Source organism: Paraburkholderia sp. CNPSo 3076 (assembly GCF_026343935.1).
Classification (GTDB): domain Bacteria; phylum Pseudomonadota; class Gammaproteobacteria; order Burkholderiales; family Burkholderiaceae; genus Paraburkholderia; species Paraburkholderia nodosa.
On sequence record NZ_JAPMAL010000019.1, the window covers coordinates 1 to 227,192 of the forward strand.

Sequence of the window (227,192 nt, forward strand, 5' to 3'; positions counted from 1 at the left end):
ACTTATTGTCGTGTTCGGCAATAACCAGATTCGTCATTTTCGTCTGCTCCCCTTACAGCACCTTGGCTTCCGTCTTCAGCTTCTCGACCAGCGTCTTCACGTCCGGCACCTTCACGCCTGCCGAACGCTTTGGCGGCTCGGCAACCTTCAGCGTCTTCAGACGCGGCGTGACGTCGACGCCCAGGTCTTCGGGCTTCACGGTTTCCAGCGGCTTCTTCTTCGCCTTCATGATGTTCGGCAGCGTGACGTAGCGCGGCTCGTTCAGGCGCAGATCCGTCGTGACGACCGCGGGCAGCGTGAGCGACAGCGTTTCCGCGCCGCCATCCACTTCGCGCGACACCGTAGCCTTGCCGTCTGCAACCACGACCTTCGAAGCGAACGTAGCCTGCGGGAGGTTCGCCAGTGCGGCGAGCATCTGGCCAGTCTGGTTCGAATCGTCGTCGATGGCCTGCTTGCCGAGAATCACCAGTTGCGGCTGTTCCTTGTCGACGAGCGCCTTCAGGAGCTTGGCCACAGCCAGCGGCTGCAGGTCTTCGTTCGACTCGATCAGGATCGCGCGATCCGCGCCGATGGCCAGCGCCGTGCGCAGCGTTTCCTGCGCTTGCGTCACGCCCGCGGACACCGCGATGACTTCCGTCGCCACGCCCGCTTCCCTCAGACGCACCGCTTCTTCCACGGCGATTTCGTCGAACGGGTTCATCGACATCTTCACGTTGGCGATGTCGACGCCCGTGCCATCCGACTTCACACGAACCTTCACGTTGTAATCGACTACGCGTTTGACTGGCACAAGGACTTTCATTCACATGCTCCGAAGTTACGAATACGTCAACCTGGCGGACATTATAGCGATAGCCCTGTCGGGCCGATCTGCCACCAGCAATTTTCACGAACCACCGCTGCCGCACCCCGGTCGTCAGTAGCGAACGATCGTGCGATTTTACGGTGGAAAAAACCCGGGCATCAAGCCCGGGCGCCGAAAAATATCTCTAATTTCACGGCATCGAGCTGTCTACCAGGAGGTAATGACCGCCCCGCCGAACGTCGTTTCGATGTACCGCTTCACTTCCGGCGAGTGGTACGCGGCGACCAGCTTCGCCACCCAGGGCTTGTTGCGGTCGGCCTCGCGGATCGCGAGGATATTCACGTACGGCCCCTTTGGGTCTTCGATTGCGATCGCGTCCTGTTTCGGCTTCAGGCCCGCCTGCATGGCGAAGTTCGTATTGATTGCGGCGGCGTCCACGTCGTCGAGCGAACGCGGAATCTGCGCGGCGTCGAGTTCGACGATCTTCAGCTTCCTGGGGTTTTCCACGATGTCGAGCGGCGTCGCCTTCAAACCGGCGTCGGCGCGCAACTTGATGAGACCTTGGCTCTGCAGCAGCAGCAAGGCACGGCCGCCATTCGTCGGATCATTCGGCACCGCGATGCGGGCGCCAGGCTTCAGTTCGGCGAGCGATTTGATCTTCTTCGAGTAGATGCCCATCGGGAACGTCACCGTGTCCGCGATCTTGATGAGCTTGTAGCCGCGATCCTTCACCTGCGCGTCGAGATACGGCGCGTGCTGGTAGCTGTTGGCGTCGAGGTCGCCTCCCGCGAGCGCCGCATTCGGCTGCACGTAGTCGGAGAACTCGATGATCTTGATGTTCAGGCCGTTCTTCGCGGCCACGCTCTTCACGACTTCCATCACCTGCTCGTGCGGGCCGCCCGTCACGCCCACCTTGATGGTTTCGTCCGCGTGCGCAGCAAGCGGTGCGATGAGCGAAGCCGCGCCAAGCGCCGCCACGAGCCGGATCATGAAACGACGTTGCATACCCAACCTTTGTCTTGTGTAGTGGTGTTGATCGAAAAACTGCCTGTTTTAAGGCTTATTTATGGCTCAGGCGCCGCACGAGCCAGTCGCCGAACGACTGCACGAGCTGCACGAACACGATCAGGATCACGACCACGATCAGCATGACTTCGGGTTCGAAGCGCTGATAGCCGTAGCGGATACCAAGGTCGCCCAGACCGCCGCCGCCGATCGCGCCAGCCATCGCCGAATAGCCGACGAGCGAGATGAACGTGATGGTGAGCCCGGCCACCACGCCCGGCAGCGACTCGGGCAGCAGCACCTTGAAGACGATCTGGCTCGTGCTCGCACCCATGGCCTGGGCGGCTTCGATCAGGCCGCGATCGACTTCGCGCAGCGCCGTCTCCACGAGCCGCGCGATAAACGGCGCAGCGGCAATGGTGAGCGGCACGACGGCGGCCGCCGTGCCGATCGACGAGCCGACCACGAGACGTGTGAACGGAATCACCGCAACGAGCAGGATGATGAACGGCGTGGAACGCACGGCGTTGACGACCACTCCCATCACGCGATTCGCGGCGATGTTCTGCAGCACGCCGTTGCGGTCGGTGAGATAGAGCAGCACGCCGAGCGGCAGGCCGAAGGCCGCGCCCACGAGCCCCGAGATGCCGACCATGACGAGCGTCTCCCAGAACGACTGGACGAACATGTCGAACATTTCACTCCACATGGGACAGCTCCTCCACCACGACACCTTGTTCGCGCAGCCACGCCATGGCCTGCGCCACCTTCACCGGATCGCCGCCCGCGAGCACCGCGAGCGAGCCGAACGCCTGTCCCTGGATCTCGTCGATCTGGCCGTGCAGGATGTTGAAATCGAGTTCGAAGCGGCGAATCGTCTCCGAGAGAACCGGCTGGTCGACGCCCGTGCCCTTGAACGCGAGGCGCAGCAAGTGGCCGCTGCCCTTCGCGAGATGCTCGGCCACGCGCACCTTGAGCGCGGGCGGCAACTCCTGGGCGATCACGTCGCCGAGCAGCGCGCGCGTGACTTCGTGGCGCGGCTGCAGGAACACGTCGATCACGGGACCGCTTTCCACCACGCGGCCCGCATCGAGCACGGCCACGCGGTCGCAAACCTGTTTGATCACTTCCATCTGGTGCGTGATCATCACGATGGTCAGGTTCAGTTCGCGATTGATCTTGCGCAGCAGGTCGAGAATCGCGCGCGTGGTTTCAGGGTCGAGCGCCGAGGTCGCTTCATCCGAAAGCAGCACCTTCGGCTTGCTCGCGAGCGCGCGCGCAATCCCCACGCGCTGCTTCTGGCCGCCGCTGATCTGCGAGGGATAGCGGTCTTTCTGCGCGGTGAGGCCGACGAGTTCGAGCAGCGGCAGCACCGTCGCTTCGATCTCGGCGCGCTTCACGCCGGCCAGTTCGAGCGGCAGCGCGACGTTGTCGAACACGGTGCGCGACGACAGCAGGTTGAAGTGCTGAAAAATCATGCCGATCTCGCGGCGCGCTTCGCGCAGGTCGGCCGACGAGAGCGATGTGAGCGTGCGCCCGTTGACGACGATGTCGCCTTCGGTGGGCCGCGTGAGCAGGTTGAGGGTGCGCACGAGCGTGCTCTTGCCTGCGCCGCTGCGCCCGATGATGCCGAACACTTCGCCCGGCGGAATCGTCAGATTGACGTTGTGCAGCGCCTCGATCCAGCCTTGTGGGCCGGCGAAGCGCTGGGACACGTTTCGAATTTCGATCATGGAAAAAAGCAAAACGGCGGATGTGCCGCGCGCCGCTCGCGCAGCCGCCCTTGTGAGTAGCGGAAAACGCGTCGCGCCGGCAGACAGCCGCCGTTTGATGGACTGGATTTAGCGCGCCATTTTACCCTGGCACACAAAATTCCTTTTAATAATCAATTTCGATAATTTCATAACTGATTTGCATTAGAGGGTTCTGGCGGCGCGCGGCTGCCCGCGCGGCCGCTACACTGCTGCCGACAGACCGATACCGAAAACGAACCGCCACGACCTGCCACGAATCGCCCAAACAGGGAGCGAGATGGAGACCAGTCAGAACATCGCCATGGCGCAAGCCGCCGAACCCGCCGGGCAAGCGACGCTGCCTACACGTGACGGCGTCGAACTGCCGCTCTACGTCTGGCGCGCGAGCGCGCCGCCGCGTGCGGCCATCGCGCTGGTTCATGGCCTGGCGGAACACGCGGGCCGCTATGCAGCGCTTGCCGCGCGGCTGAACGGCGCGGGCATCGATGTCTACGCAATCGATCTGCGCGGTCACGGGCATGCCCCCGGCCGCCGCACCTGGGTTGCGCACTTCGACGAATATCTCGACGACGCCGAGGCGCTCCTCGCCCACGCGAGCGCACAATGCGCCGCACAGGGCACACCGCTCTTCCTGATGGGACACAGCATGGGCGGCGCAATCGCTGCGCTCCATGCCGTCGAGCGCCTGCGGCAATCGCGCGTACCGCTCGCGGGCCTGCTGCTCTCGAGCGCGGCGCTCGCGCCGGGCCGCGACGTGCCCGCGTGGAAAATCGCCGCGAGCCGCGTGATCAGCGCGATCTGGCCGACCTTTCCGGCCATGAAGATCGACGCGGCGCTGCTCGCGCGCGTGCGCGACGTGGTCGAAGCCAATCGCGCCGATCCGCTCGTGCATCACGGCGCGATTCCCGCCCGCACGGGAGCGCAATTGCTGGAAGCGATGAAGCGCATCGAGGCGGGACGCGCGCAACTGCGGCTACCCGTGCTGATCTGGCATGGCACCGAGGACAAGCTCACCGAGCCCGAAGGCAGCCTCGCTTTCGGCGCGAACGTGGGATCGCCCGATCGAACGCTCACGCTTTATGAAGGCAGCTACCACGAAACGCTCAACGACCTCGATCGGGAGCGCGTAATTGGCGCGCTGATCGACTGGATCGACCGGCGCGTCTGACCGGCCACGCGCGTCACTTCGCGCTGCGTTTCTCGATGAACGCCTGCACGCCGTCGAGCGCGGGGTCGGTCATCATGTTGCAGGCCATGGTCTGCCCGGCCAGTTGATACGCGGCATCAATGCCCATTTCGAGCTGCCGGTAGAAGAGCCCCTTGCCTGCCGCGACCGCCTCGCGCGGCTTCGCGCAGATGCTCGCGGCCAGTGCGGTCACGGCGGCGTCGAGTTCGTCGGCGGGTACCACGCGGTTCACGAGGCCTTCGCGCAACGCCTTCTCCGCGTCGATGAATTCGCCCGTCATCAGCATCTCGAAGGCCGCCTTGCGCGAGACGTTGCGCGAGAGCGGCACAGCGGGCGTCGAGCAAAAGAGCCCGAGATTGATGCCCGATACCGCAAAGCGCGCCGAGTCCGCCGCCACCGCCAGATCGCACATCGCGACGAGCTGGCAGCCCGCCGCCGTCGCCACGCCTTGCACGCGCGCAATGACGGGCTGCGGCATCTTTTGAATCGCGAGCATCATCTTCGAGCAGCGCTCGAACAGCTTCGCGTAGTACTCGTGCGACGGCGCCGCGCGCATTTCCCGAAGATCGTGGCCGGCGCAGAACGCGCGCCCCGCCGCTGCGATCACGACTACGCGCGCGTCAGATTGCGCCAGCGCGGCGAGTTCGCCCTGCAAGGCATCGATGAGCGCTTCGGAAAGCGCGTTGAACGCATCCGGGCGGTTCAGCGTAAGGCACACGACGCCCGGCACGCCATACGCGTCGCGTGCGACTTCGACGAGCGACGGTGATGAAGAGGGAATGGCACTCACGTTGCGCGTCTCCTTCGTTCGAATGTGTGCGATGCGGGTCCGCGCTCAAGGCCGCGCAGGCCGCCTAGATATCCGCCAGCACGCGCAGATGCGCCACCACGCTGCGGCCAAGCGCCGAGAGGTTATAGCCGCCTTCGAGGCTGCTCACGATGCGCCCCTTCGCATAGCGGCCCGCGATCTCGCGAATCTGCTCCGTGATCCATGCGAAGTCGTCCTCCACGAGGCCCATGTTGCCGAGGTCGTCTTCGCGATGGGCGTCGAAGCCCGCCGAGACGAACACCATCTCCGGCTTGAACTCGTGCAGCCGCGGCAGCCACATGATGTCGATGGCCTCACGCACTTCCATACCTTTCGTGCGCGCCGCGATCGGCAGATTGACCATGTTCGGTGCCGGATTCTCGGCCCCCGAATACGGATAGAACGGATGCTGAAAGAAACTGCACATCAGCACGCGCGAGTCGCCCGCGAACGCCGCCTCGGTACCATTGCCGTGATGCACGTCGAAATCGACGATCGCGACGCGCTCCAGGCCATGGACTTCGAGTGCATGGCGCGCCGCGATCGCGATGTTGTTGAAGAAGCAAAAACCCATCGCGCGCGCGGGTTCCGCGTGATGGCCGGGCGGGCGCACGCTGCAGAACGCGTTCTCGTAGCGCCCGGCGAGCACCGCGTCGGTGGCCGCAATCGCCGCGCCCGCCGCGCGCAGCGCCGCCTGCCACGTGTGCGGATTCATCAGCGTGTCGGGGTCGATGCTCGCGTAGCCTTCCTTGGGCGCCGTGTTGCGGATGAAGTCGATGTGCGCCTGGGTATGCACGCGCAAGAGGTCCGCCTCGGTCGCGAGCGGCGCCGATTCGTCGCGCTCGATCAGCGCGTCGATGCGGCTCGCGATCAGCTGGTCTTCGATGGCCTGCAGACGCGCGGGGCATTCAGGATGCCATTCGCCCATCTCGTGCAGCAGAAAATCGGGGTGAGAGAAGAAACCGGTCGTCATGAGTCGCACTCGCCGCGGGCTTCGCGCACGCGCGCGGCCGCGGGTCTCCTTCTGTCTATTGTCTGGCGGCGCGCCGGCTGGCGCGCGAACAGACACCACGTTACCACAGCGACCTGGTGCTCACGCGCCACGCCGGCGCGCAGCGGCCCAATTCCCAGAAGGCGCTCGGTTATACTGCCCGGGTTCTTCCTGGACCGCTCTCCCCCTCTCGCTCTCATGACGCTCAAGACCGCTCTGTCCGCCTCCAGCCGCCCACGTCGCACGACCCTCGCCCTCGCGCTTTGCGTCGCGGCGTCGTTGTGCACCGGCGCGGCGCGCGCGCAAACTGCCGCGCCGAAATCGCGACAGACGCCGCTCACGCTCGCGCAGGCACAGCCGCAAACGCCGACGCAGGGCCAGACGTTCGAAGAGGAAATCGTCCCGCAGCGCTACGTGAACAATCCGGACGTCGACGGCTTCATCAATGACATGGTGGCGCGCTACGACTTCGATCCCACCGCACTGCATGCGCTTTTCGCGAGCGCGAGTTATTCGGCGACGGCGGTGAAGCTCGTCACGCCCTCGCCCGTTCCGGGCGTGAAGAACTGGCGCGCGTATCAGGCGCGCTTCCTCGACCCCGTGCGCATCAATGCGGGCGTGAGCTTCTGGCGCGCGAACCAGGCCACGCTGCAGCGCGCGTCGGAAGAGTTTGGCGTGCCGCCCGAGGTGATCGTGGGCATCATCGGCGTGGAGACGATCTACGGCCGCTACATGGGCAACTTCCGCGCACTCGATGCGCTCACTACGCTCGCCTTCGATTATCCGAACACGCCGAACCGCGCCGAGCGCATGGCGACGTTCCGCAAGAATCTCGAGGACTACCTCGTGTGGACGCGCGACGCGCAGATTGATCCGTCGTCGGTGCTCGGCTCGTACACGGGCGCGATCGGCATTCCGCAGTTCCTGCCGAGCAGCATCGTGCAGTACGCGGTGGACTACGAAGGCAACAATCACATCGACCTGCGCGCGAGCACGGCCGACGCGATCGGCAGCGTGGCGAACTATCTGCGGCAGAACGGGTGGGAATCGGGGCGGCCCGTGGTATGGAATATCGCCACCGATGCGGGCAGCCTCGGTATTGCACAGGCCGCCGCCGACGGCAAGCCCGAACCACGCTGGCCGCTGAGCCAGTTGCTGCGCTCGGGCCTCGTGCTCGACCAGCCGGACGTGGACCTCGCCGCCGAGGCAGGCACGCCTGTTACGGTGATCGACCTGCCTTCGCCTGGCCGCGGCACTGAGTACAAGCTCGGGCTCAAGAACTTTTATGTGCTGACGCGCTATAACCGCAGCTTCTTCTACGCGCTCGCGGTGTATCAGCTGGGCATGCGCGTGAAGGCGCAGATGCTGGCGACGCAGCCGGGCGTGGGTGTGGGCCCGGCGAACGGAAATGGTGGAAATGGCGACAACGGCGGCATCAATGGCGGCAACGGAAATGGCAACGGCAACGGGATGAACAGTGCCCCGAATGGTACGGGCACGACGCCACCCGCACAGCAAGACTGATTTCAGCGGTACAAAGCAAAACGGCCTTTGGAAACACCGAAGGCCGTTTTTTTTGCGTCCGCACTTCAATCAGGCGGGAAACACACCCGTAGAGAGATACCGGTCGCCACGATCGCAGACGATGAACACGATCGTCGCGTTTTCGAGCTGGCGTGCAAGACGCATCACCACCTCACATGCGCCGCCCGACGAGATACCCGCGAAAATGCCCTCGACCGAGGCGAGACGGCGCGCCATGTTCTCAGCGGCGGCCTGACTCACGTTCTCCACGCGATCCACGCGGCTGCGGTCGAAAATCTTCGGCATATACGCTTCGGGCCACTTGCGAATGCCCGGAATGCGCGAGCCTTCTTCCGGCTGCGCGCCGACGATCTCGATCGCCTGATTCTTTTCTTTCAGGAACTGGGACGTGCCCATGATCGTGCCGGTCGTGCCCATCGACGAAACAAAGTGCGTGATGCGCCCTTCGGTGTCGCGCCAGATTTCCGGGCCGGTGGTCTCGTAGTGGGCAAGCGGATTGTCGGGATTGGCGAACTGGTCGAGGATGATGCCCTTGCCGTCGCGCTGCATTTGCTCGGCGAGGTCGCGCGCATATTCCATGCCGCCCTTGACCGGCGTGAGCATGATTTCGGCGCCGTAAGCCGCCATGCTCTGGCGGCGCTCCACCGAGAGGTCCTCCGGCATGATGAGCACCATCTTGTAGCCACGGATAGCCGCCGTCATGGCGAGCGCGATACCCGTATTGCCGCTCGTCGCTTCGATGAGCGTGTCGCCCGGCTTGATGCGGCCGCGCTCTTCGGCCTTACGGATCATCGAGAGCGCCGGGCGGTCCTTCACCGACCCAGCCGGGTTGTTGCCTTCCAGCTTGGCTAGCACGACATTGTTGCGGGCGCGGATTTCGTCGTCCGGCAGGCGAACGAGCTGCACGAGCGGTGTATTGCCGATCGTGTCTTCAATGGTCTTGTAGGGCATGGAAATGGCAGTGAGGCGCGATGACGTGAACTGTCGATTCTAAACCACGCGGGCAGCGACCGCTGGGGATCCATAACGCTGGTATGGACGCAGTCTGGCGACCCAACCTCCATGCGCGGCAAAAAGCCCGCGGCCCGGGCCGCGGGTCAACGTCGCGGGTCGACATCACCTGGGCGACACCTGAAGGAAACTGCGCCCCGCGACGGTGAAACACGACGCGCGGGGTAACACGCAAGCGCACGGCTACTTCTTGACCGCCACGGCGGTCTGCGGCGCGCCCGCCTTCGCGGGCGTTGCCTGTGCAACCTTCGCCTGCGCCGCCTGGGGCTGCGCGGGACCGACCGCCAATCCTTCGGCCTGCAAACGTTCGACGGTATGGCCGCCCATGCCCTTCACTCGCTTGCCGAGGTCACTGGCATCCTTGTACGGGCCGTGCGCGCTGCGCTCGTCGAGAATGGCCTTGGCGCGCGCCGGCCCCACGCCCTTGATGCCGCGAAGCGCGTCTTCGTTGGCGGTGTTGACGTCCACGGCCGCGAAGGCGTGGCTGAATACGGCCAGAAGCGCGGCCGCCGCAAGGACTTTTCGGAACATGCTGGATCTCCCTGAAAACGCCGGCGACCATCGCCGGCGAGGAGAGTCCAGTTTATGAAGTCAGGGCTTCGCGTTACACCTGGCCAGAAAGCCAACGTACGTAACGATCCACCCCTTCCTGCACCGTCAGGAACGGCGCGTCGTAACCTGCTGCGCGCAGCTTCGACTGGTCCGCTTGCGTGAAGCACTGATACTTGCCGCGCAGTGCGTCGGGGAACGGGATGTACTCGATCAGCCCTTCCTTGACCTGCTCCGCGAGCGAGAGCGCGGGCTTGCCTTCCATCGCGCGCAGCGTGTTCACCACGGTCGTGGCGATGTCGTTGAACGGCTGGGCGCGCCCGCTGCCCAGATTGAAGATGCCCGTCTTCTCCGGATGATCGAAGAAGAACAGGTTGACCTTCACCACGTCCTCGACGGAGACGAAGTCGCGCGTCTGCTCGCCCGGCGCATAACCGTTGTATTCGCCGAATAGCTTCACGCGGCCTTCGGCGCGGAACTGGTTGAAGTTGTGGAACGCGACCGAAGCCATGCGCGCCTTGTGCGTCTCGCGCGGGCCATATACGTTGAAGTAGCGAAAGCCCGCAATCTGGCTTTGCGCAGTGGGCAGCACGCGGCGGATCACCTGGTCGAACAGGAACTTCGAATAGCCGTACACATTGAGCGGCGCTTCCACGTCGCGCTCTTCGACGAAGCGCGTCGAGCCGCCATAGATCGCCGCCGACGACGCATACAGAAACTGCACGCGCTGTGCGAGACACGCGTCGAGCACGGCGCGGCTATAGCGGAAGTTGTTGTCCATCATGTAGCGGCCGTCGGTTTCCATCGTGTCCGAACAGGCGCCTTCGTGGAACACCGCGCGCACGTCGCCGAAATCGCCGCGCGCGAAGCGCTCCACGAACTCGGTCTTGTCGATGTAGTCGTCGATCTCGCAATCGACGAGATTCCTGAACTTGTCCGCGCGGGTGAGATTGTCGACGGCGATGATGCGGTCTTCGCCGCGTTCGTTCAGCGCCTTGACGATGTTGCTGCCGATGAAGCCGGCCGCGCCGGTGACGATGAGGGTCATGATAGGTCTGCGGTGACGAGGTTCACGCGAGGTTGATGCCCCGCCGGAAAAAAACTCCGGGAATTCCGGCCGGGGTGCGAGCACCGCGCGCTCGCGTGCGCAACGTTATTGAAAGAGTTCGTCGTAGTCGACGGTGGCCGTACCGAGCTTGCCCACCACGATGCCGGCCGCGCGATTCGCGAGCGCGACACCCTCGACGAGCGGCAAGCCCGCGCCCAGCATGACCGCGACGGTCGCGATCACCGTGTCGCCGGCGCCCGAGACATCATACACTTCGCGCGCGTCGGCCGCCGCGTGCAGCGCGCCGTCATCGGAAAAGAGCGTCATACCCTCTTCCGAGCGCGTGAGCAGCAGTGCGTCGAACTGCAGTTCGCGGCGCAGCTTCGTCACGCGCGCGTGCAGGTCCTCCTCGGACTTCCACGTGCCCACCACTTCGCGCAGCTCCGCGCGGTTCGGCGTGATGAGGCTCGCGCCGCGATAGCGCTCCCAGTCGTCGCCCTTGGGATCGACGAGCACCGCCTTGCCCGCGGCGCGCGCCTTCGCGATCATCTGCGTAACGTGCGTGAGGCCGCCCTTGGCGTAGTCGGAGAGCAGAATCACGTCGTGCGTCGGCAGCAGCGCGTCGAAACGCGCGAGGCTGGCAAGCAGGATCTCGTGCGCGGGCGTATTTTCGAAGTCCACGCGCAAGAGCTGTTGCTGGCGCGACAGCACGCGAAGCTTGATGGTGGTCGGCAATGCGGGATCGCGCTCGAGATACGCGTTCACGTTGCTTTCGTCGAGCAACTCGACGATGCGCTCGCCGGGTTCGTCGTGGCCCACCACGCACAGGAGGCCCGCATGGGCACCGAGCGCAGCCGCGTTGCGCGCGACGTTCGCGGCACCGCCCAGGCGGTCTTCCTTGCGCTGCACATGCACGACCGGCACCGGCGCTTCCGGCGAGATGCGGTTGACGTCGCCAAACCAGTAGCGGTCGAGCATGACGTCGCCCACCACCAGCACGCGCGAGGTAGCGAGCTTTTCGCGCGGCACGACGCGCACTTCGGGCGCGATAGCGGTGGCAAGCGCGGCGACGGGCGTGGTTTCAGGCTGCGGAGTTTGCGAGATTGACATGAGGCCGCCCAATCGAGTGATAGTCAATGCCGAGCTCCGCCATGGTGTCGGGCTCGTAGAGGTTGCGTCCGTCAAAGATACGCGGCGCCTTGAGCACCTTCTTCAAATGCGCGAAATCGGGCGCCTTGAAGGCGGTCCATTCGGTGACGATCACGAGCGCGTCCGCGCCCGTGAGCGCGTCGTCCTGGCTCGACGCGAACGTCAGGCGCGCGTGCTGCTCCGGCGCGTGCGCCAGATCGAGCGCGAACACGCGCTGCGCCTCCTCGGCCGCGACCGGGTCCCACGCCGCCACCGTGGCGCCGCGCGAGAGCAGGTCGGCGATCAGGCGGCGGCTCGGCGCTTCGCGCATGTCGTCGGTGTTCGGCTTGAACGCGAGGCCCCACACGGCAAAGTGCTTGCCGGTAAGGTCATCGCCGCAGACTCTCGCGATCTTCTTCACGAGCACTTCCTTCTGGCCGTGATTGACCTCCTCGACCGCTTCGAGCACGCGCAGGTTCTGGCCCGACTCCGCGGCCGTGCGGATCAGCGCCTGCACGTCCTTCGGGAAGCATGAGCCGCCATAGCCGCAGCCCGCATAGAGAAAGTGATAGCCGATGCGCGGATCGGAGCCGATGCCGCGGCGCACCGACTCGATGTCGGCGCCCACGCGGTCGGCGAGATTCGCCATTTCGTTCATGAACGAGATGCGCGTGGCGAGCATGGCGTTGGCCGCGTACTTCGTGAATTCGGCGGAGCGCACGTCCATGTAGATCGTGCGTTCGTGATTGCGGTTGAACGGCGCGTAGAGACGCTTCATCTTCTCGCGCGCGGCGGTGCCGTTCTCGTCCTCGTCGAGGCCGATGATGATGCGGTCCGGGCGCATGAAGTCGTCCACGGCCGCGCCCTCTTTGAGGAACTCGGGGTTCGACACGACCGAGAAGCGGTGATCCACGCTATGCGCGAGGCCGCGTTTCGCCAGCTCCTCGGCCAGCACGCCGTGCACGCGCTGCGCCGTGCCGACCGGCACCGTCGACTTGTCGACAACCACCTTGAAGCCGTTCATGTGGCGGCCGATGCTGCGCGCCGCCTCGAGCACATATTGAAGATCGGCCGAGCCGTCTTCGTCAGGCGGCGTGCCCACGGCGATGAACTGCACTTCGCCGTGCTCGACGCTCGCCGCGATGTCGGTGGAAAAGGTAATGCGCCCGGCCGCGCGGTTGCGCGCGATGAGTTCGAGCAGGCCCGGCTCGTGGATCGGGACGCCGCCGCCATTCAGGATATCGATCTTGCGCGGATCGACATCGAGGCAAAACACGTCGTGGCCGATTTCGGCAAGACACGCACCGGTGACGAGGCCGACGTAGCCGGTACCGACAATGGTGATCTTCATAGGCGCTCCGGTGACAGATGCGGATGTTGGAATGACTGTGGGCGCGGCCGGCTAGGCGCGGCCGGCTAGGCGCGGCCGGCCAGGTGCCGGCTGGGCGCGCGCGCCCTTAAGGCTCAGCTCGACGCGGGAACCGGCTCGACGCGGCGCGGCGCATAGGTTTCCCAGCCGCTGCAGCCCGGACACTGCCAGTAGAAGAGGCGCGCCCGGAAGCCGCAGTTCTGGCAGGTGTAGCGAGGCAGATTCTTGGTGCGCTGCTGGAGCAGCTTGCGCATCAGCTCGAGTTCGCCGCGGCGCGGCTCTTCGGCCGTGGCCTGCTGGGCTTCGAGCAGGCGCGCCATACCGGCGAGGTTCGGCGACTTCTGCATCTGCGTACGCGCGAGCGCATGCGCCGCGTCGGGGCCGCGTAGCGCGGCGACATACTTGTAGGCGACGTCGAGCAGATCGTTTGACGGATACGCGTCGACCCACGTCGTGAGCAATTGCGCGCCCTCTTCGGCGCGGCCGAGCGTCTCGTAGGCCTTCATGACCTTTTCGGCGACGAGCGGCAGATACGCGGGATTTTGCGCCTCGACTTCGCGCCAGTGGCCGAGCGCCGTCTCGCAATCGTCGCTGGCCGCATCGACGTCGCCCGCGAGGATCGTCGCGCGCACGTTCTGCGAGTTGGCCTTGAGCGCGAGCGCCAGTTGACGGCGCGCTTCGTCGGGCTTCTTCTGCTGGAGCGCTTCCTGCGCGAGTTCGCAATGGAACTGCGCGATCTCGAGGTCGAGCGACGCCGCGCCCATCGTTTCGAGATGACGTGCGGTGTCGATGCAGCGGTTCCAGTCCTTCTCGATCTCGTAGATCGCGAGCAGTGCGCGCTGTGCGCCGAGCGCGAAGTCGCCCGACTTGAGCTTGCTGAAGGTCTCTTCGGCGCGGTCGAGCATGCCGGCCTTCAGAAAATCCTGGCCGAGTTCATACAGCGCGTGGTCGCGCTCGTTCACGGGCAGGTCGGAACGCGACAGCAGATTCTGGTGCACGCGGATCGCGCGGTCGGTTTCGCCGCGGCGGCGAAACAGATTGCCGAGCGCGAAGTGCAGTTCGACGGTTTCGGGGTCGAGCTTGGCGACCTCGATGAACGCGTCGATGGCCTTGTCCGGCTGCTCGTTGAGCAGGAAATTCAGGCCGCGAAAATACGAGCGCGGCAGGTTGGCGCTTTCGGAAAGCAGTGCCTTCAGGTCGTAGCGCGAGGCCATCCAGCCGAGCGCGAAAGCCACGGGAATGACGAGGAGCCACCAAAAATCGAGATCCATGCGAGCGATGGTATGAGCGAAAAATCAGCCGCACGCATTCAGGCGCGCGGCACGGCAATACAAATCAGATGAGCGGCGGCAGCGGCGGCTCGACGCTCGGCGTGGGCGTTTCACGCGCCACCCGCAAGTCGCGCTTGAGGCGGCCGTTTTCCATGCGCAGCCGGAACACGCCGGGCAGCGCGGAGAGCAGGCCCGCCAGCAGCCCCACCACAAAAAACGCGAGGCCGATCAGGATCAGCGGAGCCTGCCACGAGTATCCGGCCAGAAAGTTCAGCGTCGCGGTTTGCGTGTTGGCGAGCGCGAGTACGAGCAGCAGTACGAACACCAGCACACGGATCACCCAGGCGATCAATCTCATTGAAGGATTCTCTTGGCAGTTGAGAAAGGCGCCGGCGTGGCGGACATGCTGCGCCGCAGCACAAGCCGCGCCGAAGTGTCCCGTATTGTAATTGAACGGCTCGCGGGCCGACACGTGTGCGCGAGTGCAGCGCCGGATCAAATCGGGGCGCCCGCGCAAACAGCGTCGAAAAGGCGCAGACGAAAAAAAAGCGCCGGGGTTGTTCACCCCAGCGCTCTTTACCGGTCCATGCGTTCTGGCCATCTGGCATTGACCGCCGACGACCGCAATCGCCTGATCGAAAACGATCCAACGCTTACAGGTCGTCGTCCGGCTCGTCCGCCTTCAGCGGCTCGCCCGAATTACGGTCCACGCGCTCGCGCAGCTCCTTGCCCGGCTTGAAGTGCGGCACGAACTTCTCAGGCACCAGCACCTTTTCACCCGACTTGGGATTGCGACCGACGCGCGACGGCCGACGATTCAGGCCGAAGCTGCCAAAGCCACGAATTTCGATGCGATGGCCCTTGGCAAGCGCCTCGGACATCGCATCGAGCATCGTCTTGACCGCGAAATCCGCGTCCTTGAGAACAAGTTGCGGAAATCGCGTAGCCAGCTGCGCGACCAATTCAGATTTGGTCATACTTCAGCTTGCCCCCGTTTGAGGCTTACTGGTTCTGGCCGTCGAGCTTGGCCTTCAGCAGCGCGCCGAGGTTGGTCGTGCCGGTGGCAGCCGAACCCGTATCCGACGACATGCTGCGCATTGCTTCCTGCGTTTCAGCCGAGTCTTTCGCCTTGATCGACAGGTTGATGCCACGCGACTTGCGATCGATGTTGATAATCATCGCGTTGACCTTGTCGCCTTCCTTCAGCACGTTGCGAGCATCTTCCACGCGATCTTGTGCGATTTCCGAAGCACGCAGGTAGCCTTCGACGTCGGCGTTCAGCGTCACGACTGCGCCCTTGGCGTCAACCGACTTGACCACGCCGTCGACGATCGAACCCTTGTCGTTCATCGCAACGAAGTTGCTGAACGGGTCGCCTTCGAGCTGCTTGATGCCGAGCGAAATGCGTTCCTTCTCGACGTCGATGCCCAGAACCACGGCTTCGACTTCGTCGCCCTTCTTGTACTTGCGAACAGCTTCTTCGCCGGTTTCCGACCACGACAGGTCCGAAAGGTGAACCAGACCGTCGATGCCGCCAGGCAGGCCGATGAAGACGCCGAAGTCGGTGATCGACTTGATCGCGCCTTGCAGCTTGTCGCCCTTCTTGAAGTTGCGGCTGAAGTCATCCCACGGATTCGGCTTGCACTGCTTCATGCCGAGCGAGATGCGGCGGCGGTCTTCGTCGATCTCGAGGACCATGACTTCGACTTCGTCGCCCAGCTGGACAACCTTCGACGGAGCAACGTTCTTGTTGGTCCAGTCCATTTCCGACACGTGAACCAGGCCTTCGATGCCCGATTCGACTTCGACGAACGCGCCGTAGTCGGTGATGTTCGTGACCTTGCCGAACAGGCGCGTGCCCGACGGGTAACGGCGCGAGATGCCTTCCCACGGATCGTCGCCCAGTTGCTTGATACCGAGCGAAACGCGGTTCTTTTCCTGGTCGAACTTGAGGATCTTCGCGGTGACTTCCTGGCCAACCGAGAGAACTTCGCTCGGGTGACGCACGCGACGCCATGCGATGTCGGTGATGTGCAGCAGGCCGTCGATGCCGCCGAGGTCCACGAACGCGCCGTAGTCGGTGATGTTCTTGACCACGCCGTTGACGATCGCGCCTTCCTTGAGCGTTTCGAGCAGCTTTGCGCGCTCTTCGCCTTGCGTGGCTTCGATCACTGCGCGGCGCGACAGCACGACGTTGTTACGCTTGCGGTCGAGCTTGATGACGCGGAATTCGAGGGTCTTGCCTTCGTACGGCGTCGTGTCCTTGACCGGACGCGTGTCGACGAGCGAACCCGGCAGGAACGCGCGGATGCCGTTGACCATGACGGTCATGCCGCCCTTGACCTTGCCCGTGATCGTGCCGGTCACGAGTTCGTTGTTGTCGAGAGCCTTTTCCAGCGACAGCCACGAAGCGAGACGCTTCGCCTTGTCGCGCGACAGGATGGTGTCGCCGTAGCCGTTTTCCAGCGCGTCGATCGCGACGGAAACGAAATCACCCGCCTGCACTTCCACTTCACCCGCGTCGTTCAGGAATTCTTCGAGCGGAATATAGGCTTCGGACTTGAGACCAGCATTGACGACCACGAAGTTGTGGTCGACGCGCACGACTTCGGCGGAAATCACTTCGCCGGCGCGCATGTCCTGGCGGGTCAGCGACTCTTCGAACAGAGCCGCGAAAGATTCGGTATTCGGGGTGGAGGTTTGCAGGTCGGACATAAAAATCTGGATTTGCATGGTTTTCGCTACCTCGCCAGTCGGTCTTGACTGCCGGGCGTTGAGGCCGGAACACGATGCTCGCGGCGCAGATGCAAAAGCCATACGGGGTTAAAGGGTTTAACACACGCCCTGTTGCTTTCCAGGGCACCTACTCGTACTGCTACTGCGTTCTTTACTGCGCTTTGCCCCGTTCGCGGATTACCGTACGGGCCGCAGTTGGCTAGACTCCTGATACCACTGCACCACCTGTTCGACCGCCTGGTCGACGGAGAGCGCCGAAGTATCGAGAAGCTGCGCATCTGCTGCAGGCTTGAGCGGTGCGGCCGCGCGGTTACTGTCGCGCGCGTCGCGTCCACGCAAATCCCGAAGCAAGTCATCCATATTAGCAGAAAAACCTTTTTGGATCAATTGCTTATGCCGGCGGGCCGCACGGGCCTCCACGCTGGCCGTTAAAAACACCTTCAGAACGGCGTCCGGGAAGATCACGGTGCCCATGTCGCGGCCATCCGCGACGAGCCCGGGAAGCTTGCGAAACGCCCGCTGGCGCGCCACGAGCGCGGTGCGCACGGCCGGATGCGCAGCGATCATCGAGGCGCGGTTGCCCACTTCCTCGGCACGGATTTCGTTCGAAACGTCAACGCCATCGAGTTGCGCAAGCCCCTCGCGGAACGTGATATGGAGATCGTCGATCAGCTTCGCAAGGTTCTCGGCGTCGTCGGCCGCAATCGCGTAGCGCATGCTCGCGAGCGCCGCCAGCCGGTACAGCGCGCCGCTGTCGAGCAGGTGAAAGCCGAGCTGCGCGGCGACTAGCGCGGCCACCGTGCCCTTGCCGGAAGCAGTCGGGCCGTCGATCGTGATGACGGGCGTCGGATAAAAGGGACGGGTCGATTTCATGCGGCAAAGGTACTCGGCTTCATTGAATCAAGGTTGCGCGAGCGCCAGGAAGCGCTCGAAGTAATCGGGGAACGTCTTGCCGACGCACTTCGGGTCGTTGATGCGCACCGGCACACCGCCGAGGCTCACGAGCGAGAAGCACATCGCCATGCGGTGATCGTCGTAGGTGTCGATCGCGGCGTTCGGCGTGAGTTTCTCGGGCGGACGCACGATCAGGTAATCGGGGCCCTCTTCCACGTTCGCGCCCACCTTGCGCAGCTCCGTGGCCATCGCGGCGATGCGGTCGGTTTCCTTCACGCGCCAGCTCGCGATGTTGCGCAGCGTGGTGGCGCCATCGGCGAACAACGCCGCCACGGCGATCGTCATGGCCGCGTCGGGGATCAGGTTGAAGTCCATGTCGATGGGGTCGAGCCTGCCGTGATCGTTGCCGATCCCGCGCACCTCGATCCAGTCGTCGGCGACCGTGACGTTCGCGCCCATGCGCATGAGCGCCGCGGCGAACGCAACGTCGCCCTGGATGCTCGAGCGTCCCACGCCTTCCACGCGCAGCGGGCCGCCGCCAATCGCGCCCGCGGCGAGGAAGTACGACGCCGAAGACGCATCGCCCTCCACCATGATCTTGCCCGGCGACTGGTAGCGCACGCCTGCCGGGACCTCGAAGCGATGCCAGCCGTGGCGCTCGACCGTCACGCCGAAGCGCTCCATCAGCTTGATCGTGATTTCGATGTAGGGCTTGGAGATCAGCTCGCCGTCCACCTCGACGATCGTCACGCCGTCCTTGGCGCGCACGAGCGGCAGCGTCATGAGAAGCGCTGTGAGGAACTGGCTCGACACGTCGCCGCGCACGCGGATGGGCGCCTCGACCGAAATCGGCGCCGGGCGGATGCGCAGCGGCGGATAGCCTTCGTTTTCTTCGTAGTCGATCTTCGCGCCGATCTGGCGCAGGCCGTCGACGAGGTCGCCGATAGGCCGCTCGTGCATGCGCGGCACGCCGTGAATGCGGTAGTCGCCGCCGTTCACCGCGAGCGCGGCCGTGAGCGGACGCACCGCCGTGCCTGCGTTGCCGAGAAAGAGATCCGCGCGCACCGCCTGGAACGCGCCGCGCGTGCCCTGCACGACGCAGGTGTCGTCCTCGCGCTTCACCTTCACGCCGAGCTTTTCAAGCGCGTCGAGCATCACGCGCGTGTCGTCGGAGTCGAGCAGGTTCGTGATGGTCGTTTCGCCCTCGGCCAGCGCCGCGAGCAGCAGCACGCGGTTCGAGATGCTTTTCGAGCCGGGCAGACGGATCGTGCCGGACGCACGGGTGAACGGTCCGAGATCGAGGTGTTCCATGAGTGTGTCCTGAGAATGCCTGGTGTTGCCTGAGGTTGCGGCGCTCGCGCCGTCGGGCTGAGTCCTGCTTGCTTATTTGCCTGGTGTCATATCGTTGGCCGCCGCCGCGCCCTTGCCGCCGCGCTCCTGCCACGCCTCGCGCGCCGCGCGCGAACGCGCGAACACGGTTTCGAGCGCTGCGCCGTCGCTGGCGTCGATGGCCGCGCGCAGCCTCGCCAGCACGTCAGTGTAGCCGTCGAGTTCGGCGAGCAACGCGGCGCGGTTCGCGAGGCACACGTCGCGCCACATTTCGGGGCTCGACGCGGCAATACGCGTGAAGTCGCGGAAGCCGCCCGCTGCGAACGAGAATTTCAGCTGGGCGTCGGGCGACGCGAGAATCTGGTCGACGAGCGCAAACGACAACACATGCGGCAGATGACTCACCGAAGCGAACACGCGATCGTGCTGCGCGGCCGGCATCTCGCCGATCACGGCGCCCGTGGCGCGCCACATCGCGGCAATGCGCTCGACCGATGCCGGCGCGTTTTCCGCGAGCGGGCACAGCACGACATTGCGGCCGACGTAGAGATCGGGCAACGCGGCGTCGACGCCGCTCGACTCGCGCCCGGCGATCGGATGCCCCGGCACGAACTGGGCGATGCGCGCGCCGAGCGCGGCCCGGGCCGCGGCGATCACGTCGCTCTTGGTGCTGCCGGCGTCGGTGACGATGGTTTCTCGCCCCAGGTGCGGCGCGATGCGCTCGAGCAGTGCCTGGGTTTGCGCAACGGGTGCGGCGATCAGCACGATATCGGCGCCGTCCAGCGCGGCGGCGAGCGCCGCTTCATCGTCGAGCGTCGCGGCGGCGTCGATCACGCCCAGTTCGAGCGCGCGCGATACCGACTTTGCGCTGCGGCCCACGCCGATTACCTGCGCGCCGTCGCCGCCGTGCGAGCCGCGCTCGCGCAACGCGCGCGCGAGCGACCCGCCGATCAGGCCCACGCCGAAAATCACCAGTTTGTTAAACGAAAACGCACTCACGACGTCACCGAAAAAAGTAAAGGTTGCGCGCTCACGGCGCGCCAAGCGCTCGCTCGAGGGCCGCGACGAATGCCGCGTTCTCCTCGGGCAAGCCGATCGTCACACGCAGCCACTGCGGCAGGCCATAGTTGCCCACCGGACGCACGATCACGGCCTGCTTGAGCAGCGCGAGATTGACGCGCTCGCCGGCGCCGTCGTCCGCTGCGTCCTTCGCCACGCGCACCAGCACGAAATTGCCGTCGGACGGCACGTATTCGAGGCCGAGGCGCTCGAACGCCGCGGTGAGCGTGCGATAGCCTTCGGCGTTGAGCGCCGCGCTGCGCTCGAGGAACGGCGCGTCGCCGAGCGCGGCGATGGCGGCTGCCTGTGCGAGCGTGTTGACGTTGAACGGCTGGCGCAGACGGTTGAGCAGATCGGTCAGTTCCGGCTGCGCAATCGCAAAGCCAATGCGCAGGCCGGCGAGTCCGTAGGCCTTCGAGAACGTGCGGGAAACGAGCAGGTTCGGATACCGGCGCACCCACGCGATCGAGTCATAGCACTTCTCAGCCGCCAGGTATTCCGTGTACGCCTCGTCGAGCACGACCGCGACATGCGCGGGCACCTTCGCGACGAACGCCTCGAGCTTCGCGCCATCGACGAACGTGCCGGTCGGGTTGTTCGGGTTCGCCACGAACACGAGACGCGTGTCTTCATCGATCGCCGCCAGCATCGCGTCGAGATCGTGGCCGTAGCGCACGGCCGGCGTCACGATATGGCGGCCGCCGAGGCCCTGAGTCGCGAGCGCGTAGACCGCGAACGAGTACTGCGAATAGACGATCGACTGACCGCGCTCGACGAACGCATGCGCGGCCATTTCGAGAATGTCATTGCTGCCGTTGCCGAGCGTGATCCACTCGGGCGGCACGTCGTAGCGCGCGGCCAGCGCGGCCTTCAACTCGAACGCGTTCGAATCGGGATAGCGGCCCAATTCGCTCGCGGCCTGCACGATCGCACGTTGCGCCGATTCGGGCATACCGAGCGGATTCTCATTCGACGCGAGCTTCACGATGCGCGCTTCGTCGAGCCCGAACTCGCGGGCAACTTCGGAAATCGGTTTGCCGGCGATGTAAGGCGCGATTGCGCGCACATACGAGGGGCCGAATTGCGTGGTCATGCGTCTCTCCAGGGCTCAGGGCGCCGGGCGTACAACGGTCTGTTCCGGACGGATCGGGAAAGGCACGCCGCCCGGCATCCTCATGCGGCGGGCGGCGGTTGGCGGCGGGCCGCCCGCACCTTCCGCGCTCTAGCGCGCGCGCGGATACGAGCCGAGAATCTTCAGATACGCGGCTTTCTTGCTGAGTTCGTCGAGCGCGGCGGCCACGGCGGGTTCGTCGCGGTGACCTTCGAAGTCGATGTAGAAGTAGTACTCCCACGTGCTGCCAAGGCGCGCCGGCCGCGACTCGAAACGCGTCATCGACACGCTGTGGCGCGCGAGCGGCTCGAGCAGCTTGTACACTGCGCCCGGCTCGTTCTTCACCGACACGATCATCGAGGTCTGGTCGCGACCCGTCGCGCCCGCTGGCTGCTTGCCGATCATGACGAAGCGCGTGCGGTTGTGCGGGTCGTCCTGGATCAGCGCGTTCGCGATCAGGAGCCCATAGTGCGTGGCGGCGCGATCGCCCGCAATCGCAGCGACCGTCGGGTCGGCGGCGGCGAGGCGAGCGGCCTCCGCATTGCTCGACACGGGCAGACGCTCGAGCTGCGGCGCGTTCGCCGTCAACCAGTGCTGGCACTGTGCAAGCGCCTGCGGATGGGCGCACACGCGCGTAACGCCACTCAGGTTGCCGCTTTGCGTCATCAGATTGTGCCGAATCGGCAACGCGATTTCGCCACCAATGACGAGCTGCGTTTCGAGGAACAGGTCGAGGGTGCGCGAAACGGCGCCCTCGGTCGAGTTCTCGACCGGCACGACGCCGAACTCGGCGGCGCCCGCCTCGACCGATCGGAACACCTCGTCGATCGACGGGCACGGCAGGCCTTCGATCGACTGACCGAAGTACTGGTACATCGCCTGTTCGCTATAGGTGCCGACCGGGCCGAGGAACGCAGCCGAAATCGTCTTTTCGAGCGAGCGGCTCGCGGCCATGATCTCGCGCCAGATCGCGCTGATGTGATCGTTGCCGAGCGGGCCGTCGCTCATGTTCTGCAGGCGCTCGATCACCTGTTGCTCGCGCTCCGGGCGAAACACCGGCGCGTTGAAATGCTTCTTGACCTCGCCTACTTCGAGCGCGACCGAGGCGCGCTGGTTCAGGAGCGCGATGAGCTGCGCGTCGATCGCATCGATGCGTTCGCGCAGCGGCTTGAGTTGGGAGTTGAGTTCGTCGTCCATGCGTGAAACCGGCAATCTGAAAGGATGCGCGCGGCGCCGCTTCGCCCGGTGAGCGAGGAGCGCTTACGCGTGCTTCGCCTCGAATTCCTTCATGTACTCGACCAGCGCCTTCACTGCGTCGAGCGGCACCGCGTTGTAAATCGATGCCCGCATGCCGCCGACGGACTTGTGGCCCTTCAGCTGCAACAGCCCGCGCTCTTTGGCGCCGGCGAGGAAATCTGCGTTACGTGTTTCGTCGGCGAGGAAGAACGGCACGTTCATCCGCGAGCGCGCGCGGCGCTCCACCTTGTTGATATAGAAGCTGCTCGCGTCGATCGTGTCGTAGAGCAACTGCGCTTTTTCCACATTGCGCGTCTCGATGACTTCGAGACCGCCCTGGCGCTTCAACCACTTGAACACGAGCCCGGCGATATAGATCGCGTAGGTGGGCGGCGTGTTGAACATCGAGTTGTTCGCGGCCACGGTCTTCCATTCGAACGCCGATGGGCAGATCGGCATCGAGCGGTCGAGCAGGTCCTCGCGCACGATCACGACCGTCACGCCCGCCATGCCGATGTTCTTCTGCGCGCCGCCGTAGAGCACGCCGTACTTGGCGATGTCCATCGGGCGCGACAGGATGTGCGACGAGGCGTCGGCCACGAGCGGAATGTCGCCGAGATCGGGAATCTCGAAGGTCTCGACGCCGTCGATCGTCTCGTTCGTGCACAGGTGCACGTAAGCGGGATCGACGGAGAGCTGCCACTCGCTCTTCGGCGGCGAATGCGTGAAGCCGGCCTCGGTGCGGCCCGTAGCGGCGATATGCGCTGCGCCGTACTTGAGCGCTTCCTTTTGCGACTTCTGCGACCACGAGCCGGTGACGACAAAGTCGGCGCGCGGCTTCGAGCCAAACAGGTTCAGCGGTACGATCGCGTTTTCGCCGATGCCGCCGCCCTGCAGAAACAGAATCTGGTGACTGGCGGGCACCTGCATCAGTTCGCGCAGATCGAGCAGCGCCTCGGCGTGGATCTGCATGAACTCCGGGCCGCGATGGCTCATTTCCATCACGCCCATGCCGCTGCCGTGCCAGTCGAGCATTTCGTCAGCGGCCTGACGCAGGACCTCTTCTGGCAATGCTGCCGGTCCGGCCGAGAAGTTGTAGACGCGCATCGTAAAAAGGATCCCCGAGGCAGGCGCTGTGGCAAAAACCGCCGGAAACACGCCAGAAAAAGAAAATGGCCGCTTGCGCTTATCGCGCAAACGACCATTATCGCATTGTCGCCGGGAACCCGCCACGCACGGCGCGGCGGTGGGCTCCCGGTCTATGCGGCCGATCCCGCCCCACCAGGGTACATCATGGTTGCGGTGCCGAGGGCTGACGCCGGAGTTACTTGCCGACCTTGACCGAAGCGACTTCCTTGTCGGCCTGGTCGCGCGTTGCCTTGATCGACTGCGGCATGTACTTCTGCATCAGGCTGTTCACGACGTCGCGACCAACCTGGTCTTGCACCTGAATGAACTTGCGGCCGGTCGGGCTGCGGTAGAACGTGGTCAGGTCCTTGATTTCCTGCGTGCTGTAGTACTTGGCATACGCGTCGTACTGAGCTTGCATGGCGTCCGTCTTGAACGAGTCGGTCGCGAAGACCTGGCCTGCCGAGTCAACCAGCTTCGGCACGGCATTCTTCTGCAGCGACGGAACGGCAGCTTGCTTCTGCTTGTCCGTCATCGTCTTGTTTTCCGAGAGCGCGTCCGACAGGATGGCCGGGACGAGCTGCTTGGCTTGCATCTGGGCGCTGTTACCGATTGCGCCGACGAGCTTCTGTGCGTCGATCGCGTCGAGCAGGTCCTTGATCGCGGCTTGCTTGGCCGGATCGACGGGTGCTGCAGCCGCTGCCGGTGCCTGGGCGGGCGCCTGGTTCTGGAGCGCCTGCGCCATGGCAAACGTCGGCACGAGAGCGGCCAGCAACATCACCTGCTTGAATCGTTTTTGCATCATTACTCCCTTTGAGAAATTAATCGATTTGCGCTGCCGTGCGGACTGCGGGGCGCCGCGTCGCGTTATGCGCCCGCTCACCGGTTCGCCCGGCAAACCATTCATTTCGCTGACACTAACAAGGTTCGCTGAAACCCACCTTAAAGCCCGCGTAAGCGCATCGATTGAACACGCTTCTACGGGCCCGGATGACGCATCATTCTTCGACTTCGCCCGGTTCGCCCTCACCTTCGGCGTCCACTTCTGCGTCCGCTTCGGCGACCTGCTGCAGCCCGGAGAGCTTCGTACCTTCGTCAAGGCTGATGAGTGTAACACCTTGCGTTGCACGGCCCATTTCGCGAATTTCCGACACGCGGGTGCGAATCAAAACGCCCGTGGTGGTGATCAACATGATCTGCGCTTCGGAGTCGACGAGTGTGGCCGCAACCACCTTGCCGTTGCGCTCCGAAGTCTGGATTGCGATCATGCCCTTCGTGCCGCGGCCGTGGCGCGTGTACTCCGTGATCGGGGTGCGCTTGCCATAGCCGTTTTCGGTCGCCGTGAGCACCGACTGCTGCTCGTCGCCCGCCACGAGCAACGCGATGACCTGCTGATTGTCATCGAGCTGCATGCCGCGCACGCCGCGCGCTTCGCGGCCCATCGGGCGCACGTCGTTCTCATCGAAGCGCACCGCCTTGCCGGAGTCGGAGAACAGCATCACGTCGTGTTCGCCGTCGGTGATCGCAGCGCCGATCAGGTAGTCGCCGTCGTCGAGACCGACCGCAATAATACCCTTGCGCAGCGGGCGGCTAAAGGCTTCGAGCGGCGTCTTCTTCACCGTGCCCAGCGCCGTGGCCATGAAAACAAACTTGTCGGCCGAGAATTCCTTGATCGGCAGCACGACGGTGATCTTCTCGCCATCCTGCAGCGGGAACATGTTGACGATCGGACGGCCGCGCGAGTTGCGCGAACCCTGCGGCACTTCATAGACCTTCACCCAGTACACGCGGCCGCGATTCGAGAAGCACAGGATGTGATCGTGCGTGTTGGCGATGAAGAGCGTATCGATCCAGTCGTCGTCCTTCATCGAAGTCGCCTGCTTGCCGCGACCTCCGCGCTTCTGGGCGCGATATTCCGACAACGGCTGCGATTTCACGTAACCGGCATGCGACATGGTCACGACCATGTCCTGCGGCGTGATCAGGTCTTCGGTGTTCAGCTCCGTGGCGTTCATCTCGATCTTCGAGCGGCGGGCGTCGCCGAATTCGCTCTTGATCGAGGTGAGTTCGTCGGAGATCATCGTTGTTACGCGCTCGGGGCGCGCAAGGATGTCGAGCAGGTCGGCGATCTGCGCCATCACTTCGCGGTACTCGCCGATGATCTTGTCCTGCTCCAGGCCGGTCAGGCGCTGGAGGCGCATTTGCAGGATTTCCTGCGCCTGCGTGTCGGACAGACGGTAAAGGCCGTCGGACTGCATACCATATTGCGGGTTCAGCCCTTCCGGACGGTAGGCTTCGCGCCCGCCCGCCGCCGCATTGTCCTGCTCTGCGCGCGCAAGCATCTCGCGCACGAGCGACGAATCCCACGAGCGGTTCATCAACTCCTGCTTCGCGATGGGCGGCGTGGGCGCGGCCTTGATGAGCCCGATGAAATCGTCGATGTTCGCGAGCGCAACGGCGAGACCTTCGAGCACGTGGCCGCGTTCGCGCGCCTTGCGCAGTTCGTACACCGTGCGACGCGTGAGCACCTCGCGGCGATGCGAGAGGAAATGCTCGAGCATTTCCTTCAGATTCAGCAGCTTCGGCTGGTTGTCCACCAGCGCGACCATGTTCATGCCGAACGTGTCCTGCAGCTGCGTTGCCTTGTACAGATTGTTGAGGATGACCTCGGGCACTTCGCCGCGCTTGAGCTCGATCACGACACGCATGCCGCTCTTGTCGGATTCGTCGCGAATATCGGAGATGCCTTCGAGCTTCTTCTCGTTGACGAGTTCGGCAATGCGTTCGAGCAACGAACGCTTGTTCACCTGATACGGCAGCTCGTCGACGATGATCGCCATGCGCTGACCGCGATCGATTTCCTCGAAGTGCGTGGCCGCGCGCATCACGACGCGGCCGCGGCCGGTGCGATAGCCGTCGCGCACGCCGGCGACGCCATAAATAATGCCGGCGGTCGGGAAATCGGGCGCGGGAATGATCTCGATCAGCTCGTCGATCGTCGCCTGCGGGCTCTTCAGCAGATGCTGGCAAGCGTCGACGACTTCGTTGAGATTGTGCGGCGGAATGTTCGTGGCCATGCCGACCGCGATACCCGACGAACCGTTGATGAGCAGGTTGGGAATGCGCGCGGGCAGGATCTGCGGCTCGCTCTCGCTGCCATCGTAGTTCGGCCCGAAGTCGACCGTTTCCTTGTCGATGTCGGCCAGCAGTTCGTGGCCGATCTTCGCCATGCGGATTTCGGTGTATCGCATGGCGGCGGCGTTGTCGCCGTCGATGGAGCCGAAGTTACCCTGGCCGTCGACCAGCATGTAGCGCAGTGAGAAGTTCTGCGCCATCCGCACGATCGTGTCGTAGACAGCCGTGTCGCCGTGGGGGTGGTACTTACCGATGACGTCGCCGACGATACGCGCCGACTTCTTGTAAGCGCGGTTCCAGTCGTTATTCAGCTCGTGCATTGCGTAGAGCACGCGCCGGTGGACAGGCTTGAGGCCGTCACGAACATCCGGAAGTGCTCGCCCGACGATCACGCTCATCGCGTAATCGAGATACGAGCGGCGCATTTCCTCCTCGAGGGAGATTGGCAGAGTCTCTTTGGCGAATTGATCCATTATCGATGTCTTATTTGGGCACGCGGTGTGCTAACGCCTCGCCCCAATTAGAAGAGCGGAGGTCGCCGCAGTCACCGCGGGACGCCCAGCTGTCGCATGGACGCCGCGGACGCAGCGCATCACGCGATTCTACCATGCACGACACCCTCGCCCGCCGCCTGCGTATACCTAGTAGAGGAGTGAAGTCGAAGCGCTCAAAAGCGCCTTGAGCGTGGCGCAAACGCCGCAGTGCGAACCGGAATCAAATGCATCGCCACCGATTTGGATGACAATGTGTGACACTCCCGCTACCCAGGCGCAATACCAGGTTAAATTAAGGGAACTTTTTTGTTGCGGGCGTACCACGTTCGACTAGCCGCAGTGAAAGGGACGGATTTTTTTTATCGTCGGAGGGGAACGATATGGCAAAATGCCAACGCACAAAGTTAGACACTGCTCGAAGTCTACACAACGCAAAGCGTTCCCCACAACTTGCCAATGTTATACTTCGAGCAATGTATGACTTGTCTTCGTCATATGGCTCGCAGTAAACCTGCGGTAATCTCAAATTCGAGAGGAGAAATATGAATAAACTTTCAAAGCTCGCGTTCATTGCAGCTACCGCAGTTGTGGCTGCATCCGCTCAGGCACAATCGGTGCCGGCGTCGCGACAAGCCGTCAATGACAACTGGGTGAATGGTACCGGCGAATACGTGTGGATGAACGGCACGAACGAGCTTTGCTGGCGCGATGCATTCTGGACGCCGGCCACCGCCAACGCCAAGTGCGATGGCGCCCTGGTCGCCCAGGCACCGCAGCCGCCGGTCGCTCCGCCGCCGCCGGCCATCACCAGCCAGAAGATCACGTACCAGGCTGATGCCCTGTTCGACTTCGACAAGGCCATCCTGAAGCCGGCTGGCAAGGAAAAGCTGGACGACCTGGCAAGCAAGATCCAGGCTCTGAACCTCGAAGTCGTCGTCGCGACGGGCTACACCGACCGTATCGGCTCGGCTGCCTACAACGACCGTCTGTCGCTGCGCCGTGCGCAAGCCGTCAAGTCGTACCTGGTCAGCAAGGGCGTTCCGGCAGAGCGTATCTACACGGAAGGCAAGGGCAAGCGCAACCCGGTTACGACGGGCTGCAACCAGAAGAACCGCAAGGCTCTCATCGCCTGCCTCGCACCGGACCGTCGCGTGGAAGTCGAAGTCGTCGGCACGCAAAAGCAGTAATCGCGAGCTCTCGACCGCAAGTCTCAAAAGCCCCGCTTTGGCGGGGCTTTTTTTATCCCGCGCTTTATCCTTCTTTCATTTCGCCTGTCTCCGCGCGGCTTCATCGTTCTGGAAAGCTTGACGGCACGGCGCAGCATTTTGCTGCTCTGTGCACCCGCCTATATACTTGGGGTCTATTCTTTCCGACCCGCACCGCGCTTCAGGCTGCCACGACATGACGAACGCCGATCCCCACGAGCTGCAGAAATTCAGCGATCTCGCTCATCGCTGGTGGGACCCGAACGCCGAATTCAAGCCGCTGCACGAACTCAACCCCATTCGCCTGAGCTGGATAGACAGCCATGCGCATCTGCCGTCCAAGCGTGTGCTCGACATCGGCTGCGGCGGCGGCATTCTCTCCGAATCGATGGCGGGGCTTGGCGCGACCGTGAAAGGCATCGACCTGTCGCGCGAGGCGCTCGGCGTGGCCGACCTGCATAGCCTCGAGAGCGGCGTGACGGTGGACTACGAGCTGATCGCGGCCGAAGCGATCGCCGAGCGCGAACCGGCGTCGTTCGACGTCGTGACCTGCATGGAAATGCTCGAACACGTGCCGCAGCCCGCCGAAGTCGTGAAGGCCTGCGCAACGCTCGTGAAGCCAGGCGGCTGGGTGTTCTTTTCGACGCTCAATCGCAACGTGAAGTCGTATCTTCTCGCCGTGATCGGCGCGGAATACATCGCGCAGATGCTGCCCAAGGGCACGCATGACTACGCGCGCTTCATCCGCCCCTCGGAGCTTGCAGCGTTCGTACGCGACGCCGGAATGCACGTCGCCGAGATCAAGGGCATCACGTATAACCCGCTCACGCGGCACTTCGCGCTTTCGAACGATTCCAGCGTCAATTACATGATCGCTTGCCGGCGCGGCGCCTGACGGCGTTTGCGCGAGCGGCGCCGCCGGATCACCCTGCTCCGGCGGCATTTCCTGCACATCGGCGCGCCGCGCCATCGCTTCCAGACATGAACTCACCCACGAACGCCCAATCTGCCGCGGACAGCGCCGCAGCGCTTGCCGCCTGTGACGCCGTGCTGTTCGACTTCGACGGCACGCTCGCCGACACGGCCCCCGACCTCGCCGCCGCCGTCAATCAGATGCGCCACGCGCGCGGCCTCGCGCCCGCGTCGCTCGAGAAGCTGCGTCCGCTCGCTTCGGCGGGCGCGCGCGGCCTGATTGGCGGCGCGTTCGGGATTGGCCCCGACGATCGCGAATTCGCCGCCATGCGTGAGGAGTTTCTCGCCAACTACGAGGCGAATCTGCGCATCGAGACGGTGCTCTTCGCGGGCATCGACGCAGTGCTCGACGACCTCGACGCCCGCGGCGTGCGCTGGGGCATCGTGACCAACAAGGTCGCCCGTCTCACCGAGCCGCTCGTGAAACTGATGCACCTGGACACGCGCGCGAGCTGCGTGGTCAGCGGCGACACGACGCCTTACTCCAAGCCGCATCCGGCGCCATTGCTGCACGCGGCCGAGGCGCTCGGCATTGCGCCGCAGCGCGTGGTCTACGTTGGCGACGATCTGCGCGACGTGCAGGCCGGCGCCGCGGCGGGCATGGCGACGATTGCCGCCGCATACGGCTACTGTGGCAATGACGTACCGCCCTCGCACTGGAACGCGCAATATGTCGCCGACACCACGGCGACGCTGTTCGCCCTGCTTCAGCACATCGGCAAGCCGTCTGAGGCGATGTAAAAGCGGCTTTTGATCGCGAACAGCCGCGCGCGCCCTTGAACCGGGCGCGGTTCGCCTCATATGGCGAAATATGGGATAATTGTTCCTTCCTCTGGGGCCGACCTGGTTTCGACAGGGGTTATGAAGTAATCAGGGCATGCCGAGGACCCGTCACCTCGTTAATCAATGGGAAAAACGTAACTGCAAACGACGATACGTTCGCACTGGCAGCCTAACGGCCGCCGTCCTCTGCCTGGCTCACTGACGGGCTAGCGTCGCAAGACCGGTAGCAATACCGCCAGAGGTCATTTACGTCAGTTAAGCCTTGGTGGCGTCACGACGCCAAGGTCGAAAATTTAGTGAATCGCCGTAGCGCAGCGTGTTCGTCCGCGTCGCTGCGGTTAAATCAAATGACAGAACTACGCATGTAGAACTGCTTATGGACTGCTTCTGGACGCGGGTTCGATTCCCGCCGGCTCCACCAGAATTTGACGATAAAACCCCGTAAGATCAAGACTTACGGGGTTTTTGTTTTTTCTGGCCCATCATGCAGCCCATCATCTGGCGGGGGCTAGCAGGTTGCTGAAATACCGTTTTGCAGGGTGCTTAGAAGCAGTTTTCAGGGGTGACCTACCCCTTACCGGAGTCGCGCGAGCGGCATGCAGGACTTCCTATGAGGTCGGGAATTTTTTGTGAAGCCCTCCCGGAAGGTATTTCAGCAACCTGTTAAGCATCGCACCGACCGGCACCGCCAGCGGGACGCGATGCGGTTCCCCCCTTTCATCCGCTCGCCGGGGATCGTCCAGATTCCGGCGTCGAGGTCGAACTCGTCCTAGGTCGCGCCGCGCACTTCGCCGCTACGTAACGCAGTGAAAATCAGGAACAGCAGCGCCGACCGCGTGCTATCGCCAGGCTCGATATCACGCAACTGCGCCTTCGCGAAGGCCGGAATATCGCGCCACGGCATCGCCGGTTGATGCCGGCTCCACCAGATATTTCCGGTCGTCCACGACGAGCGGACTCGAGCCCCGGCGCCGCAAGGCTGTCGGGGCTTTTTACTTGCCACAGTCCTGACGCCGGCCGCGCCGCCAAAGCGCACACAAAAAAACTCGCGACAGCCCATTCGGGCCTCGCGAGTTTTTTTCATGCCACCGGCGGCGCAACTTTCGCGCGCCTCTAGATCATCAATTGTCCTGCGGGCACTGCAGATTACAGCCGTTCTGATCACCCAGATCGCCACGCTTGCGTGCGGCAGTCGGCTTGCCATGCTGATACTTGGCCGACGGCGCCGAAGCGGCGAACTGCATTTGCGGATGCTCGTTGAACTTGAATTGATCGCTCAGAATGCCACCAGGCACGCCCGGCGAGTTCTGCGCAAAGGCAACGTTGAATGTAGCCAACAACGCTGCCGCCGTAGCGGCAGCAGCACCAACTTTGAGGACAAATTTCATGGTCGATCGGCGCGGCGAGTGCGCATCTGAAACGTGAGAGCGAATACAAACTGAAAGTATCACAAAAAGCGCCTCAGTCTGCAGCATAGTCTGGCGAATCTGTTGCCTTCTATTACAACGCCCGCGCCTCGCCCTCACGCGGCCCGCCCCATGCGGCTTCGAGTTCCACCACGTCGCCGCACGACGCCGGATCGTATCCCTCCAGTTGCGCAACGGACGCACGGAACCCCGCGCCGCGCAGCAAACCCAGTACGGTCGCCAGTGGCTCGTGCGCAAGATGGCCGCGATCACACGCGAAATAGTAGTCTTCGTCGGCGATTTCGATGAAATCGAGCCCGAAATGGTGCGCGGCCGGCTCCACGCCGAAGCCCACGTCGGCCATTCCGCTCGCCACGAATGCGGCGATCGCCGAATGCGTGAGCTCCGACGACGCGTAACCGTTCACGCGCTCGGGATCGACGCCAATGCGTGTGAGCAGCAGATCGATCAGCAGGCGCGTGCCCGAGCCCGGCTGCCGGTTCACGAAGCGGATATCGCCGCGCGCGAGGTCGGCGAGACCTGTGACCTGCTTCGGGTTGCCGCGACCGACAAAGAGTCCCTGCTTGCGCTGCGTGAGATGGATGAGCACGTGCCGCTGTGGATCGAGCCAGCTGCGGTAGGCGTTGGCACAGGCGGCCCGAAAATCGCCACGCGGCAGGTGAAAGCCTGCCAGATCGCATTCACCGCGCGCGAGCGCCGTGATCGCGTCCACGCTGTCGCGGTACTTGATCTCCACGGGCACCTGGTCGGCGACGAGCGCCGTCACGAGCGCCGCCACCGCGTAGCCGTGCGAAGCATGGATGCGCAGATCCTGCGCATCGGGCGCGAGCCAGCGGTTCAGGTCGCTCGCCACTTCACTGGCCAGCGCCTCGAGGTTGCCCTGCAGCCGCTCCCCGCATAGACGCTGCGAGCGCAGAACCGCCTCGCCCAATTCGGAGAGCACCGACCCGCGGCCACGCGCTTTCGCGATCAGCGCGCCCCCCAGGCGCTCCTCCACTTCGCGCAAAACCCCCCACGCATGGCGATAGGACAAACCCTTACGCTGCGCGGCCTGCGCAATGCTTCCTTCCTCGGCGACGAGCGCAAGCAACGGCACAACGTCCGTCAGGCTTGCCTCGCGGCCTTCCGCGTCGCGCACGACTAGCTGCGAATGGCACTCGACCTTGATCATTATGAAATATTCCTTCCTATTGCGTCCGCCTTTCCACGGGCCTATTGTTCGGTCAGACAACAAGACAACCGCAGCATAGATGCACAGTTTATGAATAACAAGTGCATATATGCCCAGGAGATGCCCCATGATGGAAGAGACAACTGTTAGCGCGCCGGGCGATCTCGTCCTGCGTCACGCGCAGCCAGGCCGCACGCTGCTTGCGATCCTGCATGCGATCCAGGACGAAGTCGGTTTCGTGCCGCCAGCCACAGTCGCGCCGCTCTCGAAGGCGCTGAATCTTTCGCGCGCCGAGGTCCACGGCGTGATCACCTACTATCACCATTTCCGCACTGCCCCGCCCGCGCCGGTCACGGTCCAGCTGTGCCGCGCCGAGGCCTGCCGCAGCATGGGCAGCGAGGCGCTCGCGCAGCACGTCGAGGCCCATACCGGCTGCCGGTTCGGACAGCACGGCCACGACGCCGAACACGCGCACGCGCATGAAGGTCCAGTCGCGCTGGAGTCCGTCTATTGCCTCGGCCAATGTGCGCTCTCGCCCGCCATGATGATTAACGGCACGTTGCACGCAAAAGTGACCCCGCAGAAGTTCGACAAGCTCTACGCTGCCGCGCTCGCGACCGTCCGCACCGAGGAGGCCGCATGACATGCATCTACGTTCCCCGTGACTCCTCGGCCCTCGCGCTCGGCGGGGATGCCATCGCCGAGGCCATCGAACGCGAAGCCGCCGCGCGCGGCGCGAGCATCGAGATCGTGCGCAACGGCTCGCGCGGCCTGCTCTATCTCGAACCGCTCGTCGAAGTTCAAACGCCCGATGGCCGTGTCGGCTATGCGAACGTCGAACCCGATGAAGTGGGCGCACTCTTCGACGCCGGCTTCCTGCAAGGCGGCCAGCACGCACGCAGCGTCGGCCTCGTCGAGCAGATTCCGTATCTGAGCAAGCAGCAGCGCCTCACGTTCGCACGCATCGGCATTACCGACCCGCTTTCCACCGACGACTACGCCGCCCACGGCGGCCTCGAAGGATTGCGCAATGCGCTGAAGATGACGGGCGCCGATATCTGCGAAGCACTGGTCGAGTCGGGCCTGCGTGGCCGCGGCGGCGCGGCGTTCCCGGCCGGCATCAAGTGGCGCACGGTCGCGAATGCGCAAGCCGACCAGAAGTACATCGTCTGCAATGCCGACGAAGGCGACTCGGGCACGTTCTCCGACCGCCTCGTCATGGAAAGCGATCCGTACGTGCTGATCGAGGGCATGACGATCGCGGGCATCGCGGTGGGCGCGACCGTTGGCCATATCTACGTGCGCAGCGAGTATCCGCATTCGATCGCGGCGCTCGAGGAAGCCATCCAGCGCGCGCGCGCGGCGGGCTGGCTCGGCGACGACGTGCTCGGCAGCGGCAAGCGCTTCGAGCTGTTCGTGGCCAAGGGCGCGGGCGCTTACGTGTGCGGCGAGGAAACGGCGCTGCTCGAATCGCTCGAAGGCAAGCGCGGCATCGTGCGCGCCAAGCCGCCGCTGCCGGCGCTCGCCGGTCTCTACGGCAAGCCCACGGTCATCAACAACGTCATCACGCTCGCCACGGTGCCCATCATCTTTGCAAAGGGCGCGGCGTTCTACAAGGACTTCGGCATGGGCCGCTCGCGCGGCACGCTGCCGTTCCAGCTCGCGGGCAATATCGCGCGCGGCGGGCTCGTGGAGCTTGCGTTCGGCGTGACGTTGCGCGAACTGATGGTCGACTACGGCGGCGGGACCGCGAGCGGCCGTCCGGCCCGCGCCGTGCAGGTGGGCGGCCCGCTCGGCACCTATTTGCCGGAAAGCCAGTGGGACATTCCCATGGACTACGAAGCGTATGCGGCCGTTGGCGCGGTCGTGGGTCACGGCGGCCTCGTCGTGCACGACGACACGTCGAATCTCGCCGAACTCGCCCAGTACGCCATGGAGTTCTGCACGCTCGAATCGTGCGGCAAGTGCACGCCATGCCGCATCGGCTCGACGCGCGGCGTCGAGGTGATCGCGAAGATCCGCAAGGGCGACACGTCCGAAAAGCAGGTCACGCTGCTGCGCGACCTGTGCGACACGATGGTGTCCGGCTCGCTGTGCGCGATGGGCGGCATGACGCCCTACCCCGTGATGTCCGCACTCAACCATTTCCCGGAAGATTTCGGTCTCGAACCCGTCGCCCAACACGCAGGCCAACAACCGGCGGCCGCCTGAACGAGGAACCACCATGTCCGACACGCTCATGTCCCAAGCCGGTGGTTGCGGTTCCGGCAATTGCGCCTGCAAGTCCCAGGCAAAGAAGCAACGCTCGCCCTTCGACGAAACCGATTTCGGCACGCCGCTGGTCCACGCCGACGTGGACGTCACGCTCGAAATCGACGGCCAGTCCGTGACGGTGCCGGCCGGTACTTCGGTGATGCGCGCCTCCATCGAGGCCGGCATCAACGTGCCCAAACTCTGCGCCACCGACTCGCTCGAACCGTTCGGTTCGTGCCGTCTGTGTCTCGTGGAAATCGAAGGCCGCCGCGGCTATCCCGCTTCGTGCACGACGCCCGTCGAAGCGGGCATGAAGGTGCGCACGCAAAGCAATCCATTGCAGAAGCTGCGCCGCAACGTGATGGAGCTGTACATCTCCGATCACCCGCTCGACTGCCTCACCTGCCCCGCCAATGGCGACTGCGAGCTGCAGGACATGGCCGGTGTGACGGGCCTGCGCGAAGTGCGCTACGGCTTTGACGGCGCGAATCACCTCAAGGACAAAAAGGACGAATCGAATCCGTACTTCACGTACGACCCGTCGAAGTGCATCGTCTGCAATCGTTGCGTGCGCGCGTGTGAAGAAACGCAAGGCACGTTCGCGCTGACCATCGCCGGTCGCGGTTTCGAATCGCGCGTGGCTGCGGGTGCGAACGAATCGTTCATGGAGTCGGAATGCGTGTCGTGCGGCGCTTGCGTGGCCGCGTGCCCGACCGCCACGCTGCAGGAAAAGACCGTCGTGATGCTGGGCCAGGCCGAGCACTCGGTCGTGACGACCTGCGCCTATTGCGGCGTGGGCTGCTCGTTCAAGGCCGAGATGAAGGGCAACGAAGTCGTGCGCATGGTGCCGCACAAGAACGGCCAGGCGAACGAAGGCCATGCCTGCGTGAAGGGCCGCTTCGCGTGGGGCTACGCGACGCACAAGGACCGCATCAAGAAGCCGATGATCCGCGCGAAGATCACCGATCCGTGGCGCGAAGTGAGCTGGGACGAAGCGATCAACTACGCCGCGAGCGAGTTCCGCCGCATTCAGGCGAAGCACGGACGCGATTCGATCGGCGGCATCACGTCATCGCGCTGCACGAACGAGGAAACCTACCTCGTGCAGAAGCTCGTGCGCGCCGCGTTCGGCAACAACAACGTCGATACCTGCGCACGCGTGTGCCACTCGCCCACCGGCTACGGTCTCAAGACGACGCTCGGCGAATCGGCGGGCACGCAGACCTTCGCTTCCGTCGATCACTCGGACGTGATCATGGTGGTCGGCGCGAACCCCACCGACGGCCACCCCGTCTTCGGCTCGCGTCTGAAGCGCCGCGTGCGTCAGGGCGCGAAGCTGATCGTCGTCGATCCGCGCCGCATCGACATCGTCGACACCGCGCACGTGAAGGCCGAGCATCACCTGCAGCTGCGCCCGGGCACCAACGTCGCGATGATCAACTCGATCGCGCACGTGATCGTCACCGAAGGGTTCGTGAATGAAGCGTTCGTGGCCGAGCGCTGCGAAACGCGCGCGTTCGAGCAATGGCGCGATTTCGTCTCGCTGCCGGAAAACTCGCCCGAAACGATGGCCGAAGTGACCGGCGTGCCCGCCGAGCAGGTGCGCGCCGCCGCGCGCCTCTACGCGCAGCAAGGCAATTCGGCGATCTACTACGGCCTCGGCGTCACGGAACACGCGCAAGGCTCGACGATGGTGATGGGCATCGCCAACCTCGCGATGGCCACGGGCAACATCGGCCGCGAAGGCGTGGGCGTGAATCCGCTGCGCGGCCAGAACAACGTGCAGGGCTCGTGCGACATGGGTTCGTTCCCGCACGAGCTGCCGGGCTATCGCCACGTGGGCGATTCGATCGTGCGCGGCGAGTTCGAGGCGGCCTGGAACGTCGCGCTGCAAAGCGAGCCGGGCCTGCGCATTCCGAACATGTTCGAAGCGGCGCTCGACGGCACCTTCATGGGCCTCTACTGCCAGGGCGAGGACATCGTTCAGTCCGACCCGAACACGCAGCACGTGGCGGCGGCGCTTTCGTCGATGGAGTGCATCGTCGTGCAGGACATCTTCCTGAACGAAACGGCGAAGTACGCGCACGTGCTGCTGCCGGGCTCGTCGTTCCTCGAAAAGGACGGCACGTTCACCAACGCCGAGCGCCGCATCTCGCGCGTGCGCAAGGTCATGCCGCCGATCGCCGGCTACTCGGACTGGGAAGTGACGATCCTGCTCTCGCGTGCGCTCGGCTACGAGATGGACTACACGCATCCGTCGCAGATCATGGACGAGATCGCGCGCCTCACGCCCACGTTCCACGGCGTCTCGTACAAGAAGATCGACGAGATGGGCAGCATCCAGTGGCCGTGCAACGAAGAAGCGCCCGAAGGCACCCCGATCATGCACATCGACGAATTCGTGCGCGGCAAGGGCAAGTTCGTCATCACGAAGTTCATCGCCTCGCCGGAGAAGGTCACGCGCCGCTTCCCGCTCCTGCTCACGACGGGCCGTATCCTTTCGCAGTACAACGTGGGCGCGCAGACCCGCCGCACCGAGAACTCGCGCTGGCACGAGGAGGACCGCCTCGAGATCCATCCGGTGGACGCCGAAGACCGCGGCATCCGCGACGGCGACTGGGTGGGCATCGAATCGCGCGCGGGCCATACGGTGCTGCGCGCGAAAGTCAGCACGCGCATGCAGCCGGGCGTGGTCTATACGACGTTCCACTTCCCCGAGTCGGGCGCGAACGTCATCACCACGGATGCCTCGGACTGGGCCACGAACTGCCCCGAGTACAAGGTGACGGCCGTGCAGGTCAGCCACGTGCAGCAGCCCTCGGAGTGGCAGCGCGAATACTCGCGCTTCAATACGACCCAGCTCGAGCTGCTGAGCCAGCGCGAAGCGCTTGCCACCTCAGGGAAATAAGGCGATGAAAGCTGATCACTTGATCGAAATGGCGAACCAGATAGGCATGTTCTTCGACTCGCTGCCCGATCGCGAGGAAGCGCTCACGGGCATCGCGGAGCACATCCGCAAGTTCTGGGAGCCGCGCATGCGCCGCACACTGCTCGCGGCGCTCGATGGCGAAGGCGAGCAGGCGGGCTTCACGGAGATCGTGCGCGCCTCGCTCACGAAGTATCGCGAGGCGCTGGTGCCCGCGGCGGCTTGAGCCTGGCCAGCCGGCCCGTCACATGAGGCGCACGGCGCCGCGCGGTTCAGACCGGCGGCGCCTGTCCAAAGCCCGCAGCTGCGTACCACGTCTCGCAGTGGCGCAGCAGCGCATTGAGGTCCGACGTGGGACGCCCCCGCGCGCCGATATAGCCGTCGGGCCGCACCAGATAATACGCGGGCCGCGTGCGCCCGTACGATTCGCTTAGCGAGGCCGCGCCCTCGCCCGCCAGCGGCGTCTCGCCGTTGGCGAGTTCGGCGATCCACCAGATCCGCAGCGCCTGCGGAAACAGCCGCTCGACGGCTTCGGCAAATCGCTTGAGCGCGGCGCTCACTTCCGCGCCGTTTTTCACCGCTGCAGCGTCGGCGTCGCCCTCCACCAGCAGGAACAACGAAAAGCACGCCGGGTCGTGCAGATCGAAGATGCGCCCCTTGCCCGGCGCCTTGCCTAGCGGACCGTCCACCACGCGCACGAAGGCGTCCGGGGCGCGCTCGCCCGCGCGGGGGCCGCCGTCCAGCACGCGCTCGAGCGTGAGCGGGCTGCGGCGATACTGGATCGACAGCTCGCTCACCGCCTGGCGCGCCGCGTCGCGCAGCGGCCCGAGCGCGACGAGCGCCGGCATCACGCGCTCGCGCAGCAGCTTGAGCGGGCCGTGATCGGCTTCCACCAGTTGCGTCATGAAGCTCGTCTGCTGCAGCACGAGCCGCTCGATCGGATAACGCTCCGCGTGATAGGTGTCGAGCAGGCGCTCGGGCGCGCCGCGCGCGTGCACGCGGGCGAGCTTCCAGCCCAGATTGAAGGCTTCCTGGATGCCCGTGTTCAAGCCCTGCGCGCCCGCGGGGCTGTGCACGTGCGCGGCGTCGCCGGCAAAGAAGGTGCGCTCGACGCGCAACTGCCGCACCATGCGGCTGTTCACGCTGAAGTACGACGCCCAGCTCATGTCCGAGACGGACACCGGATGGTGCACGCGCTGCAGGATGATGTCGCGGCATTCCTCCAGCGTGGGCACGGGGATCGTGCCTTCGGGCGCGGCGGGCAGCATGGCCTTGTGATCGGCGATCAGGCGGTAACGGCCGTGGCCGAACGGAAAGAGTGCGGCGAGACCGTCGCCCGAGGCGAAGATGTGGAACTCGTCGTCGGACCAGGGCGTGCTCGCGCTCAGGTCGGCGAGCAGGAACGATTGCGTCATCGTCTCGCCGTCGAACTTCATGTCGAGGCGATGGCGCACGGTGCTATGCGCGCCGTCGGCGGCGATCACGTAAGCGCAGCGCAGCGACTCGACGCGCCCGTCGGGGCGGCGCACTTCCGCGCTCGCGCCGGCCGAGCCCTGGGTGTACTCCAGCAGCTCGCAGCCGCGCTCGATCTCCACGCCGAGCGTCGCGAGATGCCCGCCGAGGATGCGTTCGGTAACCGTCTGTTCAATGAAGAGCAGATAGGGATAGCGCGTGAAGAGCGGATCGAAGTCGAGCCGCGCGCGGCGCTGGCCGTTCGAATAGAGGTTCGCGATATGCGCGCGGTGGCCGAGTTCGAGAAACGGCTCGACGATCCGATGCTGCTCGAACAGTTCGAGCGTGCGCGCCTGAATGCCGATCGCCCGCGAGTGGCGTCCGGGCTGCGGCGCGCGATCGATCAGCCGCACGGGGATATGCGCACGCGCAAGACTCATCGCGGCGGCAAGCCCGGTGGGGCCCGCGCCCACGATGAGCACGGGCGCGAGAGAAGAAGCCACGGCCATGCAGACCTCCATGCGCTCGACACGCTACGTAGTGTATCGCCCGCGCCGGGACCGGTCGCGCGGCAGCGCATCAAATGCGCTCTGAATGGCGCGAGAAGGCGCTGCGCGAATGGCCGCGCTTCAGTGCGCGTGCGGATGCCCGTGCGCTTGCGTGTGCCTGTGCGCGCCGTCCGGCATCTCCAGCGCGCAGCGATGCTCGCTCGTGCCGAGATCCACCTGCAACGTCACGTGCCGCATGCCGAAACGGACCTGGAGCGATTCGACCATATGATCGAGCGCGGCGTCGCCGGGGTGCCCCGCCGGCATCACGAGGTGCGCGCTCAGCGCGCAGCCCGTGGTCGAAAGCGCCCAGACGTGAAGGTCATGCACATCGACTACGCCCTCCTGCTGCGCGAGGAAGCCGCGCACGCGCACGATGTCGACGTTCTCGGGCACGGCCGCAAGGGCAAGCCGCACCGACTCGCGCAACAGCCCCCAGGTGCCGTACACGATCACGAGCACGACCGCGATCGACATGAGCGGATCGATCCAGCTCCAGCCGGTCGCAAGAATCAGCAGACCGCTCACGGCCACGGCGGCGGAAACGCCGGCGTCGGCGGCCATGTGCAGGAAGGCGCCGCGAATGTTCAGGTCGTCCTTTTGCCCGCGCATGAAAAGCCACGCCGAAAAACCGTTGACCACCATACCGATGGTCGCCACGACGAACACGTCGAAGCCCGCGACCGGCGCCGGATGGAACAGGCGGCCAAGCGCTTGCGCGAGGATCGCGCCGCACGCGAGCAGGAGCAGCGCGGCGTTGGCGAGCGAGGCGAGAATCGACGAGTTGCCGAACCCGAACGTGAAGCGCGCCGACGGACGGCGCGTTGCGAGCCACGCGGCGCCCCAGGCGAGCAGCAGGCCGAGCACGTCGGAGAGATTGTGGCCGGCGTCGGCGAGCAGCGCGGTGGAATGCGCGAGCACGCCATACACCGTCTGCACGACGACGATGAAGACGTTCAGCGCGACGGCGATGGCGAACGCGCGGCCGTGCCCCGCGACCGGCGCGTGATGATGGTGATGGCGGCCGTGCGCGTGACCATGCCCGTGCGGCGCGTGGGCGTCGTGGGCATGGCCGTGGGCGTGATCGTGATCATGGTCGTGCTCGCCCTCGTGCTTGCTGGCGCCTGCGGCGTCTTGTGCGTGTTCGTGATCCGCTGCGCTCATGCGCCCTCCTGCCATTGCGCCGAGGGCTCGGCCACGTGTTCCAGCATGCCGGCGATCATCGCGCTGATATGCGCGTCCGCAGCCGCGTAGAACACCTGCTTGCCCTCGCGTTCGGCGCGCACGACGCGCGCGGCGCGCAAAAGCCGTAGATGGTGACTCACCAGCGACGGCGACAAACCGAGCGTGTCGGCAATCGCCCCCACGGCGATCCGGTCCCGAACACAGGCGAGCACGATACGCAGGCGCGTGGCGTCGCCGAGCAGACGGAAGAGGTCGGCGAGCGGAACGACGCGCTCGTCATCGGAAACTGGGGTCATGAATACACACGATACATATGAACAGGTGTTCAAATGTTAGTTCAGCAACGGATGCCAGTCAACTTTCAATCAACATTCGGCCAACTTCGGGAACGAGTCCGCGAGTATGGGAAAATGCCGCCTTTGTGTCCCGAACGTTTTGCTTCTTCAGTCATGGAACAGCTTTTTGTCCGCGCGTACGCCGCACATCGCGACGGCCGGCTGGACGACGCCGAGCGCGACTACCGCGCGACGCTCGCCGCCGATCCCGTGCACGTCGATGCGCTGCATCTGCTCGGCGTGCTACGGCATCAGCGAGGCCAGCACGCCGAAGCCGCGGACCTCGTGCGTCGCGCGGTCGCTTTGCGCCCTGACGACGCCGCGCTCCAGCTGAACCTCGGCAACGCACTCAAGGCGCTCGGCGAACTGGAAGGCGCGATCGAGCGCTTTCGCAACGCGCTCACGCTCGCGCCCGCCTTTGCCCTCGCGCATTACAACCTCGGCAACGCCTATGCGGTGATCGGCCGGCACGAGGACGCGATGTACGCGTTCGGACAGGCCGTGCGCCTGCAGCCCGGCGACGCCTCGTCGCACAACAATCTCGGCAACGCGCTGCACGCGCTCGGCCGCCATGCCGAAGCCGCCGACTCGTTTCGCCGCGCGCTCAAGATCCGCCCGGGCCACGCCGGGGCGCACAACAACCTCGGCATGTCGCTCAACGCGCTTGGCGACAGCGCGAGCGCGGTCGAACAATTCCAGAAGGCGCTGCGCGTGCAGCCGCGCTTCGTCGCCGCGCATTTCAATCTTGCGAATACGCTCGACGCGACCGGCCATCACGGCGAAGCCGTGGCTGCCTTCGAAACGGCGCTTTCGCTGCAGCCGCATTTCGCGCCGGCCCTGTTCGGGCTCGGCAATGCGCTTGTCGCGCTCGGCCGCCACGACGCAGCCATCGGGCCCTACGAGCGTGCGATCGGCTTCGATCCGAAATTTGCCCTCGCCTGGCTCGCGCTCGGCGTGGCGCATCACGCGCTCGGCCGGCATGCGGCCGCGCTGCGCGCCTTCGACGAAGCGCTGCGCGTGCGGCCCGATCTGGCCGCCGCGCACTTGAATCGCGCGCTCACGTGGCTCACGCTCGGCGACTTCCGGCGTGGACTGCCCGAGTACGAATGGCGGCTCGATCCGGCCGCACGCGACGAGGCACACGCCAACGCACCGCGCGGCGCAGGCTACATCCTGCCCCCGCAGGTGAACGCACCGATTGCGCCGATTGCGCCGCGCACGACGCAAAGCACGCTGCCACGCTGGCACGGCGAGCCCCTGAACGGACGCACGCTGCTGATCGAGGCCGAACAGGGTTTCGGCGACACACTTCAATTCGTGCGCTTCGTGCCCCAAGTCGTCGCAACGGCACAGAAAACCGGAGCACGCGTCGTGCTCGAAGTGCAGCGCGCACTCGTGCCGCTCATCGCGCCCGCAGCGGAAGCCTGGCGCGTCACGCTCGTCGCGCAGGGCACGCCCCGGCCCGCCGCCGACCTGCACTGCCCGCTCCTCTCGCTGCCGCTCGCGCTCGGCACGAGCATCGACACACTGTCCGCGCGCACGCCCTACCTCAACACCAGCGCGGCCTACGGGCGCAAGTGGCGCGGCTCGCTGGGCGGCCAGGCGCGGCGCAAGATCGGCCTTGCGTGGTCCGGACGCATCCAGAAGCACGAGAATCGCGCGATTGCGCTCGCCGCGCTCGAACCGCTCTTCGCGCTCGAAGGTATCGACTGGATCGTCCTGCAACCCGAACTCAGCGCCGCGGAACACGCGGCGCTCGACGCGCATCCACGGGCACGCTCGATCCACCGGCTCGGCGGCAAGCTGCAGGATTTCGCGGATACCGCGGCCGTGATCGAACGTCTGGACGGCGTCGTGTCGATTGATACCTCGATCGCCCACCTCGCGGGCGCGCTGGGCGCGAAACTCTGGGTCATGCTGCCGTTCGCCGCGGACTGGCGCTGGTTTGCGGGCACCGACGAAAGCCCGTGGTACCCGCACGCGCGGCTCGTCCGTCAGCCACGCCCACATGCATGGGCGGAAGTCGTGGAAGCGGTCGCGAGCGAGTTGCGCGACGCGTAAGCGGCACAATGAAAAACGGAGCGCCTGAGCGCCCCGTCCTTTTATTGCTTTCGCCGCGAGAGTGCCGGCTCAATCGGTCAATCCGCCGATCAGGCAGCCTTGTACTGATTGCGCGCTTCCGGCGTGCGATAGAGCACGAGCGTCGCGATGAGGCCGCACACGCCGGCGACGCCCATCCAAGCCCCCGGCGCCGCCTTGTTGCCGCTCACGTGGATGAGGTAGGTCGAGATCGCCGGCGTGAAACCGCCGATCGTCGTCGCGAGACTGTAGGCAAGCGAGAAGCCGGCCGTGCGCACATCGGCGGGCATGACTTCGGTGAGCGCCACGACCATCGCGCCGTTGTAGCAGGCGTAGAGGAACGACAGCCACAACTCGACCGTGAGCAGGCGGCCGAACGACGGCTCCGCCACGAGCCACTGCACCGTGGGATAGGCGGTGAGGATCGTGAGCACGGTGAAGGTGATCAGCATCGGGCGGCGGCCCACACGGTCCGAAACCGCGCCGGAAACCGGCAGCCAGAAGAGGTTCGACAAGCCGATGCAGACCGTCACGATCAGCGTGTCGATCTCGTTCAACCTGAGCACTTCCTTGCCGAAGGTCGGCGTGTAGGCGGTGATGAGGTAGAAGGACACGGTGGTCATGATGACCATGCCCATACCGGCGATCACGACGCCCCAGTTCTGCACCATCGACGCCATGATTTCGCCCATCGACGGACGATGCTTCTTCTTCGCGAACTCCTCCGTTTCCTGGAGCGAGCGGCGAATGATGAAGAGGAACGGCACGATCAGGCAGCCGATGAGGAACGGCACGCGCCAGCCCCAATTCGTCATCTGCTCGACGGGCAGCAGGCGATGCAGCAGCACGCCCAGCAGCGCGGCAAACACCACGGCGACCTGCTGGCTGCCCGACTGCCACGAGACGTAGAAGCCTTTGTTGCCCTTGGTCGCGATTTCGGAGAGATAGACCGAGACGCCGCCCAGTTCCACGCCCGCCGAGAAACCCTGCAGCAGCCGCCCCAGCAGCACGAGCGCCGGCGCGAGTATGCCGATGGTCGCGTAGCCCGGCACGACGGCGACCGCGAGCGTGCCGAACGCCATCAGGCCGAGCGTTAGCATGAGGCCCTTGCGGCGGCCGTGATGGTCGATGTACGCGCCGAGGATGATGGCGCCGAGCGGACGCACGAGGAAGCCCGCGCCGAACACGGACAGCGTGAGCATCAGCGAAGCGAACGCATTGTCACTCGGGAAGTAGGTCCGGGCGATCGCCGAAGCGTAGTAGCCGTAGACCATGAAATCGTACATTTCCAGGAAGTTGCCGCTGACGACGCGGAAAACGGTCCGGAATTTTGATTCGCCTGGGGATGCGTGGGACGCGGTAGACATGACACTCTCTGAAGGGACTGTCCGGGAAGCCTGAGCGGCTCGCGGGACAGTGAAAAACAATCACTCGCGGTAAAACGAGGGTCGCGCGGGCGCGCGCGCAGGTATTTTATTGTGCGATACGCGCCGGGACTCAGATATTCGGGCATTTCCTTGAAAGAGGCTAGCAAAAAGCATCAACAAAGGCCAATTATTCCATTTTTATTACGATATAAATTCATTATTCTTTCATTGCGGGCGACCCCGCCGCGAGCGTCCTCGAATGGGGCAAAATATCTTGCAGCAGGGCTTGGCGCGCGGCCCCCGACGCGCGCCCTGATCCAGACGCCCACACGTCCGCCATCCGCATGACCGACATCCCAGCCCTCACGCTGCGCCCGGCCACCGTCGCCGATGCTCCCTTGCTCGCCGCCATGCATGCCGCAAGCTGGCAGGCCACGTATCGCGCACTGCTGCCCGCTGCGTTTCTCGAACGCGAAGTCGACGCCGAGCGCGCGGCTTACTGGCGCGCGCGCATGGAAGCGCCAGGCAGCGAACGGCGGCTCGTCCTGATCGCCGAGCTTGCATCGGGTGCGGCCGTGGGCTTCGTGTGCGTCGAACGCCAGCCCGGCTCTCCCTGGGGCGTCCTGCTCGACAATCTTCATGCGCTGCCGGCGCACCAAGGCACCGGCGTCGGCAAGCGGCTCATGCGCGCGGCGCAGGACTGGGCGCGCGCCCAGGGCGAGACGCAGCTCTATCTCTACGTGCTCGACGGCAACACGCCAGCGATTGCGTTCTACGAGCGCCAGGGCTGGACCTATTCGGGCTCGGAGCCCGACCGCATGGGCGGCATCGACATCACCGCACTGCGTTACGTGTACCGGCTCGGCGGCCAGTGAAGTCCGCCAGACTCAGCGCAAACAACCGAGGCTTTTAAGCCATTTCCGATGCGTTCGATGAAGGTCTTTTGCGCCTCCAGCTCCGTCCGGCGTATCTCTAACTGCGAAAGCTGCTCGGTTTGCCGCGCGAAGTCTGCGTAGATCGCCTCGGAACATGCTTCGTCCTGCGAACGGATCACGCGCCAGAAGTGCTCGTCCTGAAACAGCACGACGTAGTACGTCACGCGGCCAGGAGGGGGTTGCTGCGATTCGCAGTGATCGCCCGTGGTTTGCAATCAGAAGCGGGTTTCGCGCGCAGATCGCAAGAAGGTGTCGAGCAGCGGCGTGCAGTCGAGCAGTTCGGGGCCGCCCGCACGATGGAACTCGGGGTGCCACTGCACGCCCACGACGAACGGCGAACGCCGGTAACGCACCGCCTCGATGAGCCCGTCGCCCGCCGAAACGGCCTCGACAGTCAGGTCGCGTCCGAGGCTCTTCACCGCCTGATGGTGAATCGAGTTGACGATCGCCTCGCGCCGCCCAGGGAACATGGTCGCGAACGTCGAGCCCGCCGGGAACGTGACCGCGTGGCGATGCTGGTCGTAATGCTCGCTCACGTGCACGCCGGCCGTCGGCACTTCGGTCGCGATGTCCTGAAAAAGCGTGCCGCCAAACGCCACGTTGATGAGTTGGCAGCCGCGGCACACGCCCAGCACCGGCTTGCCCGATTCGACGAACTCATGCAGCAGTTCGAGTTCGTACATGTCGCGCACGCGGTCGCCCGGCCATTCGGGGCGCGGCGAGACTTCCGCATACGTCTGCGGCGAGACGTCGGCGCCTCCCTGGAGCAGCAAGCCGTCGAGATGCTTCGCGTAATCGCGCAAGCGGATATTGCTCGGGTGCAGCATCCCCTGATGCCCGACCGTCGGGATCATGAACACGATGACGTCTCGAGACATCACCCAGTGTGCGATCGATTCCTCCAGGTATTGCAGCGTCTTGCCGCGCAGCCCTAGTGCGCCCGGCTCCGGGTGGAAGATCCGCGCCGAGACGCCGATGCGCAACGTGCGCTGCGTGATGCGCTGACCGGCGCGGTCGAACATTTGCCGCGCCCGCGCCACGACGATGCGGCCGAACACCGCCCAGGCCGAATCGCTCGCGCGCAGATAACGCGGCGGTTCCGGCGGAATGGCGCCGGGCGGCGGCGGGTGATGTGCAGTGAAGTCGGGCGCCTGGCCGAAGCCGGCCGGCGCAGCACCAGGACGTTGCGGCGCAGCAGAGGCTGCCGCCTCGCCAGTGCTCGCCGGTTCGGTATGCGGGGCCGGCGCGGGCGCGGACTTGCCGGCCTCGGCGGTTTCGCTGATCGGAATACTCGGCGTCGTGCCCGCCGGCGCCTGCTTCGGCAACTCGCCAGGCGCGGAAGCCGCTGCCGCCCCTTCAGCGCCAGGCGTGACGGTCGAAGCGCTTTCGGGCGCATCCGTCGAAGCGCGTTGCGCGGCTTCCCCGGAGGGCGAAGCGGAAGGCGATGCAGAGGGAGAACCAGCAGGAGGAGAGGACGAGGACGAGGACGAGGGCGAGGGCGAGGGCGCGGGGGCGCCGGCAGGACCGGCATCGGCAGGACGGCTTGCGCCGTCAGGGACCTCGGGGTGGTCTGATTTGTTATCGCTCATGACGTGGGGTCAGGCGCGCGGCGCGCGAACGAATGAACAGGCTTTGATTATCCGTCGCACGGCACGCCGCCGCCACCCCCGCACACAATTGCTCACATCCCGTCACACCAGCGGCACCTCGAACTCGCCTGGATCAGGCATCCGGCCGCTCGTCGAAGGTCTCGCGCAACGCAATCTGCATCGACGCGTGGATCTTCACGCACCAGCGCCACAACAGCATGGTGAGCGCCGCCGCGCACACCAGCACGCCGACGAGAAAGCCCGTGGGCGGCAGGATCGTGCCCGAGAGCGCCGCCACGAGCAGGAACACGCCGAACATCGAGACCACGGGCACCAGTTCCGCAATCACATGCCGGATCGCGCGCGTAAAGCGCCCGGCCTTCTCCGGCTGCACGCTCACTTCGGCGAGCAACAGCGCGAGCGACTGCGTCTTGCGCCACACCGCCACGAGAAACGGCATCGCGAGCACGAGCGCCGCGCTCCACAGCACGACACGCTGAATGCGCTCGTCGCCGATCCAGTGCGCAAGCAACGGCGACGCGTAGCGCGCGCCATACGAAACGCCGATGAAGATCGCCGAGACGAGCGCGAGATTCACGGCAATCTGCACGACGATGCGCTTCGTGAGCGAAAAGATCGTGGGCCCGTCCGAGCGCGGCACGAGGCAGCGCAGCCACTGGCTGTACATGCCGAACACGTTCGAGACGGCAGGCGGCATGGCGCGCGCGAGGCGCTGCGAGAGCGGATCGGCGATGCGGATCAGGTAAGGCGTGGTGAGCGTCGTGATGGCCGAAACGGTCACGGCGATCGGATAGAGAAACCCGCTCGTCACCTTCAGCGTGAGACCGAGCGAGGCGATGATGAACGAGAACTCGCCGATCTGCGAGACGGTCATACCCACGCGCATGGCGGTGCGTCCGTCGTGGCCCGCGAGAAAGGTGCCGAGGCCACACGACACGAGCTTGCCGAGCACCACGGCAAGCGAGATCACGGCGATCGGCCAGGCGTAATCGACCAGCACGAGCGGGTTGAGCATGAGCCCGATCGTCACGAAGAAGATGGCGGAGAACGCGTCGCGCAGCGGCGCGACGAGATGCTCGATGCGATGCAGATGGCGCGACTCGGCCATGACCGCACCGATCAGGAACGCACCGAGCGCGATCGAATAATCGAGCTTCACGACCAGCAGGCAAAAGCCGAAGCAAAAGCCCAGCACCGAGACGAGCAGCATTTCGTCGTTGCCCACGCGCGCGATATAGCCGAGCACGCGCGGCACGATCAGGATGCCCGCGAGCAGCGAGACCAGCATGAAGAGCAGCAGCTTGCCGAGCGTGATGAGCGCGATGCCCGGCGAGAGCTCGCCCGTCTGCGCGATGCCGCCGAGCAGCACGAGCATCGCAATGCCGAGAATGTCCTCGACGATCAGGATGCCGAACACGAGCTGCGCGAACGGCTCGCGCTTCACGCCGAGATCGGAGAGCGCCTTGACGATGATCGTGGTCGAAGAGATGGCGAGAATCGCGCCGAGGAACAGCGCATCCATCGTGGCCCAGCCGAACGCGCGGCCGATCTCGTAGCCGAGCCACAGCATCAGCACGATTTCCGAGAGCGCCGCGACGATGGCGGTCGCGCCCACCTGGAAGAGCTTGCGCAGGCTGAATTCGAGGCCGAGCGAGAACATCAGGAATACCACGCCGAGCTCGCCGAGCGTCTGGATGGTCTGCTCGTCGTGAATGAGCTGGAACGGCGGCGTGTACGGCCCGATGATCACGCCCGCCGCGATATAGCCGAGCACGACCGGCTGCTTCAGGCGATGAAACAGCACGGTGACGACGCCTGCCAGCGCCATCACGACTGCCAGATCCTGAATGAAGCCGATTCCGTGGTGCATGAAGGTCTTTCCTTACAAATAGCTATCGATTCTGCGCATATTACCCGATGCGCGGCGTGAGCCAAATCGCACGCAAGGAAAAAAGCCGACCTACAATGATGCGACCCTTGCAGGCGCGGCCCGCCCTCGGCGCCCTTCGCCGGCGGCCCGCCCGCCTGCTCCGCTGACCTTCGCGCAGCGCGCCGCCGCGCATTGACCGAGTCTTCCGCCGCCATGACCACCGCTTTCACGCCCGCTTTTACCCCGTTCCCACCCCTCGCCCAGCTCGCGGCCGACCTCGCCGCGGGCCGCACGACGAGCCGCGCGCTCGCCGAAGCCGCGCTCGAGCGCATCGCCGACCCGGCCGGCCAGGGCGCGACCGTCTTCACGCACGTCGATGCCGAGCGCGTGCGCGCCGCCGCCGACGCACACGACCGCCTGCGCGCGTCCGGCACCGTGCTTTCGCCGCTCGCGGGCATCCCCGTCTCGGTGAAGGATCTGTTCGACGTAGCGGGCGAAGTCACGCGCGCGGGCTCCACGGCGCTCGCGAATGCGGCGCCCGCCAAAGAGGACGCCACCGCTGTCGCGCGGCTGCGCCGTGCGGGCGCGGTGCTGGTCGGCCGCACCAACATGAGCGAATTCGCGTTCTCGGGGCTCGGCCTGAATCCGCACTACGGCACGCCGCTCTCGCCCTGGCGCCGCGGCGTGGCAGGCGACGCGCGCGTGGCGGGCGGCTCGTCCTCGGGCGCGGCGGCCTCGGTCGCGGACGGCATGGCCGCCGTCGCGCTCGGCACCGATACCGGAGGCTCGATCCGCATTCCCGCCGCGTTCTGTGGCCTTACGGGCTTCAAGCCCACCGCCGGGCGCATTCCGAAAACGGGCGGCGTGCCGCTCTCCCCCACGCTCGACTCGTTTGGCCCGATCGGCAACACGGTGGCGTGCTGCGCGCTCACGGACCGCGTGCTCGCCGGACTCGCGCCGCACGTGCCGGCCGCGCGCCACCTCGAAGGCGTGCGCCTCGGCGTGCTCACCAACTACGTGACCGACGACGTGGACGCCGAAGTCGCGGAGACGATCGATACGGCGCTCAAGCATCTGGATGCGGCCGGCGCGATCGTGAGCGAAGTCCGCTTTGCCGCCTTCGAGCGCCTCGCCGGGATCAACCGCATCGGCTTCTCGCCGATGGAAGCGTATGCGTGGCATCGCGAGCTGATTGCGAAGCATCGGGACCAGTATGACCCGCGCGTCCTGGTGCGCATCCTGAAGGGCGAGCACGCTACGGCCGCCGACTATCTGGACCTGATCGCCGCGCGCGCAGCGGTCATGGCCGAGGCCGAGGCTTCGCTCTGGTCGCGCTTCGACGCCGTGATCGCGCCGACCGTCCCCATCGCGCCGCCGCCCGCCGCCCCGCTTGTCGCCGACGACGATGTCTTCGCGCGCACCAACGCGCTCGTGCTGCGTAACCCGAGCGCGTTCAACTTCCTCGATGCCTGCGCGCTCTCGCTGCCGTGCCACCACTACGGCGCAGCGCCGGTCGGGCTGATGCTCGCCGCCGCGCCTGACAACGATGACGCGCTGCTCGCCATTGGACGCGGCGTCGAGGCCGTGCTCGCGCCGCTGCGCTGATTTGAGCGGGAATCGCTCGAGCCCCTGCTGCGTTCGGGCAAGGACACGTCCGCGCCGCGCGCAACCTTCGCGCTAGAATCCCGTCACGCCGTCGCAGCCACCTGTGCGCTGCGCCAGATAACCCGAACGAATGAGCCTCATGAACGACGATAACGCGCTGTTGCGCCGCGAGCGCGGCCTGCTGGTCCTCCTTGGCCTGATCTGCCTCGCGCTCCTGGGCGGCGCCCTGTACTTCCAGTATGTCGAGCATCAGGACCCGTGCCCGCTGTGTATCCTGGGGCGCTATTTCCTGATTCTGATCGCGGTCTTCGCCTTTCTCGGCGCGCGCATGACGAGCTGGCGCGGCGTGCGCGTGCTCGAAGCGCTCGTGGTGCTTTCGGCGGCAGGCGGCGCGATTGCGTCCGCGAAGCTCGTCTGGGTGCAGGCGTTCCCCAACTACAGCTGCGGTTTCGACACGCTGCAGCCCATCGTCGATGGCCTGCCTTTCGCGCACTGGCTGCCCGGCGTGTTCAAGGTGCAAGGCCTTTGCGAAACCACCTATCCGCCGACGCTCGGCCTGACCATGCCGGTGTGGTCGCTGCTCGCCTTCGTCATCGCGTTCCTGGTCGTGATCCTGAGCCTGTGGCGCAACCGGCGCCGCCAGGTGTCGTGGCCCGGCATCCGCCGCTGACCGGAGAAAGGGCGCGGCGCGCCTTTTCAAGCTCCACCGGCTCTTCTATCGCTTCCGCCGCCCAGCCATCGGGCGGCGCGCACGCCAGCGCGATTCGAGCGTTAGCCTCGCACGGCAGCGTCGAATCGCGCACGACTTCCGCACCATCCCCTCCTTGCGGGCGCGATCATCGCACGCAATGGCTTTGCAACGCCGCGCGCGCTGTGACGTCGTCATGACCCAACTCACATAACCCCCATCTTGCGGGGGAAATACTTTCCTGCGGCAAGCGGTGCTATCTTCGGAACTGGATGGCGATCTACGTGCGCGAGGCCGGTGTTGGCGCGCCCCTCTCGTAACGCGCGCCTGATCCGCAATGTCCCCGGGTTCACCATGACAACGCAAACCATCCGCTTCCTCCACCGAGGCGCCGTGCACGAAGTGCGCGACCTGCCTCCCACACGCACGGTGCTCCAGCACCTGCGCGAGGATCTGCACGCCTGCGGCACCAAGGAAGGCTGCGCGGAGGGCGACTGCGGCGCGTGCACAGTTGTCGTGGGCGAACTCGACAGCGAAGGCCATCTCGCGCTCAAGGCTGTCAACGCCTGCATCCAGTTCCTGCCGACCCTCGACGGCCGGGCGCTCTACACCGTCGAAGACCTGCGCCAGCCGGATAGCGCACTGCACCCGGTCCAGCAGGCGATGGTCGATTGCCATGGCTCGCAATGCGGCTTCTGCACGCCGGGCTTCGTCATGTCCTTGTGGGCGCTTTACGAGAACCAGCCTGCCGGCGCGGGTCTGCCGAGCCGCGAGGAAATCAACGAGGCGCTCTCGGGCAACCTGTGCCGCTGCACCGGCTACCGGCCCATCATCGAAGCGTCGCTGCGCATGTTCGACGAAACCTGCCATGCGCGCGTGGCGCTCGATCGCGCTCGCGTCGAGGCGCAGCTGCGCGCGCTGCAGCGCACCGGCACCTTCGAATATCGCGGCCCCGATGTGCGAGGCGTCGCGCACGGCGAAAGCACGTTCTACGCGCCGCGCACGCTCGCCGCCTTCGCGGCGCTGCGCGCCGCGCATCCTGACGCGCGCGTGCTCGCGGGCAGCACCGATATCGGCCTGTGGGTCACGAAACAGTTCCGCGACCTTGGCGACCTCATCTACACCGGCAACGTCGCGGAACTGGCGAGCGTTGCGCGCGACGCCCAGACGCTCACGATCGGCGCGGCCGTCCCGCTCGAAGATGCCTACGCCGCGCTCGCCATCGATTACCCCGAACTCGCGGAACTGTGGGCGCGCTTCGCCTCGCTCCCTATCCGCAATGCGGGGACGCTTGGCGGCAACGTCGCGAACGGCTCGCCCATAGGCGACTCGATGCCCGCGCTGCTCGCGCTCGACGCCACGCTCGTGCTGCGTCGTGCGGCGCGCGTGCGCACGCTGCCGCTTGCAGCCTTCTACACGGGCTACCAGAAGAACGCGCTCGAAGCGGGCGAATTCGTCGAAGCGGTCCGCGTGCCCCGCCCCGCGCCGACATTGCGCTTTCGCACCTACAAGGTCTCGAAGCGCTACGACCAGGATATCTCGGCGGTGTGCGCTGCGTTTGCGCTCGACGTTCGCGAGGACGGCACCCTCGCGAACGCGCGTATCGCCTACGGCGGCATGGCCGCGATCCCGCAGCGCGCCGCGCTTGCCGAAGCCGCGCTCACCGGTGCACGCTGGGACGAAGCCAGCGCGCAGCGCGCGATGGATGCGCTCGCCACCGACTATCAGCCGCTCACGGACATGCGCGCGAGCGGCGCCTATCGCCTGAAGGTCGCGCGCAATCTGCTGTGGCGCTGCTGGCTCGAAACGCGCGACGACGCCCCGCTCGCGCTGTGCGACGTCAACGCGTTCGCTTTCGCCGAAGGCGACGACGATGGCCGGGACAACGCAGCCGCCGGAGTCACGTCATGAACGATCAAGCCGAAGCGCTCGTCATGCGCCCACAGCCAGGCGATGAGCACGCCCACGAGCGCGCGCTCGGCGCGCCGCTGCCGCACGAATCCGCCGATGCGCACGTGAGCGGCGAGGCGCGCTACACCGACGACATCCCCGAACTGCACGGCACCGTGCACGCGGCGCTCGGCCTGGCGCGCCATGCGCACGCGCGCATCGTCGCGCTGGATCTCGAACGCGTGCGCTCGTCGCCGGGCGTGCTTGCGGTGTTGACCGCCGCCGATATCCCCGGCGAGAACGACTGCGGCCCGGTCGTGCACGACGATCCGGTGCTCGCGAGCGACGTCGTGCAATATCTCGGACAGCCCGTGTTCGCGGTGATCGCCACGAGCCACGAACTCGCACGCCGCGCCGCGGCGCTCGCCGCGAGCGACGACGTCGTTCGCTATGAGCCGCTCGAGCCCGTTCTCAGCATCGAAGAGGCGCGCACGCGCCAGCACTACGTACTGCCGCCGCTGCGTCTTGTGCGCGGCGCGCCCGATGCTGCGCTCGCCGCTGCACCGCATCGCCTCGCAGGCACGTTTGCCGTGGGCGGCCAGGAACAGTTCTATCTCGAAGGCCAGGTGGCCTACGCGCTCCCGCAAGAGCAGACCGGCATGCTCGTCTACAGCTCGACGCAGCACCCGAGCGAAATGCAGCAGGTCGTCGCGCATCTGCTCGGCTGGCCCGCACATCGCGTCGCCTGCGAATGCCGGCGCATGGGTGGCGGCTTTGGCGGCAAGGAATCGCAGTCGGCGCTGTTCGCGTGCGTCGCCGCGCTCGCGGCGCACAGGCTGCAGCGGCCCGTGAAACTGCGTGCGGATCGCGACGACGACTTCATGATCACCGGCAAGCGCCACGATGCGCTCTACACCTACGAAGCGGGCTACGACGACGAAGGACGGCTCCTCGGCGCGCGCGTGGAGATCGCGCTGCGCGCGGGCTATTCCGCCGATCTTTCGGGCGCGGTCGCCACGCGCGCGGTCTGTCACTTCGACAACGCCTACTTTCTTTCGGATGTCGAAATTGTCGCGCTCTGCTGCAAGACGAACACGCAGTCGAACACCGCGTTTCGCGGCTTCGGCGGCCCACAAGGCGCGCTCGTGATGGAGGTGATGCTCGACGAAATTGCCAGGGCGCTGGGCCGCGATCCGCTCGATGTACGGCGCGCGAACTATTACGGCATTGGCGAGCGTGAGCACACGCCGTACGGCCAGCGCGTGGAGGACAACGTGCTCGCGCCGCTCACCGACGAACTGGTCGCGTCGAGCCGCTATCACGAGCGTCGCGCGACCATCGCCGCGTACAACCGCACGAGCCCTGTGCTCAAGCGCGGCATGGCGCTCACGCCAGTCAAGTTCGGCATCTCGTTCAACGTGCCGCATCTGAACCAGGCGGGCGCGCTTGTCCATGTGTACCGCGATGGCTCGGTGCTCGTGAACCACGGCGGCACCGAAATGGGCCAGGGGCTCAACACCAAGGTCGCGCAGGTCGTGGCGGGCACGCTCGGATTGCCGCTTGCACGCGTGCGCGTGAGCGCCGCCGATACCTCGAAGGTCGCCAATACTTCGGCCACGGCGGCCTCCACGGGCAGCGACCTCAACGGCAAGGCCGCCGAGGATGCAGCGCTCACGATCCGCGCGCGCCTCGCGGCGTTCGCGGCTGCACAATACGGCGGCGCGGCCGAAGACGTTGCGTTCGACGATGGCCTGGTGCGAGCGAACGGCAAGGCGATTGCCTTTGGCGAATTCGTCGAACTCGCGTACATGAAGCGTGTGCAACTGTGGTCCGATGGCTTCTACGCCACGCCCAAAGTGCATTGGGACGCGCGCACGCTCACCGGCCATCCGTTCTACTACTTCGCCTATGGCGCGGCAGTGTCCGAAGTGGTCGTCGATACGCTCACGGGCGAATGGAAACTCGTGCGCGCCGACGTGCTGCACGACGCGGGCCAGTCGATCAATCCGGCCATCGATCTCGGCCAGGTGGAAGGCGGCTTCATCCAGGGCATGGGCTGGCTCACCACCGAGGAGCTTTGGTGGAACCGTGACGGGCGGCTCATGACGCATGCGCCGTCCACCTACAAGATTCCGGCGGTGAGCGATACGCCAGAGGCATTCAACGTGAAGCTCTATCGCAGCGGCGGCAACGACAACGTCGAGGCGACCGTGTTCCGTTCGAAGGCCGTGGGCGAACCGCCCCTGCTGTTGCCGTTCTCGGTATTTCTCGCGATTCGCGACGCCGTGGGCGCAGCGGTGCCCACGGCGCGCGAGGCCGCGCCGCTGCGCGCGCCCGCGACGCCTGAAGCGATTCTCGATGCGCTGGACGCGCTGCAGGCAAACAGCCGCAAAATGAACTGACCGCGCGAACCGGCCCGCGCCTCGCACACTCCAACCGCAAAGCGCAGCCCGCGCGAGGCCACGAAGATTAACCGGCGGCACAGGCAACACCGTGCCGCCCCGTAGGGAGAAGCGCCAGATGCAAGCCTGGCTTTCCGATCTGCAGCACCTGCTCGCGCACGGCGACGCCGCCGTGCTGGTCACCGTTGCGCGCGTCGAGGGATCGGCGCCGCGCGAGGCCGGCACGAAGATGATCGTCACGCGCGAAGCGGCCCGCCACACCATCGGCGGCGGCCACCTCGAATGGAAGGCCATCGAAATCGCGCGCCAGGTGCTGCGCGACGGCATGCGCACGCCGCACGCGCGGCGCCTCGAGCGCCTCGCGCTCGGGCCGAGCCTCGGCCAGTGCTGCGGCGGCGCCGTGGTGCTCGCGTTCGAGCGCCTCGACGTGGCCGACCTCGGCTGGCTCGCCACGCTCGCGCGCCGCCTCGCGGCAGGCGCGTCGACCGTGCGTAGCGTATCATTTCGCTCCTCGCGGAACGGGAGCCCCGAGGGCGAAGGCACCGTAGCCGATCCGGCCATGCTTTCCGAGCCGGAACCGGGCGTGGAAGCGCCCGACTGCCTGCTTTGGGAAACGGGCGGCGCGCTGCTTCTCACCGAAACCATCGCGCCGAACGATTTTCCCGTCGTGCTGTTCGGCGCGGGCCACGTGGGCGCGGCGCTCGTGCGCGTGCTCGGCACGCTGCCCTGCCGCGTGCTGTGGGTCGACGAGCGCGACGCGGCGTTTCCGACGCCCGAGGCGTTCGCACTGCTGAACGCGCCCAACGTCGCGATCGACGCCAACGACGCGCCCGACGAAGCCGTCGACACGGCCCCGCCCGGCACGAGCTTCATCGTGATGACGCACGATCATTCGCGCGACCTCGACCTCGCCGAGCGCATCCTGCGCCGCGGTGACTTCGTGTTCTTCGGCATGATCGGCTCGCACTCGAAGCGCAAGCAGTTCGAGCACCGCCTCGCCGCGCGCGGCATCGATCCCCTGCAGATCGCGCGCATGAACTGCCCGCTCGGCGTGGACGGTATCGTCGACAAGTCGCCCGAAGTCATCGCCGTCTCGGCCGCCGCGCAACTGCTGCAGGTGATCGAAGCAGCGAAGCTGGCGAGCGCAGCGCATGCCCCCGCCACCCATTCCGCGTGATGTCAAACACTGAAGAACCCATAAGCGAATCGAACCGAACATGACGATCACGACCACCGCCAACACCGCCGCCAACGCAAAGGCGCTCGTCGACAAGGCCGCCAAAGCGCCGAAGGCCGAACTGCACATCCATATCGAAGGCTCGCTCGAACCCGAGTTGATCTTCGCGCTCGCCCAGCGCAACAGCGTGAAGCTCGCCTACGACTCGATCGACGCGCTGCGCGCCGCCTACGCGTTCACCGACCTGCAGTCGTTCCTCGACATCTACTACGCGGGCGCGAGCGTGCTGCTCTCGGAGCAGGACTTCTACGACATGACGATGGCGTACTGCGAGCGCGCGCTCGCCGATAACGTCGTGCACACCGAAATTTTCTTCGATCCGCAAACGCACACCGAACGCGGCGTGGCGATCGAAACCGTGGTCGCGGGCATCGACCGGGCGCTCGCCGACGCCGAAAAGCGCGGCCTCACGAGCAAGCTGATCCTGTGCTTCCTGCGCCACCTGAGCGAAGCCGATGCGCTCGCCACCTTTGAAGCCGCGCGCCCGCTTTTCGAGCGCTACGCGCGCCTGATCGGCGTGGGCCTCGACTCGTCCGAGCGCGGCCATCCGCCGTCGAAATTCGAGCGCGTGTTCGAGCAAGCGCGTGCGATGGGGCTGAAGCTCGTTGCGCACGCGGGCGAGGAAGGCCCGCCCTCCTACATCTACGAAGCGCTCGATCTGCTCAAGGTCGACCGCGTCGATCACGGCGTGCGCAGCATCGAAGACGCGGCGCTCGTCACGCGTCTGGCCGACACGCGCGTGGCGCTCACCGTGTGCCCGCTCTCGAACACCAAGCTGTGCGTGTTCGACGACATGACGCAGCACACGCTCAAGGCCCTGCTCGACAAGGGCGTCGCCGTAACCGTCAATTCCGACGATCCCGCCTACTTTGGCGGCTACGTCAACGAGAACTACCGCGCCATCATCGAAGCGCTCGAGCTCGACGACGACGAGGTGTACACGATCCTGCGCAACGGCTTTGAGGCTTCGTTCGTGACGCCCGAAGAGCGTGCCGCGCTGATCGCGAAGCTCGACGCGAACTGGAGTCGCGCCACGGCTTAAAGCGTGGACTCAGGCGCAAACTAAAACGCGGACTCGTCCGCACAGCAAGCCCCAGCCCGGGCTGTCACACGAATCCGGTCCAACGCGCGAGCGCCGGACCGTGGGCCCTGTTTGCCCGTCGGGCATGGGACCAGAGTAAGCGCTGAAGCGCCAACTCTGGTCGACACATGCTGCGTTTTCGGGAGCGGCATGCGTCATGCGGGGCATGCATTGGACGAATACCTGAATTTATCGGAGACGAAGTTCCCATGACTCAATCGGCTTACCGCGCAAAACTGTTGACGTTCACCGGCGACCCTGCGCAATCGTCCGACGCCGCTGTCTTTGACGAAGACGGCGTGGTGATCGTCGAAGACGGCCACGTGGTCGCCTCGGGCGCGTGGTCCGCGCTCAAGTCGCGCGTCAATGAAAGCGCGACGGTCCACAATCTGCGCGACAAGCTGATCGTGCCAGGCTTCATCGACACGCACATCCACTATCCGCAGACGGACATGATCGCCTCGCCGGCGCCGGGTCTGCTGCCGTGGCTGAACACGTACACCTTCCCGACCGAGCGCGGCTTCGAAAACGAAGCGGTGGCGCAGGACACGGCGCGCTTTTTCGTCGACGAGCTGCTCGCCTGCGGCACGACCACGGCGCTCGTGTACTGCACCGTGCACAAACAGTCCGCCGACGCGCTCTTTACCGCGAGCGAAGCGAAGAACCTGCGCATGGTCGCGGGCAAGGTGCTGATGGACCGCCACTGCCCCGAGTTTCTGCGCGACACGCCGCAAACGGGCTACGACGACAGCGCCGAGCTGATCGGGCGCTGGCACAACCGCGGGCGCCAGATGTATGCGCTCACGCCGCGCTTCGCGCCCACTTCGACCGAGGCGCAGCTCGAAGCGTGCGGCGCGCTCGCGAAGGCGCATGGCGACATCTTCATCCAGAGCCACGTGGCCGAGAACCCGGACGAGGTGAAGTGGGTCAAGGAACTGTTCCCGGGTCATCGCAGTTACCTCGACGTGTACGATCACTACGGACTCCTGCGCAAGCGGGCGGTGTACGGCCACTGCATCTGGCTCGACGACGAAGACCGCCGCCGCATGGCGCATACGGGCACCGTCGCCGCGCACTGCCCGACCTCGAACCTGTTCCTCGGCAGTGGCTTGTTCGACTTCGACAAGGCGGGCGAATCGTCGATGCCCGTGACGCTCGCCACCGACGTGGGCGGGGGCACCTCGTTCTCCATGCTGCAAACCATGAACGAGGCGCACAAGGTCGCGCGCATGGGCGGCCACCACCTCACGGCGACGCGCATGTTCTGGCTCGCCACAGCGGGCGCGGCGCAGGCGCTCGATCTCGCCGACAAGATCGGTACGCTCGCGCCCGGCAGCGAAGCCGACTTCGTCGTGCTCGACGCGCAGGCCACGCCGCTGCTCGCGCGGCGCACGGCGCGCGCCGAATCGCTGGAGGAATTGCTGTTCGCGCTCGCCCTGCTCGGCGACGACCGTGCCGTGTTCGAGACCTACGCGACAGGCAAACGCGTGCACAGCCGCGACGGCGCGCGCCGCTGAAAGCCCCGCCCCGCGCGGGTTGCGGGAAAAAGCGCCATACTATGCGCCTCATTGGGGAGTCGTACCGCCTCATCGCAACGTGAACCAAGCCTTTCTGGTCTCGACCGGCGCGGTCGCGCTCGCCGAAATCGGCGACAAGACGCAGTTGCTCTCGCTCGTGCTCGCGGCGCGCTACCGCAGACCGCTGCCGATCATCTTCGGCGTGCTCGTCGCCACGCTCGTCAATCACTCGGGCGCGGGCGCGCTCGGCACGTGGCTCGGCGCGCTCGTCACGCCGGGCGTCATGCGCTGGGCGCTCGCCGCCTCGTTCGTGGCCATGGGGCTCTGGATCCTCGTACCGGACAAGCTCGAGGAAGGCGCGGCGAATGTGAACCGCTCGCAGCTCGGCGTGTTCGGCGCCACTGTGGTGACCTTCTTTCTCGCGGAAATGGGCGACAAAACGCAAATCGCGACCGTGGCGCTTGCCGCGCGCTTTCACGACTTCTTCGGCGTCGTGGCTGGCACGACGCTCGGCATGATGATCGCCAACGTGCCCGCGATCCTGCTCGGCGACCGTTTCGCCCACAAGTTGCCGACGAAACTCGTGCATGCCGTTGCGGCGATGCTGTTCGTTGTACTCGGCGTGCTCGCGATTCTGGGCGTGGGGTTCTGACGTGCTGCGGCAAATGGCGTAAAAAAACGCGCCGGACACAAGGCCGGCGCGTCGCCAGGTGGGCGGGCACGACGATGCTTGCCTATTTCGCCGGCGCGCTGCCCGTCGCGGCCGCACCGCCCTGCCCCGCGCCCGCCGGGGCCGCAGGTGCCTCATTCGGCGCGCCGCCGTTCTTGCCGACCGGGATCTTGACTTCCGTGACCGTGCCGTTGGCCAGCGGGAAATTCCCCAGCGCGCTTTGCACGAGAAAAGGCATCACGCGCACGAGCGAGGGATCGTCGCCCGAGGTGCGCGCCTGCACGTTATAGATCTCCTTGCCGCTCGCCTTTTCCGTGATGCGGATGCCGAGCGCATGCGAATACACCGGATAGCTCTGATTCACGTAGGCGGGCTGATACGGTCCCCACGCGCCCCACGGGTTCCACGGCCCCCAGTACGGGCCCGGCCAGGGGTTGTAGAACACGGGCTGCGCGACCGTCACCGTGTCGGTGCGGCTGCCGTAGGCGAGCCCCACCAGATAGCGCGCCTGCGGCTCGGCCACGAGGCGGAACGCATGCATGGCGAGCCCGTTGGCCACGAACTGCTCGTAGGTGCTCTGCTCGATGCTCTGGCTTTGCTCGGGGCTGCGTTTGAACGCAAAGGTGCGCGTGGCGTCGCTGCCGCCGTCCCATGCGGAGAAGGCGGTCACCTGGCTCGTCACGTAAGTCGTGCAGCCGGAGAGCGTGAGGGCGAGCGCCGCCAGCATCAGGAGGGCGCGGCGGGTCCATCTGTCGTGCATCATGGTCTTCTCGTAGCAGTGTTGCTTCAGTTGGAAAAGTGCAGTCGTGGGGGCCGCTCTCTCCGATACGGTCTTTGCGCCGCGCTTATTCCGTGTCCGTTACGTGTGGATTCCACGCCGGTCGTGTCTTGTTTTGCGCTCAGCCAGCCGCGCGGCAGGGCCTGATCATACTCACTCGTGGCGCAGCGCGAAAGTTCGGAGGCCGGGCCCCGACGGACAAAGCGGCCCGAGCCTTTGTACAATGGGGCGATCCGCCGCGCTCCCGCGACGGCAGGCAGCGCCCGTCGGGCGCACCCGCCGCCGCGGCCGGCCCATTCGATCCACACCGAGCGATCCACACCGATCCGACACGCCCCCATCCAGACCATGTCCGATACCGCCACGCCCACCGTGATCCGCCGCGAAGAGTACGCGCCGCCCGCGTTTCTGATCGATACCGTCGACCTCGAATTCGACCTCGTGCCCGAGCGCACGATCGTCAAGAGCACCTTGCGCGTGCGTCGCAATCCCGACGCGCAACCCAGCGCGCATCTCGAACTCATGGGCGAGCAGCTCGAATTCATCGGCGCGGCGATCGACGGCAAGCCTTACGCGTATGTGCGCGCGCACGAACACGGGCTCACGATCGAGAACGTGCCAGATGCCTTCGAGCTCACGCTCACCGGCGCGTGCGCGCCCGCCGCCAACACCACGCTCTCGGGCCTGTACGTGTCGAGCGGCAACTTCTTCACGCAGTGCGAGGCCGAAGGTTTCCGCCGCATCACCTGGTTCCTCGACCGACCCGACGTGATGGCGACCTTCACGGTCACGCTGCGCGCAGACAAGATCGCCTACCCGGTGCTGCTCTCGAACGGCAATCTGATCGCCGAAGGCGAGTTGCCCGATGGCCGTCACTATGCGAAATGGGAAGACCCGTTCCGCAAGCCGAGCTACCTGTTCGCGCTCGTCGCGGGCAAGCTCGTGGCGCTGGAGGAGCGCATCCAGAGCGGTTCGGGCAAGGAAAAGCTGCTGCAGGTCTGGGTCGAGCCGCACGATCTCGACAAGACGCGCCACGCCATGGACTCCCTCATCCACTCGATCCACTGGGACGAACAGCGCTTTGGCCTCGAACTCGATCTGGACCGCTTCATGATTGTCGCCGTGAGCGACTTCAACATGGGCGCGATGGAGAATAAGGGGCTCAACATCTTCAATACGAAGTACGTGCTCGCGAATCCGGAAACGGCCACCGATGTCGACTTCGCCAACATCGAGGCCGTGGTCGGTCACGAGTACTTCCACAACTGGACCGGCAACCGCGTGACCTGCCGCGACTGGTTCCAGCTGAGCCTGAAGGAAGGCCTCACGGTGTTCCGCGACCAGGAGTTCTCGGCGGCGATGTCTGGCGGCGACGAGAACGAAGCGGCGCGCGCGACCAAACGCATCGAAGACGTGCGCGTGCTGCGCCAGATGCAGTTCGCCGAAGACGCAGGCCCGATGGCGCATCCGGTGCGCCCCGAGAGCTACGTCGAGATCAACAACTTCTACACGATGACCGTCTACGAAAAAGGCGCGGAAGTCGTGCGGATGTATCAAACGCTGCTCGGACGCGACGGCTTCCGTAAAGGCATGGACCTGTACTTCCAGCGCCACGACGGCCAGGCCGTGACCTGCGACGACTTCCGCCACGCCATGGCCGACGCGAATGGCCGCGACCTCGCGCAGTTCGAACGCTGGTACAGCCAGGCGGGCACGCCGCGCGTGAGCGTGAGCACGAGCTATGACGAAGGCACGCGCTGCTACAGCGTGACGCTCACCCAGGGCTACGCCAACGGCTCGCCCGCCGCGCGCGAAACGCAAAAGGGTCCGCTGCACATTCCGTTTGCGATCGGCCTGATCGGCCCGGACGGCGCGGACCTGCCGCTGCGCCTCGAAGGCGAAGCCGCCGCGCACGGCACGACGCGCGTGCTGGAGCTGACCGACACGCAGCAGACCTTCACGTTCGCCGATGTGATGGCCAAGCCCCTGCCCTCGCTGCTGCGCAACTTCTCGGCACCGGTCATCGTCGACTACGACTACGGCAACGACGAACTCGCGTTCCTGCTCGCGCACGACAGCGATGCGTTCAACCGCTGGGAAGCGGGCCAACGCCTCGCCACGCGCGAACTGCTTGCGCTTGCCGGGCGCGCCGCCGTGGGCCACCCGCTCGAAATCAACGACGCGCTCGTCGATGCATTCCGCCGCGTGCTGACCGACGAATCGCTCTCGCCGTCGTTCCGCGAGCTTGCGCTCATGCTGCCTTCGGAAACGTATCTCGCCGAGCAGATGGCCGAATCCGATCCGGCCGCCGTGCATGCCGCGCGCCAGTTCGTGCGCAAACAACTGGCAACGGCGCTGCAAGGCGAATGGCTCGCGGCCTATGAGCGCAATGTCACGCCGGGCGCGTACGAGCCGACGCCCGAGGCCGCTGGACACCGCGGGTTGAAGAACCTCGCGCTCTCGTATCTCTCGGAACTCGACGCCTCCGCACAGGCGGTGCGACTCGCCACGGTGCAATACGACGCGGCGAACAACATGACCGACCGTTCGGCGGCGCTGTCCGCGCTGTTGAACGCGCAGGCGGCCACCGGAGGCGACGTCGCGCGCCGCGCGCTCGAAGACTTCTACGTGCGCTTCGAGAAGGAGCCGCTCGTGATCGACAAGTGGTTCGCGCTGCAAGCCACGCAGCGGGGCACGGCACAACACCCGACCATCGAGACGGTGCGCGCGCTCATGGTCCACCCGGCGTTCAACATCAAGAACCCGAACCGCGCACGCTCGCTGATCTTCAGCTTCTGCGCCGCGAACCCCGCGCAGTTCCACGCCGCCGATGGATCGGGTTACGCATTCTGGGCCGACCAGGTGATCGCGCTCGATGCCCTCAATCCGCAGGTCGCGGCGCGCCTCGCCCGCAATCTCGAACTGTGGCGCCGCTTCACGCCCGCGCTGCGTGACGCGATGCGCACGGCGCTGGAGCGCGTCGCGGCTGAAGCCAAATCGCGCGACGTACGCGAGATCGTCGAAAAAGCGCTGGCTTGATCAGACGAAACGGCACGAATCGGCACACGCGCGCGGCGCCTGAGCAGCGCCGCGCGGCGATCCACGAACCGGCCTTCGCGCCGGTTTTTTTGCGCATTTTTTTCACGATTATTTTTGGCGGCGCGAAGCGACCCGTCACCGCGTGAAAAGCCGCTCCAGCAAGCCCGGCCGCGCCCCGGCGCTTTATTTTGCGCGGCTGTGCGGCGGGCGGTCACAGTCGAGCGGGTAGAATTGCGCTATTCCCAAGCGTATCCGGAGTACTGCAATGGCTTTGCAACGTCGCACCACCCTCACCAAGTACCTGATCGAGCAGCAGCGCCAGCACCGCAACCTGCCTGCCGACCTGCGTCTTCTGATTGAAGTCGTCGCGCGCGCGTGCAAGGCGATCAGCTTCAACGTCAGCAAGGGCGCGCTCGGTGACGCGCTCGGCACGGCCGGCAGCGAGAACGTCCAGGGCGAAGTGCAGAAGAACCTCGACATCCTCTCGAACGAAATCCTGCTCGACGCCAACGAGTGGGGCGGCAACCTCGCCGCGATGGCCTCGGAGGAAATGGAAACGTTCTTCCCGATCCCGGCCAACTATCCGAAGGGCGAATACCTGCTCGTGTTCGATCCGCTCGACGGCTCTTCGAACATCGACGTGAACGTGTCGATCGGCACGATCTTCTCGGTGCTGCGCTGCCCGGACGGCCAGCAGGCAACCGAGGAATCGTTCCTGCAGCCCGGCACGAAGCAGGTCGCGGCAGGCTACGCCGTGTACGGCCCGCAAACGGTGCTCGTGCTCACGACCGGCCACGGCGTGAACTGCTTCACGCTCGATCGCGAACTGGGCTCGTGGGTGCTCACGCAAAGCAACATGCGCATTCCGGAAGACACGCGCGAATACGCGATCAATGCGTCGAACGCACGCCACTGGTATGAGCCGGTGCAGCAGTACATCGGCGAGCTGAACGCCGGCAAGGACGGCGCGCGTGGCGAGAACTTCAACATGCGCTGGATCGCCTCGATGGTCGCGGACGTGCACCGCATTCTGAACCGCGGCGGCATCTTCATGTACCCGGCCGACAAGCGCGACCCGTCGAAGCCGGGCAAGCTGCGCCTGATGTACGAAGCGAACCCGATGTCGTTCATCGTCGAACAGGCGGGCGGCATGGCGACCAACGGCGAAGAGCGCATTCTCGACATCCAGCCGAAGAGCCTGCACGAGCGCGTCGCCGTTTTCCTCGGCTCGAAGAACGAGGTCGAGCGCGTCACGCGCTACCACCTCGACGCGAAAAAATGAAAAAAGATGGGGGAAAAGCTTGCATAGTTTGCGGCAACTTCCTATAATCTTTCTTCTCTGATGCACGCCGGAATAGCTCAGACGGTAGAGCAGCGCATTCGTAATGCGAAGGTCGGGGGTTCGATTCCTCTTTCCGGCACCAGGATTCAAGCAAAAAGCCCAGTCTTCGGACTGGGCTTTTTGCTTTGTGGCGTCGGCGCACGGCACTCCGTGCGCTGCGGCACACCTCTGCGCTCACCTCATCCCATCGCCCCAGCTCGTGCCATGCGAGCTTAGGCACCCTCACGCTTCTCGCGCAGAAAGTCGATGAATACACGCAGCTTTGGCGGCAACTGCGCGCGCCCGGCCGTGTACAAATAGAAACCCGGAAACGATGCACCCCACGGCTCGAGCACCGGCACGAGCCGGCCTTCGTCCAGGGGGGCCCGCACGTAATCTTCGATGACGTGCAGCAGACCCACGCCCTGCTCCGCGGCGCGCACCATCGTGCGCAGATCGTTCGTCACGAAGCGGCCCTCGGTGACCACATCGAACACGCGCCCAGCATCCTCCGGCTGCGCGAACTCCCAGCGGTAGACGCCGCCCGTCGCGAAGCGATAGTGCAGGCAATCATGCGCGGCCAGGTCATCGGGGGTGACAGGCCGCGCGCGGCGCTCGAAGTATTCCGGCGAGCCCACCACGACGATGCGAATCGGCCCGCCGATCGGCACCGCCACCATGCCAGGCGCAACCGATTCGCCCAGGCGGATGCCGGCATCGAAGCCGTCACCTACCAGATCGGCGAAACCGTCGTCGAGCGCGAGTTCGAGCTTGATCTGCGGATAGCGCGACATGAATTCCGCAAGGTGCGGCATGACGAGCAACTCGCTCGCCACGCGCGGCAGGTTGATGCGTAGCGTGCCGGCCGGGGCGTCGCGCGAGGCGTCGAGCGCATCGAACGCCGCCTCGATCTGTGAGAGCGCGGGCTGGACGCGCGCGAGAAACTGCGCGCCCGCCTCGGTCAGCGCGACCCGACGCGTCGTGCGATTGAAAAGCCTCACGCCGAGTTGCGCTTCGAGCACACGTACGGTTTGCGATAGCGCCGAAGTCGAGAAGCCCGCGGCGGACGCCGCACGCGTGAAGCTGCCATGGCGGGCGACAGCCGCCACCGCAAGCAGTGCGGGCAGGCGCCCTGCCAGACCCGAGGTGGCGGGCGGCGCGAACGCCTGAGTGGAAACCGGGCCCATGTTACCTCCATTGTGAAGCCTCGCTTCACAGTGCTTTCAGGTGAACCCGATTTTTCCACAAAAAGGAAAAGCGCAAGATGAGTTCGCGTTCGCCACTCACTCTTGGAGGAAACCGCCATGAAACTCGATAGCTATACCCTGCTCGGCCGCTCGGGCCTGCGCGTCAGCCCCATCGCCCTCGGCACCATGACGTTCGGCACTGAATGGGGCTGGGGCGCCGACGAAGCCGCTGCCCAGCGACTCTTCGACCTCTATGTCGACGCAGGCGGCAATTTCATCGACACCGCAGATCTCTATACAGAAGGCACGAGCGAAACCTGGGTGGGGCGCTTCGCGGCCGCGCGCGGTCTGCGCGAGCGGCTCGTCATCGCCACCAAGTATTCCTACAACGCGCAAGCGGGCAATCCGAACGCCGGCGGCAACCATCGCAAGAATCTGCTGCGTGCGCTCGACGGCTCGCTCAAGCGCCTCGGGACCGACTACATCGATCTCTATTACCTGCACACGTGGGACCGCATGACGCCCGTCGACGAAGTGATGCGCGCCATGGACGACGCGGTGCGTGCGGGCAAGATCCGCTACGTGGGTCTCTCCGACGTGCCCGCCTGGTACGCGGGCCGCGCGCAGACGCTGGCCGACTGGCGCGGCTTCGAACCGGTAGCGGCCATGCAGCTCGAATACTCCCTGATCGAACGCAACGCGGAACACGAATTCGCCGATCTCGCGACGCAACTCGGCATGGGGCTCGTGCCGTGGAGTCCGCTCGGCATGGGCGTGCTGTCCGGGAAATATCGGCCGTCGCAGGCAAGCGAGGGCGTGAGCGGTGCGGGCCGCTTGCAGACGGTGGGCGCAAAGCCGCCGCCCGGCTTCGACAAGCTCTCGGCGCACAACTTCGCGATCGTCGCCGAGCTCGAGCGGGTCGCGCACGAGGCCAACCGGCCCATGGCCCAGGTAGCGTTGAACTGGCTGTATCAGAAGCGTGGCGTGGCGAGCATCATCGTGGGCGCGACCAAGGCCGCGCAACTCGAAGAGTCGCTTGGCGCGCTCGACTTCACGCTCGACCCCGAACTGGTCGCGCGTCTCGACGCGGCCTCCGAGCCCGCCCACCCGTTTCCCTACTACATGTTCGCGGACGGCCACCAGTCACGCATTCACGGCCAGGTGGACGTGCGCGCGACGCCCGCGAACCACGCTCAGGTGCAGCGCGTACCGGCACCGCCGGAGGCCCAAACGTAACGAATTATCGGAGTGCATCAATACGCCGCGCCCGAATGCGCGGCTATTTACGCACGTTCGATCATTAAATCGCGGCGAAATGACGCGCAACAAAGTATTAATCGCCCAAATCGGATAGAAACGGCCGCTTACATAGTTTTAATTCTTATTAACGTTTCGACGTCAACGGCTAAGCATAATCGACCGTTGTAGACGAACGGTGGGTGCACGCTGAGGCGGGACCGGCCCGCGCTTGCGGCACCGCGCAACACCAACGCGGCAAGACTGCAGGACGTGCGCGGTTCTCAGAGCCAGGGGAAGCGCGGTCGAGGCGTTGTGCGACTGCAGCAGGCGCTGCGCGGGGGATGGGGAGAAACGTGGAACGTGCGCGATTCGCACGGCATGCGACAGTGTGAAGGACATCTCAACAATTATATTCTCGCGCCGTTAATCATTGTATTGCTGTGCGAAGAAAGCAACACGCGTGCGAGAAAAGCACTGTTACCGTAAGCGGGACTAGCGCAGTAGAAGTACCGAGCCGGATAATCGGCTTACATAGGAGAAAGATCATGGACGCCAAACCGCCAAGGATTCCGACCCCGGACCAAGTCTTCAGCCCGGATCCGGAACCGGTGGCCGTCGAGTTTCTCGGCGACGAATTGCCCGCTCACGTGCGGGCATTTCTCGACGAGCAACGCAAGGCACACGAACAGAAGTGACGGGGAAACGCACACGTACGCGCTCGCGGGCTCACGCGCGCGGCAGATGTTCGTGTGCCTGAAGACACGCGTAGTTCGGGGACACGCGTGTCATGCTGCGCGCGCAGTTTTGCGCCGTAGCGGCTAGCACTGGCGCGCTCGATCGCGGGCCCGCCTCGGTGCGACCATCTCGATTCGACCTCAGCGACATTAGACGCAAGCGCACCATAACCGGCTATGCTTCGGTTTTTATTGCCGGCGTCTTCCTTCCCTCGATGACATTGCTGACCCGCGCGAGCGCGCGTTGCGCTGCTGCGCTGCTCTTCGCCCTGCCGATCGCATCCGTCCACGCCGACGGTGACGACACTGCCCTGACCAACCTCGTCGCGCTCGTTTCGCAGCGGCTGGCGCTCGCCGAACCAGTCGCGCACTGGAAATGGCAGCATCACAAGCCGATCACCGACGCGCCCCGTGAAGACGCCCTGCTCGCCGACGTGCAGAAGCGCGCCACGGCAGCTGGCGTCGATCCCGCGTTTGCGCGTGCGTTCTTCCGCGATCAGATCGATGCCAGCACGCAAATGCAGAAGTCGCTATTCGACACGTGGCGTGCCTCCCAGGCGCCCAGCGACCCCGCACCGGATCTCGCCACGGCGACGCGCCCCCAACTCGACAGACTCACCGGACAACTGATCGGCGCGCTCGCACGCGTCCAACCGCTGCGCGGCGCACCGGATTGCCCGGCGCGCGTCGCAAGAACGGTTGCGAACTGGAAGGAACTCACGCGATATGACTCCGCGCGCACGAGTGCGATGAATCAGGCGCTGGAGCACGTGTGCGAATCGGGCGGCGTCGGCGGGGTCGCCTAAGCGCGGTTGTTATGCCGCGCTCGTAAGGCCGTCGGCCTCGGAAGGCTGCAGCACCTGCACGCGCAGGCCGCGCTCGAAGTGTGTCTGCAGAATGCGCCAGGTCGAGAGTTCGAACACCCGCTCGGCGCTGCTGTCCACCAGCACCACAGCCTCGGCCGTGGTGGGAAAGGCGCCCATATAGCACCAGCGATCGATCAGGTGATAAACCTCGGCGCCATTCGTCGAGTCCTGCTCGAGCACGACCACTGCGGCGCCGAACGGCCAGGGCGCCGCTCCAAGGTCGGCGGGGTCGCGCTTCGACACACGCGGCACGCGGTTGAACGAGGGCTTGAGCGTGGCGATCCACTGCGCCTCGACGAGGAGCGCGCCAAGCTCGCCGCCTGTCGCACGCCACTCCACGCGGCGGACCTGCTGCGCCATCCGTTGTTCGCGTGAAGAGCGCCTCTCACCCGAAAGATGCGCGCGCACGCGCTGGCGCACCCGCACGCTGCGCCCCACATAGAGCGGCACGTCGTTCTCGCCATAGAACGCATAAACGCCGTGGCCTGCCGGCGCCGTGTCGATGAGTTCGTCGGTAATGTCGCCGGCCAGTACGTGACGGCGCGTCGTACGATCGATCTGCGACGCCAGCGCTTCCGCGGGCACCAGTGCCGGCAGGCGCTGCCAGAACTGCCAGAGGAGATCGGCGTCGGCGAGCGCGCGATGGCGATCCGACGGTACGAGCGCATGGCGCTCGACCAGCGCGTCGAGCCCGTGGCGCTTCTCACCCGGAAAAAGCGCCCGTGACAGGCGCACGGTGCACAGGACGTCGGGATTGAAGGAATAACCGGCTCGCTCGAACTCCGCGCGCAGAAAGCCGCGGTCGAAAGCCGCGTTGTGCGCGACGAAGAGCTTTCCGGCGAGTCGCCCATGGAGTTCCGCGGCAATCTCGGCGAAGCGCGGCGCGCCGCGCACCATCTGGTCCGTAATACCGGTGAGCTGCTGGATAAAGGGCGGGATAGGTTGGCCGGGATCGACGAGGGTGCTCCATCGTGTCACCTGCCCTTGCGCCACCTCCACAACGCCAACTTCGGTAATGCGGTGCTCGCCTACCGAACCGCCGGTCGTCTCGAGGTCAACGAAGACGATGGGAAGGTCGCCGGCAGGCTGCGCGGCGCTCAAGGAGGATTCAAACATGGTGAAACGATGGGGAAATGGAAAACGGCCCAAGTATGCACTGTTTGGACGCCACGCGCGGACGGTTCCGGCTGTTAAGTGTGACTTTTGGCTTTTAGTGAAAACCCGAATCGGGAAAGTCGCAGATTCCCAGGGTTTCCCCGATTAAATCCGTGAGGTAAAACCGTGGGTATTAATATTGACTAAAAATCAATATGTCAAAAATAAAAAAGCCCCGGGTTCACCCGGGGCCTGGTGTCGCATGAGCGCTCGCGCAGCGAGCGCCCGCACGCTGTACTTACAGCGGCTGGATGTTCGCGGCCTGCTTGCCCTTCGGACCGACCTTGACGTCGAACGACACACGCTGGTTCTCCTTCAACGACTTGAAGCCGTCGGCGCGGATTTCCGAGAAGTGCGCGAACAGATCGTCGCCGCCGGCGTCAGACGTGATGAAGCCAAAGCCCTTCGCATCATTGAACCATTTGACGATACCGGTTTCCATGTTTCAGTTTCCCTCGAGATTTTAATGACGCGGGTAATAACCCTCACGCCGTATCCAGCCAATTCCCGCCGTCCCGCTTCATTGAATTCCACGTTTTGAAATTGCAGCAGAACGAAAATCAGCTTTGCCGTTATACGGGGAACGTCAATCGCCAGTCAAGCGAATTTTTTATAACAGCTTTCCCGATTCAACGATAAAAGCGGTACGCATCAAAAAGCGGCAAGAAATCGTATGCGAGCCGAATCGATATATAGCATTACGTCATTTTTACCCGATTATCTCACTCACGTCATTTCTACCGGGAAGTTTTCCCGAAATGTAACAATTTGTGTCAAACGTAAGTGTTTCTCCCGGTTGTTCGAGTAATACATTCAATTCATGATCCGTATTGTTAGCGGCATCGGAGGTCATCATGCTGACAGCTCTGCGGCGATGGATTCATTGGCTCGTACAAACGGACGGGATTACGCCAACGGCTGAAGAAGCCGAAACCTATGGCGCATGGCACGGGGACCACTGGCACAACCTGCTGTGTTCCCCTATGGACGCAAGGCACTACGTAATGGAAGACTGGAGCCTGCAGCCTGAGCCGCCGCAAGCGGGCACCCAATAGGGTACGCGTCGCGCGCGTGGCCTGAAGACGGGCAAAAAAAAGCGCGGCTGAAAAGGCCGCGCCGACAAAGGTTTGGAGATCTTTTTCGTCAACGAAAAAGTCTGCTTCGGAAAGCAGCGATTGAAGTATAGCCGGACCCAGGTCTGACGATTAAGTAGACTGCGCACAATCATCTGTTACGCCGGGCGCAATAATCAGTTGAGACCGTTTTAAGCCGTTTTTCGCAATCGATCGTTGTAGCGATCGCACAACGCTCGATCGGTTGACAGTTTCACCCCCTTCCTCGGAAATCCGCTCAAAGCCTTTACCAGCAGGGCTTAAGACGAGCGAAATAATCATTTCCGATATCGCAATACTTTATTGCGGAATTCGGAATACCCCCTCTTCGAGCACCCTCTCTACACTCTGCCTGTCTGGAAACCGACACGGACGAATTGTCTCGCACGGATTAATTCGTACCACGCGAACTTGCCTCTCGCTGCGCTTCGCATGGACGGTTTCCCAAACGGGGTTCAACGAAACCCACCTCTGTTCTCGGAGTTTACAAAGATGAAAAAGACTCTCATGGTCGCCGCCCTGACGGGCGTTTTTGCAACGGCTGCACACGCGCAAAGCAGCGTTACGCTGTACGGCCTGATCGACGCAGGCATCACCTACGCAAACAACTCCGGCGGCCACAGCCTCTGGAAGGCATCGAGCGGCACGGTCAACGGCAGCCGTTGGGGCCTGCGCGGCGCTGAAGACCTCGGCGGCGGTCTGAAGGCCATCTTCACGTTGGAAAACGGCTTCAACATCATGAACGGTACGCTTGGCCAGTCGAGCCGCATGTTCGGCCGTCAAGCGTTCGTCGGTCTGGCAAGCGACCAGTACGGCGCGGTCACCCTCGGTCGCCAGTACGACTCCGTGGTCGACTACCTCGCACCGCTGTCGAACACCGGCACGCAATACGGCGGCACGATCGCAGCCCACCCGTATGACAACGACAATCTGAACAACTCGATCCGTTTCAACAACACGGTCAAGTACTCGAGCGTCAACTACGCTGGCTTCAAGTTCGGCGGCACGTACTCGTTCTCGAACAGCACCCAGTTTGCGAACAACCGTGCGTACAGCTTCGGCGCGACGTATAACTACGCCGGCCTGAACGTTGCAGCTGCTTACCTGCACGCAAACAACGACATCAACAACCAGCAGTTCAACTCGTCTTCGTTCTCGGGCGCACAAGCAGGCGACTACACGTTCGGCGCAGGCCGCCAAAGCACGTTCGGCGGCGGCGTGAACTACACGTTCGGCCCGGCAACGGCTGGCTTCGTCTACACGCAGACCCAACTGGGCAACGCGGTTAACATCTCGCCGACGCAGTCGGGTACGAAGAACGGCATCTCGCTGGGCGGGAACAGCGCGCGCTTCCAGAACTTCGAAGGCAACATCCGTTACGCTCTGACCCCGGCCCTGAGCCTGGCTGGCGCGTACACGTACACCCGTGCGAACTTCGGCGGCGGCGTGAACCCGAACTACAACACGGTCGCACTGCAGTCGGACTACGCACTGTCGAAGCGCACCGACGTCTACCTGCAAGGCGACTGGCAGCACGTGTCGTCGAACCAGGAAGGTATCGGCGCGTACCTGAACGGTCTGGGTTCGGCATCGACCCGTCAAGACCAGATTGCTGTGACGGTTGGTATGCGTCACCGCTTCTAAGCAGCACGCTGCTGGCCGCCTCGGCCAGCACTGCAGCTAAAAAAGGCACCCTCGGGTGCCTTTTTCTATTTCTGCGACGAGGGATGCATTCAGGCGTGCGGCGGCGGATAGCGCACGTCCAGCACGTCGATCGGCTCCGGCCCTGCCGGCGTGTGCAGCGTGACCTGATCGCCGATCTTCGCCTTCAGGAGCGCCCGTGCGACCGGTGAAACCCAGCTCACGTGGCCGCGGTCGAGATCGACCTCGTCGATGCCGACGATCGTGATCGTATGCGCCTCGCCGTCCTCGGTGCCGTACTCGACGGTCGCGCCGAAGAACACCTGGTCCACGCTCTCCTGCCGGCTGCTGTCCACGACTTCGGCCAGATCCAGCCGCTTCGTGAGGAAGCGGATACGCCGGTCGATTTCGCGCAGCCTGCGCTTGCCGTAGATGTAGTCGCCGTTTTCGGAACGGTCGCCGTTCGAGGCGGCCCACGAGACGAGCTTGACCACTTCGGGCCGCGCTTCGTCTATCAGTTGCAGCAACTCGCTGCGCATGCGCTCATAGCCGGCGGGCGTGATGTAGTTCTTCGTGCCGGCGGGAATCTCCGGAAGACCGGCTTCGAGATCGTCGTCGTCGTCGGTCGATTCTTTGACAAAGGCCTTGTTCATGATGGGATCACTGCGTTATGTGTACTGATGCACTCACTACTGCCAGCGTACACGAACCTCGCCCCAAGACAAATCACGATAAGGGCCTTCCCTTTTTTCGAAGCCCTGCTATAATCTCTTTTCTGCGTGCGGCTGTAGCTCAGTTGGATAGAGTACTTGGCTACGAACCAAGGGGTCGTGGGTTCGAATCCTGCCAGCCGCACCATTTATTCGAAGCGCTTCCCGTCGGTTTGATCCGGGAAGGGTTTCAAGCAGTATAGTGTTGTAACTAGTATCGTCTTAGCGTGCGGCTGTAGCTCAGTTGGATAGAGTACTTGGCTACGAACCAAGGGGTCGTGGGTTCGAATCCTGCCAGCCGCGCCACCAAATAAAGGGCCTTTCCGTACGGAAAGGCCCTTTGTCTTTTCAGCTGCAGAATTGGGTGTGCCTGGCGTATCGCGAGAAGCGAAACCCTAGCGCGGCGGCGTGCCGATGTCGCCGATCTGGGCATCGGGACGCGGCAGGTCCTCCACGTCGCCAATCGCGCTGGGCTCCCCAACAGGCTCCATGCCCATGCCCAGCAACGCCTGCGGCTGCCTCAGCATCTGCCCTACCGTCTTACCGAAGCGGCTCGCGACGAACGCCCGCAGCAGCGCCTCACGCGTAGTTTCTCCGTAGGCCTCCAGGACTGCCCCCGACTCCCCTTCGAACTCGGCCACACAGGAAGCCGGCTCGCCTCCGCGCAGCTCGACGCGCCTCGCGCGGTCGAGCACCACGCCGGCCGCCTCCCACGAATCGGTGGGCATGAAGCGGCCATCCCACGGACGCCCGCGATCGTTGCCGCGCACGGCAACCGTCTCGCCACTGTCGGTGAAATAGATTTCACGCACGAAGTCCGGCAGGCTGCGCGCCACCCAGTAGTCGAGTGCGAGTCCGGTCAGTTCAGCTACGTTCATTGCGAGTCCCTCGTTTCGGTTCGAAGGAAGATGGGTACATGACCGGCAAGCGCGGTCAGGCTGCCGCGAAGGCGCGGCCGATAAGACAACGATAGATTACCGCGCGAGACGCGCTGCGGGAGCGGCCCGCGCCACGCAAGCGCGTTGCCGAGCTCGCCGCCCGCAGCTACGCGCCCCGATCAATAATCCGCGCGCTCGCGCTCGATGCGCATGCCGCCGTCGTGGCGATGGTGCCCGTCGTCGCTCGAACGCTCGCGCGCAATGCGCATCACGTCCGGATTCGTGCGCACGCGGCGCATGACGTTCGCGAGGTGCACGCGATCGCTCACCTGGATCACGAAGCGCAACATGTTCGATTCCTGTGCCAGATCGTCGTCCATCGCGATGTGGACGATGTTGGCGTCAGCCGACGTGATGTCGGCCGCCACGCGCGCGAACACGCCCTTGGTGTTCTTCACCAGCACCTTGACGGCGACGTCGAACAGCCGCCCCGGCTGCGGTGCCCACGCCACGTCGATCCAGCGGCCAGGGTCGCGCCGGTGGATGCGCTGCGCCACGCGGCAGTCGGTCGTATGGATCGCCATGCCAAGGCCGATGCCGATATAGCCCATAATGCTGTCGCCGGGAATCGGGCGGCAGCAAGCCGAAAGCTGCACCGACATGCCCTCGGTGCCCGTGATGACGACAGGCGGCGCCGGCGGCGCATTCGGGTCGCGCGGCGGATGGTGATGCTCAGCGTCGTCGGCGTCCTGGCCGCTCATCAGCACTTCGATGCGTTTGGCCATGACCGCCGCCACGCGCCGGCCAAGACCAATGTCGGCGAAAATTTCCTGGCGGTTCTTGTTGCCGGTCCACAGGACCAGCTTCTCCCACACTTCCGGCGTGACTTCCGAAAGCTGGTAGCCGTAGCCCTTGAGCGCCTGATCGACGAGCCGCTCGCCCAGTTGCACCGACTCCGTGAGACGCATCGTCTTCAGATAGTGCCGGATCGCCGAGCGCGCCTTGCCGGTACGCACGAAACCGAGCCACGCCGGATTCGGCTTGGAGTACGGCGCGGTGATCACCTCGACAATATCGCCGCTCTTCAATTCCGTACGCAGCGGCAGCAGCTCGTTGTTGATCTTCACGGCCACGCACTGGTTGCCGAGGTCGCTGTGGATCGAATAGGCAAAGTCGAGCGCCGTGGCGCTGCGCGGCAGCGCCATGATCTTCGACTTCGGCGTGAAGACGTAGACGGCGTCCGGGAACAGGTCGATCTTGACGTGTTCGAGGAATTCGCTCGAGTCGCCGACTTCGCTCTGGATGTCGAGCAGCGACTTGAGCCACTGGTGCGCGCGCTTTTGCACGTCGTTGAGATCCGCGCCGCCGTTCTTGTAGAGCCAGTGCGCCGCCACGCCGGCTTCGGCGATCTCATGCATCTTGCGCGTGCGCACCTGGAACTCGATCGGTGCGCCGAACGGGCCCACGAGCGTGGTGTGCAGGGACTGATAGCCGTTCACCTTGGGAATGGCGATGTAGTCCTTGAACTTGCCCGGAACTGGCTTGTAGAGCGCATGGAGCGCGCCGATGCAGGTGTAGCACTCGAGCGCCGACTCGACCACGACGCGAAAACCGTACACGTCGAGCACCTGCGAGAACGACAACTGCTTGTCGCGCATCTTCTTGTAAATGCTGAAGATGGTTTTCTCGCGGCCGGTGACTTCGGCGTCGAGCTTCGCGTCGGCAATGCCGCGCTGCACCGCTTCCAGAATCTTGCTCACCACTTCGCGGCGATTGCCGCGCGCGGCCTTCACCGCCTTTTCGAGGGTGGCGTAGCGATTCGGATTGAAGTTCGCGAAGCTCAGGTCCTGCAGCTCGCGATAGGTGTTGTTCAGGCCGAGACGGTGCGCGATGGGCGCGTAGATGTCGATGGTCTCGCGCGCCACGCGGCGGCGTTTTTCGGGTGGCACCGCACCGAGCGTGCGCATGTTGTGCAGCCGGTCGGCGAGCTTCACCAGAATCACGCGCACGTCGCGCGCCATCGCGAGAAGCATCTTACGGAAGTTCTCCGCCTGCGCTTCCTCGCGATTGCGAAACTCCATCTTGTCGAGTTTCGACAGGCCATCGACCAGTTCCGCGACCTTCGCGCCGAAGCGCTCGGCGAGTTCCGCCTTGGTCACGCCCTGATCTTCCATCACGTCGTGCAGGAGCGCAGCCATGATGGACTGCGCGTCGAGCTTCCAGCCGGCGCAGATTTCCGCGACGGCGACGGGATGGGTGATATACGGTTCGCCGCTCTGGCGATATTGCCCGAGGTGGGCTTCATCGCTGAAGTGGAACGCCGCCTTGACCTCCTTGATTTCCTCGGGAGTGAGGTAACCGGAGAGCGCGGCGGTCAGATTGGCGATAGAGACGACCCCGTGCTTGCGGGGCTGCTCCGGCGTCGCGGTCGGACCGAACAGATGGCGAAACGACTGTTCGAGGACCGCGTCGATGTAATTGCGCGCAGGGCTCGCAGTCTCGGCTTCCTGGTCCACGTCGGTGGCCGGCGAGGGCGTGATGCTCATGTTCCCCTCCGTATCAGGTTTGGCGTTGACGGTTAAAGCGCCTGCGGCGGTACAAAACTACATGGCGATCGACAATGCCTCGGAACGCGCCCTTAGACGGGCACCTTCTTCAGCATTTCGAGGCCGACCTGGCCAGCCGCGATCTCGCGCAGCGCGACAACGGTTGGCTTGTCGCGGCTTTCGATCTTGGGCGTGTGACCTTGGGCGAGCTGGCGGGCGCGATACGTCGCGGCGAGCGCCAGTTCGAAGCGGTTCGGAATCTGTTTCAGACAATCTTCGACGGTGATGCGGGCCATGTCGGGTTCCTTCTCATTCTCAGCAGGTTCTTATTCTACCTTATGTGCCCGACGCGCCGGGCTGCGGGTGGTGGATACCGAGCTGCACGAAGAGCTCGGTATGCCGCGCGTATTGCGAAGCGAAGCGCAGGCGCGTGGCGCTCACGATGTTGCGCAGCTCCTGCAACGCGCGATCGAAGTTCTCGTTGATCACGACATACTCCGATTCGCTCGCATGCGCGATCTCGCTGCCCGCTGCAAGCAGGCGTCGCGTGATGACGTTCGGCTCGTCTTCGCCGCGCTTTTTCAGGCGGTCGGCGAGCGCTTCGAGCGACGGCGGCAGGATGAAGATTTCCACCGCATTGCGGAACTGCTTCTTCACTTGCTGCGCGCCTTGCCAGTCGATTTCGAGCAGGACGTCATGGCCGATTTTCATCTGGTCTTCGATCCACACGCGCGACGTGGCGTAGTAGTTGCCATGCACTTCCGCGCTCTCGAGAAACTCGCCAGCGGCGTGGCGCGTGAGGAAGTCGTCGACGGTCGTGAAGTGATAGTGCTCGCCGTCGCGCTCCTTCGAACGCGGCACGCGCGTCGTGTACGAAACCGACAGGCGGATCGCGCTGTCTTCGGCAAGCAGCGCGTTCACGAGCGTCGACTTGCCCGCCCCCGACGGCGCCACCACCATGAAGAGGTTGCCGGGGTACATGCCCGCGTACGGATTGCGCTTTTTGTCCTGCTTCGCGTCCGCTTTGGGGGTGCTGCTTTGGTCGGTCATGTTCGTTGCTTCCTTCATTCGAGATTCTGGACCTGCTCGCGCATCTGCTCGATGAGCAGCTTGAGCGTCATCGAGGCGTCCGCGAGTTCCTTCGCCGCCGCCTTCGAGCCGAGCGTGTTCGCTTCGCGGTTGAGCTCCTGCATCATGAAGTCGAGACGCTTGCCGACGCGGCCGCCCTTCTCGATCACGTGACGCGTTTCGTTCAGGTGCGCCGTGAGACGCGAGAGCTCTTCGGCGATGTCGATGCGAATGCCATACATCGTCACTTCCTGGCGGATGCGCTCGGCAATTTCTTCACGCGAGATGTTGCCGATGCTGCCGCCGTTGCCATTGCTGTCCGGCGCGGCGATGCCGAGCGCTTCCTGCAGACGCTCGACGATCTTCTGCTGGTGCTTCGCGATCAGCTCCGGCACGAGCGGCGTGATGCGCGCGACGATCGCCTCCATTTCGGTCACGTTCGCAAGCAGCATGTTGGCGAGCTGCGCGCCTTCGCGAGCGCGCACTTCGATCAGATCGGCGATGGCCTGCTTGCCGCAGCCGAGCACGGCGTCGCGCAGCACCTCGGCCGCCACTCCGCTTTCCGCCAGCACGCCGGGCCAGCGCAGGATCTCGCCCGTGCGCAGACGGCCCGACTCGGGAAACGCTTCGAGCACGGCGCGCTCGAGCCCGGCCAGCTGATCGAGCGCGTCGCGGTTGAGCGCGCCCGCGCTGGCGCCCTGCTCGCTCTTCTGGATGTTGATGCGGATGTCGACCTTGCCGCGCGAGAGCTTCGTCATCAGCATTTCGCGCAGCGTGGGCTCGCACACGCGCACGTCTTCGGGCATGCGGAAGTTCAGGTCGAGAAAGCGCGAATTCACCGTGCGCAATTCGACGGAGACACTCGCGCCGCCCGTGCCCGAAGCCGCAGCAAGCTCGCGCGTGGCGCTGGCATAGCCGGTCATGCTGTAAATCATGGTTCGTCTCGCGAAGAGAGCCGTGGCGTCGTGCGCTGCGCGCGCGGGTCACGGCGAGGAAATCGAGGCGCCCGGCGTGTTGTCGCGAATGGACGAAAAGCGCGGGGCGGAGAAACCGCATTATCCCATTTTTGAGGGCGCGCCTTCGCAAGCGCGGGCTGCATGCCGCTTCCGGACGGGGCGGCCCGCTTTCCACCCTCCTGTCGCCGTCCCGCCGCCTTCCGGCCGCGCCCGTCGCGAGGCGCGCGGAGGCGGTAAAATCACGGTTTCCCCTTCCCTCTCGCGCCCTCGCGCACCTTCACGATGACCCAATCCATCCAGCGCCCCTCCGGCCGCGCCGCCGACCAGCTTCGCGAAGTCCGCATCACCCGCAACTACACGAAGTACGCCGAAGGATCGGTCCTCGTCGAGTTCGGCGACACCAAGGTGCTGTGCACCGCGAGCGTGTCCGAAAGCGTGCCGCCGTTCCTGCGCGACAAGGGCCAGGGCTGGCTCACCGCCGAATACGGCATGCTGCCGCGCGCCACGCACACGCGCAGCGACCGCGAAGCCGCGCGCGGCAAGCAAACGGGCCGCACGCAGGAAATCCAGCGCCTGATCGGCCGCGCGATGCGCGCCGTGTTCGACCTCGAGGCGCTCGGTGCGCGCACCATCAACCTCGATTGCGACGTGCTGCAAGCCGATGGCGGCACGCGCACGGCGAGCATCACGGGCGCGTTCGTGGCGGCTCACGACGCCGTCTCGAAGCTGCTGGCCACGGGCCGCATCGAACGCTCGCCGATCTACGACTACGTGGCGGCGATTTCGGTTGGCGTGTACGAAGGCGTGCCGGTACTCGACCTCGACTACGACGAAGACTCGCAGTGCGACACCGACATGAATGTCGTCATGACGGGCTCGGGCGGCATGGTCGAAGTCCAGGGCACGGCAGAAGGCGCGCCGTTCTCGCGTAAGGAACTGAATGCGCTGCTCGATCTGGCGCAAAGCGGCATCCGCTCGCTGATCGAAAAGCAGAAGGCGGCGCTGGAGATCTCGCATGGCTGATCTGCAGCCGGGTTCAACGGCTAAAACCGCGGCTCGCGCGCTCTCGCGCGTCGTGCTCGCCTCGAACAACGCGGGCAAGCTGCGCGAATTCGCGGCGCTGCTCGGCGCGGCCGGCATCGAGCTCGTGCCGCAAGGCGCGCTCAACGTGCCGGAGGCCGAGGAGCCGCATCCCACCTTCGTGGAGAACGCGCTCGCCAAGGCACGCCATGCGGCGAAGCTCACGGGCCTGCCCGCGCTCGCCGACGACTCGGGCCTGTGCGTGCGCGCGCTGCGCGGCGCGCCGGGCGTGTATTCGGCGCGTTACGCGCAGCTCGCGGGCGCCGAGAAGAGCGACGCGGCGAACAACGCGCTGCTCGTCGCGAACCTGAAAGATCACGCGGATCGCCGCGGCTACTACTACTGCGTGCTCGCGCTCGTGCGCCATGCCGACGACCCCGAGCCGCTCATCGCCGAAGGCCGCTGGCACGGCGTGGTGCTCGACGCACCGCGCGGCGACAACGGCTTCGGCTACGACCCTTACTTCTACGTTCCCGAGCTCGAAGCCACGGCCGCCGAGCTCGATCCGGCGCTCAAGAACGCGTCGAGCCATCGCGCAATTGCCCTGCGCCAACTGCTCGCGCGACTCCAGGAGGAAGCGTGAGCCAGCAGCATCGAATTGGCATCGAGGTGGTCCAGTCGTTCACGATGCCTGGCAGCATTCGCCTCACTTCGCTGCCACCGCTCGCGCTCTACGTGCATTTTCCGTGGTGCGTGCGCAAGTGCCCGTATTGCGATTTCAATTCGCATGAATGGAAGGGCGAGCGCTTCCCCGAAGACGATTACCTCGACGCCCTGCGCGCCGATCTCGAGCAGGCGCTGCCGCTCGTCTGGGGTCGCCAGGTGCATACGGTGTTCATCGGCGGGGGCACGCCCAGCCTGCTTTCCGCGGCGGGTCTCGATCGACTGCTTTCGGACGTGCGCGCCCTGCTGCCGCTCGACGCCGACGCCGAGATCACGCTCGAAGCGAATCCAGGCACCTTCGAAGCCGCGAAGTTCGCGCAGTTTCGCGCGAGCGGCGTGAACCGGCTTTCGGTGGGCATCCAGAGCTTCAACGAAGCGCATCTGAAAGCGCTCGGACGCATTCACGACGCGGCGCAGGCACGCCATGCGGTCGAAGTCGCGGCGAAGACTTTCGACAACTTCAACCTCGACCTGATGTTTGCGCTGCCGCAGCAGACGCTCGCCGAATGCGAGGCCGACATCGAGACGGCGCTCTCGTTCAAGCCGCCGCATCTGTCGCTGTATCACCTGACGCTTGAACCGAACACGCTGTTCGCCAAGTTTCCGCCTGCCCTGCCCGACGACGACCAGTCCGCCGACATGCAGGACTGGATTCACGAGCGCACGTCGGGCGCGGGATACGGGCGCTACGAGGTTTCGGCTTACGCACAGCCGGATCGCCAATGCCGGCACAACCTCAACTACTGGCGCTTCGGCGACTATCTCGGGATCGGCGCCGGCGCGCATACGAAGCTCTCGTTTCCGAACCGCATCGTGCGCCAGGCGCGCTACAAGCATCCGGCGACCTTTATCGAGCAGGCGCGGGCGGGGACGCCGGTCCAGGAAGAGCACGAAGTGGGCGCACGCGATTTGCCGTTCGAGTTCATGCTCAACGCGCTGCGGCTCGTGGAAGGATTTCCGGTGCATCGCTTCATCGAACGCACGGGACTGCCGATCACGACGATCGAACCGGCGCTGCAGGAAGCCGAGCGGCGCGGGCTCATCACGCGCGACTATGAAAAGATCGCGCCGACCGAATTGGGGCAGCGGTTCCTGAACGATTTGCAGGCGCTGTTCCTCAAGGACCCGCACTGAGGTCGACCTGGATCGACCGGGCGACTGCCGTCGCGTGTGCGTTTCGGGTTACAATGCGCGGCTCCGGAGGTGTGGCAGAGTGGTTGAATGCACCGGTCTTGAAAACCGGCGAAGGGGTAACCCTTCCGTGAGTTCGAATCTCACCGCCTCCGCCAATTCGTGAAACCTGGCGCGTCCCAGCGCCAGCGTGTCGTCAAAGTGCCGGCCGTCAGGCCGAAACGCCGCTGATCTACGAGACACCGTCCCTGTGCCACGCGAGAATGTGTGGTCAATATCGCGCCACAAATAATCAGGACTGCGAGTTATTTTGCGCTGGCAGATCACGCTCGCGCAGCGCGCTGCGACACGCCGATCGCATTTAAAGGGTCAAACCCAAAAATCACTTCAGCAAATCCCGCTCAATTCACTAGGTGAAAACCCTAATCACGAGGTAAAATCGTACCCATTGATGGGAAAGATCGCCATGCCGCACCAATACCAACTGCTCGAAAAATTCGCGTTTTCGCTTGTCGTCCTGTTCGCCGTGATGTGCTCCAGCTACATCGCGTGGGAAAGCTCGCCCAATCTGCGTGACAACTTCCAGGTCGGCAAGGAGCTGTTCCTGAAGAGCGGCGAGTATTCGTACGCCTGCGCGACGACCGCTGCCGATCCCTGCGCGCAGTTCCCAGTCGAATAAGCAGCCTCTAGCACCCTCGCCGTTTCGCACGTCCCGTGAACTACGCGGGACAGTTCTGATTGCTTCCCGCTGCGTATCGTCTAAGCTCGATTCAGGTTCCGCTTCCGAGCTTGTCCGACATGCTCATCCGCGTCCAGTTGTCTTGCGGTTCATCCGCACCTCGCGCCTCCCTCGCACGGCGCCTAGGTCTGGTTTTGCTGCTCGCGATGCTCGGCTGCCTCGGCGCCTGCACGATCACGCCGCCGCCCAGGCCGCTCCTCGTCATTCCCCCCGCGGCGATCAACAGCGCCACCCTCGACGACTACCGCACCACGGTCGCGAAACACATCGTCGAGCACAACCCGTCCTACGTTCTGCACGGCGCGCCGCAGGCCATGCTGCGCTCGCTCGTGGTCGTGTCGTTCACGGTCAATCGCAATGGCCAGATCGTGAAATCATCGGTTTACCGGACCAACGGCGACGACGAAGCCGAAGCCACCGCCCTCGCAACATTGCGCCGCGCCGCGCCGCTGCCGCCGCCGCCCGGCGGCCTGCTCAATTCCGCTGGCCAGCTCGACATGTTCGAGGACTGGCTCTTCAACGACAACGGCAAGTTCCAGCTGCGCACGCTCGCGTCGCCGCAGGCGCAGAACTACCAGTGACCAACGCGCTTCGCGCCGATGCCTGACTCGCGCGGGCCTGCTTACGCCCGCCTTGCTGCGCGGCGCGCACGGTCGTTATAATTTTTCGCTATCCCCAGCCGGCGCCCGCCGGCCATGCCTCTTGCCACGCGCCATCCGCGCGGCCGCGCGAGGCTTCGACCGCGCTCCCGCTCCTTCGTGCCTATCGGCGCGTGCTATGGCCGGTCAGGAATCAACGTGCACGGCTCGCGCCGTGCGATGCATACTGGCGAAGCGTCGCCGCCTGACGCTGCCGGAGCGTCGAGCGCCGACCACGCGCCCCGCCACGCTTCGAGCCTGAACAAAGACGCCCGCGCAAGCCTCGCAAGACTCAGGCGCGAGCGCGTCACAACGACTGGAGACCCTGGATGTCCACCTCACCCATTTCGCCCGCGCGCGCCGATCAGGCAAACGCAGCGAAGCAGCAAAGCACCGCGCGCGTGATCTTTGCGAGCTTTATCGGTACCGCAATCGAGTTCTACGACTTCTATGTGTACGCAACGGCCGCCGCGCTCGTGATTGGCCCCGTGTTCTTCCCGCACGGTTCGGCCACGGCGCAGGCGCTCTCGGCGTTCGTCACCTTCGGCATCGCGTTCGTCGCGCGGCCGATCGGCTCGTTCATCTTCGGCCACTTCGGTGACCGCATCGGCCGTAAATCGACGCTGGTGGCGTCGCTGCTCGTCATGGGCCTCTCCACCACGCTGATCGGCTTCCTGCCCGGCTATGACGCGATTGGCAGCCTCGCGCCGATCCTGCTGTGCATCCTGCGCTTCGGCCAGGGCATCGGTCTGGGCGGCGAATGGGGCGGCGCCGCGCTCCTCGCGACGGAATACGCGCCGCAAGGCAAGCGCGGCTGGTTCGGCATGTTCCCGCAGCTCGGGCCGTCGGTGGGCTTCCTCGCCTCGAATGGCCTCTTCTTCGGCCTCGCCTCGACGCTCTCCGACCAGCAGTTCCGCGACTGGGGCTGGCGCGTGCCGTTCATCGTCTCGGCGGTGCTCGTCGCGCTCGGTCTGTACGTGCGCATGAAGATCGCCGAAACGCCCGCCTTCAAGGCCGCCATCGAGCGCGAGGAGCGCGTCAAGGTGCCGGTCGCGACGCTGCTCTCCCAGTACTGGTGGCCGACGCTGCTCGGCGCGCTCGCCATGGTCGTGTGCTACACGCTCTTCTATAACGCCACGGTGTTCTCGCTCTCGCACGGCGTGACGGCGCTGCACATTCCGCGCCCGACCTTCCTCGGCATGCTGTGCATCGCGGTGGTGTTCATGGGCATCGCCACGCCGATCTCGGCCTGGCTGTCCGACCGCTTCGGCCGCAAGCCCGTGCTGATCGTCGGCTGCATTCTGGCGATTCTCTCGGGCTTCACGATGGAGCCGCTGCTCGGTAGCGGTGCGACGCCGCTCGTGCTGCTCTTCCTCGTGATCCAGCTGTTCCTGATGGGCGCCACGTTCGCGCCGATGGGCGCGCTGTTGCCCGAGCTGTTCCCGACCAGCGTGCGCTACACGGGCGCGGGCGTCGCTTACAACCTGGGCGGCATTCTTGGCGCATCGGTTGCACCGTATATCGCGCAGGTGCTGGCCGCGCGCGGCGGTCTCTCGTGGGTCGGCGCGTATGTGTCGATCGCCGCCTGCGTGAGCCTGTTCGGTGTCCTGTGCATGCGCGAGACGCGCCATACGTCGCTCTCGTAACGCATCGCCGCATCAATAAAAAAGCGGAGGCCGCCAGGCGGTCTCCGCTTTTTTTATGCCTTTTTTAATCGCTTTGGGTACGCACGATGCGTGTCTATACTCGCATCAACAAGCGGGGAGCGATCTCCCGGGGGAGCCGACGATGAACCTGCATCTGAGCAACGCCGACATTGTTCTGATCATCGCCCTCGCCCTGGGCATCTCGCTCCTGCTGGCGTTTCGCCTGCGCACCGCGAGCTGGCGTGCGGTCCTGCTCGAAGCGCTGGCGGCGAACGCCGCGGCAATTGCCGCGGTCGTCGCGATTGAAATGCTGCTTGCCTGAAGGCCGCCGTGCCGCAGGTACCGCCTGGGCGGCACCGTTCGGCAGCGATCAGCGATAGTAATACCCGTGATGGTAGCCGCCGCCGTAGTAGCCGCCGGCCGGCACCACGACGCAGCCGCCCAGCGAAGCCGCGAGCAAGGCGCCGGCGATGAGGGTAAGCGTCAATCGTTTCACAGTGTTCTCCCTTCAAGTCAGTGTCTGTGTCCGGCCATGCGATGTCGGGCTGGACGGTTACGATTGAACACGACGGCGAAGGCGTGAGGCGTTGCAATTTGTAAGCAGCGGTGTGGCCCGTGTAACAGCATGGGCGCCCAAAGCCTTTTGCATGCGCTGTCAGGCGCGCCCCTCCAATACAAGCGCGACACTTTTAACAAGCTCGTAATGGGAAACGGCGGGGAAAGCACGCTGCAACGCGCGTGCCGACCCGCGAAAACTCAAGCGGCGTGAACGCGCGATGACGGCATAGACGCGCCGCCGTCGCGCGCCGGGTAGATGCGATCGACAGCATCGATCGCCACCTGCACGGGCGGCACGTGATGGCCGTCGCCGATCGAGATCGAGCGATTGGGCGCACGCACGCCGCTGTGCTCGGCGTCGGTCGAAACGAAGACCATCACGGTCGGCTTGATGAGCGCGTGCGAGAGATGCACGAAGCCCGTGTCGGTGCCGACCACGAGCGCGCAATCCTCGATGCGCTGTGCGAGCTGGGAAACCGTGAGGCGCGGCAGCACCGTCGCGCCCGGGATCAGCGCCGCGATCTCGCGCGCCGCGGCGTGCTCGCTATCGGAACCCCAAGGCAGTTCGATGCGCAGGCCACGCGCGATCAACGCATTGCCAAGCTCCCCCCAATGCGCGACCGGCCACTTCTTCTCGTCTTTCGAAGTCGCGTGAAAGAGCAGCGCCGTGGGTGCGTCAGGCGCGGGCAGCGCGGTGCCGTCGCGCGGAACGCGCATCTGAAATTCGGGCGGCGTATCGACCGTGTAGCCGAGCGCCTCTCCCGCGCTGATGCGCATGCCGTGCCACGCATCGCACTTCGGACGCGGCCCGAAGCGGCCGTTGTATGCGAAGGCCGCGCCGCGCTCGCCGAGGTCCTGCGAGAGATAGCCGAAGCGGCGCCGCCCGCGCGCGAGAAACGCGATGATCGCGCTCTTGTACACGCCGTGAATGTCGACGATGGCGTCATAGCGGTAGGCGCGCAGTTCCGAAATCGACGCCCAGATCGCCTTGAAGTCGCTCCAGCGGCGTGCCTTCTTGAAGCGGCGAAGCGGCGCGCAGAGCACGCGGTCGACGCCCGCGTTCCAGCGCACGATATCGGCAAAGGCCTCGTCCGCGGCCCAATCGACCTTAACGCCGGGGAAGGCGCGCTGCACGTCGGCCACGACCGGAAGCGCCTCGACGATGTCGCCGAGCGAAGTCACTTTGACAATCAAAACTCGTTTCATTGTGCTGCGGACCGCAGGGCCCGATATTCCAGTCTTCAAGGGATTTCCGGAGATTTTAACGGACGAAGCTTGCGGCAACCTGCGAACAGGCGATCGAATAGGAGCGAAATCTGTCCCTTTCTCATTGGATCCCTCGTGTGGCATCGACAATGGACGCTGTAAAACGCGCCGGGCCCGACACGCCAATGCGCGCCAGGCCCGGAATGGACGATCCGTCGAGGGATCGAAATAAACGGTCAACGGCTAGTAGACGACGACCGGTGCGGGTCTCACGTACATGGGCCGCGCCGGCACGACGATGCAGCCCGCCAGCGTAATCGCGAGCACGGCCGCCGCGAGCAGTTTTTTACTCATGAGAGGGCTCCCCTCAGGCTTGAAAGATCAGGCGGCCCAATGGCCTTCGACCCAGCGCCAGTTCGGCCCATGCGCGATCCAGTGTCCCGGCACCCAGTGATAGCCCACGCGCTCAGCCTGCCAGTGGCCCCTCACCCACACGTACTGGCCGTGGTCCCAGCGCCAGTGGCCCTTGTCCCACGCGTAGCCCACGCGCGGCGCCGGCACGACTTCCACGCGTTCGGCAGGCGGCGGTGCGCTCGGCTCGACCACGACGATTTCGGCAAATGCGGGAGCCGCGACAGCGCAGGTGCCAGCGGCGACGATCGCGGCCTTGGCGATGAAAACGCGAATGGAGTTGTTCATGTTGACCACCCTTGATTGTTTGACGCCTTGATTGGCGTTACCCGATCAATGCGCGCGCACGGCGTTGCGCTGACAGCGGCGGTGTAACGGCGCAGGGTGAAGTGAAACGGAATATTTCGGTAAGGCGGGCGGCCGCGCCAAAGCGCAGCGCGAGAAGAAAGGCGCGGAGGGAAAAGCGCGGCGATACGACGAACGACGCGCGCAGCGCAGCGGCTGCGCGCGTTGAAACTCAAGCCTGCGGAATCTCGATCTTGACCTCGAGCACTTCGAGATCGTCCTGACGCTCGAGACTCACGCGAATGTCTTCATCGGAGATCTTCACGTACTTCGAGATCACCGCGACCAGTTCGCGTTGCAGGGCCGGCAGATAGTCGGCGGGCGGATGGCCGCCTGCGCGCTCGTGAGCAATGATGAGCTGCAGGCGTTCCTTCGCTACCGAGGCGGACTTCTTCTTCTCGCCGAGAAAAAACGAAAGAAACGACATGACGTTCGCCTCCCTTACTTGCTACCGAAGAGGCGCTGCAAGAGGCCTGGCTTCTGGTAATCGGTGAAGCGAAGCGACTTGTCCTCGCCGAGAAAGCGCGACACGACGTCCTTGTATGACTCGGCGACGTCGGTGCCGTCCAGATGCACTGCCGGCAGACCCTGGTTCGACGCGTGCAGCACCGCTTCCGATTCGGGAATCACGCCGATCAGTTCAATGCGCAGGATCTCCTGAATGTCGTTCAGCGAGAGCATCTCGCCTTCGCTCACGCGCTTCGGGTTGTAGCGGGTGATGAGCAGGTGCTCCTTGATCGGGTCCTTGCCTTCGATCGCACGCCTGGTCTTCGACGACAGCATGCCGAGGATACGGTCCGAGTCGCGCACGGAAGACACTTCCGGGTTCGTCACGATGAGCGCTTCGTCGGCGAAGTGCATCGCGAGCAGCGCGCCCGACTCGATGCCCGCGGGCGAATCGCACACGATGTACTCGAAGTCCATCTTGCGCAGGTCCTCGATCACCTTCTCCACGCCCTCTTTCGTGAGCGCGTCTTTATCGCGCGTTTGCGAGGCCGGCAGGATGAAGAGGTTTTCGCACTTCTTGTCCTTGATGAGCGCCTGATTGAGGTTCGCCTCGCCCTGGATCACGTTGATCAGGTCGTACACGACGCGGCGCTCGCAACCCATGATGAGGTCGAGATTGCGCAGGCCCACGTCGAAGTCGATGACCGCGGTCTTGTGGCCGCGCAACGCGAGGCCCGATGCGAAACTCGCGCTCGTGGTCGTTTTACCGACACCACCTTTGCCCGAAGTCACCACAATGATTTTTGCCATTCCCTTACCTTGCGTTCGTCAGTTTCTCAGTTTGGTCTCATCGCGTGCCGCTCATGCTCCTGCTCGCCTGCGCACGACGCTCGAGCTGCGACTCAGGTGAGCCTCAACGGTTCGATCAACAGCTTTTCTTCCTCGAGCCGGATTTGAGCCGGCTTGCCCCGCACGTCGTCGGCGAGTGGAACTTCAGTGGTACGGTAGATGCCCGCAATCGAAATCAGTTCCGCCTCGAGGCTCGTGCAGAAAATGCGTGCGTCATGGTTGCCGTGCACGCCCGCGAGCGCGCGGCCGCGCAACGGCGCGTAAATGTGGATGTTGCCCTCGGCGATCACTTCCGCTCCGTTGGACACGAGGCCGAGCACGACCACGTCGCCCTTCGCGTAGATGCGCTGGCCCGAGCGCAACGGCCGGTCGATCACGAGCGTAGGTTCCGCACCACGTGCGCCGGATGCGCCAGCGTCGAGCGCCGCCGCTGCGTTCACCGTTGCCGCCGCGCTCGCTTCGGCGGCGGCCGGGTCCGTGTCGGCGGTAAAGAGTTCGGGCTGCGCAGCGGTGGCTTGCGGCGCGGCCGGAGCGGCGGCAGATGCGGTGGCCGAAGCATTCGCTGCCTCGCCGTCGCTTGCGCCTTCTTCGGCGGCCGGCTTCCCGCCCGCGCCGCGGCGGTCGCGTGCCTCGAGGAACGGCAGGCCTGCCGCAGCGGCCCAGCCGTGCTGTTCAGGTTGCGCAACCACGCCCACCGGGCGCATGCGCACGCTTTCGAGCAGACGCACAATGTCGCCGAGCGCAACCTGCTCGCCGTCGGCGAGACGCCGCACGTCGATCGCGACGGTGTCGTTTGCGAAGAATTCGGGCGTCGCCTCGAAGCGCCGCGTGAGCTCGGCGCGCATGGCATCGAGCTCGGTCGTCTTGACCACGAACAGAAGCGTATCGACTGAACCGCTCTTCAGTTCAAAATATGGCGATTTCCTGGGCGACATGGCGTTCGGCTAAAAATTTTGCATATTTTACAGGCGCGGGCGCACACGGCCATTATTTTTAATGGGATATTCGGCCAAATTCGCTGCCAGATACGCATCAACAAAAATGGCGCAAAAAAAGCGCGCGAAGCGCAAACGTGCCGAGCCGTCCGTGCAGAAACGATTCTGGTTCGGTGTGTCGTACGCAGGGAAGCGAAACGCGGGCGCCACCGCGCGCAGCGGCGCGAACGCCAGCGTTACGGCGAGGAAGCGGACTTCGTGTGCTCGCCGAGCGCACGCATGAGCAGCGTTTCCCACTGCTCGGGCTGCTGCTGGCTGCGCGCATGGTCGCCGGTGGCGACGAAGCCGAGGCGCTCGTAGAAGCGCATGGCCGTGGTGTTCGTGTCGGTGATCCACGCGTAGACCTGCGTGGCGCCTTCGCTCACGAGCCAGTCGATGGCGCTGTTCAGCAGCAATTCGCCGCCGCTTAGATGACGCACCGCAGGCGCGACCCACAGCGCCGAGACGAACGCGCGGCGCGCCGGCGCGCTTTCGAAGCTCGCGCCGATCAGACCGGCCGGATGGCCCTCGGTATAGAGAATGAACGACGTGCCCGTGTGCGAAACCGCATGCCGGGCCGCCGCGGCGTCGAAAACGGCGGCATCGGCGGATAGCGCGTCTTCGAGCGTGTCGCCGAATGCATAAGGCGCGTCGCGCAGCGAAGCTGTTCGAAGCTCGCGGAGCACGGCACCCTGATCGGCGGCGATACGGCGAACGGTCAGTGACGGACTCATGCAGTCGTAAACCCCAATAAAGCGCTAACGCGTAGCTTTAACCGAACTGGCTTGAGAGTCAAATCCTTATTTGACAATTGCCGGCACGCGACGCCCTGCGCGCGAGCCTTGACAGTCGGCCCCAGAGGCCGCACAGCCACGCTCACGGGGCCTCGTAGGCGCCTGTGCCGTCCGGCCAGGGCGTGAGGAGTTCATAGCCGTCGTCGGTGACAGCGACCATGTGTTCCCACTGCGCCGAAAGCGAGCGGTCCTTCGTGACGACCGTCCAGCCGTCGCGCTGCACCGACGTGCCGGCGCGGCCCGCGTTGACCATCGGCTCGATCGTGAAGACCATGCCCGGCTTCAGGCGCACGCCCTGCCCCGGCTGGCCGTAGTGCAGCACCTGCGGTTCCTCGTGGTAGACCTTGCCGATGCCGTGGCCGCAATACTCGCGCACGATCGAGAAGCCGTCCGCCTGGGCGCGCTTCTGAATGGCGTTGCCGACGTCGCCGAGCGTCGCCCCCGGCTTCACCTGGCGGATGCCCGCGAGCATCGCCTCGTAGGTCGTGTCGATCAGCTGGCGGCCCACCGTGCTCGGCGTGCCGACGCAGTACATGCGGCTCGTGTCCCCGAAATAGCCGTCCTTGATCACGGCCACGTCGATGTTGATGATGTCGCCGTCCTTGAGCACCTCGCCGCGATTCGGAATGCCGTGGCAGACCACGGAATTGACGGACGTGCAGATCGTCTTCGGAAAGCCGAGGTAGCCGACATTGGCCGGCACGGCCTTGAGCGTGTTGACGATGTAGTCGTTGCAGATCGCGTCGAGGTCGTCGGTGGAGACGCCCGGCTTCACGTGCTCGCCGATCATCGCGAGCACGTCAGCGGCGAGCCGGCCCGAAATGCGCAGGCGGGCGAGATCGTCGGCAGACTTGTAGGTGATAGGCATCGATGGACCGAGGTGGGCGCGGCGGTGGTAGAGAACCCTGCGCCGCAAATTCAAAGGAGCGATTGTACCGGCGCTGCGGCGTCGCTAGCGCAGCAACCCGCAGCAACGCGTGTCATCCCGATGACGCCGACGCGGAATTTACAGAGATCTCCGAGTGTTCGAGCACAAGCCGCCGTCAAGAATGAGAAATATCTTACATCGCGACCAGGCAGTCCGATCATGACCCCAAGTAATCCCGCCCCCACCTCCTCCACGCCGAACGCGGCGCCCCACATCCTGATCGCGCTGCCCACATACGACAACTCCGTGCATTTCGACTTCGCCATGGCCCTCGCGCGCCTCATGGAGGCGCTCAAGGAACGCGGCATCCGCTACGAGTACATCCACACGGCCTCGTCGCACATCATCCGCGCGCGCAATTTCTTTGCGAATTATTTTTTGAGCCATCGCGAGTTCAGCCATCTCCTCTTTCTCGATACGGACATGGACTTCTCGCGCGATGCGGTTCTGCGCCTGATTGCCGGCGACAAGCCCGTGGCCGGCATTGCCTGCCCGTACCGCTTTTTCGCCCGGGAAAAGCAGATCACGAGCGCCGACGTGGGGCCCACGCTGCGCGAATGGCAGGAAAAGACCGTGGACTACAACACGGCGATCCTCGCGGATGAAGCGGGCAGCAGTGTCGTGTCCGACGGCTGGGCCGAAGTAAGTCATGTCGGCACGGGCATCTTCCTCGTGCGGCGCGACGCGCTGGAGGCGATCGCGGCGCACACGGCGCGTGCGCGCGGCGGGCAAGTCGGTGTGGGCGCTCGTCGACGAAAAGATCGTGCATCACGGCGCATCGTCGATCTCGGGCACCTATCTGCAAGCGCAAGTGAAAGTACACGCCGAAACTCGAACAGAAAAGCAAAAACCCCTGCAGCGGTTAAGCAATGCAGGGGTTTTCTGAATTTGGCGGAGAGGGTGGGATTCGAACCCACGGTACGGGGAAACCGTACGCCTGATTTCGAGTCAGGTACATTCGACCACTCTGCCACCTCTCCGGGGCACTGCTGTTTTACTGCCTCCCCGGCATTGGTCGGCAACCGGAGAAGCGAAGATTATAGAACATGTTTTGAATTTTGCAAGCCCTCATTGGAAAAAGTTTCGAGGGCAAGGAATTCACACGTTCTGCACGCGAGGCAGTGCCTCAGGCGCCTGCTTCGAGACGCGCCACGCCGCCCATATACGGCCGCAGCACTTCCGGCACCTTGACCGAGCCGTCGGCTTCCTGATAGTTCTCCAGCACGGCAACCAGCGTGCGGCCCACGGCGAGGCCCGAGCCATTGAGTGTGTGCACGAGTTCCGGCTTGCCCTGCGCGTTGCGGTAGCGCGCCTGCATGCGGCGCGCCTGGAACGCTTCCGTATTCGAGCAGCTCGAAATCTCGCGATACGTGTTCTGCGCGGGCAGCCACACTTCGAGGTCATAGGTCTTGGTGGCCGAGAAGCCCATGTCGCCCGTGCACAGCGTGATAACGCGATACGGCAGGCCGAGCTTCTGCAGGATGGTTTCCGCGTGGACGACCATCTGCTCGAGCGCGTCGTACGACGTTTCGGGCGCAACGATCTGCACCATTTCGACCTTGTCGAACTGGTGCTGACGGATCATGCCGCGCGTGTCGCGGCCGTACGAACCGGCTTCCGAGCGGAAGCACGGCGAGTGCGCCGTGAGCTTGATCGGCAGCGCGCTGCCTTCCACGATGCTCTCGCGCACCGTGTTCGTGAGCGAGATTTCCGAGGTCGAAATGAGGTACTGCGTGACCGTGTTCTCGCCGCCGCCCTTCTCCACGCGGAACATGTCATCGGCGAACTTGGGCAGTTGGCCCGTGCCGTACAGGATTTCCGGGTTGACGATGTAGGGCGTGTACGTTTCCGTGTAGCCGTGGTGGAGCGTGTGCGTGTCGATCATGAACTGCGCGAGCGCGCGGTGCAGGCGCGCGATCTGGCCGCGCAGCATCGTGAAGCGTGCGCCCGAGAGCTTCGCGCCCGTCTCGAAGTCCAGACCCAGGGGCGTACCGACGTCCACGTGATCCTTCACCTCGAAGTTGAACGCGCGCGGCGTGCCCCAGCGGCGCACTTCCACGTTGTCGGCCTCGTCCTTGCCCGCGGGCACGCTCTCGTGCGGCAGGTTCGGCACGCCGAGCAGCAGGTCCGAGAGCTTCGACTGGATCTCGTCGAGCTTGGCGGCCGACGTCTTCATCTCGTCGCCGATGCCGCCCACTTCGGCCATGACCGCCGAGGTGTCCTCGCCGCGGCCTTTCATCGCGCCGATCTGCTTCGACAGGCTGTTGCGGCGTGCCTGGAGCTCCTCGGTGCGGGTCTGGATGGCGCGGCGTTCCGCTTCGAGCGCGGAGAAGGCCGCGACGTCGAGGGTGTAGCCGCGGTCGGCGAGGCGCTTCGCGACGCCGTCGAGGTCTTTGCGCAGCAGCTGGATGTCGAGCATGGGATTGTGAGACGCAGTTTCGTTGTGTGAAGGGACGATTTTAGCGCACCGGCCAGGGCATCCCGGCGCGGCGGGCATCGCCGTTGTTCAGGGCGATTCAGCCCTTGCGCTTCCTCTCGCGGAGTTCATCGCGGTGCTCATCGCGCCATTGCGCGTCGAGGTCGGCCAGGCGCGCGAGCTTTTCGCCGATCTTGCCTTCGAGCCCGCGCGGCGTGGGCTGATACCAGCGAGGCTCGCGCATGCCGTCGGGCAGATAGGTCTCGCCGGCCGCGTAGGCGTCGGGTTCGTCGTGCGCGTAGCGGTATTCGTGGCCGTAGCCCAGCTCCTTCATCAGCTTGGTCGGCGCGTTGCGCAGATGGATCGGCACCGCGCGCGACTGGTCCTTGCTCACGAAGCGCCGCGCCTCGTTATAGGCGTTATAGCCTGCGTTCGACTTCGGCGCGACGGCCAGATAGATCACGGCCTGCGCGAGCGCGAGTTCGCCTTCTGGCGAACCGAGGCGCTCGTAGGTCTCGGCGGCGTCGAGCGTGATGCGCCCGGCGCGCGGATCGGCGAGGCCGATGTCCTCCCATGCCATGCGCACGATGCGCCGCGCGAGATAACGCGGGTCCGCGCCGCCGTCGAGCATGCGGCAGAACCAGTAGAGCGCGCCGTCCGGGTTGCTGCCGCGCACCGACTTGTGCAGCGCGCTGGCAGTTCGCCCTGCTCTTCCTCGTCGAGGCTCTTGAGCACATACACGGCGGCGCGAGAAAGCAATGCGCTGTTGACCTCGAACGACGGGTTTTCCGTCGTCGCGCCGACGAACACAAAGAGGCCCGACTCCACATGCGGCAAGAAGGCGTCTTGCTGGCTCTTGTTGAAGCGATGGACCTCGTCGACGAACACGAGCGTCTGGTGGCCATGCGCGCGATGCAGCTGCGCCTGCTCCACGGCCTCGCGGATGTCCTTCACACCTGAGAGCACCGCCGAGAGCGCGATGAATTCGGCGTGAAAGGCATCGGCCATGAGACGCGCGAGCGTGGTCTTGCCCACGCCCGGCGGCCCCCACAGGATCATCGAATGCGCTTCGCCGGATTCGAACGCGACGCGCAGCGGCTTGTTGGGCCCCAGCAGATGCTTCTGGCCGATGACCTCGTCGATGGAGCGCGGGCGCAGCCGTTCGGCGAGCGGGACGTTGGCACGGGTTTCTTCAAACATGACGTTTTCGCGATAATGACGGCTTTCCGGCTGGCCGCGCGTTCGTGGCAGATTCGGGGACATAGCGCCCGACACCACAAAACGGCCCGCCGCACCGGATGCAGTCGTGCATTATGACAGCGTGCGCCGCGGCGCGAAGCGCGGGCAGAGCCGCTCGAGCTGACGCGCCCGGACAAAACAGACAAAACAGACGATACAGAGGAAAGCGTTCCACATGACTCAAGATTCGCACGCCGGCGAGGCCGGCTCCACCTACGCACCGAACATGCCCGTGCCCGACGCGCGCCGTCAGTTCCGCACCGGCGACGCCTTCGCGCTGTGGTTTTCGCTCGGCATCGGCCTGCTCGTTGCGCAGGCGGGCGCGCTGCTCGTGCCGGGCCTCTCGCTGCCCCACGCGCTCATGGCCATCGCCATCGGCAGCGTGATCGGCGTCGTGCTGCTCGCGCTCGCGGGCGTGATCGGCACGGACACGGGCCTCGCCGCCATGTCGTCGCTGCGCCCGACGCTCGGCATTCGCGGCGTGTCGGTGCCGGCCGTCATCAACATGGTGCAGCTCGTGGGCTGGGGCTCGTTCGAGATCATCGTGATGCGCGATTCCGCCGATGCGCTCGCCAGGCAAGCCTTCGGCCTGTCGATGCCGCTCGTCTGGACCGTGATCTTCGGCGTGCTCGCCACGCTGCTGGCCGTGAGCGGCCCGCTCTCGTTCGTGCGGCGCTTCCTGCGCACCTGGGGCATCTGGCTGCTGCTCGCCGGCGCGGCCTGGCTCACGTGGAGCCTGCTCGTGAAGCAGGACCTGGGCGCGCTGATGCGCCGCCCCGGCACGGGCGAAATGCCGTTTGGCAGCGCCATCGACCTCGTGGTGGCGATGCCGCTCTCGTGGCTGCCGCTCATCGCCGACTACACGCGGTTCGGCCGCAAGGCGGGGGAAACCTTCCGCGGCACGCTGTTCGGCTACGGCATCGCGAACCTGTGGTTCTATGCGCTCGGCGCCATCTACGGCCTCGCTGCGGGCGGCGGCGACGCGCTCCTCACCACGGCACTCGCGCAGGCCGGCGGCGGCTTCGCGCTGCTGCTCGTGCTGATCGACGAAATCGACAACGCCTTCGCCGATATCCACTCGGCCGCGGTCTCGACCGGCACGTTCTGGACGCGCGCCAGCGTGCCCTGGCTCTCGGCGGCGTTCGGCGCCCTGTGCACGCTGATCGGCCTCGTCGTGCCGATGGCGAAGTACGAGAACTTCCTGCTCTTCATCGGCTCGGTGTTCGCGCCGCTCTTTGGCGTGGTGCTCGCCGATCACTTCATCGTGCGCCGCCGCCATATCGACACGCAGGCGCTCGCCGATCTGAACGGCGTCTACGGCTATTCGGGCGGCTGGCACGTGAGCGCGTTCGTCGCGTGGTTGGTCGGTTTCGGCGCATATCAGGCGCTCAACCAGTGGCTGCCGAACCTCGGCGCGACGCTGCCTTCGCTCGTGATCGGCGCGCTGTGCTATCTCGTGCTGGCCGGGCGCCGGCGCGCGGCTTACGCGTAACGCGCCGTATTTCCACTGCGCAATAAAAAACGCCAGGCTTCGCCGCCTGGCGTTTTTGCTTCTGGCGACGTGCGAAACGTCACTCGCAGTGGCCGCAGCCGCCGTGCGAAGGACCGTGATGTGCGTGATGCGCGTGGTCGTCGGCGGGCAGATGCTGCGCGGCCTGCGCCGTGATGCCCAGACGCTGCAGCAGCCTGCGGTCGGCCTCCGCCTGCGGGTTGCTCGTGGTGAGCAGCTGGTCGCCGTAGAAAATCGAGTTCGCGCCCGCCATGAAGCACAGTGCCTGGAGCGCGTCGTCCATCTGCTCGCGGCCCGCCGAGAGACGCACCATCGCCTTGGGCATCGTGATGCGCGCCACCGCGATCGTACGCACGAATTCGAACGGGTCGATCGGTTCGGTGCCTTCGAGCGGCGTGCCCGTGACCTGCACGAGATTGTTGATGGGCACCGACTCCGGATACGGCTCCATGTTCGCGAGCTGGGCGATCAGGCCCGCGCGCTCGCGGCGCGACTCGCCCATGCCGACGATGCCGCCGCAGCACACGTTGATGCCCGCGTCGCGCACGCGTTCGAGCGTCTCGAGGCGATCCTCGTAGGTGCGCGTCGAAATGATCTTGCCGTAGAACTCCGGCGACGTATCGAGGTTATGGTTGTAGTAGTCGAGGCCCGCGTCGGCCAGCGCCTTCGCCTGATGATCTTCGAGCATGCCGAGCGTCACGCAGGTTTCCAGACCCATCGCCTTGACGCCGCGGATCATGTCCTTGATCGGCTCGAGGTGGCGATCCTTCGGACTGCGCCACGCCGCGCCCATGCAAAAGCGCGTCGCGCCGTTGGCCTTGGCCGCGCGCGCCGCGTCCAGCACGGCGTCGACTTCCATCAGCTTGCCGGCTTCCAGTTCCGTGTCGTGATGCGCCGATTGCGGGCAGTACGCGCAGTCTTCCTCGCAGCCGCCGGTCTTGATCGAGAGGAGCGTGGAAAGCTGCACGGCGTTCGCGTCGAAATGCTCGCGATGCACCTGCTGCGCGCGGAACATCAGGTCGTTGAACGGCAGCTCGTAGAGCGCGGCGACGTCGGCGACTTTCCAGCGCGCGGCGGCTTCGGCTGCAGCCTGGGCGCTCGGCGCGGTGGCCTTAAGCGTTGTGATGTCGATGTGGGTTTGCGTCATGGTGTCGTGGTCCTTCTTTACGTGACTGTGCTAGCTGTGCTTGAGTGTGCATTAAGCGTCGGCGCGCAGGCGCGCGAGCAACGCGTCGATGTTCAGATGTCCGGCTGCGTCGTCGGCGCTCGCACCGCGCATGTGCGGCACGACGCCGACGAGCAGCGCACCGTACCGGGCGGCGAGGCGCTCGCGCAGCGCGGCGATGTTTTCTTCGGGGAACGTCATGGCTGGGTCGATACGGTTGGCAACCCAGCCCGCGAGCTTCAATCCGCGCGCGGCAATCGCTTCGGCCGTGAGCAGCGCGTGGCTGATGCAGCCGAGGCGCATGCCCACCACGAGCACGACAGGCAGACCGAGCGCGACGGCGAGATCGGCGGTGTCTTCGGTCGCCGTGAGGGGCACGCGAAAACCGCCCACGCCTTCCACGACGATGGCATCCGCGCGCTCGCACGCAGCCTCGTAGCAATCGACGATGCGCGCCATGTCGAGCGTCACGCCTTCGAGCGCGGCAGCAATGTGCGGCGCGGCGGGCTCCTTGAGCAGAAACGGCGTGCGGATCTCGGGCGGCAACAGCACACTCGCGGCCGCGTCGAGCTGATCGGCGTCCTCGTTGTGCCAGACGCCGTCGCGCTCGTAAGCGCCCGCGGCGATCGGCTTGAGCGCCGTGGCGCGCAGCCCCGCGTGGGCGAAGCCGCGCAGGAGCGCCGCGCTCACGAAAGTCTTGCCGATCTCGGTGTCGGTGCCGGTGACGAAAAGCGAAACCGTCATTGCGCCAACTCCTGCGCTTCGAGGCTCGCGCGCTGCAGCGAGGCGTTCAGCCGGTCGAGGTCGGCATCCGAATGCGCAGCGGAGAGCGAAATGCGCAGGCGCGACGTGCCCTCGGGCACGGTGGGCGGACGAATGGCGGGCACCCACAGGCCGTCGCGCTCCAGCGCGGCCTGCAGCGCGAGCGTCGCCTCGTTCGCGCCGATGACGAGCGGCTGCACGGCGGTATGCGAATCGACGGACTGCCAGCAGGTCTCATTGAGCAGCGCACGCGTGCGCGCGATCAGATGCTTGAGATGTGCGCGGCGCGCATCGCCCTCCTCGCCTTCGATCAAACGCAGGCTCGCGGACACGGCATGCGCTACCGCCGGCGACGAAGCCGTGGTGAAGATGTACGGACGCGCACGCTGCACGAGCCATTCGATCACGGTGCCATGCGCGCAAATGAACGCGCCCGACACACCCGCCGCCTTCCCGAGTGTGCCGACCATCACGAGATGCTCCGAGCGCAGCGCGGCTTGCGCAAGCGCGCCGCGGCCCTGCGGGCCAAGGACGCCGAAGCCGTGCGCGTCGTCGACCACGAGCCACGCGCCATGCTGTTGCGCGAGTTCGACGAGACGCGCGAGCGGCGCGACATCGCCGTCCATGCTGAACACCGTGTCGCTCACGATCAGTTTTGCGCTTGCGTCGGAGGCTTCGAGCATCGCGGCGAGCGCCGCCATGTCGGCATGCGGATAGATCTGGATGTCGGCGCGCGAAAGCCGCGCGCCATCGATCAGCGAGGCGTGGTTGAGCGAATCGGAAAAGATCGTCGTGCCGCGCCCCGCGAGCGCCGTCAGCACGGCCAGGTTCGCCATGTAGCCGGTGCTGAAGTACAGCGCGCGCGGCGCATCGACGAAAGTGCCCGCGAATGCCGCGAGATCGTCTTCGAGTTCGGCGTGCGCGCGCGAGTGGCCACCGAGCAGATGCGAGCCGCCGCTGCCCGCGCCGTAACGCTGCGCGCCCTCGGCGATGGCCGCGACTAGTTGCGGGTGCGCGGCAAGACCGAGATAGTCGTTGCTGGCGAAACCGATGGTCGCGCGGCCGTCCACCTGCATATGGGCGCTGCAAGGCGTGTCGGCGGTGCGGCGGCGGCGGCGCAAGCCGCGCGCGTCGATGTCGCGCAAGCCCTGTTCGAGGGTATCGAGCAATGCCATGTCAGAGGTCCTCCGCGACGGTGGCGTCGAAAGTCTCGCGCGTGCGTGTAGCGAGGAACGCCTGAAATTCGTTGTCCAGAATATACGGCGGCATGACGTAGACCGTCGTGCCGATCGGGCGCAGCAGCAGTTCGCGCTGCAGTGCGTTTTCGAAGAAGCGGCGCGAAAACGTCGCCGCGCGCTGCGAGTCTGCGAGCGCTACGTCGAACGCGAAAATCGTGCCGCACTGGCGCAGGTTGCGCACGAGCGGATGCGCGGCGAACGGATCGAACCATTCCCGCAATTGCGCCGATTTGCGCGCGTTCGCAACCAGCACGTCATCGCGCTCGAACAAGTCGAGCGTGGCGAGCGCCGCACGGCACGCGAGCGGATTGCCCGTGTACGAATGCGAATGGAGGAAGCCGCGCGTCGTGTCGTCGTCGTAGAACGACTCGTAGATCGCGTCGCGCGACAGCACGATCGAAAGCGGCAGATAACCGCCGCTAATGCCCTTCGAAAGCGTGAGCAGATCGGGCCAGATGCCCGCCTGCTCGCACGCGAAGAACGTGCCGGTGCGCCCACATCCCACGGCGATTTCATCGGCGATCAGGTGAACGCGATGGCGGTCGCACAGCGCGCGCAGGCCCTTGAGATACGCGGGATCGTGCATGGCCATGCCGGCGGCACACTGCACGAGCGGCTCGACGATCAGCGCGGCGATGCGCCCTTCGCGCTCGATGAAAAGACGCTCGACATCGGCCAGCGCGCGGGCCGCGACATCCGCCGCCGTTTCGCCGGGTTGCGCCGCGCGCGCGTCGGGCGAAGCGACCACATGCGCGTGATGCAGCAGCGGATCGTAAGCATCCCTGAAGAGCTTCACATCGGTCACGCCGAGCGCGCCGATGGTCTCGCCGTGATAGCTGTTGGCCACGCAGACGAATTCGCGCTTGCCGCTCTCGCCGCGGTTGCGCCACGCATGAAAGCTCATCTTGAGCGCGATTTCGACGGCCGACGCGCCATCGGAAGCGAAGAACGCGTGGCCGAGCACGCCGCCCGTGAGCGCCGAAAGCCGCTCGGCAAGCTCCACGGCGGGCTCGTGCGTGCAGCCCGCGAGCATGACGTGCTCGAGCGTGTCGAGTTGCGCCTTGAGCGCGGCATTGATCGAGGCATTGGCGTGGCCGAAGAGGTTCACCCACCACGAACTGATCGCGTCGAGATAGCGGCGCCCCTCGCGGTCATGCAGCCACGGACCTTCTCCGCGTGCGACGGCCACGAGCGGCAGGCGCTCATGATGTTTCATCTGGGTGCAGGGGTGCCACACGGCGCGCAGGCTGCGAGCGACCCAGTCGGTCGCGGCGCGATCTTCGCGGGCAAGGCGCGCAGGGTGCCCAGGGTGCGATAGCGATAGCGAATTCAAATACGACTCCCGATACGACAGCGGAACCGAGATTAACGTGTTAGCTGCCGCAATGCACTACTCCGAAAATCGCCCTCTAACGCACGGCGGCGCGGCGTTTCGAGCCGTTCAGTACAACTCCGGACCGATGGAAAAGAAAGACCAGAAATGCGCGGAGATGACGACGGCAAAGTGAACCTGCCTTATGCAAAAAAATCTGTGCGCCGGTGCGAAATTGCAGAACGCGAGGCGGCGCGGCGGATTATTTTGGCGACGCGTGGTGAGCGCGCCGGCGCGCGAAAGTCAGACGATAGGGGGCGGCACAACGGGTTGCGTGCGAGGTAACGGCCGGCGGGACCAGAAAACAAAGCGGCCCGCGCAGAAGCAAAGCGGCCCGTGCAAAATGCAAAGCGGCCCGCTTAGGGGCCGCAAGCTTCAGATCAACTGGAGAGTTTGAGCCAGGCAGTCGCCAGGCAACGCGCCTTACCGGCTCGCCAGCGGGTGGTCGCGCTCGTCGGTAGCGTTGTCCGCCGTGGCGTGCGTCGTGTCGCTGTCGCCGGTCTGTGCGGTCTGCGTGCCGCCGTTGTTCCAGACCACCGTGTTGTTGACGGCATAGAGACGGCATGGATCGGCGCTGTGCTTTTCACAGTTCGAGATCGCCACGGCCATCGGATTGTCGCCGCCTTCGGCCCACGACCATGCGCCGGAGTCGGACACCGCGAAGGCGCGGCTCGGATACTGCTTGAGGAAGTTGCGATAACCGTCACGGCCCGCCTGATCGACGAAAGGCACCGCGCCGACCGAGTCGATCTGCGCGAAGCCGGTGCCGCGAGGCGCGACCGACGTGGCCACGCGATACTGGACCGCCGTCGGCAGGCCGCGGTTGGCAAGGAACGCCTCGACCGTGGGCCACCAGATCTTCACGCCGTCGCGATCGCCCACGAGGCGATGTGCGTCGTTCTTGTACGCGCCGAAGTCCACGAGCTTCGCCATTGCGGCCGGGCGATCCTCACCCGTTTGCGCTTCGCGGTAAGCGGCGAACATTTTCGCGACGAGATCGGGCGACCAGACCGAGTCGTTGTCGCCGTAGAGCCAGAGCGATGCCACGCGGGCCTTGCCGCCATAGCCGCCGAACGCCTGGGTCAGGTTGTTCTGCCAGCCCGTGCAGGCGTCCTGGCGCAGGCCGCCCGAGAAGTTGATGAGCGCCCGCACGCCGTTGGCCGCCTCGGTGCCATAAGCCATCGTGGCCAGGCCGCCGTGCGAGGTGCCTGCAACGATAATCTGGGTCGCGTCGACATAGGGTTGCTTCGACATGTACGCGATGGTCGAAGCAACATCGGCCGCCTGGCCGAGGCCGTTGCTCGCGACATCGCAACCGTCCTGCTGATACGAGCCGCCCGAATCCGCGAAGCCCTGGCGGTTCGGCGCGACGACGACATAGCCACGGCGGACGAATTCGCGCGCGAACGAGAGCGGGTCGCTGCGAGCCTGGAGGTGCGGGTCGCCGGGAATCTTGCCGTGGTTGAAGATCACCATCGGGAACGGGCCGGGGCCGTTCGGGCGGTAAACCGTGGTTTCGAGCGTGACGTCGCCGGATGCATCCACCGGAACGCGGATCACCTGCTCGTTCATGCTCGCGGGCACGACGGGCAGATACGCGTCGTCGAGCGCAATACGCGGGACGTTGGCGCTACCGAGGGGACCGCCTGCGAGGCTGGATTGGGGAGCGTTGGCGGAATGCGTTGCCGTGGCATTGGCGGCGAGTTGCGGGTTCGCGCTCGCACTTGCCGGATCGGAAAGCGACGCTGCGTGAGCAACCGAAAGCACACACGCGGTGCCGGCTACGACCCATCCGGTAAGGAGCTTCCTGAACGCCATGCGCTACACCCACCTGCAAAGACATGCTGCTGTGAACCTGACAACCGTCCGATCATTACCCATGCTTCAGCCCTTTCAGGGCACAACGAGACACCGCTGCGCCTGGCCGCGAAGGCAGGAGCGAAGGTGTGACCCGTAACGGGGAATGACATCGATCGGAACACCTGCGCGGCGCAGTTCTATCGTCAATCAGACCCGCCGCCAGCACCCGTTTGCAGTCGATACATGCACATGCGAAAAAGCTTTTTCACTATGCACTTACGTATTGTGCCGGGCACCGTGATTAAATACTCGCACGACAAATATTTGTTGTGCAATTCAGGGGTAACCCGGCATAAGGCATGCCAACGGCCCGCAGCCCCCATTTGGCGTGGCGCCCGCACGGCGTTCGCTTCGCAGCGAACGTGCGAATTTTTAAAGAGGTCCGGGTGGCAAGCGTCGCGCGCGGGCAACAGCCACGCCATTGTTCAGTAAGCGCTTGTTTGCAAAGGCGTTATTTCCGGCGCCATGAGCGGACCGGGGCGGGAATCCGCTGTGGCAATTTTCGGCGGTGGTCAGTGATTCATTAACCAGACGAAACGTCGCCATCAACATAACGCCAGCGGCCGTCATCGCCGCGCGTGAAGCGGCTCGTTTCGTGTAGCCGGAACGCGCGGCCGCCCGTTTTGTAGCGCGCGACGAATTCGACGATCGCGTGCGCGTCATCGCGTTGTTCGTGGCGCTTCACGGCAAGACCTAGCCAGCGCGGCGCGCCTTCGGCAGCGGGATCGACGTCGAGATCGGCGGGACAGGTTTCGGGCGCCCACGTCGCGCGCAGATACGCCTCCTCGCCCAGCACGTAGGCCGTGTAGCGCGAGCGCATCAGCTCGAGCGCCGTGGCGGGCACCGCCGCGCCGTCGATGAAGCGGCCGCAGCACTGCGCGTAACGCGGCGCCCTGGCGAGCGCTTTCTGGTTCGGCGCTACACCGCCGCAGGGGCAATCGGCGGGCCGTGCAGTGTGCGCGGTTTCAGCGTTCATGGGTCAGGGCTCCGTTGCGAGAGGCCGCAAGCGTAGCGCAGACGGGCGGCGCTTTACCAGTCGAGCTCGGTGCCGTCATACTGGAAGAAGCGGCCGTTGAAGACGTCGCGCGCGGCGGCCGCCTCGGCCACCACCTCGCGCATGCCGGCGACGCTCGCCGCCGGGTCGATTGCCGCGTGTGCGCCGCCCATGTCGGTGCGCACCCAGCCCGGGTGCAGCGCGACGCAGGTGGCGCGGCGCGTTTGCAGTGAGGTGATCTTCAGCACATCGTTGAGCGCGGCCTTGCTCGCGCGATAGAGCCAGCCCGTCGTGCCCGTGGTCTCCGCAATGCTGCCCATGCGGCTCGACAGCACACCGAGCACGCCGTGGGCGGCGTCGACGAGCGGCAACAGGATGGGGATCAGTTGCATCGGGCCGCGCACGTTGGTGTTCATCACGTATTCGAAGTCTTCGGCCGTGATGGTCTCCACGCCCTCGGTGCGCGGGCCGTACACGCCGGAGACAACGAGCGCCACGTCGAGCCGCTCGCCGTCGAGCTTCCAGCCGAGCGCAGCAATCTCGTCCGGCCGCGCGATGTCGAGCTGGAAGGTCTGCGCGCCGATTGCGCGCAAGGCTTCGAGCGCTTCGGGCCCGCGCGCCGTGGCCAGCACGCGCCAGCCGGCCTTCGCATACTGCCGCGCGAACTCGAGACCCAGGCCCCGCGACGCGCCCACGATCAACGCTGTTTTCATCTCGTCACCTTGCTTGGCTGTGCATTGAAACCGCTGCAGCGCGCCGCCTCCCCGCCTTGCAAAGCGACGCGCTTCTTCTGGCGCTAGCCTACAGCAGTTCGACGCCCATCGCCGTGGCTTCTCCGCCGCCGATGCACAGCGTCGCCACGCCGCGTTTGCCGCCGCGTGCACGCAACGCGCCAATCAGCGTCACGAGAATGCGCGCGCCCGAAGCGCCGATCGGGTGACCGAGCGCACACGCGCCGCCGTTCACGTTGACCCTCTCGTGCGGCAGATCGTGCTCCTTCATCGCGGCCATCGTGACCACGGCAAAGGCCTCGTTGATTTCGTAGAGATCGACGTCGCTCGCCGTCCAGCCGGTCTTCTCGAACAGCTTGCGGATCGCGCCCACCGGGGCCGTCGTGAACTTCGCGGGTTGCTGCGCAAAGGTGGAATGGCCCGTCACGCGTGCGAGCGGCTTGAGGCCGAGCTGCTTCGCCGTCGATTCGCGCATCATCACGAGCGCCGCCGCGCCGTCCGAAATCGACGACGAATTCGCTGCCGTCACCGTGCCGGTTTTGCTGAACGCGGGCTTGAGCGTCGGAATTTTGTCGAGATTGGCCTTGAACGGCTGCTCGTCGCGCGCGATGGTCGTTTCGCCCGCGCGCGAGGCCACCTTCACCGGCGCGATCTCCCATTCGAACGAGCCATCCTCGTTGGCGCGCTTCGCACGCTTGAGCGACTCGATCGCGAACGCGTCCTGACGCTCGCGCGAGAAGTCGTACTCGCCCGCGCATTCTTCCGCGAACGTGCCCATCAGGCGGCCCTTGTCATAGGCGTCTTCGAGGCCGTCGAGGAACATGTGGTCGAGCACCTGACCGTGGCCCATGCGCATGCCCGCGCGCGCCTTCGGCAGCAGATAAGGCGCGTTCGACATGCTCTCCATGCCGCCCGCGACGATCACATCGGCCGAGCCCGCCAGCAGCATGTCGTGCGCGAACATCGCCGCGCGCATGCCCGAGCCGCACATCTTGTTGACGGTCGTGGCACCTGCTGCGAGCGGCAGCCCCGCGCCGAGCGCCGCCTGGCGCGCGGGCGCCTGGCCCTGCCCCGCGGGCAGCACGCAGCCCATCACGACCTCGTCGATCTGTTCGGGCTTCAACCCCGCTCGCTCGACGGCCGCCGCGATCGCGGCCGCGCCAAGCTGCGGCGCGGTGAGCGCCGCGAAATCACCCTGAAAACCCGCCACCGGCGTGCGCGCCACCGCAACGATCACGATGGCGTCCTGCTTTTGCGTCTCACTCATGTTTGTGCTCCTTGATGAACCCGTTTGAATCCGCTTGATTCCGTTCCAACCTGATGGCCGCGCGCTCAGGCAACGCGCACGGCCGGCGCGTCTTCACGCGCGAAACGTTCTGGGTAACACACGCTAAAACGAATCGATGCGTCGTAGGGAAAGCAGTCCGGCACTTCGCCCGCGATGAGCCTCGCGCGGCTCTCCTGCCACAGCCTGGGCTCGAAGAAGTCCGCGTGATGGGCGAGAAATGCGCGCTTCACGCGCGGATCGCCGAGCAGAAACGTGCCGTACGTCTCCGGAAAGATGTCGCGCGGGCCGACTGCGTACCATGGCTCGCCCGATAGTTCGTCTTCCTCATTACGCGGCGGCGGCACGGCACGCACGTTGCAATCGGTGAGATATTCGATCTCGTCGTAGTCGTAGAACACCACGCGGCCGTTGCGCGTCACGCCGAAATTCTTGTAGAGCATGTCGCCCGGAAAGATGTTCGCGCGCAGCAGATCCTTGATCGCGTTGCCGTATTCGCGGATGCCATGCTCGACTTCGGCGTCGCTGCCGTTCTGCAGATAGAGATTGAGCGGCACCATGCGCCGCTCGATGTAGACGTGACGGATCACGAGGTTATCGCCCTCGTACTCGAGCATCGAGGGCGCAAGCGTTTCCAGCTCGCGCACGAGCGCCTCGTCGAGCCTGGCGACGGGCAGCGCCACGCTCGAATATTCGAGCGTGTCGGCAAGGCGCCCAAGCCGGTCGTGGCGCTTCACGAGCTGATACTTCGCTTCGACCTGCTCGCGCGTGGTCTCTTTCGGCGCGGGAAAGCTGTCCTTGATGACCTTGAACACGTACGGATACGAAGGCAGCGTGAACACGATCATCACCATGCCGCGGATGCCGGGCGCGACGATAAACGGGTCGCTCGAATGCGAGAGGTGGTGCAGCAAGTCGCGATAGAACAGGTTCTTGCCCTGCTTCTGCAACCCGAGCGACGTGTAGATTTCGCCCTTGGCCTTGCGCGGCATGATCGTGCGCAGAAACTCCACATAGGCGGACGGCACTTCCATGTCCACCAGAAAATACGAGTGCGAGAAGCTGAAGAGGACGAGCAGCTGCTCCGTACGCAGCAGCACCGTGTCCAGTGCCAGCTTGCCCGCCTCCACATGACGGATCGGCACTATGAACGGCGCGAGCAGATCGCCGTTGATGATGCGCCCGACGATATACGCGCCTTTATGCCGGAAAAACAGCGACGACAGCACGTGAATCTGGAAATTCGGCTTGGGCTCGACCACACCGAAGGTGTCGAGCATCGACTGCATGATGCAGTCGACGTCGCGCCCGAGATCCTCGAACGGCGTCTCCAGCTGGAAGTTCGTGACGATGCGCTCGAGCGTCGCGGCGAGACCGTCCTTGCCCGGATAGTACGCGCGGTAGGTGGGCTTCGCGGCCGGCTCGTCGTTCTCGATGTATTCGGTCGAGATGGCGGGCCGCACGAAGATGAAATCGTTGTTGAAGTACGAGCGATGCAGGATCTTGCAGCACACGGAGTTGAAGAACGTCTCCGCGCATTCGGGCTGCCGGTGCGTCGTGAGCAGGCCGATGTAGTGCAGCTTGATCTGCTGCCAGACTTCGTCGTCGATGCTCTCGGCGCCGTATTCGTCTTCGAGCGCGACCACGCACTCCTTCACGCGATCGTCATAGGAGGCGATGCGCTCGCGCGCGAGCTGCTGCAGGGCGCGCCAGTCGGCTGCCTCGAAGAACGTCCGCGCCCTCGCCGCCGCGTCGCAGAAGTTGTGGTAGTGACGGTTGAAGCCGTCGAGCATGGTCTGCGCGACATCGAAGCCGATCTGCGAAGAGAGCAGTTTCGGGAAGTGTTTCATGGCGGCCATGCCCGTTGCACGAGCGTCAGGGTTTCGCGCGAGCGGCGGCGGGAGCGTCGCTTCCGTGCGTCGCGCTTTCGTGCGCCGCATTCCTGTCGAGCAGCGCGCGCGCCTGGGCCTCGTACTGCGCGAGGTCTTCGAGCGTCGCGTCGAGGTCCGCGCGCTGGCGCTCGAGTATGTCGCGGTGATGCACCACGGTGTCGAGGAACGCCTGAAGCTGCGGGAGCGTGTCGGTCGGCGACTCGTAAAGGTCGAGCAACGTGCGGATCTCCGAGAGCGTGAAGCCGAGGCGCTTGCCGCGCAGCGTCAGCTTCAGCCGCGTGCGATCGCGCCCCGAAAAGACGCGCTTCAAGCCACCCGCGCCTTCCCGGCTCGGCGCCAGCAGGCCCTGGTCCTCGTAGAAGCGGATCGCGCGCGGCGTTACGTCGAATTCCCGGGCGAGTTCGGTAATCGTGTACTGGGTCGTCATGGTGTGCGAAGAGCGGCTGGCCCGGCGTTGTCTGCACGACAGCGCGAGGAAAGATAGAATCGACGTTTACGTTATCGTCAAGTACGCAGTTGCGCAACCGGCGACGACAATGCATGAGATACAGGAGAAGACACCCCCAATGAACGCCCTCGAACACCAGCTCGACTATCCCTACGCCGACACCCTGCCGGAACCCGGCCTCGCCTTCGATGTCGCGCCCGGCGTGAAATGGCTGCGCATGCCGCTGCCGTTCGCGCTCGACCACATCAACCTCTGGCTGCTGCGCGACGAGATCGACGGCCAGCAAGGCTGGACCGTGGTGGACTGCGGCATCACCAACGACACCATCAAGGCCCGCTGGGAAGCCGTGTTCGAGAACCAGCTGGAAGGCCTGCCGGTGCTGCGCGTGCTCGTCACGCATTGCCACCCCGACCATATCGGCCTTGCGCACTGGATTTGCGCGGGCGGGAACAAGGCGCGCTGGGACGTGCGCCTGTGGACCACGCTCGGCGAATACATGCAGGCCCGCGTGATGGCGGCCGGCGACGGCTCGAACGCGGGCGGCGAAGGCGCCGCGCGCCATTTCGCGCGCCACGGGCTCACGGACGAAGCTTCGCTCGACAAGCTGCGCAACCGCCGCGGCTATTACGGCAGCCTCGTGCCCGCGCTGCCCACGCAGTACCGCCGCCTGCGCGAAGCCGATACGGTGGCGATCGGCGGGCGCGACTGGCGCGTCATCACGGGCTACGGGCACTCGCCCGAGCATTGCGCGCTGTTCTGCGAAGCAACCGGCGTGCTGATCTCCGGCGACATGGTGCTGCCGCGCATCTCGACCAACGTCTCCGTCTTCGACATGGAGCCGGAAGGCAATCCGCTCGGCCTCTACCTGGAATCGCTCGGCCGCTACGAAACGTTGCCCGAGAACACCCTTGTGCTGCCCTCGCACGGCAAGCCGTTTCGCGGCGTGCGCACGCGCATCGCGCAGCTGCGCGCGCACCATGACGCGCGTCTTGCCGAAGTCATCGAAGCATGCGGGCGAGCGCCGCAAAGCGCCGCCGACATCGTGCCGATGATGTTCAAGCGCGAGCTCGACATCCACCAGATGACCTTCGCGATTGGCGAGGCGCTCGCGCACCTGAACCTGCTGTGGCTCGAAGGCAAGGTCACGCGCGCGACCGGCGCGGACGGCGTGATCCGCTTTACGGCCTGAGACGCCGCTGCGCACCAAAGAAAAACGGGCGGCCCGCAAGGAGCCGCCCGTTCTTGCGCGGAGCGCGAGGTGAACGGCTTTAGTTCGAGCCGCCGGTGATCAGATCGGCGCCCTGCGGCCGTACGAACTTGAAGGTCGAAGCCGGCAGCGACGGGTTCTTCTCGATGTTGGAGAACGTGAGCAGCGTCACGTTGCCGAACACGTCGTGCAGTTCCATGGCTTCGAGGTTGCCGTCACGAAAGCCGATGCCCACGCTCTTGAACTGCGTGTCCTTCGACTTCGGAATCAGCTCCAGCCAGTCGATGCCGTTCTTCACGCCCGCGTCGGAGAGCGTGAAGTTCTTGTCGAGATCGTTGCTGCCGAACAGGATCGCCGCCGGGCTCGCGCCGAGCGCGCCGCCGAGCTTGCGCTCGGTCACCTGGTTCAGGTCCTTGTCGTAGACGTAGAGGTTGTCGCCGTCCGACTGCAGCAGTTGCTGATACGGCTTCTCATACGACCAGATGAACTTGCCGGGCCGCGCGAACACAAACGTGCCGCTCGAGGTCTTGGCGTTCATCGTGGCCGTGGCAATGGCGTCGCTGGCGTTCTTCGCGCCCGAGGGCGCCTTGAGTTCGCGCTGAACGAAGCTGCCACGCGCGGAGTGCACCTGCGAGACGAACTGCTTCAGTTGCTCGGTGCCGCTCGCATACGCCTGCGAGACCATCAGGACCGACGCGAGCGCGACGAAGAGCGCGCGGCGCGCGGTGCGCGCAAAGCGGGTCGGAAGTCCAGCCGGATACTGCATCTATCGTTCTCCATGAGGTGTGTCTTTGGCCGTCGGGTTGCCGGAGCCGTTGCCAGGCCGTTGCCAAAGCGCGCGGCGGCCTGGCGTGGCTTATTCGGCGTCGCCGCGATTGGGCACGAGGATCTCGCGGTTGCCGCTCGACGACATCGCCGAAACAAGCCCGGACTGCTCCATCTGTTCGAGCAGCCGCGCCGCGCGGTTGTAGCCGATGCGCAAGTGCCGCTGCACGAGCGAAATCGACGCGCGGCGATTCTTGATGACCACTTCGACGGCCTGGTCGTACAGCGGATCGGACTCGTCGCCGGTGCCGCTGGTTCCCGCAGCCGTGCCCTCGTCGCCCTCGCCGCCCACCGCGCCTTCGAGAATGCCCTCGATATAGTTCGGCTCGCCCTGCTCCTTGAGCTTCTCGACGACGCGGTGCACCTCGTCGTCGGCGACGAACGCGCCGTGCACGCGCACGGGCAGACCCGAGCCCGGCGGAAGGTAGAGCATGTCGCCCATGCCGAGCAGCGACTCGGCACCCATCTGGTCGAGAATCGTGCGCGAGTCGATTTTCGAGGAGACCTGGAACGCCATACGCGTCGGCACGTTGGCCTTGATGAGGCCGGTAATGACGTCCACCGAAGGCCGCTGCGTCGCGAGAATCAGGTGGATGCCGGCGGCGCGCGCCTTCTGGGCGATACGCGCGATCAGCTCTTCGACCTTCTTGCCGACCACCATCATGAGGTCGGCGAGTTCGTCGATCACGACCACGATATGCGGCAGCTTCTGGCACGGTTCCGGATCGTCCGGCGTGAGGCTGAACGGGTTCGGAATCTTCTCCTCGCGCTTGTTCGCCTCTTCGATCTTGTTGTTGTACCCCGCGAGATTGCGCACGCCCAGCTTGCTCATGAGCTTGTAGCGGCGCTCCATCTCGGCCACGGTCCAGTTCAGCGCGTTGCCGGCCTGGCGCATGTCGGTCACGACCGGGCAGAGCAGATGCGGAATGCCCTCGTAGACGCTCATTTCGAGCATCTTCGGGTCGATCAGGATCATGCGGACCTGTTCGGCGCTCGCCTTGTAGAGCAGCGACAGGATCATCGCGTTGATCCCCACCGACTTGCCCGAGCCGGTCGTGCCGGCCACGAGCAGGTGGGGCATCTTCGCGAGATCGGCGCACACCGGCTTGCCGCCGATGTCCTTGCCAAGGCCCATGGTGAGCGCCGAAGGCGCGTCGGCATAAACCGCCGAGCCGAGGATTTCCGAAAGACGCACGGTCTGGCGGCGCTGGTTCGGCAGCTCCAGCGCCATGAAATTCTTGCCCGGAATCGTTTCCACCACGCGGATCGAGACGAGCGAGAGCGAACGCGCGAGGTCCTTCGCGAGGTTCACGATCTGGCTGCCCTTCACGCCCGTGGCCGGCTCGATCTCGTAGCGCGTGACGACCGGGCCCGGATACGCGGCCACCACGGCCACGTCCACGCCGAAGTCCTTGAGCTTCTTCTCGATCAGGCGCGAGGTGAATTCGAGCGTGTCGTCGGAGATGGTTTCCTGGGTGGCCGACGCCGGATCGAGCAGCGAGATCGCCGGCAGCGTGGAGTCGCCCGGCAGGTCCTTGAAGAGCGGCACCTGGCGCTCTTTTTCCACGCGCTCGGAGCGCTGCGGCGTGACCACCGGCGGCACGATCGTGACCGGCTCGTGTTCCTCGATCTTCACGCGGCCGCGCTCGACCTTGCCTTCGCGCTTCACGGCCGCCGCTTCGCCGAGCTTGCGGTCACGGCCCGCCTCGCGGCGCAGCCTCGCCATGGTGACGGCGTTGATGATGTATTCGCCGACCCGTTCGGCGACCGAGAGCCACGAGAAGCGGAAATAGAGCGAAAGACCGATCGCGAGCGCGAGCAGGAGCGCGAGCGTGCCGCCCGTGAAGCCGAGCGCGTGCGAAACGCCGCGCGCCACCGCGCCGCCCACCACGCCGCCGGGCGTCTGGGGCAGTTGTACCTTGAGCGACCACATGCGCAGCGCTTCGATGCCGCAGCTCGACAGCATGACGAGCACGAACGACAAGGCTTCGGCGACCCAGCTGATGTCGCGCGGCTTGTCGTCGTCATCGTCGGCGATCGCTTCGTGGCGCGTAATGCGCTGGTAGTTCGCCGAGATGAGGCGCCCGAGCAGCACGATCCACCAATAGGCGGACAGGCCGAACAGCAGCAGCAGGATGTCCGAGACGCGCGCGCCGACGCGCCCCGCCCAGTTCGAGATGTGGTCGACCTGGGCTGCGTGCGTCCAGCTCGGGTCGTGGCGGCTGTAGCTGATGAGCGCCATCAGCAGGAACACGCCTAGCGCGACCTGCAGGATCCAGCGAATTTCGGTGAAAAGGCGCGACATGCGGTGAGGCAATGCCTGCGCCTGCGCGGAAAAGGGAGCTTTGGCCATTGAATCCTGGGCTGATTCTTGATGCGTTTGCGGTCCGCCAGTCCTCCCGAATGCCCGAAACCCCGGGCAGACGGGCGCGGCCGCCGTCGTCCGATCCGGCCTATTGTAAACGCGTTGTTTCGGCCCCGGCGCCCCCTCGCTGTAAATGACGGTAACTGACAACGCTGCGCAAGCGCCACAGGGCGACATCCGGCCGCGCCGCGCCCGTCGAGCCCGCGCTGCAAGGGCCGCCCGCCAGGCCCAGGCTATCGCGCCGATGAGGAAGCTTCATCGAGCGGCGAGCGCCCCCCGCCTTTATAATTGCGGGCTGATGCCCAACTACGTGCGTGAGCCCCGCCGCAACGCCGGGCGGCCCGACCGGTCACCCCCAAGGCGGGCGCCCGAATTTACGCGCCACGCAGCGTCTTTCTACGGAATTCGATCATGTCTGCAACCAAACACGCCAAAGTCCTGATTCTCGGTTCCGGCCCCGCCGGCTACACGGCCGCCGTCTACGCGGCGCGCGCGAACCTTTCGCCGCTGCTCGTCACGGGTCTCGCCCAGGGCGGCCAGCTCATGACGACGACCGACGTCGAAAACTGGCCTGCGGACCCGAACGGCGTGCAAGGCCCCAAGCTGATGCAGCGTTTCCTCGAGCACGCCGAGCGCTTCAACACGGAAATCGTGTTCGATCACATCCATACGGCCAGGCTGAACGAAAAGCCCATCCGCCTGATCGGCGACTCGGGCGAGTACACCTGCGACTCGCTCGTCATCGCGACCGGCGCATCGGCGCAATACCTCGGCCTGCCGAGCGAAGAGCTGTACATGGGCCGCGGCGTCTCGGCCTGCGCGACCTGCGACGGCTTTTTCTACCGCAACCAGCACGTCGCCGTGGTCGGCGGCGGCAACACGGCCGTTGAAGAAGCGCTCTACCTCTCGGGCATCGCGAAGAAGGTCACGGTCATTCACCGCCGCGACAAGTTCCGCGCCGAACCGATCCTGATCGACCGCCTGCTGGAAAAGGAAAAGGAAGGCGTGGTCGAGATCAAGTGGGAGCACGTGCTCGACGAAGTGAAGGGCAACGAAGGCGGCGTGAACGGCCTGCGCATCAAGAACGTGAAGACGGGTGAGACCACCGACCTCGATCTGCAAGGTCTGTTCGTCGCGATCGGCCACAAGCCGAACACGGACATCTTCGAAGGCCAGCTCGAGATGAAGAACGGCTACATCATCACGAACGGCGGCCTGAACGGCAACGCGACCGGCACGAGCGTGCCGGGCGTGTTCGCGGCCGGCGACGTGCAGGATCACGTCTATCGCCAGGCGATCACGAGCGCGGGTACGGGCTGTATGGCCGCACTCGACGCGCAGCGCTACCTCGAGACCGTCAACGAACTGGGCCAGGCGCACGTGATGAGCGCCGAAGCCGACCGCTAAGCCGGTCGAGCGGGATTCCCCCAGCGTCTTTCGTCATGCCCAAGAACGTGCCCCACCCGGGCGAGCCGAGGCGCCCCGCCGCCGCTCGCCCGGCTCCCGCGCCCACGCCTGCTCCCGCAGCGGACGAAGCCGCGTCCGGCAAGACGGCTTCTGGCTTCGCCGGCCTCGGCAGCCTGCGCGACGCGCTCAAGGTGCAAACCCGCCAGCGCGAGCGCGAACGCGTGGCCGCACAGGCGACGCGCGTCGAAGCCGCCGCCGACAGCGACCTCTTTCGCCGCGAGATCGGCCAGATCGCGCCGCTCAAGCAGCCTGCGCGCGCGCAGGCGCGTCGCGCAGCACCGGTGCCGCTGCCACTGCAAACGCAGCTCGATGAGCAGGCCGTGCTGCACGAAGCGATCTCCGACGAATTCGACCCGGAAGCGCTGCTCGACACCGACGATTCGCTCTACTATCACCGCCCCGGCGTGAGCGATGAGGTCGTCAAGAAGCTGCGGCGCGGCACATGGATCGTGCAGGCGCAACTCGACCTGCACGGCATGCGCCGCGAGGAAGCGCGCGAGGCGCTGCAGAACTTCATCCGTGAAGCAGGCAAGCGCGGGCTGCGCTGCGTGCGCGTGATCCACGGCAAGGGCCTGGGTTCCGTCGGCAAGGAGCCGGTGCTCAAGGGCAAGGTGCGAGCATGGCTCGTGCAGAAGGAAGAAGTCATCGCGTTCTGCCAGGCGCGGCCGCACGACGGCGGCGCGGGCGCCGTGCTCGTGCTGTTGCAGCCGCACCCGGTCGGGCACGGGCAGCATCATCCTCACCTGCCCTGACCGAACCCGTCATCGGCGTGTCGTCGATATGAAAAAACCCCGTTGCTGCTTGCGCAGCGAACGGGGTTTTTTATCGCGCCGGGCAAACGGGCGCACGACGATCAGGCGAGGCGCTCTTCCGTCTTCGGATCGAACAGCACGGCCTTCGAAACGTCGAACAGCAGTTCCATGTTATTGAGCGGCTGCGGGTTCGCACCCGGGTGCACGCGGCTCACGATGCGCTTGCCGTTGACCTGCGCGAACACGAGCGTGTCCGGACCGGTCGGCTCGATCACGTCGACCTTCACCGAGTGGCGCTGCAGTTCGTGGCCATGGCCGTCGTGCGAGCTGCGCGCGTCGGTGATGCGCTCCGGGCGCAGACCCAGCACCACTTCCTGGCCGATCTGGCTGCGCAGCTTGTTCGCTTCGAACGGCAGGTTCAGCACGTTGCGCGCCACACCCGTGTCGAGTTCGATACCGATGCCCGAGCCCTGCTCCACCAGCTTGCCGTTGATGAAGTTCATCGGCGGCGCGCCGATGAAGCCCGCCACGAAGAGGTTCGACGGCGAGTCGTAGATCTCCTGCGGTGCGCCGAACTGCTGCACGATGCCGTCCTTCATGACCGCGATGCGGTCGCCGAGCGTCATCGCCTCGATCTGGTCGTGCGTCACGTAGACGATGGTCGTGCCCACGCGCTGATGCAGCAGCTTGATTTCCGAGCGCATCTCGATACGCAGCTTCGCGTCGAGGTTCGAGAGCGGCTCGTCGAACAGGAACATGACCGGATCGCGTGCGAGCGCACGACCCATGGCCACGCGCTGGCGCTGGCCGCCCGACAGCTGGCCTGGCTTGCGGTCGAGCAGGTGTTCGATCTGCAGCAGCTTCGACACGCGGCCGACGATCTCCGTCTGCTGGTTCTTCGGCACCTTGCGGATGTTCAGGCCGAACGAGATGTTCTCGCGCACCGTCATCGACGGGTAAAGCGCGTACGACTGGAACACCATCGCGATGTCGCGATCCTTCGGCGAGAGGTTATTGACCGTCTTGCCGTCGATCTGAATCTCGCCCTTGGTCACGGTTTCGAGACCCGCGATCATGTTGAGCAGCGTCGACTTACCGCAACCCGAGCCGCCGACCAGAATCAGGAACTGGCCGTCTTCGATGTCGATGTTCACGCCCTTGAGGACGGGAACGCCGTTCGGGTAGGTCTTGTAGACGTCGCGAATGGAAAGGCTTGCCATGATGCTATGAATCCTTTTAATCGAATGCGGGTTTAACCCTTCACCGCGCCCGCCGTGAGACCGCGCACGAAGTAGCGGCCGGCGATCACGTAGACGAGCAGCGTGGGCAGCGCGGCGATGATCGCGCCGGCCATGTCGACGTTGTATTCCTTCACGCCCGTGGACGTGTTCACGAGATTGTTCAGCGCCACCGTAATCGGCATCGAATCGACGCCCGAGAACACGATACCGAACAGGAAGTCATTCCAGATCTGCGTGAATTGCCAGATCAGGCACACCATGAAGATGGGCAGCGAGATCGGCATCATGATGCGCGTGAAGATCATGAAGAAACCGGCGCCGTCGATGCGCGCGGCCTTCACGAGTTCGGCGGGCACGCTCACGTAGAAGTTGCGGAAGAACATCGTGGTGAACGCAATGCCGTACACGACGTGCACCAGCACCAGACCGCCGATCGTGTTCGACAGGCCGAGGAAGCCTTCGAGACGCGCCATCGGCAGCAGGATGGCCTGGAACGGAATGAAGCAGCCCACCAGCAGCATCGTGAAGAGCGCGTCCGCGCCGCGAAAGCGCCAGTGCGTGAGCACGTAACCGTTGAACGCGCCAATGATCGACGAGATCAGCACGGCCGGAATCACCATCTTCACCGAGTTCATGAAGAACGGCTGCATGCCGTCACAGCGCACGCCGGTACACGCTTCGCTCCACGCCTTGATCCACGGCGCGAAGGTCGGGCTCGTGGGCAGCGAGAGCATGGTGCCCGTGTGAATCTGGTCGAGCGACTTGAACGACGTCGACAGCATCACGTAGAGCGGGAACAGGAAGTACACCGCGAACAGGATTAGCGCCGCATAGATGACCACGCGGCTCACGTTCATCTTAGGCTGCATTGCGCGTGCTCCTCGATTCCAGATACATGAGCGGCACGAGCACGGCCACGACAGTGGCGAGCATCATCATCGACGACGCTGCGCCGACGCCGAGCTGCCCGCGGTTGAACGAAAACGTGTACATGAAGATGGCCGGCAGCGACGACGACGTGCCCGGACCACCGGCCGTCAAAGCGACGACGAGGTCGAACGTCTTGATCGTGATGTGGCACAGGATCAGCAGCACGGAGAAGAACACCGGACGCATGCTCGGAATCACGATCTTGCGGTAGATCGTGGGCAGCGTCGCGCCGTCCACCTGGGCCGCCTTGAAGATCTCGCTATCGACACCGCGCAGGCCGGCGAGGAAGAGCGCCATGCAAAAGCCCGTCGACTGCCACACAGCGGCGACCACGATACAGAAAATGGCCTTGTCCGGGTCGTTGAGCCAGTCGATGTGGAAGCTCGTCCAGCCGATGCTGTGCATCACCTGCTGAATGCCGAGGTCCGGATTGAAAATCCACTGCCATGCGGTGCCCGTCACAATGTACGAGAGCGCCATCGGATAGAGGAACACCGCGCGCAGCGCGCCTTCCTGACGAATCTGCTGGTCGAGCAGGATCGCGAGGAACAGCCCGAGCGCCACGCAAATGGCGATGAACGGGATGCCGAACCATCCGAGATTCTGCGCCGACGTCCACCAGACGTCGTTGGCGAACAGCTCGCGATAGCGGTCGAGACCCGCGAATTCATAGCGCGGCATCAGTCGCGAGGTCGAGAGCGACAGATAGCCGGTAATGAGAATGAAGCCGTAGACGAATACGAGGCTGATCAGAATGCTGGGCGAAAGCACCAGCTTCGGGATCCAGCGGTCTGCGAGCGCCGCCATGGGCGACGCGCGGCGGGTAGCAGGCGTGGCCGCCTTGCCGTTGCCGCTAAGAGAAGCAGTCACTGCGCAACTCCTGGTACGGTGCGAAAACAGCTTTCGCACGATGATGGGGTTCAGAAGGTGAACCGTCATGCCCGGGGCGCGCCACGTATGGCGCCCCCCGTCTTACAGCACTAACCTGCTACGCTCACTTCGTCTTCGCAGCCTTCGCGAGCGCTTCCACCGCGCTCTTCGAATCCTGGGTCGAGTTCATGAACTTCGTCACGACGTCGGTGATTGCACCGGCCGTGGCGTCCGGCTGAGCCATCCCGTGAGCGAGCGACGGCACATAGCCGCCGGCCTTGATCGCGGTTTGTTCATCCGCGTACGACTTCTTTGCGCATGCGTCGAACTTGCTCATGTCCACGCCGAGACGAACCGGAATCGAACCCTTGTACAGGCTGAACTGTTCCTGGAATTCCGGGCTCATGATCGTCTTCGCAAGCGCGAGCTGGCCAGGCGTTGCCGCCTTCTGGCCCTTCTGCTGGAAGAACACGAACGAGTCGACGTTAAAAGTGTAGGCCTTCGCCGTGCCCGGCACCGCTGCGCAAACATAGTCCGTATCCGGCTGCTTGTTCGCGTTCGCGAACTCGCCCTTGGCCCAGTCGCCCATGAACTGCATGCCGGCCTTGCCGTTGATGACCATGGCCGTGGCGAGGTTCCAGTCGCGGCCCGTGCGGCCGTTATCCATGTACGACTCGATCTTGCGGACCGTGTCGAACACGCCGACCATCTGCTGCGACGTGAGGGTCTTCTGGTCGAGGTCGACGAGCGCCTTCTTGTAGAAGTCCGCGCCCTGCGAGAGGACCACGTCTTCCCACAGCGTCAGGTCCTGCCACGGCTGGCCACCGGCGGCGACCGGCTGGATGCCTGCGGCCTTCATCTTGTCGGCCAGCGCGAAGAATTCCGGCCACGTGGTCGGCGGCTTGCCGCCTACCTTGTCGAGCGCTGCCTTGTTGATCCACACCCAGTTCACGCGGTGCACCGAGAACGGCGCTGCAACGTAGTGGCCTTCGGCGTGCATGATCTTGTCGATCTGCGGCGGCAGGTTGGCCTTCCAGTCGCCGGCGACGGAGTCGACGTTCACCAGCACGCCCTGGTCAGCCCATTCCTGAATCAGCGGACCCTTGATCTGGGCGGCCGTCGGTGCGTTGCCCGAGATCACCTGGGTCTTCAATGCGGTCATGGCCGCCGCGCCCGCGCCACCGGCGACCGCGAAGTCCTTCCACACATAGCCCTGCTTCGTCATGTCGTCCTTGAGCACGCCAACGGCCTTCGACTCGCCGCCCGAAGTCCACCAGTGCAGCACTTCAAGGGACTCGGCCGCTTGCGCCGTGGCGACGCCACCCAACAGACCTGCTGCGCACAGGGCGCCCATGATCGCGCGGAATTTCATTGCTTATCTCCTCCAGACACCTGAACAAAAAACGATTGGCCCCTGATCGCCAGGGTGCGGTGGTTGGTCAAACAGGCAAAACAGGCAAAACATTGGACGGACGGGCGCCGGAGTGCCGCGCGCGCGTGCTTTTCATTAGATGCGCGCGGGCCGCGGGCCGGTTACCGGCCGCAGGACGCTCAAGAGATGAGTGGTTCGGAATGCAACTTGACTGTCTCCTCTTTTGATTTTCACCGGCCACCTTGGCCGGCCGAGGCGCCGCTTGCGTCACGCGGCCTTGAAGCCTCCGCACGGCGGGGAACCGGGCGCACGGCTCACTGGCAAGCCGGGCTGAGTCCCGCGTTGTTCTCCGTTAACATGAGGGGGCATTCCGTCCGCTCGCGAAACCGCGCTAACCGCCTTGCTGCCTGCGTTTCACGCTTTTTTCATCGAATGAACGTTACCTCTTGATTTGGATTGTAGTTAAACTACAATTCAGTGTCAAAAAAAATTTTATCGGACTACGGCCGCCCGATCGCCCACACAGGCGGGCACCCGTTGTAACCTGCAGCGGCCCCCAGGACTCTGACTGAGACTCATGCAAACCCAGATCGATTCAGGTTTCACGTTCGTGCTCTTCGGCGCCACCGGCGACCTGTCGATGCGCAAGATCCTCCCCGCCCTGTATGAAGCGCACCGTTCAGGCATGCTCGCCCAGGCCGGCAAGATCGTGGGCGTCGCGCGCCACGAAGAGGATCGTGCAGCGTACATCCAGTGGGTCGACGAGCACGTCAAGCCGCATGTGACGAAGAACGGCGGCTTCGACGACAACGCGTGGGCCAGCTTCCTCGAGCGCATCGTCTACGTGAAGCTTGACCTCTCGCGCGCCGAAGACTTCACGCATCTGCGCGACGGCATCGCGTCGCTGCCCGGCATTCGTGTGTTCTATCTGGCTACGGGCCCGTCGCTGTTCGTGCCGATCTGCCGCGCGCTTGCCGCCGTCGGTCTGAACGAGAACTCACGCATCGTGCTGGAAAAGCCGCTCGGCTACGACCTCAAGTCGTCCAACGCAATCAACGACGCCGTGGGCGAGATCTTCGCCGAAGGCCAGATCTACCGGATCGATCACTATCTCGGCAAGGAGCCGGTGCAGAACCTGCTCGCGCTGCGTTTCGGCAATGCGCTCTTCGAGCCGCTGTGGCGCCGCGAATGGGTCGAGAGCATCCAGATCACGATTGCGGAAGAACTGGGCGTCGAAGCGCGCGGCGACTTTTATGACAACACGGGCGCGCTGCGCGACATGGTGCAAAATCATCTGTTGCAGTTGCTCTCGATCGTCGCCATGGAGCCGCCGCATTCGATGGATTCGGATTCGGTGCGCGACGAAAAGCTTCGCGTGCTGCGCGCGCTCAAGCCGATCAACCCGCTCGACATCAGCAAGGTCGCCGTGCGCGGGCAGTATCACGCGGGCGTGATCCGCGGCCAGGCGGTGCCGGGCTATGCGACCGAGCATGGCGTGAAGCCCGAGAGCCACACGGAAACCTTCGTCGCGCTGAAGGTGGAAATCGAGAACTGGCGCTGGGCGGGCGTGCCCTTCTTCCTGCGAACCGGCAAGCGTCTTGCCGACCGCGTGGCCGAGATCGTCGTGAACTTCCGTCCGGTGCCGCATTCGGCGCTCGGCGCGCCGGCGCTGCGCCCCGGCGCGAACCGCCTCGTGATCCGCCTGCAGCCGAACGAGAACATCCGCCTTTACTGCCTCGCGAAGCAGCCCGGCGAAGGCATGAATCTCGCGAGCGTGCATCTGGATCTCGCGTTCGACCAGTTCTTCCGCGAAGGCCAGATGGAGGCTTACCAGCGCCTGCTGCTCGACGTGATCAACGGGCGCCTCGCGCTGTTCGTGCGCCGCGACGAGCAGGAAGCGGCGTGGACGTGGGTCGAGCCGATCCTCAACGAGTGGGCGGCAACGCCGCGCGCGCCCAAGCCGTATGCGGCCGGCACATGGGGACCGGCGGCGGCGAGCGCGATGCTTGCACAGCACGACACCTGCTGGCTCGAAGAAGAGAATTGATGGGATTGCATGGCGGCGCGCACAGCGAGCGCAACGCCGGACCGGACAGATGAACTACCCCGTAGACCTACAAAAAAGCAGCATGGAGGAGAAGTGATCGAGCTTCACGTATTCGACGACCCGCGCGTCCAATCCGACGCGCTGGCGCGAGCCGTGGGCGACGCGCTACATGCGTCGCTCGCCGCTCAGCAAGCGGCGCCCGGTACTGCCGTGCGCCGTGCAACGCTTGCCGTCTCCGGCGGCACGAGCCCGCGCCCCTTCCTCGAGGCCCTTTCGACGCACCGTTTCGACTGGGCGCACATCGACGTCACGCTCGTCGACGACCGCTGGGTGCCGGACACCGACTCCGCGAGCAACGCGCGCCTCGCGCGCGAGACGCTGCTCACGCACGAAGCGGCTAGCGCGCACTTCCTGCCGCTCGTCGACGTGGCGCAGGATCTCGACGCGCATGTCGCCGCGCTCAATGCCGACCCGGCCCGCAAGCTGCCGAACGTCGCCGTGCTCGGCATGGGCGAGGACGGCCACACGGCCTCGATTTTCGCCGACGCCCCCGAATGGCACGAAGCCATCACCACGGCGCGCCCGTTCGTGGCCGTGCATCCGCAGGCCGCGCCCCACGCGCGCGTCTCGTGGTCGATGCAGGCGCTGCGCCAGGTCGATCGCCTGTTCCTGCTGATCGCGGGACAGCGCAAGCTCGAAGTGCTGCAACAGGCCGCCGCGGCCGAACAAAACAACGCCATCTCGAAGCTGGCGAACGACAAGGGAGTGAGACTCGATGTCTACTGGTGCGCCTAATAAAAACGCCCCTGGCGCAGGCCAGCACGCCGACGGTCCGAGGCTGCTCGCCGACATCGGCGGAACCAACGCGCGCTTCGCGCTGGAAACACGTCCGGGCGAAATCGGCCAGGTGCGCGTGTATCCGTGCGCGCAGTATCCCGGCGTCGCGGAAGTGATCCAGCAATACCTGAAGGACAACAAGATCGGCCGCGTGAATCATGCGGCCATCGCCATTGCGAATCCGGTCGACGGCGACCAGGTGCGCATGACCAATCACGACTGGACCTTCTCGATCGAAGCCACGCGCCGCGCGCTCGGCTTCGACACGCTGCTGGTCGTCAACGATTTCACCGCGCTCGCCATGGCGCTACCCGGCCTGACCGACTCGCAGCGCGTGCAGGTAGGCGGCGGCCAGCGCCGCCAGAACAGCGTGATCGGCCTGCTCGGGCCGGGTACGGGTCTCGGCGTCTCGGGCCTGATTCCCGCCGACGACCGCTGGATCGCGCTCGGCAGCGAAGGCGGCCACGCAAGCTTCTCGCCGCAGGACGAGCGCGAAGACATCGTGCTGCAGTTCGCGCGCAAGAAGTGGCCGCATGTGTCGTTCGAGCGCGTGTGCGCGGGGCCCGGCCTCGAGCTGATCTACCGCGCGCTCGCCGCCCGCGACAAGAAGAAGCTGCCCGCCGATCTCGACACGGCCGAAGTCGTGCAGCGTGCGCATGACGGCGAGGCGCTCGCGCTCGAGACCGTCGAATGCTTCTGCGGCATTCTCGGCAGCTTCGCGGGCAACATCGCGATGACGCTCGGCTCGCTCGGCGGCATCTATATCGGCGGCGGCGTAGTGCCGCGCCTGGGCGACCTCTTCACGCGCTCGTCGTTCCGCCAGCGCTTCGAGGCGAAGGGCAGATTCGACGCCTATCTCGCGAACGTGCCCACCTACGTGATCACGGCCGAGTATCCGGCGTTCCTCGGCGTTTCGGCCATTCTCGCGGAGCAGTTGTCGAATCGCGCGGGTGGCGGCTCGTCGGCCGTGTTCGAACGCATTCGCCAGATGCGCGACGCGCTTACGCCCGCCGAGCGCCGCGTGGCCGACCTCGCGCTCAACCATCCGCGCTCGATCATCAACGATCCGATCGTCGATATCGCGCGCAAGGCCGACGTGAGCCAGCCCACGGTCATCCGCTTCTGCCGCTCGCTTGGCTGCCAGGGCCTCTCGGACTTCAAGCTCAAGCTCGCCACGGGCCTCACGGGCACGATTCCGGTGAGCCACAGCCAGGTGCATCTGGGCGACACCGCCACCGACTTCGGCGCGAAGGTGCTCGACAACACCGTCTCGGCCATCCTGCAACTGCGCGAGCACCTGAACTTCGAGCAGGTCGAGAATGCGATCACGCTGCTCAACGGCGCGCGCCGCATCGAGTTCTATGGGCTCGGCAACTCGCACATCGTCGCGCAGGACGCACACTACAAGTTCTTCCGCTTCGGCATCCCGACCATCGCCTATGGCGACCTGTACATGCAGGCCGCTTCCGCCGCACTGCTCGGCAAGGGCGACGTGATCGTGGCCGTGTCGAAGTCGGGCCGCGCGCCGGAACTGCTGCGTGTACTCGACGTCGCCATGCAGGCGGGCGCGAAGGTGATCGCGATCACGTCGAGCAACACGCCGCTCGCCAAGCGCGCGACCGTGGCGCTCGAAACCGATCACATCGAGATGCGCGAATCGCAGCTTTCGATGATCTCGCGCATTCTGCATCTGCTGATGATCGACATCCTCGCGGTGGGCGTGGCGATTCGCCGTGCTTCGCCCGATGCGGACCTCGGCAACGCCGTCGAAAAGGCGCGCGAGCATGCCGACGACGATGCATCGGCCGTGCTCGACTGGCTGAGCCACGGCGCCTCGCCCACGGCGCGCGACTGAAGTCGGCTCATTCGCCGGCTGATTCGGGCGATGAAAAAAATGGGACGCCGAGGCGTCCCATTTTCATTTCGCGCGACGTACCAACGTACGGCTCACGGCGTTGCCGTTTGCGCCGCGTCCGGCGCCGGCGTGCCGTGCCACTTCACGACCAGCGCGCGCCCCGCCCACGTCAGCAGGCCGCACACGCCGATCGTCACGCCCATGCCGAACGGCGAGATACCCGGGAACCAGCCGACCACGGCGCTCGCGAACGCGCCGAGAGCGAGCTGCGTCGCGCCGAATACGGCCGCCGCCGCGCCCGCGTTCTTCGGATAGCGGTACATGAGATCGGTCGCGCAGTTCGCGCCGAGCAGCCCGACCACGCTCACCACGAAGAACAGGCCGAACACGATCGACCACAGGCCGCCCCAGCCCGTCACGCACATGAGCGCGACGAAGAGCGACGCGACGATGCTCACACCCGAAGCGATCGACACCATGCGCAGGCTGCCGAGACGCCCGATGAAGCGCGTGTTGAGGAAGTTGCCGAGCATGATGCCGAACACGTTCGCGCCGAAGAAGAAGCCGTAGTGCTGTGGCGAAACGTGGAAGTACTCGATATAGACGAACGGCGTGGCCGAGATATAGGTGAACATCGCGGCGAACGCCATGCCGCCGCAGAGCATGTGCCCCCAGACGAGCGGATCGCGCAGCAAGCGCCCATAAGCCGCGAACGAGCGCAGCACGGCCGCGCTTTCGCGCTTTTCCGGCGGCCAGGTTTCCGGTACGCGCAGATAGGCCGCCACGGCGCACGCGAGGCCGAACAGCGTGAGCACGACGAACACCACGCGCCAACCGCCGATCAGCAGCAACTGTCCGCCGATCAGCGGTGCGAGCAGCGGCCCGATCGCCGTGACGATCGCGACCATCGAGAGGACTTTGGCGGCATCCGAAGGCTCGTGGGCGTCGCGCGCGATGGCCCGCGAGAGCACCGAGGCCGCGCCCGCGCCAAGCGCCTGCAGAAAGCGCACGACCACGAGTTCGCCCACCGAGAACGAGAGCCAGCAGGCAATGCTGGCCAGCGTGAAGAGCGCAATGCCGCCGAGCAGCACGGGGCGGCGGCCATACGCGTCGGAAACCGGGCCGTAGAGCAGCATGCCAATCGAAAAGCCGGCCATGAAGCTCGTGAGCGTCGAGGCCGCAGCGGCGGCGCTCACGCCGAACGACTGCGCGATGGCGGGCAGGCTCGGCAGATACATGTCCGTGGCGAGCGGGCCACAGGCGGCGAGTGCGCCCAGCAACAGGATCAGCCGGCCATCGGGCCGGCGGCGCGGGGAATGGGACATGTGGTGTGTGTGGCGGCGAAACACGCGCGGCTCGCGCGGTCTCGATGTCATGGGCCGATTCTTCCGTCGCTGCAGGAGCGGACGAAAGCGGACAAAAACAGCAACGCGGTGCCGCCGAATTGTACCTGACGCCCTTTGCCCGCCATCCGCCGCCCCGCATGCGGCATCGTCGCGGCATTGCGCTAAGCTGCCCGCTTTCGCTCAACTTGCCGCGTTGCCGACATGACCGCCTTCCTGCTCATCTGGAGCCCCAAGAAATGGCCCTGGCCTGAACTGCCCGACTTCGCGCGCCGTGTGCGCGCCGGGGAAGCCGTCGCCGACACCTGGGGATGCGGCTTCGCACGCGGCATCCTGCCGGGCGACCGGGTGTTCCTGCACCGCGTGGCTGCCGAGCCGCGCGGGCTGTTCGGTTCCGGCTACGTCACGCGCGCGCCCTACGAGGTGCCGGACGCCGCGTACAAGCGCGGCTACCGGCTGTGCATCGACTTCGTCTACGACTGGCTCGTCGACGCGGGCGAGGAAGTGGCCGTCGCGCGCGACGAGTTGCGCGTGCACCCGTTTTCGATCCAGACCTGGGACGCTCAGAGTTCGGGCACCGTCATCAAGCCGGCTGCCGAAGGCGCGCTGGAAAAACGCTGGGCGGAGCTAACCGGGCGGCGGCCCATACCGGCCCCGGCCGTCGCGGCCATGCAGGCATCGCACGACAACCTGCGCGACACGGCGCCGCACCTCGCGCCGCCAGCCCGCAAACGCCGGCAATAGCAGGCAGCCAGAGGCAGTACGCGCGCCGGATCCGCCCGCGCGGGGACCGCCCAGGCCGACCTGGGGCGCCGGCCCGATCCGCGCGACTCCGGTACAATTTCGAGAGAACAGCCCCATCGCCCGCGCCCCTGCGGCGCCCCATGGGTCCGTACGCCGGCCCCGCCGTCAGCGCCGCGCGCCACACCACTTTCGCAGGTCCAGCACTCATGTCCAACACCCAGTCCAGCACGCAGAACCGCAACGAAGCCCTCTTCGAACGCGCCCAGCGCACCATCCCGGGCGGCGTGAATTCGCCCGTGCGCGCGTTCCGTTCGGTCGGCGGCACGCCGCGCTTCGTCGAGCGCGCGCAGGGGCCGTACTTCTGGGACGCCGAAGGCAAGCGCTATATCGACTACATCGGCTCGTGGGGCCCGATGATCGTCGGCCACGTGCATCCGGAAGTGCTCGAAGCCGTGCAGCGCGTGCTCGCGAATGGCTTCTCGTTTGGCGCGCCCACCGAGGCCGAGATCGAGATCGCCGAGGAAATCTGCAAGATCGTCCCGTCGATGGAGCAGGTGCGCATGGTGTCGAGCGGCACCGAGGCCACGATGAGCGCGCTGCGTCTCGCGCGCGGCTTCACGAAGCGCGACCGCATCGTGAAGTTCGAAGGCTGCTACCACGGCCACGCCGACAGCCTGCTCGTGAAGGCCGGCTCGGGCCTGCTCACGTTCGGCAACCCGACGTCGGCGGGCGTGCCGGTGGACATCGCGAAGCACACCACCGTGCTCGAATACAACAACGTCGCGGCGCTCGAAGAAGCGTTCAAGGCGTTCGGCGACGAGATCGCCGCCGTGATCGTCGAACCGGTCGCGGGCAACATGAACCTCGTGAAGGCCACGCCCGAGTTCATCGGCGCACTGCGCAGCCTCACGGCGAAGCACGGCAGCGTGCTGATCTTCGACGAAGTGATGTGCGGTTTCCGCGTCGGCCTGCGCGGCGCGCAGGCGCTCTACGGCGTCGAGGCCGACATGGTGTGCCTCGGCAAGGTGATCGGCGGCGGCATGCCGGCGGCGGCGTTCGGCGGCCGTCGCGAGATCATGGATCACCTCGCGCCCAACGGCTCGGTGTACCAGGCGGGTACGCTCTCGGGCAACCCGATCGCGGTCGCGGCGGGCCTGAAGACGCTGCAGCTCATTCAGGCGCCCGGCTTCTACGAACAGCTCACCGCGAAGACCGAACGTCTCGCGAAGGGGCTGTCGGCGGCGGCACGCGAAACGAAGGTGCCGTTCGTGGCGGATTCGGTGGGCGGCATGTTCGGCCTCTATTTCGCGGACAAGGTGCCGGGCAGCTTTGCCGAGGTCACGAAGAGCGACATCGTGCGCTTCAACCGCTTCTTCCACCGCATGCTGGACGCGGGCGTCTACTTCGCGCCTTCGGCCTACGAGGCCGGTTTCGTGTCGAGCGCCCACGACGACGCGATCCTCGACGAGACCGTCGCCGCGGCGCGCAGCGCGTTCGCAGCGGAAGCCGCGGCTGAAAACGTCACGCAATAACACATCACGCCAACGACCGCGGGCGCGGCGCGCGCCTCGCCGGCCCCCATCTGACCGCCGCCCGGGAGAAAGCCCGACGATGTTTTCGCAATCCGATTTCGTCCACATGGAGCGTGCGCTCGCGCTCGCGCACCGCGGCCTGTACACGACCGACCCGAACCCGCGCGTCGGCTGCGTGCTGGTGAAGGACGGCGTGGTGATCGGCGAGGGCTTCACGCAGCCGGCCGGCCAGGATCACGCCGAAATCCAGGCGATGAAGGACGCCCGCGCGCGCGGGCACGACCTGCGCGGCGCGACGGCGTATGTGACGCTCGAGCCGTGCAGCCACTTCGGGCGCACGCCGCCCTGCGCGAACGCGCTGATCGAAGCGAAGGTCGCGCGCGTGATTGCGGCGATGGAAGACCCGAACCCGCTCGTATCGGGGCGCGGGCTTTCGATTTTGCGCGACGCGGGCATCGACGTGCGTTGCGGACTGCTCGCCAACGAGGCGCGCGAACTGAACATCGGCTTCGTTTCGCGCATGACGCGCAAGCGTCCGTGGGTGCGCATGAAGGTTGCCGCATCGCTCGACGGCCGCACCGGCCTGCCCTCGGGCGAAAGCCAATGGATCACGGGTGAAGCCGCGCGCGCCGACGGCCACGCCTGGCGCGCGCGCGCCTCGGCCATCCTCACGGGCATCGGCACGGTGAAGGAAGACGACCCGCGCATGACCGTGCGCGCCGTCGACACTCCGCGCCAGCCCAAACGCGTGCTGATCGACAGCCGGCTCGACGCCTCGCCGCTCGCGCAGATCTTCGTGGGCGCGCCCACGCTCGTGTTCTGCGCGGCGCTCGACGCGAGCAACGAGGAACGCGCCGAAGCGCTGCGCGTGCGCGGCGCCGAAATCGTCGCGCTTGGCAACGAGCAAGGCAAGGTCGATCTGCCGGCCATGCTCACGGAGCTCGCCGCGCGCGGCGTGAACGAACTGCACGTGGAAGCGGGCTACAAGCTCAACGGTTCGCTCCTGCGCGAAGGCTGCGTGGACGAACTGCTCGTGTACGTGGCGCCGTCGCTGCTCGGCACGAACGCGCTCGGCATGATCGACATCGCTGCGCCCGCGACGCTCGACGAGCGCACGCGCCTCGCCTTTCATTCCGTCGATCGTCTCGGTAGCGACCTGCGCATTCTTGCGCGCGTCGTCACGACGCAAGACGCCTGACCCTCACTGATGCACTGAACACAAGGAACAGCACGATGTTTACCGGAATCGTCGCGGCAGTGGGCCGCATCGAATCGATCAAACCGCTCGGCACGGATGCCGACGCAGGCGTGCGCCTCGCCGTCAACGCAGGCAGCCTCGGCCTCGACGACGTGCAGCTCGGCGACAGCATCGCGATCCAGGGCGCGTGCATGACCGTCATCGAGAAGTCGGCGACGGGCTTCGACGTCGATGTTTCGCGCGAAAGCCTCAACCGCACCGTGGGCCTCGCGGCGACGGGCGAAGTGAACCTCGAAAAGGCGCTGCGCGCGAACGACCGCCTCGGCGGCCACATCGTCTCGGGTCACGTGGACGGCCTCGGCACCGTCACGCGCTTCGCGCCCGTGGGCGAGTCGCACGAACTGCGCGTTCTCGCGCCGGCGGAAATCGGCCGCTATCTCGCCTACAAGGGCTCGATCACCGTGAACGGCGTGAGCCTCACAGTCAACTCGGTCGACGACCGCGCGGAAGGCTGCGAATTCTCGATCAACCTGATTCCCCACACCGTGGAAGTCACCACGCTCAAGCATCTTCAGGCCGGCACGAAGGTGAATCTCGAGATCGATCTGATTGCGCGCTATGTCGAACGGATGCTCTCGGCGGAAAAGGCAGCCAATTCGGCCGCGCAAGACTAAAAGCCGCCGGGCCGGCGCCAGGCCTGCCCCGGACGCGCGCAAGCACGCGCGCCGGGGCGCTGATAGAATCTAGCCTTCGCTACGCACTCGCCGCACGGCGTGCCGCGTTCCCATCACCCGAATCGAACCAGGAGGCACAGTTGGCAACGATTGACACGAGCGCCGCCATGCCGATGGTCCGGGTGACATTGCACGTTGCGTCGCGTCACGCAACCTTCCCGCTTCCAGCGCTGCCATAGCGCGTCCCGCGCGGCATGTTTTCAGACGCCGCGCCGTATTCAGCGAATTCGAGGTCAGGCCGTCCGGCAACCGATGCCCGGGCGGGCGAATCCCGTTTTCCGTCTTAACGCTTCACGCTTCCTTCAGGAGAGTCTTCGGGCATCACGTCCGGAGCATGCTGTCCATGACAGAGCAAAATACAAAACCCGAATCGGGGGGACAAACCTTCCGCAAGGTCCTCGGCTTCACCTTCCGGCACTGGGCGCGCCAACCGGCGCGCGTCACGGCCGTCGCGCTCGCCTCGCTTCTCGGCGCGCTCGCCGACGTGCTCACGCCCCACTACGCGGGCCAGCTCGTCGATGCCCTCACGCACGACGGCGCAGCCAGCAGCGCCGCCGCCTGGCATGCGGCGGTCGTCGCGTTCTGGGCGCTCACGGCGCTCGGGCTCGGCGGCACGATCATGCGCCAGGCCGCGTACCGCAACATCATCACGCTGACGCTGCGCATGATGAGCGAGATCGCCACGCAAGCCTTTCACCGCGTGCAGCGCTTCTCGACGGACTGGCACGCGAACAGCTTCGCCGGCTCCACGGTGCGCAAGGTCACGCGCGGCATGTGGGCGCTCGACCTGCTCAACGACACGCTGCTCGTCGCCCTGTTCCCGTCGCTCGTCATGCTGGTCGGCTCGACCATCCTGCTCGCCGTGCAGTGGCATGTGATGGGCCTCGTGGTCGGCATCGGCTCGGCGGTGTATCTGGCGATCACGGTCTCGCTCTCGCTCTTTTACGTCGCGCCCTCGGCCCGGCTCGCGAACCAGTGGGATACGAAGATGGGCGGCGCACTCGCCGACGCCATTTCGTGCAACGCCGTCGTCAAGGCGTTCGGCGCGGAAACGCGCGAAGAAGCGCGGCTCGCGCGGGTCGTCACGAAGTGGAGCAGTCGCACGCGGCGCACGTGGCAGCGCGGCACGCTCAACGGCGGCGTGCAGGGTGCGCTGCTCGTGGGCATGCAGGCGGCGATCCTCGGTGCGGCGCTGCTGCTTTGGGCGCGCGGTCTCGCAAGCGTGGGCGACATCACGTTCGCGCTCACGCTGTTCTTCCTGCTCAAGGGGTACCTGCGCGATGTGGGCATGCACGTTCGCAACCTGCAGCGCTCGGTCAACGACATGGAAGAGCTCGTCGCGCTCGACGCGGCGCCGCTCGGCATCGAGGATCAGCGTGATGCGCCGCCCATCGTGATCGATCAGGGCGATATCCGCTTCGAGAACATGACGTTCCGCTACGGCGACCACGCGGAAGGCAGGGCGCTCTACGAGAACCTCACGCTGCGTATCGCGCCGGGCGAGCGCGTGGGCCTCGTCGGCCATTCGGGCTCCGGCAAGACCACGCTGATCAAGCTGATCCAGCGCCTTTACGACGTGTCCGGCGGACGCATCACGATCGACGGCCAGGACATTGCGCGCGTGCAGCAAGCGTCGCTGCGCTCGCAGATCGCCATCGTGCAGCAGGAGCCGGTGCTGTTCCACCGCTCGCTTGCTGAGAACATCGCTTACGCCCGGCCAGGCGCGACGCACGCCGAAATCGAGCGCGCGGCGAAGCTCGCGAGCGCCCACGACTTCATCACGGCGCTGCCGCACGGCTACGACACGCTGGTGGGCGAGCGCGGCGTGAAGCTCTCGGGGGGCGAGCGCCAGCGCGTGGCGATCGCGCGCGCGTTCCTCGCGAATGCGCCGATCCTGATCTTCGACGAAGCGACCTCGAGCCTCGACAGCGAAAGCGAAGTGCTGATCCAGCAGGCCATGGAGCGGCTCATGGAGGGCCGCACGACCGTGGTCGTCGCGCACCGGCTCTCGACCGTGCGCGCGCTCGACCGGCTGCTGGTGCTCGAGCGCGGACGCGTGGCGGAGGAAGGCACGCACGACGCGCTCGTGCGCCGCGAAAACGGCCTGTACCGGCGCCTGTTCGAGCGCCAGGCGCTGGAACTGACGAAAGGACTCGCCGACGACGTGATCCTGCGGTGACGCCTCGCCTCGCCGCTTCGCGCTCGCGCCTCCCGCCGCAAGCCGGCTCAGGCGGGAGTCGCGCGCGCGTGCGGCGTGATGCGCGCGAGCACTTCGGCCAGCGCCTCGCGCGCGATTTCGGTGTCGTAGCGGGCCTGCAACTGCATCCAGCTGCGCGCGTCGGTGCCGAAATAAACCGCGAGACGCACTGCCGTGTCCGCGGTGATGGCGCGCTTGCCGAGCACGATCTCGTTGATGCGGCGCGGCGGCACGCCAATCGCCCTGGCGAGCGCGTACTGGCTGATGCCCATGGGCTTGAGCCACGCTTCGTGCAGAATTTCGCCCGGGGTGGCCAGCGGTGCTTCACGCGCCATGGTTTTGCTCCTCGGTGTGGGTCCGCGATGCGTGCTTTCGACGCCTCGCGCCCGCGAAATGAAGCACGAATAGTAACGTTTCACGTTAATAACGTATAGCGTTACTAGCGTGAAACAGACGGGATTCGCGCCTTCCCGCGTTCTGGGCGACGCGCCCGCTCGCGTGGCGTAAAATGTGGCCTTTCCAGCCAGAATCCCAACATGACGCTCGCCTCCACCCCTGAGATCATCGCCGAGCTCAAAGCCGGCAAGATGGTCATCCTCGTCGACGAAGAAGACCGGGAAAACGAGGGCGACCTCGTCATCGCTGCGGAGTTCGTCACGCCTGAAGCCATCAACTTCATGGCGAAGTACGGCCGCGGGCTGATCTGCCTCACGCTCACCCAGGAGCGCTGCAAGCTGCTCAACCTGCCGCTCATGACCTACCGCAACGGCACGCAGTACGGCACGGCGTTCACGGTCAGCATCGAGGCCGCCGAAGGCGTCACGACGGGCATTTCCGCCGCCGACCGCGCCCGCACGATCCAGGCGGCCGTCGCGCACGACGCGCGCGCCGAGCACATCGTGCAGCCCGGCCACGTGTTCCCGATCATGGCGCAGCCAGGCGGCGTGCTCGTGCGTGCGGGCCACACCGAAGCGGGCTGCGACTTCACGGCGCTTGCCGGCCTCACGCCGGCCTCGGTGATCTGCGAGGTCATCAAGGACGACGGCACGATGGCGCGCCTGCCCGACCTCATGGCGTTCGCGCAGGAGCATGGCCTGAAGGTCGGCACCATCGCCGACCTGATCCACTACCGCAGCCGCACCGAATCGATCGTCGAGCGCGTGGCCGAGCGCACCATGCAAACCGCCCACGGCCCGTTCCGCGCGATCATGTATGTCGACCAGCCCACGCGCACGCCGCACATCGCACTCGTGCGCGGCACGCCGAAGCCCGGCGTCGATACGCCCGTGCGCGTGCACGAGCCGCTCTCGGTGCTGGATCTGCTCGAAACGGGCTCGTCCACGCACTCGTGGACGCTCGACGTCGCCATGCGCGAGATCGCCTCGCGCGACGTGGGCGTGATCGTCATGCTCAACTGCGGCGAACCCAAGGAACACCTGATCGACGTCTTCAAGGCGTTCGACCAGAAAGAACGCGCGGAGGCCCTCGCCCGCCGGCCTGTGGACTTCAAGACCTACGGCATCGGCGCGCAGATCCTGCGCGAACTCGGCGTGGGCCGCATGCAGGTGCTCTCGAAGCCGCGCCGCCTCGGCAGCATGTCGGGCTACGGTCTCGAGGTCACCGGCTTCGTGCCGATGCCCGGCGGGGACGCGCAAGCGCCCTGCCCGCCGGATGCCGCTGACCCTGCCTCGTCGCGCGCCTGAAGTCGCATCGCGCTCTTTTCACGCGTCACCACGCTCAACCGAACTTACGGACAACACATGGAAATCGGACAATACCAACCGAACCTCGACGGCGACGGACTGCGCATCGGCATCGTCCAGTCGCGCTTTAACGAACCCGTCTGCAACGGCCTCGCCGACGCCTGCATCGAAGAACTCGAACGCCTCGGTGTGACGGGCGAAGACGTGCTGCTCGTCACCGTGCCGGGCGCACTCGAAATCCCGCTGGCGCTGCAAAAGCTCGCCGAAAGCGGTCAGTTCGACGCCCTGATCGCGCTCGGCGCGGTCGTGCGCGGCGAAACGTACCACTTCGAGCTCGTCTCGAACGAAAGCGGCGCGGGCATCTCGCGCGTCTCGCTCGACTTCAACGTGCCCATCGCGAACGCCGTGCTCACCACCGAGAACGACGAGCAGGCCGTGGCCCGCATGACCGAGAAGGGTCGTGACGCCGCGCGTGTCGCCGTGGAAATGGCGAACCTGACGGTGGCGTTGGAGCAGCTCGACGGCGGCGATGACGACGACGAAGAAGACGAGGAAGACGAAGAGGAACAGCAATGAAGAGCGCGCGCCGCCGCTCCCGCGAACTGGCCACGCAGGGGTTGTATCAGTGGCTGCTGTCGGGTGTGCCCGCCGGCGAGATCGACGCGCAGCTGCGCGGTTCGCAGGGCTACGACAAGGCCGATCACGAGCATCTGGACGCGATCCTGCACGGCGTCATCCGAGAGTCGGACGAACTGTCCGCCTCCATCACGCCGTGCCTCGACCGTCCGATCGAGCAGCTTTCGCCCGTCGAACGCGCGGTGCTGCTCGTCGCGACCTACGAGTTCAAGCATCACGTCGACATTCCGTACCGCGTCGTGATCAACGAGGCGGTCGAGCTCACGAAGACCTTCGGCGGCTCGGACGGCTACAAGTACGTGAACGGCGTGCTCGACAAGCTCGCGGCGCAACTGCGCGCCACCGAAGCGCAAAACGCCCGCAAGTCGTAAGAACGCGAGCCGCCGGGGCAAGCGGGTGCGCCTGAGCGCCCGGCCCCGCGCGCCGCGTGATCTGTCAGTACTGGAAAGACCCGCATGAACACCGTTGCCGAACCGCTGCTGCGGCTAGCCGCGCGCGTCGACGAGATCCAGCCTTTCTACGTCATGGAACTGGCGAAGGAAGCCGCGAAGCTCGAGCGCGCTGGACGCGACATCATCCACATGGGCATTGGCGAGCCGGACTTCACGGCGCCCGAGCCCGTCGTCGAGGCGGCCGCCGCCGCGCTGCGCCGCGGCGTCACCCAATACACGAGCGCGCTCGGCATCCACGCGCTGCGCGAGGCGATCGCCGCGCACTACCAGCACGCGTACGGCCTCACGGTCGACCCCGCGCGCATCGTCGTGACGGCCGGCGCCTCGGCGGCGCTCCTGCTCGCCTGTACCGCGCTCGTCGACCGCGACGACGAAGTGCTGATGCCCGACCCCTGCTATCCGTGCAACCGCCACTTCGTGGCCGCCGCGGAAGGCAAGCCGGTGCTCGTGCCGAGCGGCCCGGAAGCGCGCTTCCAGCTCACCGCCGCCGATGTCGAACGCCTGTGGTCGCCGCGCACGCGCGGCGTGCTGCTCGCCTCGCCGTCGAACCCCACCGGCACCTCGATCGAGCCCGACGAACTCAAGCGCATCGTGCAGAGCGTGCGCGCGCGCGGCGGTTTCACAATCGTCGACGAAATCTATCAAGGCCTGTCGTACGACACGCCCCCCGTCTCCGCGCTGTCGTTCGGCGACGACGTGGTGACCGTCAACAGCTTCTCGAAGTACTTCAACATGACTGGCTGGCGTCTGGGCTGGCTCGTGGTACCGCCCTCGCTGGTCGGCGCATTCGAAAAACTCGCGCAGAACCTGTTCATCTGCGCGTCGGCGCTCGCGCAGCATGCCGCGCTCGCGTGCTTCGAGCCGGACACGCTGAAGCTCTACGAAGGGCGCCGGCTCGAATTCAAGCGCCGCCGCGACTTCATCGCGCCGGCGCTCGTATCGCTCGGCTTCACGGTGCCCGTGATGCCCGACGGCGCGTTCTACGTCTACGCCGACTGTTCGAACGTCGCGCACCCCGCCGCCGGCGACAGCGACGCGCTCACCCGCGCGATGCTGCACGACGCGGGCACGGTGATGGTGCCCGGCATGGACTTCGGCGTCGCCGCGCCGCACCAGTACGTGCGGCTCTCGTATGCCACGGCGTACGAGCGCCTGGAGGAAGCGGTCGAGCGGCTGCATACGTTCTTCGGACACTGATCCGCCGTGCGCGAGAAATAGAAAAAGGCTCCCGAGGGTGCCTTTTTCGTCTCGTCCGGTCTTTCAGCCAGAACTCAAGCGCCCAGCTCGGACGAAGCGTGCTTCTGGGCCGTCGTGCCGGTGCTGGCGTCGTCCTGATCGGAACCGCTCGCGGACGACGACTTCTCGACGATCGCGTGGGCGTTGTCGAGCGTCACGTGCACGCGCTTCTCGCCGTTGACGCTCGCCACCTTCTGCGGCGCAGACGTGCTGGCCGTGGTGGTGACGGGCGCCTGCGGCGCGTTGATCGGCACGTTGCGGCCGCGTGCGACGTCGCGCAGACGCCCGCGCTCGGCCATCACCTTGGCGCCGTAGCCGCCGTCGTCGGGCGAGGTCGACCCAACGTAGAGACGCAGGCCGCCCGGCAGCGAACCGCCGCGCGCGATGCAATCCTTGAGCACCAGCGCGCCGACCTTGATGTTCGCGAGCGGATCGAGCGCCGCGCGCTGGCCGCCGAAGTACTGGAACTTGTCCGAGTGCACCTTCGACATGACCTGCATGAGGCCCTGTGCGCCCACGCCGCTTTCGGCGTATGGGTTGAAGCCCGATTCGATCGCCATCACGGAGAGCAGCAACAGGGGATCGAGCCCCACTTCACGACCGGTGTCGAACGCCGCTTTCACGAGTTCCCCGACCGGTTCCTGCGCCACACGGTAGCGGCGCGCCAGATAGGTGGCGACGAGCGCTTGCTCACGCGCCGAAACGAGCACGCGGTCGTCGCGCGCGTCGGGCGTGATGCGCTGGGGCGGAATCATGCGCGCGAGCGAACCGACGCTGGTCGGCAGCGCACGCGGATCGAGGCCGTTGAGCGTCACGGCGTCGAGCGTGGCGATGCCGCCGTTCGACACCGAGGTCGCGACCTTCGCGACCGTGCCGTTGGAGCCCGTGGGCGAAATGCCCGTGGCGCCGACAGGCCCGGCCGCACCGGCATCGGGCGCGAGTGCCGTGGGCAGCATTGCGCCGTCGGCGTTGTCGTCGTTGTTCGTCACGCCGGGGGGCGCGAACGAGGGCAGCGGGTTGCCTTGCAGCAGACGGGCCGGGCCGGCCTGGACCGCCGCCGAGACGAACGGCATCACCCGCGCGGCCAGCGTGCCGCGCCACGTGGGCAGCAGCCAGAGGGCAACCGCGAGCACAACGGCACAACCACCAACAATGCTGAACAGGTGATGGCTAAGACGCGTGCCACGACGCAGCAGCGCTCGCAGGCCAAGCGCTACACGCTCGTCGGCGCGCCACCACGATAACCAGGTATTCATCTACAGATCTCCCCATGTTGCATGATCCGGCTCAGGGGTCGGCACGAGGCAGACGGCCAATCGCAGGATCAAGACATCGCGCGCCCTGGCTGGTGCGGCAGCGATGTCGGGAAAACGGCAAGTTCGCCGTGGGTGGAACTCCTTTTGGGCAACCAGGCACGCAATGTGCGCGCGCCGGGAGTTCTCACGCGAAAAGCCAGCGCGAAGGGGCGCTGACGAGGACAACCAATCTAGACCGTATGCAAGCCGTGCAGGGGTTCGGCAAAACGGCGACGCGTTGCGTCTGAAGGGCCGGGAAGGTGGTTAAAAATTTCAAACCCTGCAACCAATGTGGACGGATTCTAGCAGCCTGTTATAGATCGTCAATACTATAGAATGTCAAATCTATAACTAATTGTAATGATGAACACTGTTCAATCCGCCGGAAACCGCGCGCCAAGTGCCTCTGCGGCATGTTATGCGGATTGGCTACCAGCGTGTGCCAGCCAACACAGGTAAAATCGACAATCGTTACGCCGCGTTTCGTCCGGCTTCAAACGCCGGCCGCGGACTGCTGCCGCCCTGCAACCGCCGCGCTGATGCACAATCCGGCCCCAAACTGGCCGCGCGAGCCGGCCTGCCGGGCTGCCCACTGAGTTGCCCAAGACTGGCCCCCAATGAAATACAAAGACCTGCGCGACTTCGTTGGTCGCCTGGAGACGCTCGGTGAATTGCGCCGCGTCCCGCAAGCTGTCTCCCCGGTGCTGGAAATGACCGAGTTGTGCGACCGCGTCCTGCGCGCCGGCGGCCCGGCCCTACTCTTTGAGAACCGTTCGACGCACGCGTTCCCGGTGCTCGGCAATCTGTTCGGCACGCCCCGGCGCGTCGCGCTCGGCATGGGCATCGACGCGCCGGAAAGCGGCGGCGACGGCGCCGCGCTCGAGTCGCTGCGCGACGTGGGGCGTCTGCTCTCGGCGCTCAAGGAGCCCGAGCCGCCGCGCGGCCTGAAGGACGCGGGCAAGCTGCTCACGCTCGCCAAGGCCGTCTGGGACATGGCGCCGAGGACCGTGAGCGCGCCGCCCTGCCAGGAGATCGTCTGGGAAGGCAACGATGTCGATCTCGCAAAGCTGCCGATCCAGACCTGCTGGCCCGGCGACGCCGGCCCGCTCGTCACCTGGGGCCTGACCGTCACGCGCGGTCCCAACAAGACGCGCCAGAATCTCGGCATCTACCGCCAGCAACTGATTGGCCGCAACAAGCTCATCATGCGCTGGCTTGCGCATCGCGGCGGCGCGCTCGATTTCCGCGAGTTCGCGCTGAAGAACCCCGGCAAGCCTTACCCGGTGGCGGTCGTGCTCGGCGCCGACCCGGCGACGATCCTCGGCGCCGTCACACCGGTACCCGACACGCTCTCCGAATACCAGTTCGCGGGCCTGTTGCGCGGCGCCCGCACCGAGCTCGCGAAGTGCCTGACGCCCGGCGTCGACACGCTTCAGGTGCCCGCGCGCGCCGAGATCGTGCTCGAAGGCTTCGTCTACCCGCAGGTGGGCGAGCCCGGCCCGGCGCCCGTCGGCGCGCCGCCCCGCCCCGTCAAAGGCGCGAGCGCCGCGTACGAACACGCGCTCGAAGGCCCCTACGGCGACCACACGGGCTACTACAACGAACAGGAGTGGTTCCCCGTCTTCACGGTCGAGCGCATCACCATGCGCCGCGATGCGATCTACCATTCGACATACACGGGCAAGCCGCCCGACGAGCCCGCGGTGCTCGGCGTGGCGCTCAACGAAGTGTTCGTGCCACTCCTGCAGAAGCAGTTTGCCGAGATCACCGACTTCTATCTGCCGCCCGAGGGGTGCAGCTACCGCATGGCGATCGTGCAGATGAAGAAGAGCTACCCCGGGCACGCAAAACGCGTGATGTTCGGGGTATGGAGCTTCCTGCGCCAGTTCATGTATACAAAGTTCATTGTCGTGGTCGACGATGATGTGGACATCCGCGACTGGAAGGAGGTGATCTGGGCGATCACCACGCGTATCGATCCGGCGCGCGACACCGTGCTCGTGGAGAACACGCCGATCGACTATCTCGACTTCGCTTCGCCGGTGGCTGGCCTCGGCTCGAAAATGGGGCTCGACGCCACCAACAAGTGGCCCGGCGAGACGGACCGCGAATGGGGCCGCGCAATTGAGATGGACGCGGCCGTGAAGACGCGCGTCGACCGTCTCTACGACGAGCTCGGCTTTAGCCGCAGCTGACGCGCCGCGCGATCCGGCGCAACCCGGCGATACCCGGCGTGAGGCCTCGCGCACCACGCCGGCCGATTCATCCGCGACGCCTTTTCGCGACGCCGCGCTTACCGCGTCACGCCTCGTGCATGGCACGAGCCGCGGCGCCAGTGAACCTGAAGGAGACTCGAAGATGAGCTTGCCCGCATCGGAGCGCCTGACGCAACTGAACGATCCCGCCCTCTTCAAGACCCGCGCGTACATCGACGGCGAATGGAGCGGCGGTGCGGCCACGTTCGCCGTGCTCGACCCCGCCGACAACGCCGAGATCGCGAGCGTGCCCGACTTCGGCGCCGACGAGGCGCATCGCGCCATCGGCGCCGCGAACGCCGCGCTGCCCGCGTGGCGCGCGAAGACGGGCAAGGAGCGCGCCGCCATCCTGCGGCGCTGGTTCGACCTCGTGATCGAGCACGCCGACGACCTCGCCGCGATCATGACCGCCGAGCAAGGCAAGCCGCTCACCGAGGCGCGCGGCGAAGTGATCTACGGCGCGTCATTCCTGGAGTGGTTTGCCGAAGAAGCCAAGCGTGTGAACGGCGACGTGCTCGCAAGCCCCGCCAGCGACCGCAAGCTCATCGTGCTCAAGCAGCCGATCGGCGTGTGCGCCTCGATCACTCCCTGGAATTTCCCGATCGCGATGATCACACGCAAGGTCGCGCCGGCCATCGCCGCGGGCTGCACGATCGTCGTGAAGCCCGCCGAGCAAACGCCGCTTTGCGCGCTCGCGCTCGCCGAACTGGCGCAGCGCGCGGGCGTGCCCAAGGGCGTGTTCAACGTGCTCACCGCCGACTCCGCGAACTCCATCGCAATTGGCAAAGCCCTCTGCGAGAGCGACATCGTGCGCCATCTCTCGTTCACGGGATCGACGCCGGTGGGCCGCATCCTCATGCAGCAGTGCGCGCCGACGGTCAAGAAACTCGCCCTCGAACTGGGCGGCCACGCCCCCTTCATCGTGTTCGACGACGCCGACCTCGACGCCGCCGTGGAAGGCGCGATGATCTCGAAGTATCGCAACGCGGGCCAGACCTGCGTCTGCACGAACCGCTTCTATGTGCACGAGAAGGTGTACGACGCTTTCGTCGAGAAGCTCGCCGCCGCCTCACGCAAGATCAAGGTGGGCAACGGCTTCGAAGATGGCGTGAGCCAGGGGCCGTTGATCGACGACGCGGCCGTCGCCAAGGTCGAGCAGCACATCAGCGACGCGACTGCCCAGGGCGCGAAGCTCGTGGCGGGCGGCAAGGTCAGCTCGGGGCGCTACGTCGAGCCCACCGTGCTCGCCGACGTCACGCGCGACATGCTGATCGCGCGCGAGGAAACCTTCGGGCCGGTTGCGGCGGTATTCCGCTTCAGTGACGAAGCCGAAGTGATCGGCCTCGCCAACGACACCGAATTCGGCCTCGCCTCGTACTTCTATAGCCGTGACATCGGCCGCGTCTGGCGCGTGGCGGAAGCGCTCGAGTACGGCATGGTCGGGGTGAACACCGGACTCATTTCGAACGAGGTTGCACCGTTCGGCGGCGTGAAGCAGTCGGGTCTCGGGCGCGAAGGTTCGAAGTACGGCATCGACGAATATGTCGAACTGAAGTATCTGTGCATCGGCGTTTGAAGCACGCTTGAACCAGATTTGAGCCGCGACGCCCGCTTCCTCGCGGGTGGGCGTGCGCGGTACGCAGTCCATACCAACAAGAAATCGTTTTCATGTCTCACGTTTCCCTGCTTTCCGACGGCTTTTTTCTGTCGCTTTCGCTTTGCCTCGACATCGGTCTCGTCAACGTCGCCATCATCTCGCTCACGCTCACGCACGGCTTCCGCCCGGGCTTCTGGCTAGGGCTCGGCTCGTGTTTCGGCGACCTCATCTACGCCGCACTCGCGCTTGCGGGCATGGCCGCGCTGCTGCAGTTTTCGGCCGTGCGCTGGATCGTGTGGATCGGCGGCTCCGCCCTGCTGCTCATGCTCACGTGGAAGATGGCGCGCGAAGCGCTCAATCCGGCATCGGCGCCGCCCGTGGAAGGCGAAGCCGATAGCGCCGCGCCGCTGCCCAACCCGTGGCGCAGCTTCGGGCGCGGCGTGCTGCTCGCGCTCTCGTCGCCGAGTGCGATTCTCTGGTTTGCGGCTGTCGGCGGCGCGCTCATCGCGAAGTCGGGGGCGACGAGCGCTCGCGCGGCCTCGCTCTTTCTGCTGGGCTTTTTTGCGGGCGGGCTCGGCTGGACCCTGTTTCTTTGCGGACTGGCCAGCCACGGCCGCAAACGCGCCGGCACCGGCCTGCTGCGCGCCTGCCACATGCTTTCGGCGTTGCTTTTCGCCTACTTCTCGTACAGCGTGATCGTGCACGGCTATCGCGAATTGATCCTGCAGGGCGCGGGCGCGACGTAATCCGTCTCGGGCGCAGAGCGCGCCTTTGCACCAACCCGCGCGCGTCGATCTAGCGCGCCGTGCACGCGGCGAAAGCGAACGCCAAAAACAAACAGCGCAACGCGGCGTGAGCCGGCGTTGCGCCGTTCGTAAAACCTGCAGCCGGGCGGCGTGCGCCGCCCGTCACGCTCAATGACGGTAGTAGCCGTGACCGTAGTAACCGCGGCCGTAGTAGCCGCGGCCATAGTAGCCGTGGTGCCAGTACGGATTGCCGTAGTAGCCGTAGCCGCCGTAGCCGCCTACGACGACGGCGGGCGGCGGCGCGTACACCACCGGCGGCGGCGCATAGACCACGGGCGGGGGCGGCGGTGCGTAAACCGGCGCCGCATAGACGGGATAAGCCGGGGCCACCGGAATGCCAATGCCGATACCCACCGAGACGTGCGCCTGGGCCGCGCTGACGAACCCCACACCCAGCGCAGCGGCAACGATGAACGATACGGTCTTTTTCACTTCTCTTCTCCTGGCGGCCGCCAACGGCGACGCGCATATGACGGGCACTGCCCACGCATTCAATGTATCGAAAACGGCGGCCGTCATTGGTAGCCATTTGTTTCGAATTGCAATCCTGTTTTGGGGGCGCTTAATCGCGCGTCAGGCCCGGTGGGCGTGGCTGCCGCGAAAAACCGCCGCACGCGCGCCCGATCACGCCGCCATTCGTTACAAAAACCAGGGCGCTGTCATTGTTACCTGCACGAGGGCGTCGCGCGGCAAGGCTCCGGGTAATGTTTGATTACAAATTGGCTGACCGCGGCGACGTTCGAGTCGCTGCCGCCACGCGCGGGGAGGCTGTAAACGACGATGCCCGGTCCTGGGACCGGGCATCTCATCCGACCAGCCGACGGCGCACAAGCCGCCGGCCACGCGAGGCAAACTCTCCGCTATCCGACCTTCACGTACGTGAATTCGCGCGTGACGTTCGGCGGCACGTAAGCGCCGCTGATGCGCACGCGCGGCGTCAGGCGCTTCTTCTGATCCCACCAGCGGCGACGCTGAAAGGGCGTGAGAAACCGCAGATGCTTTCGGTAAGCGAAGATGCTCATGGTGAACTCCCCGAATCGGACTACCGACAGGAACAAACCCAATTGCACGGCTGCAACAATGAAACCGAAACGATGAAAAGTATTGTGCTCAGATTCCGGGACAAAAATTGCAGTGTTGCGAGATAGCCTCACGAGCGCCGTATATGCATAGCGCACTGTTCGTTGCGGCTTCCGCGTGCTGGGTTTGAGTTGCTGCGCACAGGTGCGCCGCCAGCGACCAGCAGAAATCGTGCCGCGTGAGGCTACCGGCGCGACGTCGCGCCCGTCACTGTCATTTGTAGTCCCACCGCCGGCGCGTGATCGGTACGAAAGCGAACATTTCGTGCGCGGCGCGGCCCCGGCGCAACACTCGCGCCGTGAGGCGCCCGCCTGGCGAGGTCTGTCGGAAACACTGTAGCCGTTCGCGGAAAAGCCTGCCGTGAGTGCAGCCAATTTGCGCGGCGCGCACGCCGGAAGCCGCGGCCGCCGCCGCGCGCCGGGCCCTCCCGGCAGCATCGATCGCGGATACTGGCGAGGCGTGAGCCGTGGTAATGTGGCGACGGCGCGCGCATCGCAACGGTAGGCAACGCGCGCCCATGGGACTCACCGACGAGCACGCACAATGATCAAGGTCAGCATCCTCTATCCGTATCGCGAGAACGGGCGTTTCGACACCGGGTACTACTGCACGCACCACATGCCGCTCGCGGCGAAGCTCTTTGGCGAATCGCTCAAGGGCTGGTCGGTCGACATCGGCATCAACGCCGGGCCGCCGGGCACGCCGCCGCCGTACGTCGCGGCCGGCCACTTCCTGTTCGAGACGGTCGATGCGTTCTACGCGGTGTTTCAGCCGCATGCCGACACACTCCTCGACGACATTCCCAACTACACCGACGGCGGAAATGGCACCATTCTGATCAGCGAGGTCAAGGTGCCCGTCTGACGTGCTCCGCGTGGTTGAACGGGGCGAGCGGATGCCTCGCATGACCTTTTATCGGCCGCCACACGCCAAGCGCGCCGCCACCCACACAAGAAGGAAACAACACCGATGTTCGGCGATATCGCCCGCTTTCTGCTCAATACGGTCTTCACCCTGTTCGGCGCCGCCCTGCTGCTGCGCGCCTGGCTCCAGTACGTGCGTGTGCCGCCGTACAACCCCGTGACCCACGCGATCCAGCAGGTCACCAACTGGCTGGTGCTGCCGCTGCGGCACGTGATTCCCGGCGTGCGCGGCATCGACTGGGCGAGCGTGGTCGCTGCGCTGATCGCGGCCATCGCCTACGTGCTGCTGATGGTATGGATCGCGGGCGTGGACCCACTGGGTCTTTTGCCGACGCTTCTGATCGTCGCCGTGCTCACGCTCGTGAAATGGGCGCTCAACCTGCTGATCTGGCTGACGATCCTGATGGCGCTGCTCTCGTGGCTCAACCCGCGCTCGGCGGCGATGCCCGTGCTGTTCCAACTGACGGCGCCGTTCCTCAACCCGCTGCGCCGCATCCTGCCGAACCTGGGCGGCCTCGATCTCTCGCCGATTCTGCTCTTCGTGATCGTGCAGGTGCTGCTGATGGTCGTCACCCGCGCGGCGGTTTCGCTCACGCTTTTTGGGATTTGATGACGCATCGGCATACGGTCTGATGCATCTGGCGGCGCGCCTCGCGCGCCGCGTTGCTTGAGCGCGTAATTGCGCAAGTAGGCCAAAAACGCGTAAAATAGCGCGCTCTGCGGGCGTCGTATAATGGCCATTACCTCAGCTTCCCAAGCTGATGACGTGGGTTCGATTCCCATCGCCCGCTCCACTTCGGCTTGCCGACCTCTCTTCGAGGCATGGGTTTTCAGACTGCGCGCCTGCCAGGACACCCCTGGGACGCCACACCCTCCCGACCGGCACGTGCCGGGCACGACCTGAATTCCTCCGTTGCACAATGCACTCTGGCGCTCCTCGGGTCCTCCCGCACGCGCCGCGAGCTGGTTTGCCGACCCGTATTTCGCTCGACTGCCGCATAACGACTCGCTGCGCGCCCCCTGGCGCACCAGTCCCCGATGGATCAATTTTTCATGTCCCGGCCGAGCGCGATCAGCCTGATCGTGCGCTCGCGCCAAGCCCTCCTCGCCGACGCCGACGAGCGCCCAGCCGCCGAAGCCGAGCGCCTGCGCGCCGCGGCCGCCGACCTCACGCGCCTGCTGCTCGACGTGCGCGCCGGGCGTGTGAACGTGTTCGAGTTGAGCGAACCCACGCGGATGCGGGTCGTCGTTTCAGCCGATTGAGGCGTCGAATGATAGGCGGAGCGGCACGCTGCGAGGCGCTGCGCGCCGCCTCAGCCGCCAGAGCCGTGCGAGCGCGCTGATATAATGCGCGACGGCTTCGGAGCCGCTGGGCTTCGAGCGCGCCGCGCCCGCCTGCCGGGCCGAAGGCCATCGCCGGTTCCGGCGAACGCCAAAGCCGCCCACAAGGCGTCCGGCCACGCCGGCCCGCGTAGCCCCCCGGCACCCGCGTCGCCGCGACTAGCCCGACATACCTCGCACCGAGCCGAAGGCGCAGCCCGCCCCCATTATCGACAGCCGCGACAGCCGCCGCTCTCACACCCACCCGCGAAGATGAATCACGATCCCAACGACGCCGCCCGTCCCGACTCCACGCAGTCCGACGCACAAGACGCCGCCTCCGACACGAACGCGCAATCAGGGGCCTCCGCCGACGACGCGCTGCACCACCGCCGCATCCGCAGCTTCGTGACCCGTGCTGGCCGCGTCTCGACCGGCCAGCGCCGCGCGCTCGACGAACTGGGCCCGCGCTTCGTCGTGCCCTACGCGCCCGAAGCCGCCGACTGGGACGGCGTGTTTGAACGGCACGCACCGCGCATCCTGGAGATCGGTTTCGGCATGGGCGCGAGCACGGCGGAAATCGCCGCCTTGCGCCGCGAGGACGACTTCCTCGGCGTCGAGGTCCACGAGCCTGGCGTTGGCGCGCTCCTCAAGCTGATCGGCGAGCAGAATCTGGAGAACATCCGCATCATCCAGCACGACGCCGTGGAAGTGCTCGAACACATGATCGCGCCCGCGAGCCTCGACGGCGTGCACATCTTCTTCCCCGATCCGTGGCACAAGGCCCGCCATCACAAGCGCCGCCTCATTCAGCCGAAGTTCGTCGCGCATCTCGTCTCGCGCATGAAGCCGGGCGCGTACCTGCACTGCGCGACCGACTGGCAGAACTACGCCGAGCAGATGCTCGAAGTGCTCAGCGCGGAGCCCGCGCTCGAGAATACGGCCGCCGACTACGCGCCGCGACCCGACTACCGCCCGGTGACGAAGTTCGAGCGACGCGGCCTGCGGCTCGGTCACGGCGTGTGGGATCTCGTGTTCCGCCGCCGCGAGGACTGAAACCGGGAACCGCATGGAAAAACGGGCGCCGTGATGTCACGCGGCGCCCGTTGCGTTTTTAGTCGTCCCAGCCTAGCCCGCCGCCATAGCCGAACAGCAGGACCACGAGACCGAAAGCGATCCGGTACCAGGCGAAGGCGGTGAAATCGTGCGAAGCCACGAAGCGCAGCAGCCAGCGCACACACGCGAACGCGCTGACGAACGCGGCGACGAAGCCGATGCCGAAGAGCCCGAGCCAGTCCACGGAAAGCTCGTGCCAGCTCTTGTACAGCTCATAAACGGTCGCGCCGAAGATCACGGGAATCGCAAGGAAGAACGAGAATTCGGTCGCGACACGCCGCTCGAGGCCGAACAGCATCGCGCCGATGATGGTCGAGCCCGAACGCGACATGCCCGGAATCAGCGCAAAGCACTGCGCGCAGCCCACCTTGAAGGCATCGAGCGGCGTGATCTCGTCAATCGAGTTCACGCGCGCGCCGCGCTGCTCGGCGACCGGCAGTCCCTTCGGGCCACGCAGGCGATTTTCGACCCACAGGATGACGAGGCCGCCGCCAACAAGGGCGAACGCCACCGGCACCGGCGCGAAGAGCACCGACTTGATCGTCTTCTCGAACATCAGACCGAGCACGACTGCCGGAATGGTGGCGACGATCACGTTGAGCGTGAAGCGCCGCGCATCGGGCCGAGAGGGCAACCCGACGACCACCTCGCCGATTTTGCGCCGGAACTCCCAGCACACGGCGAGGATCGCGCCAAACTGGATCACCACGTAGAAGGTCTTGGCATACTCGCCTTCGAAGTTGAGCAAGCTGCCGACGACGATCAGATGCCCCGTACTCGACACGGGCAGAAATTCCGTCAGCCCTTCGACGATGCCGAGAATCAAGGCCTTGCAGGTCAAAATCCAGTCCATCCCTTTTATCCCTCTTCTTTGAGCGTCGGGACGGCGCACGCCGCGCCGCACGACCGACGACGACCGCGTGCGCCGGCGTTTCGTCGGCCTACTTCTCGACGATCTGCACGCGTATGCCGTTTGTAAGGATGGTGATTGTACCGGGTTCGTAGTTGACGCCGGCAAATTGGAGCTGGTCGGGCTTGAACGTATAGACGGGGTAATTGTTGAGCAACTGGGTGGCGACGAGCGCGGCGACCGCGCTCACCTGCGGCGCGTAGGCGGCGGCGTTGCCCGCCATGTCGACGCCATCGACCGAAGGCGAGCGCAGCACCACGGCGCGGTTCGCGCTGTCGTAGGCGAGTTCGCTCGACACCGTGAACGCACCGCTCACGGGCTGCTGCATCAACGGGCTTTCGAGGTGCGCGTCGAGCCGCACGGCCACGCGATTGCGATCGGGCTGCAGCGTCACGACGGGGTTCGTGAGCGAGACGTCGATAATCTGCTGCATCGAGCGGTGATAGGGAAACTTGCGCTGCACCGCGTCCTGCACCTGCTGCTGCGAAAACGTGTAGTGATCGGGAATGAACGGGAAAATCCCCGTCGCACACGCGCCGAGCGACATCGCCGTACCCGCCGCAGCGCAGGCTGTGAACAGGAAGGCGCGCCGGGAAACGCGCGTTGCGGTGTGGACCATGCGAAATCTCCTTGTTGGGCCGGGACTGGCGCGCCGTCATTCTGGCGCATGGCGGCTGGGCGGCGCAGTTTGCGTCGGGTTCAGCACGAGGTTGGCGCTTGCGGCTGGGTTTGCGCCTCGAGACGCGTGAGCCAGACAATCGCCTCCTCGCGCGACTCGCCGCACATCTCGGGCTGCGGCTGCAGCCCTGAGCAGCACGCCGGCCGCAACGGCGAGCCGAAGATCATGCAGCGCAGGTCCTCGCCGAGTTGAACACAACGCACGCCGGCCGGCTTGCCTTGAGGCATGCCCGGAATCGGGCTAGTAATAGACGGCGCGATGCAGCACGCGCCGCAACCGGGACGGCAGGCGTGCACTGAGGCATCGGCGGGAAAAACGCTACTCACTTCGGCTTCCTGGAACTCTGACAATTCGTGTCCGCGCGGCGACGGACCAGACGGCATTGTGCCATTGCCCGTATGCGACCTTTTTACACAATCGCTTCTTCCTACGCGCTCGTACACTTTGTCCATCTGGCGCTGTAGGACAAGGGACAGGCCACCTGTGCGCGGCGTTCCGCGGCGCCGGACGCTGCCCACCCGTGCGCCGCCCTTCCCAGTGAGCTTTGCATGAGTGACGCAGACCTGCTCTTTCGCCCCGACCTGCTTGCCAAATACGGCGCCAACGGCCCGCGTTACACGTCCTACCCCACCGCCCTGCAGTTCCGCGACGACTTCGATCCCGCCGACTACCGCCGCGCCGCGGCCGATCCGGGCGCGAGCGAAACCGACCTCTCGCTGTACTTCCACATTCCGTTCTGCGACACCGTCTGCTTCTATTGCGGCTGCAACAAGGTCATCACGAAGAACCGCGGCCGCGCGAAACCGTATCTCGCGCAGATGATCCGCGAAGTGGAACTGCAGGCCGCGCTGTTCGACACGAAGCGCCCCGTTTCGCAGCTGCATTGGGGCGGCGGCACGCCCACCTTTCTCTCGCTGGAGGAAATGAGCGCGCTCATGGCCGCCACGCGCGAACACTTCGCGCTGCAGCCCGACGATACCGGCGAATACTCGATCGAGATCGACCCGCGCGAAGCCACGGCGCAGACCATTGCGCATCTGCGTTCGCTCGGCTTCAACCGGCTGAGCCTCGGCGTTCAGGACTTCGACCCGGTCGTCCAGAAGGCGGTCAACCGCATCCAGCCGCTCGAGCTGACCGTCGACGTCATGAACGCCGCGCGCGCGAACGGCTTCGAATCGGTCAGCGTCGATCTGATCTACGGCTTGCCGCACCAGAACGTCAAAGCCTTCGGCCGCACGCTCGAGACGATGTTGCTGCTCGCGCCCGATCGCATCTCGGTGTTCGGCTACGCGCACATGCCGCATCTGTTCAAGATGCAGCGTCAGATGGACGAAGCGCCGTTGCCCACGCCCGCGGAGCGCATGGCGCTGCTGAGGCTCGTGATCGAGCAGCTCACCGAGGCGGGCTACGTCTACATCGGCATGGATCATTTCGCACTGCCCACCGACGAACTCGCACGCGCCCAGGCGCAGCGCACGCTGCACCGCAATTTCCAGGGTTACAGCACGCGCGCCGACTGCGACCTGATCGGCTTTGGCGCCTCGGCGATCGGCAAGGTCGGCGACGTCTACGCGCAAAACGCCAAGGACCTGCTCGGCTACGGCGCGGCGATTGGCGCGGGCAAGCTCGCGACCGCGAAGGGCGTGCGCCTCACTGCCGATGACCGTCTGCGCCGCGACATCATCACGGAACTCATGTGCAATCTCGAACTGCGTTACGACGAGTTCGAGGCCATCTACGGCGTGCGTTTTCCGGCGGCCTTTGCGGGCGAACTCGAACGGCTGCGCGAGTTCGAACGCGACGGGCTGGTTGCGCGCAGCGCCGACCGCCTCGAGGTGCTGCCCGCCGGGCGCATGCTGGTGCGCAATATCGCGATGGTGTTCGACCGCTACCTTGGCGCGCAGCAGCCAGAACGATTCTCGCGGACGATTTGACGGCTTGCCGGCGCCGCGCAGTTGCCTGAGCGGGCGATTTGCGTCATAATCACCGGCTACTTCGAGCGCTTGCATGTTCGCGCTCGGATGCGAGAAACGCACAGAAGCAAACGCCTCGGTGGTGAAATTGGTAGACGCGCCGGACTCAAAATCCGGTTCCGAAAGGAGTGCCGGTTCGATTCCGGCCCGAGGCACCAGAATGCTTTCCGGCAATATCCGCCGGAATCCTGAAACCCGCGAAAGCTTAGGGCATCGCGGGTTTTTTGTTGCCGGCCTGACGCCGGCGCGCCCTTCTTTGGACGAAGATCAAGCGTCCTGCGGATGTCGCACGGCGTGCCGCGCCCCGCTGCTATCGTTGTCGAAGTTATTGAGATAGCAACCGGGAGCCGACGATGGACCGCATTTTCATGACGCGAGAGGAAGCCATACGCATCCTCATCGAGGCCCACGAATCGGCCTCAGGACGCGCTGCCGCAACGTTGATCCGATCGAACGCAGACAGATCCGCCAGGCTCGAAGCGCTGGACCGGCTGCTGCTCGACGTGCGCGCGGGCCGCGTCGATGAATTTCGCACCTGGCCAGAGGACAGCACCTGCGTCTCGATCACTGACTGATGCAGGTCCGCCGCGCGAGCCTCAGCGCAAATTCGTCTGCGCCAGCTCCACCACCTCGTCTCCGCGCCCGCTCAGCACCGCACGCAGCATGTAGAGGCTGAACCCTTTCGCCTGCGCCCACTGCAGCTTCGGCGGCATGGCCAGTTCGTGCTTCGTCGTCACCACGTCGACGAGCGCCGGCCCTGCGTGCGAGAACGCCGCGCGCAACGCCTCATCGAGCGCTTCAGACGTCTCCACACGCACGCTGAAGAGGCCCGCGCCTTTCGCGATATCCGCGAAGTTGGTGGCCGCCAGATCGGTGCCCGTCTCCACATAGCCGCCCGCCTTCATCTCCATCGCGACAAAACCGAGCGAGCTATTATTCAGGACAACGATCTTGATCGGCAGATCGAGCTGGCGCGCCGTGAGAATGTCGCCGAGCAGCATCGAAAGGCCGCCGTCGCCGGAGAGCGAGACCACCTGGCGCCCAGCGTGCGCTGCCTGCGCGCCGAGGGCCTGCGGCATGGCGTTCGCCATCGAGCCGTGGTTGAACGAGCCGTGCAGGCGGCGCCGGCCGTTCATCGTCAGGTAGCGCGCGGCCCAGAGCGTGGGCGTGCCGACGTCGACCGCGAAGATCGCATCGTCCTCGGCGAGCGCGTCCAGACGCGCCACCACATACTGCGGATGCAGCGGCTTGCCGGCAGCTGCCGGGCGCGCGAGTTCGTCGAGTCCCTTGCGCGCGTTCGCGTAGTGCTCGCGCGCATGCTCGATGAAGCGCCGGTCGGTCTTGCGCGTGAGCTTCGGCGTGAGCGCGCGCAACGTTTCGCGTACGTCGCCGGTGAGCCCGAGCGTGAGCGGCGCGCGTTTGCCGAGCGCGGCGGCGTCGCGGTCGATCTGCACGATATTCGCGTGTTGCGGATAGAAGTTGCGATACGGGAAGTCGGTGCCGAGCATGACGAGCGTGTCGCACGACATCATCGCGTGGTAGCCCGAGCTGAAGCCGATCAGACCGGTCATGCCCACGTCGTATGGGTTGTCCCATTCGACGTACTGCTTGCCGCGCAGCGCATGCACCGTCGGCGCGCCGAGCGCGTCCGCGAAGGCCACCACCTCGTCATGCGAGCCCTTGCAGCCGCTGCCGCACAGCAGCGTCACCGCTTCGGAGCGATTGAGCAGCTCAGCGAGCCGGTCGATATCCGCCGACGAAGGCAAGGTCGCCGGACGCGCTGCCTGGGCCCATGCCGGCTCCTCGTCGGACGCGTCCAGAAGCGCCACGTCGCCGGGCAGCACGATCACGGCGACGCCGTTCTGATCGATCGCGGTGCGCAGCGCGGTGTCGAGCACGCGTGGGAACTGCGAGGCGTTCGTCACCAGTTCCACGTAATGGCTGCACTCGCGGAAGAGTTCGGTCGGGTGCGTCTCCTGGAAGTAGCCGAGGCCGATCTCAGTCGAGGGAATGTGCGCCGCGATTGCGAGCACGGGCGAGCGGTTGCGATGGCAGTCGTAAAGACCGTTGATGAGATGCAGGTTGCCTGGCCCGCAACTGCCCGCGCACACCGCAAGCCGGCCGGTCGCCGCTGCCTCGGCGCCCGCCGCAAAGGCGGCGACTTCCTCGTGCCGCGTGTGCATCCAGCGGATTGTGCCGAGCTTGCGCAGGCTCGCCGACAAGCCGTTCAGGCTGTCGCCGGTCACGCCCCAGATGCGCTCGACGCCGACTGCCTCGAGCGTTTTCGCCAGATGATCCGCTATCGTCTTCGCCATGGTGTTCTCCACGTGAACCGTATGGCGCAGCGCGCGCACCGAGGCCGGGCGCTGCGCGAGAAGAAAATTGGGGGCAAGTATTCGGGCGTCCAGGCCCTGCACCTGCGCCGGACCTGCCAATGCCCTGCGCTACGTTACGCCATCCGCCCGAAATACGCGGTCAAGCCGCGCGCAGCGCGCAGGCGGCGAGTGCGGGGGCGCGGAACACCTCGCCGCGGATAAAATACCCCGCTCTACGCTGTTCGCCGTCCGTCATGAATCTCGAAAGCATCCTCTTCACCCAGGGTTTCGGCTCACGCCGCCAATGCCGCGCGCTTATCGCCGACGCGCGGGTCGCCGTCGCGGGCGAGCCGTGCACCAATCCGCTCGCAACGTTCGACACGGCCAGCCTGGTCTTCAGCGTGGACGGCACGCCGTGGCCGTTTCACGAGCGCGCCTACATTGCGCTCAACAAGCCCGCGGGCTATGAATGCTCGCGCGATCCGCAGCATCACTTGAGCGTGTTTCATCTGCTGCCGCCGCAGTTCGCGCAGCGCAACGTGCAATGCGTCGGCCGCCTCGATCAGGACACGACCGGCCTCCTGCTGCTTTCCGACGATGGCCAGTTCGTCCACGCCTTCACGTCGCCCAAGCGCAAGGTGCCGAAGGTCTACGTGGCGAGCACGCGCCATCCGCTCGACGAAACCCAGCTCAAAGCCCTGCGCGAAGGCGTGCTGCTGCATGGCGAGCGCGAGCCGAGCGCCGCAGTCGCCGCAAACGCACGTGCCGACCACGAGCTGGAGCTGACCGTGCTCGAAGGCAAATATCACCAGGTCAAACGGATGGTCGCCGCGGCCGGCAACCGCGTCGAAGCGCTCCACCGCGAGCGCATCGGCGCCTTTTCGCTGCCCGCCGGTCTGGCGCCGGGCGCATGGCAATGGCTCGACGCCGCCGCGCTCGACGCGTTGCGCAACAAGGGGTAAACCACCACCAGGCGGCACGAGCGCCCGCCGCTCAGTGCGTCGACGCACCGATGCTTGCAAACAGGCATCGCTTTCGCCGCGCCGCAGCATGTCCTTGCCGAGCTTCCGCCCTATACTCGTCTCAAGAACGATTACAAGATGCAAGGAGGGGCATCATGATCATCAACGGCTCGTTCGAAATCTCATTCGTGTTGATGGCCTTCATGGCGCTAGGGGCGGTTCTGATTGGGGGCCTGCTCGCGTCGATGCATATGCGACATCAGTATCATCCGAACCTCATCGGGGCGCTCATCGGAGCGCTATTGTGCTTCCTCCTGCTCGAAGCGCTGCCGGCCATCACGTGAACGGCACGCTTTGCGCCGCGCCGCCCGCCCCCGGAGTCACGGGTGCGGCGGCAGCGTGCGCAAGAACGCATCTACGTCGGGATAACGCAAACGCACGCGCAGTTCGCGCTTGAGGCGCGTATTGGCGAGCCGTCTCGACTCCCGCATGAACGACAGCAAGACCGGCTCGAGTTCGCGCTCGGCCTCGGCGCGGCTCACGCGCGGCGCGCGCGCGAGGCCGAAGGCGTCGGCCACGCGGTCGAAATACTCGCCCATCTTCAGTTGGCTGTCGTCCGTCGCGTGGATCGTGCGCCCCGGGCGACCATGCGTTGCGAGGCGCAGAAGAATCGTCGCGAGGTCGTCTGCGTGGATGTGGCTCGTGTAGACGTCGTCGCTCGCTATGAGCGCCGGCGTGCGCTTCTCGAGCCGCGCGAGCGGGAGGCGGTTCGCGGCGTAAATGCCGGGAATGCGCGCGATCGTCGCGCTGAGCGCGCCGCGCGCCGTTGCGCGACGCAATTGCTGTTCGGCCGACACCCGGCGTATGGCACGGGCGTTGGCGGGCTGCACTGTGCGTGTTTCGTCGATGCGCGCGCCGCCGCAATCCCCGTACACCCCCGTCGTGCTTGCGTAGACGAGCCTCGGGCGTTCGAGGCGCTTGCGCCGGGCGCGGGGAAATCGCCGGATGCGCTCGGGTACAATGACGGATGCTCCAAAGGCTGCGGCATGGCCGACAGCGCCGCGGCGCATGCGGTCCACGAGGCAATGCAATGGGGGCCGCAATGCGCGCGGCGCCACGCCCGCCAGCGCAGGCCGCGACACCGCGCGACGCCGCGCCGCAAGCGCTGCGATCAGGCGGCGCGTGCGCAGGTCGTCGTCGCCGGATTTTTGCGGTGGCGCGAGGTGCAGGACGGTGCCCGCCAGGCCCGCGATCCGCGCGAGACTCGTGCGGGAATCGAGGTCGCCGCGCACCGGCGTTGCGCCCGCGGCCCGCACCGCGTCTGCGCGCTCGGCACGGCGCGTGAGCGCGAATACACGCGCGCGGTCTGGCCGCTCGCGCAACTGGGCGACGCCGCGCAGGCCGACGTCGCCGCAACCGACAATCAGGATGCGCGCACGGCGCAAGGTTCGTGTGGCAATCATGGTGGAACCATTTTAGCGGCCCGGGCCTCGCGGCGAAGGCCGGCAAGGCAAACGCGGCAACTTACCCAAAGCGACCCGCGCCCGGAATCAACCCTCGGATACAGACTTACGCTTCCCTGAATATGGCTTTCAACGTAACGCTCAAGCAAAGCGGCCGGCAATTCCAGGTCGAGCCCGACGAACCCATTCTCAACGCGGCCCTGCGTCAGGGCATCGGCCTGCCGTATGGCTGCAAGAACGGCGCCTGCGGCTCGTGCAAGGGCACGGTCTGCAACGGCGAAGTCGAGCAGCGCGCCCACGCGGCTTCGGCGCTTTCCAATGACGAAAGAACGCGCGGCATGGCCCTCTTCTGCTGTGCGACGGCGCAAACCGACCTCGAAATCGATATCCGCGAAGTGGCGGGCGTGGGCGACGTGCAGGTGCGCAAGCTGCCCACCCGCATCGCCGCCATCGAGCGCCGCGCCGACGACGTCGTCGTCCTCAAGCTGCAACTGCCCGCCAACGAGCGCCTGCAATATCTCGCCGGCCAGTACCTCGAATTCATCCTCAAGGACGGCACGCGCCGCAGCTACTCCATGGCGAGCGCGCCGCACGAGGAAGGCCCGATCGAGCTGCACATCCGCCACATGCCGGGCGGCAAGTTCACCGATCACGTCTTCTCGCAGATGAAGGAGCGCGACATCCTGCGCTTCGAGGCGCCGCTCGGCACCTTCTTCCTGCGCGAAGAATCCGCTAAGCCCATCGTGCTGCTCGCCTCCGGCACCGGCTTCGCGCCGCTCAAGGCGATCGTCGAGCACGCGGTCCACAAGAACCTGAACCGCCCGATGACGCTCTACTGGGGCGCGCGCCAGAAGAAGGACCTGTACCTGATGGATCTCGCCGAACAATGGGCGAAGGAGATCCCGAACTTCCGCTTCGTGCCGGTGCTCTCCGAGCCTGCAGCCGGCGACAACTGGACCGGCCGCACGGGCTTTGTGCACCGCGCCGTGATCGAGGATCTGCCCGATCTTTCGGGCCACCAGGTCTATGCATGCGGCGCGCCGGTGATGGTGGAGTCCGCGCAGCGCGACTTCACGCAGCACCACGGCCTGCCCGAAGACGAGTTTTACGCGGACTCGTTCACGAGCGCCGCCGACCTCGCGAACGCCGTCTGAAGCTTGCCCGAGTGGGTCGTTGCGTGTGCAATGCATCGACCCGCCAGGTAGCCGTCACGAAAAATTCTTCGGCCGCCTGGAAAAAATCGGCACATTGATGGTTTACATCGCTATTCGGCTTGTCGTATTCTTGCGCCCATGAACCGCATCCTGTCCGCCCTTCGACGTCGCCGCTCGCCCCATCTTTAGGGCCTGGCTACTCGCGGACGCGCGTTGTACTTCTCAACGCACAGCAAGTTCGAATCACGAAAGCCACGGCCAGTCCGTGGCTTTTTGTTTTTCCGCCGCAACTTTTGCAACCCCGTTTTTCAACCCTAGTGCAGCCCCAACGCGGAGCCCGTTGCCATGAATTATTCCGAATACCCGATCGAGTCGCTGATGTACATCACCAATCGGCCCGAAATCGTTTTCACGCATGGCAAAGGGTCGTGGCTCTACGACAACGAAGGCAAGCGATACCTGGACTTCATCCAGGGTTGGGCCGTCAACAGCCTCGGGCACTGCAACGAAGGCATGATCGAGGCGATGGAGAAGCAGGCGCGCCTGCTCATCAACCCGTCGCCGGCCTTCTACAACGAGCCGATGGCGAAGCTCGCGGGCCTGCTCACCGAGCACAGCTGCTTCGACAAGGTGTTCTTCGCCAACAGCGGCGCCGAAGCCAACGAAGGCGCGATCAAGCTCGCGCGCAAGTGGGGCAAGAAGCATCGCGACGGCGCCTACGAGATCATCACGTTCGACCACAGCTTCCACGGCCGGACGATCGCGACGATGTCGGCGAGCGGCAAGCCGGGCTGGGACACGATCTACGCACCGCAAGTGCCGGGCTTCCCGAAGGCCGACCTGAACGACATCGCCTCGGTTGAAAAGCTCATCACAGCGAAGACCGTCGCCGTGATGCTCGAGCCGATCCAGGGCGAAGGCGGCGTGATTCCCGCCACGCGCGAATTCATGCAGCAACTGCGCGCACTCACGAAGAAGCACGGCATCCTGATGATCGTCGACGAAGTGCAGAGCGGCTGCGGCCGTGCGGGCACCCTCTTCGCCTACGAACTCTCGGGCATCGAGCCGGACATCATGACGCTCGGCAAGGGCATTGGCGGCGGCGTGCCGCTCGCGGCGCTGCTCGCGAAGAAGGAAATCGCCGTGTTCGAAGCGGGCGACCAGGGCGGCACGTACAACGGCAACCCGCTGATGACGGCCGTGGGCTATTCGGTGATCTCGCAACTGGTTGCGCCCGGCTTTCTCGAAGGCGTACGCGCGCGCGGCGAGTATCTGCGCGAAAAGCTGCTCGAGCTTTCGGCCGAACGCGGCTTCCAGGGCGAGCGTGGCGAAGGCTTGCTGCGCGCGCTGCTGCTCGGCAAGGACATCGGGCCGGAGATCGTCGAGAAGGCGCGCCTGATGCAGCCGGACGGCCTGCTGCTCAACGCCGCGCGCCCGAACCTGCTGCGCTTCATGCCGGCGCTGAACGTGACGACGCAGGAAATCGACCAGATGATGGCGATGCTGCGCACGATTCTCGACTCGCTGTAATCGGGGGGAGCGCGAGCGATGTCCGTCACGATCCGCGTGTTCAGCGAAGCCGATACCGAAGCGGTGATCGAGCTCTGGCTGCAGGCGTTTCCCGAGTACAACGATGCGAGCCGGCCGCATCGCAATCCGCGTCTGTCGATCGCGAACAAGCTCGGTACGCAGCCGGAACTTTTCTTCGTTGCCACGCGCGACGTCGACGGCGCGCTCGTCGGCACGGCAATGGCAGGTTATGACGGGCATCGCGGCTGGCTCTATTCGGTCGCCGTCGCGCCCGAGTCGCGGCGCCATGGCCTCGGCACGCGGCTCGTGCGCCATGCGGAAAACGCGCTCGCCGCGCGGGGGTGCCTGAAGCTCAACCTTCAGGTGCTCACCGATAAGGCCGAGGTGCTCGCGTTCTACGAGCGGCTTGGCTATCGCGCCGATGCCGTGGTGAGTCTCGGCAAGCGGCTCGCCGTGCAGGAGTCCGAAGCGCTCGTCTGAGCCTCATTGGTCGACGTCATGAAAAAAAAGCCGCATGGGTTTCACACCCATGCGGCTTTTGTTTTGATGCGGCCGCGCGGACCGCAATGCAATGCAGCTTACTCGCCCAGGTACGCTGCGCGCACCTTCGGATCGTCGAGCATCTGCTTGGCCTCGCCTTCCATCGTCACGAGACCCGAGTCCATCACGTAACCGCGGTTCGCCGCCTGCAGCGCGAGACGTGCGTTCTGCTCCACGAGAAGAACGGTGATGCCTTCCGACGAGATCGTGCGCACCACTTCGAAGATCTTCTCGACCATGATCGGCGAGAGACCCATCGAAGGCTCGTCGAGCAGCAAAAGCTTCGGCTTGCTGATGATCGCGCGCGCCATGGCCAGCATCTGCTGCTCGCCGCCCGAGAGCGTGCCTGCGAGTTGCGTCGCGCGTTCCTTCAGGCGCGGGAAGAAGCCGAACATGCGCTCGACGTCCTTCTGGATACCGTCGTTGTCGCTGCGCAGGTACGCGCCCATCTGCATGTTTTCGAGAATCGACATGCGCGCGAAGATGCCCCGGCCTTCCGGCACCATCGCGAGGCCGCGTTTGAGCAGCTCATGCGCGGGCACGCCCTTGATCGACTGGCCCATGTACTCGATGTCGCCAGCCGAGTACGGCTTCAGACCCGTGATCGCCTTCATCGTCGTGGTCTTGCCCGCGCCATTCGCGCCGATCAGCGTGACGAGTTCGCCAGAGCGTACTTCCATGTCCACGCCCTTGACTGCCTGGATCCCGCCGTAGTTGACCTGCAGACCCTTGATTTTCAGAACCGATGTCGACATTAGTGAACCCCCGCACCCAGATATGCCTCGATCACCTTCGGGTCCTTCTGCACGTCATGCGGCAGCCCTTCGGAGATCACCTTGCCATAGTCGAGCACTGTCATCCGGTTGCACAGGCCCATCACCAGTTTCACGTCGTGCTCGATCAGCAGGATAGTCTTGCCATCGGCGCGGATCTTGTCGAGCAGGCGCGTGAGTTCGACCTTCTCGGTCGCGTTCATGCCGGCCGCCGGCTCGTCGAGCGCGAGCAGCTTCGGGTCGGTCGCGAGCGCGCGCGCGATTTCCAGACGGCGCTGGTGGCCGTACGAGAGATTGCGCGAGGTGTAGTCCGCGTATTGCGCGATACCCACGTATTCGAGCAATTCGATCGCGCGTTCCTTGATCTCGCGCTCTTCCTTGCGCTCCGCCGGCGTTTGCAGCACCGCGCCGATCAAGCCGTGCTTCGTGCGCACGTGGCGGCCGACCATCACGTTTTCGAGCGCCGTCATGCCGCCGAACAGACGAATGTTCTGGAAGGTACGCGCGATGCCGGCCTTCGCCACCTGATAAACGGCGGTCGGCGTATAGGCCGTGCCGTCGAGCTTGAATTCGCCCGAATCAGGCGTGTAGAGGCCGGTAATCACGTTGAAGAACGTCGTCTTGCCGGCGCCGTTCGGGCCGATCAGGCCGTAGATCGTGCCTTCCTCGATCTGCAGGCCGACGTCGGACAGCGCCTGCAGGCCGCCGAAGCGTTTGTTCACGCCCTTCACGGACAGGCGGATGGGTTTGTTGCTCATGTGGTGTTCTCCCTGTCCTTATGCGCGAACCGGCTTCTTGCTGGCGCGCTTGGCGATCTTCGCGATCTTGTCTTCGTGCTTCGCCGCCGGCCACAGGCCTTCCGAGCGATACAGCATGATGACGACCATGGCGAGGCCGTAGAGCAACTGGCGGATGACTTCCGTATCGACGACTTCGTGGCCGAACAGCATGTGCTGGAGCGGACCCATCGTCGAGCGCAGAAACTCGGGGAAAATGGCGAGCAGCACGGCGCCGAGAATCACGCCGGGGATGTGGCCCATGCCGCCGAGCACCACGCAGGCGAGCACGACGACCGATTCCCAGAACGTGAACGATTCCGGCGAAACGAAGCCCTGGAACGCACCGAACATCGCGCCCGACAGACCGCCGAACGACGCGCCCATTGCAAACGCGAGCAGTTTGACGTTACGGGTGTTGATGCCCATGGCCTTGGCGGCGATTTCGTCTTCGCGGATCGCGGCCCATGCACGGCCGATACGCGAGTGCTGCAGACGCGTACACACCCAGATCACGAGCAGCGCGCAGATCACGAACACGTAGTAGTACATGTAGACCGACGTGAACGTGAAGCCGAGGATCTCGTGCGGCTGCGCGAGATTGAAGCCGAACACCTGCAGCGGCGCGACGCCCGTAATACCCTGCGGCCCGTTGGTAATGTTCACCGGACGGTCGAGGTTGTTCATGAAGATACGAACGATTTCCCCGAAGCCGAGCGTCACGATCGCGAGGTAGTCGCCGCGCAGACGCAGCGTCGGTGCGCCGAGCAGCACGCCGAAGAGTGCGGCGAGCGCCATCGCGCCCGGCACCACGATCCAGTACGGCGTATGCAGCCCGCCCGGGAACATGTTGGCGATCCACGCGAACTGCGTGGTGAGGTGCGGCGACGTCAGCAACGCGGCCACGTAGGCACCCACCGCGTAGAACGCGATATAGCCCAGGTCCAGCAGGCCAGCAAACCCCACCACCACGTTCAGGCCCAGCGCGAGCATCACGTAGAGCATCGCGAAGTCGAGCACGCGCACCCAGTAGTTGCCGCCCGCGGCGCCGACCACGAAGGGGAGCGCTGCCACGACGATGGCCGTCACGATGCCGACCGTGAGGGTCTTCGTCATGTTCTTTTCGGGGATGAGCGTCGTCGACGGCTCGATCGGTTGAATTGAAGTCATGTTGTGTTACTCCCTCTTATGCGCGGTCCGCGACACGTTCGCCCAGCAGCCCCGACGGACGGAACACGAGCACGACGATCAGCACGATGAATGCGAAGACGTCCTGATAGTTACTGCCGAACACCCCACCGGTCAGGTTACCGATGTAGCCTGCGCCGAGCTGCTCGATGAGACCGAGCACCACGCCGCCGACCATCGCGCCGCCGAGGTTGCCGATACCGCCCAGCACCGCGGCCGTGAAGGCCTTCATGCCGGGGATGAAACCCATGTAAAAGTGCGCGTTGCCGTATTCCGAGGCGATCATCACGCCGGCCAGCGCGGCAAGCGCCGAGCCGATCATGAACGTGGCCGAGATCACGAAGTTCGGGTTCACGCCCATCAGCGAGGCATTGTTCGGGTTCTCGGCGATCGCGCGCATGGCGCGGCCGAGCTTGGTCTTGTGCACGAGGAGCAGCAGACCCGCCATCACGAGGAACGCGACGACGATGATGACGATTTCCGTCATCGAGATCACGGCGCCCACGCCGGTTTCAGTCGGCTTGATGACGTTGATCGGGTCGGTCGAGATGAGCTGGGGGAACGCGAGCGGATTGCGGCCCCAGATGATCATGGCGAGCGTCTGCAGCAGGATCGACACACCGATCGCGGTGATCAGCGGCGCGAGGCGCGGCGCGCGGCGCAGCGGCCGGTAGGCGACCTTTTCGATCGTGTACCCGACGACCGCGCACACGACCGCGGCAACCACGAGCGCAATGCACAGCGTGGGGATGTTCCCGAGGCCCGGGAAGTGATTGTGGAGCACGTTGATCGCGGAGAGCGCGACCATGGCGCCCACCATGAGCACGTCGCCGTGCGCGAAGTTGATGATGCCCAGAATCCCGTACACCATCGTGTAACCGAGGGCGATGATGGCGTAGATGCTGCCCAGCACCAGCCCATTCAGGATCTGCTGGATGAAAATATCCATTTAATGCTCCTTAGCCCGTGCAACCGGATTCGCGCTCGTCATCGGCCGGTGGGCGATGTTTTACGGAACCGCAACGACACTTTCGGGTATTGAAGTAAAAACCGGTAACGGTTGGCCGCCCTGGTTCGCGTTGCCGCTGTGTTGCAGCGGCAGACTCGCCAAAAGCGGATGCAAAAACGGCACCGTCGGATGGTTCGGTGCCGTCGGGTTCAATCAACTACGCGTCATATTCACGTTGGCGTATTCGCGGCGAGCCTTGCGGCCGGCAAACGCGAATGCGTCAAACGCCATGACTCCCTCTCCCCGGCCGCCCGCGCACTGCGGGATCTCAGCTGCGAGATCCGTCGCACTCAGGCGGCGAACCGGCATGACAACGCCGGTACATGCAAAAGCAATCTGCATGCCAGAAATGATCGATGTTGCGCTCGTGCCCGTCTCGGCATTGCGGCCGTGCCACGCATTGCGCGGCGCAACCGCATTGACCGATGACGCGGCAAAAGCCGACTTGAATTGCATTAATCAGGTCTCCTGCGCCTTCCGAAATGCTTGCCTGATGGCCTTCTCATGGGATGTCCAGCCTTCAGAACGCGCGCATTGTAACGCCAATTATGCGACGGGCAATATTGTTGAGCCGGCAGGGTTTTCCTGCATTGCAACCATATTTTTAGATAACCGCACGAGACGGGTTGCACCACAGGTTGCGCCGCATTTTCGTGCACCAGTTGCACCAAAAATCAACAGGCTCCGCATCATGTGTTGCAGATAACGGCCGCAATGCCTTGTCGGGCGGGCATTGGATCAAATGAAGGATATTTAAGGGAGAGCATAATAATGCCGCTACGGCGCGGTGCATTCGTGTCGAAAACGTGTCAATCGCCCCCTAAATTCGGGGTCACACCACGCAATTCGGCCCTGCACGCTAGAGAAAACACTAATAAGAGCAGCCGGCCAATGTGAGGTTAACCTACCTTTTCTCACCATGTGGCCCTTATTATTGGCGCTCCGCATCTGCCGCGGGCATAAAAAAACGCGCCGGATGGGCGCGTTCTTGCGGAGTAAGGGAGGCGTCAGACTGGCTGGCCGAGTCCGCGCGGCAACGGGAACGCAATGTTCTCCTCGATGCCTTCGAGCGCGCGCACGTTGCGCGCACCGAGTTCGTGCAGGCGGCGAATGATCTCCTGAGCGAGCGCCTCGGGCGCCGACGCTCCGGCCGTCAGGCCGATCCGGCGCTTGCCGGCAATCCACTGGGGGTCGATCTGCTCGGGCGCATCCACCATATAGGCCGGAATGCCGCGCTTCTCGGCCACTTCGCGCAACCGGTTCGAATTGGAACTGTTCGGGCTGCCCACCACGATCACGACGTCGCACTGCGGCGCCATGAACTTGACGGCATCCTGGCGATTCTGTGTGGCGTAGCAGATGTCCTGTTTCTTCGGCTCGCGAATGGCCGGAAAACGCGCCTTCAGCGCTGCGATGATTTCCGCGGCGTCGTCCACCGAGAGCGTGGTTTGCGTGACGAACGCCACGCGCTGCGGATCGCGCAGCTTGAGCGCCTCGACATCAGCAATGTCTTCGACGAGGTACATGCCCTCGGCCACCTGCCCCATGGTGCCTTCCACTTCCGGATGGCCCTTGTGCCCGATCATGACGATGTCGAGCCCCTCGTCGCGCATCTTCGCGACTTCCACGTGCACCTTCGTAACGAGCGGGCAGGTCGCGTCGTAGACGCGCAGGCCGCGCGCTTCAGCGTCGGCGCGCACCGACTTGGAGACGCCGTGCGCGCTGAAGATCACCGTGTTGCCGGACGGGACCTCATCGAGTTGCTCGATGAAGATCGCCCCCTTCTTGCGCAGGTCTTCGACGACATAAGCGTTGTGGACGATCTCGTGACGCACGTAGATCGGTGCGCCGTGAAGCTGGATGGCGCGCTCGACGATCTCGATGGCCCGATCGACGCCGGCGCAGAAGCCGCGCGGCTGGGCGAGCAGGATTTCCGCGTCGGCCAGTTCTGCGATGAGGGACGTGTCCGTGTTGGTCATGGGCTTTAAAGGATTCCGATGATTTGCACTTCGAACGCAACCGCCTGGCCTGCGAGCGGGTGGTTGAAATCGAACAGGGCGGAGGTCTCGTTCACTTCCTTGAGCACACCCGCGTAGCGCCCGCCGTTGGGGGCATTGAATTCGATCAGGTCGCCCGGGCTGAACTCCTCGCCGATCATGCCGTTCTCGCGCAGGGTCTTGAGCGAGACGCGCTGGATCAGGTCGGGGTTGCGCTGGCCGAAAGCGACGCCGGGTTCTAGCTGAAAGGTCGAGTGGTGACCCACCTTCAGGCCCTGCATAATCTCTTCCAGCGGCGGCGCAAGCTGGCCGGCGCCCATCAGCAGGGTGGCGGGACGGTCGACAAAGGTATTGACGATTTCGGTGCCATCGGCGAGTGAAAGCCGGTAATTCAGCGTCACGTGGGAACCGGACTTCACTTCGGAGATGTCGATGATGCTCATGCGTAACTCGTTTCGTCGTAACGCGCGCTTCGCGCGTGCGCGCCGCAAGGCGCCGGTCCGGCCTGCCTCGGGCGGCCGGAAAACAACTATTGTAAGCCACTTGGCCGAGGCGGTCGCGGCACGATTGCGCACTGCCAACGCTCGCACTCGTGTGCGCCGCGCACACCTTATTTGTCTGTGGAGATTGCCATGAGGGAGCTTGCCTGCATGCTGGATACGGCGCCCGATACCGTCGGCGGCGCCCTCGCCGACCGCCTGCCCGGCCCAGGCTGCGCGGAGCGTCGCCCCCGCGGCGGCGCTCTCCCCGCGCCGGCGGCACCTGCGGTCTCGACCCGCGAGAACGCGGCACCTGCGGCACCACGCCGCGACATGCCCCGCGAGCGACTGCGCACGGCCGGCGCGGCCGCGCTCTCGGACGTGGAGTTGCTGGCGATCCTGCTCGGCTTCGGCTTACCGGGCCACAATGTCTTCGAGGTCGCTCGCACGCTGCTGGCCCAATTCGGCTCGCTGCGCGCCATGTTCGACGCGCCGCACGAAGAATTCGAGGCTCTGCGCGGCATCGGGCCCGCAAAAGCCGCGATGCTGCAAGCGGTGACGGAACTCGCGCGGCGGGCGCTTGCGCAAGCGCTCGACGACAAACCGCTCGTCGACTCTCCCGGTGCGGTCGAAGACTATTTGCGCCTTCTGATCGGCGGGCGGCCGCACGAGGTGTTCGTTTGCCTCTTTCTGGACGTGCGCCATCGGCTGATCCGCTCGGAGGAAAGCTCGCGCGGCTCGCTCACGCACATGGCGGTGTATCCTCGTGAAATCGTACGGCGCGCGCTAACGCTCAATGCCGCGAGCCTGATCGTCGCCCATAATCACCCTTCGGGCGCGGTGCAGCCGAGCGCGAGTGACCGGCGCCTCACGCGGGTGTTGCGCGAAACGCTGGCGCTCGTGGAGGTTCAACTCATCGATCACCTGGTCATCGGCACCCGGGAGACGTTTTCCTTTGCGCGCCATGGCTGGAGCTGAGGCGGCACTGGCGCGACGCGCGGCGGCAAACAACACCATGTGCAAATCGGGTTTGATTTTCCAGGGCTTTTTCTGCTAGAATCGTGGTTTGCCTATTTCCAACCCTGTTCCGAAGCCCGTCGCGGCATTCCAGGGGAAATATGGCCTGGGTTCGAGGTTGTCTCTCATCCATACGTGAGCGCGCTCCTATTCCGGCCATTTCTCGCCTGGGAAACTTAAGCGGCTCTCGAACTCAGAATTTCCGTAGGAGTGTCTCATGGCACGTGTATGCCAAGTCACTGGGAAAGCGCCGATGAGCGGCAACAACGTTTCCCACGCTAACAACAAAACCAAGCGCCGTTTCCTCCCGAATCTGCAAAACCGCCGTTTCTGGGTTGAAAGCGAAAACCGTTGGGTGCGTCTGCGCATCTCGAACGCAGGCCTGCGCCTGATCGACAAGAACGGCATCGATTCCGTGCTCGCAGACCTGCGCGCACGCGGCGAACTGTAAGGAGTAAATCATGGCCAAGGGAATCCGCGACAAGATCAAGCTCGAGTCGACCGCAGGTACGGGTCACTTCTACACGACCACGAAGAACAAGCGCAACATGCCGGAAAAAATGTCGATCAAGAAGTTCGACCCGGTTGTTCGCAAGCACGTCGAGTACAAGGAAACCAAGATCAAGTAATTGATCGGGTTTCGAGCCTGACGAAGACAGAAAAACCCCGCTATTTAGCGGGGTTTTTCTTTTTGCACGCCCGTCCCGCCCCGGTTCGCGCCATGCAACGGTGTTTTAACGGCAGCGCCCAAACTGCTGCTATCCGTTCGCTCCTCTCTCGGAGTATGCTTCCCGCTTTATACCGGCTGCCACACGCGTGTCATATGTCACTGACGGTGCTGGACCGCGGCAAACGCGGCAGCCAGAAAGCGTAGAACAAGAGAGACGGAGAAGCAGGATCATGAATTTCGATGTAGCGATCGTCGGCAGCGGCCTCGCAGGACTGAGCGTCGCGCTGAATCTCGCCGGTTCGCGTCGCGTCGTGATCATCGCCAAGCGTGCGATGACCGAAGGCGCGAGCGACCGCGCGCAAGGCGGCATTGCCGCCGTGCTCGATTCGGCCGACAGCGTGGAGAACCACGTGGACGATACGCTCGTCGCCGGCGGCGGCCTGTGCGACGAGGCAGCCACGCGCTACATCGTCGAGCATGGCCGCGAGGCCATCGAATGGCTGATCGCCCAGGACGTGCCGTTCACGAAGGACGCCGCCGCCGAACTCGGCTTCCACCTCACGCGCGAAGGGGGCCACAGCCATCGCCGCATCATCCACGCCGCCGACGCCACCGGCCACGCGGTCGTGCAAACGCTGCTCGAGCGTGCACGCTCGCACCCGAACATCACGATCCTCGAAGACCATCAGGCGATCGACGTCATCACGTCCGACCGGCTGGGCCTGCCGGGCCGTCGTTGCCACGGCCTCTATGCGCTCGATCTGAAGAACGACCGCACGGTGACAATCCAGGCGCCGCACACGGTGCTCGCCACGGGCGGCGCGGGCAAGGTCTACCTGTACACGACGAACCCCGACACGGCCACCGGCGACGGCATCGCCATGGCGTGGCGCGCGGGCTGCCGGGTGGCGAACATGGAGTTCATCCAGTTCCACCCCACCTGCCTGTTCCACCCGCATGCCAAGTCGTTCCTGATTTCGGAAGCCGTGCGCGGCGAAGGCGGCGTGCTGCGCCTGCCCGACGGCACCCGCTTCATGCCCGCGCACGACGCGCGCGCCGAGCTGGCGCCGCGCGACATCGTCGCCCGCGCGATCGACTTCGAGATCAAAAAGCACGGCATCGACTGCGTGCATCTCGACATCAGCCATCAGCCGCCGGCGTTTCTCGAAGAGCATTTCCCGACCATCCTCGCGCGCTGCCGCGAATTCGGCATCGACATCACGAAGGAGCCGATTCCCGTGGTGCCCGCCGCGCACTACACCTGCGGCGGCGTCGTCACCGACCTGGCCGGGCGCACCGATCTCGCGGGCCTCTATGCGGTGGGCGAGACGTCGTACACGGGCCTGCACGGCGCGAACCGCCTGGCGAGCAATTCGCTGCTCGAGTGCCTCGTGATCGGCCGCTCGGCGGCCGAGGCGATCGAGGCGGAAGGCTTCAGCGCGGGCGCGCATGCGCCACTGCCCGACTGGGACGAAAGCCGCGTCTCCGATTCCGACGAGGAAGTCGTCGTGGCCCACAACTGGGACGAGCTGCGCCGGCTGATGTGGAATTACGTCGGCATCGTTCGCACCGACAAGCGGCTCGAGCGCGCCCAACATCGCCTCGCCCTGCTGCGCGATGAAATTCTCGAGTACTACGCGAATTTCCGCGTCACGCGCGACCTGCTGGAATTGCGCAACCTCGTCGAAGTCGCTTCGCTGATCGTGGAAAGTGCGCGCTCGCGCCGCGAGAGCCGTGGCCTGCACTACAGCCGCGACTGGCCGAACTCGCTGCCCAAGGCGCTGCCAACCGTGCTCGCGCCGGAGCGCGTACGCAATCGCACGGTTTCATGAGCCGGGCGAACTAAACGCGCCGCAAAAACAAAGGCCGCCTCATCGCGAGGCGGCCTTTTCGTTCTGGTTCAGCTTGGCGAACTTGCGGCTTCAGACAATGCGCATCGAAAAGTCCGTCGCGCGCACGTCCTTCGTCAGCGCGCCAATCGAGACGCGGTCCACGCCCGTTTCCGCGATCGCGCGCACCGTGTCGAAACTCACGCCGCCCGAGACTTCGAGCACCGCACGCCCCGCCGTGAGCTTCACCGCATCGCGCATCATGTCCAACGAGAAATTGTCGAGCAATACCGACTTCGCGCCGTGCGCGAGCGCCGTTTCGAGCTGCTCGAGCGTCTCGACTTCGATCTGGATCGGCACGCCCGCATCGAGCGCGAGCGCAGCGGCCATCGCCGCACCCACGCCGCCTGCCGCAGCAATGTGGTTTTCCTTGATGAGGATCCCGTCGTAAAGCGCAAGACGCTGGTTTGCGCCACCGCCCACGCGCACTGCGTACTTCTGCGCGAGGCGCAGGCCGGGCAACGTCTTGCGCGTGTCCAGAATGCGCGTGCGGGTGTGCCCGATCATGTCGACGTAGCGGCGCGTCACGCTCGCCACGCCCGAAAGCAACTGCAGGAAGTTCATCGCGTTGCGCTCGGCCGTGAGCAGCGAGCGCGCCGGACCGCGCAGCGAGCAGACGGTCGTGTCGGCGGCCATGCGCTCGCCTTCGCGATAGTGCCAACGCACTTCGATGCGCGGATCGACCTGCTTCACCACGCCGTCGAACCAGAGCACGCCGCACAGCACCGCTTCTTCGCGCACGATGATGCGCGCGTCGCGCATTTCATCAGCGGGTACGAGACGGCCGGTCTGGTCGCCAGGGCCCACGTCTTCCTGGAGCGCATCGGCCACGTTGCGTGCGATCGCGGCGTCGAACGTCGCGCCGTACTGCGCGCGCACGTCACCCAGCACGGGCGCAACGGCATCCACTGCGAGCAATTCGAGTGCACCCATTTACGCCGCCCCCACTTGCGAGAATAGCGCGGTGTCGCGCGCGAGGTCGCCGCTCGCCTGCACGCGGCGCTTGTGTTCCGCCGCGAACGCCAGCATGCGATCGATCGGCAGACGCGCGCGCGCGCCGATCGCGCTGTCGACGTGGATCTCGTTGTGACCGCGCTCCAGCACGTCGACGAGATTCGCCAAACCGTTCATGGCCATCCACGGGCAATGGGCGCAGCTCTTGCAGGTGGCGCTGTTGCCCGCCGTGGGCGCTTCGATGAAGGTCTTGCCCGGCGCCGCGAGGCGCATCTTGTGCAGAATGCCGAGATCGGTCGCGACGATGAAGCGTTGCGCGTCGAGCTTCACGGCTGCGTCGATCAGCTGGGTGGTCGAGCCGACCACGTCCGCGAGCGCGACCACGCTCTCGGGCGATTCGGGGTGGACGAGAATCTTGGCGTCCGGATATTCGGCGCGGAGCAGGTCGAGTTCGATGCCCTTGAATTCGTCGTGCACGAGGCAGGAGCCTTGCCACAGCAGCATGTCGGCGCCGGTCTTCTTCTGGATGTAGCTGCCCAGGTGGCGGTCCGGCGCCCACAGAATTTTTTCGCCCTTCGCGTGCAGGTCAGCGACGATCTCGAGACCGATGGACGACGTGACCATCCAGTCCGCGCGCGCCTTCACGGCGGCGCTCGTGTTCGCATAGACGACCACGGTGCGGTCGGGATGCTCGTCGCAAAACGCCGAGAATTCGTCGATGGGGCAACCGAGATCGAGCGAGCAGGTCGCGTCGAGGTCGGGCATGAGAATGCGCTTGTTCGGACTCAGAATCTTCGCGGTCTCACCCATGAAGCGCACGCCCGCCACGACGAGCGTCTGTGCCTCGTGGTCGCGGCCGAAGCGCGCCATCTCGAGCGAATCGGCCACGCAGCCGCCGGTTTCGTCGGCGAGCTCCTGCAACTCAGGATCCACATAATAGTGCGCGACAAGCACCGCCTTCTCGCGCTTGAGCAACGCGCGAATCCGCTCCTTCAATGCAACGCGCTCTGCCGTGGACGGCGCATCGGGCACGCGCGCCCAAGCCTGTCCAACGCCGCAAACGGCACCCTGCGGCCGGTCATATTCGACGTTCCTGATCGCCTGACTCATCATCTCCTGCCCCTACCGATCGCCGCGCGATTGAAGCCATTGTGGGGACTCCGGCTTTCTTGCGGCCCAAAAAGAAAAACCCCGCCAGCGCGGGGTTTTGTGACGTCTCGTCATTCTAAAGGATTTTCTTACGCCCCACTGAGGGGCCAAAATCCGATCAAGCCGATCAGGCCAATCAAGCGTAACGGCGCAGGCGCGAAGCAAATTCCTGCAGCGCCTTGATACCGCTTTGTTCAGCGCGATGGCACCAATCCTGGAGCTGCGTGAGCAGTTGTTCGCGCGAGGCGCTCGAACGCTCCCAGATCGCGGCGAGTTCGTTACGCAGTTCGATGTACGTGCGCAGCTTCTGGCTGTTCGCGAAAATTTGCGGAAGCTGGCGCTTCTGCGGTTCGTTCAGGCTGGCTTCTTCCTTGTCGAACCACTTGCGCGCACCGCGCATGACCTTGTACTTCTCGCGCTCGCCCACTTCCTTGAGGTGCGCGAGTTCCTGACGGTACGCGAGCTTCACGGCCTTGGCGTAACGCGCCATTACTTCGTAGCGATTGGACAGCACGGCCTGCAGCGTTTCGTGGTCGGGCACCAGCTTGCCCTTGGTGAGGCGCGGCGTGGGCGCGACCTTCTTCACCTTGGCAAGGCCAACCGCCTGCATCATGCGGATGTACATCCAGCCGATGTCGAACTCGTACCACTTGTTCGAGAGCTTCGCGGAAGTCGCGAACGTGTGGTGGTTGTTGTGCAGTTCCTCGCCGCCGATGATGATGCCGAACGGCAGGAGGTTCGTGCTCGCGTCAGACGAATTGAAGTTGCGGTAGCCCCAGAAGTGGCCGAGGCCATTCACGACACCCGCAGCCCAGAACGGAATCCACGCCATCTGCACGGCCCACACGGTGAGGCCGACTGCGCCGAACAGCGCGACGTCGATCACCATCATGATGCTCACGCCGAGAATGGGGTAGCGCGTGTAGACGTTACGCTCCATCCAGTCGTTGGGCGTGCCGTGGCTGAAGCGGCGCAGCGTTTCTTCGTTCTTTGCTTCGGTGCGATAGAGCTCAGCGCCTTCGAGCAGCACCTTCCAGATGCCGCGCGTTTGCGGGCTGTGCGGATCTTCTTCCGTTTCGCACTTGGCGTGGTGCTTGCGGTGGATCGCCGCCCACTGGCCCGTGAGCATGCCCGTGGTCATCCACAGCCAGAAGCGGAAGAAGTGGCTCGCAATGGGATGCAGATCCAGCGCGCGGTGCGCCTGGCAGCGGTGCAGGTACACCGTCACGCCGATGATCGTGATGTGGGTGACCACCGCCGCGAACAGCACGATCTGCCACCACGAGAAATGGAGCACCCCGTGGGCGAGGAAATCAAGCAGGGAGTTCAACAAGGCATTTACCTGTGAAGCGAAGCGCGTCGGCCTTTCAGCCAGGCGCCAGTGTCAAGAAAGTGAAAGCGACTAGATGCGGTTGGACGGCATTCTACTAGAACCGTTCCAAGTGTTTGTAACAAAGGGAGATTTTTTTCTTTAATGGTTACGGCGTCAACATCTGAAGGGCGTTTCGAGGCGCTTTGCCGCAGCCAACTGGCCCTTTCCGTGATATCCGACCCCATCTAGTCTTCAACGCGATCCCATGTTCCGCGCTCTCTACCCAGAATCCTAGTTCGAGTTGCACGGCGTCGCCTGAAAATTCGATGGGATACGGCGTTCGTCTGGAATCGGGTCTCGATGCATACGTCACCCGGCCCTGAATGCTGCCTGCGCTGATGATGTCGCCAATACGCAACGAGCGGTCGGCCGGCACGATGACCGTGATGCGGCACGATCTGCCGCATGAGCTAGTGCGGACCGCCCGGCTTGCCCCGGCCGGACGGTCCCGCAAACGTCGCTCCCGCCGCGCGTTTTACTCCAGCGCAGCGTCCGGCTCGGCGGCTTCGCTGTCCTGCGCCTTTGCGATCACGTCGGACGCCTCCTGCTCCGCTGCGGCTTCTTCGGGCGTCGTCTGCGCACCGGCCGCCTTCGTCTTGGGCTTGGCTTCGCCGCGACGCTCCAGCACGGCGGCAAAGAAGCCGTCGGTGGCGTGGCGGTGCGGCCACAGCGAGAGGTAGTCGCCCGTGTCGAGGCCCACGCGCTGCTCGGCCAGCACCTCGCGTGCGCTCACCAGCACGAACTCGGGATGCGCCTCGAGGAACTGCTTCACGACCGCTTCGTTCTCGGCTTCGAGAATGCTGCAGGTCGCGTAGACGAGACGGCCGCCGCGCTTGAGCAGGCGCGCCGCGCTCGTGAGAATCGAAAGCTGCTTGGGCGCGAGTTCGGCCACCGACGCCGGCGACTGGCGCCACTTGAGGTCGGGGTTGCGGCGCAGCGTGCCGAGGCCCGAGCACGGCGCATCCACGAGCACGCGGTCGATCTTGCCGATCAGGCGCTTGATCTTGGCGTCGTGCTCGCTGTCGATCAGCACGGGATTGACGTTCGACAGGCCGCTGCGCGCGAGGCGCGGCTTGAGCTTGGCCAGGCGCCGGTCGGACACGTCGAAGGCGTAGAGACGGCCCGTCGAACGCATCATCGCGCCGAGCGCCAGCGTCTTGCCGCCCGCGCCAGCGCAGAAGTCCACGACCATCTCTCCGCGGCGCGGCGCCAGCAGCGTGCACAGCAGCTGACTGCCCTCGTCCTGCACCTCGAACCAGCCGTTCTTGAACGCGTCGAGTTTCGTGAGCGCGGGCTTGCCCGTCACACGCACGCCGAACGGCGCGAACGGCGTTTCGCCACCTTCGATGCCCGACTCGGACAGCGCGCGAATCAGCTCTTCGCGATTCGCCTTGATGGGATTGGCGCGCAGATCGAGCGGCGCCGGGTAGTTCAGCGCGGCGGCCAGTTGCGCGAGTTCGGCGGGCTCAAAGCGCGTTTCCAGCGCCTTCATGATCCACTCCGGCAGATTCAGCTGCACGCGCAGCGGCAGGCTGGCCGGGTCGATCTTCGAGACGTGCTCGAGCCAGGTGGCCTCGGCGTCCGATACGAACGGACGGATCGCCGAGCGGCCTGCCGTCGCCATGAGGCCGAGCAGCGTGAGGCGGCGCGTCGGGCTGCCCGTGCCGCTTTCGGCCAGGTGCGCGAATTCCATGCGCCGGCGCAGCACGGCGAACACGGCTTCGGCGATCACACCGCGCTCAGCGTGGCCGAGCTTCGGATGCTCGCGGAAGAAGCGGCTCGTCACCGCGTCGGCCGGGCCCGTGAATTTGAGGACGTCGGCGAGCAACGTTTCGGTCTGTCCAATCAGAAATCCATGCAGTCTCATGCGCCCTCCCCGGCGGCTTGCGAGTCGTCAAAGAAGAGCCACTGTGGCTCGGCCGGCGTAAGCGTCACGCATTCGCCGTCGAGCGCGAGGCGCCCTTCGACGAACCAGCGCACCGCGCGCGGATACATCACATGTTCGGTCTTGAGCACGCGCGCGGCGAGCGCCGCGGCGTCGTCGCCCGCGCGCACCGGAACCACCGCCTGCGCGACGATGGGGCCATGATCGAGCGTTGGCGTGACGAAATGCACCGTCGCGCCGTGCACGCGGCAGCCGGCGTCGAGCGCCTGCTGGTGCGTCCCCAGGCCCGGAAACATCGGCAGCAGCGAGGGATGGATATTGAGCATCCGACCCGCATAATGGCCGACGAACGATTCGGTCAGCACGCGCATGAAGCCCGCCAGCACGACGAGGTCCGGCGCATAGCCGTCGATGACTTGAGCGAGCGCCGCGTCGAAGCTGGCGCGATCGGGAAACTGGCGGTGGTCGACCACCGCCGTGGCAATGCCATTCGAAGCCGCGAACGCGAGGCCCGCGGCGTCAGGACGGTTGGCAATCACGGCGGCGATACGCGCGCCCCAAGCCTCCTGCGCGCAAGCGCGCACGATGGCTTCCATGTTGCTGCCCCGCCCCGAAATCAGGATGACGAGATTTTTCATCCGCGGATTTTATCATCGGGGCGCCTGCTCAACGCTCGCGCGGCGGCGATCGTCGCCTCGTGCGTTTATAATCTTCTGTTTCGTCGCGGTCCTTGGGCCGCGAATGGCCAGGTCAGTCGGTCAGCAGTCGATCATTAGCACGCGTGCTGCGCCAGCGCGCTTTTCGAGGTTCCACCAGGTTCCGCTATCGTGAGAGTCTTCCGCGGTCTTCCCAATGCCGAAAGCCGCGCGCCCTGCGCGCTGACCATCGGCAATTTCGACGGTGTCCACCGCGGGCATCAGGCATTGCTCGCGCGCGTGCGCGCGGCAGCCGACGCGCGCGGCCTGCCCGTCTGCGTGATGACCTTCGAGCCGCATCCGCGCGAGTTCTTCAACCCGGCCAGCGCCCCGCCGCGCATCGCCATGCTGCGCGACAAGCTCGAAGCGCTGCGCGAGAACGGCGTGGACCGCGTCGTGGTCGAGCATTTCAACCACACGTTCGCGAGCCAGTCGCCCGAGGCGTTCGTTCAGCGCATCATCGTGGGCGGACTGCACGCGCGCTGGATGATGATCGGCGACGACTTCCGCTATGGCGCGAAGCGCGCGGGCGACTTCGCTTCGCTGCAGGCCGCGGGCGCGCAGCACGGCTTCGAAGTCGAGCAGATGGCGACCGTGGCCGACCCTTCGGGCGTGCGCATTTCCAGCTCCGCCGTGCGTGCGCAACTGCACGCCGGCGACCTCGACGCCGCGCGCGCTTCGCTTGGCCGCGGCTACCACATCAGCGCGCACGTCACGCACGGCCTGAAGCTCGGGCGCGACCTGGGCTTCCCCACGATGAACCTGCTGATCGGCCACAAGCGGCCGGCGCTCAAGGGCATCTTCGTCGTGATGGTGCATGGCATCGCCGACCATCCGCTGCCGGGTGTCGCGAGCCTCGGCCTGCGCCCGACCGTGGACGACTCGGGCCGCGTGCTGCTCGAAGTGCATCTGCTCGACTGGCACGGCGACGCCTACGGCAAGCTCGTGCGCGTCGAGTTTCTCAAGAAACTGCGTGACGAGGAGAAGTTTCCCGACCTCGAAACGCTCACCGCCGCGATCGCCCGCGACGTGGCGAACACCCGTGCGTGGTTCGCCGCCGCGGGCGCAGACGTGGCCGGCGGCGCATCCACTGGCTTCGCCACCTCGGCCACCGACCGAATTAGGTGACCCGCGGCCCGCCTGCGCGGGCTGCCCCCGCCCCCAGGCGCCGCGTGCACAAAGCACGGCATGCAGCGCCCGAGGCGACGGTTGCGCGGCATCGGCCGCAACGCTGACGCCATGCTTCCCCCGAATTCCACGTGATCTCACCATGAGCGACAAGAAAGCATCCTCCGGCAAGCCGCAGAAGTCCGAATCGAAGTACCCCGTCAACCTGCTCGACACCCCGTTCCCGATGCGCGGCGACCTGCCCAGGCGCGAGCCGCAATGGGTCAAGGAATGGGAAGAGAACCAGGTCTACGAGAAGATCCGCGCGGCTTCGAAGGGCCGCAAGAAGTTCATCCTGCACGACGGCCCGCCGTATGCGAACGGCGACATCCACCTCGGCCACGCGGTGAACAAGATCCTCAAGGACATGATCGTCAAGGCGCGCAATCTCGCGGGCTTCGACGCGGTCTACGTGCCGGGCTGGGACTGCCACGGCATGCCGATCGAAATCCAGATCGAAAAGCAGTTCGGCAAGTCGCTGCCCGCCCAGGAAGTGATGCAGAAGGCGCGCGAGTACGCGGCCGGCCAGATCGAGACGCAAAAGAAGGGCTTCAAGCGCCTGGGCGTGCTCGGCGACTGGAACAACCCGTACAAGACGATGAACTTCGTGAACGAGGCCGGCGAGCTCCGCGCACTCGCGAAAATCATCGAGAAGGGTTATGTGTTCCGCGGCCTCAAGCCCGTGAACTGGTGCTTCGACTGCGGCTCGGCGCTCGCTGAGGCGGAAGTCGAGTACAAGGACAAGACCGACCCGACCATCGACGTGCTGTTCACGTTCGCGCAACCCGCCGAAACGGCGGCCGCGTTCGGCCTGCCCGCGCTGCCGCGCGAGGAAGGCGGCATCGTGATCTGGACCACCACGCCCTGGACGATTCCGTCGAACCAGGCGCTGAACGTGCACCCGGAAGTCGACTATGCGCTCGTGGACACGCAACGCGGCCTGCTGATCCTCGCCGTCGAGCGCGTGGAAGCATGCATGAAGGAGTTCGGCCTGACCGGCACGATCGTCGCCACGACGAAGGGCGAGAAGCTCTCGCTGCTGCGCTTCAATCACCCGCTCGCCTCGGCGCACCCGGGCTACAAACGCACCTCGCCGATCTACCTCGGCGACTACGTCACGACCGACACCGGCACGGGCATCGTGCACTCGGCGCCCGCTTATGGCGTGGAAGACTTCGTGTCGTGCAAGGCGCACGGCATGGCGGATTCCGACATCATCAGCCCGGTGATGGGCGATGGCCGCTACATCGAGTCGCTGCCGCTGTTCGGCGGCCTCTCGATCTGGGCGGCGAACCCGAAGATCGTCGACGCACTCGACGCCGCCGGCACGCTCCTGCGCAGCGAAAAGTACCTGCACAGCTACATGCACTGCTGGCGCCACAAGACGCCGATCATCTACCGCGCCACCTCGCAGTGGTTCGCGGGCATGGACGTTCTGCCTGCAGACGGCGGCAAGACGCTGCGCGAAACGGCGCTCGAAGGCATCGAGGCGACGGCGTTCTACCCCTCGTGGGGCAAGCAGCGCCTGTATTCGATGATCGCCAACCGCCCGGACTGGACGCTCTCGCGCCAGCGGCAATGGGGCGTGCCGATGGCGTTCTTCGTGCACAGGGAAACCGGCGAGCTGCATCCGCGCACGCTGGAGCTGCTCGAACAGGTCGCGCAGCGCGTGGAGAAAGAAGGCATCGAAGCGTGGCAGACGCTCGACCCGCGCGAGCTGCTCGGCGACGACGCCAACCTGTACGAAAAGAACCGCGACACGCTCGACGTGTGGTTCGACTCGGGCACGACGCACTGGCACGTGCTGCGCGGCTCGCACAAGGACGAACTGCAGTTCCCGGCCGACCTGTACCTGGAAGGCTCGGACCAGCACCGCGGCTGGTTCCACTCGTCGCTGCTCACGGCTTCGATGCTCGACGGCCGCCCGCCCTACAACGCGCTGCTCACGCACGGCTTCACCGTGGACGGCGAAGGCCGCAAGATGTCGAAGTCGCTCGGCAACGGCGTCGATCCGCATGAAGTGGCGAACCGGCTGGGCGCGGAAATCATCCGTCTGTGGATCGCCTCGACCGACTACTCGGGCGAGCTAGCCATCTCGGAGGAGATCCTCAAGCGCGTGACGGAAGGCTATCGCCGCATCCGCAACACGCTGCGCTTCCTGCTCTCGAACCTCTCGGACTTCGACTTCGAGAAGCACGCGCTGCCCGCGAGCGAATGGCTCGAGATCGACCGCTATGCCGTCGCGCTCACGCATACGCTGCAAAACGACGTGCTCGCCCACTACGACCGCTACGAGTTCCACCCGGTGGTGGCCAAGCTCCAGACGTTCTGCTCGGAGGACCTGGGCGGCTTCTACCTCGACGTGCTGAAGGACCGCCTCTATACGAGCGCAGCGGACTCGAAGGCCCGCCGCGGCGCGCAAACGGCGCTGCATCACATCACGCATAGCCTGTTGCGCATCCTCGCGCCGTTCCTTTCGTTCACGGCCGAAGAAGCGTGGAAGGTGTTCCAGCCGCAAAGCGAAACCATCTTCACCGAAACCTTCCACGCCTTCCCGGACGTCGCAGGCGCGCCGGAGCTGATCGCCAAGTGGACGCTGCTGCGCGAAGTGCGCGGCAACGTGACGAAGGCGCTCGAAGAGGCGCGTGTGGCGAACCAGATCGGTTCGTCGCTGCAGGCCGAAGTGCGCATTCTCGCGAGCGGCGCGCGCTACGACGCGCTCGCCTCGCTCGGCGACGACCTGAAATTCGTGCTGATCACCTCGGCGGCGGAAATCGTGAAGGTCGATAGCGAAGCGGAGGAAGGCGTCGAAGTGGTCACCTCGAAGTACCTCAAGTGCGAGCGCTGCTGGCACTACCGCGAGGACGTGGGCGCGAACGCGGAGCACCCGGGCCTGTGCGGCCGCTGTGTTGCGAATCTGTTCGGCGACGGTGAAAAACGGAGCGCGGCATAATGGCAAAAACCCTGCCGAAGCAGTCCAGGTCGAATGGCGCGGGCGGCACGCTCGCGCCGTGGCTGGGGGTCGCGGTGATCGTGATCCTCGCCGATCAGCTCACGAAAATCGCCATCAACAAGGTGTTCAGCTACGGCGAAGGCCGCGTGATCGCGCCGTTCTTCAACCTCGTGCTGGTCTACAACAAGGGCGCGGCGTTCAGCTTCCTGTCGGCGGCGGGCGGCTGGCAGCGCTGGGCATTCACGCTGCTTGGCGTAGTGGCGGCGCTCGTGATCTGCTATTTGCTCAAGCGCCACGCCACGCAGAAGCTCTTCTGCACGGCGCTCGCGCTCATCATGGGCGGCGCGCTCGGCAATGTGATCGACCGCCTGCTGTACGGCCACGTGATCGACTTTCTCGACTTCCACGTGGGCGGCTGGCACTGGCCGGCGTTCAACCTCGCCGATAGCGCGATCTGCATCGGCGCGGCGCTGCTGGTGTTCGACGAACTGCGGCGCGTGCGCGGCGCGCGCTGAGTGTGTGGGCTGCACGGTTATAGGAGCTGTGACTTGAACACGTCCGCTGCAAACCCAGGCGAACTGGCCGGCCGTCACCTCGTGCTCGGCATGACGGGCGGCATTGCCTGCTACAAGATCGCCGAGCTCACGCGCCTGTTGACCAAGGCCGGCGCGACCGTGCAGGTCGTGATGACCGAGGCCGCCACGCAGTTCATCACGCCGGTCACCATGCAGGCACTGTCGGGCCGCCCCGTCTACACGAGCCAGTGGGACGGCCGCGTGCCCAACAACATGGCGCACATCGATCTCTCGCGCGAGGCCGACGCCATCGTCATCGCGCCCGCCTCCACCGACTTCCTCGCCAAGCTCGCCCACGGTTTCGCCGACGATCTGCTCTCCACGCTGTGCGTGGCGCGCGACTGCCCGCTGCTGGTCGTGCCCGCGATGAACCGGCAGATGTGGCAAAACCCGGCCACGCAGCGCAACGTCGCGCAACTGCGCGCGGACGGCATCGAAACGCTCGGTCCCGATTCCGGCCCGCAGGCGTGCGGCGAGATCGGCGACGGGCGCATGCTCGAACCCGAGGCCGTGTACGAGGCAATCGTTTCGTTCTTCGCGCCGAAGGTGCTCGCGGGCCGCAAGCTCCTGATCACGGCCGGCCCGACCTTCGAGCCGCTCGATCCCGTGCGCGGCATCACCAACCGCTCGAGCGGCAAAATGGGCTTCGCGCTCGCGCGCGCCGCGCAGCAGGCGGGCGCCGAGGTGCATCTGGTCGCCGGCCCGGTCGCGCTGGAAACCCCGTGGGGCGTGTATCGCGAAGACGTGCAGACCGCCCGGCAGATGTACGACGCGGTCATGCGCGCCGCGACCGACGCCGATGTCTTCATCGGTGTGGCGGCCGTGGCCGACTGGCGCGTCGATCATGTCGCCGAGCACAAGATCAAGAAGACGGCCGAGCACCGCATGCCGGCGTTCACGTTCGTCGAGAACCCGGACATCCTCGCCTCGGTCGCGGCCTTGCCGAATCCGCCTTACTGCGTAGGCTTCGCCGCCGAAAGCGGCGACCTCGACGTGCACGGCGAAGAAAAGCGCGCGCGCAAGAAGGTGCCGCTGTTGATCGGCAATCTCGGCCCGCTCACCTTCGGTCAGGACGACAATGAAGTCGTGCTGTTCGAGGCGGGCGGCCGCAAGCCGCTGCCGCGCGCGGCCAAGCAGGCGCTCGCGCAGACGCTCGTCGCCGAAATCGCGCGGCGTCTGCCGGACCCGAGCATCATCTCGTGACGCGCGCGCCGGCGCAGCCGTGTGCCGGCGTTGGGCGCCGCGAACACAGGCAAGGAGCAGTACTGCCATGACACTGCTTTCCGTACTCGACCAGTCGCCCGTCATCGCAGGGCACAGCGCGGCGGACGCCATCGCCGCCACCATCGAGCTTGCACAGCTCGCCGACGACCTCGGCTACACGCGCTACTGGTGCGCCGAGCATCACGGCCTGCTCGGCGTGTGCAACCCCTGCCCCGAAGTCATGCTCGCGCGCCTCGCCAGCGTCACGAAGCGCATCCGCATCGGCTCGGGCGGCATCATGCTGCCCTATTACAGCCCCTTCAAGGTCGCCGAACAGTTCATGATGCTCGAAGCGCTCTTTCCGGGGCGCGTCGATCTCGGTGTCGGGCGTGCGCCGGGCGGCGACATGCGCACAGCGCAGGCCGTGGCCGCTGGCACGTACAACCGGGGCGACCAGTTCACGCAGCAGGTGCAGGATCTCGTCGGCCTGATGGACGGCACGCTCCCCGCCGATCATCTCGCGAGCGGCGTCGTGCTGCAGCCGCAGATCCAGACGCGCCCGCAGCTCTGGGTGCTCGGCTCGAGCGACTTCGGCGGCATCCTCGCCGCGCAGCTCGGGCTGCGCTTCTCGTTCGCGCACTTCATCAACGCGCACTTCGGGCATCTCGTGGCCGAGGCCTATCTCGACCGCTTCAAGCCGGGCCACGAAGCGAAGCCGTATCTCGCGTGCGCCGTGTTCGCGATCTGCGCGGACACCGAAGCCGAGGCCGCCGACCTCGAAAAGGCCGTCGACCTGCGCCGCGTGCAGATGGCCTACGGCCTGAACGCGCCGATCCCGAGCCTCGAACAAGGACGCGCGCAGGAATACGGCGAGCGCGAGCAGATCGTGATCGACCGCGAGAAACCGCGCAGCGTCATCGGCACGCCCGAGAGGGTCACCGAGCGCCTTCTCGCAATCAAGGACAACTTTCGCGCCGACGAACTGATCGTGCTGACCGTTGCGGGCAGCTACAAGGCTCGTCTGCGCTCTTATGAACTGCTCGCCGAGGCGTTCCAGTTGCCTCGCGCCTGAGCGATCCACCACCGCCCCATCAATCTGACTTCATGAAAATCGACATCAAGATCCTGAACGAGCGCATGCGCGACCAGCTGCCCCACTACGCCACGCCGGGCAGCGCCGGCCTCGACCTGCGCGCGTGTCTCGACGCGCCGATCACGCTCGAACCGGGCGAAACGAAGCTCGTGCCGACGGGCCTCGCCATCCACGTGGCCGATCCGGGCTACGCGGCGCTGATCCTGCCGCGCTCGGGCCTTGGCCACAAGCACGGCATCGTGCTCGGCAATCTGGTCGGCCTGATCGACTCGGACTACCAGGGCGAACTGATGATTTCGACCTGGAACCGCGGCCACACCACCTTCACGCTCAACCCGCTGGAGCGCCTCGCGCAGCTCGTGATCGTGCCGGTCGTGCAGGCGCAGTTCAACATCGTCGACGACTTCGAGGCGAGCGAGCGCGGCGCGGGCGGTTTCGGCAGCACGGGCAAGCACTGACCCAGGCGGTTGCGCCGGCAACAAAAAAGCACGCCTCGGCGTGCTTTTTTGTTGCGTTCAGACGGAAGCTTCGGTTCGCTGCGCCGCGCCGGGACGCCGGCGATACCAGAGCGCATACACCACCACGAGCACCGCGAGAAACGCGAGGCCGTAGGCCAGCGTCATGCGAAATTCGCGCGTAAAGGCCGTGCCGGCCAGAATGCCGAGCATCAGCAGCGCGCCCAGCACGCTCGTGAACGGGAAGCCCCACATGCGGAATGCGAGCGGCGCGCCGCCCTCGCGCGCCTGGCGCACGCGGAAAAAGATCTGCGTGACGAAGATCATGAACCACGTGAACATCGCGCCGAACATGGCGATCGACATCATCAGCGTGAACGCGGCTTGCGGCCAAAGCGCGTTGAGCACGGCCGCCACCGCAATGCCGATGGTGGACAGCGAAAGCGCCGCCGTCGGCACGCCGTGACGCGTGAGACGTCCGAACGCCGCCGGCGCATAGCCCGCGCGCGAGAGGCTGAACATCATGCGCGTGGTGATGTAGAGCTGGCTGTTCATGGCCGAGAGCGCCGCCACGAGCACGATGAAGTTGATCGCGCCCGCCGCGTAGGGCACGCCGGTTGCGGCCATGACTTTCACGAACGGGCTCTCGTTGCCGCCCGCCTGGGTCCACGGCACGATGGCGAGCATGAGCGCGAGCGTGAGCAGGTAAAACAGCACGAGACGCAGCACGGTCGCGCGAAACGCGCGCGTGACGGCGCGCTGCGGATCCTGTGCCTCGGCGGCCGCCACGGCGATCGTCTCCACGCCCAGGTAGCTGAAGAGCGAGACGATCGTCCCGACCCACACGCCCCACCAGCCTCGCGGCAGCAAGCCGCCGTGCGACGTGTAGTTCGCGAAGCCCACGCCGGAGCCGGCCGGCGCGCGCCACACGAACCATGCACCCAGCACGATGAACGCGACGATGGCCGCGATTTTGAGGCTCGAGAACAGATATTCGATGGCGCCGTACGCGCGCACACTCATTGCGTTCACAACGATCAGCGCTGCTGAAAATCCGACGATCCAGTAGAGCCCCGGCACGTGGGGAAACCAGAATTTCATGTAGACCGCGATTGCAGCGACTTCGGTGCCCACCGCCAGCACATACGCCGACCAGTACGCATAGCGCACGACGAAGCCGGCGAGCGGCCCGATATAGTGCTCGGCGTATGCGCCGAACGAGCCCGATACCGGATGCGCAACGGTCATCTCCGCGAGGGCGCCCATCAACAGCAAGGCGATCAGCGCGCCGATCGCGTAGGAAATGAGTACGCCGGGCCCGGCGAAAGAGATCGCGAAGCCGCTGCCGAGAAAGAGCCCGGTGCCGACCGCGCCACCGATGGCGATCATCGTCATCTGCCCGGCGGACAAGCCCTGACGCAGCCCTTGTTCGCGCTCGACGATGGCTTCGAACGCACCCGATTTACGTGGTACCACTGTTACACCCCTGCTTCGCGCGAGCGCTACTCAGCGCTGCGCATCAAGAAAACGCCGACGGCGGACAAACGCGCATTTTACCGGCTGACGGCTGGCGCGCCTGCGCGGCACGGCGCAACCCCTGGACCTGTCAGCGCAAATAAAAACGGCGCAGTCCTTTCGGACTGCGCCGTCTTGCCTGAAGGCTGTTTGCGCAGTAGCGCCGCTGCTTATTCCACTTCGACCGCTTCCGGATTGCGCGGCGCCGGCTGCTCGTCGAACGTGAGCTGGACCTTGTCTTCCGCATCGACGTCCACGGTCACGCGGCCGCCGTTCATGAGCTTGCCGAACAGCAGTTCGTCGGCGAGCGCACGGCGGATCGTGTCCTGGATCAGGCGCTGCATCGGCCGCGCGCCCATGAGCGGGTCGAAGCCGTGCTTGGCCAGATGCTTGCGCAGCGCGTCGGTGAAGACCGCGTCGACCTTCTTCTCATGCAACTGGTCTTCCAGTTGCATGAGGAACTTGTCGACCACGCGCATGATGATTTCCTCATCGAGCGCACGGAAGCTGATCGTCTGATCGAGCCGGTTGCGGAACTCCGGCGTGAACAGGCGCTTGATATCGGCCAGTTCGTCGCCCTGCTCGCGCCGGGTCGTGAAGCCGATCGTCGACTTGTTCATCGCTTCGGCGCCCGCATTCGTCGTCATGATGATGATGACATTGCGGAAATCCGCCTTGCGGCCGTTGTTATCGGTCAGCGTGCCGTGGTCCATCACCTGCAGCAGCACGTTGAAGATGTCCGGGTGCGCCTTCTCGATTTCGTCGAGCAGCAGCACGCAGTGCGGCTTCTTCGTGACGGCTTCGGTGAGCAGACCGCCCTGGTCGAACCCGACGTAGCCCGGCGGCGCGCCGATCAGACGGCTCACCGCATGGCGCTCCATGTACTCGGACATGTCGAAGCGGATCAGCTCGATGCCGAGCGTAAACGCGAGTTGGCGCGCCACTTCGGTCTTGCCGACGCCGGTCGGGCCCGAGAACAGGAACGAGCCGATTGGCTTGTCCGTCTTGCCGAGACCCGCGCGCGCCATCTTGATCGAAGCCGAGAGCGCGTCGATGGCCGGATCCTGGCCGAACACCACGGCCTTGAGATCGCGGTCGAGCGTTTGCAGCTTGCTGCGATCGTCCTGCGACACGCTTTGCGCCGGCACGCGCGCGATCTTCGAAATGATCTCTTCGATCTCGCTCTTGCCGATGGTCTTCTTCTGCTTCGACTTCGGCAGAATGCGCTGGGCCGCGCCCGCTTCGTCGATCACGTCGATTGCCTTGTCGGGCAAGTGACGGTCGGTGATGAAGCGCGCCGACAGTTCAGCGGCCGCGTTCAGCGCGCCCGACGAATACTTCACGCCGTGGTGCTCTTCGAAGCGCGACTTCAGACCGCGCAGGATCGCCACGGTTTGCTCGACGGTCGGCTCGACCACGTCGACCTTCTGGAAGCGCCGCGACAGCGCCGCGTCCTTCTCGAAGATGCCGCGGTATTCCGTGAACGTCGTAGCTCCGATGCACTTGAGCGTGCCCGACGAGAGCGCCGGCTTGAGCAGGTTCGACGCATCGAGCGTGCCGCCCGACGCGGCGCCCGCGCCGATCAGCGTATGAATTTCGTCGATGAACAGAATGGCGTGCGGACGCTCTTTCAGTTCTTTCAGCACCGTTTTGAGGCGCTGCTCGAAGTCGCCGCGATACTTCGTGCCTGCCAGCAGCGCGCCCATGTCGAGCGAGTAGACCTGGGCGTCCGCGAGAATGTCCGGCACTTCGCCGCGCGTAATGCGCCAGGCGAGCCCTTCCGCGATCGCGGTCTTGCCGACACCGGCCTCGCCCACGAGCAGCGGATTGTTCTTGCGGCGGCGGCACAGCACCTGCACCACGCGCTCCACTTCCAGTTCGCGACCGATGAGCGGATCGATCCGGCCGTCCTTCGCCATCTGGTTCAGGTTCTGCGTGAACTGGGCGAGCGGGGTTTCCTTCTGGCCGGCGGCGTCTTCGGCTTCGGCATTCGCGTCGCTGGCCTTGGCGGCTTCGCCGCTGCCCGTCTTCGCGATACCGTGCGAAATGAAATTCACGACATCCAGACGGGTGACGCCCTGCTGCTGCAGGTAATACACCGCGTGCGAGTCCTTCTCGCCGAAGATGGCGACCAGCACGTTCGCGCCCGTCACTTCCTTCTTGCCGTTGGAAGTGGACTGAACGTGCATGATCGCGCGCTGGATCACGCGCTGGAACCCGAGCGTCGGCTGCGTATCGACGTCATCCGTGCCGGGTACCGTAGGGGTATTGTCGTGAATGAAGTTGCGCAGGTTCTGTCGCAGGTCTTCGATATTGGCGGCACACGCGCGCAGCACTTCCGCCGCTGTTGGGTTATCCAACAGCGCCAGCAGCAAATGCTCGACCGTTATGAACTCGTGCCGTGCCTGACGTGCTTCCATGAACGCCATGTGCAGGCTGACTTCCAGTTCCTGGGCAATCATGCTTCCTCCATCACACACTGCAGCGGATGCCCGGCCTGCCGTGCGTGGGTAACGACTTGCTCAACCTTGGTCGACGCGATGTCTCGCGTATAGACCCCACAAACACCCCTGCCCTCGCGATGGACCTTCAACATGATCTGCGTTGCGGTCTCGCGGTCCTTATTGAAATATTCCTGCACGACCATCACGACGAATTCCATCGGCGTGTAGTCGTCATTCATTAGCACGACCTTGTACATGGAGGGCGGTTTGACCTTTTGCTCCTGCCGCTCCACTACGGTTGAATCCTGCTTGTCCGGGATAATCGCCATACACCCATTCTAAACAACTCGGACAGGCCCGCAATCCTGCCGTAACCTGACCGGCCGGCCGGTGAACCCGGCGCTCCCGACCTGCGACCCGCTGCAAGCAATTCATGCGCCCTGGCCCGGCCCCGATCCCTTGGACCGGCTGCGGGGCCGGTACACAATCCTGCTCTCAGCAGCTTTCACGCCACCGTTGAATTGAGTATCGCACAACCTTGACGTTGCCGTGGGAAGCGACTGTAGGCGCACGCACGCTCGGTGTCAGATTCCATGGTGCGGTGCATCGCATATGCGTCACCTGCGCGGTTTTTCAAGACGCTCACCTGCATCTGCTCTATGCACCGGTGCTCAGCGTCGGCGAAAAGCAGGAAAAACCCTGGAAATGCGCTCTTTACAACGCGTCAAAGGGCGTCTCAAAATATTCTTGACAGCAGAATAAAGACCCTCAACAATCAAGCTGGCACTTTTTTCAACCGCCTTAAATTCGAAAAAATGCCGTTGGTGAGCTTGTGAGGAGGGGGCGATCGCACCGCGATCGTTTAGCTTTTCGAACTGCTCGTGGTAGGGACATGAGTTACAGGGGAAGTTGGTATGGCAACCGGTACGGTCAAGTGGTTCAACGACGCGAAGGGTTTCGGGTTCATTACGCCGGATGAAGGCGGCGAGGACCTGTTCGCTCACTTTTCGGCTATTCAAATGAATGGCTTCAAGACCCTCAAAGAAGGTCAGAAGGTGAGCTTCGAGGTCGTGCAAGGCCCGAAGGGTAAACAGGCATCGAACATTCAGGCAGCAGCCTGATCTGTTCGGTACCCGTACCTTGGAAACCCGGCTTCGGCCGGGTTTCTTTTTGGTGTCATGGTTTTTTAACGTTCGCGTGCTAGCTCACGCGCAACGTGCCCATCATGCCGAGATCCTCGTGCTCGAGGATGTGGCAATGAAACATGCGGTCGCCCGCCTCGTGCTGGACGGTTGCGATGTGCACCGTGTCGCCGGGCCGCACGTTCACCGTGTCGCGCCATGCCAGCAGTTCCTCCTCCTTGCGCACACCGCCGAGCTCGCGCGCCAGCACCTGAAATTGCGTACCGTGCAGATGAAACGGATGATCCATGTCCGTGCCGTTTGCTATCGTCCAGTGCTCGACTTCGCCGCGCCGGCTCGCCAGCGTCACGCGCGCCGGATCGAAGACCGCCCCGTTCACCATGAACTGCATGCCGCGCGGCATGGGCTGCGTGGACGCGCCCGGTGCGTGCATCGCTTTCATGTCCATGGCCTCGCTGAACAGCACGCTTTTTTGCGGAACCGTTAGCGGACCTGAAGAAACGAGCGGCGCAATCTCGCGCAGGCGCGCCGGCAGTGCCGATTGTGTCGCGCTTGCCGGTGCGAAGCCAACGTTCGCCAGGATCAGCGATGGCCCCGCAGGCAAGCTGCCGTGCGTCATCGCCATCTTGTGGCGGTCGTATTGCGCGGCAATCAGCGACGCACGCGAGGCGCCCTGCCCCACGCGCACGATCAGCTCCGCGCGTTCGCCCGGCGCGAGCAAGAGCGAGGTGACGCCCTCGCGCGGCGCGCCCAGCAGCCCGCCGTCGGTCCCCACCTGCGTAAAGGCGCGGCCGTCGTCGAAGGCGAGTTGCAGATAGCGCGCGTTACAGCCATTCCAGACGCGCCAGCGCTCGTCGCGCGCGACCTCGATGTGGGGCTGCCGCGCGCCGTTCACGAGCACGTACTGACCTTCGCGGCCGTTCATCCAGTCCATCATGCCGTTCGCGGGAATGGTGCCGTCTGCCGCGAGCTTCAGGTCGGACACGAACAGATGCCGCTCGGGCCAAGCCGCGAGTGGATCGTCGGCGGCGCGCACGACGAAAGGCCCCGCCAGTCCGCGGAACACCTGCTCCGAACTCAGCATGTGCGGATGCGGGTGATACCAGTAGGTGCCCGCGCTCCCCCGCGGCAGCGTGAAGCGATAAACATGCTGCTCGCCCGGCGCGACGGGTTTCGACGGATTGCCGTCCTGGTCGGGTGGCACGGGCAGGCCGTGCCAGTGGATCGTCGAAGGCTGGGGCAGCCGGTTCACGAAGGTGATTTCGACGGTGTCGCCCTCGCGTACGTCGATCAATGGACCGATGACCGGGCCGTCGTTTTCGGTCGCTGCGAGCGCATCGTATTGCCAGAAGACGGTTTGCGGCTTTCCAGGCAACAGCGCACGCGCAGCGGGCCGCGCGACAAGCGGCGCGCGAAACTGGCCCGGCTCGCGGCTCTCGTTGGCGAGCGTGCGCAGCGCGGCAAGCGGCGCGCCGGCGGGCAATGCATCGGCAGGCGCGAGCGAGCCTTGCGCCTGCATCATCCCGCCCGACATCGACGGCATGTCCGTCATGCCGTGCATGGCGTGCATCGCATCACCCGCACCTTGCGCGAATGCATGGCGCGCGAACAGGGTCGCGGTGGCGGCGCTCAACGCGCCGGATAGAAATGCTCTTCGTTTCATCGATGAAATCCTCATACCTCGTTCATGCCTGGGCACGCGGCGCGCAATAGCACGCACGCCGTGCGCGCGGGATTCGTTTCGCTCGCGCAAAGTACGAGCGACGTAACTCGCCCGGAGCGAGCGGCCCGGCTCAGGCGATTGGAGGAGGTAAAGGAGGCGCGTGCGTAATGCCGGCGCGCAAAGCTGCGGGAAGCACGATAAGCGCGGAACGAACACCGCTTTGAGCGTCGAATGCGCTCACGGCGCAAGGCACGCTGCAATGCGCGCAGCAGCCCGCGACGCAGCAACTCGCGCCGCAACCAGAATGCGAGCCGTGACCGCGCGTGCTCGTCCCGGCGCAACGATCGCTGACGACAACGTGCGGCGTGCGTGCAGCGTGCGCGGTGAGTGCATCGTGCTGCGCGTGCTCGCACGCCATCGCGCCGCGCATGGAAAGCAGCGCGAGCAGGCAGACGAGAAGGAAGCGATAGACGACTGGCACGTTGAACGAAACCGCGGATGAACTCGATTGACCGCCGTCATGATAGCGCACGGGGTGAGCGAAGTTGGTTAGCCCATCCATTCATGGCGGATTTGCGGGGAGCCGGATAAAAAAACCGGCAGATCTTTCGGTCTGCCGGTTTTTTCTACTGGGACAGCGATGAGTCGTCTTGCGCCTACATATTCTCGATCATCACCTGCCCGAAGCCCGAGCACGACACCTGAGTCGCCCCTTCCATCAAACGCGCGAAATCATAGGTCACACGCTTCTGCAGAATCGACTTCTCCATCGAGGCAATGATGAGGTTCGCCGCTTCGAACCAGCCGAGATGGCGCAGCATCATTTCCGCCGAAAGAATTTCGGAGCCCGGATTCACATAGTCCTTGCCCGCATACTTGGGGGCCGTGCCATGAGTCGCCTCGAACATTGCCACGGAGTCCGAAAGATTCGCGCCCGGTGCGATACCGATGCCGCCCACCTGTGCCGCCAACGCGTCGGAAATGTAATCCCCGTTCAGGTTCAGCGTGGCGATCACGTCGTATTCGGCCGGGCGCAGCAGGATCTGCTGCAGAAAGGCATCGGCGATCACGTCCTTGATCACGATGTCGCCGCCCGTCTTCGGATTCTTGATCTTCATCCACGGGCCGCCGTCTATCAGTTCCGCTGCGAACTCCTTCTGCGCGAGCGCATAACCGTAGTCGCGGAACGCGCCTTCGGTGTACTTCATGATGTTGCCCTTGTGCACGAGCGTGACCGAGCGGCGCTCGTTGTCGATCGCATACTGGATCGCCTTGCGCACGAGACGCTCCGTGCCCTCGCGCGAGACCGGCTTGACGCCGACGCCAGAACTGTCCGGGAAGCGGATCTTCGCCACGCCCATCTCTTCGCGCAAGAACTTGATGAGCTTCTTCGCGCCTTCGGACTCCGCGGGCCATTCGATGCCCGCATAGATGTCTTCAGAGTTCTCGCGGAAAATGACCATGTTGACCTTCTCCGGCGCGCGCACCGGCGAGGGCACGCCCTTGAAGTACTGCACGGGGCGCAGGCACACGTACAGATCGAGCTGCTGGCGTAGCGCGACGTTGAGCGACCGGATGCCGCCGCCAACCGGCGTCGTCAGCGGCCCCTTGATCGACACTACGTATTCCTTCACGACGTCGAGCGTTTCTTCGGGCAGCCACACGTCGGGACCGTAGACCCGGGTTGCCTTCTCGCCCGCGTAGATTTCCATCCAGTGAATCTTGCGCTTGCCGCCATAGGCCTTTTCGACTGCCGCATCGACCACCTTCAGCATGACTGGCGTAATGTCCACGCCCGTGCCATCGCCTTCGATGTACGGGATGATCGGCTGGTCTGAGACGTTGAGCGAAAAGTCCGGATTGACGGTGATCTTTTCACCGCCGGTCGGAACCACGATGTGCTGATACGGCATGATCGACTCCAGTAAGGGCAAGGCTGTTGTAGCGGGTGTGACGCGGCGCTCGGCGCCTCGCGGCGGCGGCGAAGCCTTCTCGCCCGGCGAGAAAAGCATCTCGCCGTTACGGCTTCGCGACAACCGGCGCGGTCGATATTCGCAGCAAGACTGTCCAGAGACACGCGACGCACGGCGCGCAACGTAGCGGAGTAGCGGCATACCGGGCGGCTTGCCTGGCGGCGCGAACGCCCGTCGGCGTGAGGGTCTGGCGGCTATTCTAGCCCACGCCTCGCGCGTGCGTGCCGCGCCCTTCACACGAACGCCGGCACAGGGCAAGCTACTTGCGGTGCTGCAGCGCCACATGGCGAATACGTCCGCGCCGCGCGCGCGACGTCCTCACATGGGTCGCCGTAGCGCTATGGAGTGATCCGGTTCGCTCCTGTCTTATGTCTTATATAAGATGCAAAAAATCGGTGAAACACAATATGCATTAAGATCTCGGCGCTGGCCAAGTCATCCATTCGTACCCGTCGCCCTGTCATGCGTTTGATCGCCCTCAATAAACCGTTCGGCACGATCTGCCAGTTTTCGCCGCACGAAACCCGTCAGTCTCTCGCGGACTGGGTGAAGGTGCCGGGCGTCTATCCCGCGGGCCGTCTCGACTCCGATAGCGAAGGTCTCCTGCTCCTCACCGACGACGGCGCCTTGCAGGCGCGCATTGCCGAACCGAAACGCAAGCTCGTGAAGCGCTATTGGGCGCAAGTGGAAGGTGAACCCGATGCGGGTGCGCTTGCCGCGCTCGAACGCGGCGTCGATCTCGGTGACTTCGTGACGCAGCCGTGTCGAACAAGAATCATTGTTGAGCCCGAAAATTTGTGGCCGCGTAATCCGCCGATTCGTTATCGCGCGTCAATCCCCACCACGTGGGTCGAGCTTGCGATCAGCGAAGGCAAGAACCGCCAGGTGCGACGCATGACCGCGGCAGTGGGCTATCCAACGTTGCGGCTCGTACGCGTCGCGATCGGCGCGCTCGATATTTTTTCGCTTGGTCTTGCGCCCGGCGAAAGCATCGACGTGCCCACCCATGCCCCCTGGCAAACCACGTCTCACAAACACAAGTGATTGTTGCGCAAGCACTTTTCGCGTGCTGATCGATTTTTTTCGAATCGCGCGGCACGTCCCTCGCCTTTCTGTTGCGTCTCGTTACGAAGCAAATGAAAAGTTTGCGTCAACCGTCTCGCGAGACCATGCGTTATTCGACGCAGATGCCGCCAGAAGCTATCCGGCATTCAGCCTTCAGGGTCCTCGCAGCAATGTACGGTCCCGACCGCTGGCAGACGCAGAAATCAAATTTACGTGAATTTGTTGAAAGCGACTGTCAACCGAAAGGTGGATGGCACGTTTACCGACCTGACTCCAAAAACCGGGTCACTTGGTTAATCAACTCAAGCTTGAGGATTCACAACATGAACAAACTGATCGCTGCTCTGGTCGCTGGTCTCTTCGCATCGGCTGCATTCGCACAAGCTTCGGCTCCGGAAGCTGCTTCGGCTGCTCCGGCTGCTGCTGCTTCGGCTGCTCACAAGTCGACGCACAAGAAGGCACACAAGAAGTCGTCGCACAAGAAGGCAGCGAAGGCTGAAGCCGCTTCGGCAGCTTCGGAGTAAGCTTGTTGTAAGACGCATGAAGAAGCGGCACGCGTTGCCGCTCTTCAGCGCGACGAAAGGCAGAGCGCCGCAAGGCGTTCTGCCTTTTTGTTTGGCTGCCTGATTTTTAGCCATTTTCTTGACACGCACGCTCGCCGCGTCACGTCGATGACGTGAACCGCGCCGCGCATTTTGACCCGTTCTGACCTGGTCGCGTAACATGCGCGGATTACCCTACAGCAAGGAGTCTCTCGTGCGATTTTCCCTGCGCTCGTTCTTCGTGCGCTGCGCGCTTCTCGTCGCATTGCCATTGGCCGCTTTCGCGGCGCTCACGTTCACCGCGACGGCCACGTCGAGCATCGCCCAGGCGCAGCAGATGCCGCCGGGCGCCAAACAGCCGGGCGAATTTCCGCGCGTCAAGCTCACGGCAGGCATGTTCGTGATCGACGCAGCAGTGGCCGCCAACGACGCGGACCGTGAACAAGGCCTCATGTACCGTTCGCAGCTCGGGCCCAATGAAGGCATGCTGTTCGTGTTCGGCGAAAACGCCGTGCACTGCTTCTGGATGAAGAACACGCTGATCCCGCTGTCGATCGCGTTCATTCGCGCCGACGGCACGATCACCGACATCGACGAGATGCAGGCCGAAACGACCAACAACCACTGCCCGCGCAACAACGGCACCTTCGCGCTCGAAATGCCCAAGGGCTGGTTCACGGCGAAGGGCATCAAGCCCGGCATGGTGATTCAGGGACTGCCGCCGCTGCAATAAGCGCGCGTTAACCCAGCGCGCCCCATTCGCGCGCTGCGCGAACAGCGCAAGCCGGCCCCGCACGCACGCGGCGCCGGCTTTTTTTGCGCCCGCCTGGCCGCCGGCGCACCGCCTGACGGCGCTGCGCGGCGCCGTCGCCGCTTCCCGCGCCGCGGCATACGCCCTGCAAAACCGGCGCGCAAGCGCTATCCTATAAACCCCCGCATGGCGCGTGCCACCAAGGCGCGCGCCTGCGGCGCATCGGGCTGCGCGCTGGCCGCGCCGCGTGCCGCCCGGCAGCTTCCATGGCGCGTCATTCCAAGGAGATCACCGTGCCTCGCAAGACCCCCATCGAGCGCTATCGCAACATCGGGATCAGCGCTCACATCGACGCCGGCAAAACCACGACGACCGAGCGCATCCTTTTCTATACCGGCGTGAATCACAAGCTCGGCGAGGTTCACGACGGCGCGGCGACCATGGACTGGATGGAGCAGGAACAGGAACGCGGCATCACGATCACCTCGGCCGCGACCACTGCGTTCTGGAAGGGCATGGCCGGCAATTACCCCGAACACCGCATCAACATCATCGACACCCCGGGGCACGTGGACTTCACGATCGAAGTCGAGCGCTCCATGCGCGTGCTCGATGGCGCGTGCATGGTGTACGACTCCGTGGGCGGCGTGCAGCCGCAGTCGGAAACCGTGTGGCGTCAGGCGAACAAGTACAAGGTGCCGCGCATCGCGTTCGTCAACAAGATGGACCGCGTGGGCGCGGACTTCTTCCGCGTGCAGCGGCAGATCGGCGAGCGTCTGAAGGGCGTGGCCGTGCCTATCCAGATTCCGGTGGGCGCAGAAGATCACTTCCAGGGCGTGGTCGATCTCGTGAAGATGAAGGCGATCGTCTGGGACGACGAGAGCCAGGGCGTGAAGTTCGAGTACGAGGACATCCCCGCGAATCTCGTCGAGCTCGCGCACGAGTGGCGCGGGAAAATGATCGAAGCCGCCGCCGAAGCCGACGAAACGCTGCTCGAGAAGTATCTTCACGATCACGAAAGCCTGACCGAAGACGAAATCAAGGGCGGCCTGCGCAAGCGCACGATCGCCAACGAGATCGTGCCGATGCTCTGCGGCAGCGCGTTCAAGAACAAGGGCGTGCAGGCCATGCTCGACGCCGTGATCGACTATCTGCCCTCGCCGGTGGACGTGCCCGCGATTCTCGGCCACGACCTCCACGACAAGGAAATCGAGCGCCACCCGAGCGACGACGAGCCGTTCTCCGCGCTCGCCTTCAAGATCATGACCGACCCGTTCGTCGGCCAGTTGATCTTCTTCCGCGTCTATTCGGGCGTGGTGAATTCGGGCGACACGGTGCTCAACGCGACCAAGGACAAGAAGGAGCGCCTGGGCCGTATCCTGCAGATGCACGCGAACGAGCGCAAGGAAATCAAGGAAGTGCGCGCGGGCGACATCGCGGCCGCGGTGGGCCTGAAGGAAGCGACAACGGGCGACACGCTCTGCGATCCGGCGCATGCCATCGTGCTCGAAAGAATGATCTTCCCCGAGCCCGTGATCTCGCAGGCCGTCGAGCCGAAGACCAAGGCCGACCAGGAGAAGATGGGCATCGCGCTCAATCGCCTCGCGCAGGAAGACCCGTCGTTCCGCGTGCAGACCGATGAAGAGTCCGGCCAGACCATCATCTCGGGCATGGGCGAGCTGCACCTCGAAATTCTCGTCGACCGCATGAAGCGCGAGTTCGGCGTGGAGGCGACCGTCGGCAAGCCGCAGGTCGCGTATCGCGAGACCGTGAAGAACAAGGTCGAGGACATCGAAGGCAAGTTCGTCAAACAGTCGGGCGGGCGCGGCCAGTATGGCCATGCCGTCATCACGCTCGAACCGCAGACGCCGGGCAAGGGCTACGAGTTCGTCGACGCCATCAAGGGCGGTGTGATCCCGCGCGAGTTCATCCCGGCTGTCGACAAGGGCATTCAGGAAACGCTCAAGGCAGGCGTGCTCGCGGGCTACCCGGTGGTCGACACGAAGGTCACGCTCACGTTCGGCTCGTACCACGACGTGGACTCGAACGAAAACGCCTTCCGCATGGCCGGTTCGATGGCCTTCAAGGAAGCGATGCGCAAAGCCAAGCCGATCCTGCTCGAGCCGATGATGGCCGTGGAAGTGGAGACGCCCGAGGACTTCATGGGCAACGTGATGGGCGATCTGTCGAGCCGTCGGGGCATCGTACAGGGCATGGAGGACATCGCGGGCGGCGGCGGCAAGATCGTGCGCGCCGAAGTGCCGCTCTCGGAGATGTTCGGCTACTCCACGTCGCTGCGCTCGCTCACGCAAGGCCGCGCCACCTACACGATGGAGTTCAAGCACTACGCAGAAACGCCGCAGAACGTGGCCGAAGCGGTCATCAACGCGAAGAAGGCGTAAGTCAGGCGACGTGCAGGCGTTGCCGTGCACACGAAAGCCCGTCCCCTTGCGGACGGGCTTTTTTGCATGCGCGCGGCGCAATTTTGACCATGCCACAATGCGGCGATAACGCTGCGACGCCCACAGTCAAGGAGACACGACGATGAGTCACGAACACGACCATGAGCATCCTCATGAACACCCCCGCGACGACGCCCCCATTGACTGGCGCGAAAACGGCGTCAAGGTGATACGCGGCGATCAGCTCGACACGAACACGGCGCAAACGCCCGGCATGAACCGTGCGGCCGCGATCAACGCGGCGCGCGTCGGCGCGCAGAAGATCTGGGCGGGCACGGTGACGATCCATCCGAACGCAAAGACCGGCGCACATCATCACGGCGCGCTGGAAAGCGTGATCTACGTCGTGCGCGGTCACGCGCGCATGCGCTGGGGCGAGCATCTGGAGTTCACGGCCGAGGCAGGCCCGGGCGACTTCATCTTCGTGCCGCCCTACGTACCGCACCAGGAGATCAACGCGAGCACCGACGATCCGCTCGAATGCGTGCTCGTGCGCAGCGACAACGAGGCCGTCGTGGTGAACCTGAACATCGACGCCGTCGAAGCGCCGGAAACCGTGTACTGGGTCGATCCCATCCACCGTCATCCGCACGACCATTGAGCGCCCGGCAGCCCATACCGCCTGCCACGATGCAATGACGCAATGACGACGCCCGCCGCCTCGCTCCGCGCCCGCCTGATCGCGCTCTATGCCGCGCTCATCGCCGCCAATCTCGGCGCGTGGGCGTGGGCGCTGATCGCGTTTCGCCACTATCCGCTGCTGCTCGGCACGGCGGCGCTCGCCTACGGCTTCGGCCTGCGCCACGCGGTGGACGCCGACCATATCGCCGCCATCGACGCCGTCACGCGCAAGCTCATGCAGCAGGGCCAGCGCCCGCTCGGCGTGGGCCTCGCGTTCTCGCTCGGCCATTCGACGGTCGTGATCGTCGCCACGCTCGGCATCGCGCTCGCGGCGCTCTCGCTGCATGGCCGCTTCGAGCAGTTCCACGAGATCGGCTCGACCGTCGGCACGCTCGTTTCGTCGACGTTCCTGCTCGTGCTCGCGGGCGTGAACCTCGTGATCCTGCGCGACGTATGGATGCGTTACCGCCGCGCGCAGCAAGGCGACGACGCAGCGCTCGCCGCCGACACGCCCGCGCCCGCCGGCCTCTTCTCGCGCGCGCTGAGGCCGCTCTTTGCGCTCGTCACGAAAAGCTGGGACCTGTACCCCGTAGGCGTGCTGTTCGGCCTCGGCTTCGACACGGCCACCGAAATCGGCCTGCTCGCCATCGCGGCCGCCGAAGCGGGCAAGGGCCTGCCGATGTATTCGATTCTCGTGTTCCCCGCGCTCTTCACGGCGGGCATGACGCTCGTCGATTCCACCGACAACGTGTTGATGGTCCATGCCTACGGCTGGGCGATGGACGATCCCAGACGCAAGCTCTACTACAACGCGAGCATCACGTTCGTCTCGGCGCTCGTGGCGATCTCGATCGGCGGCGTGGAAGCGCTCGGGCTTCTCGGCGACAAGCTCGGCGCGAGCGGCGGCGTGTGGACCCTCATCGCCGGCCTGAACGAGCGCTTCGGCGAGTTGGGCTACGGCATCGTCGCGGCATTCATCGCCTGCTGGATCGGCTCGGTGCTGTTCCATCGCTGGCGCCGGCCCGCCGCGGCCCGCTAAAGCACTCTCACGACTGCACGGCGCGCCACGCGCGCGCAACCCCGCGAAACCCTACCCTTCGCCTCGTTTGCCGAAAGCGCGTAAACTAGGCCCAGCTATCGCGCTCCCGTAGTATTCGATAGCTCCGTCAATCGTTTCACTTTGCTGCACCCATTCGTCGTCTGCCGTACCGCATGCCGCCGTCGCGCAAGCCCCCGGGCCTCGCGCGTCCCCTGAACGGAAAACGCACGGAAACCCGCACCGATGAAACGACCGCAGTCCCGCCGTCCGCATGACGCGTTCAACCCGTCCCGCCTCGAAGCGCTGCGCCCTCAGGCTGGCGATCACGGCAACCACGCACTCGACGAATTCGCTGCCGGCCGCCTCACGCGCCGCGAGCTGCTGCGCTATGCCAGCGCGGTCGGCCTCACGGCCCTGCCTGCGTTTGCGGGACTCATCGTGCCGCGCGGCGCGCACGCCCAGGGCGCGGGGAAGCCCGGCGACCAGACGATCCGTGTGGCGCACCTGATGCCCGCGGGCGCCGTCGATCCGCTCACCGTGACCGATGCGGGCGCGCTGTGTCTCTTGAACCAGACCGGCGAATTCCTCGCCAACGACGACGCGCAAAGCCATCTGCAACCCGCCCTCGCGCTCTCGTGGCAAGCCAACGCCAAAGCGGACGTCTGGACGTTCAAACTGCGCCCCAACGTGAAATTCCACGACGGCCAGCCGTTCGGCGCGAAGGACGTGGTGGCGACCTTCGATCGCCTCGCCGACCCCGCAACCGGCTCGGCGGCGCTCTCGGTGCTCAAGGGCGTGCTCTCCAAAGGCGGCACGAAGGCCATCGACGATCACACGGTCGAGTTCCACCTCGACGCGCCCAACGGCAACTTCGCCTACTACGTTTCCTCGGACAACTACAACGCCGTGATGCTGCCCGCCAACTATGCGGGCAATTACGAAAAGAGCTTTATCGGCACCGGGCCGTTCAAGCTCGACAAATTCGAAGCGCGCCGAGGCGTGAGCTTCGTGCGCAATCCCGACTACTGGGGCAACAAGGCGCTGCCCGCGCGCGTGGAGTTCGCCTTCTACGCCGACGAGCAGGCGCAGTTGCTCGCGCTGCAAGGCCACCAGGCCGACGTGATGGGCACCTTCACCGTGCAGGGCGGCATCGGCATCCTGAACAATCCCGACTTCAAGGTGATCGGCGTGCGCTCTAGCGCGCACCGCCAGATCCACATGCGCAACGACTCGCCCACGTTCAAGGACAAGCGCGTACGCCAGGCGCTCGCGCTTGCGCTCGATCGCGACGTGCTCGTGCGCGGGCTGTTCAAGGGCCGCGCCGTGGTGGGCAACGACAGTCCGTTCGCGCCCATCTTCCCTTCCACGGCGAACGACGTGCCCCAGCGCAAGATCGATGTCGCGAAGGCACGCCAGTTGCTCGCGCAGGCGGGCGTCGCCAACGGCTTCGACGTGACGCTCACCACCGAGAAGTACATGGAGATACCGGACCTTGCCGTGGTCGTGCAGAACGCGGCGAAGGCGGTCGGCATTCGCATCGCGCTCAAGGTGGAAAGCCAGTCGCAGTACTACGGCGCGGGCACGTTCGGCAAATCGGACTGGCTCGACTCGCCGCTCGGCATGACCGACTATGGGCACCGCGGCGTGCCGAACGTGTTTCTCAACGCGCCGCTCACCTCGGGCGGCACGTGGAATGCTGCGCACTTTCGCAACGCGCAGTACGACAAGCTGGTCGCGCAGTTCGCGGCGACGCTCGACGTGGCGGCCCAGAAGCAGGTGGCGAGGCAGATCCAGACGCTGCTGCTCGACGAGACGCCCGTGATCATCCCATACTTCTACGACCAGTTGATCGCACAGCGCGCCGTGCTTTCGGGCGTGCGCTTCACGGCGCTCGCCCAGCTCTATTTCGACCGCGCGACGCTCGCCGCCTGAACCGGCACGCGAGACTAGCGCACCCGAAACGGAGGTCCGATGGCTACTCCGCTCCCGCCCATGCCGAATCCGGCCGGCACCGCGCGCGCATTCGCCCCGCGCGCGGGCGTCGCGCGCTTTCTCGGCCGGCGCGCCGCCTGGGCGATTTTCACGCTCTGGCTGCTTTCGGTGCTCGTGTTCGCGGGTGGCCAGCTGCTGCCCGGCGACATCGGCCGCGCCGTGCTGGGTCCGCTCGCCGACGCGCGCGCCGTAGCCGCGCTCAATCACGCGCTGGGCGCGGACCGGCCGGTGCTCGACCAGTACGTTTCGTGGATCACCCATGCGCTGCGCGGCGACTTCGGCATGTCGTGGAGCTACAAGCAGCCCGTCGCGCCGTTCGTGGGCGACGCGCTCCTGCAGTCGGCCAGGCTCGGCCTGCTCGCGTTCGTGGTGGTGGTGCCGCTCGGCATTGCGGGCGGCGTATGGGCGGCGCTCCACGAAGGCCGCCTGATCGACCGCGCGATCAGCACGGGCGGCCTGTGCGCGAGCGCCGTGCCGGAGTTCGTCTCGTCGATCGTGCTGATTCTCATCTTCGGCGTATGGCTGCGCTGGCTGCCCATCGAGGCCACCGCGCCCAGCGGCGCGGGCGTGCTCGAACAATTGCGGCATCTCGTGCTGCCCGTGCTGCCGCTCGTGCTCGTGTTCTTCGGCTATCTCGCGCGCATTGCGCGCGCGGGCACCATCACGGCGCTTGACGCCGACTACACGCGCACCGCGATTCTCAAGGGGCTGCCGAGCCACGTCGTGATCGTGCGGCACGTGCTGCGCAATGCGCTGCTGCCCAGCGTGACGGTGGCGGCCACGCAGCTCGGCTATCTGATCGGCGGGCTCGTCGTGGTCGAATCGCTGTTCCGCTATCCGGGCGTAGGCTCTCTCATCTTCAACGCCGCGAAGGCCAAGGACTTCCCGTTGCTCGAAGCGGGCGTGCTCGCGGTGGGCGCGGTCTACACACTTGCCAATCTGGCCGCCGACGCCCTCCACGCGTTGCTCGACCCGCGCCTGCGCGCGCCGGGAGGCGCATGAACGATATGGCATCCGAAGCTATTTCCCCGGGCGGCGAACCGCCTGATGCCCATCCACCGGGCGAACCTGGCGAAGAGGCGCTTGCCGACACGCGTTTGCGCGACACGCTGTATCTGCTGCTGCGCTCGCCCTCTTTCGTCGCGGGTGCGCTGATCCTCGTATGGTGGATCGTCTGCGCACTCGCGGGCCAGTGGTTCGCGCCGCACGACGCCTATGCGTCCGATCCGCTCAGCTCGCTCCTGCCGCCGGACCCTACGCAATGGTGCGGCACCGATCAGCTCGGCCGCGACATCTGCTCGCGCGTGATCGTGGGTGCGCGCGACATTCTCACGATCGCGCCGCTCGCCACGCTCGTCGGCACGCTCGCGGGCGCGGCGCTCGGGCTCGTCACGGGTTATTTCGAAGGCGCATTAGGCACGCTCGTCGCGCGCACGCTCGACGCCGTGCTCGCGCTGCCGCTCGTGATCGTCGCGCTGCTCGTGCTCGCGGCCGTGGGTGCCTCGAATCTCGCCGTAGTGCTCGTGATCGGCATTACGTTTGCGCCGCTCGTCGCGCGCACGGTGCGCGCGGCGGTGCTCGCCGAACGCCATCTCGACTACGTGGCGGCGGCTCGCTTGCGCGGCGCGAATGCGTTCGCCGTGATGTTCACGGAGATCCTGCCGAACGTATGGCCGCCCATCGTCGTCGAGGCGACGGTGCGCCTCGGCTATGCGATCTTCGCGGTGGCGACGCTCTCGTTCCTCGGCTTCGGCATCCAGCCACCGTCCGCCGACTGGGGGCTCGCGCTCGCCGAGTCGTACACGCTGCTCGCGGGCGGCGCATGGTGGACCGTGGCATTCGACGCGCTCGCCATCGCCTCGCTCGTGGTGGCCGTGAACCTGATCGCCGACAGCCTGCGCGAGGTGCTCCAATCGTGAACCGCCCCGTTTCTTCACGCCCCGCTCTCGCCACCTTCAGCGCGCCGCGCGACGACGACGCGCTCGCGCTCGTCGGCCTCACTGTCGCTTACCGCGTGCGCGGGCGCGACCGCGACGTGCTCACCGACGTCTCGCTGCGCATCCGGCGTGGCGAAGCGTATGGTCTCGTAGGTGAATCGGGCTGCGGCAAGTCGACGGTCGCGCTCGCCGCACTGCGCTATCTCCCGCGCAACGGGCGCGCGAAGGCCGGGCGCATCGCGATTGCGGGCGACGATGTGCTCGCGCTTGACGCCGACGGCCTGCGCACGCTGCGCGCCAACGCCGTTTCGATGGTCTATCAGGACCCCGCCAGCGCGCTCAACCCGACGCTCACGATTGCCCGCCAGCTGAACGAAGCGTTCGAAGCCGCGGGCGCCGACGCGAGCGTGGCCCGCTCGCGCTCGCACGCGATGCTCGAACGCGTGCGCATTGCCGATCCGGGCCGCGTGCTGGCGAGCTATCCGCATCAGCTCTCGGGCGGCATGCAGCAGCGCGTCGTGATCGCGATGGCGCTCGCGTCGAACCCCGCGCTCCTGATTCTCGACGAGCCGACCACGGGCCTCGACGCCACCGTCGAGGCCGAGGTGCTCGACCTCATCGCGAAGCTGCGTGCGGAGCTGGGCATGGCGGTGCTGCTCATCAGCCACGACCTCGCGGTGATCGGGCGCATGTGCGAGCGCGTGGGCGTGCTCTACGCGGGACGGCTCGTGGAGGAAGGCGCCACGCGCGACGTGTTCGAGCGGGCACGGCATCCGTACACGGTCGGCCTGCTGCGCTGCCTGCCGGCGCAGGGGCGCAACAAGCATGCGGGCGCGCTCGACACGATACCGGGCGAGTTGCCGGCGCCTGGCGTCAGTGCGCCCGGCTGCATCTACGCACCGCGCTGTCGCTTAGCCGACGCACGTTGCCGCGTGGAAGCGCCACCGCCGCATCGCATGACCTCGCCGCACGGCGAGCAGATGTCGCGCTGCCACTATCACGAACGCGCGATGGAATTGCCGTTCGGGAATCTGATCGGAGGCGGCGACGGTTCGCAGACCTCGAGCGATGGCCCTTCGAATGGCGAAGCCGAACCGCGCGTCGTATTGCGCGCGCTCGAAGTCTCGCGCACCTTCGGACACGGCGCGCAAGCCGTGCGCGCACTCGACGGCGTTTCGATCGAGCTGCATGCGGGCGAGACGCTCGGCCTTGTGGGCGAATCGGGCAGCGGCAAGACGACACTCGCGCGCATGCTGCTCGGCCTGCACGCGCCCGATGCGGGCGGCGCCGTCGAGCTCGACGGCAAGCGCGTGCATGCCCACGTCGCGCGGCGCCGTGCCGGCGAGCGCGCGGCGCTGCGCGTCGTGTTCCAGCATCCGGACGCCTCGCTCAATCGCGCGCTGCCCGTGAAACGCTTGATCGAGCGCGCGCTCTCCCGGCCGCGCGACGACGCGTCGACGACTCACCAAGCCTCAGACGACTCGCGCATCGCGGGACTGCTCGAAGCCGTGCGCGTGCCGGCGCGCTATCTCGCGGCGCGCGCGCGGCAACTTTCGGGCGGCCTCAAGCAGCGCGTGGCGATCGCCCAGGCGTTCGCGGGCGAGCCGCGCATCGTGATCTGCGACGAGCCCACCTCGGCGCTCGACGTCTCCGTGCAGGCCGCGATTCTCAACCTGCTCGCACGCCTGCAGCGCGAACGCGGCGTGAGCTACCTGTTCATTTCGCACGACCTCGACGTCGTGCGCTATCTCGCCGATCGCATCGTCGTGCTCTACGCGGGCCGCGTCGTGGAGAGTGGCCCGGCCGGTGCAGTGTTCGACGGCCCCTGGCATCCGTATACAGAAACGCTGCTGGCCGCGCGTGCGCTCGGCGCGGCAACGGCCAACGGTGCGACGGCCGCGGGGCGCGGCTGCATTTTCAGCGCGCACTGCCCGCGCAAGCTCGGCGCCATTTGCGACGAAGCGCCCCCACCGCTTACCGACGCGGGCGGCGGCCATCGCATTCTCTGCCACATTCCCGTAGACGAATTGCGCGCACAACAGAGCGCCACCACAGACACCCAAGCGGCGACCTGACGGTGCGATGGCGCTCATATCGCCCCCCGCTTCGTTGCGCTGTCCGCTTTCGCAACGCGAATCGCGCCATTCAGGGCGCGCGTTTCATCGCCGTAACGTTTTCCACGTTTTTTCTGCCACGCGGGCGACATATCAATTGTCAAGTCCACCCCGCACGCCCCTCCCCAGCCGATGGCACAAAACTGGCTACATCGGCACCAGGCATCCGGCCGCTGCAATCCAGTGCAATCCGCCCCGACACGCGCGGGGCGTCGCACCGGGCACACGGATGACCGGCCGCTCGACGCGCTTGTAATCTGCCGTCCCACGCCTTGGGTTGCGGCAATCCACAAGTAGTCCTGCGCGCGGCCTGACCGGGTGCCTTGTGTTTGGCGAGTACCGCTCCAGCCGGATCGAACCCAATACGCCGGCGTGAAGCGGGGTTGCGAGCCTGATGGAGTCGGCGCACGCGCACAAGGCGTGCAGCCTGCACGGGGGCTTGGGAGACGACAGCGCATCACGCTGCCGCCTTGCGGGGAGAACAAGATGAAGAAGACTAACATTCATCAGTACTGCTATTGGATAAGACGGGGAGCAGGCATGTGCGCGGTGGGCGCGGGCGTTTGGTTTCCTGCGATCTCTGCGCACGCCGCAGGCGATGTCATCAATCCGGTGATCCTGCTCGCCGATGCACCTTTGCCGGCGAGCGGAGCCGAAGGCTTCGGGGCTTTTAGCGCGCCGGTTGCTGCGAATTCGCCTGCCGCCGGCGTCCCGTCGAAAACTGATTCGGAGTCCGATTCGGCTACGCTGGCGAGCGACGTTTCTACGGTGTTCGCACCGAACGATTGCATTAGCCGTACGGGTAGCGCGTGTTTCCGGGGCAACGGCGGCGGCCATGGCGGCTCGGGTTCATCGAGCGGCAGCAACGGCAGCAGCGGCGGCGGTACCGGCGCCGCGACGGCCAGCACGGGAGGGCTTGGCCGCAGCGGCAGTTCTGGCGTAGGAGGGACGGGACCGAGCGGTTCGGGAGGCGGTTCCAGCAACTCCGGCGGCGGGAAAGGCGGCAGTGGGAAAGGCAGCGGCGGCGGCAACAATGGCGGCAACAATGGCGGCGGCAGTTCAGGCGGCTGTGGCTGCGGCAGTCACGGCGGATCGGCAAGCGGCCCTTCGGGCGGCCCCGCAGGCGGATTCGGCGGCGGCTTTGGCGGGGGTTTTGGCGGATTCGGTGGTGGATTCGGCAAAGGTGGACCGTCGGGCGGCCCGGGCGGCGGGTACGGCGGCGGACACGGTGGCGGCCATGGCAGCGGTCATTGAACCTGTACGGCGGTGCAGGCAGACCGCTGCAGCCACTCCGATCTGGCGCGACGGCCAGGCGCGCCAGTCCTGGCGTCGGCGGCGGCGTCCCGGTCCCCCGGCCGGGCACCGCCGCCGTGGGCCGGTCGCCGGATACGCGATGCGCGTGGCGCTCCCAGGCGGCCACACCGCCTGTCTGCTCGCAATACGCCGACGCAGACCATGACCGCGTGCGTCGGGCGCGTACCCCACTCGCGCCCTACAGCATCTCCAGCGGACGCTTGGCACGCGGCGGCCTGAAATACGCGTCGAGCGCCGCGTGCTCTTCAGCGCCGAGCACGAGATCGAGCGCCGCGCGGTTGTCGCGCACGTGCTCCACGCGAGCGGCCTTCGGAATCGCGCAGACCCCGGTTTGACCCAGCACCCACGCCATCGCCACGCGATAGACCGAGACCCCGTGTGCGTGAGCGATGTCGTCGAGCGGCGAGCGCCTCGGCAAGCGCGCGTGATCGACGGGGCTATACGCCATCAGCGGCATGCGACGCGCGGCGCTCCACGGCAGCAGGTCGAATTCCGCGCCGCGCCGCGCGATGTTGTAGAGAATCTGGTTGATCGCGCACCCGTCGCCGCCGGGCGTGGCGACCAGTTCCTCCATATCGTCGGCATCGAAGTTGCTCACGCCCCAGTGACGGATCTTGCCCGCGCGCACGAGCGCTTCGAACCCCTCGACCGTCTCTTCGAGCGGCACCCCGCCGCGCCAATGCAGCAGATAGAGATCGAGCCGGTCGGTGCCGAGGCGTTTCAGGCTCGCCTCGCACGCGCGCGCGACGCCGCTGCGGCTCGCGTTGTGCGGGTACACCTTGCTCACGAGAAACACCTCGTCGCGCAAGCCCTGCAAGGCCTCGCCGACGAGGCGCTCGGTCGCGCCGTCGCCGTACATCTCGGCGGTGTCGATGAGCGTCATGCCGAGCGCCACGCCTTCGCGCAGCGCGGCGATTTCCGCCGCGCGATGCGCGCTGCGCTCGCCCATTTCCCATGTGCCCTGCCCGAGCTTCGGAATGCGTTCGCCGTCCGGCAATGCGACGCTTGCGATATCGGTCGTCATGATCTCCCTTTGCGCGCTGCAACGGCGCTGACTGGCAAAGAACGGCCAGTGTATCGCCTCGCGCGCAATGCGGTCATACGCACTCTCGCAAGCCGTTCATTTCCGCGATTGGACACCGATGACATAAAATTGCCGTTCGCCTTTCATGCCTGCCTCCCATGAACGCACCCACGGAAGACCGCTGGCGCGACCTGCGCCCGGACCCGGACAACGACACGCCGCTCTATTTGCAGCTCGCGCGCAAGCTGAGCCTTGCCATTCACGACAATCGCTGGAACGCGGGCGAAGCCCTGCCTTCGGAGCGCGTCCTCGCGGAGTCGCTCGGCGTTTCGCGCATCACGGCGCGCAAGGCGATCGCGCTGCTCGTCGAGCAGGGCCTGATTCGCCGCACGCAAGGCGCAGGTAGCTTCATCACGCCGCGCATCGAAGACCCGCTCTCGCGCCTCACGAGCTTCAGCGAGATGCTGCGCCAGCGCGGCTTCACGCCAAGCTCGCGCTGGCTCTCGCGCGAAATCCAGCCCGCGAGCCGCGACGAAGTGATCCAGCTCGGGCTCTCGCCGGCGGCGGCCGTCACGCGCCTGAAGCGCCTGCGTCTGGCCGACGGCATCGTCATGGCCGTCGAGAACTCCACGTTCCCCGCCGCGCTGATTCCCGACCCCAGCGCGATCGGTGACTCGCTCTATAGCTTTCTCGAACAGCGCGGGCTTTCGATCGTGCGCGCACTGCAACACTTTCGTGCGGTGAACGCGAGCGACGAAATCGCGCGGCAAATGAGCATCGCGCCCAACGAGGCGCTGCTGCTCATCACGCGTGTGGGCTATACCGCCGATCAGCGCGCCATCGAACTCACCGATACCTACTGTCGCAACGATTATTACGATTTCGTCGCGGAACTGCGCAAGTAGCTCGCGAAAGCACGACGGGGCCTAGTCGTTCCATGCCGGCGCATCGCTGCCGATCGGCATCGGCGGCCGCGCATGAAACGCAGGCGTGAGTTCGAGCCGCTCGGCGGGCGCGACGGCGCGCAGGCGTCCGAACGGCGAAGCCATTGCCTCCAGACAATCGGCGAGATCGGCGGCGCCCACCTCGGGCGCCTGCTGGCCGTCTTCGAGCGTGCCCATCGTTTGCAGCCAGCGGCCCGTTTGCGCGAGCGAAAGGCGCACGTGCCAGCTGCCGCCTTCGCGCATGCGCCGCGCGAGCGCCACCATCGCGCCGAACGCGGCGAGATAGCCCGTGGCGTGATCGAGCGCCTGGCAGGGCAGCGGGCGGGCAGCGGTGAACGGCTGCGCGCCTGCTTTGCCATGTCTTGCTGCGGCGACGCTCTCGGCCCACACGATGCCGCTCGCCGACTGCACGAGGCTGTCGAAGCCGCGCCGCTCGCGCCACGGCCCACGGTGCCCATACGCGCTGATCGACACGCACACGATGCCGGGCCGCACCTGTGCGAGCGCTTCGGGCGCGAACCCGCGTGCGGCGAGCGCGCCCGGCCGGTAGCCTTGCACGAACACGTCGGTATCGTGCGCGAGTGCACGCAACTGCTCGCACGCGGCTGCGTCACGCAGGTCGAGCGTGGCCGAGCGCTTGCTGCGGCCGTTGTCGATCACGAGCGGCGTAATGTTCGGCAGATGCGGGCCGTTGATGAGCAGCACGTCCGCGCCATGCTGTCCGAGCGTGCGCCCCGCCACCGGCCCCGCGATGATGCGCGTGAGGTCGAGCACGCGCACGCCTTCCAATGGACGCGCCCCGGCGTCCGCTCGCGGCGCCTCGGCGGGCGCGTCGCCGATGCGCTCGATCTCGAAGAGCGGCAGGCTCGCCACCGCCTTCGCCTGCTCGTGCGCGGCCCATTCGCGCGGCGCGCGCACGAGCGCGGCGCACAGGCCCGCTTGCGCGAGCGCGTCGTCGAGCGCCGCGCCTTCCCAGCCAAGGATCGCGCGCGCCACGGCGTCGCGGTCGTCCGCGCATTGGAGCACGCGCAGAATGCCCGCGAGGTGATGCGGGAAGTTCGCGTGGAGCTGGACCCAGCGGCCATCGCCAGTCGGGAAGTGACCCGTCACCGGATGACGCAGCTCCGTGGGCGGCTTGCCGTCCACGCTCAAATAGCGCTCGCTGCGAAACGCGGCGAGCGCGCGGCGCACGTCGATCGCCACGCGCTGCATCCGGCCCGTGCGCAGCGCGTGCAGTTGCGCGGCGGCGAGCCCCGCCGCGCCAATGCTCGCCGCCGCGAGGGCGCCCACGCGAAAGATCGAGGGCAGGCCCGGATCGACGCCTGCCATGTCGAGCCAGTCGAGCGCGGACGGCTCGCAGCCCGCCAGCATCCAGAGGTGGTCAAGCGCGTCGCGTGGCGTCATGGCGTGAAGTCCTTTTGCGAGGGAAACGAAAAAAAACGAGCCGAAGTCATGTCACGCATCGTCGCGCCGCTCGAATCCCGGATCAATCTTGATTATCATGATCAACATAGATTGATTTCTCCGGTTCCAGGAGGCGAGCCACCATGTCCAGCTATATGACCGCGGATCAAGCCGCCGCCGAACTCGGCATCAGCCGCGCCACGCTCTACGCCTATGTGAGCCGTGGACTCATCGCCTCGGCGCCGTCGCCCCATGGCCGCCACAACCGCTACGACGCCGCCGAAGTGCGCCGCCTCGCGCGCCGCAAGGCCGACGGCAAGCGCGCGGGCAAGGTCGCGCAGAAGGTGCTCGACTGGGGCGTGCCCGTGCTCGAATCGTCGATCACGCTGATCGCCGACGGCAAGCTCTTTTATCGCGGCGAGGACGCCATCGCGCTTGCGCGTCAGGCCTCGCTCGAAGAGGTCGCGGCGCTGCTCTGGCAATGCGCGCCGCGCCGCGTGCTGCAGGCGCCCGAGGCGCCCATCGCGGCCGCGCAATGGTCGGCATGGCTGAAGATCTGGACCGGGCACACGCCGCTCGAACGCGCACTCGTGCTGTTGCCCGCCGCCGCCGCGCAAATGCCGCGCATCTGGGCGCAGGGCCGCGACGCGCAAATCGACACCGGTGCGATGCTCATGCGCCTGCTCGCGGCGGCGCTCGTTTCCACCGCGCCGTCGAACGAGCCGCTGCACCGCCACCTAGGCGAGGCGTGGGGCGTGCGCTCGCGCGCGCAAACCGACCTGCTGCGCGCCGCGCTCGTGCTGTGCGCGGACCACGAGCTGAACGCCTCGACGTTCACGGTGCGCTGCATCACCTCCACCGGCACACATCTGTTCGGCGCGGCGACGGGCGGCCTCGCCGCGCTGGCCGGGCCGCGCCACGGCGGCGAGACCACGCGCGTGGCTGCGCTCTTCGAGGAAGCCGCGCGCGCCGACGACCTGCATCGCTATCTTGCCGACCGTCTCGCGCGCGACGAACTCGGCGCGGCCGTGCCGCTCTCCGGCTTCGGCCACCCGCTCTATCCCGATGGCGACCCACGCGCGCGCCTGTTGCTGGACCTGCTCGCACAACGCGCGCCGGCGCGCTCGCCGATGGACGAAGTCGACGCGCTCGCCCACGCCGTGGCCGAGACGAGCGGCGCGCGGCCGACGCTCGACTACGCGCTCGCGGCCATCGAGCGCGTGCTGGGGCTGCCGCGCGGCGCGGCGTTCACGCTATTCGCCGCGGGCCGCGTGACGGGCTGGATCGCGCATGCGCTCGAACAAACCGCCGACGGCCGGCTGATCCGTCCGCGCGCACGCTACGTGGGGGAAATGGCAGGCGATACGCCGCATGCCGCCCGGCATATCGCGTAGCACAAGCAACGAGGTCAACCCGGCTCAACCCGCCGCCCGGACACCCCATTGCCCGCGCTGCACCCAGTCGCGCAACGCCTCGCCGATACGCGCCGCAACACCGCTCGCACCCGCCGCGCGCACGCGTTCCACGTCGACCGGCGCCACCGTCCACGCTGGCGCATCGGCGCTTGCGCCGCCCAGCGCCAGCACGAAACGAGCACCTTCGCGGCCTGCGCTCACGTGCACGCGCACGCCCGCTGCGAGCCCGATCGACTCACCGGCGCGCAGCCAGTAATCGCCGGCGTCGCCCGCGATCGTGAGCCACAGTTCGCCTTCGCTCACATGCAATTGCATTGCCTGCGCGAGCCGCCAGGTTTCGACGGGCTCGCCATGTTCCAGTTCGAAGATTCGGATTTCGCGCATTGCCGTGCTCCTTGCAGACCGGCCGCCGATCACCCTCGGACGGCCACCGGAAGGCTGACTGATAAGGACTTGAAGTGCCTTCCCGGTAGGAGCATTATTGCGATCTGTAACGCACGATCCCATGTACAGTTCCGAACAGTTCATCTGGAACTGTGCAGCCAAAAAACCGAACAGTGACCACGGTTTTGAACCGCAGCCTGCAGCGGCATACCCAGCGAGACCCAGATGAAACTCGAACTCGACCGCGCGAGCGATGTGCCGCTCACCGAGCAGATCGTCACCGGCGTGCAGACGTGGATCCGCTCGCGCGCTGCGCACCCGGGCTCCCGACTGCCGTCCATCCGCCAGTTCGCCGCCGACTACGCCATCAGCCGCTTTCCCGTGATCGAAGCCTATGACCGGCTCGTCTCGCTCGGCTATCTCGACTCGCGCCACGGCTCGGGCTTCTACGTGAGCGAGCACGCGCGCGCGGGACTCTCCGGCATGGGCACCTGCGACCTCTCGAACGCCGCCGACGAATCGGGCCACCTGCTCAGCCAGCTCGAACGCGCGGGCGAACTGCTGCAGCTCGACAGCGGCTCGATCCCGCAGGCGTGGCGCGACATCGACGCGCTCGGCCAGGCGATCCGCCATGTGTCGCGCAGCGACCCCGCGAGCCTCGTCGACTACGGCACACCAACGGGCGACGCTACGCTGCGCGAGCATTTGCGCAACCGGCTCGCGCCGCTCGGCATCGTCGCCGAGACGCAGCAGATCCTCATTACCGAAGGCGCGAGCGAAGGCCTCGACCTGCTCATGCGCTACATGCTCAAGCCCGGCGACACGGTATTCGTCGAAGACCCCGGCTACTACAACCTGTACGGTCTGCTCAAACTGCACGGCGTGCGCCTCGTGGGCATCCGCCGCACGGCGAGCGGGCCCGATCTCGACCATTTGCACGCGATGCTCGCCGAGCACCATCCGCGCGCGTTCTTCGTCAACACGGTGTTCCACAACCCGACCGGCTCGACGATCTCGCCGCCGGTCGCGTTCCGCTTGCTGCAGCTCGCGCGCGTGCACCGCTTCACGATCGTCGAGGACGACATCTACGCCGACTTCCAGGCCGATCCCACCGACCGCCTCGCGGCGCTCGACCAGTTCGAGCACGTCGTGTACGTGGGCGGCCTCTCGAAGACGCTCTCCTCGGCGCTGCGCGTGGGCTACGTGGTGGCCAACCCGGCGATCGTGCGCGATCTCGCGGCCATCAAGGCGCTCACCTCCATCAGCGGCTCGCGCTTCACGCAGGCCGTGGCCGCCACGCTGCTCGAGCGCGGCGCGTACCGCAAATATCTCGAACGGCTGCGCCGGCGCATCGCCGAGGCGCAAGGGTCGGCCACGCGCACGCTCGAAGCGCATGGGTGGGAGCTGTTCGGCGGCGCTGCGTCGTCGTCATCGACCACGGCGGCGCGCGGCTATGCGCAAACGGGCGGCAAGTTCGTCTGGGCGCGCGTACCGCACGTGGAGGATTCCACCCGCCTCGCAGCCTGCGGCGAGCCGCTCGGCGTGGCGGTCTCGCCGGGCAGCCACTTCCGCCCGCAAGGCGAGCCGAGCCCGTGGATCCGCATCAACGTGGCGCTCACGCTCGACCCGCGCGCCCAGGCCTTCTTCGCGGCCGCGGCGCGTCTCGGCGGATAACCGCGCAGGCGCCGCACGCCCCGGCGCTCACACCGCCTACGCCACATTTGCGGCAGCGGGCCCGGCCGTCTGCGTGCGCACGCCGTTTTCCCTACAATGGCGCTTGCCTGCGCGCCCCTCTCCTCGCCCATGTCCGAATCCATCGCTGCGTCCAGCACCACTCCGTCGCCCCGCTCGCTGTCCGTGATGCTGTGGCTCGTCGCCACCGGCTTCTTCATGCAGACCCTCGATTCGACCATCGTCAACACGGCGTTGCCGGCAATGGCGAGGAGTCTTGGCGAACTACCGTTGCGCATGCAATCAGTCGTGATCGCGTATTCGCTCACGATGGCGGTGATGATCCCCGTATCGGGCTGGCTCGCGGACAAGCTCGGCACGCGGCGCGTGTTCCTCGGCGCGATCTTCGTGTTCACGGTCGGCTCGCTCCTGTGCGCGAGCTCGCATACGCTGAACCAGTTGGTGGTCTCGCGCATCGCGCAGGGTGTGGGCGGCGCGATGCTGCTGCCGGTCGGCCGGCTTGCCGTGCTGCGCACGTTTCCCGCCGAACGCTATCTGCCCGCGCTCTCGTTCGTGGCGATTCCGGGGCTGATCGGCCCGCTCATCGGCCCGACGCTCGGCGGCTGGCTCGTGCAGATCGCCTCGTGGCACTGGATCTTTCTCATCAATGTGCCGGTGGGCGTGGTGGGCTGCGTCGCCACCTTCATCTTCATGCCCGACAGCCGCAACCCCGACACGCCGCGCTTCGACCTGCCGGGCTACCTACTGCTCGTCATCGGCATGCTCGCGATTTCGTTCGCGCTCGACGGGCGCAGCGAGTTCGGCATCCAGCACGCCACGGTGCTCGTGCTCTTCATCCTCTCGCTCGCCGCGTTCGTGGCCTACGGTCTGCACGCGGTGCGCACACCGCAGCCGATCTTTTCGCTCGACCTCTTCAAGATCCACACCTTCAGCGTGGGCCTGCTCGGCAATCTGTTCGCGCGCATCGGCAGCGGCGCGATGCCGTATCTGATTCCACTGCTGCTTCAGGTGGCGCTCGGCTACACGGCCTTCGAGGCCGGCCTCATGATGCTGCCCACGGCCGCCGCGGGCATGTTCTCCAAGCGCCTCGTGACGTTTCTCATCATGCGCTATGGCTACCGCAGCGTGCTGGTCTCGAACACGGTGCTCGTCGGGCTCATGATGGCGAGCTTCGCGCTTTCCACGCCCAATGAGCCGCTGTGGATGCGCATCGCACAACTGGCGATCTTCGGCGCCGTGAACTCGATGCAGTTCACGGCGATGAACACCCTCACGCTCAAGGATCTCGGCACGGGCGGCGCGAGCAGCGGCAACAGCCTCTTCTCGCTCGTGCAAATGCTCTCGATGAGCCTTGGCGTGACCGTCGCGGGCGCGCTGCTCACCACCTTCACGGGCTTCATGGGCCACAAGACGGGCGAGAACGTGATTCCGGCGTTCCACGCGACCTTCATCTGCGTGGGCATCATCACGGCGGGTTCGTCGTGGATCTTCGCGCAGCTCGCGTCGGACCTGCGCCGCACCGCGAAGAAGACCGATCCGTCCGAGCGGACCTGACAGCGGACCTGATAAGCCGGGGCCACAGGCGCTGCAGCGGTCGTTGCGCTTGCATCCTCGCCACCGGCGCGCGCACCGCAAAGGTGCGGCGCGCCTCGTGGCCGTGCGCCGCCCAGGTTCGCGCCGGGTTTGCGCACCAACCCGCACGCCATCCCGAAATAGCGCGTGCGCCATCGCACGGGCCGACTGCCACGGGACTTGGGACTCGCATACTTTTTGCTGTCCTATCCTGTAAACTTGACGCTCACGCGTCCCGCCCGTCACGTCCGTCCCGCGCGCCCTCGAAACGAAAATGACCAGCATGATCGACCTCGATCCCCCCGGCTTCCAGTCTCGCCCCATCGCCGGCGAAGAAGGCGCCCGCCGCACCGTGCTGTACGGCGGCTACACCGTCTTCAGCGTGTTCCAGCCCGTGTTTTCGGTCGCGCACCGGCGCGCGATCGGCTATCACGCGTCGCTGCGCGCGCACGACGAGCAGGGCCAGCAGGCGCCGTCGCAGGAGGTGTTCACGCAGGCGGCGCGCCGCGGCGACCTGCTCGAGCTGGGGCGTCTCGCGGAATCGCTGCATCTGGGCAATTTCAACGCGTTCGATTCGCATGACGAATGGCTCTTTCTGAGCCTGCACCCGGCCGCGCTCATGGACACGAGCTACGGCGACGCCCTGCTCGCCGGCCTCAAGGCGCTCGGTCTGCAGCCGCAGCGCGTGGTGCTGGAAGTGTCGGAACAGGCGGGCGGCGAGAATTCGCGCTTCGCGGAAATCATCGACGGATTGCGCAAGGCGGGCTTCGTGATCGCGCTGGATGGCTTTGGCGCGAAGCACTCGAACATCGACCGCGTGTGGCAGGTGCGGCCCGACATCGTCACGCTCGACCGCAGCCTGCTCGCCCAGGCGAGCCGCCACGCGCATATCGAGCGCGTGCTGCCAGGGCTCGTCTCGATGCTGCACGAGTCGGGTCAGCTCGTACTCGTGGGCGGACTTTCGACCGAGCGCGACGCGCTGATCGCGCTGGAGAGCAACGCCGACTTCGTGCAGGGCGCGTATTTCGCGCGGCCCGACGTCGAGCCGGTGCCGCCGGCCAAGGCCGCGCAGCTCATGGACGATCTTTCGGCGCGCCTGCGCGAACGCGTGGCCGCCCGCGAGCGTTCGCAGTCGGCGCGTCTCGCGCCTTACGTGAGTGCCATCGAAGCGGCGGCGAAGCGGCTTGCCGAGGGCGCGAACATGAGCGACGCCACGCTGCCGCTGCTCGGCCTCGACGACACGGCGCGCTGCTTCCTGCTCGACGCGTCGGGCCGCCAGATCGGCGACAACGTGCTGCCCGACGGCCGCACGTCGCAGCGCGCCAAGCGTTTCCGGCCGCTGCTGCATTCCGAGGGCGCAAGCTGGGAACGGCGGCCTTACTTCATCGGCGCCATGAAGGCGCCGGGCCGCGTGCAGTTCACACCGCCCTATCTGTCGATCAACGAGGCGCATCTGTGCGTCACGGCCTCGGTCGCCGTGCAAACGGAGCACGGCGTGCAGGTGCTGTGCGCCGATATCAACTGGGACGCCGCCCTGCGCGGCTAGCGTCCGTCCAGGCCGACGCCAGGCTCACGCGAGGACGAGCGGCTGCGTGAGCAGCGTGGCGCAGCCGTGTGTGGTGGACGCGCGAGCGCTGACGCTGAGCGTGGACACGCACGCCGCGCCGTCGCTCGAGGCGAGCCGGGCCAGCATCTTGCGCACCGCCTCGCCGCCGAAAGCCCGGTTCGCCGCCCGGAGCCGGTTGGCCGGCCCCGAGCTCCCCTCTTCCATCGCCGCCACGCAAACAACCGGCTCGGGCAGCCCGTCGCGGTCGTCGCGCACATGCAGCCAGGCGGCGAGCGCGCCGTCCTGCGCGACGAGCGCCACGCCCGGCTCGCCGTCCAGCGCCAGCGCTTCGGCGCGCAGAACGTGCGCGGCGGGCGCTTCTTGCGATGCCTGGCCGTGAGCCGCTTCGGCCACGCTCGCCGCGACCAGCGCGTTTGCCGTCACCCCGAGCAAATCCATCAATCCCACGCGATCCTGTGCGTGCAGCACGTCGCGCAAACGCTCGACCGTGCGCGCGTGCTGCACTTTGTCGGCTGGCGCCGCCTGCGGCGCGGCCTCGCGGGCGAGCCGAACGCGGGCACGCCGCACGATCTGCCGGCAATGCTCATTCGTGCAGCCGGTAAGCGCGCCGATCTGCGCGTAGTCGCAGTCGAAGGCCTCGCGCAGCACGAACACCGCCTGCTCGAGCGGTCCCAGCCTCTCGAGCAGGAGCCGCAGCGCGTCCGAGAAGCGCCGCGCGCGCAAGCCTGCTTCTTCCGCAGAGGGCGCCGCGTCGTCGAGCCACGCGGCCTCGTGTTCGCCCGCATGCTCACGACGCAAGCGCCGCAGCCGGTCGATCGCGAGGCGCACGGTGACCGTGGCGAGCCACGCCTGCGGTGCGCGCAAGGCCGGTGCGTCGGCGTCGCGCCAGCGGAACCACGCGTCCTGCACGACGTCCTCGGCCTCCGCGCGGCTGCCCAGCACGCGTGCGGCCAGCGCAATGAGCCGAGCGCGCGCCTCGCCGAAGGCGGCGGCGCGGCGCGCGTCGGTCCACGCCGCTGCCTCAGGCCCGGCTTCGTCGCTCACTGGGGTCGCAGCCTCATTGCGCCCAGCACCCTCCAGACTCGTCGCTTCGATTGTGTCGATCGCCTGCATCATTCGCTTCGCTCCTTCGCCATGCGTGCTCGCTCCCGCCCGTTTCCCTCATGACGTCCGGCGCACGGCCGGCGTGACAGCCGCACGCAAAAATATTCTCGTCACGCGCGGGCCGCGCCGGGCGTCATGGCAGCAGCGGCGCAATCGCGCCGCCAACGCCAACCGCCGTCACCGGAAAAAACACGAGGCCAGTCATGCCATCCTTCGCACTGAATCATGCAGCATTGCCGCCGAGCGCGCTCAATCTCGTCCCGACCGTGATCGAAACCTCGGGGCGCGGCGAGCGCGCCTACGACATCTACTCGCGCCTCCTGCGCGAGCGCATCGTGTTCCTCGTCGGGCCGGTGACCGAGCAAAGCGCCAGCCTCGTGGTCGCGCAACTGCTCTTTCTCGAAGCGGAAAACGCGGACAAGGACATCAGCTTCTATATCAACTCGCCGGGCGGTTCGGTCTACGACGGACTCGCCATTTACGACACGATGCAATTCATCAAGCCCGATGTCTCGACACTGTGCACGGGTTTCGCCGCCAGCATGGGGTCGTTTTTGCTCGCCGCGGGCGCGCATGGAAAACGCTTCGCACTACCAAACGCGCGCATCATGATCCATCAGCCTTCGGGTGGCGGCCAGGGCACCGCCGCCGATGTCGAGCTGCAGGCGCGCGAGATCCTGTACCTGCGCGAGCGCCTGAACGCGATGCTCGCCGCGCGTACCGGACGCAGCATCGAGCAGATCGCACACGACAGCGACCGCGACAACTTCATGTCGGCCCAGGCAGCGGCCGAGTATGGCTTGATCGACCGCGTGCTCGAGTCGCGCGGCGACCCGTTACTGCGCTAAGGCGCGGTGTCTGCGGCTCGCGGGCTCACGCGAGCCGCACGGCGAGCCACGCCGCCAGCACGCCCTTGTACTCGGCGACCAGCAGCTTGCGCTCCTTCGGCTTCGCCGCGGCGTATAGTGGGTTAAGGCTCTTGATGACCTGCAGCATGACTTCGGCCACGCGATAGGCCTCATCGGACGCAAGCGCCGGCTGATAACGCAGGAAGAGCGCCGTGAACCGCTGGCGCAGCAGATTGCGCACGGCCGCATCGCGCTTGAAGCCGAGCGGCACGGAAAGCAGGGGCAAATACGCGGGATAGTCGTGCATCAGAGCGACCATCAGGTCGAACAGACGCTCGACCAGTTGCGCGAGCGGCAGCTTGCCTGCATCGTCGTGCGCGGCGATGAGCGCGCTCCAGCGCGCGTCCATTTCGTCACCGTAGCGCTTGCGCAATGCGAGGGCGAGTGCCTCCTTGTTCAGAAAATACTGGTACGCCGCTCCCACCGAAACGCCCGCCTGCTGCGCGATCTGCGTCATCGTCGCCGCTTCGAAGCCGCGCTCGGCGAAGGCTTCGCCGGCGGCTTCGAGCAGCGCGTCGACCGTGCGCGCCGCGCGTTCCTGGCGCGGCACGCGCCGGGCGTTTTCGCGTGCCGCTTCCTTTTGCGCCTCCTTGCGCGCGAGCGGGTCTGCCGCCATATCTGAATCCTCCTTCACATTCGCGTATGATTATGTGAAGCCATCCTCACATATAGGTGAACCATGACGCAAGCATTTTCACTGAACGCGCGCACCACGGCGCTCGTGATGATCGACCTTCAGCACGGCATCGTAGGCCGCCAGGTCGCGCCCTATAGCGGCGCGCAGGTGGTGGCCAACGCCAAACCGCTCGCCGACGCACTGCGCGCCAAGGGGGGCACCGTCGTCTGGGTGCACGTGCTCCTGAACGAACTGCTCGCGCTGCCCGCCGACGCGCCCGGCCGCACGCCCGACACGCCGCGCGCACCGGCCGAGGCCTCCGAACTCGTGCCCGAGATCGGCGCGCAACCCGAGGACGTGATCGTCGCGAAGCGCCAATGGGGCGCGTTCTACGGCACCAACCTCGAGCAGCAGTTGCGCCGCCGCGGCATCGACACCATCGTCATCGGCGGCATCGCCACGAACTTCGGCGTCGAATCCACCGCGCGCGCGGCGTTCGATCTCGGCTTCAAGCTGGTGTTCGTCGAAGACGCCACGTCCGGTCTGAACGAAGAGATGCATCACTTCTCGTTCGAGAAGCTGTTCCGCCACATGGGCCACGTGCGCTCGACGCAGGAAACCATCGCCGCGTTTGTGTAAAACGCTTCGCGCAAAACAAAAAAGCCCTCGATTCGCATCGAGGGCTTTTTGCATGTGCCGCAGCCAGTGCGGCGCACAGAACCGGGCTTCGTATTACGCGAAGTTCTGTGCTGCGAAGTTCCAGTTCACGATGTTCCAGAACGCTTCGACGAACTTCGGACGCGCGTTGCGGTAGTCGATGTAGTAAGCGTGTTCCCACACGTCGATCGTGAGGAGCGCACGGGCGTCGGTCGTGAGCGGCGTGGCGGCGTTGCTGGTCGACACGATGTCGAGCGAGCCGTCAGCCTTCTTCACGAGCCACGTCCAGCCCGAACCGAAGTTGCCCACGGCAGCCTTCGTGAAGGCTTCCTTGAACGCGTCGTAGGAGCCCCACTTCGCGTTGATCGCGTCGCCGAGCGCGCCCGACGGTGCGCCGCCGCCTTGCGGCGAGAGGCTGTTCCAGAAGAACGTGTGATTCCAGATCTGCGCCGAGTTGTTGAACACGCCACCCGACGACTTCTTGACGATCTCTTCGAGCGAGAGCTTTTCGAACTCGGTGCCCGGAATCAGGTTGTTCAGATTCGTGACGTAAGCCTGGTGGTGCTTGCCGTAGTGGAACTCGAGCGTCTCTTCCGACATGTGCGGAGCGAGGGCGTTCTTCGCGAACGGCAGCGGCGGGAGCGTAAATGACATGATGCGGTTCCTTCGTCGTGTTATGGGGAGTTCTGCGTGATAACCGGCATGGAGCACTCGATTGTAGGCGAGTTGGAATAACCCCGCAAACGAGCGGCCTTTATGCCGGATATCGTTTGCGCGCGGCTATTCCGGATCAACCGCTATGCGGTTTTCGCCGATGCAACGACACTCGAACAACGCTTTCCATGCCCGCTTCGCACGCAGGCAAGACGGCTGCAATCGCGTTGCAATCTCCGCGCAACCGGCGTGCAAACTTCCTGCAACGAGACTGCAACAATCGTTCGCCGCCACGCTGTTTCGTCGTGGCGGCTAGCGATCGTGCGAATGCGCCGGTTCTTCCTTGTGCAGCAAACGTCGGACCTGACAGGCTGACTGCGGGCCTGTTTCAGAAACCGTCGGCGAGGCGCGGCTGGACATCGGCGAGCGCGACGTCGGCGCTGCCCTGCGCGAGGTGAACCGTAAGCCGCTTGCCCGGCTTGAGCGTGGCGGGCGAGCGCACGGCCGCGCCGCTTTGCGCGTCGAGCAGCGCGGCGTAGCCGCGCTCGAACGTGCGCTGCGGACTCAGCACTTCGAGCCGCGCCGTGAGTTCCGAAACGCGTGCCGCTTCGCGCTCGCGCTGACGCGCGAAGGCGCCGTCCAGACGCCGTCCGAGCGACTCCAGCTGGGCGCGCTGCGCGGCGGCGTCGGGCCGCGCGCGCTGCCAGCGCATCTGCATGATGTTCAGGCGCGCACGCGCCTCGGCGCTGGCGCGCGAGCCCGCCGATGCGAGCCGTATCGTCAACTGGCGCAAGTGTGTGCGCTGCTGCGCAAGCCGCTCGACGGGCGAAACGAGCCGGCGCGCCAGCCAGTCGAGCTGCTGCGCGCGCCGCTCGAGCAGACGGCCGAAATCGCGTGCGAGCGCGGCATGGCGCTGGTCGAGGTCGCGCAGCAGCAGCGTGCGCTGCGGACTGACGAGTTCAGCCGCGCCAGTGGGCGTCGGCGCACGCACGTCGGCGGCGAAATCGGCGATCGTGAAATCGGTTTCGTGCCCCACGCCGCTCACCACCGGAATGGCGCTGGCCGCGATCGCGCGCGCAAGCGCCTCGTCGTTGAACGACCACAGGTCCTCGATCGAGCCGCCGCCGCGGCACAGCACGAGCACGTCCGCTTCGTTGCGCGCGTTCGCGGTTGCCAGCATCGCCGTGAGCTTTTCTGCCGAGCCCGCGCCCTGCACCGGCGCGGGGTAGACGATCACCGGCACGTGCGGCGCCCGGCGGCACAGCGTGGTGAGCACGTCGCGCAGCGCGGCGGCCTGCATCGACGTAATCACGCCGATCGCGCGCGGATGCGAGGGCAGCGCGCGTTTGCGCTCGGGATCGAAGAGCCCTTCGGCCTCGAGTTGCGCCTTCAGTCGCAGGAAGGCTTCGTAGAGTCGGCCCTGGCCGGTGCGCCGCACGGCCTCGACGTTCAGCTGGAGTTCGCCGCGCGGCTCGTACATCGTGACGAGCGCGCGCACTTCGATGCGGTCGCCCTCGCGCGGCGTGAATTCAGCGTACTGGGCGCGGCCGCGGAACATGACGCAGCGAATCTGCGCCTGGGCGTCCTTGATTGAGAAGTACCAGTGGCCACTTGCGGCGCGCGTAAAGTTGGACACTTCGCCGGAAATCCATGCAAGCGGGAACGTGCGCTCGAGCATCGAGGCGATCGCCCGGTTGAGCGCCGAGACCGGCACGACGACGTCGCCCGAAGGCGCGGAGGAAGCGGAAAAACGGTCGGATAGCATGCGAAAGGGTGTGGAGAAACCTTGGCCGGACAGACGATAGACCGTTCGGGGGGCGGTAGTCCAGCACGAATGAGACCCGACTCGCAAGCCCCCGCGAAGTGTCCACATCGGCGCTGTCATGCGGCATGATGACCGCAGCCGGCCCGCAAACGCTGAAAATTAGATCATCCCGTTGATTTTTATACGTTTTTTATCGATATAACATCCTTACAGGCCGATGGAGAGGCCGAAGAATGGGCCTTTGCGCCTTCCCGGGATCTACTTCTCCACAAAGTTATCCACAGGCGTCGATTTTTTGGGCGTTTCGCGCGGCTTGCAGGCAACCGACAGTTGCGTAAGGCCCGGCAACTTGCCGCGTCACGCCTACCCGCGCTAGAGTGCCGGGTTCACGAGCGCCTGTGCCGCACCACGCGAAGCGCCGGTTGCTCGCCTACGCAGGTCATTCGTCTGCCGTCCTGTTTGTCGCTCAGCTCACCTAGAACCGGAGAACCGACCCGATGCCCGCCCTGCCTGTCTGCTTCCCGCATGCCGCGTGCGGCGCTTCGCGCGCAAATTGCCGATGAGCGGCCCCGTCTCCAGTTTCAAGGTACGCCTCGAAGCGCAGTTTGCGCACGCCTGGCAACGCCGCGGCGCGCTCGCCTGGGCGCTCACGCCGTTCGCCGCCGTGTTTGCCGCCGTGAGCGGTGCGCGCCGCGCCGCCTTTGCGGCGGCCTGGCTCAAGAGCGTGCGCCTCGGCGTGCCCGTGGTGGTGGTCGGCAACGTGACCGTGGGCGGCACGGGCAAGACGCCCACGGTGATCGCGCTCGTCGAGGCTCTGCGCGCCGCGGGCTTCTCGCCGGGCGTGGTCTCGCGCGGGTACGGCGCGAAAATCGCCCGCCCTACGCCCGTCACGGCGGATACGCCCGCGCGCCTTTGCGGCGACGAACCGTTGCTGATCGCCCGCCGCACGGGCGTGCCCGTCTGGGTCTCGCCCGATCGCGTGGCGGCGGCCACGTCGCTGTGCGGCACGCACAGCGACGTCGACGTGATCGTGAGCGACGACGGCCTGCAGCACTACCGCCTCGTGCGCGACGTCGAGATCGTGGTGTTCGACCATCGCCTGGGCGGCAATGGCTTTCTGCTGCCGGCGGGCCCGCTGCGCGAGCCGCTCTCGCGGCGCCGCGACGCCACCCTTGTGAACAATCCGTTCGAGCGCACGCTGCCGGCCTGGCCCAATACGTTCGCGCTCAAACTCGAACCCGGCGACGCCTGGCATCTCGCCAATCCGGCGCTGCGCCGTCCGCTCGCGCAGTTTGCCGCGGGCGCGGCCGCACCGGGGCAAGGCGCGCTCACGCAAGGATCGCAGGCGGCGCTGCGCATCGTGGCGGCGGCCGGCATCGGTTCGCCGGAGCGCTTTTTCGCGACGCTGCGCGCGGCAGGCCTCGCGCCGCAAACCCTGCCGCTGCCCGACCACTACGCCTACGCAACCAACCCGTTCGCCGACGTCACCGCCGACGCGATCCTGGTCACTGAAAAGGATGCAGTAAAATTGGGGGCCTGGAACGACGCGCGCATCTGGGTCGTCCCCGTCGAAGCCGCGCTCGATCATCGCCTCATTACCCTGGTTGTGGAGAAACTCCGTGGACGCTCGTCTGCTTGAAATCCTGGTCTGCCCGATCTGCAAGGGCCCGCTCAGCTATGACCGCGCCGCGCAGGAGCTGATCTGCAACGCCGACAAGCTCGCCTACCCGATCCGCGACGGCATTCCGGTCATGCTCGTCGACGAAGCGCGTCAAACTGTGGAAGGCACGCCGGTCGATCCGCACGGGCCGGGCGCCGCGTAAGGCGCACGGGCGGCCGCGATCGCCCCCGCTTGCGCCGCTCGCCCTGCTCGCCTCGTCTTGCCGGCTCGAAGCCGGGTTACGCGCGCCGCCCCCGGCGCGCCGTCGTCTTCCAAGGCGGTTTCCCGAACCGGTTTCCCCAATCCCGTTTCCTGTCCTTGCTCCAACTGGCCATGACCGCTCCCGTGCAACCCTTCATCGCCGTCGTCCCGGCGCGTCTCGCGTCCACGCGGCTGCCCAACAAACCGCTCACCGACATCGGAGGCAAGCCCATGGTGGTGCGCGTGGCCGAGCGCGCGCGCGATTCGGGCGCGCAGCAGGTGCTGATCGCCTCGGACGCCCAGAGCGTGCTCGACGCCGCCAGCGCCCACGGTTTCGAGGCCGTGCTCACGCGCGCCGATCACCCGTCGGGCACCGACCGCCTCGCCGAGGTCGCCGAGCACTATGGCTGGAGCGACGAGACGATCGTGGTCAACGTGCAGGGCGACGAGCCGCTGATCGACCCCGCGCTCGTGTGCGACGTTGCGTCGCACCTCGCCGCGCACCCCGAATGCGCGATCGCCACCGCCGCGCATCCGATTACGGCGCCCGAGGAAATCTTCAGCCCGAACGTCGTGAAGGTCGTGCTCGACGCTCGCGGCGTTGCGCTCTACTTCTCGCGCGCGCCGATTCCCTGGGCCCGCGACGCCTGGCAGCCGCACTGGTCGCCGGCGCGCCTCGATCTCGGCGCAATGCCCGCCCCGCCGGCTCCCGCGATCGTTTATCGCCACATCGGCCTGTACGCGTACCGCGCGAAATTCCTGCGCAGTTACCCCTCGCTCGCGCATTCGCCGATCGAGCAGGTCGAGGCGCTCGAGCAGCTTCGCGCGATGTGGCACGGCGAGCGCATCGCGGTGCTCGTGACGGCGCAGGCACCCGCGCCGGGCGTCGATACCCCCGCCGACCTCGTCCGTGTGCAGGCGTTATACCGGCCTTAATTCCGTCCGTGGGGCAAAAATCCCATGGCATAATCAATTGTTTGCGCGAGCCGTCTAAAGCCTTTGTGCGTCGGGGTTTCCCCGCTTTTCGGCACCGTCTTGCAGCGCCGCCCCGTGTCCAGTGCAAGTCATGAACACCGGGCGAAAGCCGCGCCGGACGTGCCGTTGCCCCCGCCAGCACTGCCTCGACAGCCGTGAGCGAACGGGCGAGGAGACGCACGACGCTGACGATGCCGCCCCACCGCGCGTGCGAGGCAGCCGCCGCGCCGCAAGAATTCACACAGTTCGGAGATTGTTCATATGCGTTTGATCCTGTTGGGCGCCCCGGGCGCGGGCAAGGGAACCCAGGCAAGCTTCATCAAGGAAAAGTTCGGCATTCCGCAAATCTCGACGGGCGACATGCTGCGCGCGGCCGTCAAGGCCGGTACGCCGCTTGGCCTCGAAGCGAAGCGATTCATGGACGCTGGCGAACTCGTGACCGACGAGCTCATCATCAATCTCGTAAAGGAGCGCCTTCAGGAGCCCGACTGCCAGAACGGCTACCTGTTCGACGGCTTCCCGCGCACGCTGCCGCAAGCCGAAGCGATGAAGCAGGCGGGCGTCGCGATCGATTACGTGCTCGAGATCGACGTGCCGTTCGACGAGATCATCACGCGCATGAGCGGCCGCCGCATGCACCCGGCTTCGGGCCGCACGTATCACGTCAAGTTCAATCCGCCGAAAGTGGAAATGACCGACGACGTGACGGGCGAACCGCTCGTCCAGCGCGACGACGACAAGGAAGAAACGGTGCGCAAGCGTCTCGACGTGTACGTCGCCCAGACCAAGCCGCTCATCGCCTACTACAGCGACTGGGCGAAGCGCGGTGAGGAAAACGGCCTGAAGGCGCCGCAGTATCGCGCCATCTCGGGCCTCGGCAGCGTCGACGAAATTCGCGAGCGCGCATTCGCAGCGCTCAAGTAAGCGGGTCAAAGTCCGCGAGTCAAAGTCAGACTCGATGCCGGTTTCGGCACACTGGCTGGTTTGCCTGCGGGCCGGCTGGCGCCGCACTCCCGAGGTAGTTCGGGACGCAGCGCCAGCCGGCCCGTTTTGTTTTTGGTGAGTCTCGCGCGCATTTGCCTTCCGCGCGAGACAGCATGGCCACAACGACAGGAGACGAAAGATGCAGATCCGCGGCAACGTATTTCTCATCACCGGCGGCGCGTCGGGGCTCGGTGCGGCCAGCGCGCGTCTGATCGCGGCCGAAGGCGGCAAGGTCGTCATCGCCGACCTCAACGAGGACGCCGGTAACGCGCTCGCCGAGGAACTGGGTGGCGCGTTCGTGAAGTGCAACGTGGCGAGCGAGGACGACGGCGCGCGCGCCGTGGCCGCGGCAACCGCGCTCGGGACGCTGCGCGGCCTCGTGAACTGCGCGGGCATCGCGCCCGCCGTGAAGACCGTGGGCAAGGACGGCCCGCATCCGCTCGACACGTTCTCGAAGACGATCTCGGTCAACCTGATCGGCACCTTCAACATGATCCGCCTCGCGGCGGCGGCCATCGCCCAGACCGCACCTGGCGAGGGCGGCGAGCGTGGCGTGATCGTCAACACGGCGTCGGTGGCCGCTTACGACGGCCAGATCGGCCAGGCTGCCTATGCCGCCTCGAAGGGCGGCGTCGTCGCGATGACGCTGCCGATCGCGCGCGACCTTTCGCGCAGCGGCATCCGCGTGATGACGATCGCGCCCGGCATCTTCGAAACGCCGATGCTGCTCGGCATGCCCAAAGAGGTGCAGGACGCGCTCGGCGCAATGGTCCCGTTCCCGCCGCGCCTCGGCAAGCCGGATGAGTATGCGATGCTCGTCAAGCAGATCGTCGAGAATCCGATGCTCAACGGCGAGGTGATCCGTCTGGACGGCGCGATCCGCATGCAGCCGAAGTAACGGCGCGCCCTCCCCCGCGCGAAAAAAAAGCCCGCGACGAAAATCGCGGGCTTTTTTCTGCGGCCTCGCCGCGGGCTTCAGTCGTTATCGAGCGTGCGCTGGCGCAGCTCATGCAGCTGCGACTCGACGACGGTCGCGTCTTCCGCGTCGGGGCGCTCGTCGAGATAGTGTTCGAGGTCTTCGAGCGCCGGACGCAGATAGTCGAGCCGCGCATAAGCGAAGCCGCGGTCGCGCACTTCCTCGATGTTCTCCGGCAGCAGGATCACGAGCCGCTGCTGGATGGCCAGCAGGCGCTGCCAGCGCTCGGTCTGCAGATAGACCGACTTCAGGTTGCGCAGCATGCGCGCGACGATCTCGCGCCGTGTGGCCGGCTCGAGCAGCATGCGCAGCGCGCGCGCCACGGAATCGCCGGCGTTGGCCACGAACGGTTCGAGCATCTCCACCATGTCGGACTCGGTGAGCGTGCGGCCCGTGGTGGGATCGAGCATCTCGTCGCCTTCGGGCAACGCCACGCGCAGCAGAAAATGCCCCGGAAACGACACGCCTTTCACCGGCAGGCCGAGCTGGGTCGCCATTTCCAGATACAGCACCGCGAGCGAAATGGGGATGCCGCGCCGGCGCTTGAGCACGGCGTTCAGGTGGCTGTTTTCGGGGTCGAGAAAGTCGTTGAGGTTGGCCGCGAAACCCATCTCGCGAAAGAAGCAGCGGTTGAGCACGGCAACCTGCTGGCGCACGTCCGCCCCTTCGGGCATGCGGCGGCGCACACGCAGCGCGAGTTCGTCGATCTCGGCCAGCGTGCCTTGCAGATCGAGATCGGGATAGGCGTCCTGCGCGATCGCCAGCGCCGCCTCGGTGAGCGGCAGGCTCTCGTCGTCGGCAACGAGTGCGCTGAAATAGTCCAGAACCCGCGTAGTCATCGTGGTCACTTCGCCCGCCTCTTGAAGTACGCGTATTTGAAGCCCATCAGCCAAAGCATACCGAAATATAGCGCCGCGAACAGGACGAGACACGCACCGAGCAAGGCGATGCGCGCGAGCGGTTCATGACGCAGCGCGATCCAGTCGTAGCTGGTGGCGCACCAGTGCATCGCCCCGGCCAGCACGAGACATGCCCCGAGCAACTGCACGAAGAACGTCGTCCAGCCGGCAGACGGCATATAGATGCCGCGGCGGCGCAGCCCGATGAACAGCAATAGCGCGTTCATGCAGGCGCCGAGGCCGACCGAGAGCGTCAAGCCCGCGTGCGAGAAAATCGGCACGAAAATGTAGTTGCTGATCTGCGTGGCGATGAGCACGCCCACACCGATCTTGACCGGCGTCTTGATGTCCTGGCGCGCGTAGAAGCCGGGCGCGAGGATCTTGATGAGGATGAGACCGACGAGCCCCACGCCGTAGGCCGCCAGCGCGCGGGCCGTCATGATGACGGACGTGGCGTCGAACTTGCCGTAGTGAAAGAGCGTGGCCGTGAGCGGCTCGGCGAAGAAAAAGAGCGCGACGGCCGAAGGCGCGGCAAGCAGGAACGTCACGCGCAGGCCCCAGTCGAGCAACGCCGAGTACTCGTGCGGATCGGCATCGACGTGCGCCTTCGAGAGGCTGGGCAGCAGGATCGTGCCGAGCGCGACGCCGAGCAGCGCCGTCGGGAACTCCATCAGGCGGTCGGCGTAGTTGATCCACGACACCGCACCGGGCCCGAGGCGCGAGGCGATATTGGTGTTGATGATGAGGCTGATCTGCGCGACCGAGACAGCGAACATGGCAGGCACCATCTTCGCGAGCACGCGTTTCACGCCTTTGTGCGCGAGCGCCTTGAGCGGGTTCAGGCCGATGCGCGGCATCATGTCGATGCGCTTCAAGCCCGGCAACTGCACGATGAACTGCAGCACGCCGCCCACGATCACGGCCCACGCGAGCGCGTAGACCGGCTGCTTCATGTGCGGCGCGAAGGCCACCGCCGCCGTGATGAACGAGACGTTGAGCAGCACCGGTGCGAATGCAGGCAGCGAGAACTGCTTGTACGTGTTGAGCACGCCGGACGCGAGCGACGTCAGCGAGATGAACACGATATAGGGGAACATGATGCGCGT

Annotated in this window: 204 protein-coding genes, 7 tRNA genes, 1 other RNA gene and 2 pseudogenes (1 of these 214 running past the window's edge); 107 read left to right on the forward strand and 107 right to left on the reverse strand. The window is 65.6% G+C overall.

From position 1 onward, the window contains the following. Positions 1-52: 52 nt before the first annotated feature. The 4 genes from M3A49_RS22075 to M3A49_RS22090 all read right to left on the reverse strand — a co-directional run bounded on the left by M3A49_RS22075 (position 53) and on the right by M3A49_RS22090 (position 3,543). Positions 53-802, reverse strand: coding sequence for an electron transfer flavoprotein subunit beta/FixA family protein (locus tag M3A49_RS22075; RefSeq protein ID WP_266230874.1), 750 nt, complete (start codon positions 800-802; stop codon positions 53-55). Positions 803-1,012: 210 nt separating this feature from the next. Continuing rightward, positions 1,013-1,810 carry a MetQ/NlpA family ABC transporter substrate-binding protein gene (locus M3A49_RS22080; protein WP_266230876.1) on the reverse strand — a complete coding sequence of 266 codons (798 nt, stop codon included), beginning with the start codon at positions 1,808-1,810 and terminating at the stop codon, positions 1,013-1,015. A gap of 55 nt (positions 1,811-1,865) precedes the next feature. Continuing rightward, positions 1,866-2,519: a methionine ABC transporter permease gene (locus tag M3A49_RS22085; protein ID WP_266230878.1), complete on the reverse strand. Its 654-nt coding sequence runs from the start codon at positions 2,517-2,519 to the stop codon at positions 1,866-1,868. Then, positions 2,509-3,543, reverse strand: coding sequence for a methionine ABC transporter ATP-binding protein (locus tag M3A49_RS22090; protein ID WP_028209080.1), 1,035 nt, complete (start codon positions 3,541-3,543; stop codon positions 2,509-2,511). The genes M3A49_RS22085 and M3A49_RS22090 overlap by 11 nt, the downstream gene beginning before the upstream one ends. A 298-nt stretch (positions 3,544-3,841) precedes the next feature. Between M3A49_RS22090 and M3A49_RS22095 the strand changes: the two genes are divergently transcribed. Continuing rightward, positions 3,842-4,732: an alpha/beta hydrolase gene (locus tag M3A49_RS22095; protein ID WP_266230881.1), complete on the forward strand. Its 891-nt coding sequence runs from the start codon at positions 3,842-3,844 to the stop codon at positions 4,730-4,732. A 13-nt stretch (positions 4,733-4,745) separates the two neighbouring features. Here the strand turns inward: M3A49_RS22095 and M3A49_RS22100 are convergent, their stop codons facing one another. Together M3A49_RS22100 and M3A49_RS22105 are read right to left on the reverse strand one after the other, a co-directional pair. Further along, positions 4,746-5,540: an enoyl-CoA hydratase gene (locus M3A49_RS22100; RefSeq protein ID WP_266230883.1), complete on the reverse strand. Its 795-nt coding sequence runs from the start codon at positions 5,538-5,540 to the stop codon at positions 4,746-4,748. Between the two features lie 64 nt (positions 5,541-5,604). After that, complete coding sequence (locus M3A49_RS22105) at positions 5,605-6,531, reverse strand: histone deacetylase family protein (protein WP_266230885.1); 927 nt, start codon at positions 6,529-6,531, stop codon at positions 5,605-5,607. A gap of 216 nt (positions 6,532-6,747) precedes the next feature. Here M3A49_RS22105 and mltB point away from each other — a divergent pair, with 216 nt between their 5' ends. Then, on the forward strand, positions 6,748-8,073 hold the full coding sequence (gene mltB, locus M3A49_RS22110; protein WP_266230886.1) for a lytic murein transglycosylase B: 1,326 nt from the start codon (positions 6,748-6,750) through the stop codon (positions 8,071-8,073). Positions 8,074-8,142: 69 nt separating this feature from the next. Here the strand turns inward: mltB and cysM are convergent, their stop codons facing one another. From cysM to gyrA, 17 genes are all read right to left on the reverse strand, one after another. After that, positions 8,143-9,045, reverse strand: coding sequence for a cysteine synthase CysM (gene cysM / locus M3A49_RS22115; protein ID WP_266230888.1), 903 nt, complete (start codon positions 9,043-9,045; stop codon positions 8,143-8,145). Positions 9,046-9,288: 243 nt separating this feature from the next. Next, entirely contained in the window at positions 9,289-9,636 is a 348-nt protein-coding gene (locus M3A49_RS22120; protein WP_266230890.1) for a ComEA family DNA-binding protein, read from the reverse strand. Positions 9,637-9,709: 73 nt separating this feature from the next. Next, complete coding sequence (gene rfaD, locus M3A49_RS22125) at positions 9,710-10,702, reverse strand: ADP-glyceromanno-heptose 6-epimerase (RefSeq protein WP_266230892.1); 993 nt, start codon at positions 10,700-10,702, stop codon at positions 9,710-9,712. Positions 10,703-10,807: 105 nt separating this feature from the next. Continuing rightward, entirely contained in the window at positions 10,808-11,812 is a 1,005-nt protein-coding gene (rfaE1, locus tag M3A49_RS22130; RefSeq protein ID WP_266230894.1) for a D-glycero-beta-D-manno-heptose-7-phosphate kinase, read from the reverse strand. After that, positions 11,784-13,181, reverse strand: coding sequence for a UDP-glucose dehydrogenase family protein (locus M3A49_RS22135; protein WP_254351960.1), 1,398 nt, complete (start codon positions 13,179-13,181; stop codon positions 11,784-11,786). The genes rfaE1 and M3A49_RS22135 overlap by 29 nt, the downstream gene beginning before the upstream one ends. A gap of 113 nt (positions 13,182-13,294) precedes the next feature. Beyond that, the gene (gene lapB / locus M3A49_RS22140) at positions 13,295-14,470 is read right to left on the reverse strand and encodes a lipopolysaccharide assembly protein LapB (protein ID WP_266230899.1); all 1,176 of its coding nucleotides are present in this window, start codon (positions 14,468-14,470) and stop codon (positions 13,295-13,297) included. A gap of 64 nt (positions 14,471-14,534) precedes the next feature. Next, positions 14,535-14,828, reverse strand: coding sequence for a lipopolysaccharide assembly protein LapA domain-containing protein (locus tag M3A49_RS22145; RefSeq protein ID WP_028208175.1), 294 nt, complete (start codon positions 14,826-14,828; stop codon positions 14,535-14,537). A 295-nt stretch (positions 14,829-15,123) separates the two neighbouring features. Then, positions 15,124-15,447, reverse strand: a complete 324-nt coding sequence (locus tag M3A49_RS22150; protein WP_027817382.1) for an integration host factor subunit beta — start codon at positions 15,445-15,447, stop codon at positions 15,124-15,126. A gap of 25 nt (positions 15,448-15,472) precedes the next feature. Next, complete coding sequence (gene rpsA / locus M3A49_RS22155; RefSeq protein ID WP_028208176.1) at positions 15,473-17,203, reverse strand: 30S ribosomal protein S1; 1,731 nt, start codon at positions 17,201-17,203, stop codon at positions 15,473-15,475. A 180-nt stretch (positions 17,204-17,383) separates the two neighbouring features. Next, the gene (gene cmk / locus M3A49_RS22160) at positions 17,384-18,079 is read right to left on the reverse strand and encodes a (d)CMP kinase (protein WP_028208177.1); all 696 of its coding nucleotides are present in this window, start codon (positions 18,077-18,079) and stop codon (positions 17,384-17,386) included. Between the two features lie 27 nt (positions 18,080-18,106). After that, the gene (gene aroA / locus M3A49_RS22165; protein WP_266230909.1) at positions 18,107-19,411 is read right to left on the reverse strand and encodes a 3-phosphoshikimate 1-carboxyvinyltransferase; all 1,305 of its coding nucleotides are present in this window, start codon (positions 19,409-19,411) and stop codon (positions 18,107-18,109) included. A 72-nt stretch (positions 19,412-19,483) separates the two neighbouring features. Further along, positions 19,484-20,473 (reverse strand): prephenate dehydrogenase, encoded by a 990-nt coding sequence (locus M3A49_RS22170; RefSeq protein ID WP_416338996.1) that lies wholly within the window; start codon positions 20,471-20,473, stop codon positions 19,484-19,486. Beyond that, positions 20,460-21,581, reverse strand: a complete 1,122-nt coding sequence (gene hisC, locus M3A49_RS22175; protein WP_266230913.1) for a histidinol-phosphate transaminase — start codon at positions 21,579-21,581, stop codon at positions 20,460-20,462. The genes M3A49_RS22170 and hisC overlap by 14 nt, the downstream gene beginning before the upstream one ends. Positions 21,582-21,710: 129 nt before the next feature. Further along, positions 21,711-22,796 carry a prephenate dehydratase gene (gene pheA, locus M3A49_RS22180; protein WP_266230915.1) on the reverse strand — a complete coding sequence of 362 codons (1,086 nt, stop codon included), beginning with the start codon at positions 22,794-22,796 and terminating at the stop codon, positions 21,711-21,713. A 63-nt stretch (positions 22,797-22,859) separates the two neighbouring features. After that, positions 22,860-23,942 (reverse strand): 3-phosphoserine/phosphohydroxythreonine transaminase, encoded by a 1,083-nt coding sequence (gene serC / locus M3A49_RS22185; protein WP_266230917.1) that lies wholly within the window; start codon positions 23,940-23,942, stop codon positions 22,860-22,862. A gap of 217 nt (positions 23,943-24,159) precedes the next feature. After that, positions 24,160-24,765, reverse strand: coding sequence for a DUF2059 domain-containing protein (locus tag M3A49_RS22190; RefSeq protein ID WP_028208183.1), 606 nt, complete (start codon positions 24,763-24,765; stop codon positions 24,160-24,162). A gap of 196 nt (positions 24,766-24,961) precedes the next feature. Beyond that, the gene (gene gyrA, locus M3A49_RS22195) at positions 24,962-27,571 is read right to left on the reverse strand and encodes a DNA gyrase subunit A (RefSeq protein ID WP_254351966.1); all 2,610 of its coding nucleotides are present in this window, start codon (positions 27,569-27,571) and stop codon (positions 24,962-24,964) included. A 563-nt stretch (positions 27,572-28,134) separates the two neighbouring features. Between gyrA and ompA the strand changes: the two genes are divergently transcribed. The 4 genes from ompA (at position 28,135) to ssrA (ending at position 30,973) form a co-directional block, all read left to right on the forward strand. Next, a complete protein-coding gene (gene ompA, locus M3A49_RS22200) occupies positions 28,135-28,779 on the forward strand; it encodes an outer membrane protein OmpA (RefSeq protein ID WP_028208185.1) in 645 nt (214 codons plus the stop codon). Between the two features lie 214 nt (positions 28,780-28,993). Then, entirely contained in the window at positions 28,994-29,692 is a 699-nt protein-coding gene (gene ubiG, locus M3A49_RS22205; RefSeq protein ID WP_028208186.1) for a bifunctional 2-polyprenyl-6-hydroxyphenol methylase/3-demethylubiquinol 3-O-methyltransferase UbiG, read from the forward strand. Between the two features lie 86 nt (positions 29,693-29,778). Continuing rightward, positions 29,779-30,510 carry a phosphoglycolate phosphatase gene (gene gph / locus M3A49_RS22210; RefSeq protein WP_266230920.1) on the forward strand — a complete coding sequence of 244 codons (732 nt, stop codon included), beginning with the start codon at positions 29,779-29,781 and terminating at the stop codon, positions 30,508-30,510. 93 nt (positions 30,511-30,603) lie between these two features. Continuing rightward, positions 30,604-30,973, forward strand: a transfer-messenger RNA (tmRNA) gene (gene ssrA / locus M3A49_RS22215). A gap of 348 nt (positions 30,974-31,321) precedes the next feature. On the opposite strand, the gene M3A49_RS22220 is transcribed toward ssrA, so the two are convergent. From M3A49_RS22220 to M3A49_RS22230, 3 genes are all read right to left on the reverse strand, one after another. Next, positions 31,322-31,636, reverse strand: a complete 315-nt coding sequence (locus M3A49_RS22220; protein ID WP_266230922.1) for a hypothetical protein — start codon at positions 31,634-31,636, stop codon at positions 31,322-31,324. A 37-nt stretch (positions 31,637-31,673) separates the two neighbouring features. After that, positions 31,674-31,940 carry a hypothetical protein gene (locus M3A49_RS22225; protein ID WP_028208188.1) on the reverse strand — a complete coding sequence of 89 codons (267 nt, stop codon included), beginning with the start codon at positions 31,938-31,940 and terminating at the stop codon, positions 31,674-31,676. A gap of 112 nt (positions 31,941-32,052) precedes the next feature. After that, positions 32,053-33,150 carry a substrate-binding domain-containing protein gene (locus M3A49_RS22230; protein ID WP_266230924.1) on the reverse strand — a complete coding sequence of 366 codons (1,098 nt, stop codon included), beginning with the start codon at positions 33,148-33,150 and terminating at the stop codon, positions 32,053-32,055. Positions 33,151-33,280: 130 nt separating this feature from the next. On the opposite strand from M3A49_RS22230, the gene M3A49_RS22235 reads away from it, so the two are divergent. Genes M3A49_RS22235 through M3A49_RS22250 form a run of 4 tightly spaced genes read left to right on the forward strand, consistent with a single transcriptional unit; the run spans position 33,281 to position 38,555 of the window. Continuing rightward, on the forward strand, positions 33,281-33,793 hold the full coding sequence (locus M3A49_RS22235) for an NAD(P)H-dependent oxidoreductase subunit E (protein WP_266231211.1): 513 nt from the start codon (positions 33,281-33,283) through the stop codon (positions 33,791-33,793). Then, positions 33,790-35,361, forward strand: coding sequence for a formate dehydrogenase beta subunit (locus M3A49_RS22240; RefSeq protein ID WP_266230926.1), 1,572 nt, complete (start codon positions 33,790-33,792; stop codon positions 35,359-35,361). Before M3A49_RS22235 ends, M3A49_RS22240 begins: the two co-directional genes overlap by 4 nt. A 13-nt stretch (positions 35,362-35,374) precedes the next feature. After that, the gene (fdhF, locus tag M3A49_RS22245; protein WP_266230928.1) at positions 35,375-38,311 is read left to right on the forward strand and encodes a formate dehydrogenase subunit alpha; all 2,937 of its coding nucleotides are present in this window, start codon (positions 35,375-35,377) and stop codon (positions 38,309-38,311) included. Between the two features lie 4 nt (positions 38,312-38,315). Next, the gene (locus M3A49_RS22250) at positions 38,316-38,555 is read left to right on the forward strand and encodes a formate dehydrogenase subunit delta (protein WP_254351980.1); all 240 of its coding nucleotides are present in this window, start codon (positions 38,316-38,318) and stop codon (positions 38,553-38,555) included. Positions 38,556-38,601: 46 nt separating this feature from the next. Here the strand turns inward: M3A49_RS22250 and M3A49_RS22255 are convergent, their stop codons facing one another. The 3 genes from M3A49_RS22255 to M3A49_RS22265 all read right to left on the reverse strand — a co-directional run bounded on the left by M3A49_RS22255 (position 38,602) and on the right by M3A49_RS22265 (position 41,810). Next, positions 38,602-40,290 carry an FAD-dependent monooxygenase gene (locus tag M3A49_RS22255; protein WP_266230931.1) on the reverse strand — a complete coding sequence of 563 codons (1,689 nt, stop codon included), beginning with the start codon at positions 40,288-40,290 and terminating at the stop codon, positions 38,602-38,604. 120 nt (positions 40,291-40,410) lie between these two features. Beyond that, positions 40,411-41,493, reverse strand: coding sequence for a cation diffusion facilitator family transporter (locus tag M3A49_RS22260; protein ID WP_266230933.1), 1,083 nt, complete (start codon positions 41,491-41,493; stop codon positions 40,411-40,413). Next, complete coding sequence (locus M3A49_RS22265) at positions 41,490-41,810, reverse strand: ArsR/SmtB family transcription factor (protein WP_266230934.1); 321 nt, start codon at positions 41,808-41,810, stop codon at positions 41,490-41,492. Before M3A49_RS22265 ends, M3A49_RS22260 begins: the two co-directional genes overlap by 4 nt. 153 nt (positions 41,811-41,963) lie before the next feature. Here M3A49_RS22265 and M3A49_RS22270 point away from each other — a divergent pair, with 153 nt between their 5' ends. Continuing rightward, the gene (locus tag M3A49_RS22270; RefSeq protein WP_266230936.1) at positions 41,964-43,910 is read left to right on the forward strand and encodes a tetratricopeptide repeat protein; all 1,947 of its coding nucleotides are present in this window, start codon (positions 41,964-41,966) and stop codon (positions 43,908-43,910) included. Between the two features lie 89 nt (positions 43,911-43,999). On the opposite strand, the gene M3A49_RS22275 is transcribed toward M3A49_RS22270, so the two are convergent. After that, entirely contained in the window at positions 44,000-45,295 is a 1,296-nt protein-coding gene (locus tag M3A49_RS22275) for an MFS transporter (protein ID WP_254351984.1), read from the reverse strand. A 344-nt stretch (positions 45,296-45,639) separates the two neighbouring features. On the opposite strand from M3A49_RS22275, the gene M3A49_RS22280 reads away from it, so the two are divergent. After that, positions 45,640-46,170 carry a GNAT family N-acetyltransferase gene (locus M3A49_RS22280; protein ID WP_254351985.1) on the forward strand — a complete coding sequence of 177 codons (531 nt, stop codon included), beginning with the start codon at positions 45,640-45,642 and terminating at the stop codon, positions 46,168-46,170. A gap of 47 nt (positions 46,171-46,217) precedes the next feature. Here the strand turns inward: M3A49_RS22280 and M3A49_RS22285 are convergent. The 3 genes and pseudogenes from M3A49_RS22285 to M3A49_RS22295 all read right to left on the reverse strand — a co-directional run. Then, positions 46,218-46,397 (reverse strand): annotated as a pseudogene (locus M3A49_RS22285) (DUF2968 domain-containing protein); the annotation flags it as partial. 48 nt (positions 46,398-46,445) lie between these two features. Further along, a complete protein-coding gene (locus M3A49_RS22290) occupies positions 46,446-47,819 on the reverse strand; it encodes a gamma-glutamyl-gamma-aminobutyrate hydrolase family protein (RefSeq protein ID WP_266230939.1) in 1,374 nt (457 codons plus the stop codon). A gap of 133 nt (positions 47,820-47,952) precedes the next feature. After that, complete coding sequence (locus tag M3A49_RS22295) at positions 47,953-49,710, reverse strand: cation:proton antiporter (RefSeq protein WP_254351987.1); 1,758 nt, start codon at positions 49,708-49,710, stop codon at positions 47,953-47,955. Between the two features lie 213 nt (positions 49,711-49,923). Between M3A49_RS22295 and M3A49_RS22300 the strand changes: the two genes are divergently transcribed. From M3A49_RS22300 to M3A49_RS22335, 8 genes are all read left to right on the forward strand, one after another. Further along, positions 49,924-51,315: an amidase gene (locus M3A49_RS22300; RefSeq protein ID WP_266230941.1), complete on the forward strand. Its 1,392-nt coding sequence runs from the start codon at positions 49,924-49,926 to the stop codon at positions 51,313-51,315. 139 nt (positions 51,316-51,454) lie between these two features. Continuing rightward, complete coding sequence (locus M3A49_RS22305) at positions 51,455-51,985, forward strand: disulfide bond formation protein B (protein WP_254351989.1); 531 nt, start codon at positions 51,455-51,457, stop codon at positions 51,983-51,985. Positions 51,986-52,357: 372 nt separating this feature from the next. Next, positions 52,358-53,914: a xanthine dehydrogenase small subunit gene (gene xdhA / locus M3A49_RS22310; protein ID WP_266230944.1), complete on the forward strand. Its 1,557-nt coding sequence runs from the start codon at positions 52,358-52,360 to the stop codon at positions 53,912-53,914. After that, entirely contained in the window at positions 53,911-56,295 is a 2,385-nt protein-coding gene (gene xdhB, locus M3A49_RS22315; RefSeq protein WP_266230946.1) for a xanthine dehydrogenase molybdopterin binding subunit, read from the forward strand. The genes xdhA and xdhB overlap by 4 nt, the downstream gene beginning before the upstream one ends. 118 nt (positions 56,296-56,413) lie before the next feature. Then, a complete protein-coding gene (xdhC, locus tag M3A49_RS22320; protein WP_266230948.1) occupies positions 56,414-57,472 on the forward strand; it encodes a xanthine dehydrogenase accessory protein XdhC in 1,059 nt (352 codons plus the stop codon). Between the two features lie 40 nt (positions 57,473-57,512). Beyond that, positions 57,513-58,574: an adenosine deaminase gene (locus M3A49_RS22325; protein ID WP_266230950.1), complete on the forward strand. Its 1,062-nt coding sequence runs from the start codon at positions 57,513-57,515 to the stop codon at positions 58,572-58,574. Positions 58,575-58,822: 248 nt separating this feature from the next. Beyond that, positions 58,823-60,130 (forward strand): guanine deaminase, encoded by a 1,308-nt coding sequence (guaD, locus tag M3A49_RS22330; RefSeq protein WP_266230952.1) that lies wholly within the window; start codon positions 58,823-58,825, stop codon positions 60,128-60,130. Between the two features lie 79 nt (positions 60,131-60,209). Beyond that, on the forward strand, positions 60,210-60,782 hold the full coding sequence (locus tag M3A49_RS22335) for a TMEM165/GDT1 family protein (RefSeq protein WP_266230954.1): 573 nt from the start codon (positions 60,210-60,212) through the stop codon (positions 60,780-60,782). Positions 60,783-60,864: 82 nt separating this feature from the next. On the opposite strand, the gene M3A49_RS22340 is transcribed toward M3A49_RS22335, so the two are convergent. Then, on the reverse strand, positions 60,865-61,563 hold the full coding sequence (locus M3A49_RS22340) for a DUF4136 domain-containing protein (RefSeq protein WP_266230956.1): 699 nt from the start codon (positions 61,561-61,563) through the stop codon (positions 60,865-60,867). Between the two features lie 363 nt (positions 61,564-61,926). Between M3A49_RS22340 and pepN the strand changes: the two genes are divergently transcribed. The 3 genes from pepN to M3A49_RS22355 all read left to right on the forward strand — a co-directional run bounded on the left by pepN (position 61,927) and on the right by M3A49_RS22355 (position 66,041). Then, complete coding sequence (gene pepN, locus M3A49_RS22345) at positions 61,927-64,617, forward strand: aminopeptidase N (RefSeq protein ID WP_266230958.1); 2,691 nt, start codon at positions 61,927-61,929, stop codon at positions 64,615-64,617. Between the two features lie 265 nt (positions 64,618-64,882). After that, entirely contained in the window at positions 64,883-65,899 is a 1,017-nt protein-coding gene (locus M3A49_RS22350) for a class 1 fructose-bisphosphatase (protein WP_254351997.1), read from the forward strand. A gap of 66 nt (positions 65,900-65,965) precedes the next feature. Continuing rightward, positions 65,966-66,041 (forward strand) — tRNA-Thr (locus tag M3A49_RS22355). A 130-nt stretch (positions 66,042-66,171) separates the two neighbouring features. On the opposite strand, the gene M3A49_RS22360 is transcribed toward M3A49_RS22355, so the two are convergent. Further along, positions 66,172-67,125, reverse strand: coding sequence for a LysR family transcriptional regulator (locus tag M3A49_RS22360; protein WP_266230960.1), 954 nt, complete (start codon positions 67,123-67,125; stop codon positions 66,172-66,174). 117 nt (positions 67,126-67,242) lie between these two features. Between M3A49_RS22360 and M3A49_RS22365 the strand changes: the two genes are divergently transcribed. The 3 genes from M3A49_RS22365 to M3A49_RS22375 all read left to right on the forward strand — a co-directional run bounded on the left by M3A49_RS22365 (position 67,243) and on the right by M3A49_RS22375 (position 69,904). Further along, positions 67,243-68,361: an aldo/keto reductase gene (locus M3A49_RS22365; RefSeq protein ID WP_266230962.1), complete on the forward strand. Its 1,119-nt coding sequence runs from the start codon at positions 67,243-67,245 to the stop codon at positions 68,359-68,361. A 548-nt stretch (positions 68,362-68,909) separates the two neighbouring features. Further along, a complete protein-coding gene (locus M3A49_RS22370; RefSeq protein WP_027795377.1) occupies positions 68,910-69,059 on the forward strand; it encodes a hypothetical protein in 150 nt (49 codons plus the stop codon). 254 nt (positions 69,060-69,313) lie between these two features. After that, entirely contained in the window at positions 69,314-69,904 is a 591-nt protein-coding gene (locus M3A49_RS22375; RefSeq protein ID WP_266230967.1) for a chorismate mutase, read from the forward strand. A 9-nt stretch (positions 69,905-69,913) separates the two neighbouring features. Here M3A49_RS22375 and M3A49_RS22380 read toward each other — a convergent pair whose 3' ends face one another. Continuing rightward, complete coding sequence (locus M3A49_RS22380; RefSeq protein ID WP_266230969.1) at positions 69,914-71,080, reverse strand: exonuclease domain-containing protein; 1,167 nt, start codon at positions 71,078-71,080, stop codon at positions 69,914-69,916. 277 nt (positions 71,081-71,357) lie between these two features. Beyond that, the gene (locus M3A49_RS22385; protein WP_028205165.1) at positions 71,358-71,561 is read right to left on the reverse strand and encodes a cold-shock protein; all 204 of its coding nucleotides are present in this window, start codon (positions 71,559-71,561) and stop codon (positions 71,358-71,360) included. 412 nt (positions 71,562-71,973) lie between these two features. Here M3A49_RS22385 and M3A49_RS22390 point away from each other — a divergent pair, with 412 nt between their 5' ends. Further along, positions 71,974-72,174, forward strand: a complete 201-nt coding sequence (locus tag M3A49_RS22390; protein ID WP_266230973.1) for a hypothetical protein — start codon at positions 71,974-71,976, stop codon at positions 72,172-72,174. Between the two features lie 549 nt (positions 72,175-72,723). Then, positions 72,724-73,875 (forward strand): porin, encoded by a 1,152-nt coding sequence (locus M3A49_RS22395; RefSeq protein ID WP_266230975.1) that lies wholly within the window; start codon positions 72,724-72,726, stop codon positions 73,873-73,875. A gap of 89 nt (positions 73,876-73,964) precedes the next feature. Here the strand turns inward: M3A49_RS22395 and greB are convergent, their stop codons facing one another. Beyond that, the gene (gene greB / locus M3A49_RS22400) at positions 73,965-74,525 is read right to left on the reverse strand and encodes a transcription elongation factor GreB (protein ID WP_266230977.1); all 561 of its coding nucleotides are present in this window, start codon (positions 74,523-74,525) and stop codon (positions 73,965-73,967) included. A 128-nt stretch (positions 74,526-74,653) separates the two neighbouring features. Between greB and M3A49_RS22405 the strand changes: the two genes are divergently transcribed. Together M3A49_RS22405 and M3A49_RS22410 are read left to right on the forward strand one after the other, a co-directional pair. Then, positions 74,654-74,730 (forward strand) — tRNA-Arg (locus M3A49_RS22405). An 81-nt stretch (positions 74,731-74,811) separates the two neighbouring features. Next, a tRNA-Arg gene (locus M3A49_RS22410) sits at positions 74,812-74,888 on the forward strand. Positions 74,889-74,977: 89 nt separating this feature from the next. Here the strand turns inward: M3A49_RS22410 and M3A49_RS22415 are convergent. The 5 genes from M3A49_RS22415 to M3A49_RS22435 all read right to left on the reverse strand — a co-directional run bounded on the left by M3A49_RS22415 (position 74,978) and on the right by M3A49_RS22435 (position 80,009). Next, complete coding sequence (locus M3A49_RS22415; protein WP_254352014.1) at positions 74,978-75,460, reverse strand: phage protein NinX family protein; 483 nt, start codon at positions 75,458-75,460, stop codon at positions 74,978-74,980. Between the two features lie 179 nt (positions 75,461-75,639). Beyond that, entirely contained in the window at positions 75,640-78,006 is a 2,367-nt protein-coding gene (locus M3A49_RS22420; RefSeq protein WP_028205169.1) for a RelA/SpoT family protein, read from the reverse strand. A 92-nt stretch (positions 78,007-78,098) separates the two neighbouring features. After that, positions 78,099-78,302 carry a DNA-directed RNA polymerase subunit omega gene (gene rpoZ, locus M3A49_RS22425; RefSeq protein ID WP_006400783.1) on the reverse strand — a complete coding sequence of 68 codons (204 nt, stop codon included), beginning with the start codon at positions 78,300-78,302 and terminating at the stop codon, positions 78,099-78,101. A gap of 40 nt (positions 78,303-78,342) precedes the next feature. Further along, complete coding sequence (gene gmk, locus M3A49_RS22430; RefSeq protein ID WP_266231098.1) at positions 78,343-79,056, reverse strand: guanylate kinase; 714 nt, start codon at positions 79,054-79,056, stop codon at positions 78,343-78,345. A gap of 14 nt (positions 79,057-79,070) precedes the next feature. Continuing rightward, the gene (locus M3A49_RS22435) at positions 79,071-80,009 is read right to left on the reverse strand and encodes a YicC family protein (RefSeq protein WP_266231099.1); all 939 of its coding nucleotides are present in this window, start codon (positions 80,007-80,009) and stop codon (positions 79,071-79,073) included. A gap of 303 nt (positions 80,010-80,312) precedes the next feature. Between M3A49_RS22435 and rph the strand changes: the two genes are divergently transcribed. From rph to M3A49_RS22475, 8 genes are all read left to right on the forward strand, one after another. Beyond that, the gene (gene rph, locus M3A49_RS22440; protein ID WP_266231100.1) at positions 80,313-81,053 is read left to right on the forward strand and encodes a ribonuclease PH; all 741 of its coding nucleotides are present in this window, start codon (positions 80,313-80,315) and stop codon (positions 81,051-81,053) included. After that, positions 81,046-81,693 (forward strand): RdgB/HAM1 family non-canonical purine NTP pyrophosphatase, encoded by a 648-nt coding sequence (rdgB, locus tag M3A49_RS22445; RefSeq protein ID WP_266231101.1) that lies wholly within the window; start codon positions 81,046-81,048, stop codon positions 81,691-81,693. Before rph ends, rdgB begins: the two co-directional genes overlap by 8 nt. Before the next feature lie 44 nt (positions 81,694-81,737). After that, the gene (gene hemW, locus M3A49_RS22450) at positions 81,738-82,907 is read left to right on the forward strand and encodes a radical SAM family heme chaperone HemW (protein ID WP_266231212.1); all 1,170 of its coding nucleotides are present in this window, start codon (positions 81,738-81,740) and stop codon (positions 82,905-82,907) included. A 65-nt stretch (positions 82,908-82,972) separates the two neighbouring features. Beyond that, positions 82,973-83,062: transfer RNA gene (locus M3A49_RS22455), tRNA-Ser, on the forward strand. Positions 83,063-83,370: 308 nt separating this feature from the next. After that, complete coding sequence (locus M3A49_RS22460; protein ID WP_028205175.1) at positions 83,371-83,583, forward strand: hypothetical protein; 213 nt, start codon at positions 83,371-83,373, stop codon at positions 83,581-83,583. 206 nt (positions 83,584-83,789) lie between these two features. Then, positions 83,790-84,224 (forward strand): TonB family protein, encoded by a 435-nt coding sequence (locus tag M3A49_RS22465; protein WP_245623706.1) that lies wholly within the window; start codon positions 83,790-83,792, stop codon positions 84,222-84,224. A gap of 386 nt (positions 84,225-84,610) precedes the next feature. Continuing rightward, positions 84,611-85,927, forward strand: coding sequence for an MFS transporter (locus M3A49_RS22470; RefSeq protein ID WP_028205176.1), 1,317 nt, complete (start codon positions 84,611-84,613; stop codon positions 85,925-85,927). 142 nt (positions 85,928-86,069) lie between these two features. Next, positions 86,070-86,249 (forward strand): hypothetical protein, encoded by a 180-nt coding sequence (locus M3A49_RS22475; RefSeq protein WP_133185845.1) that lies wholly within the window; start codon positions 86,070-86,072, stop codon positions 86,247-86,249. Positions 86,250-86,297: 48 nt separating this feature from the next. Here M3A49_RS22475 and M3A49_RS22480 read toward each other — a convergent pair whose 3' ends face one another. The 9 genes from M3A49_RS22480 to M3A49_RS22520 all read right to left on the reverse strand — a co-directional run bounded on the left by M3A49_RS22480 (position 86,298) and on the right by M3A49_RS22520 (position 93,090). Beyond that, positions 86,298-86,423 carry a hypothetical protein gene (locus tag M3A49_RS22480; protein ID WP_256094537.1) on the reverse strand — a complete coding sequence of 42 codons (126 nt, stop codon included), beginning with the start codon at positions 86,421-86,423 and terminating at the stop codon, positions 86,298-86,300. 260 nt (positions 86,424-86,683) lie between these two features. Beyond that, positions 86,684-87,691 carry a lipopolysaccharide heptosyltransferase I gene (waaC, locus tag M3A49_RS22485; protein WP_266231102.1) on the reverse strand — a complete coding sequence of 336 codons (1,008 nt, stop codon included), beginning with the start codon at positions 87,689-87,691 and terminating at the stop codon, positions 86,684-86,686. A gap of 381 nt (positions 87,692-88,072) precedes the next feature. Next, positions 88,073-88,390 carry a YXWGXW repeat-containing protein gene (locus tag M3A49_RS22490; RefSeq protein WP_028205179.1) on the reverse strand — a complete coding sequence of 106 codons (318 nt, stop codon included), beginning with the start codon at positions 88,388-88,390 and terminating at the stop codon, positions 88,073-88,075. A 229-nt stretch (positions 88,391-88,619) separates the two neighbouring features. Continuing rightward, a complete protein-coding gene (gene minE / locus M3A49_RS22495) occupies positions 88,620-88,874 on the reverse strand; it encodes a cell division topological specificity factor MinE (RefSeq protein WP_027795398.1) in 255 nt (84 codons plus the stop codon). 14 nt (positions 88,875-88,888) lie between these two features. Next, positions 88,889-89,704 (reverse strand): septum site-determining protein MinD, encoded by an 816-nt coding sequence (gene minD, locus M3A49_RS22500; RefSeq protein WP_266231103.1) that lies wholly within the window; start codon positions 89,702-89,704, stop codon positions 88,889-88,891. Positions 89,705-89,796: 92 nt separating this feature from the next. Continuing rightward, positions 89,797-90,678, reverse strand: coding sequence for a septum site-determining protein MinC (gene minC, locus M3A49_RS22505; protein WP_266231104.1), 882 nt, complete (start codon positions 90,676-90,678; stop codon positions 89,797-89,799). Positions 90,679-90,914: 236 nt separating this feature from the next. Continuing rightward, positions 90,915-91,451, reverse strand: a complete 537-nt coding sequence (locus tag M3A49_RS22510) for a GNAT family N-acetyltransferase (protein WP_254333773.1) — start codon at positions 91,449-91,451, stop codon at positions 90,915-90,917. Between the two features lie 142 nt (positions 91,452-91,593). Further along, the gene (map, locus tag M3A49_RS22515; protein WP_266231105.1) at positions 91,594-92,379 is read right to left on the reverse strand and encodes a type I methionyl aminopeptidase; all 786 of its coding nucleotides are present in this window, start codon (positions 92,377-92,379) and stop codon (positions 91,594-91,596) included. A gap of 138 nt (positions 92,380-92,517) precedes the next feature. Beyond that, complete coding sequence (locus M3A49_RS22520; protein WP_266231106.1) at positions 92,518-93,090, reverse strand: hypothetical protein; 573 nt, start codon at positions 93,088-93,090, stop codon at positions 92,518-92,520. 64 nt (positions 93,091-93,154) lie between these two features. Here M3A49_RS22520 and M3A49_RS22525 point away from each other — a divergent pair, with 64 nt between their 5' ends. After that, complete coding sequence (locus M3A49_RS22525) at positions 93,155-93,325, forward strand: hypothetical protein (RefSeq protein WP_266231107.1); 171 nt, start codon at positions 93,155-93,157, stop codon at positions 93,323-93,325. A gap of 3 nt (positions 93,326-93,328) precedes the next feature. On the opposite strand, the gene M3A49_RS22530 is transcribed toward M3A49_RS22525, so the two are convergent. The 3 genes and pseudogenes from M3A49_RS22530 to M3A49_RS22540 all read right to left on the reverse strand — a co-directional run bounded on the left by M3A49_RS22530 (position 93,329) and on the right by M3A49_RS22540 (position 96,055). Continuing rightward, positions 93,329-93,419, reverse strand: a tRNA-Ser gene (locus M3A49_RS22530). A 146-nt stretch (positions 93,420-93,565) separates the two neighbouring features. Continuing rightward, positions 93,566-94,858, reverse strand: a complete 1,293-nt coding sequence (gene serS / locus M3A49_RS22535; RefSeq protein ID WP_266231108.1) for a serine--tRNA ligase — start codon at positions 94,856-94,858, stop codon at positions 93,566-93,568. A 97-nt stretch (positions 94,859-94,955) separates the two neighbouring features. Then, positions 94,956-96,055 (reverse strand): annotated as a pseudogene (locus M3A49_RS22540) (replication-associated recombination protein A). 214 nt (positions 96,056-96,269) lie between these two features. Here M3A49_RS22540 and cytX point away from each other — a divergent pair. Then, on the forward strand, positions 96,270-97,586 hold the full coding sequence (gene cytX, locus M3A49_RS22545) for a putative hydroxymethylpyrimidine transporter CytX (protein ID WP_266231109.1): 1,317 nt from the start codon (positions 96,270-96,272) through the stop codon (positions 97,584-97,586). Between the two features lie 79 nt (positions 97,587-97,665). Here cytX and bioB read toward each other — a convergent pair whose 3' ends face one another. The 10 genes from bioB to M3A49_RS22595 form a co-directional block, all read right to left on the reverse strand. Next, positions 97,666-98,751: a biotin synthase BioB gene (gene bioB, locus M3A49_RS22550; protein ID WP_266231110.1), complete on the reverse strand. Its 1,086-nt coding sequence runs from the start codon at positions 98,749-98,751 to the stop codon at positions 97,666-97,668. A 51-nt stretch (positions 98,752-98,802) separates the two neighbouring features. Beyond that, a complete protein-coding gene (gene bioD / locus M3A49_RS22555; protein ID WP_266231111.1) occupies positions 98,803-99,513 on the reverse strand; it encodes a dethiobiotin synthase in 711 nt (236 codons plus the stop codon). Then, complete coding sequence (bioF, locus tag M3A49_RS22560) at positions 99,510-100,706, reverse strand: 8-amino-7-oxononanoate synthase (protein ID WP_266231112.1); 1,197 nt, start codon at positions 100,704-100,706, stop codon at positions 99,510-99,512. The genes bioD and bioF overlap by 4 nt, the downstream gene beginning before the upstream one ends. Position 100,707: 1 nt before the next feature. Next, a complete protein-coding gene (bioA, locus tag M3A49_RS22565) occupies positions 100,708-102,102 on the reverse strand; it encodes an adenosylmethionine--8-amino-7-oxononanoate transaminase (protein ID WP_266231113.1) in 1,395 nt (464 codons plus the stop codon). Positions 102,103-102,564: 462 nt separating this feature from the next. Next, positions 102,565-103,959, reverse strand: a complete 1,395-nt coding sequence (locus M3A49_RS22570) for a dienelactone hydrolase family protein (RefSeq protein ID WP_266231114.1) — start codon at positions 103,957-103,959, stop codon at positions 102,565-102,567. 565 nt (positions 103,960-104,524) lie between these two features. Continuing rightward, positions 104,525-104,977 carry a YchJ family protein gene (locus M3A49_RS22575; RefSeq protein WP_266231115.1) on the reverse strand — a complete coding sequence of 151 codons (453 nt, stop codon included), beginning with the start codon at positions 104,975-104,977 and terminating at the stop codon, positions 104,525-104,527. Positions 104,978-105,030: 53 nt separating this feature from the next. Further along, positions 105,031-105,708 carry an SDR family oxidoreductase gene (locus M3A49_RS22580; RefSeq protein WP_254352035.1) on the reverse strand — a complete coding sequence of 226 codons (678 nt, stop codon included), beginning with the start codon at positions 105,706-105,708 and terminating at the stop codon, positions 105,031-105,033. Between the two features lie 88 nt (positions 105,709-105,796). Beyond that, the gene (locus M3A49_RS22585; RefSeq protein WP_266231116.1) at positions 105,797-106,993 is read right to left on the reverse strand and encodes an acetyl-CoA C-acetyltransferase; all 1,197 of its coding nucleotides are present in this window, start codon (positions 106,991-106,993) and stop codon (positions 105,797-105,799) included. A 65-nt stretch (positions 106,994-107,058) separates the two neighbouring features. After that, complete coding sequence (gene aceK, locus M3A49_RS22590; protein ID WP_266231213.1) at positions 107,059-108,861, reverse strand: bifunctional isocitrate dehydrogenase kinase/phosphatase; 1,803 nt, start codon at positions 108,859-108,861, stop codon at positions 107,059-107,061. A gap of 25 nt (positions 108,862-108,886) precedes the next feature. Next, complete coding sequence (locus M3A49_RS22595) at positions 108,887-109,330, reverse strand: MerR family transcriptional regulator (protein ID WP_266231117.1); 444 nt, start codon at positions 109,328-109,330, stop codon at positions 108,887-108,889. 139 nt (positions 109,331-109,469) lie between these two features. Between M3A49_RS22595 and M3A49_RS22600 the strand changes: the two genes are divergently transcribed. Next, entirely contained in the window at positions 109,470-110,540 is a 1,071-nt protein-coding gene (locus M3A49_RS22600; RefSeq protein ID WP_266231118.1) for an MBL fold metallo-hydrolase, read from the forward strand. Positions 110,541-110,619: 79 nt separating this feature from the next. Here the strand turns inward: M3A49_RS22600 and lolA are convergent, their stop codons facing one another. Beyond that, positions 110,620-111,324 carry an outer membrane lipoprotein chaperone LolA gene (gene lolA, locus M3A49_RS22605; protein ID WP_254352039.1) on the reverse strand — a complete coding sequence of 235 codons (705 nt, stop codon included), beginning with the start codon at positions 111,322-111,324 and terminating at the stop codon, positions 110,620-110,622. Positions 111,325-111,414: 90 nt separating this feature from the next. Continuing rightward, positions 111,415-113,736 (reverse strand): DNA translocase FtsK, encoded by a 2,322-nt coding sequence (locus tag M3A49_RS22610; protein ID WP_028205199.1) that lies wholly within the window; start codon positions 113,734-113,736, stop codon positions 111,415-111,417. Between the two features lie 423 nt (positions 113,737-114,159). Between M3A49_RS22610 and trxB the strand changes: the two genes are divergently transcribed. Beyond that, positions 114,160-115,155, forward strand: coding sequence for a thioredoxin-disulfide reductase (gene trxB, locus M3A49_RS22615; protein WP_266231119.1), 996 nt, complete (start codon positions 114,160-114,162; stop codon positions 115,153-115,155). Between the two features lie 35 nt (positions 115,156-115,190). Next, on the forward strand, positions 115,191-115,967 hold the full coding sequence (locus M3A49_RS22620; protein ID WP_266231120.1) for a Smr/MutS family protein: 777 nt from the start codon (positions 115,191-115,193) through the stop codon (positions 115,965-115,967). A 101-nt stretch (positions 115,968-116,068) separates the two neighbouring features. Here M3A49_RS22620 and M3A49_RS22625 read toward each other — a convergent pair whose 3' ends face one another. The 4 genes from M3A49_RS22625 to M3A49_RS22640 form a co-directional block, all read right to left on the reverse strand. Next, positions 116,069-117,187 (reverse strand): ABC transporter ATP-binding protein, encoded by a 1,119-nt coding sequence (locus M3A49_RS22625; RefSeq protein ID WP_254352042.1) that lies wholly within the window; start codon positions 117,185-117,187, stop codon positions 116,069-116,071. A gap of 32 nt (positions 117,188-117,219) precedes the next feature. Next, positions 117,220-118,077: a carbohydrate ABC transporter permease gene (locus M3A49_RS22630; RefSeq protein WP_254352043.1), complete on the reverse strand. Its 858-nt coding sequence runs from the start codon at positions 118,075-118,077 to the stop codon at positions 117,220-117,222. Beyond that, positions 118,067-119,008 carry a carbohydrate ABC transporter permease gene (locus M3A49_RS22635; protein WP_254316044.1) on the reverse strand — a complete coding sequence of 314 codons (942 nt, stop codon included), beginning with the start codon at positions 119,006-119,008 and terminating at the stop codon, positions 118,067-118,069. Before M3A49_RS22635 ends, M3A49_RS22630 begins: the two co-directional genes overlap by 11 nt. 124 nt (positions 119,009-119,132) lie before the next feature. Continuing rightward, a complete protein-coding gene (locus M3A49_RS22640; protein WP_254352044.1) occupies positions 119,133-120,380 on the reverse strand; it encodes an ABC transporter substrate-binding protein in 1,248 nt (415 codons plus the stop codon). Between the two features lie 577 nt (positions 120,381-120,957). Between M3A49_RS22640 and zwf the strand changes: the two genes are divergently transcribed. The 3 genes from zwf to M3A49_RS22655 all read left to right on the forward strand — a co-directional run bounded on the left by zwf (position 120,958) and on the right by M3A49_RS22655 (position 125,119). Continuing rightward, the gene (gene zwf / locus M3A49_RS22645; RefSeq protein WP_266231121.1) at positions 120,958-122,427 is read left to right on the forward strand and encodes a glucose-6-phosphate dehydrogenase; all 1,470 of its coding nucleotides are present in this window, start codon (positions 120,958-120,960) and stop codon (positions 122,425-122,427) included. Positions 122,428-122,520: 93 nt separating this feature from the next. Then, positions 122,521-123,222: a 6-phosphogluconolactonase gene (pgl, locus tag M3A49_RS22650; RefSeq protein ID WP_028205206.1), complete on the forward strand. Its 702-nt coding sequence runs from the start codon at positions 122,521-122,523 to the stop codon at positions 123,220-123,222. Continuing rightward, the gene (locus M3A49_RS22655; protein ID WP_266231122.1) at positions 123,203-125,119 is read left to right on the forward strand and encodes a bifunctional transcriptional regulator/glucokinase; all 1,917 of its coding nucleotides are present in this window, start codon (positions 123,203-123,205) and stop codon (positions 125,117-125,119) included. The genes pgl and M3A49_RS22655 overlap by 20 nt, the downstream gene beginning before the upstream one ends. Before the next feature lie 92 nt (positions 125,120-125,211). Here the strand turns inward: M3A49_RS22655 and M3A49_RS22660 are convergent, their stop codons facing one another. After that, a complete protein-coding gene (locus M3A49_RS22660) occupies positions 125,212-126,444 on the reverse strand; it encodes a Bcr/CflA family multidrug efflux MFS transporter (protein ID WP_266231214.1) in 1,233 nt (410 codons plus the stop codon). 222 nt (positions 126,445-126,666) lie between these two features. Between M3A49_RS22660 and M3A49_RS22665 the strand changes: the two genes are divergently transcribed. From M3A49_RS22665 to M3A49_RS22685, 5 genes are all read left to right on the forward strand, one after another. Next, complete coding sequence (locus M3A49_RS22665; protein ID WP_266231123.1) at positions 126,667-127,206, forward strand: hypothetical protein; 540 nt, start codon at positions 126,667-126,669, stop codon at positions 127,204-127,206. Between the two features lie 206 nt (positions 127,207-127,412). Next, positions 127,413-128,738, forward strand: a complete 1,326-nt coding sequence (hemL, locus tag M3A49_RS22670; protein ID WP_266231124.1) for a glutamate-1-semialdehyde 2,1-aminomutase — start codon at positions 127,413-127,415, stop codon at positions 128,736-128,738. Between the two features lie 79 nt (positions 128,739-128,817). Continuing rightward, positions 128,818-129,936: a bifunctional diaminohydroxyphosphoribosylaminopyrimidine deaminase/5-amino-6-(5-phosphoribosylamino)uracil reductase RibD gene (ribD, locus tag M3A49_RS22675; protein ID WP_254352049.1), complete on the forward strand. Its 1,119-nt coding sequence runs from the start codon at positions 128,818-128,820 to the stop codon at positions 129,934-129,936. A 35-nt stretch (positions 129,937-129,971) separates the two neighbouring features. Continuing rightward, positions 129,972-130,610 carry a riboflavin synthase gene (locus tag M3A49_RS22680; RefSeq protein ID WP_266231125.1) on the forward strand — a complete coding sequence of 213 codons (639 nt, stop codon included), beginning with the start codon at positions 129,972-129,974 and terminating at the stop codon, positions 130,608-130,610. A 403-nt stretch (positions 130,611-131,013) separates the two neighbouring features. Beyond that, entirely contained in the window at positions 131,014-132,849 is a 1,836-nt protein-coding gene (locus M3A49_RS22685; RefSeq protein WP_266231126.1) for an ABC transporter ATP-binding protein, read from the forward strand. Positions 132,850-132,896: 47 nt separating this feature from the next. Here the strand turns inward: M3A49_RS22685 and M3A49_RS22690 are convergent, their stop codons facing one another. Then, positions 132,897-133,202: a HigA family addiction module antitoxin gene (locus M3A49_RS22690; protein WP_266231127.1), complete on the reverse strand. Its 306-nt coding sequence runs from the start codon at positions 133,200-133,202 to the stop codon at positions 132,897-132,899. A 201-nt stretch (positions 133,203-133,403) separates the two neighbouring features. On the opposite strand from M3A49_RS22690, the gene ribBA reads away from it, so the two are divergent. The 4 genes from ribBA to M3A49_RS22710 all read left to right on the forward strand — a co-directional run bounded on the left by ribBA (position 133,404) and on the right by M3A49_RS22710 (position 136,855). Next, complete coding sequence (gene ribBA, locus M3A49_RS22695) at positions 133,404-134,570, forward strand: bifunctional 3,4-dihydroxy-2-butanone-4-phosphate synthase/GTP cyclohydrolase II (protein ID WP_266231128.1); 1,167 nt, start codon at positions 133,404-133,406, stop codon at positions 134,568-134,570. A 57-nt stretch (positions 134,571-134,627) separates the two neighbouring features. Further along, the gene (ribH, locus tag M3A49_RS22700; protein ID WP_028205232.1) at positions 134,628-135,146 is read left to right on the forward strand and encodes a 6,7-dimethyl-8-ribityllumazine synthase; all 519 of its coding nucleotides are present in this window, start codon (positions 134,628-134,630) and stop codon (positions 135,144-135,146) included. Further along, positions 135,143-135,577: a transcription antitermination factor NusB gene (gene nusB, locus M3A49_RS22705; RefSeq protein WP_028205233.1), complete on the forward strand. Its 435-nt coding sequence runs from the start codon at positions 135,143-135,145 to the stop codon at positions 135,575-135,577. Before ribH ends, nusB begins: the two co-directional genes overlap by 4 nt. 84 nt (positions 135,578-135,661) lie before the next feature. Continuing rightward, a complete protein-coding gene (locus M3A49_RS22710; protein ID WP_266231129.1) occupies positions 135,662-136,855 on the forward strand; it encodes a pyridoxal phosphate-dependent aminotransferase in 1,194 nt (397 codons plus the stop codon). Between the two features lie 74 nt (positions 136,856-136,929). Here M3A49_RS22710 and M3A49_RS22715 read toward each other — a convergent pair whose 3' ends face one another. Beyond that, positions 136,930-138,150 (reverse strand): transglycosylase SLT domain-containing protein, encoded by a 1,221-nt coding sequence (locus tag M3A49_RS22715; RefSeq protein WP_266231130.1) that lies wholly within the window; start codon positions 138,148-138,150, stop codon positions 136,930-136,932. 656 nt (positions 138,151-138,806) lie between these two features. On the opposite strand from M3A49_RS22715, the gene M3A49_RS22720 reads away from it, so the two are divergent. From M3A49_RS22720 to M3A49_RS22730, 3 genes are all read left to right on the forward strand, one after another. After that, positions 138,807-140,384: a UbiD family decarboxylase gene (locus tag M3A49_RS22720; protein WP_266231131.1), complete on the forward strand. Its 1,578-nt coding sequence runs from the start codon at positions 138,807-138,809 to the stop codon at positions 140,382-140,384. A gap of 163 nt (positions 140,385-140,547) precedes the next feature. Further along, entirely contained in the window at positions 140,548-142,020 is a 1,473-nt protein-coding gene (locus M3A49_RS22725; RefSeq protein ID WP_266231132.1) for an NAD-dependent succinate-semialdehyde dehydrogenase, read from the forward strand. 92 nt (positions 142,021-142,112) lie between these two features. Further along, positions 142,113-142,787 carry a LysE family translocator gene (locus M3A49_RS22730; protein ID WP_254352058.1) on the forward strand — a complete coding sequence of 225 codons (675 nt, stop codon included), beginning with the start codon at positions 142,113-142,115 and terminating at the stop codon, positions 142,785-142,787. Between the two features lie 168 nt (positions 142,788-142,955). Here M3A49_RS22730 and M3A49_RS22735 read toward each other — a convergent pair whose 3' ends face one another. Continuing rightward, positions 142,956-143,279, reverse strand: coding sequence for a hypothetical protein (locus M3A49_RS22735; protein WP_266231133.1), 324 nt, complete (start codon positions 143,277-143,279; stop codon positions 142,956-142,958). On the opposite strand from M3A49_RS22735, the gene M3A49_RS22740 reads away from it, so the two are divergent. Further along, the gene (locus M3A49_RS22740) at positions 143,257-143,559 is read left to right on the forward strand and encodes a hypothetical protein (RefSeq protein WP_266231134.1); all 303 of its coding nucleotides are present in this window, start codon (positions 143,257-143,259) and stop codon (positions 143,557-143,559) included. The genes M3A49_RS22735 and M3A49_RS22740 overlap by 23 nt on opposite strands. A 148-nt stretch (positions 143,560-143,707) precedes the next feature. Here the strand turns inward: M3A49_RS22740 and M3A49_RS22745 are convergent, their stop codons facing one another. Further along, a complete protein-coding gene (locus M3A49_RS22745; RefSeq protein WP_165822777.1) occupies positions 143,708-143,869 on the reverse strand; it encodes a hypothetical protein in 162 nt (53 codons plus the stop codon). Between the two features lie 601 nt (positions 143,870-144,470). Between M3A49_RS22745 and M3A49_RS22750 the strand changes: the two genes are divergently transcribed. The 5 genes from M3A49_RS22750 (at position 144,471) to trmB (ending at position 147,226) form a co-directional block, all read left to right on the forward strand. Further along, on the forward strand, positions 144,471-144,791 hold the full coding sequence (locus M3A49_RS22750) for an EthD family reductase (protein WP_254352061.1): 321 nt from the start codon (positions 144,471-144,473) through the stop codon (positions 144,789-144,791). A 105-nt stretch (positions 144,792-144,896) separates the two neighbouring features. Further along, positions 144,897-145,460, forward strand: coding sequence for a YggT family protein (locus tag M3A49_RS22755; protein WP_028205241.1), 564 nt, complete (start codon positions 144,897-144,899; stop codon positions 145,458-145,460). 109 nt (positions 145,461-145,569) lie between these two features. Next, positions 145,570-145,644: transfer RNA gene (locus M3A49_RS22760), tRNA-Gly, on the forward strand. 259 nt (positions 145,645-145,903) lie between these two features. Further along, positions 145,904-146,113 (forward strand): hypothetical protein, encoded by a 210-nt coding sequence (locus M3A49_RS22765; protein WP_266231135.1) that lies wholly within the window; start codon positions 145,904-145,906, stop codon positions 146,111-146,113. A 330-nt stretch (positions 146,114-146,443) separates the two neighbouring features. After that, positions 146,444-147,226 carry a tRNA (guanosine(46)-N7)-methyltransferase TrmB gene (trmB, locus tag M3A49_RS22770; protein WP_266231136.1) on the forward strand — a complete coding sequence of 261 codons (783 nt, stop codon included), beginning with the start codon at positions 146,444-146,446 and terminating at the stop codon, positions 147,224-147,226. Between the two features lie 58 nt (positions 147,227-147,284). Here the strand turns inward: trmB and M3A49_RS22775 are convergent, their stop codons facing one another. The 3 genes from M3A49_RS22775 to M3A49_RS22785 all read right to left on the reverse strand — a co-directional run bounded on the left by M3A49_RS22775 (position 147,285) and on the right by M3A49_RS22785 (position 149,258). Next, positions 147,285-148,139 (reverse strand): undecaprenyl-diphosphate phosphatase, encoded by an 855-nt coding sequence (locus M3A49_RS22775; protein ID WP_254352064.1) that lies wholly within the window; start codon positions 148,137-148,139, stop codon positions 147,285-147,287. A gap of 88 nt (positions 148,140-148,227) precedes the next feature. Then, on the reverse strand, positions 148,228-148,815 hold the full coding sequence (locus tag M3A49_RS22780; RefSeq protein WP_254352065.1) for a DUF1439 domain-containing protein: 588 nt from the start codon (positions 148,813-148,815) through the stop codon (positions 148,228-148,230). Positions 148,816-148,895: 80 nt separating this feature from the next. Continuing rightward, positions 148,896-149,258 carry a YkgJ family cysteine cluster protein gene (locus M3A49_RS22785; RefSeq protein ID WP_266231137.1) on the reverse strand — a complete coding sequence of 121 codons (363 nt, stop codon included), beginning with the start codon at positions 149,256-149,258 and terminating at the stop codon, positions 148,896-148,898. Positions 149,259-149,423: 165 nt separating this feature from the next. On the opposite strand from M3A49_RS22785, the gene hemN reads away from it, so the two are divergent. From hemN to M3A49_RS22800, 3 genes are all read left to right on the forward strand, one after another. Further along, positions 149,424-150,809 carry an oxygen-independent coproporphyrinogen III oxidase gene (hemN, locus tag M3A49_RS22790; protein WP_266231138.1) on the forward strand — a complete coding sequence of 462 codons (1,386 nt, stop codon included), beginning with the start codon at positions 149,424-149,426 and terminating at the stop codon, positions 150,807-150,809. A 112-nt stretch (positions 150,810-150,921) separates the two neighbouring features. Then, a tRNA-Leu gene (locus tag M3A49_RS22795) sits at positions 150,922-151,006 on the forward strand. A gap of 195 nt (positions 151,007-151,201) precedes the next feature. Beyond that, positions 151,202-151,423, forward strand: a complete 222-nt coding sequence (locus M3A49_RS22800) for a hypothetical protein (protein ID WP_266231139.1) — start codon at positions 151,202-151,204, stop codon at positions 151,421-151,423. A gap of 21 nt (positions 151,424-151,444) precedes the next feature. Here the strand turns inward: M3A49_RS22800 and poxB are convergent, their stop codons facing one another. Then, positions 151,445-153,163 (reverse strand): ubiquinone-dependent pyruvate dehydrogenase, encoded by a 1,719-nt coding sequence (poxB, locus tag M3A49_RS22805; RefSeq protein ID WP_266231140.1) that lies wholly within the window; start codon positions 153,161-153,163, stop codon positions 151,445-151,447. Between the two features lie 254 nt (positions 153,164-153,417). Between poxB and M3A49_RS22810 the strand changes: the two genes are divergently transcribed. Together M3A49_RS22810 and M3A49_RS22815 are read left to right on the forward strand one after the other, a co-directional pair. Next, entirely contained in the window at positions 153,418-154,125 is a 708-nt protein-coding gene (locus M3A49_RS22810) for a pseudouridine synthase (RefSeq protein ID WP_266231141.1), read from the forward strand. A 155-nt stretch (positions 154,126-154,280) separates the two neighbouring features. Further along, a complete protein-coding gene (locus M3A49_RS22815) occupies positions 154,281-154,469 on the forward strand; it encodes a hypothetical protein (RefSeq protein ID WP_042260822.1) in 189 nt (62 codons plus the stop codon). Positions 154,470-154,505: 36 nt separating this feature from the next. Here M3A49_RS22815 and M3A49_RS22820 read toward each other — a convergent pair whose 3' ends face one another. After that, positions 154,506-155,588: an NAD-dependent epimerase/dehydratase family protein gene (locus tag M3A49_RS22820; protein ID WP_266231142.1), complete on the reverse strand. Its 1,083-nt coding sequence runs from the start codon at positions 155,586-155,588 to the stop codon at positions 154,506-154,508. A gap of 122 nt (positions 155,589-155,710) precedes the next feature. Between M3A49_RS22820 and M3A49_RS22825 the strand changes: the two genes are divergently transcribed. From M3A49_RS22825 to M3A49_RS22835, 3 genes are all read left to right on the forward strand, one after another. Further along, entirely contained in the window at positions 155,711-156,742 is a 1,032-nt protein-coding gene (locus M3A49_RS22825) for a CDP-6-deoxy-delta-3,4-glucoseen reductase (protein WP_266231143.1), read from the forward strand. 345 nt (positions 156,743-157,087) lie between these two features. Next, complete coding sequence (locus M3A49_RS22830) at positions 157,088-158,272, forward strand: acetylornithine transaminase (RefSeq protein WP_266231144.1); 1,185 nt, start codon at positions 157,088-157,090, stop codon at positions 158,270-158,272. 18 nt (positions 158,273-158,290) lie between these two features. Beyond that, positions 158,291-158,752 carry a GNAT family acetyltransferase gene (locus M3A49_RS22835; RefSeq protein WP_266231145.1) on the forward strand — a complete coding sequence of 154 codons (462 nt, stop codon included), beginning with the start codon at positions 158,291-158,293 and terminating at the stop codon, positions 158,750-158,752. A 98-nt stretch (positions 158,753-158,850) separates the two neighbouring features. Here M3A49_RS22835 and M3A49_RS22840 read toward each other — a convergent pair whose 3' ends face one another. The 7 genes from M3A49_RS22840 to M3A49_RS22870 all read right to left on the reverse strand — a co-directional run bounded on the left by M3A49_RS22840 (position 158,851) and on the right by M3A49_RS22870 (position 164,998). Next, a complete protein-coding gene (locus tag M3A49_RS22840) occupies positions 158,851-159,567 on the reverse strand; it encodes an ABC transporter ATP-binding protein (protein ID WP_254352076.1) in 717 nt (238 codons plus the stop codon). Next, positions 159,567-160,343 (reverse strand): ABC transporter ATP-binding protein, encoded by a 777-nt coding sequence (locus tag M3A49_RS22845; RefSeq protein WP_028205256.1) that lies wholly within the window; start codon positions 160,341-160,343, stop codon positions 159,567-159,569. Before M3A49_RS22845 ends, M3A49_RS22840 begins: the two co-directional genes overlap by 1 nt. 18 nt (positions 160,344-160,361) lie before the next feature. After that, a complete protein-coding gene (locus M3A49_RS22850; protein ID WP_266231146.1) occupies positions 160,362-161,531 on the reverse strand; it encodes an ABC transporter permease subunit in 1,170 nt (389 codons plus the stop codon). 16 nt (positions 161,532-161,547) lie between these two features. Further along, a complete protein-coding gene (locus M3A49_RS22855) occupies positions 161,548-162,498 on the reverse strand; it encodes a branched-chain amino acid ABC transporter permease (RefSeq protein ID WP_201695419.1) in 951 nt (316 codons plus the stop codon). A gap of 213 nt (positions 162,499-162,711) precedes the next feature. Then, positions 162,712-163,014, reverse strand: coding sequence for a hypothetical protein (locus M3A49_RS22860; RefSeq protein ID WP_266231147.1), 303 nt, complete (start codon positions 163,012-163,014; stop codon positions 162,712-162,714). 551 nt (positions 163,015-163,565) lie between these two features. Continuing rightward, entirely contained in the window at positions 163,566-164,537 is a 972-nt protein-coding gene (gene ispH / locus M3A49_RS22865) for a 4-hydroxy-3-methylbut-2-enyl diphosphate reductase (protein ID WP_266231148.1), read from the reverse strand. A gap of 5 nt (positions 164,538-164,542) precedes the next feature. Further along, positions 164,543-164,998, reverse strand: coding sequence for an FKBP-type peptidyl-prolyl cis-trans isomerase (locus tag M3A49_RS22870; protein ID WP_266231149.1), 456 nt, complete (start codon positions 164,996-164,998; stop codon positions 164,543-164,545). A 189-nt stretch (positions 164,999-165,187) separates the two neighbouring features. On the opposite strand from M3A49_RS22870, the gene radC reads away from it, so the two are divergent. From radC to nadB, 4 genes are all read left to right on the forward strand, one after another. After that, positions 165,188-166,012 (forward strand): RadC family protein, encoded by an 825-nt coding sequence (gene radC, locus M3A49_RS22875; RefSeq protein ID WP_266231150.1) that lies wholly within the window; start codon positions 165,188-165,190, stop codon positions 166,010-166,012. 256 nt (positions 166,013-166,268) lie between these two features. After that, positions 166,269-166,502, forward strand: coding sequence for a 50S ribosomal protein L28 (gene rpmB, locus M3A49_RS22880; protein WP_027794135.1), 234 nt, complete (start codon positions 166,269-166,271; stop codon positions 166,500-166,502). Positions 166,503-166,512: 10 nt separating this feature from the next. Next, positions 166,513-166,680, forward strand: a complete 168-nt coding sequence (gene rpmG / locus M3A49_RS22885) for a 50S ribosomal protein L33 (protein WP_027817504.1) — start codon at positions 166,513-166,515, stop codon at positions 166,678-166,680. Positions 166,681-166,951: 271 nt separating this feature from the next. Next, positions 166,952-168,553 carry an L-aspartate oxidase gene (gene nadB / locus M3A49_RS22890; RefSeq protein ID WP_028205262.1) on the forward strand — a complete coding sequence of 534 codons (1,602 nt, stop codon included), beginning with the start codon at positions 166,952-166,954 and terminating at the stop codon, positions 168,551-168,553. 90 nt (positions 168,554-168,643) lie between these two features. Here nadB and nadC read toward each other — a convergent pair whose 3' ends face one another. The 5 genes from nadC to purN form a co-directional block, all read right to left on the reverse strand. Further along, positions 168,644-169,543: a carboxylating nicotinate-nucleotide diphosphorylase gene (nadC, locus tag M3A49_RS22895; RefSeq protein ID WP_266231151.1), complete on the reverse strand. Its 900-nt coding sequence runs from the start codon at positions 169,541-169,543 to the stop codon at positions 168,644-168,646. Beyond that, complete coding sequence (gene nadA / locus M3A49_RS22900; RefSeq protein WP_266231152.1) at positions 169,544-170,674, reverse strand: quinolinate synthase NadA; 1,131 nt, start codon at positions 170,672-170,674, stop codon at positions 169,544-169,546. It abuts the gene before it with no gap. A 175-nt stretch (positions 170,675-170,849) separates the two neighbouring features. Next, a complete protein-coding gene (locus M3A49_RS22905) occupies positions 170,850-172,046 on the reverse strand; it encodes an acyl-CoA desaturase (RefSeq protein WP_028205265.1) in 1,197 nt (398 codons plus the stop codon). 514 nt (positions 172,047-172,560) lie between these two features. Then, positions 172,561-173,952, reverse strand: a complete 1,392-nt coding sequence (locus M3A49_RS22910; RefSeq protein ID WP_266231153.1) for an RsmB/NOP family class I SAM-dependent RNA methyltransferase — start codon at positions 173,950-173,952, stop codon at positions 172,561-172,563. Then, positions 173,949-174,608: a phosphoribosylglycinamide formyltransferase gene (purN, locus tag M3A49_RS22915; RefSeq protein ID WP_266231154.1), complete on the reverse strand. Its 660-nt coding sequence runs from the start codon at positions 174,606-174,608 to the stop codon at positions 173,949-173,951. Before purN ends, M3A49_RS22910 begins: the two co-directional genes overlap by 4 nt. 189 nt (positions 174,609-174,797) lie before the next feature. Here purN and M3A49_RS22920 point away from each other — a divergent pair, with 189 nt between their 5' ends. The 6 genes from M3A49_RS22920 to dut all read left to right on the forward strand — a co-directional run bounded on the left by M3A49_RS22920 (position 174,798) and on the right by dut (position 182,114). Continuing rightward, positions 174,798-175,793 (forward strand): bifunctional riboflavin kinase/FAD synthetase, encoded by a 996-nt coding sequence (locus tag M3A49_RS22920; protein WP_266231155.1) that lies wholly within the window; start codon positions 174,798-174,800, stop codon positions 175,791-175,793. Positions 175,794-175,935: 142 nt separating this feature from the next. After that, the gene (ileS, locus tag M3A49_RS22925; RefSeq protein WP_266231156.1) at positions 175,936-178,785 is read left to right on the forward strand and encodes an isoleucine--tRNA ligase; all 2,850 of its coding nucleotides are present in this window, start codon (positions 175,936-175,938) and stop codon (positions 178,783-178,785) included. Then, positions 178,785-179,300, forward strand: coding sequence for a signal peptidase II (lspA, locus tag M3A49_RS22930; RefSeq protein WP_266231157.1), 516 nt, complete (start codon positions 178,785-178,787; stop codon positions 179,298-179,300). Before ileS ends, lspA begins: the two co-directional genes overlap by 1 nt. A 33-nt stretch (positions 179,301-179,333) precedes the next feature. Further along, positions 179,334-180,563: a bifunctional phosphopantothenoylcysteine decarboxylase/phosphopantothenate--cysteine ligase CoaBC gene (coaBC, locus tag M3A49_RS22935; RefSeq protein WP_266231158.1), complete on the forward strand. Its 1,230-nt coding sequence runs from the start codon at positions 179,334-179,336 to the stop codon at positions 180,561-180,563. Between the two features lie 67 nt (positions 180,564-180,630). After that, entirely contained in the window at positions 180,631-181,635 is a 1,005-nt protein-coding gene (locus M3A49_RS22940) for an LLM class flavin-dependent oxidoreductase (RefSeq protein ID WP_266231159.1), read from the forward strand. A 32-nt stretch (positions 181,636-181,667) separates the two neighbouring features. Then, a complete protein-coding gene (dut, locus tag M3A49_RS22945; protein WP_028205273.1) occupies positions 181,668-182,114 on the forward strand; it encodes a dUTP diphosphatase in 447 nt (148 codons plus the stop codon). Positions 182,115-182,171: 57 nt separating this feature from the next. Here the strand turns inward: dut and M3A49_RS22950 are convergent, their stop codons facing one another. From M3A49_RS22950 to clpS, 3 genes are all read right to left on the reverse strand, one after another. Then, positions 182,172-183,587, reverse strand: coding sequence for an amino acid permease (locus M3A49_RS22950; protein WP_266231160.1), 1,416 nt, complete (start codon positions 183,585-183,587; stop codon positions 182,172-182,174). 209 nt (positions 183,588-183,796) lie between these two features. After that, complete coding sequence (gene clpA / locus M3A49_RS22955) at positions 183,797-186,088, reverse strand: ATP-dependent Clp protease ATP-binding subunit ClpA (protein WP_069262762.1); 2,292 nt, start codon at positions 186,086-186,088, stop codon at positions 183,797-183,799. Continuing rightward, positions 186,085-186,399 (reverse strand): ATP-dependent Clp protease adapter ClpS, encoded by a 315-nt coding sequence (clpS, locus tag M3A49_RS22960; RefSeq protein ID WP_028205276.1) that lies wholly within the window; start codon positions 186,397-186,399, stop codon positions 186,085-186,087. Before clpS ends, clpA begins: the two co-directional genes overlap by 4 nt. A gap of 585 nt (positions 186,400-186,984) precedes the next feature. On the opposite strand from clpS, the gene cspD reads away from it, so the two are divergent. Beyond that, positions 186,985-187,191 (forward strand): cold shock domain-containing protein CspD, encoded by a 207-nt coding sequence (gene cspD / locus M3A49_RS22965; RefSeq protein ID WP_017776809.1) that lies wholly within the window; start codon positions 186,985-186,987, stop codon positions 187,189-187,191. A 79-nt stretch (positions 187,192-187,270) separates the two neighbouring features. Here cspD and M3A49_RS22970 read toward each other — a convergent pair whose 3' ends face one another. Beyond that, positions 187,271-188,875 carry a multicopper oxidase family protein gene (locus M3A49_RS22970; RefSeq protein WP_266231161.1) on the reverse strand — a complete coding sequence of 535 codons (1,605 nt, stop codon included), beginning with the start codon at positions 188,873-188,875 and terminating at the stop codon, positions 187,271-187,273. A 304-nt stretch (positions 188,876-189,179) separates the two neighbouring features. Here M3A49_RS22970 and M3A49_RS22975 point away from each other — a divergent pair, with 304 nt between their 5' ends. Beyond that, entirely contained in the window at positions 189,180-189,377 is a 198-nt protein-coding gene (locus M3A49_RS22975) for a hypothetical protein (protein WP_266231162.1), read from the forward strand. A 154-nt stretch (positions 189,378-189,531) separates the two neighbouring features. Here M3A49_RS22975 and icd read toward each other — a convergent pair whose 3' ends face one another. Continuing rightward, the gene (gene icd / locus M3A49_RS22980) at positions 189,532-190,788 is read right to left on the reverse strand and encodes an NADP-dependent isocitrate dehydrogenase (RefSeq protein ID WP_266231163.1); all 1,257 of its coding nucleotides are present in this window, start codon (positions 190,786-190,788) and stop codon (positions 189,532-189,534) included. A 522-nt stretch (positions 190,789-191,310) separates the two neighbouring features. On the opposite strand from icd, the gene M3A49_RS22985 reads away from it, so the two are divergent. From M3A49_RS22985 to M3A49_RS23035, 11 genes are all read left to right on the forward strand, one after another. Further along, positions 191,311-191,892, forward strand: coding sequence for a pseudouridine synthase (locus M3A49_RS22985; protein ID WP_266231164.1), 582 nt, complete (start codon positions 191,311-191,313; stop codon positions 191,890-191,892). Between the two features lie 344 nt (positions 191,893-192,236). Beyond that, complete coding sequence (locus M3A49_RS22990) at positions 192,237-192,437, forward strand: hypothetical protein (RefSeq protein ID WP_028205281.1); 201 nt, start codon at positions 192,237-192,239, stop codon at positions 192,435-192,437. 232 nt (positions 192,438-192,669) lie between these two features. Further along, the gene (locus tag M3A49_RS22995) at positions 192,670-193,188 is read left to right on the forward strand and encodes a DUF192 domain-containing protein (RefSeq protein WP_266231165.1); all 519 of its coding nucleotides are present in this window, start codon (positions 192,670-192,672) and stop codon (positions 193,186-193,188) included. 311 nt (positions 193,189-193,499) lie between these two features. Beyond that, a complete protein-coding gene (fusA, locus tag M3A49_RS23000) occupies positions 193,500-195,608 on the forward strand; it encodes an elongation factor G (protein WP_323183243.1) in 2,109 nt (702 codons plus the stop codon). A 142-nt stretch (positions 195,609-195,750) separates the two neighbouring features. Next, positions 195,751-196,269, forward strand: a complete 519-nt coding sequence (locus tag M3A49_RS23005; RefSeq protein WP_254352106.1) for a cupin domain-containing protein — start codon at positions 195,751-195,753, stop codon at positions 196,267-196,269. A 42-nt stretch (positions 196,270-196,311) separates the two neighbouring features. Then, positions 196,312-197,328: a HoxN/HupN/NixA family nickel/cobalt transporter gene (locus M3A49_RS23010; protein WP_266231167.1), complete on the forward strand. Its 1,017-nt coding sequence runs from the start codon at positions 196,312-196,314 to the stop codon at positions 197,326-197,328. A 243-nt stretch (positions 197,329-197,571) separates the two neighbouring features. Continuing rightward, entirely contained in the window at positions 197,572-199,260 is a 1,689-nt protein-coding gene (locus M3A49_RS23015; protein ID WP_266231168.1) for an ABC transporter substrate-binding protein, read from the forward strand. 60 nt (positions 199,261-199,320) lie between these two features. Further along, entirely contained in the window at positions 199,321-200,322 is a 1,002-nt protein-coding gene (locus M3A49_RS23020) for an ABC transporter permease (protein WP_416338998.1), read from the forward strand. A gap of 5 nt (positions 200,323-200,327) precedes the next feature. Then, complete coding sequence (locus M3A49_RS23025; RefSeq protein ID WP_266231170.1) at positions 200,328-201,239, forward strand: ABC transporter permease; 912 nt, start codon at positions 200,328-200,330, stop codon at positions 201,237-201,239. Continuing rightward, the gene (locus M3A49_RS23030) at positions 201,236-203,332 is read left to right on the forward strand and encodes an ABC transporter ATP-binding protein (protein WP_266231171.1); all 2,097 of its coding nucleotides are present in this window, start codon (positions 201,236-201,238) and stop codon (positions 203,330-203,332) included. The genes M3A49_RS23025 and M3A49_RS23030 overlap by 4 nt, the downstream gene beginning before the upstream one ends. A gap of 525 nt (positions 203,333-203,857) precedes the next feature. Further along, on the forward strand, positions 203,858-204,625 hold the full coding sequence (locus M3A49_RS23035) for a hypothetical protein (RefSeq protein WP_266231172.1): 768 nt from the start codon (positions 203,858-203,860) through the stop codon (positions 204,623-204,625). A 238-nt stretch (positions 204,626-204,863) separates the two neighbouring features. Here M3A49_RS23035 and M3A49_RS23040 read toward each other — a convergent pair whose 3' ends face one another. Beyond that, a complete protein-coding gene (locus M3A49_RS23040) occupies positions 204,864-205,709 on the reverse strand; it encodes an aldo/keto reductase (protein ID WP_266231173.1) in 846 nt (281 codons plus the stop codon). Positions 205,710-205,867: 158 nt separating this feature from the next. Here M3A49_RS23040 and M3A49_RS23045 point away from each other — a divergent pair, with 158 nt between their 5' ends. Beyond that, on the forward strand, positions 205,868-206,614 hold the full coding sequence (locus M3A49_RS23045; protein ID WP_028205291.1) for a GntR family transcriptional regulator: 747 nt from the start codon (positions 205,868-205,870) through the stop codon (positions 206,612-206,614). Positions 206,615-206,635: 21 nt separating this feature from the next. Here the strand turns inward: M3A49_RS23045 and M3A49_RS23050 are convergent, their stop codons facing one another. Continuing rightward, on the reverse strand, positions 206,636-208,057 hold the full coding sequence (locus M3A49_RS23050) for a CoA transferase (protein WP_266231174.1): 1,422 nt from the start codon (positions 208,055-208,057) through the stop codon (positions 206,636-206,638). Positions 208,058-208,200: 143 nt separating this feature from the next. On the opposite strand from M3A49_RS23050, the gene M3A49_RS23055 reads away from it, so the two are divergent. Continuing rightward, positions 208,201-209,451, forward strand: a complete 1,251-nt coding sequence (locus M3A49_RS23055; RefSeq protein WP_266231175.1) for a citrate synthase family protein — start codon at positions 208,201-208,203, stop codon at positions 209,449-209,451. Positions 209,452-209,475: 24 nt separating this feature from the next. On the opposite strand, the gene M3A49_RS23060 is transcribed toward M3A49_RS23055, so the two are convergent. After that, complete coding sequence (locus tag M3A49_RS23060) at positions 209,476-209,856, reverse strand: DUF2917 domain-containing protein (protein ID WP_266231176.1); 381 nt, start codon at positions 209,854-209,856, stop codon at positions 209,476-209,478. A 225-nt stretch (positions 209,857-210,081) separates the two neighbouring features. Here M3A49_RS23060 and M3A49_RS23065 point away from each other — a divergent pair, with 225 nt between their 5' ends. From M3A49_RS23065 to M3A49_RS23075, 3 genes are all read left to right on the forward strand, one after another. Continuing rightward, complete coding sequence (locus M3A49_RS23065; RefSeq protein WP_266231177.1) at positions 210,082-211,530, forward strand: PLP-dependent aminotransferase family protein; 1,449 nt, start codon at positions 210,082-210,084, stop codon at positions 211,528-211,530. A gap of 129 nt (positions 211,531-211,659) precedes the next feature. Further along, positions 211,660-213,102 (forward strand): multidrug transporter subunit MdtD, encoded by a 1,443-nt coding sequence (mdtD, locus tag M3A49_RS23070; protein ID WP_416338997.1) that lies wholly within the window; start codon positions 211,660-211,662, stop codon positions 213,100-213,102. A 292-nt stretch (positions 213,103-213,394) separates the two neighbouring features. Further along, on the forward strand, positions 213,395-214,666 hold the full coding sequence (locus M3A49_RS23075; protein ID WP_254352122.1) for an EAL domain-containing protein: 1,272 nt from the start codon (positions 213,395-213,397) through the stop codon (positions 214,664-214,666). A gap of 24 nt (positions 214,667-214,690) precedes the next feature. Here the strand turns inward: M3A49_RS23075 and M3A49_RS23080 are convergent, their stop codons facing one another. Next, positions 214,691-215,803 (reverse strand): sigma-70 family RNA polymerase sigma factor, encoded by a 1,113-nt coding sequence (locus M3A49_RS23080; RefSeq protein ID WP_266231179.1) that lies wholly within the window; start codon positions 215,801-215,803, stop codon positions 214,691-214,693. A 191-nt stretch (positions 215,804-215,994) separates the two neighbouring features. Between M3A49_RS23080 and clpP the strand changes: the two genes are divergently transcribed. Further along, positions 215,995-216,639, forward strand: coding sequence for an ATP-dependent Clp endopeptidase proteolytic subunit ClpP (clpP, locus tag M3A49_RS23085; RefSeq protein ID WP_266231180.1), 645 nt, complete (start codon positions 215,995-215,997; stop codon positions 216,637-216,639). A 25-nt stretch (positions 216,640-216,664) separates the two neighbouring features. Here the strand turns inward: clpP and M3A49_RS23090 are convergent, their stop codons facing one another. Then, a complete protein-coding gene (locus tag M3A49_RS23090; protein ID WP_266231181.1) occupies positions 216,665-217,315 on the reverse strand; it encodes a TetR/AcrR family transcriptional regulator in 651 nt (216 codons plus the stop codon). 63 nt (positions 217,316-217,378) lie between these two features. Here M3A49_RS23090 and M3A49_RS23095 point away from each other — a divergent pair, with 63 nt between their 5' ends. Continuing rightward, a complete protein-coding gene (locus M3A49_RS23095; protein ID WP_266231182.1) occupies positions 217,379-217,954 on the forward strand; it encodes an isochorismatase family protein in 576 nt (191 codons plus the stop codon). Positions 217,955-218,047: 93 nt separating this feature from the next. Here the strand turns inward: M3A49_RS23095 and sodB are convergent, their stop codons facing one another. Next, positions 218,048-218,626: a superoxide dismutase [Fe] gene (gene sodB / locus M3A49_RS23100; RefSeq protein ID WP_028205300.1), complete on the reverse strand. Its 579-nt coding sequence runs from the start codon at positions 218,624-218,626 to the stop codon at positions 218,048-218,050. 388 nt (positions 218,627-219,014) lie between these two features. Next, on the reverse strand, positions 219,015-220,391 hold the full coding sequence (xseA, locus tag M3A49_RS23105; protein WP_266231183.1) for an exodeoxyribonuclease VII large subunit: 1,377 nt from the start codon (positions 220,389-220,391) through the stop codon (positions 219,015-219,017). Positions 220,392-220,950: 559 nt separating this feature from the next. On the opposite strand from xseA, the gene lpxK reads away from it, so the two are divergent. From lpxK to M3A49_RS23130, 5 genes are all read left to right on the forward strand, one after another. Then, entirely contained in the window at positions 220,951-222,030 is a 1,080-nt protein-coding gene (gene lpxK / locus M3A49_RS23110; RefSeq protein WP_266231184.1) for a tetraacyldisaccharide 4'-kinase, read from the forward strand. Next, complete coding sequence (locus M3A49_RS23115; protein WP_028205303.1) at positions 222,011-222,214, forward strand: Trm112 family protein; 204 nt, start codon at positions 222,011-222,013, stop codon at positions 222,212-222,214. Before lpxK ends, M3A49_RS23115 begins: the two co-directional genes overlap by 20 nt. Positions 222,215-222,384: 170 nt before the next feature. Then, positions 222,385-223,188, forward strand: coding sequence for a 3-deoxy-manno-octulosonate cytidylyltransferase (gene kdsB, locus M3A49_RS23120; protein ID WP_266231185.1), 804 nt, complete (start codon positions 222,385-222,387; stop codon positions 223,186-223,188). A 300-nt stretch (positions 223,189-223,488) separates the two neighbouring features. Continuing rightward, positions 223,489-224,151 carry an adenylate kinase gene (adk, locus tag M3A49_RS23125; RefSeq protein WP_254352129.1) on the forward strand — a complete coding sequence of 221 codons (663 nt, stop codon included), beginning with the start codon at positions 223,489-223,491 and terminating at the stop codon, positions 224,149-224,151. Positions 224,152-224,350: 199 nt separating this feature from the next. Then, positions 224,351-225,109 (forward strand): 3-hydroxyacyl-CoA dehydrogenase, encoded by a 759-nt coding sequence (locus tag M3A49_RS23130; protein WP_254352130.1) that lies wholly within the window; start codon positions 224,351-224,353, stop codon positions 225,107-225,109. A 77-nt stretch (positions 225,110-225,186) separates the two neighbouring features. Here M3A49_RS23130 and M3A49_RS23135 read toward each other — a convergent pair whose 3' ends face one another. Together M3A49_RS23135 and murJ are read right to left on the reverse strand one after the other, a co-directional pair. Further along, positions 225,187-226,026, reverse strand: a complete 840-nt coding sequence (locus tag M3A49_RS23135; protein ID WP_035513442.1) for a SirB1 family protein — start codon at positions 226,024-226,026, stop codon at positions 225,187-225,189. A gap of 5 nt (positions 226,027-226,031) precedes the next feature. Further along, positions 226,032-227,192 carry the 3' portion of a murein biosynthesis integral membrane protein MurJ gene (gene murJ, locus M3A49_RS23140; protein ID WP_266231186.1) on the reverse strand. 390 nt of this gene lie beyond the right edge of the window, so only the last 1,161 of its 1,551 coding nucleotides appear in the window; its start codon lies beyond the right edge, outside the window — the gene reads right to left on this strand; it ends in the stop codon at positions 226,032-226,034.

Coding starts and splice junctions, on each gene's coding strand:
- trxB (WP_266231119.1), top strand. CDS start 114,160: ATGTCTGCAACCAAACACGCCAAAGTCCTGATTCTCGGTTCCGGCCCC.
- M3A49_RS22120 (WP_266230890.1), bottom strand. CDS start 9,636: ATGTTCCGAAAAGTCCTTGCGGCGGCCGCGCTTCTGGCCGTATTCAGC.
- bioB (WP_266231110.1), bottom strand. CDS start 98,751: ATGACGCAAACCCACATCGACATCACAACGCTTAAGGCCACCGCGCCG.
- dut (WP_028205273.1), top strand. CDS start 181,668: ATGAAAATCGACATCAAGATCCTGAACGAGCGCATGCGCGACCAGCTG.
- gyrA (WP_254351966.1), bottom strand. CDS start 27,571: ATGGATCAATTCGCCAAAGAGACTCTGCCAATCTCCCTCGAGGAGGAA.
- M3A49_RS23075 (WP_254352122.1), top strand. CDS start 213,395: ATGACCAGCATGATCGACCTCGATCCCCCCGGCTTCCAGTCTCGCCCC.
- gmk (WP_266231098.1), bottom strand. CDS start 79,056: ATGACCGACCAAAGCAGCACCCCCAAAGCGGACGCGAAGCAGGACAAA.
- M3A49_RS22975 (WP_266231162.1), top strand. CDS start 189,180: ATGCGAGCCGTGACCGCGCGTGCTCGTCCCGGCGCAACGATCGCTGAC.
- M3A49_RS22720 (WP_266231131.1), top strand. CDS start 138,807: ATGAAATACAAAGACCTGCGCGACTTCGTTGGTCGCCTGGAGACGCTC.
- zwf (WP_266231121.1), top strand. CDS start 120,958: ATGCAAACCCAGATCGATTCAGGTTTCACGTTCGTGCTCTTCGGCGCC.
- M3A49_RS22665 (WP_266231123.1), top strand. CDS start 126,667: ATGACCGCCTTCCTGCTCATCTGGAGCCCCAAGAAATGGCCCTGGCCT.
- M3A49_RS22625 (WP_254352042.1), bottom strand. CDS start 117,187: ATGGCAAGCCTTTCCATTCGCGACGTCTACAAGACCTACCCGAACGGC.
- fdhF (WP_266230928.1), top strand. CDS start 35,375: ATGTCCGACACGCTCATGTCCCAAGCCGGTGGTTGCGGTTCCGGCAAT.
- M3A49_RS22475 (WP_133185845.1), top strand. CDS start 86,070: ATGAACCTGCATCTGAGCAACGCCGACATTGTTCTGATCATCGCCCTC.
- M3A49_RS22985 (WP_266231164.1), top strand. CDS start 191,311: ATGCGTTTGATCGCCCTCAATAAACCGTTCGGCACGATCTGCCAGTTT.
- M3A49_RS23090 (WP_266231181.1), bottom strand. CDS start 217,315: ATGGCGGCAGACCCGCTCGCGCGCAAGGAGGCGCAAAAGGAAGCGGCA.
- M3A49_RS23065 (WP_266231177.1), top strand. CDS start 210,082: ATGAAACTCGAACTCGACCGCGCGAGCGATGTGCCGCTCACCGAGCAG.
- ribD (WP_254352049.1), top strand. CDS start 128,818: ATGTTTTCGCAATCCGATTTCGTCCACATGGAGCGTGCGCTCGCGCTC.
- M3A49_RS22255 (WP_266230931.1), bottom strand. CDS start 40,290: ATGGCCGTGGCTTCTTCTCTCGCGCCCGTGCTCATCGTGGGCGCGGGC.
- gph (WP_266230920.1), top strand. CDS start 29,779: ATGAACTCACCCACGAACGCCCAATCTGCCGCGGACAGCGCCGCAGCG.
- M3A49_RS23040 (WP_266231173.1), bottom strand. CDS start 205,709: ATGACGACCGATATCGCAAGCGTCGCATTGCCGGACGGCGAACGCATT.
- mltB (WP_266230886.1), top strand. CDS start 6,748: ATGACGCTCAAGACCGCTCTGTCCGCCTCCAGCCGCCCACGTCGCACG.
- M3A49_RS22655 (WP_266231122.1), top strand. CDS start 123,203: ATGTCTACTGGTGCGCCTAATAAAAACGCCCCTGGCGCAGGCCAGCAC.
- M3A49_RS22295 (WP_254351987.1), bottom strand. CDS start 49,710: ATGCACCACGGAATCGGCTTCATTCAGGATCTGGCAGTCGTGATGGCG.
- rph (WP_266231100.1), top strand. CDS start 80,313: ATGACCCAATCCATCCAGCGCCCCTCCGGCCGCGCCGCCGACCAGCTT.
- M3A49_RS22580 (WP_254352035.1), bottom strand. CDS start 105,708: ATGAAAACAGCGTTGATCGTGGGCGCGTCGCGGGGCCTGGGTCTCGAG.
- clpS (WP_028205276.1), bottom strand. CDS start 186,399: ATGGCGATTATCCCGGACAAGCAGGATTCAACCGTAGTGGAGCGGCAG.
- purN (WP_266231154.1), bottom strand. CDS start 174,608: ATGAAAAATCTCGTCATCCTGATTTCGGGGCGGGGCAGCAACATGGAA.
- M3A49_RS22815 (WP_042260822.1), top strand. CDS start 154,281: ATGATCATCAACGGCTCGTTCGAAATCTCATTCGTGTTGATGGCCTTC.
- M3A49_RS22750 (WP_254352061.1), top strand. CDS start 144,471: ATGATCAAGGTCAGCATCCTCTATCCGTATCGCGAGAACGGGCGTTTC.
- M3A49_RS22225 (WP_028208188.1), bottom strand. CDS start 31,940: ATGAAATTTGTCCTCAAAGTTGGTGCTGCTGCCGCTACGGCGGCAGCG.
- greB (WP_266230977.1), bottom strand. CDS start 74,525: ATGAACAAGGCCTTTGTCAAAGAATCGACCGACGACGACGACGATCTC.
- M3A49_RS22265 (WP_266230934.1), bottom strand. CDS start 41,810: ATGACCCCAGTTTCCGATGACGAGCGCGTCGTTCCGCTCGCCGACCTC.
- M3A49_RS22270 (WP_266230936.1), top strand. CDS start 41,964: ATGGAACAGCTTTTTGTCCGCGCGTACGCCGCACATCGCGACGGCCGG.
- M3A49_RS22240 (WP_266230926.1), top strand. CDS start 33,790: ATGACATGCATCTACGTTCCCCGTGACTCCTCGGCCCTCGCGCTCGGC.
- rpoZ (WP_006400783.1), bottom strand. CDS start 78,302: ATGGCCCGCATCACCGTCGAAGATTGTCTGAAACAGATTCCGAACCGC.
- M3A49_RS22845 (WP_028205256.1), bottom strand. CDS start 160,343: ATGAGCAACAAACCCATCCGCCTGTCCGTGAAGGGCGTGAACAAACGC.
- M3A49_RS22385 (WP_028205165.1), bottom strand. CDS start 71,561: ATGGAAACCGGTATCGTCAAATGGTTCAATGATGCGAAGGGCTTTGGC.
- M3A49_RS22435 (WP_266231099.1), bottom strand. CDS start 80,009: ATGATTTACAGCATGACCGGCTATGCCAGCGCCACGCGCGAGCTTGCT.
- pheA (WP_266230915.1), bottom strand. CDS start 22,796: ATGGACGACGAACTCAACTCCCAACTCAAGCCGCTGCGCGAACGCATC.
- M3A49_RS22755 (WP_028205241.1), top strand. CDS start 144,897: ATGTTCGGCGATATCGCCCGCTTTCTGCTCAATACGGTCTTCACCCTG.
- M3A49_RS22260 (WP_266230933.1), bottom strand. CDS start 41,493: ATGAGCGCAGCGGATCACGAACACGCACAAGACGCCGCAGGCGCCAGC.
- M3A49_RS22085 (WP_266230878.1), bottom strand. CDS start 2,519: ATGTGGAGTGAAATGTTCGACATGTTCGTCCAGTCGTTCTGGGAGACG.
- M3A49_RS23060 (WP_266231176.1), bottom strand. CDS start 209,856: ATGCGCGAAATCCGAATCTTCGAACTGGAACATGGCGAGCCCGTCGAA.
- M3A49_RS22090 (WP_028209080.1), bottom strand. CDS start 3,543: ATGATCGAAATTCGAAACGTGTCCCAGCGCTTCGCCGGCCCACAAGGC.
- M3A49_RS22350 (WP_254351997.1), top strand. CDS start 64,883: ATGGCTTTGCAACGTCGCACCACCCTCACCAAGTACCTGATCGAGCAG.
- M3A49_RS22325 (WP_266230950.1), top strand. CDS start 57,513: ATGACGATCACGACCACCGCCAACACCGCCGCCAACGCAAAGGCGCTC.
- M3A49_RS22230 (WP_266230924.1), bottom strand. CDS start 33,150: ATGATCAAGGTCGAGTGCCATTCGCAGCTAGTCGTGCGCGACGCGGAA.
- lapB (WP_266230899.1), bottom strand. CDS start 14,470: ATGGATCTCGATTTTTGGTGGCTCCTCGTCATTCCCGTGGCTTTCGCG.
- M3A49_RS22780 (WP_254352065.1), bottom strand. CDS start 148,815: ATGGTCCACACCGCAACGCGCGTTTCCCGGCGCGCCTTCCTGTTCACA.
- bioF (WP_266231112.1), bottom strand. CDS start 100,706: ATGGCATTGCTCGATACCCTCGAACAGGGCTTGCGCGACATCGACGCG.
- clpA (WP_069262762.1), bottom strand. CDS start 186,088: ATGATTGCCCAGGAACTGGAAGTCAGCCTGCACATGGCGTTCATGGAA.
- M3A49_RS22570 (WP_266231114.1), bottom strand. CDS start 103,959: ATGGCGTTCAGGAAGCTCCTTACCGGATGGGTCGTAGCCGGCACCGCG.
- M3A49_RS22145 (WP_028208175.1), bottom strand. CDS start 14,828: ATGAGATTGATCGCCTGGGTGATCCGTGTGCTGGTGTTCGTACTGCTG.
- M3A49_RS22855 (WP_201695419.1), bottom strand. CDS start 162,498: ATGGATATTTTCATCCAGCAGATCCTGAATGGGCTGGTGCTGGGCAGC.
- minD (WP_266231103.1), bottom strand. CDS start 89,704: ATGGCAAAAATCATTGTGGTGACTTCGGGCAAAGGTGGTGTCGGTAAA.
- M3A49_RS22595 (WP_266231117.1), bottom strand. CDS start 109,330: ATGACGACCCAGTACACGATTACCGAACTCGCCCGGGAATTCGACGTA.
- M3A49_RS22250 (WP_254351980.1), top strand. CDS start 38,316: ATGAAAGCTGATCACTTGATCGAAATGGCGAACCAGATAGGCATGTTC.
- M3A49_RS23055 (WP_266231175.1), top strand. CDS start 208,201: ATGTCCAGCTATATGACCGCGGATCAAGCCGCCGCCGAACTCGGCATC.
- M3A49_RS22620 (WP_266231120.1), top strand. CDS start 115,191: ATGCCCAAGAACGTGCCCCACCCGGGCGAGCCGAGGCGCCCCGCCGCC.
- nadC (WP_266231151.1), bottom strand. CDS start 169,543: ATGGGTGCACTCGAATTGCTCGCAGTGGATGCCGTTGCGCCCGTGCTG.
- map (WP_266231105.1), bottom strand. CDS start 92,379: ATGCCTATCACCTACAAGTCTGCCGACGATCTCGCCCGCCTGCGCATT.
- M3A49_RS22420 (WP_028205169.1), bottom strand. CDS start 78,006: ATGAGCATCACGCCCTCGCCGGCCACCGACGTGGACCAGGAAGCCGAG.
- M3A49_RS22680 (WP_266231125.1), top strand. CDS start 129,972: ATGTTTACCGGAATCGTCGCGGCAGTGGGCCGCATCGAATCGATCAAA.
- M3A49_RS22825 (WP_266231143.1), top strand. CDS start 155,711: ATGGCTTTCAACGTAACGCTCAAGCAAAGCGGCCGGCAATTCCAGGTC.
- M3A49_RS22910 (WP_266231153.1), bottom strand. CDS start 173,952: ATGAGACTGCATGGATTTCTGATTGGACAGACCGAAACGTTGCTCGCC.
- M3A49_RS22415 (WP_254352014.1), bottom strand. CDS start 75,460: ATGAACGTAGCTGAACTGACCGGACTCGCACTCGACTACTGGGTGGCG.
- cysM (WP_266230888.1), bottom strand. CDS start 9,045: ATGCCCTACAAGACCATTGAAGACACGATCGGCAATACACCGCTCGTG.
- sodB (WP_028205300.1), bottom strand. CDS start 218,626: ATGTCATTTACGCTCCCGCCGCTGCCGTTCGCGAAGAACGCCCTCGCT.
- rdgB (WP_266231101.1), top strand. CDS start 81,046: ATGGCTGATCTGCAGCCGGGTTCAACGGCTAAAACCGCGGCTCGCGCG.
- cspD (WP_017776809.1), top strand. CDS start 186,985: ATGGCAACCGGTACGGTCAAGTGGTTCAACGACGCGAAGGGTTTCGGG.
- hemN (WP_266231138.1), top strand. CDS start 149,424: ATGAGTGACGCAGACCTGCTCTTTCGCCCCGACCTGCTTGCCAAATAC.
- minE (WP_027795398.1), bottom strand. CDS start 88,874: ATGTCGTTTCTTTCGTTTTTTCTCGGCGAGAAGAAGAAGTCCGCCTCG.
- rpsA (WP_028208176.1), bottom strand. CDS start 17,203: ATGCAAATCCAGATTTTTATGTCCGACCTGCAAACCTCCACCCCGAAT.
- M3A49_RS22275 (WP_254351984.1), bottom strand. CDS start 45,295: ATGTCTACCGCGTCCCACGCATCCCCAGGCGAATCAAAATTCCGGACC.
- M3A49_RS22630 (WP_254352043.1), bottom strand. CDS start 118,077: ATGCAGCCTAAGATGAACGTGAGCCGCGTGGTCATCTATGCGGCGCTA.
- cytX (WP_266231109.1), top strand. CDS start 96,270: ATGACTCAAGATTCGCACGCCGGCGAGGCCGGCTCCACCTACGCACCG.
- M3A49_RS22690 (WP_266231127.1), bottom strand. CDS start 133,202: ATGGCGCGTGAAGCACCGCTGGCCACCCCGGGCGAAATTCTGCACGAA.
- lolA (WP_254352039.1), bottom strand. CDS start 111,324: ATGCAGTATCCGGCTGGACTTCCGACCCGCTTTGCGCGCACCGCGCGC.
- serC (WP_266230917.1), bottom strand. CDS start 23,942: ATGCGCGTCTACAACTTCTCGGCCGGACCGGCAGCATTGCCAGAAGAG.
- aceK (WP_266231213.1), bottom strand. CDS start 108,861: ATGAAACACTTCCCGAAACTGCTCTCTTCGCAGATCGGCTTCGATGTC.
- M3A49_RS23045 (WP_028205291.1), top strand. CDS start 205,868: ATGAACGCACCCACGGAAGACCGCTGGCGCGACCTGCGCCCGGACCCG.
- rpmG (WP_027817504.1), top strand. CDS start 166,513: ATGGCCAAGGGAATCCGCGACAAGATCAAGCTCGAGTCGACCGCAGGT.
- pepN (WP_266230958.1), top strand. CDS start 61,927: ATGTCCGATACCGCCACGCCCACCGTGATCCGCCGCGAAGAGTACGCG.
- M3A49_RS22150 (WP_027817382.1), bottom strand. CDS start 15,447: ATGACCAAATCTGAATTGGTCGCGCAGCTGGCTACGCGATTTCCGCAA.
- ribH (WP_028205232.1), top strand. CDS start 134,628: ATGGAAATCGGACAATACCAACCGAACCTCGACGGCGACGGACTGCGC.
- M3A49_RS22365 (WP_266230962.1), top strand. CDS start 67,243: ATGAAACTCGATAGCTATACCCTGCTCGGCCGCTCGGGCCTGCGCGTC.
- xdhB (WP_266230946.1), top strand. CDS start 53,911: ATGAACGATCAAGCCGAAGCGCTCGTCATGCGCCCACAGCCAGGCGAT.
- kdsB (WP_266231185.1), top strand. CDS start 222,385: ATGACCGCTCCCGTGCAACCCTTCATCGCCGTCGTCCCGGCGCGTCTC.
- M3A49_RS22460 (WP_028205175.1), top strand. CDS start 83,371: ATGCCGCACCAATACCAACTGCTCGAAAAATTCGCGTTTTCGCTTGTC.
- rpmB (WP_027794135.1), top strand. CDS start 166,269: ATGGCACGTGTATGCCAAGTCACTGGGAAAGCGCCGATGAGCGGCAAC.
- M3A49_RS22800 (WP_266231139.1), top strand. CDS start 151,202: ATGGACCGCATTTTCATGACGCGAGAGGAAGCCATACGCATCCTCATC.
- M3A49_RS22740 (WP_266231134.1), top strand. CDS start 143,257: ATGAACGATACGGTCTTTTTCACTTCTCTTCTCCTGGCGGCCGCCAAC.
- M3A49_RS22600 (WP_266231118.1), top strand. CDS start 109,470: ATGAACGCCCTCGAACACCAGCTCGACTATCCCTACGCCGACACCCTG.
- xdhC (WP_266230948.1), top strand. CDS start 56,414: ATGCAAGCCTGGCTTTCCGATCTGCAGCACCTGCTCGCGCACGGCGAC.
- M3A49_RS22080 (WP_266230876.1), bottom strand. CDS start 1,810: ATGCAACGTCGTTTCATGATCCGGCTCGTGGCGGCGCTTGGCGCGGCT.
- ompA (WP_028208185.1), top strand. CDS start 28,135: ATGAATAAACTTTCAAAGCTCGCGTTCATTGCAGCTACCGCAGTTGTG.
- nadB (WP_028205262.1), top strand. CDS start 166,952: ATGAATTTCGATGTAGCGATCGTCGGCAGCGGCCTCGCAGGACTGAGC.
- adk (WP_254352129.1), top strand. CDS start 223,489: ATGCGTTTGATCCTGTTGGGCGCCCCGGGCGCGGGCAAGGGAACCCAG.
- guaD (WP_266230952.1), top strand. CDS start 58,823: ATGACTCAATCGGCTTACCGCGCAAAACTGTTGACGTTCACCGGCGAC.
- M3A49_RS22785 (WP_266231137.1), bottom strand. CDS start 149,258: ATGCCGTCTGGTCCGTCGCCGCGCGGACACGAATTGTCAGAGTTCCAG.
- M3A49_RS22510 (WP_254333773.1), bottom strand. CDS start 91,451: ATGAGTCCGTCACTGACCGTTCGCCGTATCGCCGCCGATCAGGGTGCC.
- M3A49_RS22340 (WP_266230956.1), bottom strand. CDS start 61,563: ATGATGCACGACAGATGGACCCGCCGCGCCCTCCTGATGCTGGCGGCG.
- M3A49_RS22775 (WP_254352064.1), bottom strand. CDS start 148,139: ATGGACTGGATTTTGACCTGCAAGGCCTTGATTCTCGGCATCGTCGAA.
- xseA (WP_266231183.1), bottom strand. CDS start 220,391: ATGCTATCCGACCGTTTTTCCGCTTCCTCCGCGCCTTCGGGCGACGTC.
- ribBA (WP_266231128.1), top strand. CDS start 133,404: ATGACGCTCGCCTCCACCCCTGAGATCATCGCCGAGCTCAAAGCCGGC.
- M3A49_RS22835 (WP_266231145.1), top strand. CDS start 158,291: ATGTCCGTCACGATCCGCGTGTTCAGCGAAGCCGATACCGAAGCGGTG.
- M3A49_RS22585 (WP_266231116.1), bottom strand. CDS start 106,993: ATGAGTGAGACGCAAAAGCAGGACGCCATCGTGATCGTTGCGGTGGCG.
- ubiG (WP_028208186.1), top strand. CDS start 28,994: ATGACGAACGCCGATCCCCACGAGCTGCAGAAATTCAGCGATCTCGCT.
- M3A49_RS22860 (WP_266231147.1), bottom strand. CDS start 163,014: ATGCAATTCAAGTCGGCTTTTGCCGCGTCATCGGTCAATGCGGTTGCG.
- lpxK (WP_266231184.1), top strand. CDS start 220,951: ATGAGCGGCCCCGTCTCCAGTTTCAAGGTACGCCTCGAAGCGCAGTTT.
- M3A49_RS22360 (WP_266230960.1), bottom strand. CDS start 67,125: ATGGGCCCGGTTTCCACTCAGGCGTTCGCGCCGCCCGCCACCTCGGGT.
- M3A49_RS22190 (WP_028208183.1), bottom strand. CDS start 24,765: ATGCAAAAACGATTCAAGCAGGTGATGTTGCTGGCCGCTCTCGTGCCG.
- trmB (WP_266231136.1), top strand. CDS start 146,444: ATGAATCACGATCCCAACGACGCCGCCCGTCCCGACTCCACGCAGTCC.
- M3A49_RS23080 (WP_266231179.1), bottom strand. CDS start 215,803: ATGATGCAGGCGATCGACACAATCGAAGCGACGAGTCTGGAGGGTGCT.
- M3A49_RS22830 (WP_266231144.1), top strand. CDS start 157,088: ATGAATTATTCCGAATACCCGATCGAGTCGCTGATGTACATCACCAAT.
- M3A49_RS22990 (WP_028205281.1), top strand. CDS start 192,237: ATGAACAAACTGATCGCTGCTCTGGTCGCTGGTCTCTTCGCATCGGCT.
- M3A49_RS23035 (WP_266231172.1), top strand. CDS start 203,858: ATGAAGAAGACTAACATTCATCAGTACTGCTATTGGATAAGACGGGGA.
- M3A49_RS22305 (WP_254351989.1), top strand. CDS start 51,455: ATGAACGACGATAACGCGCTGTTGCGCCGCGAGCGCGGCCTGCTGGTC.
- M3A49_RS22490 (WP_028205179.1), bottom strand. CDS start 88,390: ATGAACAACTCCATTCGCGTTTTCATCGCCAAGGCCGCGATCGTCGCC.
- xdhA (WP_266230944.1), top strand. CDS start 52,358: ATGACAACGCAAACCATCCGCTTCCTCCACCGAGGCGCCGTGCACGAA.
- poxB (WP_266231140.1), bottom strand. CDS start 153,163: ATGGCGAAGACGATAGCGGATCATCTGGCGAAAACGCTCGAGGCAGTC.
- ispH (WP_266231148.1), bottom strand. CDS start 164,537: ATGACCAACACGGACACGTCCCTCATCGCAGAACTGGCCGACGCGGAA.
- ileS (WP_266231156.1), top strand. CDS start 175,936: ATGAGCGACAAGAAAGCATCCTCCGGCAAGCCGCAGAAGTCCGAATCG.
- cmk (WP_028208177.1), bottom strand. CDS start 18,079: ATGAAATCGACCCGTCCCTTTTATCCGACGCCCGTCATCACGATCGAC.
- rfaD (WP_266230892.1), bottom strand. CDS start 10,702: ATGACCCTCATCGTCACCGGCGCGGCCGGCTTCATCGGCAGCAACATC.
- lspA (WP_266231157.1), top strand. CDS start 178,785: ATGGCAAAAACCCTGCCGAAGCAGTCCAGGTCGAATGGCGCGGGCGGC.
- M3A49_RS22850 (WP_266231146.1), bottom strand. CDS start 161,531: ATGACTTCAATTCAACCGATCGAGCCGTCGACGACGCTCATCCCCGAA.
- M3A49_RS22725 (WP_266231132.1), top strand. CDS start 140,548: ATGAGCTTGCCCGCATCGGAGCGCCTGACGCAACTGAACGATCCCGCC.
- radC (WP_266231150.1), top strand. CDS start 165,188: ATGAGGGAGCTTGCCTGCATGCTGGATACGGCGCCCGATACCGTCGGC.
- M3A49_RS22395 (WP_266230975.1), top strand. CDS start 72,724: ATGAAAAAGACTCTCATGGTCGCCGCCCTGACGGGCGTTTTTGCAACG.
- aroA (WP_266230909.1), bottom strand. CDS start 19,411: ATGGAACACCTCGATCTCGGACCGTTCACCCGTGCGTCCGGCACGATC.
- M3A49_RS22685 (WP_266231126.1), top strand. CDS start 131,014: ATGACAGAGCAAAATACAAAACCCGAATCGGGGGGACAAACCTTCCGC.
- serS (WP_266231108.1), bottom strand. CDS start 94,858: ATGCTCGACATCCAGCTGCTGCGCAAAGACCTCGACGGCGTCGCGAAG.
- M3A49_RS22820 (WP_266231142.1), bottom strand. CDS start 155,588: ATGATTGCCACACGAACCTTGCGCCGTGCGCGCATCCTGATTGTCGGT.
- M3A49_RS22640 (WP_254352044.1), bottom strand. CDS start 120,380: ATGAAATTCCGCGCGATCATGGGCGCCCTGTGCGCAGCAGGTCTGTTG.
- M3A49_RS22135 (WP_254351960.1), bottom strand. CDS start 13,181: ATGAAGATCACCATTGTCGGTACCGGCTACGTCGGCCTCGTCACCGGT.
- M3A49_RS22575 (WP_266231115.1), bottom strand. CDS start 104,977: ATGAACGCTGAAACCGCGCACACTGCACGGCCCGCCGATTGCCCCTGC.
- M3A49_RS22470 (WP_028205176.1), top strand. CDS start 84,611: ATGTCCACCTCACCCATTTCGCCCGCGCGCGCCGATCAGGCAAACGCA.
- M3A49_RS22075 (WP_266230874.1), bottom strand. CDS start 802: ATGAAAGTCCTTGTGCCAGTCAAACGCGTAGTCGATTACAACGTGAAG.
- M3A49_RS22940 (WP_266231159.1), top strand. CDS start 180,631: ATGACACTGCTTTCCGTACTCGACCAGTCGCCCGTCATCGCAGGGCAC.
- M3A49_RS22730 (WP_254352058.1), top strand. CDS start 142,113: ATGTCTCACGTTTCCCTGCTTTCCGACGGCTTTTTTCTGTCGCTTTCG.
- M3A49_RS22520 (WP_266231106.1), bottom strand. CDS start 93,090: ATGACTTACTTCGGCCCAGCCGTCGGACACGACACTGCTGCCCGCTTC.
- M3A49_RS22300 (WP_266230941.1), top strand. CDS start 49,924: ATGACCACCGCTTTCACGCCCGCTTTTACCCCGTTCCCACCCCTCGCC.
- M3A49_RS22220 (WP_266230922.1), bottom strand. CDS start 31,636: ATGAAAAAAACTCGCGAGGCCCGAATGGGCTGTCGCGAGTTTTTTTGT.
- rfaE1 (WP_266230894.1), bottom strand. CDS start 11,812: ATGTCAATCTCGCAAACTCCGCAGCCTGAAACCACGCCCGTCGCCGCG.
- M3A49_RS23015 (WP_266231168.1), top strand. CDS start 197,572: ATGAAACGACCGCAGTCCCGCCGTCCGCATGACGCGTTCAACCCGTCC.
- M3A49_RS22970 (WP_266231161.1), bottom strand. CDS start 188,875: ATGAAACGAAGAGCATTTCTATCCGGCGCGTTGAGCGCCGCCACCGCG.
- M3A49_RS23025 (WP_266231170.1), top strand. CDS start 200,328: ATGGCATCCGAAGCTATTTCCCCGGGCGGCGAACCGCCTGATGCCCAT.
- M3A49_RS22095 (WP_266230881.1), top strand. CDS start 3,842: ATGGAGACCAGTCAGAACATCGCCATGGCGCAAGCCGCCGAACCCGCC.
- hemW (WP_266231212.1), top strand. CDS start 81,738: ATGCCTGGCAGCATTCGCCTCACTTCGCTGCCACCGCTCGCGCTCTAC.
- hemL (WP_266231124.1), top strand. CDS start 127,413: ATGTCCAACACCCAGTCCAGCACGCAGAACCGCAACGAAGCCCTCTTC.
- M3A49_RS22280 (WP_254351985.1), top strand. CDS start 45,640: ATGACCGACATCCCAGCCCTCACGCTGCGCCCGGCCACCGTCGCCGAT.
- waaC (WP_266231102.1), bottom strand. CDS start 87,691: ATGAAACGAGTTTTGATTGTCAAAGTGACTTCGCTCGGCGACATCGTC.
- M3A49_RS22660 (WP_266231214.1), bottom strand. CDS start 126,444: ATGTCCCATTCCCCGCGCCGCCGGCCCGATGGCCGGCTGATCCTGTTG.
- M3A49_RS23095 (WP_266231182.1), top strand. CDS start 217,379: ATGACGCAAGCATTTTCACTGAACGCGCGCACCACGGCGCTCGTGATG.
- M3A49_RS22370 (WP_027795377.1), top strand. CDS start 68,910: ATGGACGCCAAACCGCCAAGGATTCCGACCCCGGACCAAGTCTTCAGC.
- M3A49_RS23010 (WP_266231167.1), top strand. CDS start 196,312: ATGACGACGCCCGCCGCCTCGCTCCGCGCCCGCCTGATCGCGCTCTAT.
- nadA (WP_266231152.1), bottom strand. CDS start 170,674: ATGAGTCAGGCGATCAGGAACGTCGAATATGACCGGCCGCAGGGTGCC.
- clpP (WP_266231180.1), top strand. CDS start 215,995: ATGCCATCCTTCGCACTGAATCATGCAGCATTGCCGCCGAGCGCGCTC.
- M3A49_RS22870 (WP_266231149.1), bottom strand. CDS start 164,998: ATGAGCATCATCGACATCTCCGAAGTGAAGTCCGGTTCCCACGTGACG.
- M3A49_RS23005 (WP_254352106.1), top strand. CDS start 195,751: ATGAGTCACGAACACGACCATGAGCATCCTCATGAACACCCCCGCGAC.
- nusB (WP_028205233.1), top strand. CDS start 135,143: ATGAAGAGCGCGCGCCGCCGCTCCCGCGAACTGGCCACGCAGGGGTTG.
- minC (WP_266231104.1), bottom strand. CDS start 90,678: ATGTCGCCCAGGAAATCGCCATATTTTGAACTGAAGAGCGGTTCAGTC.
- mdtD (WP_416338997.1), top strand. CDS start 211,660: ATGTCCGAATCCATCGCTGCGTCCAGCACCACTCCGTCGCCCCGCTCG.
- M3A49_RS22810 (WP_266231141.1), top strand. CDS start 153,418: ATGAATCTCGAAAGCATCCTCTTCACCCAGGGTTTCGGCTCACGCCGC.
- M3A49_RS22765 (WP_266231135.1), top strand. CDS start 145,904: ATGTCCCGGCCGAGCGCGATCAGCCTGATCGTGCGCTCGCGCCAAGCC.
- M3A49_RS23020 (WP_416338998.1), top strand. CDS start 199,321: ATGCCGAATCCGGCCGGCACCGCGCGCGCATTCGCCCCGCGCGCGGGC.
- M3A49_RS22710 (WP_266231129.1), top strand. CDS start 135,662: ATGAACACCGTTGCCGAACCGCTGCTGCGGCTAGCCGCGCGCGTCGAC.
- M3A49_RS22105 (WP_266230885.1), bottom strand. CDS start 6,531: ATGACGACCGGTTTCTTCTCTCACCCCGATTTTCTGCTGCACGAGATG.
- M3A49_RS22390 (WP_266230973.1), top strand. CDS start 71,974: ATGCTGACAGCTCTGCGGCGATGGATTCATTGGCTCGTACAAACGGAC.
- hisC (WP_266230913.1), bottom strand. CDS start 21,581: ATGACCACGCAATTCGGCCCCTCGTATGTGCGCGCAATCGCGCCTTAC.
- M3A49_RS22375 (WP_266230967.1), top strand. CDS start 69,314: ATGACATTGCTGACCCGCGCGAGCGCGCGTTGCGCTGCTGCGCTGCTC.
- icd (WP_266231163.1), bottom strand. CDS start 190,788: ATGCCGTATCAGCACATCGTGGTTCCGACCGGCGGTGAAAAGATCACC.
- M3A49_RS22610 (WP_028205199.1), bottom strand. CDS start 113,736: ATGGCCAAAGCTCCCTTTTCCGCGCAGGCGCAGGCATTGCCTCACCGC.
- bioD (WP_266231111.1), bottom strand. CDS start 99,513: ATGACGGTTTCGCTTTTCGTCACCGGCACCGACACCGAGATCGGCAAG.
- M3A49_RS22465 (WP_245623706.1), top strand. CDS start 83,790: ATGCTCGGCTGCCTCGGCGCCTGCACGATCACGCCGCCGCCCAGGCCG.
- M3A49_RS22745 (WP_165822777.1), bottom strand. CDS start 143,869: ATGAGCATCTTCGCTTACCGAAAGCATCTGCGGTTTCTCACGCCCTTT.
- M3A49_RS22380 (WP_266230969.1), bottom strand. CDS start 71,080: ATGTTTGAATCCTCCTTGAGCGCCGCGCAGCCTGCCGGCGACCTTCCC.
- M3A49_RS22715 (WP_266231130.1), bottom strand. CDS start 138,150: ATGAATACCTGGTTATCGTGGTGGCGCGCCGACGAGCGTGTAGCGCTT.
- M3A49_RS22290 (WP_266230939.1), bottom strand. CDS start 47,819: ATGAGCGATAACAAATCAGACCACCCCGAGGTCCCTGACGGCGCAAGC.
- M3A49_RS23135 (WP_035513442.1), bottom strand. CDS start 226,026: ATGACTACGCGGGTTCTGGACTATTTCAGCGCACTCGTTGCCGACGAC.
- M3A49_RS22235 (WP_266231211.1), top strand. CDS start 33,281: ATGGAAGAGACAACTGTTAGCGCGCCGGGCGATCTCGTCCTGCGTCAC.
- M3A49_RS23130 (WP_254352130.1), top strand. CDS start 224,351: ATGCAGATCCGCGGCAACGTATTTCTCATCACCGGCGGCGCGTCGGGG.
- M3A49_RS22840 (WP_254352076.1), bottom strand. CDS start 159,567: ATGTCGACATCGGTTCTGAAAATCAAGGGTCTGCAGGTCAACTACGGC.
- M3A49_RS23050 (WP_266231174.1), bottom strand. CDS start 208,057: ATGACGCCACGCGACGCGCTTGACCACCTCTGGATGCTGGCGGGCTGC.